217 protein-coding genes, 13 pseudogenes and 1 riboswitch (2 of these 231 only partly in view) are annotated in these 224032 nt (G+C 70.0%); of the genes and pseudogenes, 108 read left to right on the top strand and 122 right to left on the bottom strand.

Annotation, left to right across the window (positions count from 1 at the left end):
- Positions 1 to 284 carry the 3' end of a maleylpyruvate isomerase N-terminal domain-containing protein gene (locus tag J2S55_RS43370; RefSeq protein WP_306873483.1) on the top strand. 373 nt of this gene lie to the left of the window's left edge, so the window shows 284 of its 657 coding nt (coding positions 374–657); its start codon lies beyond the left edge, outside the window; it ends in the stop codon at positions 282 to 284.
- A 163-nt stretch (positions 285 to 447) separates the two neighbouring features.
- On the opposite strand, the gene J2S55_RS43365 is transcribed toward J2S55_RS43370, so the two are convergent.
- Positions 448 to 1356, bottom strand: a complete 909-nt coding sequence (locus tag J2S55_RS43365; protein WP_306873480.1) for a haloalkane dehalogenase — start codon at positions 1354 to 1356, stop codon at positions 448 to 450.
- A 336-nt stretch (positions 1357 to 1692) separates the two neighbouring features.
- Positions 1693 to 2340: a hemerythrin domain-containing protein gene (locus J2S55_RS43360; RefSeq protein WP_306873477.1), complete on the bottom strand. Its 648-nt coding sequence runs from the start codon at positions 2338 to 2340 to the stop codon at positions 1693 to 1695.
- Between the two features lie 150 nt (positions 2341 to 2490).
- Between J2S55_RS43360 and J2S55_RS43355 the strand changes: the two genes are divergently transcribed.
- Positions 2491 to 3369 (top strand): MarR family winged helix-turn-helix transcriptional regulator, encoded by an 879-nt coding sequence (locus J2S55_RS43355; RefSeq protein ID WP_306873475.1) that lies wholly within the window; start codon positions 2491 to 2493, stop codon positions 3367 to 3369.
- 201 nt (positions 3370 to 3570) lie between these two features.
- Here the strand turns inward: J2S55_RS43355 and J2S55_RS43350 are convergent, their stop codons facing one another.
- The 5 genes from J2S55_RS43350 to J2S55_RS43330 all read right to left on the bottom strand — a co-directional run bounded on the left by J2S55_RS43350 (position 3571) and on the right by J2S55_RS43330 (position 8358).
- A complete protein-coding gene (locus J2S55_RS43350; protein WP_306873473.1) occupies positions 3571 to 4212 on the bottom strand; it encodes a response regulator transcription factor in 642 nt (213 codons plus the stop codon).
- The gene (locus J2S55_RS43345; RefSeq protein WP_306873470.1) at positions 4209 to 5315 is read right to left on the bottom strand and encodes a sensor histidine kinase; all 1107 of its coding nucleotides are present in this window, start codon (positions 5313 to 5315) and stop codon (positions 4209 to 4211) included. Before J2S55_RS43345 ends, J2S55_RS43350 begins: the two co-directional genes overlap by 4 nt.
- A complete protein-coding gene (locus tag J2S55_RS43340) occupies positions 5315 to 6112 on the bottom strand; it encodes a hypothetical protein (RefSeq protein WP_306873467.1) in 798 nt (265 codons plus the stop codon). Before J2S55_RS43340 ends, J2S55_RS43345 begins: the two co-directional genes overlap by 1 nt.
- 145 nt (positions 6113 to 6257) lie before the next feature.
- Entirely contained in the window at positions 6258 to 8060 is a 1803-nt protein-coding gene (locus J2S55_RS43335; protein WP_306873463.1) for an alkyl/aryl-sulfatase, read from the bottom strand.
- A 76-nt stretch (positions 8061 to 8136) separates the two neighbouring features.
- On the bottom strand, positions 8137 to 8358 hold the full coding sequence (locus tag J2S55_RS43330; protein WP_306873460.1) for a SulP family inorganic anion transporter: 222 nt from the start codon (positions 8356 to 8358) through the stop codon (positions 8137 to 8139).
- 506 nt (positions 8359 to 8864) lie between these two features.
- On the opposite strand from J2S55_RS43330, the gene J2S55_RS43325 reads away from it, so the two are divergent.
- Positions 8865 to 9305, top strand: a complete 441-nt coding sequence (locus tag J2S55_RS43325) for a hypothetical protein (protein ID WP_306873459.1) — start codon at positions 8865 to 8867, stop codon at positions 9303 to 9305.
- Between the two features lie 200 nt (positions 9306 to 9505).
- On the opposite strand, the pseudogene J2S55_RS43320 reads toward J2S55_RS43325, so the two are convergent.
- The 3 genes and pseudogenes from J2S55_RS43320 to J2S55_RS43310 form a co-directional block, all read right to left on the bottom strand.
- A pseudogene (locus tag J2S55_RS43320) lies at positions 9506 to 9673 on the bottom strand (IS5/IS1182 family transposase); the annotation flags it as partial.
- Positions 9674 to 10759 carry a hypothetical protein gene (locus tag J2S55_RS43315; protein ID WP_306873457.1) on the bottom strand — a complete coding sequence of 362 codons (1086 nt, stop codon included), beginning with the start codon at positions 10757 to 10759 and terminating at the stop codon, positions 9674 to 9676.
- A gap of 79 nt (positions 10760 to 10838) precedes the next feature.
- Positions 10839 to 11327, bottom strand: a complete 489-nt coding sequence (locus tag J2S55_RS43310; RefSeq protein ID WP_306873454.1) for a DUF5946 family protein — start codon at positions 11325 to 11327, stop codon at positions 10839 to 10841.
- Between the two features lie 457 nt (positions 11328 to 11784).
- Here J2S55_RS43310 and J2S55_RS43305 point away from each other — a divergent pair, with 457 nt between their 5' ends.
- Complete coding sequence (locus tag J2S55_RS43305; RefSeq protein WP_306873452.1) at positions 11785 to 11982, top strand: hypothetical protein; 198 nt, start codon at positions 11785 to 11787, stop codon at positions 11980 to 11982.
- A gap of 109 nt (positions 11983 to 12091) precedes the next feature.
- A complete protein-coding gene (locus tag J2S55_RS43300; protein WP_306873449.1) occupies positions 12092 to 12739 on the top strand; it encodes an SRPBCC family protein in 648 nt (215 codons plus the stop codon).
- A 306-nt stretch (positions 12740 to 13045) separates the two neighbouring features.
- On the opposite strand, the gene J2S55_RS43295 is transcribed toward J2S55_RS43300, so the two are convergent.
- Positions 13046 to 14242, bottom strand: a complete 1197-nt coding sequence (locus J2S55_RS43295; RefSeq protein ID WP_306873446.1) for an NAD(P)/FAD-dependent oxidoreductase — start codon at positions 14240 to 14242, stop codon at positions 13046 to 13048.
- A 91-nt stretch (positions 14243 to 14333) separates the two neighbouring features.
- On the bottom strand, positions 14334 to 15278 hold the full coding sequence (locus J2S55_RS43290) for an RNA polymerase sigma-70 factor (protein ID WP_306873444.1): 945 nt from the start codon (positions 15276 to 15278) through the stop codon (positions 14334 to 14336).
- Between the two features lie 260 nt (positions 15279 to 15538).
- Between J2S55_RS43290 and sigJ (J2S55_RS43285) the strand changes: the two genes are divergently transcribed.
- Positions 15539 to 16507 carry an RNA polymerase sigma factor SigJ gene (gene sigJ, locus J2S55_RS43285; protein ID WP_306873441.1) on the top strand — a complete coding sequence of 323 codons (969 nt, stop codon included), beginning with the start codon at positions 15539 to 15541 and terminating at the stop codon, positions 16505 to 16507.
- Between the two features lie 243 nt (positions 16508 to 16750).
- On the opposite strand, the gene J2S55_RS43280 is transcribed toward sigJ (J2S55_RS43285), so the two are convergent.
- Positions 16751 to 17179, bottom strand: a complete 429-nt coding sequence (locus J2S55_RS43280) for a YybH family protein (protein ID WP_306873438.1) — start codon at positions 17177 to 17179, stop codon at positions 16751 to 16753.
- Positions 17180 to 17659: 480 nt separating this feature from the next.
- On the opposite strand from J2S55_RS43280, the gene J2S55_RS43275 reads away from it, so the two are divergent.
- Positions 17660 to 17908 (top strand): hypothetical protein, encoded by a 249-nt coding sequence (locus J2S55_RS43275; protein ID WP_306873437.1) that lies wholly within the window; start codon positions 17660 to 17662, stop codon positions 17906 to 17908.
- On the opposite strand, the gene J2S55_RS43270 is transcribed toward J2S55_RS43275, so the two are convergent.
- Positions 17899 to 18828, bottom strand: a complete 930-nt coding sequence (locus J2S55_RS43270; RefSeq protein WP_306873436.1) for a hypothetical protein — start codon at positions 18826 to 18828, stop codon at positions 17899 to 17901. The two genes, J2S55_RS43275 and J2S55_RS43270, sit on opposite strands and share 10 nt — an antisense overlap.
- 1 nt (position 18829) lies before the next feature.
- Positions 18830 to 19219, bottom strand: a complete 390-nt coding sequence (locus J2S55_RS43265; protein ID WP_306873434.1) for a hypothetical protein — start codon at positions 19217 to 19219, stop codon at positions 18830 to 18832.
- Between the two features lie 120 nt (positions 19220 to 19339).
- Between J2S55_RS43265 and J2S55_RS43260 the strand changes: the two genes are divergently transcribed.
- Together J2S55_RS43260 and J2S55_RS43255 are read left to right on the top strand one after the other, a co-directional pair.
- A complete protein-coding gene (locus J2S55_RS43260) occupies positions 19340 to 23746 on the top strand; it encodes a CHAT domain-containing protein (RefSeq protein WP_306873431.1) in 4407 nt (1468 codons plus the stop codon).
- Between the two features lie 216 nt (positions 23747 to 23962).
- On the top strand, positions 23963 to 24460 hold the full coding sequence (locus J2S55_RS43255; RefSeq protein ID WP_306873428.1) for a hypothetical protein: 498 nt from the start codon (positions 23963 to 23965) through the stop codon (positions 24458 to 24460).
- 109 nt (positions 24461 to 24569) lie between these two features.
- On the opposite strand, the gene J2S55_RS43250 is transcribed toward J2S55_RS43255, so the two are convergent.
- Complete coding sequence (locus J2S55_RS43250) at positions 24570 to 25313, bottom strand: helix-turn-helix transcriptional regulator (protein WP_306873426.1); 744 nt, start codon at positions 25311 to 25313, stop codon at positions 24570 to 24572.
- A 118-nt stretch (positions 25314 to 25431) separates the two neighbouring features.
- Here J2S55_RS43250 and J2S55_RS43245 point away from each other — a divergent pair, with 118 nt between their 5' ends.
- The 9 genes from J2S55_RS43245 to J2S55_RS43205 all read left to right on the top strand — a co-directional run bounded on the left by J2S55_RS43245 (position 25432) and on the right by J2S55_RS43205 (position 33454).
- Entirely contained in the window at positions 25432 to 25953 is a 522-nt protein-coding gene (locus tag J2S55_RS43245) for a DUF2231 domain-containing protein (protein WP_306873425.1), read from the top strand.
- A 60-nt stretch (positions 25954 to 26013) separates the two neighbouring features.
- On the top strand, positions 26014 to 26439 hold the full coding sequence (locus J2S55_RS43240) for a hypothetical protein (protein WP_306873423.1): 426 nt from the start codon (positions 26014 to 26016) through the stop codon (positions 26437 to 26439).
- A gap of 166 nt (positions 26440 to 26605) precedes the next feature.
- Positions 26606 to 26962, top strand: a complete 357-nt coding sequence (locus J2S55_RS43235) for an ArsC/Spx/MgsR family protein (protein WP_306873421.1) — start codon at positions 26606 to 26608, stop codon at positions 26960 to 26962.
- A gap of 132 nt (positions 26963 to 27094) precedes the next feature.
- Entirely contained in the window at positions 27095 to 28873 is a 1779-nt protein-coding gene (locus J2S55_RS43230) for a hypothetical protein (protein WP_306873419.1), read from the top strand.
- Between the two features lie 158 nt (positions 28874 to 29031).
- Positions 29032 to 29712, top strand: a complete 681-nt coding sequence (locus tag J2S55_RS43225) for a polymer-forming cytoskeletal protein (RefSeq protein ID WP_306873418.1) — start codon at positions 29032 to 29034, stop codon at positions 29710 to 29712.
- 312 nt (positions 29713 to 30024) lie between these two features.
- Positions 30025 to 30525 (top strand): SigE family RNA polymerase sigma factor, encoded by a 501-nt coding sequence (locus tag J2S55_RS43220; protein ID WP_306873416.1) that lies wholly within the window; start codon positions 30025 to 30027, stop codon positions 30523 to 30525.
- Complete coding sequence (locus J2S55_RS43215; protein WP_306873414.1) at positions 30522 to 31832, top strand: TolB family protein; 1311 nt, start codon at positions 30522 to 30524, stop codon at positions 31830 to 31832. The genes J2S55_RS43220 and J2S55_RS43215 overlap by 4 nt, the downstream gene beginning before the upstream one ends.
- Before the next feature lie 189 nt (positions 31833 to 32021).
- Positions 32022 to 32906 carry a LysR family transcriptional regulator gene (locus J2S55_RS43210; RefSeq protein ID WP_306873411.1) on the top strand — a complete coding sequence of 295 codons (885 nt, stop codon included), beginning with the start codon at positions 32022 to 32024 and terminating at the stop codon, positions 32904 to 32906.
- Positions 32907 to 32998: 92 nt separating this feature from the next.
- A complete protein-coding gene (locus J2S55_RS43205; RefSeq protein ID WP_306873410.1) occupies positions 32999 to 33454 on the top strand; it encodes a VOC family protein in 456 nt (151 codons plus the stop codon).
- A gap of 72 nt (positions 33455 to 33526) precedes the next feature.
- Here J2S55_RS43205 and J2S55_RS43200 read toward each other — a convergent pair whose 3' ends face one another.
- From J2S55_RS43200 to J2S55_RS43175, 6 genes are read right to left on the bottom strand one after another with little or no spacing between them, the layout of a single operon-like run.
- A complete protein-coding gene (locus J2S55_RS43200) occupies positions 33527 to 34552 on the bottom strand; it encodes a pyridoxal-phosphate dependent enzyme (protein ID WP_306873409.1) in 1026 nt (341 codons plus the stop codon).
- Positions 34473 to 35474 (bottom strand): GHMP family kinase ATP-binding protein, encoded by a 1002-nt coding sequence (locus J2S55_RS43195; RefSeq protein WP_306873407.1) that lies wholly within the window; start codon positions 35472 to 35474, stop codon positions 34473 to 34475. Before J2S55_RS43195 ends, J2S55_RS43200 begins: the two co-directional genes overlap by 80 nt.
- Positions 35471 to 36277, bottom strand: coding sequence for a Rossmann-like domain-containing protein (locus tag J2S55_RS43190; protein ID WP_306873405.1), 807 nt, complete (start codon positions 36275 to 36277; stop codon positions 35471 to 35473). Before J2S55_RS43190 ends, J2S55_RS43195 begins: the two co-directional genes overlap by 4 nt.
- Complete coding sequence (locus J2S55_RS43185) at positions 36237 to 37055, bottom strand: ABC transporter ATP-binding protein (RefSeq protein WP_306873403.1); 819 nt, start codon at positions 37053 to 37055, stop codon at positions 36237 to 36239. Before J2S55_RS43185 ends, J2S55_RS43190 begins: the two co-directional genes overlap by 41 nt.
- The gene (locus J2S55_RS43180; protein WP_306873400.1) at positions 37052 to 38137 is read right to left on the bottom strand and encodes a FecCD family ABC transporter permease; all 1086 of its coding nucleotides are present in this window, start codon (positions 38135 to 38137) and stop codon (positions 37052 to 37054) included. Before J2S55_RS43180 ends, J2S55_RS43185 begins: the two co-directional genes overlap by 4 nt.
- Positions 38127 to 39116: an ABC transporter substrate-binding protein gene (locus J2S55_RS43175; protein ID WP_306873398.1), complete on the bottom strand. Its 990-nt coding sequence runs from the start codon at positions 39114 to 39116 to the stop codon at positions 38127 to 38129. The genes J2S55_RS43180 and J2S55_RS43175 overlap by 11 nt, the downstream gene beginning before the upstream one ends.
- Positions 39117 to 39199: 83 nt before the next feature.
- Between J2S55_RS43175 and J2S55_RS43170 the strand changes: the two genes are divergently transcribed.
- Positions 39200 to 40408, top strand: coding sequence for an MFS transporter (locus J2S55_RS43170; protein WP_306873396.1), 1209 nt, complete (start codon positions 39200 to 39202; stop codon positions 40406 to 40408).
- A 222-nt stretch (positions 40409 to 40630) separates the two neighbouring features.
- On the opposite strand, the gene J2S55_RS43165 is transcribed toward J2S55_RS43170, so the two are convergent.
- The gene (locus J2S55_RS43165; protein WP_306873393.1) at positions 40631 to 41128 is read right to left on the bottom strand and encodes a carboxymuconolactone decarboxylase family protein; all 498 of its coding nucleotides are present in this window, start codon (positions 41126 to 41128) and stop codon (positions 40631 to 40633) included.
- An 83-nt stretch (positions 41129 to 41211) separates the two neighbouring features.
- The gene (locus J2S55_RS43160; protein ID WP_306873391.1) at positions 41212 to 41721 is read right to left on the bottom strand and encodes an MFS transporter; all 510 of its coding nucleotides are present in this window, start codon (positions 41719 to 41721) and stop codon (positions 41212 to 41214) included.
- Between the two features lie 139 nt (positions 41722 to 41860).
- Here J2S55_RS43160 and sigJ (J2S55_RS43155) point away from each other — a divergent pair.
- The 3 genes and pseudogenes from sigJ (J2S55_RS43155) to J2S55_RS48695 all read left to right on the top strand — a co-directional run.
- Positions 41861 to 42729, top strand: a pseudogene (sigJ, locus tag J2S55_RS43155) (RNA polymerase sigma factor SigJ); the annotation flags it as partial.
- A gap of 134 nt (positions 42730 to 42863) precedes the next feature.
- Entirely contained in the window at positions 42864 to 43832 is a 969-nt protein-coding gene (locus J2S55_RS43150; protein ID WP_306873388.1) for a YobF C-terminal domain-containing protein, read from the top strand.
- Between the two features lie 322 nt (positions 43833 to 44154).
- Positions 44155 to 44292: pseudogene (locus J2S55_RS48695) on the top strand (IS982 family transposase); the annotation flags it as partial.
- Here the strand turns inward: J2S55_RS48695 and J2S55_RS43140 are convergent.
- The 3 genes from J2S55_RS43140 to J2S55_RS43130 form a co-directional block, all read right to left on the bottom strand.
- Positions 44286 to 44726 (bottom strand): PaaI family thioesterase, encoded by a 441-nt coding sequence (locus tag J2S55_RS43140; protein WP_306873386.1) that lies wholly within the window; start codon positions 44724 to 44726, stop codon positions 44286 to 44288. The pseudogene J2S55_RS48695 and the gene J2S55_RS43140 sit on opposite strands and share 7 nt — an antisense overlap.
- A gap of 176 nt (positions 44727 to 44902) precedes the next feature.
- Positions 44903 to 45160, bottom strand: a complete 258-nt coding sequence (locus J2S55_RS43135) for a hypothetical protein (protein ID WP_306873384.1) — start codon at positions 45158 to 45160, stop codon at positions 44903 to 44905.
- A gap of 86 nt (positions 45161 to 45246) precedes the next feature.
- Positions 45247 to 45585 (bottom strand): STAS domain-containing protein, encoded by a 339-nt coding sequence (locus J2S55_RS43130; RefSeq protein ID WP_306873381.1) that lies wholly within the window; start codon positions 45583 to 45585, stop codon positions 45247 to 45249.
- A gap of 117 nt (positions 45586 to 45702) precedes the next feature.
- On the opposite strand from J2S55_RS43130, the gene J2S55_RS43125 reads away from it, so the two are divergent.
- On the top strand, positions 45703 to 45969 hold the full coding sequence (locus J2S55_RS43125) for a CGNR zinc finger domain-containing protein (protein ID WP_306873379.1): 267 nt from the start codon (positions 45703 to 45705) through the stop codon (positions 45967 to 45969).
- Positions 45970 to 46279: 310 nt separating this feature from the next.
- Here the strand turns inward: J2S55_RS43125 and J2S55_RS43120 are convergent, their stop codons facing one another.
- Both J2S55_RS43120 and J2S55_RS43115 read right to left on the bottom strand, forming a co-directional pair.
- Complete coding sequence (locus tag J2S55_RS43120; RefSeq protein ID WP_306873376.1) at positions 46280 to 47374, bottom strand: sensor histidine kinase; 1095 nt, start codon at positions 47372 to 47374, stop codon at positions 46280 to 46282.
- Positions 47371 to 48024: a response regulator transcription factor gene (locus J2S55_RS43115; RefSeq protein ID WP_306875864.1), complete on the bottom strand. Its 654-nt coding sequence runs from the start codon at positions 48022 to 48024 to the stop codon at positions 47371 to 47373. Before J2S55_RS43115 ends, J2S55_RS43120 begins: the two co-directional genes overlap by 4 nt.
- A gap of 112 nt (positions 48025 to 48136) precedes the next feature.
- Here J2S55_RS43115 and J2S55_RS43110 point away from each other — a divergent pair, with 112 nt between their 5' ends.
- Positions 48137 to 48457: a hypothetical protein gene (locus J2S55_RS43110; protein ID WP_306873374.1), complete on the top strand. Its 321-nt coding sequence runs from the start codon at positions 48137 to 48139 to the stop codon at positions 48455 to 48457.
- Positions 48458 to 48735: 278 nt separating this feature from the next.
- Here J2S55_RS43110 and J2S55_RS43105 read toward each other — a convergent pair whose 3' ends face one another.
- Positions 48736 to 49374: a response regulator gene (locus J2S55_RS43105; protein WP_306873372.1), complete on the bottom strand. Its 639-nt coding sequence runs from the start codon at positions 49372 to 49374 to the stop codon at positions 48736 to 48738.
- Positions 49375 to 49377: 3 nt separating this feature from the next.
- Positions 49378 to 50436, bottom strand: a complete 1059-nt coding sequence (locus tag J2S55_RS43100; RefSeq protein ID WP_306873369.1) for a sensor histidine kinase — start codon at positions 50434 to 50436, stop codon at positions 49378 to 49380.
- A 258-nt stretch (positions 50437 to 50694) separates the two neighbouring features.
- Between J2S55_RS43100 and J2S55_RS43095 the strand changes: the two genes are divergently transcribed.
- The 5 genes from J2S55_RS43095 to J2S55_RS43075 all read left to right on the top strand — a co-directional run bounded on the left by J2S55_RS43095 (position 50695) and on the right by J2S55_RS43075 (position 54141).
- Positions 50695 to 51408, top strand: coding sequence for an ABC transporter ATP-binding protein (locus J2S55_RS43095; RefSeq protein WP_306873367.1), 714 nt, complete (start codon positions 50695 to 50697; stop codon positions 51406 to 51408).
- Positions 51405 to 52142 carry a hypothetical protein gene (locus J2S55_RS43090; protein WP_306873364.1) on the top strand — a complete coding sequence of 246 codons (738 nt, stop codon included), beginning with the start codon at positions 51405 to 51407 and terminating at the stop codon, positions 52140 to 52142. Before J2S55_RS43095 ends, J2S55_RS43090 begins: the two co-directional genes overlap by 4 nt.
- Before the next feature lie 262 nt (positions 52143 to 52404).
- Positions 52405 to 52794: an ArsR/SmtB family transcription factor gene (locus J2S55_RS43085; protein ID WP_306873362.1), complete on the top strand. Its 390-nt coding sequence runs from the start codon at positions 52405 to 52407 to the stop codon at positions 52792 to 52794.
- Positions 52791 to 53444, top strand: coding sequence for an SRPBCC domain-containing protein (locus tag J2S55_RS43080; protein ID WP_306873358.1), 654 nt, complete (start codon positions 52791 to 52793; stop codon positions 53442 to 53444). The genes J2S55_RS43085 and J2S55_RS43080 overlap by 4 nt, the downstream gene beginning before the upstream one ends.
- Before the next feature lie 43 nt (positions 53445 to 53487).
- Positions 53488 to 54141, top strand: coding sequence for a DNA alkylation repair protein (locus tag J2S55_RS43075; protein ID WP_306875860.1), 654 nt, complete (start codon positions 53488 to 53490; stop codon positions 54139 to 54141).
- Positions 54142 to 54366: 225 nt separating this feature from the next.
- Here J2S55_RS43075 and J2S55_RS43070 read toward each other — a convergent pair whose 3' ends face one another.
- The 4 genes from J2S55_RS43070 to J2S55_RS43055 form a co-directional block, all read right to left on the bottom strand.
- The gene (locus J2S55_RS43070) at positions 54367 to 55698 is read right to left on the bottom strand and encodes a serine/threonine-protein kinase (RefSeq protein WP_306873356.1); all 1332 of its coding nucleotides are present in this window, start codon (positions 55696 to 55698) and stop codon (positions 54367 to 54369) included.
- Positions 55699 to 56039: 341 nt separating this feature from the next.
- Positions 56040 to 56771, bottom strand: a complete 732-nt coding sequence (locus tag J2S55_RS43065; RefSeq protein WP_306873353.1) for a dienelactone hydrolase family protein — start codon at positions 56769 to 56771, stop codon at positions 56040 to 56042.
- Positions 56772 to 57017: 246 nt separating this feature from the next.
- Positions 57018 to 57662, bottom strand: a complete 645-nt coding sequence (locus tag J2S55_RS43060; RefSeq protein WP_306873351.1) for a hypothetical protein — start codon at positions 57660 to 57662, stop codon at positions 57018 to 57020.
- A gap of 515 nt (positions 57663 to 58177) precedes the next feature.
- The gene (locus J2S55_RS43055) at positions 58178 to 59062 is read right to left on the bottom strand and encodes a LysR family transcriptional regulator (RefSeq protein ID WP_306873349.1); all 885 of its coding nucleotides are present in this window, start codon (positions 59060 to 59062) and stop codon (positions 58178 to 58180) included.
- A gap of 1 nt (position 59063) precedes the next feature.
- Between J2S55_RS43055 and J2S55_RS43050 the strand changes: the two are divergent.
- The 6 genes and pseudogenes from J2S55_RS43050 to J2S55_RS43025 all read left to right on the top strand — a co-directional run bounded on the left by J2S55_RS43050 (position 59064) and on the right by J2S55_RS43025 (position 62928).
- Positions 59064 to 60335: pseudogene (locus J2S55_RS43050) on the top strand (alpha/beta hydrolase).
- Between the two features lie 103 nt (positions 60336 to 60438).
- Positions 60439 to 60681, top strand: a complete 243-nt coding sequence (locus J2S55_RS43045; protein WP_306873346.1) for a hypothetical protein — start codon at positions 60439 to 60441, stop codon at positions 60679 to 60681.
- 333 nt (positions 60682 to 61014) lie between these two features.
- Positions 61015 to 61467: a dihydrofolate reductase family protein gene (locus J2S55_RS43040; protein ID WP_370879760.1), complete on the top strand. Its 453-nt coding sequence runs from the start codon at positions 61015 to 61017 to the stop codon at positions 61465 to 61467.
- Between the two features lie 17 nt (positions 61468 to 61484).
- A complete protein-coding gene (locus J2S55_RS43035; protein ID WP_306873340.1) occupies positions 61485 to 61862 on the top strand; it encodes a YciI family protein in 378 nt (125 codons plus the stop codon).
- Positions 61859 to 62098 carry a hypothetical protein gene (locus J2S55_RS43030; protein ID WP_306873338.1) on the top strand — a complete coding sequence of 80 codons (240 nt, stop codon included), beginning with the start codon at positions 61859 to 61861 and terminating at the stop codon, positions 62096 to 62098. The genes J2S55_RS43035 and J2S55_RS43030 overlap by 4 nt, the downstream gene beginning before the upstream one ends.
- 11 nt (positions 62099 to 62109) lie before the next feature.
- Positions 62110 to 62928: a DUF6596 domain-containing protein gene (locus tag J2S55_RS43025; protein ID WP_306873336.1), complete on the top strand. Its 819-nt coding sequence runs from the start codon at positions 62110 to 62112 to the stop codon at positions 62926 to 62928.
- Here the strand turns inward: J2S55_RS43025 and J2S55_RS48570 are convergent.
- Positions 62847 to 63167 carry a hypothetical protein gene (locus J2S55_RS48570; RefSeq protein WP_370879759.1) on the bottom strand — a complete coding sequence of 107 codons (321 nt, stop codon included), beginning with the start codon at positions 63165 to 63167 and terminating at the stop codon, positions 62847 to 62849. The two genes, J2S55_RS43025 and J2S55_RS48570, sit on opposite strands and share 82 nt — an antisense overlap.
- 713 nt (positions 63168 to 63880) lie before the next feature.
- Positions 63881 to 64349, bottom strand: a pseudogene (locus tag J2S55_RS43020) (MarR family winged helix-turn-helix transcriptional regulator).
- Positions 64350 to 64514: 165 nt separating this feature from the next.
- Between J2S55_RS43020 and J2S55_RS43015 the strand changes: the two are divergent.
- From J2S55_RS43015 to J2S55_RS48565, 7 genes and pseudogenes are all read left to right on the top strand, one after another.
- Positions 64515 to 65757: pseudogene (locus J2S55_RS43015) on the top strand (MFS transporter).
- A gap of 58 nt (positions 65758 to 65815) precedes the next feature.
- Positions 65816 to 66232, top strand: a complete 417-nt coding sequence (locus tag J2S55_RS43010) for a GlcG/HbpS family heme-binding protein (RefSeq protein ID WP_306873333.1) — start codon at positions 65816 to 65818, stop codon at positions 66230 to 66232.
- Entirely contained in the window at positions 66232 to 66579 is a 348-nt protein-coding gene (locus tag J2S55_RS43005; RefSeq protein ID WP_306873330.1) for a nuclear transport factor 2 family protein, read from the top strand. Before J2S55_RS43010 ends, J2S55_RS43005 begins: the two co-directional genes overlap by 1 nt.
- Before the next feature lie 41 nt (positions 66580 to 66620).
- Positions 66621 to 67424, top strand: coding sequence for an aldo/keto reductase (locus tag J2S55_RS43000; RefSeq protein WP_306873327.1), 804 nt, complete (start codon positions 66621 to 66623; stop codon positions 67422 to 67424).
- Between the two features lie 34 nt (positions 67425 to 67458).
- Positions 67459 to 67755: pseudogene (locus J2S55_RS42995) on the top strand (LLM class flavin-dependent oxidoreductase); the annotation flags it as partial.
- 26 nt (positions 67756 to 67781) lie between these two features.
- On the top strand, positions 67782 to 68201 hold the full coding sequence (locus tag J2S55_RS42990) for an LLM class oxidoreductase (RefSeq protein ID WP_306873325.1): 420 nt from the start codon (positions 67782 to 67784) through the stop codon (positions 68199 to 68201).
- Positions 68191 to 68394: pseudogene (locus J2S55_RS48565) on the top strand (DUF4158 domain-containing protein); the annotation flags it as partial. The gene J2S55_RS42990 and the pseudogene J2S55_RS48565, both read left to right, overlap by 11 nt.
- A gap of 209 nt (positions 68395 to 68603) precedes the next feature.
- Here J2S55_RS48565 and J2S55_RS42985 read toward each other — a convergent pair.
- The 17 genes and pseudogenes from J2S55_RS42985 to J2S55_RS42910 form a co-directional block, all read right to left on the bottom strand.
- Positions 68604 to 68777 carry a low temperature requirement protein A gene (locus J2S55_RS42985; protein ID WP_306873324.1) on the bottom strand — a complete coding sequence of 58 codons (174 nt, stop codon included), beginning with the start codon at positions 68775 to 68777 and terminating at the stop codon, positions 68604 to 68606.
- Positions 68778 to 68980: 203 nt separating this feature from the next.
- The gene (locus J2S55_RS42980) at positions 68981 to 69580 is read right to left on the bottom strand and encodes a TetR/AcrR family transcriptional regulator (protein ID WP_306873322.1); all 600 of its coding nucleotides are present in this window, start codon (positions 69578 to 69580) and stop codon (positions 68981 to 68983) included.
- A 162-nt stretch (positions 69581 to 69742) separates the two neighbouring features.
- Complete coding sequence (locus tag J2S55_RS48560) at positions 69743 to 70183, bottom strand: sensor histidine kinase (protein ID WP_370879818.1); 441 nt, start codon at positions 70181 to 70183, stop codon at positions 69743 to 69745.
- A gap of 39 nt (positions 70184 to 70222) precedes the next feature.
- Positions 70223 to 70432 (bottom strand): annotated as a pseudogene (locus tag J2S55_RS48555) (histidine kinase dimerization/phospho-acceptor domain-containing protein); the annotation flags it as partial.
- A 346-nt stretch (positions 70433 to 70778) separates the two neighbouring features.
- Positions 70779 to 71408: a DUF1707 SHOCT-like domain-containing protein gene (locus J2S55_RS42970; protein ID WP_306873316.1), complete on the bottom strand. Its 630-nt coding sequence runs from the start codon at positions 71406 to 71408 to the stop codon at positions 70779 to 70781.
- A 418-nt stretch (positions 71409 to 71826) separates the two neighbouring features.
- On the bottom strand, positions 71827 to 73128 hold the full coding sequence (locus J2S55_RS42965) for a serine hydrolase domain-containing protein (RefSeq protein WP_306873315.1): 1302 nt from the start codon (positions 73126 to 73128) through the stop codon (positions 71827 to 71829).
- Between the two features lie 564 nt (positions 73129 to 73692).
- Positions 73693 to 74901: a cytochrome P450 gene (locus J2S55_RS42960; protein WP_306873313.1), complete on the bottom strand. Its 1209-nt coding sequence runs from the start codon at positions 74899 to 74901 to the stop codon at positions 73693 to 73695.
- Between the two features lie 35 nt (positions 74902 to 74936).
- Positions 74937 to 75698 carry an ABC transporter permease gene (locus J2S55_RS42955; protein ID WP_306873310.1) on the bottom strand — a complete coding sequence of 254 codons (762 nt, stop codon included), beginning with the start codon at positions 75696 to 75698 and terminating at the stop codon, positions 74937 to 74939.
- 38 nt (positions 75699 to 75736) lie between these two features.
- A complete protein-coding gene (locus tag J2S55_RS42950) occupies positions 75737 to 76501 on the bottom strand; it encodes an ABC transporter ATP-binding protein (protein ID WP_306873307.1) in 765 nt (254 codons plus the stop codon).
- Positions 76501 to 76914, bottom strand: coding sequence for a DUF1048 domain-containing protein (locus J2S55_RS42945; RefSeq protein WP_306873304.1), 414 nt, complete (start codon positions 76912 to 76914; stop codon positions 76501 to 76503). Before J2S55_RS42945 ends, J2S55_RS42950 begins: the two co-directional genes overlap by 1 nt.
- 2 nt (positions 76915 to 76916) lie before the next feature.
- Positions 76917 to 77246, bottom strand: a complete 330-nt coding sequence (locus tag J2S55_RS42940; RefSeq protein WP_306868140.1) for a PadR family transcriptional regulator — start codon at positions 77244 to 77246, stop codon at positions 76917 to 76919.
- A gap of 178 nt (positions 77247 to 77424) precedes the next feature.
- Positions 77425 to 78013 (bottom strand): annotated as a pseudogene (locus J2S55_RS42935) (IS5 family transposase); the annotation flags it as partial.
- A 125-nt stretch (positions 78014 to 78138) separates the two neighbouring features.
- Positions 78139 to 78978, bottom strand: coding sequence for an IS5 family transposase (locus J2S55_RS42930; RefSeq protein ID WP_306858579.1), 840 nt, complete (start codon positions 78976 to 78978; stop codon positions 78139 to 78141).
- Between the two features lie 253 nt (positions 78979 to 79231).
- A protein-coding gene (locus J2S55_RS42925; protein ID WP_306873302.1) for an IS5 family transposase occupies positions 79232 to 80049 on the bottom strand; the annotation gives its coding sequence in 2 pieces (ribosomal slippage) (positions 79232 to 79707 and positions 79707 to 80049; 819 coding nt in all).
- 58 nt (positions 80050 to 80107) lie between these two features.
- Positions 80108 to 80374 carry a hypothetical protein gene (locus J2S55_RS42920; protein WP_306873300.1) on the bottom strand — a complete coding sequence of 89 codons (267 nt, stop codon included), beginning with the start codon at positions 80372 to 80374 and terminating at the stop codon, positions 80108 to 80110.
- 204 nt (positions 80375 to 80578) lie between these two features.
- Entirely contained in the window at positions 80579 to 81397 is an 819-nt protein-coding gene (locus J2S55_RS42915) for a hypothetical protein (RefSeq protein ID WP_306873297.1), read from the bottom strand.
- Between the two features lie 632 nt (positions 81398 to 82029).
- Positions 82030 to 83082, bottom strand: a complete 1053-nt coding sequence (locus J2S55_RS42910) for a YncE family protein (protein WP_306873295.1) — start codon at positions 83080 to 83082, stop codon at positions 82030 to 82032.
- Positions 83083 to 83200: 118 nt separating this feature from the next.
- On the opposite strand from J2S55_RS42910, the gene J2S55_RS42905 reads away from it, so the two are divergent.
- Both J2S55_RS42905 and J2S55_RS42900 read left to right on the top strand, forming a co-directional pair.
- Positions 83201 to 84103, top strand: a complete 903-nt coding sequence (locus tag J2S55_RS42905) for a LysR family transcriptional regulator (RefSeq protein ID WP_306873293.1) — start codon at positions 83201 to 83203, stop codon at positions 84101 to 84103.
- 303 nt (positions 84104 to 84406) lie between these two features.
- Positions 84407 to 85351, top strand: a complete 945-nt coding sequence (locus tag J2S55_RS42900; protein WP_306873290.1) for a hypothetical protein — start codon at positions 84407 to 84409, stop codon at positions 85349 to 85351.
- 107 nt (positions 85352 to 85458) lie between these two features.
- On the opposite strand, the gene J2S55_RS42895 is transcribed toward J2S55_RS42900, so the two are convergent.
- Positions 85459 to 88818: a hypothetical protein gene (locus J2S55_RS42895; RefSeq protein WP_306873288.1), complete on the bottom strand. Its 3360-nt coding sequence runs from the start codon at positions 88816 to 88818 to the stop codon at positions 85459 to 85461.
- Positions 88819 to 88925: 107 nt separating this feature from the next.
- Between J2S55_RS42895 and J2S55_RS42890 the strand changes: the two genes are divergently transcribed.
- Entirely contained in the window at positions 88926 to 92720 is a 3795-nt protein-coding gene (locus tag J2S55_RS42890; protein WP_306873285.1) for an nSTAND1 domain-containing NTPase, read from the top strand.
- 154 nt (positions 92721 to 92874) lie between these two features.
- Positions 92875 to 95211 (top strand): hypothetical protein, encoded by a 2337-nt coding sequence (locus J2S55_RS42885; RefSeq protein WP_306873283.1) that lies wholly within the window; start codon positions 92875 to 92877, stop codon positions 95209 to 95211.
- Between the two features lie 51 nt (positions 95212 to 95262).
- On the opposite strand, the gene J2S55_RS42880 is transcribed toward J2S55_RS42885, so the two are convergent.
- From J2S55_RS42880 to J2S55_RS42860, 5 genes are all read right to left on the bottom strand, one after another.
- Positions 95263 to 95742: a hypothetical protein gene (locus J2S55_RS42880; protein WP_306873280.1), complete on the bottom strand. Its 480-nt coding sequence runs from the start codon at positions 95740 to 95742 to the stop codon at positions 95263 to 95265.
- Positions 95743 to 95887: 145 nt separating this feature from the next.
- Entirely contained in the window at positions 95888 to 96244 is a 357-nt protein-coding gene (locus J2S55_RS42875; RefSeq protein WP_306873277.1) for a hypothetical protein, read from the bottom strand.
- Positions 96245 to 96581: 337 nt separating this feature from the next.
- Positions 96582 to 96779: a ferredoxin gene (locus J2S55_RS42870; protein ID WP_306873275.1), complete on the bottom strand. Its 198-nt coding sequence runs from the start codon at positions 96777 to 96779 to the stop codon at positions 96582 to 96584.
- Positions 96780 to 96786: 7 nt separating this feature from the next.
- On the bottom strand, positions 96787 to 98010 hold the full coding sequence (locus J2S55_RS42865) for a cytochrome P450 (RefSeq protein WP_306873273.1): 1224 nt from the start codon (positions 98008 to 98010) through the stop codon (positions 96787 to 96789).
- Between the two features lie 174 nt (positions 98011 to 98184).
- Positions 98185 to 99135: an RNA polymerase sigma-70 factor gene (locus tag J2S55_RS42860; protein ID WP_306873270.1), complete on the bottom strand. Its 951-nt coding sequence runs from the start codon at positions 99133 to 99135 to the stop codon at positions 98185 to 98187.
- Positions 99136 to 99390: 255 nt separating this feature from the next.
- Here J2S55_RS42860 and J2S55_RS42855 point away from each other — a divergent pair, with 255 nt between their 5' ends.
- Together J2S55_RS42855 and J2S55_RS42850 are read left to right on the top strand one after the other, a co-directional pair.
- The gene (locus tag J2S55_RS42855) at positions 99391 to 100242 is read left to right on the top strand and encodes an SDR family NAD(P)-dependent oxidoreductase (RefSeq protein WP_306873267.1); all 852 of its coding nucleotides are present in this window, start codon (positions 99391 to 99393) and stop codon (positions 100240 to 100242) included.
- A 51-nt stretch (positions 100243 to 100293) separates the two neighbouring features.
- Positions 100294 to 101499 (top strand): NAD(P)/FAD-dependent oxidoreductase, encoded by a 1206-nt coding sequence (locus tag J2S55_RS42850; RefSeq protein ID WP_306873265.1) that lies wholly within the window; start codon positions 100294 to 100296, stop codon positions 101497 to 101499.
- 276 nt (positions 101500 to 101775) lie between these two features.
- Here the strand turns inward: J2S55_RS42850 and J2S55_RS42845 are convergent, their stop codons facing one another.
- Positions 101776 to 102375, bottom strand: coding sequence for a GntR family transcriptional regulator (locus tag J2S55_RS42845; protein ID WP_306873262.1), 600 nt, complete (start codon positions 102373 to 102375; stop codon positions 101776 to 101778).
- A gap of 72 nt (positions 102376 to 102447) precedes the next feature.
- Between J2S55_RS42845 and aceE the strand changes: the two genes are divergently transcribed.
- Positions 102448 to 104907, top strand: a complete 2460-nt coding sequence (gene aceE, locus J2S55_RS42840; RefSeq protein WP_306873260.1) for a pyruvate dehydrogenase (acetyl-transferring), homodimeric type — start codon at positions 102448 to 102450, stop codon at positions 104905 to 104907.
- A gap of 103 nt (positions 104908 to 105010) precedes the next feature.
- Here aceE and hemC read toward each other — a convergent pair whose 3' ends face one another.
- The 4 genes and pseudogenes from hemC to J2S55_RS42820 all read right to left on the bottom strand — a co-directional run bounded on the left by hemC (position 105011) and on the right by J2S55_RS42820 (position 108891).
- Positions 105011 to 105769, bottom strand: a complete 759-nt coding sequence (hemC, locus tag J2S55_RS42835; RefSeq protein ID WP_306875857.1) for a hydroxymethylbilane synthase — start codon at positions 105767 to 105769, stop codon at positions 105011 to 105013.
- Positions 105770 to 105793: 24 nt separating this feature from the next.
- Positions 105794 to 105973, bottom strand: a pseudogene (locus J2S55_RS42830) (IS5/IS1182 family transposase); the annotation flags it as partial.
- 455 nt (positions 105974 to 106428) lie between these two features.
- Positions 106429 to 107682, bottom strand: coding sequence for an alpha-L-fucosidase (locus J2S55_RS42825; RefSeq protein WP_306873258.1), 1254 nt, complete (start codon positions 107680 to 107682; stop codon positions 106429 to 106431).
- A 21-nt stretch (positions 107683 to 107703) separates the two neighbouring features.
- The gene (locus J2S55_RS42820) at positions 107704 to 108891 is read right to left on the bottom strand and encodes an ROK family protein (RefSeq protein ID WP_306873255.1); all 1188 of its coding nucleotides are present in this window, start codon (positions 108889 to 108891) and stop codon (positions 107704 to 107706) included.
- A gap of 95 nt (positions 108892 to 108986) precedes the next feature.
- Here J2S55_RS42820 and J2S55_RS42815 point away from each other — a divergent pair, with 95 nt between their 5' ends.
- The 6 genes from J2S55_RS42815 to J2S55_RS42790 are packed head-to-tail and all read left to right on the top strand — an operon-like array spanning position 108987 to position 117666.
- Positions 108987 to 110276, top strand: coding sequence for a sugar ABC transporter substrate-binding protein (locus J2S55_RS42815; RefSeq protein ID WP_306873253.1), 1290 nt, complete (start codon positions 108987 to 108989; stop codon positions 110274 to 110276).
- Entirely contained in the window at positions 110273 to 111241 is a 969-nt protein-coding gene (locus J2S55_RS42810; protein ID WP_306873251.1) for a carbohydrate ABC transporter permease, read from the top strand. The genes J2S55_RS42815 and J2S55_RS42810 overlap by 4 nt, the downstream gene beginning before the upstream one ends.
- The gene (locus J2S55_RS42805; protein WP_306873250.1) at positions 111238 to 112089 is read left to right on the top strand and encodes a carbohydrate ABC transporter permease; all 852 of its coding nucleotides are present in this window, start codon (positions 111238 to 111240) and stop codon (positions 112087 to 112089) included. Before J2S55_RS42810 ends, J2S55_RS42805 begins: the two co-directional genes overlap by 4 nt.
- Positions 112090 to 112106: 17 nt before the next feature.
- Positions 112107 to 113081, top strand: a complete 975-nt coding sequence (locus tag J2S55_RS42800) for a Gfo/Idh/MocA family protein (RefSeq protein ID WP_306873248.1) — start codon at positions 112107 to 112109, stop codon at positions 113079 to 113081.
- A complete protein-coding gene (locus J2S55_RS42795) occupies positions 113078 to 114043 on the top strand; it encodes a Gfo/Idh/MocA family protein (RefSeq protein ID WP_306873246.1) in 966 nt (321 codons plus the stop codon). Before J2S55_RS42800 ends, J2S55_RS42795 begins: the two co-directional genes overlap by 4 nt.
- Complete coding sequence (locus tag J2S55_RS42790; RefSeq protein WP_306873243.1) at positions 114043 to 117666, top strand: carbohydrate-binding protein; 3624 nt, start codon at positions 114043 to 114045, stop codon at positions 117664 to 117666. Before J2S55_RS42795 ends, J2S55_RS42790 begins: the two co-directional genes overlap by 1 nt.
- A gap of 316 nt (positions 117667 to 117982) precedes the next feature.
- Here J2S55_RS42790 and J2S55_RS42785 read toward each other — a convergent pair whose 3' ends face one another.
- On the bottom strand, positions 117983 to 118237 hold the full coding sequence (locus tag J2S55_RS42785; RefSeq protein WP_306873242.1) for a hypothetical protein: 255 nt from the start codon (positions 118235 to 118237) through the stop codon (positions 117983 to 117985).
- Positions 118238 to 118348: 111 nt separating this feature from the next.
- Here J2S55_RS42785 and J2S55_RS42780 point away from each other — a divergent pair, with 111 nt between their 5' ends.
- The 3 genes from J2S55_RS42780 to J2S55_RS42770 all read left to right on the top strand — a co-directional run bounded on the left by J2S55_RS42780 (position 118349) and on the right by J2S55_RS42770 (position 121746).
- Positions 118349 to 119578 carry a sensor histidine kinase gene (locus J2S55_RS42780; protein ID WP_306873239.1) on the top strand — a complete coding sequence of 410 codons (1230 nt, stop codon included), beginning with the start codon at positions 118349 to 118351 and terminating at the stop codon, positions 119576 to 119578.
- Positions 119566 to 120204 (top strand): response regulator transcription factor, encoded by a 639-nt coding sequence (locus tag J2S55_RS42775; RefSeq protein ID WP_306873237.1) that lies wholly within the window; start codon positions 119566 to 119568, stop codon positions 120202 to 120204. The genes J2S55_RS42780 and J2S55_RS42775 overlap by 13 nt, the downstream gene beginning before the upstream one ends.
- A gap of 183 nt (positions 120205 to 120387) precedes the next feature.
- On the top strand, positions 120388 to 121746 hold the full coding sequence (locus tag J2S55_RS42770) for an erythromycin esterase family protein (protein ID WP_306873234.1): 1359 nt from the start codon (positions 120388 to 120390) through the stop codon (positions 121744 to 121746).
- A 510-nt stretch (positions 121747 to 122256) separates the two neighbouring features.
- Here the strand turns inward: J2S55_RS42770 and J2S55_RS42765 are convergent.
- Complete coding sequence (locus J2S55_RS42765; protein ID WP_306873232.1) at positions 122257 to 122745, bottom strand: DUF1579 family protein; 489 nt, start codon at positions 122743 to 122745, stop codon at positions 122257 to 122259.
- A gap of 87 nt (positions 122746 to 122832) precedes the next feature.
- Here J2S55_RS42765 and J2S55_RS42760 point away from each other — a divergent pair, with 87 nt between their 5' ends.
- Both J2S55_RS42760 and J2S55_RS42755 read left to right on the top strand, forming a co-directional pair.
- Entirely contained in the window at positions 122833 to 123171 is a 339-nt protein-coding gene (locus J2S55_RS42760; protein ID WP_306873229.1) for an ArsR/SmtB family transcription factor, read from the top strand.
- A complete protein-coding gene (locus J2S55_RS42755) occupies positions 123168 to 123593 on the top strand; it encodes an SRPBCC family protein (protein ID WP_306873227.1) in 426 nt (141 codons plus the stop codon). Before J2S55_RS42760 ends, J2S55_RS42755 begins: the two co-directional genes overlap by 4 nt.
- Before the next feature lie 912 nt (positions 123594 to 124505).
- On the opposite strand, the gene J2S55_RS42750 is transcribed toward J2S55_RS42755, so the two are convergent.
- Genes J2S55_RS42750 through J2S55_RS42740 form a run of 3 tightly spaced genes read right to left on the bottom strand, consistent with a single transcriptional unit; the run spans position 124506 to position 125513 of the window.
- Positions 124506 to 124832, bottom strand: coding sequence for a DUF1048 domain-containing protein (locus J2S55_RS42750; protein WP_306873225.1), 327 nt, complete (start codon positions 124830 to 124832; stop codon positions 124506 to 124508).
- A 1-nt stretch (position 124833) separates the two neighbouring features.
- Positions 124834 to 125190 (bottom strand): DUF1048 domain-containing protein, encoded by a 357-nt coding sequence (locus J2S55_RS42745; RefSeq protein ID WP_306873223.1) that lies wholly within the window; start codon positions 125188 to 125190, stop codon positions 124834 to 124836.
- Positions 125187 to 125513, bottom strand: coding sequence for a PadR family transcriptional regulator (locus J2S55_RS42740; RefSeq protein ID WP_306873220.1), 327 nt, complete (start codon positions 125511 to 125513; stop codon positions 125187 to 125189). The genes J2S55_RS42745 and J2S55_RS42740 overlap by 4 nt, the downstream gene beginning before the upstream one ends.
- Positions 125514 to 126131: 618 nt before the next feature.
- Between J2S55_RS42740 and J2S55_RS42735 the strand changes: the two genes are divergently transcribed.
- From J2S55_RS42735 to J2S55_RS42710, 6 genes are all read left to right on the top strand, one after another.
- Entirely contained in the window at positions 126132 to 126659 is a 528-nt protein-coding gene (locus J2S55_RS42735; protein ID WP_306873218.1) for a GNAT family N-acetyltransferase, read from the top strand.
- Between the two features lie 692 nt (positions 126660 to 127351).
- The gene (locus J2S55_RS42730; RefSeq protein ID WP_306873215.1) at positions 127352 to 127690 is read left to right on the top strand and encodes a DUF2255 family protein; all 339 of its coding nucleotides are present in this window, start codon (positions 127352 to 127354) and stop codon (positions 127688 to 127690) included.
- Between the two features lie 2 nt (positions 127691 to 127692).
- Positions 127693 to 128670: an aldo/keto reductase gene (locus J2S55_RS42725; protein WP_306873213.1), complete on the top strand. Its 978-nt coding sequence runs from the start codon at positions 127693 to 127695 to the stop codon at positions 128668 to 128670.
- A 32-nt stretch (positions 128671 to 128702) separates the two neighbouring features.
- Positions 128703 to 128867, top strand: coding sequence for a hypothetical protein (locus J2S55_RS42720; protein ID WP_306873211.1), 165 nt, complete (start codon positions 128703 to 128705; stop codon positions 128865 to 128867).
- Positions 128868 to 128878: 11 nt separating this feature from the next.
- Complete coding sequence (locus J2S55_RS42715; protein ID WP_306873208.1) at positions 128879 to 129292, top strand: (R)-mandelonitrile lyase; 414 nt, start codon at positions 128879 to 128881, stop codon at positions 129290 to 129292.
- Between the two features lie 132 nt (positions 129293 to 129424).
- On the top strand, positions 129425 to 130060 hold the full coding sequence (locus J2S55_RS42710) for a hypothetical protein (protein WP_306873205.1): 636 nt from the start codon (positions 129425 to 129427) through the stop codon (positions 130058 to 130060).
- A gap of 126 nt (positions 130061 to 130186) precedes the next feature.
- On the opposite strand, the gene J2S55_RS42705 is transcribed toward J2S55_RS42710, so the two are convergent.
- On the bottom strand, positions 130187 to 130531 hold the full coding sequence (locus J2S55_RS42705; protein ID WP_306873203.1) for an ArsR/SmtB family transcription factor: 345 nt from the start codon (positions 130529 to 130531) through the stop codon (positions 130187 to 130189).
- Between the two features lie 128 nt (positions 130532 to 130659).
- Here J2S55_RS42705 and J2S55_RS42700 point away from each other — a divergent pair, with 128 nt between their 5' ends.
- Positions 130660 to 131856: an MFS transporter gene (locus J2S55_RS42700; protein WP_306873202.1), complete on the top strand. Its 1197-nt coding sequence runs from the start codon at positions 130660 to 130662 to the stop codon at positions 131854 to 131856.
- Positions 131857 to 132030: 174 nt separating this feature from the next.
- Entirely contained in the window at positions 132031 to 132270 is a 240-nt protein-coding gene (locus tag J2S55_RS42695; protein ID WP_306873200.1) for a hypothetical protein, read from the top strand.
- A 239-nt stretch (positions 132271 to 132509) separates the two neighbouring features.
- Here J2S55_RS42695 and J2S55_RS42690 read toward each other — a convergent pair whose 3' ends face one another.
- Positions 132510 to 133391, bottom strand: coding sequence for a hypothetical protein (locus tag J2S55_RS42690; protein ID WP_306873198.1), 882 nt, complete (start codon positions 133389 to 133391; stop codon positions 132510 to 132512).
- A 135-nt stretch (positions 133392 to 133526) separates the two neighbouring features.
- Between J2S55_RS42690 and J2S55_RS42685 the strand changes: the two genes are divergently transcribed.
- Together J2S55_RS42685 and J2S55_RS42680 are read left to right on the top strand one after the other, a co-directional pair.
- Positions 133527 to 134036: a hypothetical protein gene (locus tag J2S55_RS42685; protein ID WP_306873196.1), complete on the top strand. Its 510-nt coding sequence runs from the start codon at positions 133527 to 133529 to the stop codon at positions 134034 to 134036.
- Positions 134037 to 134275: 239 nt separating this feature from the next.
- A complete protein-coding gene (locus J2S55_RS42680; RefSeq protein WP_306873195.1) occupies positions 134276 to 135229 on the top strand; it encodes a helix-turn-helix domain-containing protein in 954 nt (317 codons plus the stop codon).
- A gap of 65 nt (positions 135230 to 135294) precedes the next feature.
- Here the strand turns inward: J2S55_RS42680 and J2S55_RS42675 are convergent, their stop codons facing one another.
- The 4 genes from J2S55_RS42675 to J2S55_RS42660 all read right to left on the bottom strand — a co-directional run bounded on the left by J2S55_RS42675 (position 135295) and on the right by J2S55_RS42660 (position 141296).
- A complete protein-coding gene (locus tag J2S55_RS42675) occupies positions 135295 to 139029 on the bottom strand; it encodes a S8 family peptidase (RefSeq protein WP_306873193.1) in 3735 nt (1244 codons plus the stop codon).
- Between the two features lie 241 nt (positions 139030 to 139270).
- On the bottom strand, positions 139271 to 140065 hold the full coding sequence (locus tag J2S55_RS42670; protein ID WP_306873190.1) for an ABC transporter permease: 795 nt from the start codon (positions 140063 to 140065) through the stop codon (positions 139271 to 139273).
- Positions 140062 to 140943 carry an ABC transporter ATP-binding protein gene (locus J2S55_RS42665; protein WP_306873187.1) on the bottom strand — a complete coding sequence of 294 codons (882 nt, stop codon included), beginning with the start codon at positions 140941 to 140943 and terminating at the stop codon, positions 140062 to 140064. The genes J2S55_RS42670 and J2S55_RS42665 overlap by 4 nt, the downstream gene beginning before the upstream one ends.
- On the bottom strand, positions 140940 to 141296 hold the full coding sequence (locus J2S55_RS42660) for a hypothetical protein (RefSeq protein ID WP_306873183.1): 357 nt from the start codon (positions 141294 to 141296) through the stop codon (positions 140940 to 140942). Before J2S55_RS42660 ends, J2S55_RS42665 begins: the two co-directional genes overlap by 4 nt.
- 56 nt (positions 141297 to 141352) lie before the next feature.
- On the opposite strand from J2S55_RS42660, the gene J2S55_RS42655 reads away from it, so the two are divergent.
- Positions 141353 to 141742, top strand: a complete 390-nt coding sequence (locus J2S55_RS42655; protein ID WP_306873181.1) for a GntR family transcriptional regulator — start codon at positions 141353 to 141355, stop codon at positions 141740 to 141742.
- Positions 141739 to 142884, top strand: coding sequence for a DUF1648 domain-containing protein (locus tag J2S55_RS42650; RefSeq protein ID WP_306873179.1), 1146 nt, complete (start codon positions 141739 to 141741; stop codon positions 142882 to 142884). Before J2S55_RS42655 ends, J2S55_RS42650 begins: the two co-directional genes overlap by 4 nt.
- 174 nt (positions 142885 to 143058) lie before the next feature.
- Here the strand turns inward: J2S55_RS42650 and J2S55_RS42645 are convergent, their stop codons facing one another.
- A complete protein-coding gene (locus tag J2S55_RS42645) occupies positions 143059 to 143700 on the bottom strand; it encodes a class I SAM-dependent methyltransferase (RefSeq protein ID WP_306873176.1) in 642 nt (213 codons plus the stop codon).
- A 113-nt stretch (positions 143701 to 143813) separates the two neighbouring features.
- Here J2S55_RS42645 and J2S55_RS42640 point away from each other — a divergent pair, with 113 nt between their 5' ends.
- A complete protein-coding gene (locus tag J2S55_RS42640; RefSeq protein WP_306873173.1) occupies positions 143814 to 144470 on the top strand; it encodes a TetR/AcrR family transcriptional regulator in 657 nt (218 codons plus the stop codon).
- A gap of 48 nt (positions 144471 to 144518) precedes the next feature.
- On the opposite strand, the gene J2S55_RS42635 is transcribed toward J2S55_RS42640, so the two are convergent.
- From J2S55_RS42635 to J2S55_RS42625, 3 genes are all read right to left on the bottom strand, one after another.
- The gene (locus tag J2S55_RS42635) at positions 144519 to 145028 is read right to left on the bottom strand and encodes a DUF2690 domain-containing protein (RefSeq protein WP_306873170.1); all 510 of its coding nucleotides are present in this window, start codon (positions 145026 to 145028) and stop codon (positions 144519 to 144521) included.
- 136 nt (positions 145029 to 145164) lie between these two features.
- Positions 145165 to 145722, bottom strand: coding sequence for a YdeI/OmpD-associated family protein (locus J2S55_RS42630; protein ID WP_306873167.1), 558 nt, complete (start codon positions 145720 to 145722; stop codon positions 145165 to 145167).
- Positions 145719 to 146102, bottom strand: a complete 384-nt coding sequence (locus J2S55_RS42625) for a VOC family protein (RefSeq protein ID WP_442480496.1) — start codon at positions 146100 to 146102, stop codon at positions 145719 to 145721. The genes J2S55_RS42630 and J2S55_RS42625 overlap by 4 nt, the downstream gene beginning before the upstream one ends.
- A gap of 100 nt (positions 146103 to 146202) precedes the next feature.
- On the opposite strand from J2S55_RS42625, the gene J2S55_RS42620 reads away from it, so the two are divergent.
- Positions 146203 to 147177 (top strand): helix-turn-helix transcriptional regulator, encoded by a 975-nt coding sequence (locus J2S55_RS42620; RefSeq protein WP_306873161.1) that lies wholly within the window; start codon positions 146203 to 146205, stop codon positions 147175 to 147177.
- A gap of 118 nt (positions 147178 to 147295) precedes the next feature.
- Here the strand turns inward: J2S55_RS42620 and J2S55_RS42615 are convergent, their stop codons facing one another.
- From J2S55_RS42615 to J2S55_RS42595, 5 genes are all read right to left on the bottom strand, one after another.
- Complete coding sequence (locus J2S55_RS42615; RefSeq protein WP_306873159.1) at positions 147296 to 148495, bottom strand: cytochrome P450; 1200 nt, start codon at positions 148493 to 148495, stop codon at positions 147296 to 147298.
- 20 nt (positions 148496 to 148515) lie between these two features.
- Positions 148516 to 148737 carry a hypothetical protein gene (locus J2S55_RS42610; protein ID WP_306873156.1) on the bottom strand — a complete coding sequence of 74 codons (222 nt, stop codon included), beginning with the start codon at positions 148735 to 148737 and terminating at the stop codon, positions 148516 to 148518.
- Positions 148734 to 148892 (bottom strand): hypothetical protein, encoded by a 159-nt coding sequence (locus tag J2S55_RS42605; RefSeq protein WP_306873153.1) that lies wholly within the window; start codon positions 148890 to 148892, stop codon positions 148734 to 148736. Before J2S55_RS42605 ends, J2S55_RS42610 begins: the two co-directional genes overlap by 4 nt.
- Before the next feature lie 8 nt (positions 148893 to 148900).
- The gene (locus J2S55_RS42600) at positions 148901 to 149371 is read right to left on the bottom strand and encodes a GbsR/MarR family transcriptional regulator (RefSeq protein WP_306873150.1); all 471 of its coding nucleotides are present in this window, start codon (positions 149369 to 149371) and stop codon (positions 148901 to 148903) included.
- A 239-nt stretch (positions 149372 to 149610) separates the two neighbouring features.
- The gene (locus tag J2S55_RS42595; protein ID WP_306873148.1) at positions 149611 to 150585 is read right to left on the bottom strand and encodes a helix-turn-helix domain-containing protein; all 975 of its coding nucleotides are present in this window, start codon (positions 150583 to 150585) and stop codon (positions 149611 to 149613) included.
- Between the two features lie 70 nt (positions 150586 to 150655).
- Between J2S55_RS42595 and J2S55_RS42590 the strand changes: the two genes are divergently transcribed.
- Positions 150656 to 150979, top strand: coding sequence for a cupin domain-containing protein (locus J2S55_RS42590; protein WP_306873146.1), 324 nt, complete (start codon positions 150656 to 150658; stop codon positions 150977 to 150979).
- Positions 150980 to 151150: 171 nt separating this feature from the next.
- On the opposite strand, the gene J2S55_RS42585 is transcribed toward J2S55_RS42590, so the two are convergent.
- The gene (locus J2S55_RS42585; protein ID WP_306873143.1) at positions 151151 to 151768 is read right to left on the bottom strand and encodes a dihydrofolate reductase family protein; all 618 of its coding nucleotides are present in this window, start codon (positions 151766 to 151768) and stop codon (positions 151151 to 151153) included.
- 218 nt (positions 151769 to 151986) lie between these two features.
- Between J2S55_RS42585 and J2S55_RS42580 the strand changes: the two genes are divergently transcribed.
- Positions 151987 to 154626 carry a helix-turn-helix transcriptional regulator gene (locus J2S55_RS42580; protein WP_306873140.1) on the top strand — a complete coding sequence of 880 codons (2640 nt, stop codon included), beginning with the start codon at positions 151987 to 151989 and terminating at the stop codon, positions 154624 to 154626.
- A gap of 245 nt (positions 154627 to 154871) precedes the next feature.
- A complete protein-coding gene (locus J2S55_RS42575) occupies positions 154872 to 157571 on the top strand; it encodes a DUF7824 domain-containing protein (RefSeq protein ID WP_306873137.1) in 2700 nt (899 codons plus the stop codon).
- 52 nt (positions 157572 to 157623) lie between these two features.
- On the opposite strand, the gene J2S55_RS42570 is transcribed toward J2S55_RS42575, so the two are convergent.
- A complete protein-coding gene (locus J2S55_RS42570) occupies positions 157624 to 158340 on the bottom strand; it encodes a type 1 glutamine amidotransferase (protein ID WP_306873134.1) in 717 nt (238 codons plus the stop codon).
- 78 nt (positions 158341 to 158418) lie between these two features.
- Here J2S55_RS42570 and J2S55_RS42565 point away from each other — a divergent pair, with 78 nt between their 5' ends.
- Entirely contained in the window at positions 158419 to 158811 is a 393-nt protein-coding gene (locus J2S55_RS42565) for a VOC family protein (protein WP_306873132.1), read from the top strand.
- A gap of 242 nt (positions 158812 to 159053) precedes the next feature.
- On the opposite strand, the gene J2S55_RS42560 is transcribed toward J2S55_RS42565, so the two are convergent.
- From J2S55_RS42560 to J2S55_RS42535, 6 genes are all read right to left on the bottom strand, one after another.
- The gene (locus tag J2S55_RS42560; protein ID WP_306873129.1) at positions 159054 to 159713 is read right to left on the bottom strand and encodes a hypothetical protein; all 660 of its coding nucleotides are present in this window, start codon (positions 159711 to 159713) and stop codon (positions 159054 to 159056) included.
- A gap of 318 nt (positions 159714 to 160031) precedes the next feature.
- Positions 160032 to 161222 (bottom strand): serine hydrolase domain-containing protein, encoded by a 1191-nt coding sequence (locus J2S55_RS42555; RefSeq protein WP_306873127.1) that lies wholly within the window; start codon positions 161220 to 161222, stop codon positions 160032 to 160034.
- Between the two features lie 66 nt (positions 161223 to 161288).
- Complete coding sequence (locus J2S55_RS42550) at positions 161289 to 162281, bottom strand: hypothetical protein (protein ID WP_306873125.1); 993 nt, start codon at positions 162279 to 162281, stop codon at positions 161289 to 161291.
- Between the two features lie 441 nt (positions 162282 to 162722).
- Complete coding sequence (locus tag J2S55_RS42545) at positions 162723 to 163316, bottom strand: MBL fold metallo-hydrolase (protein WP_306873122.1); 594 nt, start codon at positions 163314 to 163316, stop codon at positions 162723 to 162725.
- Between the two features lie 135 nt (positions 163317 to 163451).
- Entirely contained in the window at positions 163452 to 164066 is a 615-nt protein-coding gene (locus J2S55_RS42540; protein WP_306873119.1) for a histidine phosphatase family protein, read from the bottom strand.
- Between the two features lie 258 nt (positions 164067 to 164324).
- On the bottom strand, positions 164325 to 165572 hold the full coding sequence (locus tag J2S55_RS42535; RefSeq protein ID WP_306873117.1) for a PEP/pyruvate-binding domain-containing protein: 1248 nt from the start codon (positions 165570 to 165572) through the stop codon (positions 164325 to 164327).
- A 60-nt stretch (positions 165573 to 165632) separates the two neighbouring features.
- Here J2S55_RS42535 and J2S55_RS42530 point away from each other — a divergent pair, with 60 nt between their 5' ends.
- The 6 genes and pseudogenes from J2S55_RS42530 to J2S55_RS42505 all read left to right on the top strand — a co-directional run bounded on the left by J2S55_RS42530 (position 165633) and on the right by J2S55_RS42505 (position 169545).
- Positions 165633 to 166028 (top strand): DNA-binding protein, encoded by a 396-nt coding sequence (locus J2S55_RS42530; protein WP_306873114.1) that lies wholly within the window; start codon positions 165633 to 165635, stop codon positions 166026 to 166028.
- Entirely contained in the window at positions 166025 to 166660 is a 636-nt protein-coding gene (locus J2S55_RS42525; RefSeq protein ID WP_306873112.1) for a transcriptional regulator, read from the top strand. Before J2S55_RS42530 ends, J2S55_RS42525 begins: the two co-directional genes overlap by 4 nt.
- Positions 166661 to 166746: 86 nt before the next feature.
- The gene (locus J2S55_RS42520) at positions 166747 to 167289 is read left to right on the top strand and encodes an SMI1/KNR4 family protein (protein WP_306873109.1); all 543 of its coding nucleotides are present in this window, start codon (positions 166747 to 166749) and stop codon (positions 167287 to 167289) included.
- 553 nt (positions 167290 to 167842) lie between these two features.
- A complete protein-coding gene (locus J2S55_RS42515; RefSeq protein ID WP_306873106.1) occupies positions 167843 to 168508 on the top strand; it encodes a hypothetical protein in 666 nt (221 codons plus the stop codon).
- Positions 168501 to 168593, top strand: a pseudogene (locus tag J2S55_RS42510) (hypothetical protein); the annotation flags it as partial. The gene J2S55_RS42515 and the pseudogene J2S55_RS42510, both read left to right, overlap by 8 nt.
- 412 nt (positions 168594 to 169005) lie before the next feature.
- On the top strand, positions 169006 to 169545 hold the full coding sequence (locus tag J2S55_RS42505) for a GNAT family N-acetyltransferase (RefSeq protein ID WP_306875854.1): 540 nt from the start codon (positions 169006 to 169008) through the stop codon (positions 169543 to 169545).
- Positions 169546 to 169684: 139 nt separating this feature from the next.
- Here J2S55_RS42505 and J2S55_RS42500 read toward each other — a convergent pair whose 3' ends face one another.
- Positions 169685 to 170551, bottom strand: a complete 867-nt coding sequence (locus J2S55_RS42500) for an RNA polymerase sigma-70 factor (protein WP_306873104.1) — start codon at positions 170549 to 170551, stop codon at positions 169685 to 169687.
- Positions 170552 to 170826: 275 nt separating this feature from the next.
- Here J2S55_RS42500 and J2S55_RS42495 point away from each other — a divergent pair, with 275 nt between their 5' ends.
- Both J2S55_RS42495 and J2S55_RS42490 read left to right on the top strand, forming a co-directional pair.
- Entirely contained in the window at positions 170827 to 171312 is a 486-nt protein-coding gene (locus tag J2S55_RS42495; protein ID WP_306873101.1) for a carboxymuconolactone decarboxylase family protein, read from the top strand.
- 292 nt (positions 171313 to 171604) lie between these two features.
- Positions 171605 to 172963 (top strand): FAD-binding oxidoreductase, encoded by a 1359-nt coding sequence (locus tag J2S55_RS42490; RefSeq protein ID WP_306873099.1) that lies wholly within the window; start codon positions 171605 to 171607, stop codon positions 172961 to 172963.
- Positions 172964 to 173487: 524 nt separating this feature from the next.
- Here J2S55_RS42490 and J2S55_RS42485 read toward each other — a convergent pair.
- Positions 173488 to 174252, bottom strand: coding sequence for an NAD(P)-binding domain-containing protein (locus J2S55_RS42485; RefSeq protein WP_306873096.1), 765 nt, complete (start codon positions 174250 to 174252; stop codon positions 173488 to 173490).
- A 97-nt stretch (positions 174253 to 174349) separates the two neighbouring features.
- Between J2S55_RS42485 and J2S55_RS42480 the strand changes: the two genes are divergently transcribed.
- Positions 174350 to 175330 (top strand): TIGR03620 family F420-dependent LLM class oxidoreductase, encoded by a 981-nt coding sequence (locus J2S55_RS42480; protein WP_306873092.1) that lies wholly within the window; start codon positions 174350 to 174352, stop codon positions 175328 to 175330.
- 219 nt (positions 175331 to 175549) lie between these two features.
- Here J2S55_RS42480 and J2S55_RS42475 read toward each other — a convergent pair whose 3' ends face one another.
- A complete protein-coding gene (locus tag J2S55_RS42475; protein WP_306873089.1) occupies positions 175550 to 176773 on the bottom strand; it encodes an oxygenase MpaB family protein in 1224 nt (407 codons plus the stop codon).
- Between the two features lie 180 nt (positions 176774 to 176953).
- Between J2S55_RS42475 and J2S55_RS42470 the strand changes: the two genes are divergently transcribed.
- Complete coding sequence (locus J2S55_RS42470; protein WP_306875851.1) at positions 176954 to 177610, top strand: TetR/AcrR family transcriptional regulator; 657 nt, start codon at positions 176954 to 176956, stop codon at positions 177608 to 177610.
- A gap of 121 nt (positions 177611 to 177731) precedes the next feature.
- On the opposite strand, the gene J2S55_RS42465 is transcribed toward J2S55_RS42470, so the two are convergent.
- Both J2S55_RS42465 and J2S55_RS42460 read right to left on the bottom strand, forming a co-directional pair.
- Positions 177732 to 178730, bottom strand: a complete 999-nt coding sequence (locus J2S55_RS42465; protein ID WP_306873088.1) for an AraC-like ligand-binding domain-containing protein — start codon at positions 178728 to 178730, stop codon at positions 177732 to 177734.
- Between the two features lie 242 nt (positions 178731 to 178972).
- Positions 178973 to 180385 (bottom strand): FAD-dependent monooxygenase, encoded by a 1413-nt coding sequence (locus J2S55_RS42460; protein WP_306873086.1) that lies wholly within the window; start codon positions 180383 to 180385, stop codon positions 178973 to 178975.
- A 200-nt stretch (positions 180386 to 180585) separates the two neighbouring features.
- Here J2S55_RS42460 and J2S55_RS42455 point away from each other — a divergent pair, with 200 nt between their 5' ends.
- Positions 180586 to 181020: a hypothetical protein gene (locus J2S55_RS42455; RefSeq protein ID WP_306873083.1), complete on the top strand. Its 435-nt coding sequence runs from the start codon at positions 180586 to 180588 to the stop codon at positions 181018 to 181020.
- A 212-nt stretch (positions 181021 to 181232) separates the two neighbouring features.
- Here the strand turns inward: J2S55_RS42455 and J2S55_RS42450 are convergent, their stop codons facing one another.
- The 3 genes from J2S55_RS42450 to J2S55_RS42440 all read right to left on the bottom strand — a co-directional run bounded on the left by J2S55_RS42450 (position 181233) and on the right by J2S55_RS42440 (position 185344).
- Positions 181233 to 182138, bottom strand: a complete 906-nt coding sequence (locus J2S55_RS42450) for a LysR family transcriptional regulator (RefSeq protein ID WP_306873081.1) — start codon at positions 182136 to 182138, stop codon at positions 181233 to 181235.
- A gap of 100 nt (positions 182139 to 182238) precedes the next feature.
- Positions 182239 to 183729, bottom strand: coding sequence for an FAD-binding oxidoreductase (locus tag J2S55_RS42445; protein WP_306873078.1), 1491 nt, complete (start codon positions 183727 to 183729; stop codon positions 182239 to 182241).
- A gap of 25 nt (positions 183730 to 183754) precedes the next feature.
- Complete coding sequence (locus J2S55_RS42440; protein WP_306873076.1) at positions 183755 to 185344, bottom strand: MFS transporter; 1590 nt, start codon at positions 185342 to 185344, stop codon at positions 183755 to 183757.
- Positions 185345 to 185558: 214 nt separating this feature from the next.
- On the opposite strand from J2S55_RS42440, the gene J2S55_RS42435 reads away from it, so the two are divergent.
- The gene (locus J2S55_RS42435; protein WP_306873074.1) at positions 185559 to 186017 is read left to right on the top strand and encodes a MarR family winged helix-turn-helix transcriptional regulator; all 459 of its coding nucleotides are present in this window, start codon (positions 185559 to 185561) and stop codon (positions 186015 to 186017) included.
- Between the two features lie 209 nt (positions 186018 to 186226).
- On the top strand, positions 186227 to 186886 hold the full coding sequence (locus J2S55_RS42430) for a class I SAM-dependent methyltransferase (RefSeq protein ID WP_306873071.1): 660 nt from the start codon (positions 186227 to 186229) through the stop codon (positions 186884 to 186886).
- Positions 186887 to 187125: 239 nt separating this feature from the next.
- Here J2S55_RS42430 and J2S55_RS42425 read toward each other — a convergent pair whose 3' ends face one another.
- Together J2S55_RS42425 and J2S55_RS42420 are read right to left on the bottom strand one after the other, a co-directional pair.
- Entirely contained in the window at positions 187126 to 187737 is a 612-nt protein-coding gene (locus J2S55_RS42425) for a VOC family protein (RefSeq protein WP_306873069.1), read from the bottom strand.
- 83 nt (positions 187738 to 187820) lie between these two features.
- On the bottom strand, positions 187821 to 188177 hold the full coding sequence (locus tag J2S55_RS42420) for a VOC family protein (RefSeq protein ID WP_306873068.1): 357 nt from the start codon (positions 188175 to 188177) through the stop codon (positions 187821 to 187823).
- A gap of 177 nt (positions 188178 to 188354) precedes the next feature.
- Here J2S55_RS42420 and J2S55_RS42415 point away from each other — a divergent pair, with 177 nt between their 5' ends.
- A complete protein-coding gene (locus J2S55_RS42415; protein WP_306873065.1) occupies positions 188355 to 191174 on the top strand; it encodes an ATP-binding protein in 2820 nt (939 codons plus the stop codon).
- Positions 191175 to 191312: 138 nt separating this feature from the next.
- Here the strand turns inward: J2S55_RS42415 and J2S55_RS42410 are convergent, their stop codons facing one another.
- On the bottom strand, positions 191313 to 192476 hold the full coding sequence (locus J2S55_RS42410) for an SDR family NAD(P)-dependent oxidoreductase (protein ID WP_306873063.1): 1164 nt from the start codon (positions 192474 to 192476) through the stop codon (positions 191313 to 191315).
- 98 nt (positions 192477 to 192574) lie between these two features.
- On the opposite strand from J2S55_RS42410, the gene J2S55_RS42405 reads away from it, so the two are divergent.
- Complete coding sequence (locus J2S55_RS42405; RefSeq protein ID WP_306873061.1) at positions 192575 to 193549, top strand: ArsR/SmtB family transcription factor; 975 nt, start codon at positions 192575 to 192577, stop codon at positions 193547 to 193549.
- Positions 193550 to 193616: 67 nt separating this feature from the next.
- Here the strand turns inward: J2S55_RS42405 and J2S55_RS42400 are convergent, their stop codons facing one another.
- A complete protein-coding gene (locus tag J2S55_RS42400) occupies positions 193617 to 194537 on the bottom strand; it encodes a GlxA family transcriptional regulator (RefSeq protein ID WP_306873057.1) in 921 nt (306 codons plus the stop codon).
- Between the two features lie 123 nt (positions 194538 to 194660).
- Here J2S55_RS42400 and J2S55_RS42395 point away from each other — a divergent pair, with 123 nt between their 5' ends.
- Positions 194661 to 195905: an MFS transporter gene (locus tag J2S55_RS42395; protein ID WP_306873054.1), complete on the top strand. Its 1245-nt coding sequence runs from the start codon at positions 194661 to 194663 to the stop codon at positions 195903 to 195905.
- Between the two features lie 420 nt (positions 195906 to 196325).
- Here J2S55_RS42395 and J2S55_RS42390 read toward each other — a convergent pair whose 3' ends face one another.
- Positions 196326 to 197777: an amidase gene (locus tag J2S55_RS42390; protein WP_306873049.1), complete on the bottom strand. Its 1452-nt coding sequence runs from the start codon at positions 197775 to 197777 to the stop codon at positions 196326 to 196328.
- Positions 197778 to 198397: 620 nt separating this feature from the next.
- Here J2S55_RS42390 and J2S55_RS42385 point away from each other — a divergent pair.
- Positions 198398 to 199300 (top strand): endo-beta-N-acetylglucosaminidase H, encoded by a 903-nt coding sequence (locus J2S55_RS42385; RefSeq protein WP_306873046.1) that lies wholly within the window; start codon positions 198398 to 198400, stop codon positions 199298 to 199300.
- A gap of 230 nt (positions 199301 to 199530) precedes the next feature.
- Here J2S55_RS42385 and J2S55_RS42380 read toward each other — a convergent pair whose 3' ends face one another.
- The 3 genes from J2S55_RS42380 to J2S55_RS42370 all read right to left on the bottom strand — a co-directional run bounded on the left by J2S55_RS42380 (position 199531) and on the right by J2S55_RS42370 (position 202322).
- Entirely contained in the window at positions 199531 to 199866 is a 336-nt protein-coding gene (locus J2S55_RS42380; protein ID WP_306873043.1) for a hypothetical protein, read from the bottom strand.
- Between the two features lie 291 nt (positions 199867 to 200157).
- Entirely contained in the window at positions 200158 to 200583 is a 426-nt protein-coding gene (locus tag J2S55_RS42375; RefSeq protein ID WP_442480500.1) for a VOC family protein, read from the bottom strand.
- Positions 200584 to 201899: 1316 nt separating this feature from the next.
- Positions 201900 to 202322 carry a MarR family winged helix-turn-helix transcriptional regulator gene (locus tag J2S55_RS42370; RefSeq protein WP_306873037.1) on the bottom strand — a complete coding sequence of 141 codons (423 nt, stop codon included), beginning with the start codon at positions 202320 to 202322 and terminating at the stop codon, positions 201900 to 201902.
- 87 nt (positions 202323 to 202409) lie between these two features.
- On the opposite strand from J2S55_RS42370, the gene J2S55_RS42365 reads away from it, so the two are divergent.
- A complete protein-coding gene (locus J2S55_RS42365; RefSeq protein WP_306873034.1) occupies positions 202410 to 203408 on the top strand; it encodes a quinone oxidoreductase family protein in 999 nt (332 codons plus the stop codon).
- 89 nt (positions 203409 to 203497) lie between these two features.
- On the opposite strand, the pseudogene J2S55_RS42360 reads toward J2S55_RS42365, so the two are convergent.
- Together J2S55_RS42360 and J2S55_RS42355 are read right to left on the bottom strand one after the other, a co-directional pair.
- Positions 203498 to 204340, bottom strand: a pseudogene (locus J2S55_RS42360) (DsbA family protein); the annotation flags it as partial.
- A 13-nt stretch (positions 204341 to 204353) separates the two neighbouring features.
- Positions 204354 to 204482 carry a hypothetical protein gene (locus J2S55_RS42355; RefSeq protein ID WP_306873032.1) on the bottom strand — a complete coding sequence of 43 codons (129 nt, stop codon included), beginning with the start codon at positions 204480 to 204482 and terminating at the stop codon, positions 204354 to 204356.
- A 371-nt stretch (positions 204483 to 204853) separates the two neighbouring features.
- Between J2S55_RS42355 and J2S55_RS42350 the strand changes: the two genes are divergently transcribed.
- Both J2S55_RS42350 and J2S55_RS42345 read left to right on the top strand, forming a co-directional pair.
- The gene (locus J2S55_RS42350) at positions 204854 to 206062 is read left to right on the top strand and encodes a DUF6461 domain-containing protein (protein WP_306873029.1); all 1209 of its coding nucleotides are present in this window, start codon (positions 204854 to 204856) and stop codon (positions 206060 to 206062) included.
- Positions 206063 to 206133: 71 nt separating this feature from the next.
- Entirely contained in the window at positions 206134 to 206799 is a 666-nt protein-coding gene (locus J2S55_RS42345) for a DUF6461 domain-containing protein (protein WP_306873026.1), read from the top strand.
- 157 nt (positions 206800 to 206956) lie between these two features.
- Here the strand turns inward: J2S55_RS42345 and J2S55_RS42340 are convergent, their stop codons facing one another.
- Together J2S55_RS42340 and J2S55_RS42335 are read right to left on the bottom strand one after the other, a co-directional pair.
- Positions 206957 to 207478: a calcium-binding protein gene (locus tag J2S55_RS42340; RefSeq protein ID WP_306873023.1), complete on the bottom strand. Its 522-nt coding sequence runs from the start codon at positions 207476 to 207478 to the stop codon at positions 206957 to 206959.
- Between the two features lie 281 nt (positions 207479 to 207759).
- Positions 207760 to 208182, bottom strand: a complete 423-nt coding sequence (locus tag J2S55_RS42335; RefSeq protein WP_306873020.1) for a VOC family protein — start codon at positions 208180 to 208182, stop codon at positions 207760 to 207762.
- Positions 208183 to 208229: 47 nt separating this feature from the next.
- Here J2S55_RS42335 and J2S55_RS42330 point away from each other — a divergent pair, with 47 nt between their 5' ends.
- The 5 genes from J2S55_RS42330 to J2S55_RS42310 all read left to right on the top strand — a co-directional run bounded on the left by J2S55_RS42330 (position 208230) and on the right by J2S55_RS42310 (position 211747).
- On the top strand, positions 208230 to 208637 hold the full coding sequence (locus tag J2S55_RS42330) for a MerR family transcriptional regulator (RefSeq protein ID WP_306873018.1): 408 nt from the start codon (positions 208230 to 208232) through the stop codon (positions 208635 to 208637).
- A 177-nt stretch (positions 208638 to 208814) separates the two neighbouring features.
- Entirely contained in the window at positions 208815 to 209183 is a 369-nt protein-coding gene (locus J2S55_RS42325) for a BlaI/MecI/CopY family transcriptional regulator (protein WP_306873015.1), read from the top strand.
- Positions 209180 to 210130, top strand: a complete 951-nt coding sequence (locus tag J2S55_RS42320; RefSeq protein WP_306873012.1) for a M56 family metallopeptidase — start codon at positions 209180 to 209182, stop codon at positions 210128 to 210130. The genes J2S55_RS42325 and J2S55_RS42320 overlap by 4 nt, the downstream gene beginning before the upstream one ends.
- A gap of 373 nt (positions 210131 to 210503) precedes the next feature.
- Entirely contained in the window at positions 210504 to 211313 is an 810-nt protein-coding gene (locus J2S55_RS42315) for an alpha/beta fold hydrolase (RefSeq protein WP_306873009.1), read from the top strand.
- Positions 211310 to 211747: a GbsR/MarR family transcriptional regulator gene (locus J2S55_RS42310; RefSeq protein WP_306873005.1), complete on the top strand. Its 438-nt coding sequence runs from the start codon at positions 211310 to 211312 to the stop codon at positions 211745 to 211747. The genes J2S55_RS42315 and J2S55_RS42310 overlap by 4 nt, the downstream gene beginning before the upstream one ends.
- A 45-nt stretch (positions 211748 to 211792) precedes the next feature.
- On the opposite strand, the gene J2S55_RS42305 is transcribed toward J2S55_RS42310, so the two are convergent.
- The 4 genes from J2S55_RS42305 to J2S55_RS42290 all read right to left on the bottom strand — a co-directional run bounded on the left by J2S55_RS42305 (position 211793) and on the right by J2S55_RS42290 (position 216362).
- The gene (locus J2S55_RS42305) at positions 211793 to 213517 is read right to left on the bottom strand and encodes an outer membrane protein assembly factor BamB family protein (RefSeq protein WP_306873002.1); all 1725 of its coding nucleotides are present in this window, start codon (positions 213515 to 213517) and stop codon (positions 211793 to 211795) included.
- Between the two features lie 13 nt (positions 213518 to 213530).
- Positions 213531 to 214910 carry a hypothetical protein gene (locus J2S55_RS42300; RefSeq protein ID WP_306872999.1) on the bottom strand — a complete coding sequence of 460 codons (1380 nt, stop codon included), beginning with the start codon at positions 214908 to 214910 and terminating at the stop codon, positions 213531 to 213533.
- 441 nt (positions 214911 to 215351) lie between these two features.
- Positions 215352 to 215681, bottom strand: coding sequence for a cupin domain-containing protein (locus J2S55_RS42295; protein ID WP_306872996.1), 330 nt, complete (start codon positions 215679 to 215681; stop codon positions 215352 to 215354).
- 210 nt (positions 215682 to 215891) lie between these two features.
- Positions 215892 to 216362: a MarR family winged helix-turn-helix transcriptional regulator gene (locus tag J2S55_RS42290; RefSeq protein WP_306872993.1), complete on the bottom strand. Its 471-nt coding sequence runs from the start codon at positions 216360 to 216362 to the stop codon at positions 215892 to 215894.
- 120 nt (positions 216363 to 216482) lie between these two features.
- Here J2S55_RS42290 and J2S55_RS42285 point away from each other — a divergent pair, with 120 nt between their 5' ends.
- A complete protein-coding gene (locus J2S55_RS42285; RefSeq protein ID WP_306872990.1) occupies positions 216483 to 216617 on the top strand; it encodes a hypothetical protein in 135 nt (44 codons plus the stop codon).
- Between the two features lie 107 nt (positions 216618 to 216724).
- On the opposite strand, the gene J2S55_RS42280 is transcribed toward J2S55_RS42285, so the two are convergent.
- Entirely contained in the window at positions 216725 to 217603 is an 879-nt protein-coding gene (locus J2S55_RS42280; protein WP_306872986.1) for an MBL fold metallo-hydrolase, read from the bottom strand.
- Positions 217604 to 217616: 13 nt separating this feature from the next.
- Positions 217617 to 217684: riboswitch (guanidine-III (ykkC-III) riboswitch) on the bottom strand.
- 171 nt (positions 217685 to 217855) lie between these two features.
- Positions 217856 to 218014, bottom strand: coding sequence for a nuclear transport factor 2 family protein (locus tag J2S55_RS42275; protein WP_306872984.1), 159 nt, complete (start codon positions 218012 to 218014; stop codon positions 217856 to 217858).
- A 64-nt stretch (positions 218015 to 218078) separates the two neighbouring features.
- On the opposite strand from J2S55_RS42275, the gene J2S55_RS42270 reads away from it, so the two are divergent.
- Entirely contained in the window at positions 218079 to 218537 is a 459-nt protein-coding gene (locus J2S55_RS42270) for a MarR family winged helix-turn-helix transcriptional regulator (RefSeq protein ID WP_306872981.1), read from the top strand.
- Positions 218538 to 218880: 343 nt separating this feature from the next.
- Here J2S55_RS42270 and J2S55_RS42265 read toward each other — a convergent pair whose 3' ends face one another.
- The gene (locus J2S55_RS42265; protein ID WP_306872978.1) at positions 218881 to 219513 is read right to left on the bottom strand and encodes a cysteine hydrolase family protein; all 633 of its coding nucleotides are present in this window, start codon (positions 219511 to 219513) and stop codon (positions 218881 to 218883) included.
- Between the two features lie 218 nt (positions 219514 to 219731).
- Positions 219732 to 220976: an MFS transporter gene (locus J2S55_RS42260; RefSeq protein WP_306872976.1), complete on the bottom strand. Its 1245-nt coding sequence runs from the start codon at positions 220974 to 220976 to the stop codon at positions 219732 to 219734.
- Between the two features lie 134 nt (positions 220977 to 221110).
- Between J2S55_RS42260 and J2S55_RS42255 the strand changes: the two genes are divergently transcribed.
- Positions 221111 to 222076: a LysR family transcriptional regulator gene (locus J2S55_RS42255; protein ID WP_306872974.1), complete on the top strand. Its 966-nt coding sequence runs from the start codon at positions 221111 to 221113 to the stop codon at positions 222074 to 222076.
- On the opposite strand, the gene J2S55_RS42250 is transcribed toward J2S55_RS42255, so the two are convergent.
- Positions 222058 to 223032 (bottom strand): helix-turn-helix transcriptional regulator, encoded by a 975-nt coding sequence (locus tag J2S55_RS42250; RefSeq protein WP_306872971.1) that lies wholly within the window; start codon positions 223030 to 223032, stop codon positions 222058 to 222060. The two genes, J2S55_RS42255 and J2S55_RS42250, sit on opposite strands and share 19 nt — an antisense overlap.
- 136 nt (positions 223033 to 223168) lie before the next feature.
- Between J2S55_RS42250 and J2S55_RS42245 the strand changes: the two genes are divergently transcribed.
- The gene (locus tag J2S55_RS42245; protein ID WP_306875848.1) at positions 223169 to 223564 is read left to right on the top strand and encodes a RidA family protein; all 396 of its coding nucleotides are present in this window, start codon (positions 223169 to 223171) and stop codon (positions 223562 to 223564) included.
- 132 nt (positions 223565 to 223696) lie between these two features.
- Positions 223697 to 224032: the start of a hypothetical protein gene (locus J2S55_RS42240; protein ID WP_306872968.1), read on the top strand. It continues 435 nt past the right edge of the window; only the first 336 of its 771 coding nucleotides appear in the window; the start codon lies at positions 223697 to 223699; its stop codon lies beyond the right edge, outside the window.

Here is a 224032-nt window from a genome sequence, read left to right as displayed (position 1 = left end):
GCGGCGAGGTCCTCACCGCGGGCGACTACCTGTCCGCGTACGTCCTGGAGTGGACGCTGCACCACCTCGACCTGGTCGCGCACCTCCCGGACACGGCGGGACCACCCGCGGAGGGGCTCGCCCGGTCCCGCGAGATGCTGGAGAAGATCGCCGGGACGGCGTTCCCCGCGTCGTTCTCCGACCAGGACGCGCTGCTGGTCGGCACCGGACGGCGTGCCCCGACCGGCGCGGAGCGGGCCGAGCTGGGCGAGCTGGCCGCGGAACTCCCGCTCGTCCTCGGATGATCGTCCGGCTGAACGGGACCTTCGGCGCGGACCGGACGGCGGCGGCGCGGGACCGGTCATCCGGCTTCCCGATGGGCTGATCGTCGGCCGGTGCCCGTTCAACGCCGTGCCGGCGGCCGATGCCCCGCTTCCGCGGAAGCGGGGCATCGGCCGCCGGGCGGGCTCATCGGACCGGGGTCTCCCGCAGGCCGGGCCGCACCCGGGGCCGGCCCAGGTGGTGCCGGTCCAGCCAGTGGGCGATGGCCCGGCCGATGGCGTCGGGCTGGTCCTCGGGCGCCTGGTGCCCGGCGGGGCCGATGCCCTCCACCTCGAGCGAGGCGGCGTGCCGCCGGGCCCAGGCCACGACCTCCGGGGAGGCGATGCCCACGCCGTTCTCCACGGTGAGCAGGAGCTTGGGCACTTCCGGGGTGTCGGCGAGCCACTCGCCGTAGGCGTCCATGCGGTCGGCCACGTCGGCGGGCTCGCGGTCGAACGGGATCTCGCGGGGCCAGCGCAGCAGCGGCTTGCGTGAGGCCGGGTCGGGATAGGGCGCCCGGTAGACGTCCAGGTCCTCCTGGCTGATCCCGGTCCGGATGGCGAAGGGGTGGGGGAGGGCGCCCTCGATGGCGAAGTTCTGCTCCAGCAGCATGGTCTCCCCGAGCCCGGGAGTGCGCAGGGCGCGGCTGTGCTCGGCGACGTCGGCCGGCAGTTCCGCCCAGGTCTGCGGCCGAAGGAAGGTCTCCAGCAGGACGATGCCGCGCACATGGCCGGGGTGGCGGGCGGCCCGGTCCATGGCCAGCGCGCCGCCCCAGTCGTGGCCGACCAGGACGGCCCGGTCCAGGCCCAGTGCCTGGAACCAGGCGTCCAGGTAGCGGGCGTGGTCGACGAAGCGGTAGTCGATGTCGGGCTTGCCGGAGGCGCCCATCCCGATCAGATCCGGGGCCAGGACCCTGGCCTGGCCGGCGACGTGCGGGATGACGTTGCGCCAGATGTAGGAGGAGGTGGGGCTGCCGTGCAGGAACACCACCGGCAGATCACCGGTCCCGGCCTCGACGTGGGCGATGTGGGAGTCGATGACTGGAGTGGTAGGCATGATCGTGGTGTCCTCTCCGGACGGGTACGGGCTTCATCGGGTCGTACGGCTGGTGTCCGGACGCCGGTGTTCGGACGCCGGCCTCTTGGCGGGGCCGGGCGGTGGTGGTCAGGGCGGTGGTGGTCAGGGCGCGGGCCGCGATGCCGCGACGGGGGTCAGGCGGCGTCGACTCCGGCGTTCACACGCGTGGTGATGAGGGCCAGGACGGCGGCGGCGATCGGGATGTCGACGGACAGCACCCACCGCCAGGCCGGGCCGGCGCTCCGGCGGCGCGGCGGTCACCGGGGTCGCCTGCGACTGCACGGACATGGAAGCTCTCCCGACGGTCCGAGGTGATCAGACGGTCCGGCGGCCGGCCGCGCCCCACAGGTCGAGGCCGACGTAGGCGGCCCGCCAGTCGTTCTCGTAGGCGGTGCGCAGCGGTTCGGGCATCCGGCCGAGGATGGCCGCGGCGCGGTGGGGGTCGAGGTCGTCCAGCAGCCACGGCAGGTAGCGTGGCGCGTCGGTGCCGATCCGCTCGCGCTGCCGCCGGCCGAGCCGGCCCCACTGCTCCTCGTCGAGGGTGGCGTCGATCAGCGCCAGCGCCTCGGCCTCCTCGTGCTTGAGGTGCCCGGTCAGCCCGGTGTGCAGCGCGTCCACCAGCTCGCCGAGCCGCCGCGGGCCCGTCTCGCGGTCGGCCAGCGCGGCGTCGATGGAGTCCAGCAGCGGGTCGATGATCGCGTGCTCGGCCTCCATCGCGTCCAGCAGGGCCAGGTCGGCCGGCCGCTCGGCCAGGATCTCCGCCATCACCGGCCAGAGGGTCTCGTCCTCGGACCGGTGGTGGGCGTGCAGGTAGGTCTTGAACATCTCCCAGCCCACAGCCGACTTCAGGATCAACCGGGGGTCGTCGCCGCCCCTGGCGGTGATCCGCGCGATCCGCTCCAGCTCCCGCCGCAGGGCGTCGTGCATCACGAACATCATCGACATGTCCAGCCTGAAGCTCATTTCCCGCTCCTTCAGTGATCTCTGCGCTCCGCAGGACACCGACGCTAATCCGCATCTCCGCAACCGTCAACTCTCCAACTATCAATAGATTGCAGCATCAACACATTGGACCATCAACACTGGTAGGCTTACGCCGGGGAGGTGGGATCTGTGTCCGACCAACGGAGAGAGGCCGTCGACGAGGAGTCCGGGCCGCTGCGCGGGACCATCGGCCATCTGCTGCGCCGGGCCTTCACCGGCATCGCGGCCGAGGCCATGCGGGACGGGCCGCAGTCCCGCGACTTCGTGGTGCTCGACGTGCTGGCCGACGAGAACGCCCGCTCGCAGCAGGACCTCGCGCACCGCCTCGGCGTCAACCGGACGATCATGGTCAAGCTGCTCGACCGGCTCCAGCAGGCCGGCCACCTCACGCGGACCCGCAACCCGGCCAACCGGCGCACCTACGTCCTGTCGCTGACCGACGCGGGCCGTACCGCCCTGGAGGGCATGCGCCAGGCCGTCGCCGACCGCGACGCCCAGCTCACCGCAGCGCTGACCACTCCGGAACGGCACCGCCTCAACGAGCTGCTCAGCAGGCTGATCGCCCACGACGAGCAGCCCACCATCCCGAGCACCGAACACCTCATCGCCCAGGCCCACTACCGCCTGCGCCGGCTCGGCGACCACAAGCTGGAGGACTACGGCCTGCGCACCCGCCACTTCGGCCTGCTGCCCGCCCTGGAGCGGCTCGGCCCCTGCCCCCAGCAGCAACTGGCCCGATATCTGCACCTCACCGAACCGGCCACCGCGTCGCTGGTCGAGGAGCTCGTCCAGGCCGGGCTCGTGGTCCGGGGCCAGGACCCGCACGACCGCCGCCGCTACGCCCTGGAGCTCACCGGCCTCGGCCGCGCCCGGATCCCCGTGGTCCGCGACGCGATGCAGGGCGTCGAGCACGACATCGAGGAGATCCTCGGCCCCGACGGCACCGCCGACCTCCGCGACCTGCTCACCAAACTCCTGTCGCGGGCCGGTCAGCAGGAGTCCTCGTAGCGATCGCGGAAACTCCACGGACCTGTCTCTGACCTGCGGCTATGTCTGAGCGCGGAGATCGCCGGTAGAGATGATCATGTGATGAAACCCTGATCGGCAGCCGCGGCCGTGGGGCTGGGCGGACATCGGAAATCCTGGTAAATGGCCTGTGGAACTGTCAATCGAGCCCGCGTCGAGCGATCGTTCCCGCTGGAGCGGCCGTCAGCGCGGGCGGGCCAGGCCGTGTTCGTAGGCCCAGATGACGGCCTGGACGCGGTCTCGCAGCTCCAGTTTGGCCAGGATGCGGCCCACATGCGTCTTCACCGTGCCCTCTGACAGGAACAGCAGGCCCGCGATCTCCGCGTTCGTCTGTCCCATGGCGATGTGGCGCAGGACTTCGCGTTCGCGGTCGGTCAGCGGGTCGGGCCCCGGTGTGGGGAGGGTGGGAGCCACGTGATCGAGCAGGCGACGGGTGGTGGAGGGCGCGATCACCGCGTCGCCCTCGTGCACGGTGCGCACGGCCGCCAGCATTTCCTCGGCGGGCGCGTCCTTGAGCAGGAATCCGGAGGCCCCGGCGCGCAGCGCGGCGAAGGCGTACTCGTCCAGATCGAAGGTGGTCAGCACGATCACCTTCGGCGCCCCTGGAACCCCTGCGAGCAGCTCGCGGGTGGCGGCCACGCCGTCCATGCGAGGCATGCGCACGTCCATGAGCACGACGTCGGCCTGCACGGCGCGCAGCCGGGCCAGCGCGTCGGCGCCGTCGCGGGCCTCGCCCACGACCTCCATGTCCGGTTGCGCCTGGAGCACCATGACCGTCCCCGTCCGCACGAGGTCCTGGTCGTCCACGACGAACACCCGGATCACATGCTCTCCTTCCGGTACGGCAGGCGGGCGACCACCGCGAACCCGCCTTCTTCGCGCGGCCCCGCCTCCAGCGTGCCGCCCACAGCCGACATCCTCTCGCGCATTCCCGCCAGGCCGTTCCCCTGGCCGTCCGCCGTCCCGCAGCTCGCGCCGTCGTCGGTGACGGTGACGACCAAGGCGTCAGGCGTCCAGTCCACGTGAACGGCGGCCGTCGCGGCCGGGCCCGCGTGCTTGAGCGTGTTGGTGAGCGCCTCCTGGACCACCCGGTAGGCGACAAGCTCGGCGGCCGGGCCGATGGAGCCGGCCGTACCCGTCTCGACCGGGCCGGCCACGCTCGCTGCGGACAGCAGGGCGGACAGGTCGGCCAGCCCGGGCGACGGGGCCAGCGGGGCGGTGTCGGTGCGGAGCACGCCGACCAGGCCGCGCATCTCCGTCAAGGCCCGGCGGCCGGTCTCCTCCACGGTGGCCAGCACCTCGGCGGCCCGCTCGGGTGCGAACCGGCCACCTCTCGCCTGGGCGACGATCACGGCCAGGGCGTGCGCGACCACGTCGTGCATCTCGCGCGCGATCCTCGCCCGCTCGGCCAGCGTCGCCCGGGCGGCCGACGCCTCGGCCTGCTCCTCCAGCAGCGCGACGTAGGCCAGCTGGGTCCGCCGGTACAGCCCGAACCCCCAGGTCGCCATCACCATCGAGGCCAGCAGGCCGAGCAGCAGCCACGGATCGGGTCCCAGGTGAGCGGCGGTGACCGACGGGTCATGGGCGAATCGGTAGGCCGCCGCCCCGGCCCCGGCGAGTCCCGCGGCCAAGGGCGGGAAACGCCTGCCGTACACGGTGCAGGAATAGACGGCGATCGGGAAGACGGCCACGGACGGCAGCATGAGGAACAGCCCGGTCACGGCGGCCTGGACGGCGAAGGCGGTGGCGACCAGGAAGAACGCCCAGACCTCCCGCCGGTAGGCGAGGGCCGCGTGCGCCACCAGGCAGGCGCCCACCAGCAGGGCAGCTCGAACACCCGGCACCGACAGCACCGCCATCACCACCGACAGCGACAACAGCGGCACTCCGACGACGAAGGCCAGGGCCAGGTCCGCGCGCCGCGGCATCACCTCAGCGTGGCCCGCTGGTAGGAGAGCGTGGCCCCGCCGACCGCCAGCCCGAACAGCAGCCAGCTCCCGTACACGAGCCCAACCGTCACCACCGCCGCGTGGTCGGACAGGGGCACAGGCCCTTGGGTGAGGCCGAGCATCTGTGACAACGTACCGAAAACGGACATGGCCCCCATGGTGGTCAACATAGCAGCGCCCGTCCAACCACCCGCCAGCACCAGCCGCCGCGGCAGCCACCGCCCCCACCTCTGAACCAGGGCCAGCGAGCCCACCGCCCCGATGAGCAGCATGATCAGCTCGCCGTACGGGAAGCCCTCGGCATAGCCCACCGGACGCAGCAGCGTACCGCCCAAGGACCAGTACAGCTTGGCCATGGGATAGACGAACCCGATCGCGAACGCGCTGTAGCCGAGCCACGCCCCGCCCGGGACCCTGAGGCGAGGCAGCAGCAGCGCACCCAGCAGCGTGCAACCCGTCAGGCTGAGCCCGCGCAGCGCCATCCCGGGCCAGTCCACGCGCGCGAAGTCTCCCGCCGGGATCCCCGTGACGGCGAAGAACGCACGGAAGCCGTCGAGCACGACGCCGCCTGCCGACCACAGCAGCAGTACGGCGGGCAGCAGCCCCGCCGGGTGCGGTCGTACCACGAAGATCGCGCCCAGCACGGCGGCCAGGACGGTAACCCAGTGCGGCGCGAAGCCCGTGGTGTAGGGGAGCGTCGGCAGCGGCACGAGCGCGAGTGCCACGACGAGCGCGAGAACGATCAGCGCCGAGATCTGCATCCGTTGAAGTCGCATGACGCCAACGATCCCGGCCGCGGCCCGAGGGCCGCGTCTGCGCCAGGTCCGGACGAGATCTGACCTGAGAGGTATTGACATGGCTCGTACTCTCATGAGCTGTCGGCCCGCCGGCCGCGTCGGCGCTCTCAGCGTTGGTGGCAGGTCAGGGCGTGACGATGGCGAAGTCCGGTGTGGGGTCCTCCAGGACGGCGGTCAGCCGCCGCAGGACGCCGAGATCACCGTCGTGGTCGATGCCGTCGATGTCGTCGCCGGCGAGCAGGCCGAGCAGGCGCTGTTTCGTCAGCCGTAGCCTCAGGTCCGCTCCGTCGCCGGACGTCGTCCGCTCGTGGATCATGGCTCCGTTGGACATCGTGGTGCGGTGGCGCTCGTCCAGGTCGGTGAGGTGCCAGTCGATGGTGAAGCGTTCGTTCCAGGCGTTGGGGCCGTGAACGCGGATGGCCAGGGAGTCGAAGATCTGTTCCACGGTGAGCGCGCGGAACATGTCCGATGAGGTGGTGTCGGTCGCGGCCGCCGAGGGGTGGCCGGTCAGCTCGGTGGCGCCGGTGAGGTAGAAGTTGCGCCAGGTGGCGTTCTCGGCGCCGTGGCCCAGCCGGACGTAGACCTGGGCCAGGAGCTTGCGGGCCGCGGAGTCGCCCTCGTCGGCGAACACGGCGTGGTTGAGCAGGGTCGCTGCGAAACGCAGGTCGCCTTCCCGGATGTAGCGTTCGGCCAGGGCGAGCACGGCGGAGGCGCCGCCGAGGCATTCGACGTAGCGGCGCGACTGCTCGACGGGCGGGTGCTCCCACAGGTGGGCCGGGTTGCCGTCGAACCAGCCCAGGTAGCGCTGGTAGATCGCTTTGACGTTGTGGCTGACAGACCCGTAGTAGCCGTGGGTGTGCCAGGCCTGCTCCAGGGCGGGCGGTATCTGCATGGCCTCGGCGATCTCGGGTCCGGTCAGGCCGCGGTTCAGCATGCGCATGGTCTGGTCGTGCAGGTAGGCATACAGGTCGCGTTGCTGGGACAGGAAGGTGACGATGTCGTCCCTGCCCCAGGTGGGCCAGTGGTGGGAGGCGAAGGCGACATCGGCCTGGTCGGCGAACAGCGCGACGGCCTCGGTCAGGTAGCGGGCCCACACGCGCGTGTCACGGACCAGCGCACCGCGCAGGGTGAGCACGTTGTGCAGGTTGTGGGTGGCGTTCTCGGCCATGCACAGAGCACGCCGCTCGGGGAACAGGAAGTTCATCTCCGCCGGGGCCTCGGTGCCCGGGGTGAGCTGGAAGACGATGCGTACCCCGTCGATCGTCTCCTCCTGCCCGGTGCGGGTGACCTCCACGGTGGGCGGGATGAGGGAGACAGTGCCGGCCGAGGTCCCCATCCCCAGCCCACAGCCGAGCTGACCCTCGGGAGAGGGAGGCAGAAGCTGGCCGTACATGTACAGAGCCCGGCGGTTCATGGCGGTGCCGACGTAGACGTTCTCGGAGACGGCATGCTCCATGAAATGGGCCGGGGCGAGGACAGGGATGCCGACACCGTCGGTGACGCCACGGGCGCCGCCGAAGTGGTCGACGTGGGAGTGGGTGTAGATCAGACCGGTCACCGGACGGTCCCCCCGGTGGTCCCGGTAGAGCCGCAGCGCGGCGGCGGCGCACTCGGTGGAGACCAGTGGATCGATGACGATGACGCCGCCTCCGCCTTCGACGATGGTCATGTTGGACAGGTCCAGGCCACGCACCTGGTAGATGCCGTCCGTCACCTCGAACAATCCCTGCTTGGCGCACAGTTGCGCCTGCCGCCACAAGCTCGGATGCGCGGACTCCGGACAGTCGCCGTTGAGGAAGACGTAGGAGTCGTTGTCCCAGACGACCTCGCCGTCGGCCGCCCGTATCAGGGCGGGGCTCAGCTTCGCGACGAAACCACGCTCGGCGGCATCGAAGTCGGCCCGATCGTGAAAGGGAAGGTCTGCCATGGGACCGTGGTGCCCGCACCCGCCGCCTCTAAGGCAAGGAAAACCTCAAGGAAGGACATGCCGGCCTGCGGGGGAGTCAGGTGCCCGACCCCGCGTGCCGACAGAGCGCGTACCCGATCATCGCGCCGAGCGCCGTGTACAGGCCCGATGTCGCGGGCAGCCCGGCCGGTCGCGCGTACGCGAACGCCTGCGGCACCAGCACCGCCCACAGCGACGACGCCGCAAGCAGGTCCGGGCGCAGCCACGCGCGCCGGTAGCCGCGCAGCGCCGCCCAGCCGGGGACAGCAGACCAGCCCATCCCCGCTGCCTCCCCTCCTGTGGCCGACTTCTGTTCCGTAGCCAAGCCGAGACCAGGGGAAGCCTGCGAGATCGTCAAGCATCATCCCAGGTCAAAGAGGGCATGCCAGGCGCAATCGGAAGGAGTGGTGTCGATGGGGCCCTTGGGGAGCTGCTGCCTTTCGCCTCACCCGCGAATCCACCCCAACCTGGCGAGGCGCCTGAAACACCAATCAGACAGAACCCCCGGGATCAAACACCAACTAAGGCTTGACGCTGGCGGCATCCTAGTAGGAGCGGGTCTGCTCGCGGCGTTCGCCCTGCCATCTGTCCCACTGCGCCGAGAACACGTCGTCATCACGGACTGGCAGCTTTACCTCGACGTCGACCTCACCTATCCTGCGCTCCAGCCCGTCAAGCCCGAAAGGGCACCGTCAAACGGCCGATTGCGTCTCGTACTTCCCCGACATAATCGGTGCATCCAAGGCGTTCAATGGTCAAGTCCTGAAGTGGAATTTCAGCTAGCAAATGAGTCATCCTACGCCTGCTTCGTTTTTCAAAAAACCCGGCTTCATAGTACTGCTGGTAGCGCTGACAGTGCTGGCGGTATTGTTGACGACGGTGCATATCAATAAGCCTTACTCGCATTTTATCGGCTATGTGACACCGTCGCCCGACGGGCGAACGCTGACCGCGAGGCTCATGTTCGGCGAGCCAAAGGCCGACGGCACTTTCTGCGAGCAAGTGAGGGGCGTGGAGGTGAACGAGTCCACTTCCCAGGTGGCCATTGATATTCAGGTGTTCAATACCTGCAGCCCCCTCTTTTCCTGGGGGCGAGTGATAACGACAGGCATCGGGTATCCGTTCGACGTAAACATGAGTCTGCGCACACCGCTGGCAAGACGAACGGTAGTCGATAAGGAAAGCAGACAACCCGTCAGCATTGTTCAACCATCCGATAATTCGTGACGGAATGCGCCCCTCATCCGCCGGGGTGGTGGAGCTGCCGCCGACGCTTTCGCTGCACCCGCCCTTCTGAAAATGGTCCGGCACCTCAAGCAAGGTGTCGGACCATTTGGTCAATTCTCATCGATTGGCGGCAAGGGGCAAGGGGCAGGGGGCGGATAATTCTGGCTTCTGTATGGCGATGTGTTTACAGCGAGCCGTTTTCATCGTGGCTGACGGGCGGTCTCGGTGTAGTGCAGGACGAGGATGGCCTGCACGATCGCGGTCATGCGGCGAGGGCAGCAGCGCTGCTTGGTCAATATCTTCCGGGCCCTGAGGGTGGCGGCGGCGCGTTCGTCGAGTGCCAGGGTCTTGGCGTGGAGCTCATTGACTCATCCCCGGTGCGGCAGGTTCCACAGGTGGAGGGTGGTCTGGTCCTTGGCGACCGTGTACCAGGCGGCCTGCCCCGCTGATCGGGGAGATCCCGCGACGGAGAAGGGGTAGGCAATCCGGCCGCGCAGGGTCATCGTACGTGGGTCGACAAGCCAGTGGTGGGGGGCGTCCGCGTGGTACTCGGTGCCGACCACGGCGGTGTCGTCGTATGGGAACGCCGCCTCGTAGTCCCACCGAACGCGGTCGTCCTCGTTTGCGGGAGGGGGCACGGCTTCCTCGGCGTCCAGATGCCGCAGTTCCATGCCGTCCTCCGCCCGGTGCAGGTAGAGGGACCACTGCCCCAGATCCGTGGTCAGGAAGTACTCCCCAGACGGGCTCACGGCGAGGAGGACCTCCTCGATGAACCGCTGGACAGTGAGTCTCGCGCCATCCCAGTGTCCCCACAGCACGGGCGAGTTCTCCTCGCCCTCGCCGACAGTCAGCCCCATGTGCGCCGGGTCCGGGTGGGGGAAGTGAGTGGAGCTCGATCCCACGGTCATCGTCTCGGCCCGGGTCAGCACCGTGCCGTCGGCGGGGTCGAGGATCAGCCATTCCTCCTTGGTGTCGCGCCCCGAGTGGTTGCGGATGTGGGCCCAGAGGAGCCGGCCGTCCGAGGAGAAGGCCGCCGAGCCGCTGTCCGCGTGGCCGTGGTGGTAGTCGTCGGCGTACTCGGAGAACGAGGCATGGGCCTTGGTGCACACGGCGGCGGACCAACAACCGTGCCGGATCTCCCACCGCACGGCGCCGGTCGAATCCACGGCTCGCAGCGCGTGAACGCCGGCGAACACGGCGAGATCACCCGCGGGAGAGACCGCCACCGAGCCGTACCGGCGGGGCCAGGGCGCGGGGAAACGGACCTCCGTCCCGTCCCCGTCCAGGTTGCGGACGGCCAGCTCGGTGTCTCCGCGCTGCACCAGCAGCCTGCGCCCAGGCCAGTGCAGCACCTGTGGACCGTCCGCCGACGCGAGGTCGAGCGGAGCGGTGGCGGTGACCACGAGACGAGCGGCGAACTGGTTGGAATCCCCGTGGATGGCATCGTTCGGCACAGTCGTATGGTTTCACGCGCCTCGGATGGTGCAGGCGGCCTGAAGTCAGCCGCTCTGTCCAGAGTCTCTGCACCGTGTCTCAGGCCTGGATAGATCTCCAGGACTCCACAGCCGCTTCGGCGATGGCCTCGATGCGGTGTCCGTATGTCAGATGTCCATCAGACACGAAGCTGCCGTCCCTGAACGGCAACCCGCTGAACGTAGCGCGGAAGTGCCGGGGAGGTCCGCCCGGTGGGAGCGGCTCGTATGCCGCCAATGGCGCCATGTCATAGCTCGACCGTACCCCGTGCTTGTTCCGCGCCACCTGATGAGCCGCTACGCGAAGCAGCGCGTCAAGGCCCTTGTCCAGGTAAAGCTGCAACTGGCGGAATTGACCGTCAAGGTACTTCCCGTGAGCTCGGGAAGGGTGCTGCAGGAGATACGCACAGACCACAGGCGCGTGCCACTTGTACATGTGAGGATCGGCCTGCTCCTCAGAGAGGATTGCGTGGTAGTAGTCCACGCATAGGCCCAGCGGGCCGGCGACTGCGCCGCAGTCGCACTGAGCCGCAACGGGGTTATCTGCCATGGTCTGCAACATAGGTGGCCGGCAACAGCCTTGTCGACGGGATTTCGGCGCCGTCCGATGTCCTACCGGGCTGTATGCGGTAGGCCGTGGCACCTGGCAGGCCACGGAGCGCGGCTGGAGTACTGCCAGGCATACGGACAGCCTGGTCCACCTCCTTGCCGCCATGGTTCCCTGGATCAGCTCTTCGTGAAGCGCGTCCCAGCGACACAACGGAAGCGGCCTCATGGTCACAGACGTGATCATGAGGCCGCTCCCGTTTGATCTGCTTCGCCAACAGTGTCTCCGAAGACCGGCGGGCACCGGCCCATCACCGCAACGCGTTGATGAGCTCCTCCGGCTCAGGCTTGGAGAAGTCCAACGGACAGCCGTTCTCCTCTGTCTGGGGACCGGGGAGGTCGACGAGGCGACCACGCCATGGGTATCTCGAACGATCCAGGTACTGGCGGCGCTGCGGGCGGTGCGGCGACACACCACCCAGCGGGTGGTCGTCCCCGTCCACATCGACGCCGAGGAGCTCAAGAAGCTCCTGCTGTTCAACCGCCTGCTCAACGGTGAGCAGGTCACCATGTCCAGGGACCGGCCGCCTCTGCCCGCCCGAGCGCGGGAAATCCTCCCGGAGGGAGAGCGGGAGGCGCACCTGCGCGCAGCGCGGTGATCTTCAAGCGGTGGGGAGGCTTTCTCGCGTCTTGGGTGCGGAGTGTTCTCAATCACCTTCGGATGCGATAGAAGATCATTCGCACCTACTGTCTTACCTTGAGGTATACGTGAAGAAGTTCCTTCGTCTTCTCGCGGCCCAGCTGTTCGCCGCGATGTTCCTTCTCGCCGCCTTCTCCGGTCCCGCGCGTGCCGACACCCCTCAGAGCGACGCCGAACTCGCCGCCGAGTGGCAGGCCGCGTGGGACACCTACAGGTTCTACGACTCCGCGCCCCCTCCCTCTCCAGGTTCGGGGCAGAGCAGGGAGAAGGCCATGATCTCGGTCGAGATCGACGCCCCGGTCGAGCAAGTTTTCGATAAGTATTCGAACATCAACAACCACATCGGCATGCATTCGTTCCTGAAGCGTGTCGTCACCCACAACGACCGGCTTCAGGCCGGCACGCGCTACATCGACTTCACGGCCATCGAGGAGATCCCGTACGAGGGCGCGATCGTCACCAGCAAGACGCATGCGCAACAGCGCATCGACCGCGCCGCCCTCAAGTACGAGACGGACACCTGGTCGCTGCCCGGTGTCGTCACGCACCAGAAGATCGTCTTCGAGGAGGTGGACGGCGGGAAGACCAGGGTCACCGAGCAGCTCGTCTTCGACGCGGACACCTCGCTGATCGACTTCGTCGTCACGAACGGCGTCGCCTCCCACCAGGCGACGCAGGCAGCCCTCAAGCAGGCGATCGAGAGCGGCCAGCTCTGATCCGTCACCGGGCGGGACCCGCTCTTCGGCGCGTCCCGCCCGGTCCACCGCTCCTGTCCGCGGCGGGGGGCGGCGACTCGGTCGGCAAGTCGGACCCGGCTCCGGCCGTCCATCGGACGACGGCTCATGAAATACCCTCCGCCCCAAGACGGGCCTGTCGGAGCGTTGCCGATCAGCCGCCGACTGCCCGTCCCGGGGTTGCGAGGGTGTCGAGGGCGTCATAGTGCTCACCGCGAGGCTTCCTGATCTTTCCGCCCGTCTTCTCGCCGGTCGGCTGCATCGAGGACGCCTGCTCCGCCTCGTGCTCTACACCAGCGCCCTGACGGCCGAGCCCGCCGCGGTCCGCTCCCGCGTGATGCGGCGGCGCCGGGTCGGCAGCCCGAGCGTCGGGTTGGCGACGCCCCAGGCGGCGCCCTTGCAGACCAGCTCCTTGTAGACGGCGGCGAGCCGTCCGGTCAGGACCGCCTGCACGGCGCGGTCGTCGGCGGTGACGTACTGGATCAAGCCCTCCTTGCGGCCCAGTGAGATGCACTGATTGAAGTAGCGGATCGGCACGGTCGAGAGCTTCCCGCCGGTCAGGCGCGCCGCGATCGCGTCGGCGGCCTGCCACGCGGTCGGAGTTCCCGAGGCGCACGACATCCGCAGCGGCTTGTCCCCAGGGCCCATCACCATGGCCGCGTCGCCGACGGCGTACACGTCCGGGTGCGAGACCGAGCGCATGGTCCTGTCGACCACGATCTGGCCGGTGCCGGTGACCTCCAGGGTGGTCGCCTCCGCGATCGGGTGGACCGCGAAGCCGGTGGTCCACACGGTGACCGCGGCCGGGATGGCCTTGCCGTCGGCGGTGGCGACGCGCTCGGCTCCGACGCCGGTGACGGCGGTGTGCTCGTGCACGGTGATCCCGAGCCCGCCGAAGACCTTCCGCAGGTGCTCGCGGCCCTTGGGCGAGAGCCAGTCCCCGAGGTCGCCGCGGGCGGCGAGGGCGACGTCGAGGTCCGGGCGGGCCTCGGCGATCTCGGTCGCGGCCTCCACGCCGGTGAGGCCGCCGCCGACGACGACCACACTCTGCCCGGCGTCGAGGCGGGCCAGGCGCTCGCGCAGCCGGAGCGCTCCGGGGCGGCCGGCGACCTCATAGGCGTGCTCGGCGGTCCCGGGGACGCCCTGAGCGTTCCAGCCGCTGCCGAGGGCGTAGACGAGCGTGTCGTAGGCGAGTTCCTCGGTGCCGTTCGCGTCGACGACCGCGACGCTCTTGCGGTCCACGTCGACGCCGGTGACCTTCGCGAGCCTGAATTCGACGCCGGTGCCGGCGAACATCTTGCGCAACGGCCGCAGCTTGAGGTCCTGACCGGCCGCCAGCTGGTGCATGCGGACGCGTTCGACGAAGTCGGGTTCGGCGTTGACGAGGGTGATGGCGACGTCCTCGCGGCGGAGCCGCTTGGCCAGGCGGCCGGCGGCGATGGCTCCGGTGTATCCGGCTCCCAGGACGATGATGCGGTGCTGCATTTCCTGCTCCTGTCTGTGCGGTTCTGCCCCTTGAACCGGACGGCCCGCCGTTTCCTGACAGGGACGCGATGTGAAGCACGTCACATAGCGATCAGAAGGCGTTGAACAGGGGCTCCCCGTGGTCGGCGGCCGCCCAGTGCGCGGTCGCGCGGTCGAGCTTGTCGGGGTTGACCTGGTTGCGGAACGCGGCGATGCCCTCGGTGGTGACCTCCAGGCACATGACGCCGATGATCCGGCCGTCCACGACGGCCACGACGGCGGGGTCGCCGTTGGCGGTCCAGGCGTAGACCTCGAGCGCGCCGCCGACCAAGGCGCGCATGGCCGTGCTGGGTTTGAACAGGCCCCGCAGGAACTTCGCGACCGCGACGACGCCCTCGAACGCCTTGGCGCGGGCCGGGACCTTCCCGCCGCCGTCTCCGATCGAGATGGCGTCCTCGGTGAGCAGGCGCACGAGCGGCTCGGTCTGGCCGCTGGTGGCGGCTGCCAGGAACTCCTCGACGATCCGCCGGGCGGCGGCCTCGTCGATCTCGGTCCGGGTCCTGCCGTCCGCGACGTGTTTCTTGGCGCGGTGGAAGATCTGCTGGCTGGCGGCCTCGGTGATGTCGAGGATCTCGGCGATCTCCCGGTGCGGGTAGCCGAAGGCCTCCCGCAGCACGTACACCGCCCGCTCGTTGGGGGACAGGCGCTCCATGAGGGTGAGGACCGCGTAGGAGACCGATTCGCGCTGCTCGGCGGTTTCGGCCGGGCCGAGCATCGGGTCCCCGGCGAGCAGCGGCTCGGGAAGCCATTGGCCCACATAGGTCTCGCGGCGCGCCCGCGCGGAGGTGAGCTGGTTGAGGCACAGGTTGGTGAGGACCTTCGTCAGCCAGGCCTCGAGGACCTCGATGCGGTCGACGTCGGCGGCCTGCCAGCGCAGGAACGTCTCCTGCACGGCGTCCTCGGCCTCCGCGGCGGAGCCGAGGAGGCGGTAGGCGATGGCCTCCAGGCGCGGCCTGACGGCCTCGAACCGGTCGACGTCGTTCGCGGTCAAGGGCATGGCCCGATCCTAGAGCGGGCGACGCGGGTGCCGCGAGGCGATGCCGCGGGCCGGGATGCCGGTGATGGTGTCGCTGGAGCGTTCCTGCCGGCTGGATGGTGTTCGGCTCCAGCAAGTACGACGAGACACCCCCGTGGAAGCCTCAGCAGTACGGCGAGACACCCCCGTGGAATGTGAGGCGACGCGCCGACCTCACATTCCGGGGTGTTGTCTTGTCGTACTGCTGAAAGCACATGGGACGAAGGAAAGTCGGCGACACCATGACCACCCCATCCGAGCCAGGAGACGACCGGCTCGACCCATCCGGGCCAGGAGACGAGCGGGTCGATCCGGGCCTGAGCGCGATCATGAGCGAGCGGCGTCAGCTGATCAATCTCGCCTACCGGCTCCTCGGATCCCTGGCAGAGGCCGAGGACGCCGTCCAGGAGACCTACGCCCGCTGGTACGCCATGTCCCGACAGCAGCAGGAGGCCATCGCATCGCCCGGCGGCTGGCTGACGACGGTCGCCGGCCGTATCTGCCTGGACCTGCTCGGCTCGGCACGGGCCCGGCGCGAGCGCTACGTGGGCGAATGGATCCCCGAGCCGCTGCCCGACCGGACCGAGTGGATCAGCGGACGGCCGGGCGGCGCCACGCTCGACCCGGCCGACCGGGTCACCCTGGACGAGTCGGTCAGCATGGCCTTCCTCGTCGTGCTCGAAGCGATGACCCCGGCCGAGCGGGTCGCGTTCGTCCTGCACGACGTCTTCCGCTACTCCTTCGCCGAGGTGGCCGAGATCGTCGGCCGTACCCCGGCGGCCTGCCGCCAGCTGGCCTCCTCGGCCCGCCGCCGCATCCGCGCGGCGCAGACTCCTCCCGCTGCTCCGGCAGCCCCGCAGGCCGGCATCGTCAGGGACTTCAAGCGGGCCTGGGAGGCCAGGGACATCAACGCTCTCATCGGCCTCCTCGACCCCGACGCCACGGCGATCGCCGACGGCGGCGGCCTGGTCAGCGCCGCGCTCCACCCGATCGAAGGCGCCGAGCGGATCGCCCGCTACTGCGTCGATGTCGCCGGCGTGGCATCCGACCTGGCGATCCTGGAGCGTACGGTCAACGGTCAGCCCGGCCTGGTGCTTCAGCTGGACGACGTCACCGTGGCGGTGATGGCTTTCGAGGTCAGAGGTGACCGGATCAAGCGCATCTGGGGAGTGCGGAACCCCCAGAAGCTCCGGCCATGGACGACGGACTGACGCGCGCTGCTCACCTGGGACGGCCGGACCTGCGCCGTCCCAGATGAGCAGCGCTCACCAACGGTGGGGATCGCTCTGTTGCGATGCTCGGCTCCGGTCGAGCCGAGCATCGCCAGGCCGGCGGCCCAGCCGGCGGGATCGCCCATCAGAGAACCGCTTTCGGATCCGGGTCGGACCAGGACGGCATACATCCTCGTCCTCCCAGGTGGGAGGCGCTTTTCTCAGATGAACGATCAGGCCGGCTCACATTCCCGGCGGAAACCAGGCTTGAAGGTTCTGAGGGTTGATCGGCACCGAGACATGTTCGTGCGTGATCAACCACTTGTCGTTCGACCGTCGGCAACAAACCGTCGACCGCACCCATATCGCGCTCTGGAGTCCGTTCTTCCGCGTTCCGCTGTCCAGGTGGAGCATGTGCGCGAGCGCGAAATCCGCATTCGCCGCAATGGCGAGGTCATGCGTCTCCAGGCCGATGGGGCCCTCGTATTCATCGAACCACCGCACGAAGTTGCCGCGGACTTCATCGGATCCCGCGAACTGGAGAGGAGGAACGACATCGTAATAAACGATGTCGGGGGAATAATGTGACATGAGTCGGTCAATGTCCTTTGCCTGGCAGGCGTCGACTCGACTCTCCAAGAGCGCCCTGACCTCGGAATCGTTTGAAGTCATCGCATCCTCCGTCCAAGAATCTGACCGCGACCAGCTCACCTGGCGACGGCCCCTGTGGTCTCAGTGGTCCGACGACGCAGCCCGCTGGAGTGTGAGGCGCCACAAGCTGACGGACCTGCCGTACCAGCCCCGCCGGTGTTCCGTGCTGGATCAGGCGGCGCGGCCGGCTTTGAGCGAGGCCGCGGTGTCGACGACGCGGTGACCGCAGAGCTCGGTCGGCTCCGCATCCCCGAGTCACCAAGAGTGATCGGGCGGAGTGTCCGAAAGTTTGCTAACCTGTCCGCCTTCGTTGCAGCGTCGATGCTGCTCTCACCGATGATCCGGGGCGCCAGCATGGGGGACGGGTTTCCGCGTCGTGTGCGGTCCGGGCTGCGATCTGACGCTCGGCGCAGTCCACAACCGCACGAACTGGTCCATCTGGACACACCTTCCGGAGTCACACCGCACGAGTGGCGCGAGTGCACTCCCGCCATCACGCTGATGCCGGGCGATGGGAGTGGGCAGTCGTCGCAGGACCCCGAGGAGTGGGCGGCGCACGCCAACATGGAGCGGGCCGCGCATGCGCTCGGCGTGGTGCTGGGGCGGCTGGGCAAGGACGATCGGGAGAACTTCCAGCAGTCCTTCCACCGCGTCTGCTGCCTCAACTCCCGTGACCCCGAGGAGATCCTCGTCGTCAACCAGGTCCTTCATCTCCTCGACGAGGAGATGAAGAAGCCGGACTACTGCTGACCCTCGCCTCGGCGGAGGTGATCGGTCAGGTCTTCACCGAGGCGTCTGGGGAAGGGGCCCGTGCTGTGCGGGAACCCCAGCCGCCGGGCCAAGCCACCGACATGGAGCCGCACCGCCGCCTCGACCAGCGTGGCGTAGCCGTCCGTCGCCGTGCGGGCGCGGCGCCGGGCCGTCACGGTGATGACCACCGGGACCAGCAGCCCCGGCCACCACAGCGCACCGACCAGCAGATACAGCAGGCCCCAGCCGCCCAGCGCCGCGGCGCGACTGACCTCCGTACGTGCGGCGGTGACCGCGGAACGAGTGGGCTCGGGGACGTGCAGCCACAGATGGGGCCAGACGACCGCCAGTTCGAGGCCCAGGCTGCGGTGCAGACGGATGTCCACGGCCTGCATTCTGTCGCCCATCCAGGTCGGACGCCGCGGAGCCTCGTCCGAGATCTCGCTCAACCTCCGGGCGGCAACGTCGAGTTCCGCTTCGGCATCCTGCCGGGCGGACCCGTCCAGGGCATGGCTCAGAGCCGCGACGCGGCCGACCTCGTCACGGCGGAGCCGGTAGCGCTGCTGTCGTCGCGCCACACGGCGGTGTGCGAGCCATCGCAGCGGTGGCCCCCACCGGCGCCAGTCGGCGGCGAACCAGAGCCGCTCCAGCAGGGAGCCGATCGCCTGCGCCACGACCCCGCAGGCGGCCGAAGACAGCAGGAACACGATCAACAGCAGCGCGGTACCCGCGACTGAGGCGCTCAGGGACTTCGCCTTGCCATCGGTGATCTCCAGGAGGCGGCCCACCTCGTACCAGCCCGTGTGCCCGAGCTGCCACGCTGCCGCGAGGGTGGCGAGGAAGAGGGCTCCCGGCAGGACGAGCAGGGTGAGCCAGCGCTCGGCGAGCTTCTTCCCCAGCTCGGAGAGCAGGTCGGACACCTCAGGTCCGCTTCAGGAGCATCGGTGCGCGGCCGATGCCGCACACCGGCGGTCCGCCCCGCTCGTCCTCGACCCAGTGGAACCGCGTACAGGGACTCTGCCGCGGACACAGGTAGATGTCCTTCCCCGCGCGCGGCGACAACAGGCCCAGCACACCCGTTCCCTCGCGGGTGCCGCCGTACACCCCCACGGCGTCGCCCGCGTGAACGAGGGCCTGGTGGAGCTCGCGCAGCGGTTCGGCCGGCGAGGTGTCGTTCTCCAGCGCGGAGAGCACTCGATCCAGAGGGGCGGCGTCACCACGCTCCGCGAGCAGCACCTCCCTGATGGCCTGCTGCTGTCGACAGACGTAGGCGATCGCGTTCTTCTCCTCGGCCTGTCCCTGGTCCGGCATCCAGCCCTCCTTCTCGCTCGGCGACCATCTTCGAGATCTTCACGCGGCCTGGCAACTTCCCTGCGCGCACTCTAGGTTGGGCCGAGCGGGCACACAGAAGGGCAGGGAGACGCACCGGCGATGTTCAGGGAACACAAGGACCTTCGTGAGGCGGTCTGGGACAGGCTGCGGTGGATCGCCGAGACGGAGGATCTCTCGCACGCCCTCGCTCCGGGCGCGTCACGGGAGGCCGACCAACTGTCCGTGCGCATCCGGGGCGTGAACCCGGCGGCCATGCCCAAGGACACCGTCGTCGACTGCTACCAGTTGGGCATGCTGCTCTGGTACCGCGGCCTGGCGCGAGAGGACGACGGCGAGCTCGGCCGCGCGGTCTCGTACCTCACCGTCGGCTTCGAGGCGGGCGCCCCCTGCCCGCTCCCCGAGCCACTGCTGCCGTTCGTCATCGACGCCGCGGCGCAGAAGGCGAGCCGGCGGCTGCCGACGCTCGAGACCCAGCCCCGAGCCGTGATCGACGACCAGGTGCGGCTGTGGGAGCGCATCGCGGAATCCTGGCCTTCCGACAGGCCGGGACGTGGGCAGGCACTGTCCCAGCTCGGAACCGTCCTCGCGATCAGACACAGACGCACCGGGGACATCGACGACCTGAGACGGGCCCTGGCCGCCTGCCGCCGCTCCGTCGACGTCACACCGGTGGCCGACGCCCTGTGGGAACGGTGCGCCGGCAATCTCGTGCTCCTGCTCGGGCGGTGGTTCCGGCTGGCCGGCTCGTCGGGCACCCCCTCGGGCGAGATCGCCCACCTCGACGAGGGCATCGCTCTCGCCCGGGCGGTCATCGACAGCGTCCCCGCCGTACCGGCCGCCCACCCCGAGCGCTGCCGGCTCCTGAGCGTTGTCGGGGTGGCCTTGCGGAACCGCTCCCTGCGCTCCGGCAGCACCGCGGACCTGGACGAGGCCATCGCCGTATCCCGCCAGGCGCTGGACACCACCCCGCCGGGCCACGAGTCGCTCTCCCGGCACAGCGCGAACCTGTCCGAAGTGCTGCGCATGCGGTTCGAACGGCGGCAGTCGACCACGGATCTGACCGAGGCGGTCCACGTCGCCGAACGAGGGATCGAGCGGGGTTCGGAAGACGACCCCGAGCGCGGCCAGATCCTCGTGCACCTCGCCGCGGCGCTGCACGAACGGTACCGCGCGGACCGGAACCCGGCGGATCTGGCCAGGGCGGCGTCGGCCGCCCGGGAGTCCGCGCGCACGGTGCCGCCGGAGCACGAGGACCGTGCCGTCACCCTGCACCGGCTCTGCCTCGTGCTGCAGGACTCCTTCTCGAGCACGGGACACACCGGTGATCTGGCCGATGCCGCGGAGGCAGCCCGCGAGGCCGTCGCCGCCTTCAGCGGCGCGCAGCACACACCCGTCCTGGTCAACGCGGTCCACGCCCTGCGCGCATACGCGGAACACCTTGGCGACCCCACGGCAGCCGAGGAGGCCGTACGCCACAGCCGCGAGGCCCTGCGTCTCACCCCCGGAGCGGGCGACGACCGTGCGCAGGCTCTCGTCCTGCTCGCCGCGGCGCTGGAGACCCGGCACGGACTGCGGGAAGACCGGCCCCCGACCGAGTCGGACCCCTCGCGCGGGCAGTGCCCGGATCTGGACGAGGCGATCAGACTGCGCCGCGAGGCCCTGCGCGTGGACGAGCCCGACTCACCGGCTCGGGCTCTGCGCCACGCTCATCTCGCCATCGCGCTCCAGCGGCGAGCCGAGCACCACGCGGGAAGCCGTGGTGCGGAGCCGGTCGCGGCCGACCTGGACGAGGCCGTCGGACACGGCGAGGCGGCGGCCGGACTCCTGGACGAGGAGCACGCGGACCGGCCCGCGGTCCTGGCCAACCTGGGCGCCGCCCTGCAGAGCCGCTTCGGACTCACCGGCGACCCGGCCGACCTGGACCGGGCCGTGCGCCACGCCCGCGCAGCCCTTCGCGTTATGGGCGAGGACCATCCCGAACTTCTGAAATGCCGGCAGCTCCTCGCGGACGTCCTCCACGGGCGCGGAGTGCGGGAGGGGCGGGTGGCGGACCTGGACGAGGCCGTGGCCATGGGCCGGTCGACGGTCGACGCGGCCCGTGCGCAGCCGTCCGGCGAGGCAGCCGGCCTGTTGTCGACCCTGCTGTCGGATCTCGGCGAATGCCTGCGCGCCCGCAGTGAGCTCACCGGGTCGCGCGCCGACCTGAACGAGGCCATCGCCCTGGGCCGCCGGGCCGTGGCCGCCACCGCCAAGGACGGAGTCACATGGCCACTCACGGTGAGCCGGCTCGGCGTCGCCCTTTACCGGCGTGCGAGGACCGGGACGCCCGGCGATCTGACCGAGGCCATCATGATGACCCGTGCGGTCCTGGCGTCGGCTCCGGCGACCAGCCCCCTGCGCGCGGGTGGCAGGTCCAATCTCAGCCTCATGCTGTGGGCCCGGTACGAGGACACCCAGGACCTGGCGGACCTGGACGAGGCCATCGGCCTCGTGCGCGCCGCCCTCGGTGAGCTGACGGCGGACGACGATCCCGCCGCGGTCGCCCTCTGCGCCTCCAATCTCGGTGCGGTGCTGCGGCTGCGCCATGAGGCCACCGGCGACACCGGCTCGTTGGACGAGGCGATCACTCTGGCACGGCAGGCGGTCCAGGGCGTCGCACCCGGCCATCCGGACCGGCTGAAGGTGCTGTACGGCCTCGGTGTGGCGCTCCGGTCCCGGGCCGAGAGGAACGACTGCGCGCAGGACCGCATGGAGGCGGCCCGCGTGCTGGCCGAGGCGGCGGACGCGCCCGCGGCGGCCGCCGCCCCGGCCATCCGGGCGGCACGGATGGCGGCCTCCCTGCTCATCCGTCCGACGGACACCGACCCCGCCTCATGGGAGCGGGCCGCCCACCTGCTCGAAGCAGCGGTACGGCGGCTGCCGACGGTGGCACCACGGCGACTCGGGCGCCGGGACCAGCAGACCAACCTCGCTTCCCTCGCCGGGCTGGCCGCCGATGCGGCCGCACTCGCGCTGAACGCCCCGGGCGCTCCCTCTCAGCAGGCGGCCGCCCGCGCCCTGCAGCTCCTCGAACAGGGCCGGGGCATCCTGATCGGCCAGGCACTGGACACCCGTGGTGATCTCACAGAACTGAGAGCCGGACACCCGGAACTCGCGCGGCGGTTCGAGACGCTGCGCGACGGACTCGACGCGATCGACGACACGGACGGCTTGACGCTGCCGCTGCGACCGGGCGCGGAAGGCAGCCCGGACTTCGCGCTCGCGCCCGCTCCGCACGACCGCCGAGCGCGTATCGCCACCGCGCTGGATGAGACGGTGGCGCGGATCCGGGAGTTGCCCGGCCACGAGGCCTTCCTGCTGCCGCCGGATGCTGACGCCCTGGCACGGCAGGCGACCGAGGGCCCGATCGTGCACATCAACGTCAGCGGCTACCGCAGCGACGCGATCCTGGTCACGAAGGACGGCATCCGTTCACTGGCCCTTCCCGGTCTGACCGCGCCGACGGTCATGGAGCAGGCCGACGCCTTCTACGCGGCCCTTTCCGACGCGCACGACGACGACCTCGACCCGCCTCGCAGGATCGCCGCCCAGCGCACGGCCCGCACCGTCCTGGAGTGGCTGTGGGACGAGGCCGCCGGCCCCGTCCTGGACGGACTCGGATTCACTGCGCGGCACGGGAACGGTCCGCTGCCCCGGATGTGGTGGATCCTGGGCGGACCTTTGAGCCTCCTGCCGATCCATGCCGCGGGCCGCCACACCGGGCCACCGGGGGAGTGCTCCCGCCACACGGTCATGGACCGGGTGATCTCTTCATACACACCGACCGTGCGCGCCCTGGCCCACTCGCGCGAACGTGCCGCGGCCCCAGCCGCCACGGACCGTGCGCTGATCGTCGCCATGCCGACCACCCCCGATCACGGCCCCTTGGGGTACGCCGAGTCCGAGGCCGAGCGGGTCCGCCTCCACTATCCCGACTCGCGGCTCTTGATCCGTCGCGACGGCACCCCGGCCGGCGGTGAGCACAGCCCCGTCAAGCGCCACGTCATGGACGAACTGCCGCAGTGCGCGGTCGCTCACTTCGCCTGTCACGGCCAGAGCGACCCGCTGAACCCGTCCAGCGACCGGCTCCTGCTGGAGGACCACCACACGGCCCCCCTCACGGTCGCCGAACTGGCCCGCCACCGCCTGGGCAAGGCCCGGCTCGCCTATCTGTCGGCCTGCGGTACGGCGTGGAGCCCAGCCGCCGGCCTCACGGACGAGTCCATCCACCTCGCCTCGGCCTTCCAGCTCGCCGGGTTCCCTCATGTGATCGGCACGTTGTGGGACGTCTGGGACGAGGACGCCCCGGACATCGCGGACGCCGTCCATCGGAGCATGACGTCCGGACACGGCGGCCTCCGCACGGACAGCTCCGCTCAAGCCCTGCACGGAGCGGTGCGTGCCGCCCGCGACCGCAACCCTCGTACCCCGACCCGATGGGCATGCCACGTCCACTACGGGGCATGAGCGGGCACCTCGGAGGTGCTTCCTGGGCTCAGCGTGCTCGCCGTCACCGGGCCGTGTCCCGCCGATCCCCGTAGGTCTCCCCGCTGCGTGAGCACACCCGGCTGCCCGCTGGGAGCTCCGCGAAGACGGCCACCCCACCAAAGCCGAGGTTGCCGCCGCAGTGGATTCCGAGATCAAGGTGGAGTCTGGACATTCCATTCGAAGGAGGATTGAGTGATGAAAGTTAATTCGAAGATTTCGGGGTTGATTGTGGGTGCATTTTTCATTCCATTGTCCTTGATTGGGTGCACGGAGAGGGGGGAGTCGGGTGGGGAAACAGAGATTTTCGAAATTGCCAACACCGAAGAGGTTGTCGGCAAGAGGGGTGAAGAAGTGTTGACGCTCAGGAAGCACTATATGATCCTGAATCCACCGAGGGACCTGATGGATCTGAAGGATTCGGTTGAAGGATACGTCAAGGATCATCCGGTCGAAAGTGGGAACAGATTCCTTCATCTGTCTTTCTACAGGGAGAGTGGCGACCTGCCGAAGGACTGGCAGCCTGATGAAGGTTACCTGGACACGGACCGGCTGGAACATCACAAAAACGATCTCATTGCATCGATCAATTGGTCGGACGCCCAACCCGAAAAAGAATACGATGTCTATGACAAAAGTGAGGAAGGAAAAATCCTGAAGCGGATGCGTTTCGTTGAGGATCGGCTTGTTGAGTGAGTGCGCCGGACCGGCGCGCCTCCCGCACAGCGGGCCTTCGAGGAGGCTGAGCGCAGAGATCGGCGGTAGGGAGTTGATCTTCGCGCCGGGGGCAGGCGGGCAGGGGGTGTCAGCCGGCCTTGGGCGGGTCCTGCGGCTGCGCGTGCTGCAGTTGGACGCAGCATTCACCGGGGCGTGGGGCGAGGATCGCCTGAACGGCCGTGGCTTGCAGTCCTTGCAGGTATCCGGTGAGGAAGGCGTGGTTCATGCCGCAGACGAGGTCGGGGGCCTGGGCGGCGAGGGGGTGAAAGGGGCAGTTGTGCAGCCGTAGCCGGTCGGGGGCTTCCCGGGTGGGTTCGAAACCGTGCTGGTCGAGCATGGGCTCGCACAGGGTCAGGCCGCGTTCGGCGCCGAGCCGGCCGGGGCGCAGGCGTGCGCGGTCCTGCTCGCCGAGTTCGTGGCCGCGCTGCCTGGCGGTGCGTACGACGGCGTCCGCGGCGGTCTCGTTGTCGCCTTCGGTCAGGACGGCCTGGAGGAGGAGGCCGGCCAGCAGTTCGTGGCGGCGGTCGGGGATGCTGACCTGGATGGGGCTGTCGGTCGGCTCGTAGACCTTGGGTTGCCGGCCGACCTTGCGCAGTCCGGTGGGGGAGACGTACCGAGCGCGGAGCAGGCCGGCGTCGACCAGCTTGTCCAGATGGAACGCGGCGAGTTTGCGGGAGATGCCGACGCCGGTGGCTGTCTCCTCGCGGGTGACGGGCTGGCGGGCACGGCGGATGAAGGCGAAGATCTGCCGCCGGGTGCCCTCGCCGAGCACGCTGAGGGAGTCGAGCGCGGCGTCCGCCGGGGAGGTTGGCTGGCTCATGTCGGAGGTCACGCCTTCACGATAACGCCAGCGTGCATTGTCAGGCGATGGGGAGCAGCATGTCATCGGCCTTACTTGACCACCGTCTCCAATAAGACCAAAATCTATTGGTGAAAAGGAGGTGGCCGTGATGACCCAGCCGCATCAGGCCAAGCAGCCGGTCAGCGCCATGCTCGCCGGCCCGTACGGACACCCGTTCCATCCCATGCTGGTCACGATCCCGATCGGCGCCTGGGCGGCCAGCCTGGTCTTCGACATCGCCTCTCTGCTCGTGGCGGATCCGCGCTTCCTGTCCCAGGGGGCGATGTGGCTGATCGCGGTCGGCGTGATCGGCGCCCTGGGCGCGGCGATGGCAGGATTCCTGGACCTGTTCGCGATCCCCACGGGCACCCGCGCGTTCCGGCTGGCACTGACCCACATGACGCTGAACCTGCTGGTGACCGCCGCCTACCTCGGCAATTTCCTGTGGCGGCACTCCGAGACCGTCACCGGCAGCGTCGCCGCCGGGCCGCTGACGCTCAACGCCGCCGGCTTCCTGACCTTGGCCGTGTCGGGATGGCTGGGCGGCAGGCTCTCCTACCGCTACGGCGTCCGCGTGGCCGACGAGGCGACCCAGGCCGAAGGGTTCGTGCCCGCCGGCCGTACCCACTGACACACCGCATCGGCTGCCGCACGGTCCCCGTGCGGCCACCATGATCAACCTGGAGTTCTCATGAACATCGCCGCACTGGTCACCTGGGTGATCACCGCTCTCGGTGGCTTCTACATGCTCGGCACCTGGCTCTCGCGCGGCGGCGCCCGCGGCGGCAGCCACCTGCCAGTCCCGGTGATCTTCAGCCATTTCGCGCTGGCCGCCGTCGGCCTGGTCGTCTGGATCGTCTACCTCATCGCCGACCTGGACGCGCTGGCCTGGATCGCCTTCGTCCTGCTGGTGCCCGTCGCCCTGCTCGGGGCCGTCATGCTCAGCCGGTGGATCCCGGTGTACCGTGCCCGCGCCACCGTCGCTCCGGCGGCAGGCGAGCACACCGCCCCCGCCGAGCGGCACTTCCCGGTCGCCGTGGTGGCCGCGCACGGGCTGCTCGCCGTGGTGACCGTGCTCCTGGTCCTGCTCTCCGCCCTGGGCGTCGGCGGCAGCTGACATGCCCCAGGGCTCCACCGCCTTCCCCCCAACGGGAACGACTACCATGACCTCCACCGTCCTCGGCGCCCTGCGCACCGATGCCCGCCCACGCAGCGAATTCCGCGCCCTGACCGGTCTGCCCGGATGACCGGCGCGTCCCAGCACAGCTCGAAGGACCATCGTCATGGAAATCTGGATCAACCCCGCGTGCAGCAAATGCGCTTCCGCGCTCTCGCTGCTGGATGACGCGGGCGCCACCTACACCGTGCGGCGCTACCTGGAAGAACCGCCGACCGCCCAAGACATCGAAGACGTGCTGCAGCGCCTCGGCATGCAGCCCTGGGACATCACCCGCCTCACCGAACCCACAGCGGCCGAGCTGGGCCTCACCGCGTGGCCGCGCGACGAGAGCCACCGCCGGCAGTGGGTCACGGCGCTGGCCGCCCACCCGATCCTGATCCAACGGCCCATCATCACCGCGGACGACGGAACGGCGGTGGTCGGCCGTTCACCCGACTCCGTACGATCCCTCCTGCCGTAGCGGCCGGGCCCACGCCGGGGCCGCACGCCCTGTCCGCCCTGCCCAGACTCGGGGCGCATCTGATCGGCGGGGCGGGACCGCTCGTTCCGCTGCGTCCGCCCGTACGGCGGTGCCGGGCTAAGATCGCGTCCCGTGCTTCCGGATAGTTTCTGGCGGATTATCAGGGTCGGATTAGTAGGTCTGGTCCTTGCGGCGGCGGCCGCGGGCCTGGTGCTCGGCGACGCCTGGCTCTGGGTGGCCGTCGAATGGTCGCCGCCGGCCTATACGGAGTTCTACGCGCGCGGCGGGTTTGACACCTCGACGGTTGTGGCGCTGCTCGGGGCCGCTCTGGTGAAGGCCGTGCTCCTGTGGATGATCCTGCGTACCCCCGCGCCGGGACCGCTGGACCGCCGGGCGAAGGCGCTGCGCCGACTGCTGTATCTGGCGGTGGCGTACACCCTCGTGCTGTGGTACCCGATCGCGCTGCTCCCCGACGCGGTCGACGCGGCATTCCAGCTCGCGCTGTGGACCGCGGTCGACGCCCTCTACCTGCTCGTCATCCGCTGGCGGTCCCGCATGCTGCGCGCGGCGGCCGGAGCGATGTTCGCGGTCGAACTGGCCGGGATGGCCGACGAACTGCTCGACGAACTCGACCTCCCGGAGCTTGGATCGGGCGGCATCGTCGAACTGGGCTTGATACTGGGCGGAGTGGCGGCGACCATCATCACGGTCGTCGGGCAGCGGCGCGACGGCCGGTGGAGCCGCGGCACGCAGGCGGCCGGGTGGTTGTCGGTGGGCGTCTACGCGCTGGTGATCCCGCTCAACTTTTTCTTCGGAAGGGTCTCCAGCGGCAATCTGGCGATGGTGGTCATGATGGACGCGGTGTGGCTCGTCAGCACCGTGTGGATCGCGGCGACCGCCCGTGAACTGCCCGCTGAGGGCCGCCCGGCGGATCTTCCGCCCGCGCGGCGGCGCGTGATCCGCGTCGCGGTGGCGGCCGTGGCCGTACTGCCGATCATCGCACTGATCCACCCGGAGCAGACCCCGCACCTCACCTACACCGGCTGGTCGATGGACTGCTATGACCGGCCCAGCTTCGGCGACCTGAAACCCGCGGAACGCGACGCCGAGTTCCTGTGCCGGGCGCGGAGCACAGAGGGCGGAGTCCCGCCCATGTTCCCGGACAGCCTGTCGGACCAGCAGATCCTCGCGCACGGGCGGGCGCTGTGCCGTACAGAGGGCCGCGACGGGCAGAAGGCGATTCTGACGCGGGCCGGGAGCGCGCGGCCCGCCTGGGGCGCGGATCCGTGGGACCTCGTCTACGTCTGTCCGGAGATCGTCGGCGCAACCCATCCCGAGCTGCTGCGGTCGACCGCGGAGACGGAGGCGGCGAACGCCGCCTACCTCGCCGAGGAGAACGCGAAGTGCCGCGACCCGTGGCCCCGGACGAAGGGTGTCGTCCAGGCCACGGCCAAATACTTCCTGTTCGTCGACGGCGATCCCGGCTATCTGGTCCACGACCCGAAAGACGGAGCGGCCGACGAGGCGGCGGAGCAGGCGATGGAGAAGGTCTACGACGACAGCACCCTCATCGGGGTGGCCGGCAGCGCGGTGCTCATCGGGCACGTCGAAGACGTCGTTGATCTGTGCCTTGCCGTGAAGGCCTTCCGCGCCGCGCCGCCACTGCGGACGGCCGGGTGGGATCAGGTCAACGAGGTGCCGATCGTCAGCCGCAGCGGCCGGCTCACCGTGCCGGAGATGGGCGAGGACGGAGAAGTGGGCGCGGGTGCCCCGATGCCGAACCTGGCGATCGCGGGGAAGGGCCGCTACCGGCTCCGTGTCTACGTGCGGGTCGACGATGCAGGGGAGGAGCAGCACCTGGTCGTCGTGTTCCCGGGCGCGTCGAGGAAGCGGCTCAAGCTGAAGCCGTGAGCGGTGGCGGGGCGCACACTCTTCTCCGCCGTGGGTGCCGATCTCTCCGCCCCTGCCGGAGCATCTTCCTCAGCCCGATGACGGGCTCTACGGAACGGGGGCTGTTATACGTCGGTTTCGAGACGGTACGGGCGTGTTTCATTGCTATGGTCGCGCGCATGCGATCGAATTACCTCGCCTGGGACGATGCGGTGGACCTGTTCGAGCGGCGCGGGCTGCCGAAGGGGACGTACGAGAACCTGTACGAGGAGGAGTACATCCTGGTGCCGGGTCCCGCCACGGTGACCGGCGAACTCCCCCTCGACGAGCACGAGCGGGCACCGTGGCGGGAGGACACGCCCGAGGCGGCAACCGGGTACGTCGTGGACGGCGACCTGGTCGTCGACGGGAACATCACCGCTGTGGACGACGGGGCCGCCGCGCTGATCGTCCTCGGGGACCTGCGGGCGAGGAACATCTACCTGGCCGGTGACGCGAAGCTGGTCGTGCGCGGCAACGTGACGGCCGAGACCTTCGTCGGCGACATGACCGACAAGCTGGTGATGATCCATGGGGACCTGCGCACCACCGTCTCGATCTTCTGGAACGAGTTCTGCCCTGACCTGGTCACCGGCGCCCTCCACGGCAGGACCCTCGCGCCGGCCTACCTCGACCTGTCCACCGCCTCCATCGGCACTCTGATCGACCCGGCACCCGAGGTCCCGCTCAGCCACCTCCTCGTGCCCGAACTGCTGATCACCGGCACTCCCGGCCCCGACGACCTCCCCGAGTTCGGCATCCGCGGCGACACCCTGCGCGACCGCCTGCTGGCCGGCCTCCCCCTCACCACGACCCCCTGACCCGCAGCGGTAGCGGCTCGTGGGCGTCGGCCCATAGAGGGTTCGACAGATGACGGACAGCGCAGCCCCGGGGCCGATGACGCTTCCGGGGCTGCGTGGTGGCTCGTCAGCCCGGCCGCGGGGGAGAGGCGGTTCTACAGGGAGGCCGGCCGAAAATGATCTGCGCCATAGCTTGGTCTTGGCCAGGGTCGCGTCCACCTCCGATGAACGGCCGCGAGCGGGAATCCGAGATCGCGAGAAAATATTTTGCCGCGCGGCACAACACCTTCACCCCTTCGGCCGTCTGGGACATGACGACCGAAGGGACGACAAGTGGATGACGAACCGGGCTTCGACGACTTCGTGGCCGAGCAGGCAGATGCGCTGCTCCGCTACGGATACGTCCTGACCGGAAACCCTCATGACGCCGCCGACCTGGTCCAGGAGGCTCTGGTACGGCTGCGCGGTGCCTGGCCGAAAGTGCGACGCAAAGACAGTCCGCACAGCTATGTCCGGACCACGATGGCGCGGCTGCACATCAGCATCTGGCGGCGGCACAGGCGTGAACACCTCACCGGAGAGCCGCCGGAGCGGGTTCACCACGATGCCTTCCCTCCCGATGAGGATCAGGGGCTATGGGAAGAGCTGGCCGTGCTGCCCCGCAGACAACGTGCCGTGCTGGTGCTGCGCTATTACGAGCAGCTCACGGACGCCGAGATCGCCGAAGTGCTCGGCATCTCTCCCGGTACCGTACGCGGCTATGCCTCCCGGGGCTTGGACAAGCTGCGTTCCTCCCTCTCCCCCTCACCGGTGACCCACGGGAGCATGCGATGACCGATCTGGAAGACAAGTTGAGCCGCGTCCTCTCCGGGGCGGCGCACCGCGCGCCGCAGGCGCCGGCCGGGCTGAGCGCGGCGGTCAAGGCGCGCCATCACCGGCGGCGGGCGCGGGCCGCCGCCGCGCTCGCGGCCGCGGCCGTGATCGTGGTGGCAGGCGGGGCGGGCGCGGCGGTGAGCGCCCTGCGCGCGACGGCCGCGCCGCACCCCGCGGTCAACGCGACCGGCGAGGCCAAGCCGTCTGCGGGTCAGCTCCCGCCGCCCATCGAGAAGGTGTGGCCGCAGGCCGTACACAAGATCCCGGCCACGTTGCCCGACGGCCGCGACTACTATCCGCAGCTCCTTCTCGACGATCGCACGCTGCTGGTCATGACGGGCGTTCTCGACGGGAACCGTCAGTTCCTGTGGGGCTACGACCTGGACACCGGCGTGCCCAGGCAGATCGCCGAGATCCCCCCGACGAAGGGGTCAGCGATCTTCGCCGACGACGTCGCCGCCGGTGGCGGCAGCATCGTCTGGTGGGCGTCCTACAAGGAGGCGGGCGGCCCGCGGGTCGCCCGCATCTGGACGGTGCCGGTCACCGGCGGCCGGCCTCGGCCGGTGACCGACGTCCCCCTCGGGAACGTCATGAAGCAGGGGCACATCAACGGGCTGACGGTGGTGGGCTCCGACGTGGTCTTCGCCTACGAGAAGGGCGGGGTCTACCGGGTGCCGCTGAGCGGGGGCCGTCCGCAGTCGGTGAAGGGCGCCGAGCGGCATCACATCCTGCAATGGCCGTGGGTGGGCGCCCACCACGGAAAGGCGATCTTCCGCGAGCTGCTCAACGCCGAGACCGGTGAGCGGCGCGACGCCGTGGTCAGGGCTGATGAGGAGGTCAGGTGCGGCGTCGAGCGGTGCGCGGGCATAGCGGTGCGATACAAGACCGTCAAGGTCGAACGTCCCCGCGACCGCTCCGGGAAAGAGATCAAGTGCGGCACCCGCCGGTGCCCGGACACGGCGCGGACCCAGACCGTCCTGCGCAGGTTCGTCCGCGACCGCGACGGCTCCCGGGAGCGCGAACTGCCGCCCGGCTTCCAGATCGGCGACGACGCCGGCCTTGAGCGCTTCTTCAAGGTCAGTGGGATGAGTCCGGAAGACCGGGGCGTCCTGACGCTCTACGACGTCGACACCGGCAGGTCCGCCGATCTCGGCATACGGCCGGACGGCACAAGAGGCATGGCGATCCCCGACGGCGGCCTCGACCGGCTGATGACCTACCAGATCGGCAACGAGATGTACGTCCTGGACCTGGCCACGATCAAGTAAGGGATTCGAGACGGCAGGCGATGTCTCGCCAGAGACCGTTTGACGGGAAGTGCGCAGGCGGGTGACACCGGGGGCGCGCACTTCCCGTCAGACGACCACACTCCGGCTCCGGCGACAGTGGGTCCAGCCTCGCCTCCGCTGTGAGCTGCGACAACGACGGATTCCGCAACGATCGCTAACCTGCGGGCTATGGAACGGCGTGACATTGAGATCTTTCTGACCCTGGCCGAGGAGCTGCATTTCGCCCGTACGGCCGAGCGGCTGGGCGTCAGCGGCGCCCGGGTGAGCCAGACGATCAAGCAGTTGGAGCGCCGGTTCGGCGTCGCGCTGTTCCAGCGGACCAGTCGGCAGGTGACGCTCACCCCGGTCGGCAGCGCGCTGCGTGAGGATGTGCAGGCCGGATATCAACGCATTCAGGAGGGCATCGCCAAGGCCATCGCCGCCGGGCGTGGCTTTTCCGGGATCTTGCGGGTGGGCTTCTCCAGTCCGCTGGTGGGGGAGGCCATCATGGCAGCCGCTGAGGCGTTCCGCACTCGCCATCCAGACTGCGAGGTGCGCATCCGCGAGGTGCACCTGTCGGATGCGTTCGGTGCGTTGCGCACCGATGAACTCGACCTGCAGGTCACCGAGCTGCCCGTGCAGGAGACCGACCTGTCGAGCGGGCCCGCCCTGCTGCGTGATCCCCGCGTGCTGGCCGTCTCCTCCGGGCATCCTTTCGCCCGCCGCGACAGCGTCACGGTGGAGGATCTCGCCAGGGACACCGTGCTCGTGCCCGCCGACGCGCCCGAATATCTGCTGGACGCGCTCATCCCGGCGCAGGCGCCCAGTGGGCGTCCCATCCAGCGCGAGCAAATACTGACCTCGCGGCAGGAATTGCTGACGCTGGTCAGCGGCGGCGCGGGGATGGCCGTGGTGGGCAGCCAGGCCACGCGGTATCACGCCCGGCCGGACATCGTCTACGTGCCCATCGCCGACCTGCCGCCGATCGAGTACGGACCGGTCTGGCCGGTCGGCGGCCAGACCAGCAGGGTGCGTTCGTTCACCACGCTCCTCCGCGCGGAGCTCGATCGCTAACCCAGGAGTTATCGATCGTTTCGGATCTCGTCGTTGTTGCAGGTAGGTGAGGCGCCGAGGATGGAGACATGGCAACGACGAAGGAAAACATCATGACGAACCCCATCCCCGAGGAGTACAAGGGCGGCGTTCCCTACCTCAACGTGCACGACGCCAAGGCGGCCATCGACTTCTACAAGAAGGCCTTCGGCGCGGAGGTGAGCATCGAGATCCCACGCCAGGGAGACAAGATCGCACACGCCGAGTTCCGGATCGGTGACGCGGTCTTCATGCTGCGCGACGAATACCCCGAATACCACTTCCGCAGCCCGAAGACGATCGGCGGTACACCGGTCAACCTGCTGGTCTTCGTACCGGACGTCGAGACGTTCGCCGAGCGGGCCACAGCTGCGGGAGCGCGCGTCATCCGGCCGGTGGAGATGCAGTTCCACGGCGATCTGCAGGTCGAACTGGAGGACCCCTTCGGTCACTCCTGGTTCTTCACCAGCCGGGTCGCCGACATGAACGCGGAGCAGTTGAAGGAGACCGCGTCGGCCGTGAACCTCTGAACCGGCCGAGCAGCTGCTTGCTGTACGTGAGGCAGTCCCCGGCGGGAACCAACCGCCGGGGCCAAGGAGTGGTCATGCGAGTTCTTGTCGCAGGGGCCACGGAGTGATCGGTGACGCCCGGTTCCAGCGCATCCGGCACCACGGGAGCGCCAGGTCGACCTGGGTGGTGAGGGTGCGGGGAGCCAGGGAGGCGATGGCGGCGGCCTCGCGGTGGCGCGCGTATACGGTGTCCACGTAGCGATGGCCGGTGTCGGGGGCGATGAAGAGCACCGTCCGCTCCGGGGACTGTTCGCGTTCCCAGCGGGCGGCCAGGTAGGCCGCTCCGGTCGACAGGCCGGCGAACACCGCGTGCCGACGCAGCAGATCGACGCTGCCGGCCAGGGCCGCGTCGAAGGAGATCCAATGGATCGTGTCGTAGGAGGCATGCCTGACGTTGGCGAAGGGGATGGAGCTGCCGATGCCGGCAATGATGATCTCCGGGTCGGCGACGTGCTCCGCGCCGAAGGTGACGCTGCCGAAGGGCTGGACGCCGACGAGTTCGAGGCCGGGGGAGTCGGGCCGGAGACAGCGAGCCAGGGCGCCGGTGGAGGCGCCCGAGCCGACGGCGCCGACGACGGTCAGGTTCTCGGCCCCCGTGGACTGCCGGATCAGGTCGGCCACGGCGGCATAGCCGTCATAGTGGATGTCATCGTGATACTGCCGCATCCAGTGGTAGTCGGGGTGGTCGGCGAGGATCTCGCCGATGCGCTCGACGCGCCGTTTCTGGTCCAGCTTCAGATCGTCGCCGGAGGGCATCTGCTCCAGCGTCGCTCCCAGGACGGTGAGCTGGATGCGCAGGGTGTGGTCGACCGTCGAGGATCCGACGATGTGACAGCGCATGCCGTACCGATGACAGGCCAGAGCCAGGGCGTAGGCGTAGATGCCGCTGGAACTGTCCAGCAGGGTGTCACCCGGCCGGACCTTCCCGGTGTCGAGCAGATGGCGGACCGCGGCGAGCGCGGAGATCACTTTCATGGTCTCAAACCGCAGGCAGATGAGCCGCTCGTCGAGGCGTATCAGGTCCGGACGGCCGATCGCCTCCGCAATGTGCTGATCCATTCGGAAACTCCTTGATCGTCGAGAAGGTGCGGGTGGCAGGCAGACCGTTGCTCTCCAGCGCCTGCAGACAGCGCCGCACCCGGCGCTGCAGGTCCGGGGCGGCGGGGTCAAGGAGCAGCCCGGCCACCGCACCGCTGTGCGCGATCTGCACCCCCAGCGTTCCGAGGCTCCGGGCGATGTCGATGAGGGTGTCGAACTCCGGATGGCGCAGAAGCTGTTGCCCGCGCCGGGCGCTGGCGGTGGCGACCTGGCCGAGCAGGGCGGCATCACCGGTGGCCACGGCCTGCCGAAGCCAGGTGCGCAGCTGTTCGTAGGCGCGCATGTCGTTGTCGTCGTGCGCGCGGGCCGGCAGGGAGAGGGTGTCCACGGGCGCGCCGCCTCCCAGGACGCAGCCCACGACGACGAGAGGCGGCAGACGCGGCCCGAGGACTTCCAGGACGCGGCCCTCACGCTGGGCGAACAGGGTGGGCCGGGCGTCGAGCATCAGCGGATCGCAGGCCAGTTCGGCCCGTACGGCGAGCGCGGCGAGGGTGCCGGGCGGCAGGCGCAGCCGGTAGGCGTCGGCCACCGCCCGCAGCACGGCGAGGACGTCGCTGGTGGAGCTGCCCATGCCCAGGCCTACCGGGATGTCTCCGGTGATCAGCAGGTGCCCGCCGCAGGGTGGCTGTCCGCTCCGGCGCGCGCATTCCAGGACGGCCAAGGCCGCCGCTCGAGCGGCCTTGCTCCGATCGCCGGGCTCAACGGTGATCAGGTCCGGCGGGCTGCCGGGGCGGCGGAGGAACTCGGCCTGGCTGCCCGGCCCGGTCATCGGCAGCGTTACCAGGCCGTGGCACCAACGGCCGGTGCTGTCGCGGAAGACGCCCTGCAGGATCTCACCGTGGTGACAGGAGGCGTGTCCGGTGCCGAGTAAGTCCCGGATCAACCACGGTCTCCCGCTCGGTAGCGGTACAGCACCGTGGGTTCGGCGCTGAACTGCGAGAACGGGAACGGCTCCGCGGACAGGGCGCTCACCCCCGAGCCGAGGAAGGCCCGGGCTATCGCGCTGCCGGTCTGCGCGTAGACGACCAGGGGGATGTCTCGGTCGCGGCAGCGCTCGAGGATGGTGTCGAAGGAGCCGTTGCTCAGCGTCATGCCGGTGGCCACCACCGCCTCAGCGCGCTCCAGCACCCCGTGCATGTCGTCGGTGACGGGATCACCCCACTGGGTCGCCCTGAGGTTGAAGTCGCACGGCAGGGGCTCGCCGCCGCGCTCCCTGATGGCCGCGACCAGTGGGTTGACCACGCCGATGAGGCCGACTCGGGCGCCCTGGCCGATCTCCAGCAGCCCGGCGATGGCGGCGTCGCGGGCCTTGGCCCGGACCTCGGGCGGTCCGGCCGGCAGCGTAACGGGCTCGGCCTCCGCGGCCGAGCGGTGGGGGCGCTGTTCGGCGAGGTAGGCGTCGAGGGCGGCGATCCGGAGCGGCAGCGGTCCTTCGCGCAGCAGGGTGTCGAGCGGGAGACCGGAGAAGTCACGGCAGATCGCAGGGTCGATCTCCCCGGCTTCGAAGGCGCAGCCGCCGAAGGATCCGCCGAGGCGGACCAGGACGTACTGGTTGAGGTAGGTAGTGGCGCTGCCGGCCAGCCGGGTGCCGTGGTGGATCCAGAAGACGCTGGCCGCCACGGTCTCGGCGGGCGGGCGGCCGCGGTCACCGGCCAGGACGGACGCGGTGAGGGCGTTCACGGTCATGAGATTCCTTGTCGGTGAGGGGAGCGCGGTAGGCGATCACGGGATGGCCCAGGGAGTCGGTGGCGAGTTCCGCGTCCACCTCGAAGATCTCGGCGAGGCGGTCGGCGGTCAGGACGGCGGTGGGAGAGCCGGCGGTGACGAGGCGCCCGTGGTGCAGGAGCACCAGGCGGTCGCAGTAGCGGGCGGCGAGCGACAGGTCGTGCAGCACGACCAGCACCGTCTGGTCGGTGCCGGCGAGCAGCTCCATCAGCTCCAGCTGATGCTTGATGTCGAGGTGGTTGGTGGGCTCGTCCAGGAGCAGGCCGTACGGCTGCTGGGCGAGCGCTCGGGCGAGGTGCGCACGCTGGCGCTCGCCACCGGACAGACCGGCCCAGGAACGTCCGGCGAGTGCGGTGAGCCCGACGCGCTCCAGCGCGGCGGCGACGATGGCGCGGTCGGTGGCGTCGGCTCCGTGCCAGCGTTTGTGGAACGGGACGCGCCCCAGCCCCACGACGTCGGCGACCCGCAGAGCCGTCCCGGGCCCGGAGTCCTGCTCCATGAAGGCGATCTGACGGGCGATCCGCCGCGCACTCCAGCCTGCGATGGGCCGGCCGTCGTAGCGGACTGCACCCGCCTCCGGGAGGCGCAGCCCGGCGAGGCAGCGCAGCAGCGAGGACTTACCCGATCCGTTGGGACCCAGCAGGCCGACGGTCTGGCCCGGTTCGATGTCCACGCTGATGTCACGGAGCACCGGGGTGCCCGCGACCGACCAGTTGAGCCTCTCCGCGGTGATCCTCACAGTTCACCCCGTCGGCGCAGCACCAGCAGGAACAGGGGGACGCCGAGCAGCGCGGTGATCACACCGACCGGTAGTTCCCGTGGTGCGAAGGCGACCCGGGCCAGCGTGTCGGTCCACACCAGGAACACCGCGCCGGCGAGCGCCGCGGCGGGCAGCAGCCCGCGGTGCAGCGGCCCGACCAGGAAGCGCATGCCGTGGGGGACGATCAGCCCGACGAAGCCGATGGCGCCGACCGTGGCCACGGCGACCGAGGTCAGCACGGCCGTCACGACAAGCAGCAGCATGCGGCTCCGCCGTACCGCCACCCCCAGCGACGCGGCGGTGTCCGCGCCGAACGCCAGCGCGTCCAGGGAGCCGGCGCACAACCACGCGGCCACCAGGCCGAGCGGCGTGACGATCGCGCAGACCACGACGGCCTCCCATCGGGCCGGGGCCATCGAGCCGAGCAGCCAGTGGGTGATCGCGCGGGTGGTGTCGGCGTCGGCCGAGGCCATCAGGACGAGCGAGGTCAGCGCGGTGAACAGCTGGCCGACGACCACCCCGGTGAGCACGATGCGGACCGAGTCCAGACCGGTACGGCGGAGCAGGGCCAGCAGCAGCCCGAAGGACAGCAGCGCGCCGACGAGAGCGCCCCCGGTGACGCCGAGGGCATGGGTGCCGACGCCGAGGACGACCACGACGACGGCTCCGGTGGAGGCGCCCGAGGAGACGCCGAGCAGGTAGGGGTCGGCGAGCGCGTTGCGGGTGACGGCCTGCAGCACCGTGCCACACACCGCGAGTGAGGCGCCGACCAGGGCCGCCATCAGGACCCGAGGCAGACGCAGGTCCCAGATGAGCGAGTCCACCAGCGGCGGGAGCGGAGCGGCGCCCAGGCCGAGCCGGGCGCCGACTGTCCGCGTCAGGTCGGCCCACCCGATGTCGGCGGTGCCCAGGCGCACGCCGGCCGCCACCGAGGCGGCCAGCGTGAGCATCGAGGCGATCACCAGCAGCGTGGACCGGCCTGTCCGGGGCGCCTCGGTCCTGCCGTCCAGCGGCTGCACGCTGTGCTCTCGGGCCGTCGGATGCAGCAGGTCAGCGGGCATGGCCGAGGTCCTTCATGCCGGCTGCCAGCAGTCCCAGCGCGTGCACCGATCGCACGGAGGGGTCCAGCTCGATGCCCGGCACCTCGATGATCCTGTTGTTGCGGACCGCCGCCAGCTGGGAGATCACCGGTTCGTCGGCCATCGTGGCGCGCTTCTCCGCGGCCGAGTCGCCGGGCCGGCCCCGCTCGGACAGGTCGCCGATCACGATGAAGTCCGGGTCGCGCTTGGCGACCTCCTCCCAGGAGACCTCCGGCCAGTCCTCGTTCACGTCGTCGAAGGCGTTCTTCGCGCCGACGATCCGGCTCATCTCGCTGGGCAGACCGGTCTTGCCCGCGACATAGGGCATGCCGTTGAAGATCGAGTAGAGGAAGACGACGGTGGGCGGGGCGGTGACCTTGGCGCCGCTCTCGCCGGCCCGGGCGACGGCGGCCCGTTGCTCACGGATCAGTCCGGCCGCCCGAGCCTCGGCGCCGAAGACCTTGCCGAGCTGCTCGTAGTCGGAGAAGAGCAGCTCGAAGGGGGTCATGCCGGGCTTGTTCTGCTGGGGGCAGTCCACGGCGCTGACGAAGGTGGGGACCTTGAGCGTGCCGAGTTCCTCGCGGGTGCCCGCCCGGTCCTGGGTGTAGAGGTCAGCGGAGGCGGCCATGACGAAGTCCGGGGTGGCGGCGCGCACCTGCTCACTGGTGGCGATCTTGGGGGCGATGACCGGGATCCTGGCGTACGCGTCCTGGTAGGTCGCGGGGATCTCCGTCTTCACATTGGCCGTCCCGGCCATGCGCTCCTGAAGTCCCAGCTCCAGGAGGATCTCGGTCGAGGTCTGGTCCAGCGCGACGGCGCGCTCGGGGGGCTGGGCGAACGCGAGCGGCCGGCCGCAGCTGGTGACGGTGGCCTGGGCGGTGGGCTGGTCGGCCTGGACCGCCGAACAACCCGTGGTGGTCAGGAGAAGGACGAGGCCGAGGTGACGGCCGAGATGACGCATGGGTGCTCCGAGAGTCGGCGTGGTGTGTGCCAAGATAGCGCAAACGGTAACCATTTTCATTTTAAAATCAGGAGCACCACACCGTGGCAACCAAGACCGATCCCCCCGTCCTGCGTGACCCCGCCTTCCTGCGGCTGTGGGTCGGGACCACCGCCTCCGGCCTCGCGACCTGGGCGCTGCCCTTCGTGCTCGGCCTCGCGGTGCTGCACCGCGAACTCGACGCGGTGGGCCTGGGCCTGGTCCTCGCGGCCCGGACCGCCGGCTTCCTGGCCGCCGTCGCCGTCGGCGGCGTGCTGGCCGACCGCCACTCCCGCCGAGCGGTCGTGCTCTGGTCCGCCCTCGCGGCCGCGCTCGCGGCGCCGCTCCTCGCTCTCGGGCTCGGCCGATCCCTGGTACTGATGGCCGCGGCCGCCGCCGTGGCCGGTGCCGGGCAGGGGGCATGCCGTCCCGCCTTCCAGGCGCTCACCGCTGAGATCGTCGATCCCGGCCGCAGGCAGCAGGCCAACGCCGCCATGACCTTCGCGGTGCGCGTCTCGACGCTGGCCGGCCCCACGCTCACCGCGCTCCTCGCGGCCTACCTCGAGGTCGGCACGCTGCTGCTGGGTATCGGCCTGCTCTGGCTCGTCGCCGCCCTGCTCCCCGGCCGCGGGGCCGCCTCGCCCACCCTGTCCGCCGTGCCCGCGCCGGGCTCTTCCTTCCGCGCCGACTTCCTGGACGGCATCCGCGAGGCTTGCCGTCATCCCTGGTTCCTGGCTGGGCTCGCCGCCCTGACCTCCGTGATCGCACTGGGCTACTCGGCCACCAGCGTCGCCCTGCCTCTGATCAGCCGGGACCGCTACGGCAGCGAATGGGTGCTTGCCGCGGCCATGACCGCCTACACCGTGGGGGCGCTCGGCGGCGCGCTGATCACCGCCCGGTGGCGGCCCCGCGCCCAGGGCTGGGCCGCCTTGGCCGGGCTGGCTGTGTACGGCCTCGCGCCGCTGAGCCTGATGCTGCCCGTGCCCCCGGTGCTGGTGATCGCCGCCTATGCCCTGATCGGCATCGGGATCGAGGTGTTCAACGTGCCGTGGTTCACCGCCATCCAGCGTGAGGTGGCACCGGACAAGCTGGCCCGCGTCTCTTCACTGGACTTCCTGCTTTCGTACGGCCTGGCGCCGGCCGGCCTGGCACTCATCGCTCCGGGCATCGAAGCCTTCGGGGTGACGCCGGTGCTGGCCGTGTGCGCGGCGGTCTGCTTCCTGGCTCCCGCGCTGGCCGCGCTGGTCCCCACGGCTCGTCGCTTCGGCCGTTGACCAGCCTGGTGCGACGGGACAGAGGACCGTGACGCACCAGAAGGTCACGATCCGACCTTGGGCAATGTGGGCGGAGCCAAAACCGTGCTGGACCCTGCGGCCTTCACGTGAGGACACCATGGACCGGCTCCCCGGCCTACCGAGCCCCTCTCCATGTGGGTCTTTGAGCGGGGGGTGCTCAGGGTGCGTATCGTCACCCTGAGCGAGGTCCCGTGGTGGGTGTTACCTCCTCCACTGCTCCGCCGGTGACACACCGGGCAGCGGCGTGCCGATGAGGGCTAGCGGGAGGAAGAAGCAGACCTGGCCGATCGCCATGATGAGCGTGGCGAGCGCCTTGTCGTCGTACTGCTCGGATGCCCGGGCGTACAGCTCGTCGGGGACGCGCTCGCCGGACGCGCTCGGAGTGAGGACGGATTCGACCAGTTCCAGCGCGATCCGTTCGGCTCCGGTGAAGTAGGGCGCGTCCCGCCAGGAGGCCACGGCGGTGATGCTCTCCTCACTTGCGCCGGCCTTGCGGAGGTTGCCGGTGTGCAGGACGGTCAGGTACGTGCTGCCGACGATCTGCCCGGCGCGCAGCTGGACCAGGCTGATGGTGGTCTGCGGGATCATGCCGTTGCCGGTCGCCTTGTACAGGGCGCCGCCGATGTCCTTGAGCTCAGGGACGAGTACGGCGGGGTTGGGCAGGCGCGACCGGTGGTTGTGCTGCTGGGCGGTGGTCATGGTGGTGGTGTTCCTTTCTGAACGGTGTTCCGCCGCTATGACGGCTCGCACGGGGCGAAGGTGACCGGTGAGACGACGGATTCTCACCTCGGGATGCTGTCGAGGGACTCCGCGCTCCGGCTCACGGGGCGCGGCCGCAGGAGGAGGACGGCGGTGAGGATGGCGGCCAGGTAGAACGCACCCGCGCCGAGCATGCCGGCGGTGTAGCCACTGGTGAGCGCGTTGTGCACAGGTGTGCCCTGCGGTTGGTCGGTGGTGGCGGCGGCGATGCCGGCCAGGACGGCCAGGCCGAGGGCGCCGCCGATCTGCTGGCTGGTGTTGACGAGGCCGGAGGCGATGCCCGAGTCGCGCGCGGCGACGCCCTGCAGGACGCGGGCGGCGATCAGCGCGCTCCCGGTGCCGGCCACGCCGCCCAGCAGGAAGACGGCCAGTCCGGCGCGGAACAGCCTGCGCCGGCCGAACAGGTCGCCGGCGCGGCCGCCGGCCAGCTGCGAGCCCACCTGGCCGTCCTGCTCGGCCACCACCACGGCGAACGCCTCGCGCACCTGCTCGAAGCCGTCTGCCACCGTCCCGTGAACATCCGTCCTGCTCATCGTCAGCAACCTTCCGTGAGTGTCGGTCGCCGGCATGACGGATGGTGCGGGGAAAAGGTGACCGGTGCGTTTCGCGGTCACCTTTCACCGGTTTGACGCGTCACCGGTATGACGTTTGCCGATGGAGAGGATTGCGACCGTGACACCCCATGACTTCCTGGCCGTCCAGTTCGAGGGGCACCGCCCCCATCTGAGGGCGGTCGCCTACCGCATGCTCGGCTCGCTGACCGAGGCCGAGGACGCGGTCCAGGAGGCATGGCTGCGGCTGGCGCGCTCGGACTCCGGTGACATCGACATCTGGGTGGCTGGCTGACCACCGTGGTCGGCCGAGTCTGCCTGGACATGCTCCGCGCCCGCAAGGCCCGGCGTGAGGAGTCGCTGGAGGACCGCCTGCCGGATCCGGTGATCAGCCGTGAGGACGTCACCGATCCGGAGCAGGAAGTGCTGCTGGCCGACTCGGTGGGGCTGGCGCTGCTGGTGGTACTGGAGTCGCTCACCCCGGCCGAACGGCTGGCGTTCGTGTTGCACGACATGTTCGGCCTGCCGTTCGAGCAGATCGCGCCCATCGTGGACCGCACCCCGGCGACGGCCAAGAAGCTCGCCAGCCGCGCCCGCCGGCGGGTCCGCGGAGCGGCCCCGGACCCCGACTCCGACCTGGCCGATCAGCGCCGGGTGGTGGACGCGTTCCTGACCGCCGCGCGCGGTGGCGACTTCGACGCGCTGGTGTCCATCCTCGACCCCGACGTGGTGCTGCGCGCCGACGGCGGGATGCTCACCAACGGCATGAAGGTCATCCGCGGGGCCGCGGCCGTGGCCGGACAGGCCGCCACCTTCCAGCGCATGGCCACCAGCGCCGCCGCCTACCCGGCGCTCATCAACGGCCTCGCCGGTCTGGTCAACGCCATCGACGACCAGCTGATCTCCGTCATGAGCTTCACCATCGCCGGCGGCAAGATCGCCACGATCGACATCCTGTCCGACCCCGACCGGCTGGCCCGCCTCGACCTCACCCGCGTTGAGCCGTGGTCGCCGGCCCGCGCCGACAGTGCTCCGTCGCCGGCGCCTCGGATGGAGGGCCCGTCACGAGACGGACGCAGAGGGGCTTGACTCTTACACCGTGTCAGGCGGCACGGTGTAGGGCCATGTCTGTCACCTATGTCGGCTCCGGGCCGTACTGCTACGCCAACTCCCTCGCGATGATCCTCGGTGTCGAGGCGCCGTCTCCCGCCGTGATCGAGGTCCTGACGGGCTCCCCGTACGGGATGCAACTGATCGGCGGGCGGCTTCCGCTGTTCGACCCGTTCGGCTGGGACCCCGAGATCGGGCTGGATGCCGCGATCGGCCTGCTCGGCTGGGAGTGCGAGCGCCTGGACGGAGGAACGGCCGCAGCGGCGCTCGACCGGCTGCGCCGCGCCTGCCAGGACGGCCCGGTGCTGGCCGGGCCGCTTGAGCTCGGCCTGCTGTCGTACCAACCAGGGTCGGGCAGGGCGGTTGGCGCCGACCACTATGTGGTCGTACTGGAGGTGGGCGACGACACCGTGCTCGTGCACGACCCGCAGGGCTACCCGTACGCCACGCTGCCGGTCGACGCCTTCGCCGAGGCGTGGCGCGGGGAGCTGATCTCCTACCTGCGGCGACCGTTCCGGATGCGGCACGGGTTCACCCGGCGGGAGCAGGTCAGCGCGGAGGACGCGTTGCGGCGCTCCCTGCCCGCCGGGCCGGCCTGGCTGGCCGGACGGACGGACGTGGAGGTCTCTCCCGGCACGCTGGGGCAGGCCGAGGCCGCCGAGCGCACAGCCCGGTTGGTGGAGGAAGGGCTGGACCCCGAGATCAGGATGTTGTGGCAGGCGTTCGCGGTGCGGGTAGGCGCCCGCCGCCACAACGACCTGGCGGTCAGCCTGGCGTCCCTCGGCCTCGACGCGGGCGCGGCCGTCGCCGCGGAACAGGCCCGCATCGTCGGTGGCCTGCAAGGTCCGCTCGTGTCGGGCGACGACATGGCGCTCGCGGCCGGCCTGCGCCGATTGGCTCCGACGTACGAACGGCTGCGTGCCGCCCTGATCGCCGGTGAGGGAGCGTCCCGGAATGCCGGAACGCCTTCTCGGAGGAGTTGACCCCGACACCCTGCTCACCCTGCTTCCGGAATGACGCAATTCCGGAAGCAGACTCCGGCAAGGCCAAATACCATTCCCGGCTGCGCGGCTACCTGGCCTGGCTCTCCGACCAGGTAGCCGCGCAGCACGGTCGGATGGGCAGGGCCCGGGGGACCGTATCCGGTGCGCATCGGGTCAGCCTGGTCAAGCCCGTCCGGGATTGTCGGTGAATTCGCTGGTGGCAGGTGCCGAACGCCGGGGTGTTTTGTGCACACAGGTCGGGAAGGTGTCCCTCCAGTGCGGCCTTCCGCCGGGTCGAAAGCTGCCGGACCTCCGTGATGGAGATCGATACGGCGGCCGGACCTTCGAGGGCATCGCTGCCCGGGTCGCTCGGCGCATCCTCGCCATGGCTGCCGACATCCGGCACAACCACACGACCGGCGCCCCCGTCCTGCGGTCCCTGATCGCCTACGATCACTGACGAACGGTCTGGATTCGCGCGGTCGCGGTCGCCACAGCCACCGTCCTGCCGTCGGGGCCGATGAGCTCACCGGCGAGAAAGCACACCTCCTTGCCGCGCTGCACGATCCGTCCGCGCCCCAGAAGCCGTCCGGGACGGGCGGGACGGAGGAACTGAACATGAAGATCGAGGGTCGGCGCGAACTGGCCTTCCGGCAACGTCGCGACCAGCGCCGGACCCAGGGTGTCATCGAGCATCGCGGCCAAGAACCCGCCCTGGATCACACCGACAGGGTTCGCGAACTGATCACCCGCCTGAAATGCCACCTCGATAGTCCCCTGCTCTGGATCCACCCCGACCAGTTCCCAGCCCAAAGTCACCGCTGCAGGAGGCGGTGGGACCCGCCCCGCCTGCACATCCCAGAACAGCCCACGTCTTTGCGTATCCATCTCCATGAGCCACATTGAACAGGCCGCCACCGACAGCTTCGGGAGGCGGCTCGCCCGTGCCTGCACTGCCCCGCAAGATCGGCAGGCGGCCCACCACCAACCACATCGGAGCTACTCGTCCAGTTCCCGGGATGTCCGGTCTACCCATGGGAATGCGGACTTCCACAGGGATCGGGCCGTCCTCAGCCGTCGTCGAGCAGGCCGGACAGGCCGATGAGCATGCCGAGCAGGACGTCGAGGTTGCCGATCACGTCGGCCAGATGCATCCGGTAGGGGGCGTCCCCGCCGAGCCGGGCGGCTTCAGCGGCGTGCCCGGTGTCGGTGCCGGTGCCGTCGTACATGCCGAGTGCGGCCAGGGCGGCGGCGAGCTGGGCGGCGGAGGCAGGCGCACCGCGCGGTGGGGGAGGGCTCACCGTACGGCGGGGGAGGTCTATCGGCATCCACCGTAGAGGCGGCGGAGGCGGGCATCAGGGGTTTCGAGCGTTTCGAGCGGAGCCCTACGCGCGGGCGTGCGAGAAGGCGGGTGCTACCACTGCAGGGTGATGCCGAAGTCGACGCCGAGCAGGAGGCCGTCGGTCTGCCGGCTGATGTCCAAGATCCGTTTGAGGGTGCCGTGGACGTAGACCAGCGACAGGTGCCTGCCCAGCGCCGCGGTGCTGCGGTGGGCCTCGGCGAGGGCGTGCACGCCGTCCAGGTCGCAGAAGGTCAGCCCGGCCACGTCGACCACCAGGCGGACCTGGCCGCGCGCGACGGCGTCGGCCACCACCTGCCGCAGCAGGTCCGCCGACAACGCGTCGAGGTCCCCGGTGATGGTGATCACCGAGCAGCTGCGGTAGTCGGTCGCGCTCACCGAGAACCTGGTCACGAGCCCGTCCAGGATGGGGACGCCGTCGGTCGACGCACCTTCTCAGCGTAGGCCGGTGCCTCTCGGGGGCCGGTGAGCGGCCCCGGCCGGGTAGAGCGCTGAAGGCCGCATCGGGCCTTGCGACCTACTCCTCCGTCCCCGCGTCAGGTCCGGCAAGCGGCGCTTACCGCGGCAGCCCAGGCGCTGTCGACCCTGGCGCGGGAGACGGTCGAGCTGCTGTCCGGGACGCTCGCCGAACGCATCCGTGAGTGCGCGAGCGACGGCTGTCCGCTGGTGTCCGTCGACACCTCCAGGCCCGCTGCCCGCCGCTGGTGCGCCATGGAACGTTGCGGCAACCGCCACAAGCTCAGGGCACTACGCGCCCGGCGGGCCACGGACCGCTGATCTCGGTCGTCCAGCGATCGACCCGGATCCGATCGACCACGGCCGGCCCCGTCCCGAGCACGCCACTTATCTCCGGCGCCGCTGCCGGACCAAGTCCGCGGGACTGCCGGCAGTGGCCCGGCCGCGTACCCGAGCTGGGTGACCGGGCTTGAGCAGCAACCACTCGGCCAGTGGCGTCAGCGGGCCGCCCGCAGCGCATCCCTTGCGGCCCCGCCCGGGGCAGGGGTGGGCGCGGACTCGGGCGGGCCGTACGGCATGCGCAGACATCCGATCTGCTCAGGATGTCAACAGGTATCTGTGGCAGGTCTACTCAGGCGCCGGGATGGTTGAGGGCGACACTCACATCGAGGCCGCCCGCCGGGAGGGGCCGGACGTCCAGCATGCCCTGATGCGCCTCGACGATGGCGGCCACGATCGACAGGCCCAGGCCCAGGCCGTCACCACTTGCCTTCCTCCCGGTCTCCAGGCGCTGGAAAGGCTGCAGGAGCATGTGCAGCCGATCGGCCGGGATCACCGTACCGCTGTTGGCGACCCTGAGAGTGGGACGTCCGGACCGTACTGCGGTCTCCACCCTGACCCAGCCACCAGGCACGTTGTACCGCAGAGCGTTGTCCAGCAGGTTGACGACCAGACGCTCGGCCAGGGCACGATCACCGAAGGCGGGTGCCGCCTGAAGGGCGGACTCGACGTGAAGCTCCGGATCGTTGTGGTGGTCGATGACCTGACCGGCGACCGCGGCCAGGTCGAAGGATTGCCGATCGTGCAGCCCCTGCTGGCTGCGGGCCAGCGTGAGCAGGGCCTCGATGAGCCGCTCCTGATGCTTGCCCGCGGCCAGCATGCGCTCCAGTGCCTTCCGCAGGGACTCCGCGTCAGCCTCCGGGTCGGCGAGTGCGACCTCGGCCACGGCCCGCTGCAGTGTCAACGGGGTGCGCAGCTCATGGGAGGCATTGGCGACGAACCGACGCTGCGCGGTGAATGCCGCCTCCACCCGGTCCAGCAGCTCATCGAAGGTGTCGGCCAGCTCTTTGAGCTCGTCGTCCGGTCCGGACGCGGCCAGTCGCCGGTCGAGCCGGTCGGCCGTGATGCGCCGGACGGTGGCGGTCATCTCACCCAGCGGCCGCAGTACGCGACCGGCCATGAGCCAGCCCAGCAGCATCGCCGCGAACGCCGTGACCACCAGCGAGACCAGGGAGTTGACCAGGAGCCGATGCAGGTGCTCAGTCTGCTCCAGTCGGGGCACCTGGGCGGGCAGGCCGGGGCCGCCGGGTGGCGCGGGAGCGGCCGGTGGGTCGGGGAAGGGTGAGAACTCGACCAGGACAGTGATGAGGGCGACCAGCAGCACTCCGGCCACCAGGAACAGGCCGCTGTAGAGCAAGGCCAGGCGCAGCCGTACCGTCCGCCTCATATCCGGTACCCGGCCTGCGGAACCGTCTCGATCAGCGGAGGATCGCCGAGCTTGCGCCGCAGCCGACTGATCGTCACCTTCACGGTCTGCGTGAACGGATCGGCGAACTCGTCCCAGCCCCGCTCCAGCAGCTGCTCTGCGGAGACCACCGCGCCTCCGGCGGCCATCAGCAACTCCAGCACGGCGAACTCCTTGGGACTCAGCGGCAGCCGGCGCCCGTCACGGGTGGCGATCCGGGTGGCCGGGTCCAGCCGCAGATCGCCATGGACGAGCACCGGCGGGAGCGCCGGACCGGCCCGTCTGGCCAGCGCCCGGATCCGGGCGACCAGCTCGGCGAAGGCGAACGGCTTGGCAAGGTAGTCGTCGGCGCCGATGCCCAGCCCGGTCACCTTGTCGTCGATCGTCCCGGCGGCGGTGAGCATCAGCACTCGCGCCGGGTGACCGACGCCGATCAGTGCCCTGCACACCTCGTCGCCGTGCAGGCCGGGCAGGTCCCGATCGAGGACGACCACGTCGTAGTGGCCGACCGAGGTGCGCTCCAGCGCGGCGTGGCCATCCAGCACGACGTCGACGGCCATGCCCTCGCGGCGTAGCCCCGTGGCCACCGTCAGGGCCAGTTCCTCGTGGTCTTCGACGATCAGCACCCTCATGATCTCCAGCATGCCCCGTTCCCCGGTTACAGCGGGGTTACCGCCGTCGTTTCGGCCCTGTAACCGGCACTCGGCTTGTCTGGACGCATCGACAGCGACAGAAGGAGAGATCATGCTCGGCTCGACGATCAGAAGGATGGTTCTTGCCGCCGTGGTGCTCACCGCAGGAGCGGGCGGGGTCGTGGCCGTCTCGGCCGGGGAGCCCACCGGCAACGGCGAGGAGTTCACCGCCTGCATGCGTTCGCAGGGGTTGCCCGACTTCCCCGAGGTCGCGTTCTCCTCGGACGGGCTGGTCAACCTCAACATCAAGGGAGAGCGCGTCGATGTCCTGTCCGAGAAGTACGGGGCGGCGGTGAAGGCCTGCGAGCCGCTGCTACCCGCTGGTTCTCGGCTGCCGGGCGCGCCTGCGGCGCCGGCCGCGGCCAGTCACTGATTTTTTACTTCGCGGTGGTGGACCACCGGGCTCTTGTCCGAGGCGTGAGTGATCGGCGCCGAGCCGGCATACGCCTTCAGCGCCCGGGCGTCGGCGAAGCGGGTGCGGTCGTCATCCCGGGCCGATCCGTCTCACAGTTGTCAAGGCGGTTCTCAGAAACCAGTCATCGCGTCATCCCCGGACCCATCACCTGACCGAGTCGGCCTGATCACCAACCTCGACGCACTGCCGTACGCCGGGGTTCACTGCCGCCTGCTCAGCCACCGACCGGTTTCGGACTACAGGAGGCCGGCGTCGCGTACCTTGTTCGCCACGTCCACGCGGCTGTCGGTGCCGAGTTTGGCAAAGATACGGGTGATGTTGGCCTTCACCGTGGCCACGCTCACCGACAGGTCCGTGGCGATCTCGGAGTTCGAGCTGCCCTTGGCCACCTCGATCGCCACCTCACGCTCGCGCTCGGTGAGCTGGTCCAGCTCCTTGACGGCCTGCGGCTTGTACCGGCCGGTGGCCGCCGCGATCACCTGGTGGGTGACACTCGGTGACAGGACCGGCTCGCCCCTGGCCACCGCGCGCACAGCCTCGATCATCTTCGTCGGCGGCGTGTCCTTCAGCAGGAAGCCGTGCGCGCCGAGCCGCAGCGCGCGCAGCACCATGTCGTCGGCGTCGAACGTGGTCAGCACCAAAACGCGCGGCGGCGACGGCCGATCGAGCAGTAGCTCGGTGGTCGTGAGCCCGTCCTGGACCGGCATCCGGATGTCCATCAGGACGACGTCGGGCCGCGTGTCGCGGACCACGGTCATGGCCTGCCTGCCGTCCGCTGCGTCGCCGACGAGGTCCAGGTCGGGCTCGCCGCCGAGGATGAGGCGCAGCCCCGTGCGTACCATCGGGTCGTCGTCCACGATCACCACTCTGATCACGGGTCAAGCCTCCCACGGCAGTCGTACGTCCAGGACGAAGTGTCCGTCCTGGACCGCATGGCTCAGGGTGCCCCCGGCCATCCGGGCACGCTCGGCCAGCCCGACCAGGCCCAGCCGCCCGCCGGGGCCGGGGCCGGGGCCGGACGATCCGGCGTATGGAGCCGGGTTGCTCATCCGGATCCGTAACCCTTGGCCAGGCCGTCCGCCGAGCTCGGCTCTCACTCGGGTGCCCGGCGCGTGCTTGCGCGCGTTGGTCAGCGCCTCCTGCACGATCCGGTACGCGTGCCGCCCTGTCTGCGCCGGCAGCAGCTCGCGCCCCTCGACGGTGTCGGTCACCTCGACCTGCTGCCCGGCCACGCGTACTTCGTCGAACAGGGCACCGAGGTCGGCCAGGTTCGGCTGCGGGTCCTCGACGCCGCCGTCGCGCCGCAGCGTGCCGAGTACGGCGCGCAGTTCGTTGAGCGACTGGTGCGCGTTCTCCTGAATCACCTGAGCCGTTTCGCGGGTCTGCTCGGCGGTGAGGTCGGTGCGGTGCGACAGGCCGCCCGCGAGCATGGCCAGCAGAGAGATCCGGTGTGCCAGCACGTCGTGCATCTCGTGGGCGATCTTGACCCGTTCGGCCAGTTTGGCCTGCTCGACGCGGTGCGCCTGCGCCTCGAGCGCGGCCTGTCGCCGCGAGGCGGCCAGGTCACGCCATGTGCGCAGGTAGAGGCCGAAGACGGTCAGCCCGCCGACGATCACGCCGCCGGTCACCATGGTGACGCTCGTGACGGAGACGACCCTGAGCATGTCGGCGTCCGACCACAGGATCTGCGCCGCCGGGCACAGCCACGTGGCAAGAGCGACCGGGACGATCTGGCGCCAACGGCGATGCGTGCACACAGAGACGTAGGCGACGTAGGCGGGGCCGACCGCGGTGGTCGAGTAGAGGGTCAGGAGCGCGGTCGCCAGCGCGACCTGCCAGGGGAAGCGGTGCCGCCATCGCATCAACCCCAGACCGACCCCGAACAGGGCCAGGTCCAGCGCGATCGGGCCGAGGTCGGGGGTGACCTCGCGGCTCACGGCTGACAGGATCGAGATCCCACCGACGAACAGCGCAGGCAGAATGGCGCAGAGGTAACGCAGAGCCTCACCCCGGCTCTTTCCTTCCACTCCAGACTCATTCACCGCTTGCTCTTTCACGCCCGCCAGCCTAGGGATGCGCCAGAACCGCTCCTAGCGACCAGGGGTTAGAACGGGTAGCCCTGAGTCCATTTCTCCTGCGGTGGCCGTCGACCTGGGTCCGATGACCTGAGACGGGGAATCCGGTGAACTGGGCCCGTGATCGAATTCCATGGTGTCAGCAAGACATACAGAGGAGTGCAAGCCCTCGACGAGGTGTCCTTCACCGTCGGGGCAGGCAGCGTCACCGGGTTCCTCGGACCCAACGGCGCGGGAAAGTCGACGGCTCTGCGCATCCTGATCGGGCTCTCGCGACCGACGTCGGGGCTGGCCACCGTGTTCGGGCGACCGTACACCGAACTCGCCTGTCCTGGCCGCCGCGTCGGCACGCTGCTCGACGTCGGCGCCCTGCATCCGGGGCGCAGCGGGCGGGAGGTCCTGACGCTGGGGGCGATGATGCTGGGCCTGCCCCGCTCGCGCGTCGGAGAGAGCCTGGAGCTGGTCGGGCTGACCGGCCAGGAGGGCAGGCGGGCCGTCGGCGGCTATTCGATGGGCATGCGGCAGCGGCTCGGCATCGCCCACGCGCTGCTCGGCCGGCCCGAGGTGCTCGTCCTGGACGAGCCCGCCAATGGCCTCGACCCGCAGGGCATTCAGTGGATGCGCGGGCTGCTGCGCAGCCTGGCCGACTCCGGGTGCGCGGTGCTGCTCAGCTCACACCTGCTGCACGAGGTGGAGCAGGTCGCCGACCAGATCGTGATGATCGGCCGCGGCCGCGTGCTCGCCCGGGGCACCGTCGCCGAGCTCGCCCGCGGTGGCGGTCTGGAGCAGACCTTCCTCGAACTGACCGCGCAAGCCGACAGGAGCGCCGCATGACCCCTACCGACATCCCGTTCACCAGGCTGCTGCGGGTCGAGACCCGCAAGCTGTTCGACACGCGCAGCGGTCTCATCCTCACGGTGAGCGCGATCGGGCTGGCGCTCGTGGCCGTCGTCGCCCGGGGCCTCACCGCGCAGCCGCACTGGTTCACCCTGGCCGGGACCGCCGCCATCCCGCTCGGGGCGCTTCTGCCCGTGCTGGCCATTCTCACGGTGACCGGCGAATGGCGGCATCGCACGGCACTGACCACGTTCGCGCTGGAGCCCCGGCGCGGGCGGGTGCTGGCGGCCAAGTGCCTGCCGCCACTGGCGGTCGCCGTGGCGGCCTGCGTGTTCGCCCTGCTGGCGGCCCTGTCCATGACCGCCGTCGCCGCTACGGTTCACGGCGCCGAGGCCACGTGGACCATTGCGCCCGCCCAGGTGCTGGGCTGGATCGCGACGATGGTGCTGGTGACCGGCCAGGGCCTTGGCATGGGGCTGGTGTTGTTGAACGCGCCGGCGGCGATCGTGATCTGTCTGGCCAGTACGGCCCTGTGGAGCGCTGTCGCCCGGCTCGGTGACATGGGCGCGATCCTGGCGGAATGGCTCGACCTCAACCTCACCACCAACCCGCTGATGGACGGCGGGTTCACCGGCGACGCCGCCCTTCGGCTGGCCGTGTCAGTGTTCGTGTGGATCGTCGTTCCGGTGGTCGCAGGGATGCTGCGCATCTCGAGGAAGGAGATCGGCTGACGGCGGTAGGGCCGTTGGTCGCGATCGGTGCCGGATACCGGCGGCCAGGGCCGGCCCGGCCCGCGATCGGCCGAGGACGGCACGCCCAGGAGTTCGGCCATGCGGGCCCGCGCTCGTCGAGCAGGGCCGCGGGATCACGCGGGCTCAGGAGCCCTGGCGATGACCGCACTTGCCCGCGCCCAAGTCAGCCGCGTCCCCGGTCTCGGCCGACAGCAGAGATTAACATTTGACTTATATAAGTCGTAGCTGAAATCATGGGGCCGTGCACGCCTTCGACGTACTCGGCGACCCCGTTCGCCGCCGGATATTGGAGCTGCTCGCCGAGGGCGAGCAGACCGCCGGCGCAGTGAGCGGCCGCATTCGCGAGGAGTTCGGGATCTCCCAGCCGGCCACCTCGCAGCACCTCCGCGTGCTGCGGGAGTCGGGGTTCGCGGCCGTCCGGGCGGAGGGCACGCGCCGCCTCTACGCGGTCGACGCCCAGCCCCTGCAGGAGGTCGACGTCTGGCTGGAGCACTTCCGGCGGTGCTGGAACCAGCGCCTGGACGCGCTGAGCACCGAACTCGCGCGGGGCAGGCGCGGACGCAGTGAACGGCGCGGAGACGGGCCGTCGGGGGGCAGCAAACCACCCACCAAGAGCAAGGAAGACACGTGATCGACGTCATCAACCAGGTCAACGCCGCCCACCGGGAGATCGGCGACCAGCCCGTCAGCACGGGTGCGGGGCGCTCGGTGCTGCTGCGCCGTACCTACGACGCCGCGATCGAGGACGTCTGGAGTGCCTGCACTGAGCCCGACCGGATCGGCCGGTGGCTGGGGCCGGTCAGCGGTGATCTCCGCCTGGGCGGCACCTTTCAGCTCGAGGGCAACGCCGGCGGGGAGATCCTGCGCTGCGAGGAGCCGCACCTGCTCAAGGTGACCTGGACCATGGGAGAAGGCATGGCCACCGAGGTCGAGGTCCGCCTCTCCAAGGGCGAGGACGGCGACACCGTCTTCGAGCTGGAGCACGCTTCCCCCGCCGAGTTCGTCGACGAGATGCTGCGCGCCTACGGCCCCGGCGGCACCATCGGCATCGGCACCGGCTGGGACCTCGCCCTCCTCGGCCTGGACCTGCACCTGCGCGGCGCGGGCCTCGACCCGGCGACCTGGGAGAACGCACCGGACGTCAAGGAGTTCGCGGTGTGCAGCGGTCAAGCCTGGGGACAGGCGATCCAGACCGCCTGGGGCACCAGCGACGACGACATCGCCGCGGCGGTCGCGTTCGCAACCCAGCACTACGCCCCCCACGACGAGGCAGGGCACTGAGGTGGCCAAGACGACACCGACCGAGGCGATGGTGGCCGAGGTGATGGCCGAGCTGGCCGAGCTGGCCGACCCCAGGACACGCGAGGTGAACGAGAAACACGGTGACGATCACGGTGTGAACCTCGGCAAGCTGCGCGTGCTCGCCAAGCGGCTGAAGACGCAGCAGGAACTCGCGCGCCGGCTCTGGGAGACGGACGACTCGGCGGCGCGGCTGCTGGCGCTGCTGATCTGCCGCCCGAAGGCGTTCGGGCGAGACGAGCTGGACGCCATGCTGCGCCAGACGCGCACTCCCAAGGTGCACGGCTGGCTGGTGAACTACGTGGTGAAGAAGAACCCGCACGCCGAAGAGCTGCGCCTGGCCTGGTCCGCCGACCCGGATCCGGTGGTCGCGAGTGCCGGTTGGGCGCTGACCGCCGACCGGGTGGCGAAGAAGCCCGAGGGCCTCGATCTCGCAGGGCTGCTCGACGTCATCGAGGCGGAGATGAAGGACGCCCACGACCGACTGCAGTGGGAGATGAACAACTGCCTGGCCCAGATCGGGATCGAGCACGCCGAGCACCGCCCCCGTGCGATCGACATCGGTGAGCGCCTCCAGGTGCTCAAGGACTACCCGACGTCCCCGGGCTGCACATCTCCGTTCGTGCCTACCTGGATCGCGGAGATGGTGCGCCGACAGCACGACAACACGGTGGCCTGATCGACGGTGGCTCGTCGCCTCGGGCATGGGGACAGTCGAGCGGCTGGTGACACGTTCCTCACCAACACCCCGACTGGGAAGCGCCCGGAACCCTGGGACTCCTGGTCTGATCGATGATCTGCGGTGCGCCCGTTGTGTCCGCAGCGGGCGCCGGTCTTGAGGCAACGGGACAACCGGCTGGGCTGGGCCGTACCTCGTGCTCTCCATGGCGCATCGTGCGGGCGGTCATGATCGTGTTCGACCTCTGATCGTTCCGCGTCGATCGGTGCGATGTGAGCTCCAGGCCGACCCGACAGCGACGAGGACGACGATGCTGATCAGGGCCAGCGACACCGTCGCGGACTCTCGCCCGGAGAGCTCCGTCGTGTTCCGGAAGATCTCGCCGGCGCCGTGGAAGGCGAAAGCGGTCGCGCCACAGCCGAAGACGAGCCCGGCGACACCGACGACAGCGGTGACGGTCCTGCCGACGTTCGCCGGCAGGAACCGCGCGAGACTGGCGCACACCAAGCCGGCGAGAACGACATCGGCAACGGCGACGATCAATACGGCGACGCTGAGCACGGCGTTGTCCCCGTAGTGCTCGAAGTGCTCCCACGTTCCGCCGGCATCGGGGAGTCCGGCGGCGCCGAGCGCCGTGATGACCGCCATCGCCGTTATGACCACCATCAGCGCCGCAGCACCTACGGGTGGCCACTTCTCCGGCCGAGCCGGGAGGATCTTGGTGTCGCGCCATACGTGGACCTCGGTTGCGGGCTGCTCACCCGCAATGTCACCTGCCATGGCCAGTGCTTGGTCGACCGTCGGCCTGCGGCCCGGGTCCTTGTCCAGTAGCCGGGTGATGAGCCGCGTGAGCGGCCCGGCCCGTCGCGGTGCCGGGGCCTCCTCCAGTAGTACTGCGGCCAACGTCGCTTCCTGGGTATCGCGGCGGAACGGCGAGACGCCCTCGACGGCCTGGTAAAGGGTCACGCCGAGGGAGAACAGATCCCCGGTGGGAAGGCCGTCGCTGCCACGCAACCGCTCGGGCGCCGTGTACTCCGCCGAGCCGATGACCATCCCGGTGACGGTCAGTGCGGTGTCGGTCTGGTGGATCGCTGTCCCGAAGTCGGTGAGCAGGACCTTCCCGTTCTCGGCAAGCATGACGTTGGCCGGTTTGATGTCGCGGTGCACGACACCTTCCCGGTGCGCTGCGCCTATTGCCGTCAGCAGCGCCGCGGCGACCTCGATGGCCCTGCCCATTGGAAGAGGTCCGTGCTCCTGCACGTGCTCGCTCAGCGAGCAGCCGTCGACCAGTTCCATGACGATCCAGGGAAGGCCGTCGTCGATGACGACGTCGTGGATCGCGACGATGCCGTCGTACTTGCGTAACCGGGCGGCATTGCGGGCCTCGCGCGTGGCGCGCGCCAGCCGCTCGGCCCGTTCGGTCTCCGGCATCCCCGGTGGCAGCTGCAGTTCCTTGATCGCAACGTCCACGTCGAGGGTCTCGTCGCGGGCCCGCCAGACCCGCCCGAAACCACCGGACCCCAGTTCGGCGGCCAGCCGGTAGCGCCCGCCGACCATGTCACCGGCCAGCCTCGAAGTCATGCACCGTCTCCTGCCATCGTGCTCGGCACGGACAGTTGATCAGGGTACAGCCACCGTCATCGGCGCATGGCCGTTTGCTTCACTTGGTCTGCCCATCTGCCCATCTGCCCATCTGCGCGGACAGCAGCACCGTCTGAGCCCGCCGCCAGGTCACCGCCGACCCGGTGGCTGCTGCGGATGATCCGCAGCAGCCACCGGCCCTCGTCGTCATCGATCTCCCGGACCTGGACTCTGTCGGTCACGCCGACCGGTGTTCGCCAGAACGCGCCGATCGGGAACGGATCCGATCGGCGCGTCGCGGACCGCAGGCGGAGGTATCAGCAGAGGTGCCGGGCGAAGAACCGTAGCGTGCTGTCCAGTTCGAAGGCCGGGAGCTCACCGTGCTTGCCGGGGTTGGCGTGCAGCGTCTTCTCCGCTGAGCCCAGGGCGTCGAACAGTGCCAAGCTCTGGGCCCGCGGCACCCGCTCATCGTCCCACTGCAGCAGGAACTCCACCGGGACGGTGATACGCGCGGCGGCCTCGGCTGAGGCCAGCGCCCCGCCCAGGCCCAGCACCGCCGCGCGGACCCGGGGTTCGGCGGCAACGGACGGAACGCCGAGTCCGCAGCCCAACGACACACCCCAGTAGCCCACCGGGCCGGCGCCGACGTGCTCGAGTTGCTGGACCACGTCCAGGACGGCCTGCCATTCCGGGACGGTCCGGCGGGCTACGAGCGTCTGGAAACCGGCGATCAGCGGAGCCAACTCTTCTCCGGCGTCCACGCGAGCCTGGTTCTCGGTCGCGATCCGGTCGTACTCCTCATCCTTCGGCCGGTCGCCATGGCCGGGAACGTCGACCGCCACCACAGCGAAATCACACTCGGCCACGGAGCGGCGTGCACGCGCCACGATGTCGGGGGCTTTCTTGTGCCGGCCGCCGCCGTGTCCCATCAGGATGAGGGGGCGAGTGCCGACGGCACCTTCCGGCGTCCACAGCACGCCGGGAATCTCACCGAGGATGAAGAGCTGTTCGGAGACGCCGTCGGACGTCGTCTCAGAGATGAAGCGCATAGCGATCGAAGCCTTTCGGGATGCCTTCTGCGGGCACTCCCCAGGCCGTGCGAGGGAGTGGGGCCCGACCTTTCACAGCGTTGATCGGTCTCACCTCCTCAGCTCGAAGCGTACGACGACACCGGAACGTATCACGAAGGGCTTCACCCCACCCGCGTCCGGGCAAGGATCTCGCCAGGGCGAACGTCGCCTGATGCGGCACCAGCTGGGCGCTTGCCTAGATGATCCTGCAGGCGCCCGCCGACCCTACGGCGTGCGATACCAGGCGGCGTGGAGGGCCCGAATCTCTTCGGGGGTGCTCTCGCGGGCGATATAGGGGATGTCGAGGATGTGGCGGCTGTTGGGCAGCTTGTCGCGGACCACGCCGGCGTCCTCGAGGACCTGCGCGTAGACGGAGGCGCCGTCCATGCAGAACACGTCGATGACCGCCACTCGCCCGTCGAGGGCCTGCCGCAGGTTGCCGGTGTTCAGGTCGATGCCGTCCCACCAGGGCACCCTGGCCCGAAACTCGGCGTCGACCGCGGCGGCAGCCTGCCGGACGTCCGCCAGGGCTGGGTCACCCGCGCCCTCCCGCCACTGGCGGGCGACCTCCTCTGCCCGCGCCGACTCGAGCGGGGGCAGGAATTCCAGCACGGCCAGCGTGCCGCCGCCGTCCAGCGGGGTGTCGAAGGCCACGCGCGGCAGGTAGGGGTTGCCGGGCCGGCGGCGGCACAACTCGAGGAAGGCGGCGTAGGCCGGGTCGAACGGGCACACCCTGGCCACCCATAGCCCGTCGGGAGAGCGCAGGCCGGTCGCCCAGTCGCCGACGCCGCACGGGGTCCAGCCCGCCAGCACCAGCTCTGCCGTGGCCTCGCGGTGGGTCATCGAGGGCCACGGCAGGTCGGGGAGCATGGGCGCAGCCTACGAGATCCGCGCGCCCGAGTGCATGCGGGTTTCCGCCGCCCACTGGGCCCGGAGCTCCTACAGCTACGGCGAGCCGCCACCCTGACCAGTCCTGCGGACCGCTCGGGCGATATGCGAATCGCTCCTCGGGGGTGAGCGAGGCGGTGTTCACCGAGACCTCCGATCAGATCGTCGCGGCGTGGCGGGGCCGGGCGATGCGGATGTGTCCCTCGGATTTCGCGGCCTGCCGGCCGCCGGTCCGGTACATATGGAAACCCGGCTCGACCTCACCGCGGCGTGAGTGGACCTCCGGCGGGTCAACGCACTGGTTCTGGCACCATCTCCTTCTGCTCCAGGGGCGGAGAGTCCGGGGCGGGATCCGGCGTCAGCGTGGTTCCCGCTGGTCAGCGTTCTCCCTGAGCACACTCTGACGAGAAGGCGGCGTGTGTCGGTCAGCGTCCCGCATCGGTGAAGGTCGCGCGTCTGCCATCGGGCTTGATCGCTGTCGCCGCAGATCAGCAGGCCTAAGTCGCCATCAGCGAGGCGGTCAGGTGGTCGCGGAAGCGGCGGGCTGCCTCGGACACGTAGGCCCCCTCCCTCCAGTACAGCCGCAGGACCCGCTCGGCGCCCGGGGCGGCCAGCCGTATGGGAGAGAACGGCGTCCGTGACGCCAGTGGCGAGCGGAGATACCATGCGGGCCCGAACCCCACGCCGAGGCCGGCGCTGACCATCTCGATGGCCGTGGTGGCCTCGTCGATCTCACAGGCGACCACCAGCTCCAAACCGGCCTCGGAGAACAGGCGCTCGGCCAGCGTGCGCTGCCAGATCCCCGGCCGGGTGGTGACGACGGGTTCGCCGGCCAGGTCGGCCATGGTCGCCTCCCGCCGCCCGGCGAGCCGGTGCCCGAGCGGTACGGCGAGCAGGATCTCCTCGCGGACCAGCTCCTCATGGACCAGTCCCGGCCCCTCGAGCGCCTCGGAGGCCAGGCAGAGGTCGACCTGTCCCTCGCTCAGCCGCTCGGCCATGACCTCCGGGCTCGCCTGAAAGAGGCGTACGGCGACGCCTGGATGCTCGGCGATGAAGTTCTTGACCGGTTCGGTGACCGTGAGCAGGGTCTCCGAGGCGAGTGAGACGCTGCCGCGGGCCAGGCCGGCGGCGTCGGTGAGCTCGCGTCTGGCGTCCTCCAGCTCGGCCAGTGCCCTGTCCACCCGGCGCAGGAACGCGGCGCCGAACCGGTTGAGGCGGATGCGTCTGCCGTGCCGGTCGAACAGCGGCACGCCCAGGTCGGCTTCCAGCCGCGCGATGGTCCGGCTGAGCGAGGGCTGGGCGACGCGGAGCTCCTCGGCCGCCCTGCTGATGTGCTCGTGACGGGCCACGGCCTGGAAGTAGCGCAGTGACAGCAGATCCATTATGCCTCTAGGGCTATCAACTGATGAGGATACGGGTCTTGGACAGCATATAGCGGACCTTCCTAACATCATCCGCACGGATGCGATCTTTGGAGGTTCCGTGCCCTTCGGGTATCTGTTCACTGTGGCGCTCGCCGCTGTCGGCACGCTGTTCGCGCTACGGCCGGTGCCGTTCTCACGCCCGCTCGGCCGCCCGAGCTACTACTTCGGCCTGGCCGCCAACGAACTGCCGTTCGCGGCCTTCTTCTGGATGCTGCTGCTGCTGCCGACGGCGCTGGCGTTCGCCGACGGTGACATCGACTCGGCGGGCGGCTGGGCGGCCGTCGCCCTGGCCGCCGTGACCGTGATCGGGCTCGCGGTCATCGCCTACCGCGCGATGGGCGAGCGGGCCAGGATCGAGCGCGCGATGGACTTCGGGCTGGGTGCGGGGTGGCGCGCCGCCATCGACGCCGACCTCGGCGTCGGACTGCGGCGCCGCCCCCCGTGGGCCCGCATCCTGCTCCTGCCCATCTTCCGGCGCCGCCTGGACGTCCGGCGTGTGGCCGACCTCGCCTACGGCGACGCGGGCCGCCGCAACGTGCTCGACCTCTACCATCACCGCTCACGCCCGTCCGGCGCGCCCGTGATGATCCACCTGCACGGCGGCGGCTACTCCGGGGGCCACAAGAACAGCCAGTCACTTCCCCTGCTCTATCACCTCGCCGGCCAGGGATGGGTGTGCATCAGCGCCAACTACCGGCTACGGCCCGAGGCCCAGCACCCGGACCACCTGATCGACCTCAAGAAGATCATCGCCTAGGTACGCGAGCACGCCCACGAGTACGGCGCCGACCTGTCGACGCTGTTCGTCGCGGGCAGTTCGGCGGGCGGGCACATGGCGGCGCTGGCCGCGCTCACCCAGAACGACCCCGCCTTCCAGCCGGGCTTCGAGGACGCCGACACCTCCGTGACCGGCGCCATCTACCTGAACGGCTGGTACGGCACCTACTTCGGCCAGGGCCCCGAGTCCTCACCGCTGGCCCACATCGCACCGGACGCACCGCCGTTCCTCATCGCCCACGGCGATCTGGACCCGCAGGTGCCCGCGGCCGATGCCCGGCACTTCGCCGACCGGCTACGCGCCACCTCGGCCGCCCCCGTCGTCTACGCCGAACTGCGCGGCGGGAACCACGCCTTCGACCTGTACCACTCTGTCCGCTTCGAGGCGGTCGTCGACGCGATCGAGGGCTTCACCGCCTGGGTGAGGTCGCGCGAGAGGATCCGCCGGTCCTAATGGAAGACAGTGCTGCACCCAGCCGTCCAGGACCTGGCCGGCGGATGCTTCGTCGGGCCCGACGGCCTGTGCGAGATGCGAGACCCACCCCGGGCGATCCGTATTGATCAACCTGCTGGTGGGCGTGCGCCGGGTCTCCTCCGCGGCGCCGGCCGTACCAGATCTGCCCGGGATTTCGCGGAGCCCGGTCGAGGACGGCCGGGTGCACCTGCTCACCACCGACTCCGACCTGCTGGTCACCGAGCCGGCAGGTGCCGGGACGGCCTTCGCCGATCTGGAGGTGCGGCCGGCCTCGCTGGAAGAGGCCTTCATCACCATCACCTCCAAGGAGGGGGCTCGTGTCTGACCTCATCCTCACCCACACCCGCTACCAGTTCCTGGAGCAGCTGCGCGTCCCGATCGCGCTGGTCGCAAGCGCGGTGTCCCGACGGACCAGGGGGCTGCCAAAGTGTCCACGTGTGGACTGGCGGGTGTCTGTCCGGCCCTCTCCACCTCGTCATCACTGTGCCGGGCACGAGCACGGCCTGGACGATCACGAGACGAGGAGTTCGAGGTGGGCACGATCAGCGTTTTCGCGAACGTCTGTGTAGATGGCGTCATGCAAGGGCCGGGCCGGGCGGACGAGGACACCCGGGATGGATTCCGTCACGGCGGTTGGGGCATCGGGTACACCGACGAGGTGATCGGGAGGTTCGTCGGAGGGATGGGCAGGGCCACGGCGATGCTCTTCGGGCACCGGTCATACGACGACCTGCTGGGCCACTGGACATCGGTGGCCGACCCCAACCCGTTCACCGAGGTGCTGGTGAACTCGCGCAAGTACGTCGCCTCCCGCCAGGCGGGCACCGAACTCGCCTACCCCAACTCCACGCTGCTGGTGGGGGAGGCGGCCGGCACCGTCGCACGGCTTAAGGGCCAGATCGACGGCGTGATCAGGGTGCTCGGCAGCGGTGAGCTGGTGCGCTCACTGCACGCGGCGGGCCTGGTCGAGGAGTATGTCCTGCTGATCCACCCGATCGTGCTCGGTTCGGGCACGCGGCTGTTCGGCGAGGGGGAACGTACCGACCTGACGCTTCAGGAGGCGATCATGGCCACGACCGGTGTGCTGATCGCACGCTACACGGTCAATTGACGAGGGAGGATCAAGACATGCGGTACATGTTGTTGTTCCACTACGGCGAGGCGAGCGAGGAGTCGATCGGGGCCGAGGCGATAGCCGCCGGGATGCGGGCCATGGCCAGTTACGCCGCGACGCTGGAGCAGGCCGGGATCCTGGTGAGCGGCCAGGTGCTGCAGCCGTCGACCAGTTCGACCACGCTCACGCTGGTCGATGGGGAGCCACGGATTCAGGACGGGCCGTTCGCCGACACCAAGGAGCAGCTCGGGGGCGTGATCGTCATCGACGTGCCGGATCTGGACGCCGCCCTGGAGTGGGCACGGCAGGCTCCGCCGCTGTCGTGGGGCACCGTCGAGGTCCGGCCCGGTGCCGTGCACATCGAGGCCGGGACGTGGGCTGAGTCATCGTGACCGGCGAGACGGCTGCGCACGTCGCCGAGCGCGCCGCACGGGCGTCCTATGGCCGGCTGGTCGCCCTGCTGGCCGCTCCGACCGGCGACCTCGAACTCGCCGAGGACACCCTGGCGCAGGCCTTCGAGCAGGCTCTGATCACGTGGCCGCGCGACGGCGTACCGGACAACCCCGACGGCTGGCTGCTGACGGTCGCACGCAACCAGCCATCGCCGCCAACGTCCGTACGCCGCTGATGCTGCAGGCCGTGCTCGGGTTCGACTCCGCCCAGATCGCGCGGGCCTTCGCCGTGCCCGCCGGGGCGATGTCGCAACGGCTGGTGCGGGCCAAGCGGCGGATCAGGGACGCCAAGATCCCCTTCGTCCTCCCCGGGCGACAGGCGATGCCCCAGCGGCTGCCGTCGGTGCTTGAGGCGGTGTACGGCTGCTACGCGCTGGCCTTCCCGGAGCGGGGCGAGGGGGCGTCGCTTGCGGGGGAGGCCCGGTTCCTGGCCGTCACGACCGCGAGGCTGCTCGGCGACGAGCCCGAGGCGTGGGCGCTGGCGGCGCTGCTCACCCTGGCCTCGGCGCGTGCCACGACTCCCGGCGATCGCTATCTGCCGTTGCAGGAGCAGGACCCAGACAAGTGGGACCCCCACCTCATCGCCGAGGGCCAGGACTATCTCCGCCGGGCCGAGCGGCCAGGCCAGGCGCCCGGGCGGTTTCAGCTGGAGGCGGCGATCCAGGCGGTCCACTGCGATCGGGCCCGCAGCGGTGCCACCGATTGGAACGCACTGTGCACCCTCTACACCGCTCTGGTCGCGATCGCGCCGAGCCTGGGCAGCCGGGTCGCCCACGCCGCCGTCATCGGACGCACCCGCTCACCCCGAACGGGACTGTCGCTGCTGGAGGCATTGCCCGGCGAACGAGAGCGGTTCCAGCCCTATCACGCGGCACGCGGCGACCTGCTCGCCCGGCTCGGCCGACACCAGGACGCGGGCGCCGCCTACACCCAAGCGTCCACCCTCAGTACGGACCCGGCCGTCCGAGATTTTCTCGAACGACGCGCCAAGGAACTGTCCCGCTGACCGGGACCGGCGCGTTGTCCCGCTGTCACGCCCGCCCGATCATCCTGGATCGGGCGATGCAGCTCCTCGCGCAGGACACCGTCGCGGACGGCCCGGGGGTCGGTACCGTACAGGTGCTTGAGGTTGGCACGCAGCGGCATGCCGGCGGTGTGGGTGAGCAGATGCCGGGCGGTGGCGTGGCCGAGTGGGTGGCCGGCGACCTCGGGCCACAACGAGCCGAGCGGGTCATCGAGCGGCACCACCCCGTCCTCCCGGAAGAAGCCGGTACAGGTTTCTCCGAGGTCGATACGGGTGCTCTGCTGCCGGCCGGGCAGGCGACAGGCCGCATGGCCTGGCTGTTCGGTCCTCCAGCCGAGGGAGCACGCGGTCAGCCGATGCGGCCGCGCCAGCCCGCCGAGTCAGGTGGATCGTCCCGTCGGCCTCGATGCGAGCCCGGGCCCTGTACAGGGGGATACGGCCGGTCAGCAGCCAGTCGTGGCGAACCTTCTCCAGAAGATCCCACAGCCGGAGCGGCCCGCTCTGGTGAACGACCGCAAGCCCGTCCCCGTGAGCGCCGGCCCGAGCCCAGGAGCCGTCGGGGTGCGTCACCCTGGCCGCCGGTGCCCTACAGCTCATCTTCGCTGAGCACCGCGCCGGCCGCTCGGCTCCCGCTCTGGGTGGAGAGCCGGTCAGGATGCCACGGTACCCATTTCCGCTTGACCTCCGCCTCCAGGTCGACTCCGTGATGCCGTGTCATGAGCAGGACCTGGGACAAGACATCGGCGAGTTCGGATCGGAAGCCCGACTCCAGCTCATCGGCAGAGTGTCCCTTGTCCCTAGATCTTGTCAGGACCTCTCGAGGCACCTCACCGATGTCTTTCCACGGTCAGCACGGTGATCGGATGCAGCCGCCCGGCAAGAGGTGGGATGGCCGGGCTGTGCCCTCCGTGCCTTCATCGCATGCGGCGGCAGGTCATGCCGGCTGGACACCGCCCTGCAATTGCTGGACGGCATGGACCAGGGGCGCGAGCACGGGATCGACGGCTGCCTGGTCGAGGGCCTGGCGCAGGGCGGTGTTGTGGGTGGGGGCGTGCCTCCTCCAGCAGGCGCAGGCCGTCGTCGGTGACGTCGGTGTAGATGCCGCGGCGGTCGGTGGGGCACAGGTAGCGTGAGAGCAGCCCGCGGTCCTCCAGCCGGGTCACCAGCCGCGTGGTGGCGCTCTGGCTGAGGACGACGGAGTCGGCGACCTGCCGCATCTGCAGGTGTCCGCCCTCGCCGTCGTGCTGGCGGCTCAGCACGTCCAGCAGCGAATACTCGCGTGCGCTCAATCGGTGTCCGGCCTGAAGCGCGCGTTCGACTTTGCTCTCGATGCGTCCGTGCAGCAGCGAGAGCGCCGACCAGCTGTGTGCCAGGGCGGTCATCGCCGGGTCGGTGGCGGTCATGAGCAGCTCCCTCAGTCAGGTCGTGCGAGCGGAGGTGCAGGTCGGAGGCCTGCCGCCGTATCACGGCTCACTATACCCGCGTTTGCAATTAACCCGCGTGTGCAATTATTGTTGGCGCTCGTAAGGCGTTCACGCACTCACTATGTCTGTCAAAGGACCCTCGTCATGCCGCTCGCACTGCTGGCCCTGGCCATGGGGGCCTTCGGAATCGGCACCACGGAATTCGTGATCATGGGGCTGCTGCCCCAGGTCGGCGCGGACCTCGGCGTGTCCGTGCCGACGGCCGGCTTCCTGGTCACCGGTTACGCCCTCGGCGTCATGATCGGCGCACCGATCATGACCGTCCTCGGCACCAGGATCTCTCGCAAGAACATGCTCATGCTGCTCATGGGCCTGTTCATCCTCGGCAACGTCATCTCCGCCGTCGCCCCGGTCTTCGCCGTCATGCTGATCGGCCGAGTGGTGGCCTCGCTGGCCCACGGCGCCTTCTTCGGCATCGGCTCCGTCGTCGCCGCCGAACTGGTGGCGCCGGAGAAGAAGGCCGGAGCCATCTCCATGATGTTCACCGGCCTGACCGTGGCCAACGTCGTCGGCGTGCCCCTGGGCACGTTCGTGGGCCAGAGCGCCGGCCTGGCGCGTGACCTTCCTGATCGTCGCCGCCCTCGGCGTGCTCGGCCTGGCCGGCGTCGCCAAGCTCGTACCCGACGTACCCAAGCCGGACGGGGTACAGCTGCGCCACGAGGTCGCCGTCTTCAAGAACGTCCAGGTCATGCTGGCCATGGCCATGACGGTCCTCGGCTTCGGAGGCGTGTTCGCCGCGATCACCTACATCGCGCCGATGATGACCGAGGTCAGTGGCTTCGCGGAATCCTCCATCACCTGGCTGATGGTGGTCTTCGGGCTGGGCATGATGGCAGGCAACCTCATCGGCGGCCGTTTCGCGGACCGCAGGCTCATGCCGATGCTCTACACCGCCCTGGGTGGCCTGGCGCTGGTCCTGCTGCTGTTCACCTTCCTCGCCTCCGGCAAGGCCGCGTCCGTCGTGGCTGTCTTCCTCATCGGCGCTCTCGGCTTCGCCACCGTCCCGCCGCTGCAGAAGCGCGTCCTGGACCACGCCCACGGCGCGCCGACGCTGGCCTCGGCGGCCAACATCGGCGCCTTCAACCTGGGCAACGCCCTGTCCGCCTGGCTCGGCGGCCTGGTGATCTCCGCCGGCCTCGGCTACACCGCGCCCAACGCCGTCGGGGCCGTCCTGACCGCCGCCGCTCTGGTGCTGGCCGTCATCTCACACCGGCTGGAGCTGCGGCCCACCCGCACCACTGCGGCTTCCGCCCCGGCGGACCTCGACCCCACCGCGGCCTCCGACCGCAGCGCCGCTCCCGCCCCGGCGGGAGCCGTCCGCTCCTGATCCCTCGTACCCGCGCCGCACCGGCCGAGTGTTCCCCACCGATACAAGGAGACGTCCCATGAGCACCACCACCACGGCCCCGCTGACCGTTACCGACGCGGAGACCCTCATCCTCGCCGCCCGCCGCGCCGCCGACGCGGCGGGCGTCCCCGCCAGCATCACCGTCCTCGACGCCGGCGGAAACCTGCTGGCCTTCCGCCGCGACGAGCGCGCCGTACTCATCTCCGGTGAAACCAGCACGGCCAAGGCCTACACCGCCCTTCAGCTGAACGCGCCGACCGCCGACCTGGTCGACCTGTCAAGCCGGACGGCCCTTCCACTCCCTGCCCACCGCGCTGAACAAGCCCTGCTGTTCATCGCCGGCGGCGTGCCCATCCGCCGCGACGGACAGCTCATCGGCGCCCTCGGCCTCGGTGGCGGTGCCCCCGAGCAGGACCACGCCTTTGCCACCGCCGCACTCAAGGAACTCGGCTGATGACCCGCACTCCGCAGGAGGTCTTCGCCGACCACGGCAACCGCCTGGGCGCCGGGGACCCCGATCTGATCAGCCAGAACTACACGGAGGACGCCGTCTTCCTCACCCCCGAAGGCGTCCTGACAGGTCGTCAGGGGGTGAAGGAGGGCATCGGCCGCCTGCTGGCCGACCTCCCGGACGCCGACTGGCGGCTGACCCCGCAGTTCGCCGGGAACGTCCTGTTCCTGCAGTGGACCGCCACCACCGCCACCCACCAGGTCACCGACGGCGTCGACACCTTCGTCTTCCGGGACGACCTCATCAGCGCACAGACCGTCCGCTACACCCCCTCCCCGCGTACCGCCTGAAGGAGCACCCGCACACCACGGCACTCTCCGCCCTCAGCACCGTGAAGCTGAACAACGGCGTCAAGATTCCCCAGCTCGGCTTCGGAGTCTTCCAAGTCCCCGACGACCAGACCACCTCCGCCGTCACCGCCGCGCTTCAGGCCGGCTACCGCAGCATCGACACCGCGGCGATCTACGGCAACGAGGCCGGTGTCGGCCGGGCCCTGGCCTCCGGGCTGCCGCGCGAGGAGCTGTTCGTCACCACCAAACTGTGGAACGCCGACCAGGGATACGAGGCCACCCTGCGCGCCTTCGACGCCAGCCTCGCCAAGCTCGGCCTCGACTACCTCGACCTCTACCTGATCCACTGGCCCACCCCCGCCCGCGACCTCTACCTGGACTCCTGGCGGGCCATCGAGCGCCTCGTCCAGGAGGGGCGGATCCGCGCCGCGGGCGTGTCGAACTTCCAGCCCACCCACCTCAAGCGCCTGCTGGACAACAGCGCGCTCGTCCCGGCGGTCAACCAGGTCGAGCTGCACCCCGGCCTCCAGCAGGCCGCGCTGCGCGCCTTCCACGCCGAGCACAACATCGCCACCGAGGCATGGAGCCCGCTCGCCCAAGGCGCCGTCCTGGACGACCCGGTGATCACCGCGATTGCCGGGCGCACCGGCAAGTCCCCAGCCCAGGTGGTGCTGCGCTGGCACCTGCAGCTGGGCAACATCGTCATCCCCAAGTCGGTCACCCCGGCCCGTATCCACCAGAACCTCGACGTCTTTGACCTCCAGCTGACCGACGAGGACATGGCCGCGATCGCCGCGACCGACCGCGACCTGCGCACCGGCCCCCACCCGGACCGGTTCAACTGACGGATCGCCGCCCCGCCGTTCCCGGCAGCCCCGACTGGCCCGGAACGGCCCCGCTGCCACCGCATCCGAGGATCCACCATGGCACCCCTTCATCCCGCACTCGCCCGACTCGCCCCCGCCGACGGCCACCTCACCATCGGCCTGGAACTGCCGCTCGACCTTCGAGACCTTCACCCACCTCGGCCATCTCGCCGCCACCACTCGGAACGTCGTCCTCGGCACCGGCGCCGTCGTCCTGCCTCTGCGCGAACCGCTGCTGGTCGCCAAGGCGGCGGCCACCGTCGACGTCCTGTCGGGCGGCCGGATGCTGCTCGGCCTGGCCAGCGGCGACCGGCAGCTGGAGGTCCTGCCAAGCTGGTGCACCGGGCGGGCATACCGATCGCCGTCGCCGGCGGCGCCCAGCAGACCCCGGACTGGATCGCCGAGCACGCCGACGCCTCCCTCAACTACCCGCGCGAGCTGGGCGCGCTGCGGCTGAAGACTCGTGAATGGCGAGAGTCGACGGATGGCCGCAAGCCGTACCTCACCCCGATGCTGCTCACCCTCCAGGACGACCCTGACGCCCCGGCCCACCCCATCCGGCTCGGCCTCAGCACAGGCCGCAAGGCCCTGGTCGAGCACCTGGAGACCATGGCCGACCTCGGCGTCGCCCACGTCTCCTTCAGCCTCCGCCCCAACGACCGCCCTGTCGACGAGTTGCTGCACGAGCTCGCCGAAGAGGTCCTGCCCCGCTTCGCCGCGGCGCCCGTCCACGCCGCCCGGGGAAGTGCCCGATGAGGTGCTGGTGTATCTCAGCGGGCAGCTCGGGATCGAGGACGTCTCGCGGGTCAAGCGGTACACCGAGCGGCGCAACACGCCGTTCGAGCACCAGGAGGTGATCCGTGAGGCCTGCAAGCCGAAGAAGTTCTCCCGGGCGGAGGCTGAGTTCACCGCCCGGGTCGGATCGCGGGCCTGGAACACCGGCGACGGCAAGAAGGCGATCTTCTATGACGGCGTGACGTGGCTGCGCACCAGCAAGGCCCTGCCGGCGGGCGCGACCACGTCGGATCTCGGTCTCGGACCTGGGCGCGTCGATAGCAGGCTCCATGCACCTGTGCCTCAAGGTCGACGACTTCGACGCGGTGTACCAGCGTATGAAGACGCGGTGTACCGACGCATGAAATGGAAACGTCCTTCCTGTCAGTCCCCACTTTCGGCGCCCAGCGTCTCGACCACCTCGGCGGCGCCGCGCCAGGACAGCTCGGTGTGCAGGTGCTCCGCGAGCTGCCCGACGGCGAAGACGAAGACCAGGTCGAAGAACAGCTCCAGCGGGGATACGGCACGGCGCAGGCCGGCGTCTGACGCTGCGCTCACGTCGGGACGCCCGTCAGGGGCGCAGCGCGACCCGGCGTGAATTCACGGTAAGCCAACAGGTAGTCACGTCAAGTCATCACGCTGGACGGGTGTGGCGGCGGGACCGACGGGGTTGAGGAACAGCGGGACAGCCTTCGCAAGGCGCGGATCGCTCACCCTCCGGAGTGTGGTCGCGGAGCGAGAGGGCGCCGCTCGGCCCGGTGTCACGCTCCGGCCGGTGCCAGGGGTGCCGGCATGCCGGTCCGGCCGGCGTCCGGCCCGCCGGAGGCGTCGATCAGAAGGCGTGCGATGGCCTTGGCCTGGTGGGCCGTCTCGGGGGTGGCGAAAATGCCGGCGGTCGCCATGGCGCCGTTCACGAGGATCGACAACTGGTCGGCGACGTCCGCGGGCAGGCCCGCCGCCGCCACGAGCTCGCTGAAGTAGTCCGTCACCGCGCACTTGTGGACACGGGTGATGTCGGCGATGCGGTCGGAGACGCTTCCCATCTCGCCGAAGGCGTTGATGAAGAAGCAGCCGCGGAATTCCGGCTGGCTGAACCAGTTGTAGAGGTAGTCGAAGACGGCCAGGATGCTGTCCACGGGGGCGTCGGCGTGGGAGTCGACGTATCGGACGATGGCCGCGCGGGCATCGATGTCACGCTGGCGGAGCACCTCGTGTATCAGTTCGTCCTTGGACGCGAAGGTCGCGTAGATCCGCTTGAGTGGCACACCCGAAATATCGCGGATGGTGGCCATATCGACCGCGTGCACACCGCGTTCGTTGAAGAGCGCGTCGGCCACCCGCATGATCCTCACTCGATCCATTTCGTTGCCCAACCTCGTCACCTCCCTGCGAGGATCGTCGTTCTCTTACCGTGTGGGCGTCTCTTGCCGTGTGGGCGTCAGGTCGGCGCCGGTGTCGGCCCGGCACCGACGATCTTTACGGGCGGCGCGTCCGAGGAGGGGACGACCGGCCCGGGCGCGGTCTCACAGATCCGGTTCCGCGTTGACGGGCAGCCGGAGCACGAAGCGCACGCCTCCGGCCGGGGTTCCCTCGACGGTCAGGGTGCCGTGATGGGCCTGGGTGATTTCCCGGGCGATCGTCAGACCGAGTCCCGTTCCCCCGAGGTCACGGCTACGGGAGGTGTCCACCCGGGCGAACAGATCGAAGATCCGGTCCCGGTCGGCCTCGGGCACGCCCCGGCCGTCGTTGGTCACGGTCAGTTCGGCGGCGCCCGCTTCGCGGCGCACCTGCACCAGCACCAGCCGCTCGGCGTGCCGGTGGGCGTTGTCCAACAGGTTGCTGAGCACCCGGCCGATCTGGTCCTCGACGGCGTCGACGGTGACGTACGGGTCCATGCTTAGTTGGACCCGGTCCCGGTCGCTCCGCCGGGAGATCTCGGCGTCGACCAGCCTCGCCAGATTCACCGGCTGCGTTCTCGCCGGCCACGCGGTGTCCAGGTGGACCAGCAGGAAGAGGTCCTCGACGATCGCCTGCAGCCGGTCGAGGTTTCTCAGCGCGCGCTCCAGCACTCCGTCCATGTCGATCTCCCCCGAGTGCAGCCAGGCGTCCTCCAGCTCGGCGCGGAGTCCGGCGATGGGCGTGCGCAGCTCGTGGGAGGCGTCGGAGGTGAACTGCCGTTCCCGCTGGAGCGCCCGCTCCAGCCGTTCTTTCATGTCGTCGAGACTGCGTCTCAGATCGTCCGCCCTTCGGGCACAGTCGCCCGAAGGGCGGGGTTCGAGCTGAACGATCTGGTCGATGAACGGCGCCAAGGGCTGGCATTGCGACATGACAGCTTCCCTTTCTGGCAAGGAACGGGAGGTTTGTCCCATTATCACACGGTATGAGAATGATGATTCTCAAACAAGGTGAGATGTCAGCATTTAGGTAAAACTCCGGCATGCGGGGGGCGGCCTCCTGATGAGCGGATCGGGGAAGGCGGTGGTCACAACCGAAGGGCTCCTGAAGATCCGCGCCTGCACTGCCCAGCACTGAGGCGCGGACCCGCCTCGCCCTGCCGTGTCACCGGCGCGGCGCCTGCCACCGGGTGTTGAGCCGGCCGTGCCGCATTCGGCCCACCAAGCGGACGCGCAGTGTCTCGGGCGTGTTGTCGCCCGAATCCCTGCTGATCGCCAGGCTGCTGTGCCGCACCGACAGCTCGTTGGCGTCCACCACCATGCCCGGCGCGAGGACCAGCTCCACGTCGCCGCCACGTACTCGCAGTTCGATGACCAGCTCAGGTGCGGTGCGCACCGCGCTGGTCAGGTCCAGCATCACCTCGCACCACGCGGTGCGCAGCGCGAGCCGGTGCGGCAGCGTCCACCGGCCGTCACGGCGCATCGTGCCGTGCCGCTCCTTGATGGTGAGCAGTTCGGCGGCCGGCTCGGCCGGCGTGCCGGCGAGCGGCAGCGTGAGTGCGCCGCCGCTGCCTGGCACCGCGATCAGATCGGTGATGAGCGGGGTCAGGGCGTCGATGGTGCGGGCGGCCAGCGCCGCGTCCAGCCGCTCGTCGAACTCGACCGGGTCGAGCCGGCCGTCGGTGACGGCGGCGCGCAGCAGTTCGGTGACCCGGTCGCGGTCTTCGTCGGACGCGCGCAGCGCGGATGAGCAGGACTTCTCAAGACCCTGCATGTGGGTTTCCTGTGTCGTCATCGGGGTCTCCCTCCGTGGAGCCTGGGCGGTGTCACCCGCGGAACACCCGCCCCTTTTGGTCGGACACGTCGACGGCGGCCTCGCCAAGCTGCTCGACGAGCTCCTCGATGTGCTGTGCTGAGGCTTACCGGCACGGCCGTTCGGCCCTGCTCGATCTCGATCCGGGGCCGGGGAGCACCCACAGCGGTTGCCCGGCGCCCCGCACAGCGCGCCTCCCGGACTCACCCGGCCGGCGGGGCACGCGACCGATCTCGGTCGGCATGGCGAGCAGCAGTATCGGTGCCTGCACGACGGGGACGTTCAGCCGCAGCCGGCGGCCGTTGCGCCTGCGATCGCGTACCGTCACCAGGCGCGGGATCATCAGGACCTCTCCAGCTCGGCCGCCGCCTTCTGGAGCTCCGTCACGCGAGGACTGTCGTCATCCGAGGCAGGTCCGGACGGCCTTGGCCAGGTCCGCCGCGCGCGGATCGTCGGGCCGGAAGTTCCAGAGGTTCGTGACGTAGCCGAAGCCGACACCGGCATCGGGGTCGGCGAAGCCGATCGATCCGCCGGAGCCCGGGTGGCCGAACGACCCCGGTCCGGCCATCGGCAGCGGTTGGCAGGCCCGCCAGAACCCGAGCGACATCCAGAAGGATCGGTCAGCGGGGATGTTCAGCCCCGGCGGCAGCCCGTGCATCGGCGTCCTGTCGGTCTGAACGACCGTCATTCTCTCGACTGTTGACGGATCGAGCAGCCGCACCCCGTCGACGTCGCTGACCGTGGCGGCGTACATCCGCGCCAACGAGCGCGCATCCGTGAGCATGTTCGCGGCCGGGAACTCGGCCGCGCGCCAGGCACGCGTGGTGTGATAGTCGGTCGTGTTGTCCAAGGCGCCGCCGAGCTCGCCGGCGCGGGCTTGGACCGAGCCCGGAGCCCATACGGCGTTCACCCATGCGGTGACCGTGTCCGCGTCGAGCCCGGTAATCGCGATCAGCCCGGCCGTCAGCTCCTCCACGCTGAACGGTGCGGCGTAGTGGATCCGGGCCACCCGTCTCTCCTGCTTCTCAGGCAGCCCGATCCAGGCGCTCAGCCCGAGCGGGGCGGCCACCTCCTCGGCGAAGAACCTGCCCAGTGACTTGCCGGAGATCCGGCGCACGACCTCCCCAACCAGGAACCCGAACGTGATGCTGTGGTAGACGTGCTCGGTGCCCGGCCGCCACAGCGGCTTCTGCGCCTCGAGTGCGCGGATGACCGGGTGCCACGCGCAGGCCTGCTCGAACGTCAGCGGTCCGTCGACGATCGGCAGACCGGCCTGGTGTGACAGTAGCCAGCGCACCGGGATCTGGTCCTTGCCGGCAGCGCCGAACTCCGGCCAGTATCGGGCCACCGGGGCGTCCAGATCCAGTTCACCGCGCTGTGCCAGCATATGGGCACAGATCGCGGTAGCGCCTTTCGTCGTGGACGCGACCTGGACGATGGTGTTCTTGCGCCACGGTCGGTCCGCCTCACGATCGGCGAGGCCGCCCCACAGGTTGACGACCGGGCGGCCGCCCACGTAGACGCTGCACGCCGCGCCGACCTCGCCGGGGTTTCTGAAGTTCTTGCGGAACGCGTCGGCGACCTTTCCCCAGCCGTGCTCGACACCGTGCTCGGCATCGTCACCACCGTCACGGCTCACGGAGGCGTTGGCGTGGCCGGCGAGGCCGGCGTGTGCGCCGGCGAGCGCGCCGGCGCCCAGCACGCCCTTCAACACGGTGCGACGCCCGACGTGTCCCTGTTCGGGTGTCCCGCTTGTCGTGTCTGCCATGCTGTGATTCCTTTCTGGAGAGCTGAAACTCAGGGATCTGAGACTTTGGAGAAGACGTACGCCCGGATCGACCGGGACGGTCCGCGTTACTGGATCGGCGTTATTGGATCGGCGCGGCAAGAGTGGTGCGCGAGGAGCACGAGCAGTTTTTGCCGAAGGGCGCCCCGGCCGTCAGCCCCATGCCGTCGTCCCGCTCCGGCCCGTATGGGTGGTGCCGCTCAGGGGGAGGCCGCTGATGAAGCCTGTTCCGGCTGTTCGAGGGCGGCATGAGGTTCACGTGAGCCGCGGTGAATCCGCGGTGGACATCGACCTGTGGGGGAGTGCGGGATGGGGCAGGTGCTGGTCAGCGGCACGCGTGTGATGCGTAGGCGGTGAAGCGTCCGGCTTCGCGGCTCCGGTGGCTGAGCTGCCCTCGTCCGGGTGCCACCGGAATACGGGCGGCGCGGACGCGATCGCCACAGAGGCGGGTAGCCACAGTGGTGGCGGCCGGGTCAGTGGTTACGCGTCCCAGGTGACGGGGAGGCTCTTGACTCCGTAGATGTCCGCGGTCTCCGGGCGCAGGCTGACCTCCTCGGCGGGTACGGCCAGGCGTAGCGTGGGGAAGCGGTTGATCAGGGCGGGGAGCGCGACGCGCAGCTCGACGCGGGCGAGCTGCTGGCCCAGGCACTGGTGGATGCCGTGGCTGAAGGCCAGGTGGCCGCCGTTCTGCCGGCGCAGGTCGAGCGTGTGGGGGTCGGGGAAGCGTTCGGGGTCGCGGTTGGCGGTGTTGAGGGACAGGATGACCGTCGTGCCGGCCTCGATGGTGTGGCCGCCCAGCTCGACGTCCTCCAGCGCGACCCGGTGGAACTGCTTGGCGACGCTCAGATACCGCAGCAGCTCTTCGACGGCCTGGTCGGTGAGCGCGGGGTCGGTGCGCAGCGCGGCGAGCTGGTCGGGGTTCCGCAGGAGGGCGAAGGTGCCCAGCGCCAGCATGTTGGCGGTGGTGTCGAACCCGGCTGCCAGCAGGATCAGGGCGATGCCCTTGAGCTCCTCGTCGGTCAGGTCGCTGTCGAGCAGGTCGCTGAGCACGTCGTCGGTGGGGTTGGCGCGCTTGGCGGCCACCAGCTCGGCGAGATACTCCTGGGTCGCCAGGTAGGCCGCGATCAGCTCCTCGTCGCTGACTTCTCCGCCGAGGAAGGTGTCGATGTTCTCCTGGAAGCGGCCCCGGTCCTCGTACGGCACGCCCAGCAGCTCGCAGATCACGATGGAGGGGATGGGCTTGGCGAACGCGGTCACCAGGTCGGCCGTCGGGCCGGCCTTGTCCATGGCGTCCAGGTGGTCGGCGGTGATCTGCTCGACGCGTTCGGTGAGCAGCCGCATCCGTCGGACGGTGAACTTGCCGACCAGGGGTTTGCGGTAGCGGCTGTGCTGCGGCTCGTCCATGAGGAGGAACTCGCCGGGCGGCGCCGGGGGGACCTCGATGTCGCCGTAGTCGACCAGCGGGTGGTGGAGCATCAGCTCCTTGCGGGAGCTGAACCGCTGGTCGGCCAGGACCGACCGGACCAGGTCGTATCCGGTGACCAGCCAGCCCTGGTGACCGCTGGGGAAGGGGAAGCGGCTGATCGGGCCGTGCTCACGGGCCTCGATCAGCTCCTTGGGCGGGTCGAAGGGACAGCCGGACTGACGCGCGGTCGGCATCGCCGTGAGGGTGTGGACAAAATCGTTCATGAGCTTTCCTTTCGATGTGCAGGCACGCGGCTGATCTAGGAGATCCTGCGGTGGTAGGTCCTCATGGCGAAGGCGTAGGCGACGACGAGGATGCCGACACACCAGGCGAGGGCGACCCAGATGTCGGTGCCGACCGGCTGCCCGGTGAACAGGGCGCGGATGGCGTTGACGATGGAGGTCACCGGCTGGTTCTCGGCGAAGGCGCGCACCGGGCCGGGCATGGTGGCGGTGGGCACGAACGCCGAGCTGAGGAAGGGCAGGAAGATGAGCGGGTAGGAGAACGCGCTCGCGCCTTCCATGGTCTTGGCGGTCAGGCCGGGGATGACGGCGATCCAGGTCAACGCCAGGGTGAACAGGATCAGGATGCCCGCCACCGCCAGCCACGCCGGCACTCCCGCCCCCGAGCGGAAGCCCATGAGCAGGGCCACGAGCATCACGACCCCGACCGAGACCAGGTTGGCGACCAGCGAGGTCAGCACGTGCGCCCACAGCACCGACGACCGCGCGGTCGGCATCGACTGGAAGCGCTCGAAGATGCCGCCCTTCATGTCCATGAACAGCCGGTAGGCGGTGTAGGCGATGCCCGAGGCGACTGTGATGAGCAGGATGCCGGGCAGCATGTAGTTCACATACGAGTCCGACTCTGTTCTGATCGCGCCGCCGAACACGTAGACGAACATCAGCATCATGGCGATCGGCATGATCGCGGTCGTGATGATGGTGTCCGGGCTGCGGGTTATGTGGCGCAGGGACCGTCCCAGCAGGACGGTGGTGTCACCGAAGAAATGCTTGCTCATCGTTGTTCCTTATGTCTTCGTGATGCCTTCGTGGTCCGTTATGCCGTCGTCCCGACGAGGGTGAGGAAGACGTCCTCGAGGGTCGGCTGCTTCTCGACGTATTCGACCTTGGCGGGCGGCAGCAGTTGCTTGAGCTCGGCCAGGGTGCCGTTGACGATGATCCGGCCCTCGTGGAGGATCGCGATCCGGTCGGCGAGCTGTTCGGCCTCGTCCAGATACTGCGTGGTGAGCAGCACCGTCGTGCCCCGGTCGGCGAGATCCCTGACGGCCTGCCACACCTCGATGCGGGCCTGGGGGTCGAGTCCGGTCGTCGGTTCGTCGAGGAAGATGACCGGCGGATCGCCGATCAGGCTCATCGCGATGTCGAGGCGGCGGCGCATGCCCCCCGAGTACGTCGCCACCTTCCGCCCGCCCGCGTCGGTCAGCGAGAACCGCGCGAGCAGGTCGTCGGCGATCTTGCCCGGATCCTTGAGGTGCCGCAGCCGGGCGACCAGCACGAGGTTCTCCCGCCCGCTGAGGATCTCGTCCACGGCGGCGAACTGCCCGGTGAGGCTGATGGACTCACGCACGTTCGCGGCCTGCGCGGCGACGTCGAAGCCGTTGACGCGGGCCGTGCCCGCATCGGCCTTGAGCAGCGTGGACAGGATCTTCACGGCGGTGGTCTTGCCCGCCCCGTTGGAGCCGAGCAGGGCGAAGATGCTGCCCCGCGCCACCTCGAAGTCCACGCCGCGCAGCACGCGCAGCTCCTTGTAGGACTTCTCCAGACCCCGCACCTGGATCGCCGGGGCTTGCTGGGTCGTCATCACTCTGTCCTGTCTTGTGGTGGGGTGGTTTCGCCGGCGGCGCGGGCGATGGCGTTGGCGAAGCGGTTGCGTTCGCGGGCCCGGTACTGGCCGAGGGGGTAGTTGGCCATGAACGCCTCGACGAACTCGATGGGGTCGTCGCCGACGATGTCGCGGATCGGGGTTCGGTCCGCCGCGCCCTGCTCGAACAGGTCGGCGAGGTCCTCGTACATCGCCATCGCGCCGGCGCCGTCGGCCGGCCCGAAGTGCATCAGGTAGCGCTCCACGGCTTCGACCGCGATGCGGTAGTTCTCGGGAAGCTGCTTGATACGCGCCTTGTAGTGCCGGTAGCGCTTCTTCTCCTCCAGCGACCCGGTGACCACCTCCAGATACTGCAGGTAGCGGCTTTTCGGCTCGTTCGACCCTGTGGCCATGGCTAATTGCCTCCTTCGCGGAGCTGTTCGAGCCTCTCGGCCAGGAAGCTCCAGGTTCGCCAGAACTCTTCGAGGTACTCCCGTCCCTGGTCGTTGAGGGAGTACACCTTGCGTGGCGGCCCCTTCTCCGACGGGACCTTCTCCACGTCGACCAGGCCGCGCTGCTCGATCCTGACCAGCAGCGCGTAGACGGTGCCCTCGGCGATGTCGGAGAAGCCCTGATCCCGCAGCTGCGCGGTGATCTCGTAGCCGTACGCGGGCCGGCTGGACAGGATCGCCAGGACGATGCCCTCCAGCGTTCCCTTGAGCATCTCGGTGGCGAGCTTGCCCATGGGGCGCCTCCTTTCAGCTACTTGGTGTTGCTGACTACCAGTACAAAGTAACACTGACTACCCGTACCTAGCAACACCGAATAGCTGAGATGTGGAGCGGAAGCTTGAGCGTGTGGGTGCGGGCGGTCTGATCGCTGCTCGTGAGCGAGTCCGCCATCCCTTGGACGACGTCTCGTTTGGTGAGTCGGCGGTAGCGGATGAGGGCTGCGGCGATGGCGACGAAGGATGCGAAGTGGTCGGCTCGACGTTCGTAGCGGCGGTGCAGGCGTCGGCAGCCGGCCAGCCAGGAGACCGTCCGCTCGACCACCCGGCGGTGGCGTCCCGGTCGCCGGCTGGACCCGACCCCTCGGCGGGCGATGCGCGGAACGATGCCACGGCTGCGCAGGAAGGGCGGATAGTCGTAGCCCTTGTCGCCGTGCAGCTTCACCGGTCGGCGGCGTCGCGGTCCACGGCGAGAGCGGATCGGCGGGATGCCGCGTACCAGCGGTTCCAACGCCAGGCTGTCATGGATGTTGGCCGCGCTGATCGCGACAGAGATCGGCAGACCGGTCCGCTCGGTGATGAGGTGGATCTTCGACCTGTTCTTGCCGCGATCGACAGGATTCGGACCTGTCGGGCCCCCCTTTGGTCGCTCGAACACTGACGGAGTCGATCGCGCACCGCGACCAGTCAGGCTCCCCGCGGGCGCCGAGCTCGTCCAGCGGGATCCGGTACAGCTGGGCCCATACCCTGGTGGCGCTCCATTCGGTGAAGCGGCGGTGGACCGTCTGCCAGAACTCGTCGGGGACCAGCCGACAAAGAAACACATCCACGGACGATCTAACGACTGATCGCCAAATGAGTCATGTTCTAAGTGGGTGTTTGATCCCGTGAGTTTCGTTTGGTTTGGCTTTCAGGTGTTTCGCCAGGTCGGGGTGGATTCGCGGGTGAGTCGGCGGGTCATGAGGTCGATCATGGCGGTGTGGATCATGGCTTCGGAGCGGGTGGGCAGGGCCTCGTAGTCACGGGTCAGGCGGCGGTGGAGCATCAGCCAGCCGAAGGTCCGCTCCACGACCCAGCGGCGGGGAAGAGGGGTGAACCCCCTGGTGGCGGGATCGCGGCGGACGACCTCGACATCGATGCCGAGGGCGGCGCCGTGCTCGATGACGGTGGTGCGGTAGCCGCTGTCGGCCCAGGCTTTGGTGATGGTCGGGTTGTCTGCGGCGACCTGGGTCAGCAGGGGCAGGCCGGCGGCGCCGTCGGAGACGCCGGCGGCGGTGACCAGCACCGCGAGGAGCAGGCCGAGGGTGTCGGTGACGATACTGCGCTTGCGGCCGGCGATCTTCTTGCCGGCGTCATAGCCCTGGCCGGTGGCCGGCACGTTGGCTGAGGTTTTGACGCTTTGGGCGTCGATGATGCAGGCCGTCGGTTCGGGATCGCGACCTTCTGTGGTGCGGGCCAGGCGGCGCAGCAGGGCGCTGAGCTGGATGAAGATGCCGTCGGTCTGCCAGTGGGCGAAGTATCCGTAGACGGTCTGCCAGGGCGGATACTCGTGTGGCAGGTAGCGCCAGGGGATGCCGGTGCGGTCGACGTACAAGATTGCGTTCATGATGGCGCGCAGGTCGTGCTCGGGTGGGCGTCCGATGTCCAGGCCCTTTCCTCTGCGTTCGGTGCGCCAGGCGGTCAGCACGGGTTCGAGGAGCTTCCAGCGGGCGTCGGACAGGTCACTGGGGTACGGTCGCTGCTCGGCCATGTCCTGGACGTATCGTGTGGCGCGCCGGCCGCCCAGCCCTTCGGAGATGTTCGTCACCGGGTGGTAAGGACAAAGCCTCAGGTCATGGAATGAGACAGGATTTTCCGGTACGAGACCGGCGCCTGGCGGGTGCTTAACCGAACGCGCTGGCTCGCGTATCTACCGAAAACCATACGAGACTGGCAGCCTCTCGAGGAGGCAAAATGGGGCGATAGCTCATAGAGAGGGATAAAACACCCACTAAGACCGTGTCCTACATGGTGAGTTTGAGATGTCGCTTATGGCAGGTCATGGCTGCAGCGAGGGTGAAAAAGGCCAGGTAGGCGTAGGGGTGACGCTCGTAACGGGGTGACAGGCGCCGGTAGCCGAACAGCCAGGAGATAGTTCGTTCGATCACCCAGCGATGGCGGCCCAGTCGCTGGCTGGACTCGACGCCCTTGCGGGCGATACGCACTCCGATGCGCTTGCCGCGCAGCCATCGCCGCAGCTCAGGATGGTCATAGGCCTTGTCGGCGTGGAGCTTGCCGATCTTGCGATACCGGCCCTGCACAGGGCTGTGTCTCAATTGGAGGGCGAGCATCGTCGGCTTCAACCAGCGGCTGTCGTGGACGTTGGCCGCGGACAGGCCGACGACCAGAGGCAGTCCGGCTGCGTCCGACAGGACGTGCAGCTTGGAACCGGGCTTACCCCGGTCCACGGGCGAAGGACCTGTGTGTTCGCCCCCTTTTTGGCGCGCACATGCGCCGAGTCGAGCACCACGCGCGACACATCCAGCAGGCCATCGCCGGCCAACTGGTCCAGGACGGCCTGGTGCAACCGCTCCCACACCCCGGCACACGACCAGATCAAAAACCGGCGATGCACAGTGGACTTCGAGGCTCCGAAACACGGCGGCAGCGCCCGCCAGGAGCATCCGCTGACCAGCACGTAGACGATCGCGGCGAACACCGCCTCATCAGCGACACCGACGATCCCGCCGCCCTGCGGGCGCACCCGAGGCGCCGGCAGCAACGGCCGCGCGATCTCCCACAACCCCGCCGGGACGATCCAGTCCCATTGCCCGCCGTCCATGGTGAGTTCAACGACTCACCCACCATGTAGGACACGCTGTTAAACGGCATGCTGGCTATCACCATCCCTGCGGCCTGTACACCCCGCCGGCCTTGGTGCGCAGCACGACCGTGCCGCGCACGGCCTCGATGATGCGGATGCTCGCGGCCTCGTCGAGCTTGATGCGGGTGCCACCGGAATACGGCTGGCATGGGCCGTCGAGTGGCAGGGACTTCTTGGACGTAGGTTTTCGAACGGCATCCGTGCAGATGAGCCCGTCATAGCCACCCGTCGTCCGAAAACGTGTACGTTTCTGGGCGGCCTGCGGTGGGTCGTACGTTGTCACAGGTCAGAACCTCGGCGGCCCGAATCTGCCGTATTCCGGTGGCACCCGTGATGGAGCCGTGCGCGCCCTCGAAGGTGACGTCGCCGAACTGTCCGACAGCCCGGAATTCGGCGCGTGCCGCCCGCCGGGCTCCCGGCCGGCGGCAAGACCTGGTGAATGGTGAATGCAGGTTTCGGGCCCATGCGGGCCGAACCCCGACAACGGTCAGCGCCGGGGAGCCTTCGGCAGCGGGGAGCGGCCGTCGCCTTCGAGCTTGGTGGTCACCTTGCCGGCCGGGGGAGCCGTGATGGAGGCCTTGGTTCCCCAGCTCGTGTAGCGGATATCCGACCGCTTCCTGTTGCCCTCGCCCGGACTGTAGGTGGTCAGCCGGGACGGCAGGCCGGACGAGCTCACGACGAGCTTCCAGCCCGCAGTCGCTTGGTCGTTGAAGTCCTGCCACAGGGTGACACGCGCCCAGGGGGAGACCTTTTGGAGCTCCTTGAGGGTGATCTGGCCGGTGTAGGTGTTGCCGCTCCGCTTGGACCTGTCGAGCAATACCTTGAGGGTGCCGGGATCGGCGGCGTTGATGTAGTCGCCGACCATCGCAGAGACGCCCGAGGTCCATCCGGGTAACTGCTTCCACCAGACCTTGCCCTTGGGCAGGCGGTTGCCGATGATGAAGCCCCGAGTGTAGGAGGTCGCGCCGATCCTGATGATCCGTTCTGGGGTCTTCATGAAGGAGGAGTCGGGAATGGAGTCGTTCTCCTCGAAGGAGTCCTTCTTGGGCTCCTCCTCGAAGTTGAGCTTCGCGGTGATGTCGGAGGCCGTGATCCCGAGCTTGCCGTACCGCAGCAGGCCCTGGCGTTCGAAGGTCGGCCTGTCCCCACTTCGTGAGGCGGAGCGCTCCGTGAAGGAGACACCGCCGCCTTGGGCGAGTTGCTTCCGCAGCGCCGTGAGCGGGTCCTTGGGGGCGGCCTGGACGGGGGTGGCGGTCAGCAGGACGGTGAGCAGCACCGTGGAGGCGGCTGCGAGTACTTTCCTCATGAAAATGGATCTTGGTCTATGCCGGTCACGTCCATGTCTCGGTTCCGTGCAGACCACCCGGAGCGGGTGTCCGCCGGGGGCGGGAAACAGCTGCGCAGCCGTTGGCGCCGCCGGTACTGCCGGGGCGGCCGAAGTCTGTCAGAAGGGCACCGTGGGCCGGGGTGATGTAGCCGATCACAGACCGTTGTCGCCTACCTCGCCAACGTCACGCTGCCATCGACCAGCGGCAGCATGAAGACGACCTACAGGGTACGGCCGGCGCCGTGTGTTTCTTTCGTGCTCCGGCCCCCTCCGTACCTCGGTGCGGGTCTCGCGCGCCACGCGCTCAAACCGGTGCGGTGGACGCGGCGTCGCCGCATTTCGTCCCTCTCATGATCCGTCCTGCCCGCTCACCCGCGCAGCGGACGCACACGGCGGCACGGGCGCATCGTCGGCGGCTTGGTCCCTGCCGGCCACGGCGAAGAAATCGGCCAGGGACATGAACTCCTCCCCCCGGGCCGGCACCTTTTCGCAGCCGCCTCCGAATACGTCCCTGTCGGTCGCTGCGGCGGGCCGCGACGGCCGACGTCAGGCGGACGCCATGTCGTCGGTCGCTTGCTCCCGCCTGGTCGCGGTCGTGGGCCGGCTCGTGTTCACGATGTCTGGCGGGGGATGTAGGCCAGGCCGTGTGCGCCCGGCTCGCCGCGCTTGGGAATCTTCAGCTGCTCCAGCCTGCGCATCTCCTCCAGATCCACGATGTCCACCGTGGAGGAGGACACGCAGGAGACGTAGCCGAGTCGGCCGTCCGGGGAGGAGGTGATCGTCAGCGGGAAGTGTCCGACCTCGATGCTGCCCAACGGCCGGTGGTCGTGCGCGTCGAACACGGTGAGCCGGCCAGGTGCCTGGCGGCCGAGCCGGGAGTCGATAGCAGGTTCCATGCGCAGTTCGCCCGTGAGCAGTTGTCCGGTGGTGGTGACGTGGACGGGGAACGTCACGGCGCCGGTGGGCAGGACCTCGGTGATCGACGCCGTGGCGGTGTCGATGACGCGGATGCCGGGCGCCGCCGGCGCTCCGGGGGCGGCGAAGGAGCCGTACGGGGCGGCGACGAAGACCTTGCCGCCGTCGCCGGAGACGGCCAGGCCCTCGCTGCCGGGCACTTCCACCTTGGCCGTCATCGTGCCGGTACGCAGATCCACCACCGACACGTATGGTGCCTCCTTGTTGCTGGCGTAGCCTGTGTTGCCGTCCGGGCTGATGACGAACCAGTGCGGGCCCTTGGCGCCCGTGCCGATGCGGCCGATGGGCTTGCGGGTGGCGAGGTCAACGACCATGACAGCGCCCGGCCGGTCCTCGGCCCCTTCGACGCTGACGTACAGCAGGTCCCGGGCGGCGTCGATGGCGAGCCCATGCGGTGCGTGCTCGGGCGTCAGGTCGATCACGTCCACGATGCGGCGCTCGCCGGGGTCGATAAGGGTGATCTCGCTGCGTCGGCCGTTGTTGGCGTGGTAGTAGCCCGCGTGGTAGCTGTGCGTGCACCACAGCAGGCGCCGCGCCGGGTCGAGGCACAACTCGTGCGGCTCAGCCAGGACATCGAGCACGCCCAGCAGCCGGTGGTCGGCCGCGTCGAAGAACGACACCGTGGGTCCGCTCTGGCTCACCACCGCCAGGACATCGCCTTCCCGCCCGGCTCGTGCGTCATACGTCATCAGGTTCTCCTCGTCGTGGGGGATGTGCCAGGCCAGTCTCGAAGAGCCGCATACCGCCGGACAATGCAAAGATAGGCATGTAATAGTTCCGCTCAGCGCAAATCGGACAGGGCTGCTTATGGATCTGAACCTGCTGACGGCGCTCGACGCCCTTCTGCACGAGGTCAGCGTGACCAGGGCAGCCGAGCGGCTGGGGACCTCACCTGCCGCGGCCAGCCGCAAGCTCGCCACCCTCCGTCGCGTACTGGGCGATCCTCTTCTCGTCCGCGCCGGGCAGCGCCTCGTCCCCACTCCGCGGGCACTGGAACTGCGAGAGGAGGTACGTACGCTCCTGCAACGATCCGAAGCCCTGCTCGCGCCCGCGCCCGCGCTGGACCTCGCCCAGCTGCGCAGGACCTTCACCATCCAGACCAGTGACCTGTTGTTGACCGGCCTGGGCGCGCCGCTCATGGAACGGATCAACGCTCAGGCTCCGCAGGCGGACGTGGTGTTCGCACCCGAGGCGCTGGAGGGAGGCCCCGCGCTGCGGCAGGGCGAGGTGGACATCGAGCTCGGCGTGCTGGGCGACCTTGACCCCGAGATCCGCATCGAACCGCTGGCCCGCGTTGCCATGGTGGCCGTGGCCAGGGAAGACCACCCGCTGTTCGCCGAGCCCATCACCCCGCAGCGCTTCGCGCAGGCGTCGCACATCGGCATCTCACGTCGCGGGAGATTGCGCGGCCCCATCGACGCTGCGCTGGCCAAGCACGGTCTGCGCCGCCGGGTGGCCGCTGTCGTTCCCGGCCACACCACCGCCATGATGCTGACCGCCACCAGCGACCTCGTCTGTCTGACGATCGACGGATGGCTCGGACAGGCCCTCACCGCGCTGGGCCTGCGAGCCTTCCCCATCCCGTTGGACGTGCCCCCGATGGCGATCGGCATGGCCTGGCACCCACGCCACGCGGCCGATCAGGGACACACCTGGCTCCGCTGCCAGCTCCGCATGGTCACCAGCAGCCTTGTCGAGAGCGCCGCCTGATCGCTGCAAGTGCCGGCCTGGCTGCGGGAGAAGGCAGGGGGCCGGGCGCCTCGCCCGTTCCGGCTTGCCGCGGCTCTCGTGACCGGTTGCGGCCGTCAGCCGTCCTCACCCCGCAGCCGCTCCGGGGCCTCGCCGAGGGGTGGCTCGGTGACCAGGGCGGCCGACAGCGTCGTGTCCGCCTGAGAGTCCGCACCCGCCTGAGAGTCCGCACTCGCCTGGGAGCCCGTCTCCGCCCGAGAGTCCGTGTCCGCCTGAGATCCCGACTGTCTGCCGGAATGTCGCCGCACCTGTCATCGTCGGATCATGGCTGCCGCGAGGACCACCAGAACCCCGCTGTTCCTGCTCTCCGGCGCCGTCGTGCTCACGCTGGCCGGATGGTGGCAGTACGAGGCGGCGGTGCCCTCGTTCCCGGTTGTCGGCGACACCAGCACGGTGTCGCTGCTGATCCGCGGCCCGGCACGGGACGTGGAGGTCAAGCTGATCGCGACGGACGACCTGGGGCTGGCGGTCGAGGTCCTGGCGACGGTCGACCGGAACAAGCCCGGCGAGTGCGTGTCGGCGGACGTGCACCTCTACACCGACGGGCCCCTGCAGTCGAGGACCACCGGGCTGTGCCCGTCGCCACCGGGCACGCGCGGTGTGCTGTCGGCGGTGTTCAGGCCGATCGAGCCGCTGGTCGCGAAGAGCGGTTCGACCACGGTGGTGCGGATGCCCGAGCTGACCGCGACCTGGTTCGGCACCGATCGTGAGTACGACGTCGCGTACGAGGTCACCTTCGCCCGCACGGACCCGGCGGCCCAGAACGGGCTGAAGCCCGAGGCGGTCTCGCCCGACTACCGGGGTCCAGGGCTGCGATGGAGGCGGCGGCAGGTCGCGAACACCCCGGGCATCCCCGAGGCGGCCCCGTACGGCACGTTCACCGACGTCGCGGCGGAGAAGGCGGCGAACCGCTCGTTGTTCTGGGCCGGTCTGCTGGGCGGGGCGGCGCTGTCGGTGCTGGTGTGGGCGGGCGACCTGGTGCTGGTGGGGGCGGCGGAGCGGCGGCGGGAGAGCGAACGGCGCGCGGAGGCCGAGGCCGAGCTGCGGGAGATCGCCGAGCTGGCGGCGGCACGGGTGCTGGCGGCGCTGGAGGAGCGCCTCCCGGCCGCGCCTGGCCAGGACACCGTCGCCACCCGGCGGCGTCCGGCGGGCCGGGTGGCGGGGTGGCGCGGCTGGTTACGTTCGCTGGCCAGGCGGGCACGCTTCTGAGCGCCCCGGGCGCCTTCACGGCCCCTCAAGGAGGGCCGCTTCAAGCCGAACACTGCCCGGGGGCGGTCGCTGCCGACGGTCACGGTGCTCGTGAGTAGGCCTTGGCGTCACGGTGCTCGTAGGTAAGCCACGGCGAACGTGTGATCGCCCGGGGCTCCGGCGGCGGTGTGACACCAGACGTGGACCGACACCCGGGGCGGGGCCGAGTAGGAGTCGATGGTCCCGAGGTGGCAGTACCCGCCGCCCGTACCGGTCGCCGTGACCTGCACGCTGTCGCCGGTCTTGCCCAGAGTGTCCCAGCTCAGCCGATACTGGCCGGTGCCGAGCCGCGTGAGCGCGGGCACCTCACCGTTGCCGCTGAACGAACGTTCCCGGTCCACGACCGGGGCGGCCGGATCGCCGGTCACGCCGACGTACGCTGCCGGGGTCGTGCCGTCCCGGTGCAGGCCCGCGCCGTCCACGTACGACAACAACCAGGGCGAGTCCGCCGGCACCGCGCCGCCGATCGTGTGGCAGGCCACGGTGATCTCCACCCGGTCCGCCCCCGGCATGCTCCCGGCCGGGACGCAGCGGGCCGCCGCGCCGTCACCGTACGGCGTGACCTGGACGTATCCGGTGCCGGACGCGAACGCCGAGCCCTCCAGCGTCACCCGGTAGCGCCCGGTGCCCTCGCGTGTGACGCGGTTGACACCCCCGTCGGAGTTCACCGTGCCAGCGTTGAACACCGGGTTCACCGAGCCCGTGCCGCCGGCGCCGTCGTCGTACCTGACCGTGGCGTAGGGGGCGGTGCCGGGCCCCGGCGCGGCGAAGAAGATCGTGAACCACCAGTCCACCGGCGCGCCTGCCTCGTTGAAGCAGCGCACCTTGACCACCTGGTCGGGGCCGGCGGGCGCGTACCCGGTGACCCCGCAGGTGCGGCCCCGGTAGGCGGTCCGGTACGGGGTTACGTGCGCGATCCCGGCCGCCGACGCGACCCCGGGCAGGCGGACCTCGTACGTGCCCGTCCCGGTGTGGACCACGGTGGCGCGCCGGTCGGCGGTGGCCGGGTCGAGCCGGCCGGTGCTCCACTGCCAGGACGGGGTGAGCGGGACGGTCGCGCCGATCGGCGCCTCGGCGGTGGTGGCCCGGTCCATGTACGCGTACGCCCAGCCCGGCCGGGACGCCGGTCGCGGGCTGCCGGCCGCGACCAGGGCGTCCACCAGGCGGGCCCGGTGGCCGATCATCTCGTCGGTGGTCGGTTCGAGTGCCACGTCGGGCGCGGGGCCGCCGCCCTCGTCCCCGGCGGCGCGGTCGAACCTGAGGTGCTCCCAGTCGTCGAAGCCCGTCAGCTCGTCGGCGTAGCGGAAGGTGTGGGGGTAGTCGAAGTACATCGGGACCCTGATCGACGTGTCCGGCACGAACGCGGCCTGGTCGGTCGGTTCGGGCGGGGTCTCGCAGATCCCGTTGAGGCCGGCGTAGATGCGCCCGCGCTGTTTGAGGTCGTCCCCCGAGCGGTCGGTCTCCAGCTCGTCGTTGACGGGCGGGTCGCGGTCAGGGTCGGTGCCTTCGACGCACCTCTGGAACTCGCCGTTGACGTCGACCGCGACCGCCTGCTCGTCTTCTTCCCCGTCGGTGTCCCAGTCGAGGGGCGTCGAGGCGTCGCCGACGTGCAGGATGCCCTTGTTGTTCCACCAGGCCGCCATGGTACGGCGGTCGGTGCCGAGGTCATCGCCCTCGTCGAGCCGGGTGCGGACCAGCGAGGGCAGCTTGTTGTCGGAGTAGTCGAGCCTGCTGACCTCGTCGAGGGTCCGCAGCAGGATGCTGCCGTCGGTGGCGTCGCCGAGGTCCGCCATGCGGGCCTGCCACGCGCTGTGGTCGGGCAGGCCCACCGCCGAGTAGGTGTAGTTCATGACCGACAGGTAGTTCGGCTTGTAGTTCACCCGATCGGCGCCGCCGTGGCCGAGGCCGAGCGCGTGGCCGAGCTCGTGGACGAAGGTGCCGCTCTGCATCCGTACCGGGCGCTCGCGCAGGGCGCCGAGCGTGACGACGAAGTCCCGCCCGAAACAGCACCACCCGCCCATGTTGGTGTTGTTGGTCCGGTAACCCCACAGGTTGTAGAAGAACAGGCCGGAGCGGGCCGGGGAGAAGTGGGTGGCTCGGAACGAGTCGAACGGCTGGGGTTGCCCGCCCACCGCGATGGCGAGCGGTTGCTCGCGCCGCGCGCGGCTGACCGGGATCGGCTGGTCGAGGTGGACCAGCAACTGGACGCCCCGTTCACGGGGGAATCCGTACGGGCAGGTGGCCTCCGCCTGGCGGGGCGAGTTGGCGAACATCGCGATCGCCTCGTCGATCGCGGCCTGGTCGGGTCTGTCGCCGAGGCCGCTGCCGGTGTCGAGCAGCCAGTCGATCTCGACCGCGATGGTGTCGCGGCAGGGGTTGGCCCCGTGGTCGGGCAGCCAGGTGTCCACGGTGCCGTCGGCGCGGGGGATGCCGTTCAGCTCGATGCGGTCGCTGAGGTGGTCGCCGTCGAGGTCCTGGTCGGGCGTGTGGTAGAGCTGGCCGCTGTTCTTCTGGAAGTAGTGCAGGAACTCCGCTCCCGGCGGGGTGTCCAGGCCGAGGAGCTCGGTGCCGGTGTCACGGTCCACGACCCGCAGGGAGACCAGGTACCAGTTGTCGGTGGCGATGTCGTCGGCGTAGTTGATGTGCTCGATGCCGAACCCCTGGGCCAGCTCGGCGGCGGTGGCGCAGCCGGGCAGATGTGCCTGCCAGGTGTACTCGAAGTTCTCCAGGTCGCCCGTGCGATCCTGGTGGAAGGGCCGGGGCGGGAGGTCCGCCGGGCGCTCGTCGAACAGGACCACGTGCTCACCGAGCCGGAAGATCTCCAGGGAGTCGTCCCTGATCCCGTCGCCACCGGTCGTGACCGAGATCTCCAGCCGGCAGAACCTGCGGGCCGGATCGGCCGGCGGGTCCGGCTCGCTCCCGGCGTCGAGCGGGATGGTGAGCATCTGGTCGCTGTTCTTGTGGAAGTACTGCAGGTAGTCCTGACCCGCGGGGGTGGTCCGCTCGGCGAGTACGGCGCCGGTGGCGCGGTTCACGACGGTCAGCGACTTCAGCGTCCAGTTGTCGGCCCGGTAGTCGTCGGCGAAGCTGATGTGCTCGATGGACAGCCCCCTGGCCAGATCCGCCGTGGTGGCACAGACCGTCAGGTGACCCGTCCACCGGAACTCGGCGTTCCCCCGGTCACCGGTGCCGCCTTGGTGGAAGGGCCGGAGCGGGAAGCCCACCGGGCGCTCCTCGAACAGGAACACCTTCTCGCCCAGCCGGAAGATCTCCAGGGAGTCGTCCCTGATCCCTTCGTCGCCGGTCTCGACGACGAACTCCAGCTCGCATGTCCCGGCCGCCAGGGCGGGCGCGGGCGGAATCCCGACCAGTACGCAGGCAAGCGTCAGCAGCAGGGCGGCCAGACCACGCCCGAGGGAGGATCGCACGCCTCGACGGTAGAGAGAACGCCCTGGTGAGCCGAGGGCCGCCGCGATATCCGTACAAATCCGTACGCGGTGTGTAACTTCGTGGCAGGTCACGCCGACATGCAGATGTGCCCGAGGCCAACGATCCGCTGCCGCGACGGATCAGGACGCGCCGTGACTTCGCCGACGAGCTGACCCTGCTGCGCGAGCGCGCCGGTCTGACCGTCCGCCAGGTGGCGGCGAAGGTCGGCGTACGAGGCGCGCACAGCACGATCGGCGACTGGTTCGCCGGGCGGGGGCTCCCGTCCACCTCCTCCCGCGAGCTGCTGCTCCAGGTGTTGCACGCGTGCGGCGAGGACGACCAGGACCGGATCGGGGAGTGGCTCGCCGGCTGGCGGCGGGCCAGGCAGCGGCGCGGCGCACCCCGGTCGGGGCCCGCGCCGTACCGGGGCCTGGCCGCCTTCCAGCCCGAGAACGCCGGCTGGTTCTTCGGCCGGGACGAGCCGGCCCGGCGGCTGGTCGCCCGGGTGGGCGAGCTGCGCGGACGCGGCGGCGGCCTGCAGGTGCTGGTCGGCCCCTCCGGGTCCGGGAAGTCCTCACTGATCGGCGCCGGGCTGATCGCCACGCTGGGTATGGGAACGGTCCGGACCCCGGGCGCCAGGCCGATGGACACGCTCGCGGGCCTGGAAGGTCCGCTCATCGTGCTCGACCAGTTCGAGGAGCTGTTCACCCTGTGCGGGGACGAGGAGGAGCGGCACGCCTTCGTCGCCGCCGTTCACGGCCTCGCGCGCGGCAACGTCGTCGTGCTCGGCCTGCGCTCCGACTTCTACACCCAGGCCCTGGGCCATCGGGAGCTGGTGGCCGCCATCACCGAGGGCCAGCTCACGCTCGGCCCGATGGACGAGGCCGGCCTGCGCGCGGCCATCGCCGAGCCGGCCCGCAAGGCCGGCCTCGACCTCGAAGCCGGGCTGACCGACCTCATCCTGCGCGATCTGACCCTGCGCGACCGGGCTCCGGCCGCCGGCGCACTGCCGCTGTTGTCCCACGCCCTGTACGCCACCTGGCGGCGTGGCCACGGCACCACGATCACCGTCGCCGACTACCACGCGGCCGGCGGCATCGCCGGCGCGATCGCGCTCAGCGCCGGCACCGCCTATGCCGGGCTGACCGAGCCGCAGCGCACGCTGGCCCGGCGGCTGCTGCTGCAACTGGTGCACGTCGCCGACGACACCGCCGACGCCCGCCGCCGCGTGGCCAGGCACCACCTGCCCGAGGGCGCCGGGGACGTCCTGGACCGCTTCGTCGCCCAGCGCCTGCTCACCGCCGACGACGGAACCGTCGAGATCAGCCACGAGGCGCTGCTCACCGCCTGGCCGCTGCTGCGCTCATGGCTCACGGAGGACCGGGCCGCGCTCCTCGCCGGCCGCCGCCTGGCCACCGACGCCGCCGCCTGGGACCACGAGGGCCGCGACCCCGCCTCCCTCTACCAGGGCACCCGCCTGGCCGCCGCCCAGGAGTGGAGCACGGCCACGACGCATCCGCCCGGCACGCTCGCTGCCGAGTTCCTCGACGCCTCGGCCGAGCTGGTACGGCGGCAGGAGCAGGCCGCCCGCGCCGGGGCACGCAGGCTGCGGCGGCTGGTGGCCGGCCTCGTCCTGCTGCTCGTGCTGGCCTGCCTCAGCGGCGTCGCCGCGCTCGACGAGGCCGCGACCGCGCGCGAGCAGCGCGACATCGCCCTGTCCCGCCAGGTGGCCGGGCAGGCGTCCACCGTCCGCGCCGCCGATCCCGCGCTCGCCGCCCGGCTCGTCCAGGCCGCGTACGTGCTCGCACCCACCATGGAGGCGCGCGGCGGGCTGCTCAGCGCCTTCGGCGTACCGTTCGACCTGCGGCTGAGCGGCCACACCGACTACGTGCACGATGTCGAGTACGCGCCCGGCGGCGAGCTGCTCGCCAGCGCGAGCAAGGACGGGACCGTGCGGCTGTGGGACGTGGCCACGCCGCACCGGCCGCGCCCGCTCGCCGTCCTGGCCGGGCACACAGGCGAGGTCGTCGCGCTCGCCTTCGCACCCGGCGGGCGGCGGCTCGCCAGCGGCGGCGACGACGGCACCATCCGCCTGTGGGACGTTCCCGTCGCCCGTCCCTTGACGGATCCCGCCATCGCCCGTCCCTTGACGGACCCCACCACCGTCCGGCCCCTGATGACCCTGCCCGCCGCCGACGGCGCCGTTCACGCACTGGCCTACACCCCGGACGGCCGGTTCCTGGCCACCGGCGGCGGCACGGGCGTGATCACCCTGAGGGACGCGGCCACGGGCCGGCCCCTGGCCACGCTGCACGGCCACCGGGGCATGGTGCGGCGGCTGGCCGTACACGGCGGGCTGCTGGCCGGCGCCGGGGACGACGGCACGGCCCGCCTGTGGGACCTGACCGCCTTACCACCGCTGCCACCAGCGACCGGAACCCGCCCAGTCCCGCCGATGACCGGATCCGGCCCGGCCCTGACGCCCACCGGCGTCCGCCCGCTCTCGACGCTGGTGGGTCACACCGGCAGGGTCTTGTCGGTCGCGTTCGATCCCGATGGGCGGCGCCTGGTCACCGCCGGTCAGGACGGCACACCCCGGGTGTGGGACGTGGCCCGGCCGCGCCATCCCCGCCTCCAGTCCACGCTGTCCGGCCACCGCTGGGCGGTGAACAGCGCCGTCTTCGCCCCGGACGGCCGTACCATCGCCACCGCGGGCGACGACAACACCGCCCGCGTCTGGGACGTCGCCGACGGACGTCCACTCCAGACGCTCAGCCCGCGCCCCGGTGCCCCGATCGACACCGGGGCGATGTCCGACGTCGCCTTCAGCCCGGACGGCCACACCCTCGCCACCGGCTCCTACGACCACCTGCTCCGCCTGTGGGACCTGCCCGGCCCCGCCCTCATGGGCGGCGGGCGCACCAGGCCGGTCTGGGCCGCCCCGGACGGCCGTACGGTGATCACAGGAAACGGCGATCGCGTGCTGCGCTGGGACGTCAGCGACCCGCACCGCCCGGTGAGCCGGCTCCAGGCCCGCACCGAAGGGCTGGTGAAGCTGTCCGCCGACGGATCGCTCATGGTCACCGCGGGCCCCGGCGGCACGATCCGCCTGTGGAGCCTCACCGGCCCCGCCCCCGCCCTCCTCGCGACCATGAACGGCGCGGCGGCACCCCCGGACAGCGCCGAGTTCAGCGCCGACCGCCGGATGCTCGCCGTCACCGCCACCCGCGACCTCGTGATCCGCACCTGGGACATCAGCGACCCCGCCCACCCGCGTGAGACCCGGCCGCTCACCGGCCACACCGGCTTCGTCAACGCCCTCGCCTTCGCCCCGTCCGGGCGCCTGCTCGCCTCCTTCGGCTACGACAGGACTGCCCGCCTGTGGGACCTCACCGACCCGGGCCGCCCAGTCTCCGCGGCGGTCCTGCGCGGCCACAACAACGCGGTCTACAACGGCGCGTTCAGCCCCGACGGCCGCACCCTGGCCACCACCGGCCAGGACACCACCGTCCGGCTGTGGGACGTCACCCGCCCCGGCCGCCCGGCCCCGCTGGCGGTCCTGGACGGCCACGGCACCTACGTGGACTCGCTCGTCTTCAGCCCCGACGGCCGCCTGCTCGCGACCGGCGGCGGCGAGCCGAGCGTGCACCTGTGGGACGTCACGGATCCCCGCGCGCCCGCCCGCTGGGCGATCCTGACGGGCGGCGAAGGGCCCGTGGTCGGCCTGCTGTTCGCGGGCCGCCTGCTGGTCAGCGGCGGCGCCGACCGCCCGGCCCGGCTGTGGAGCGTCGATCCGGCACTGGCCGGCCTGGCCGTCTGCGCCAGGGCGTACCCGGACCTCACGGCCGAGCAGTGGGCGGGCTACTTCCCCGGCGTCGACAGGCGGCGGCCATGCCACTAGCGGGATGATCTCGCTACGCTTCCGCGATGTCGTTCATGTGCCGATCGTCCGGCGCGCTGGCGCTCGCGGCGGCCGCCGCTCTCACCACGGCTTGATCAACTTCCTGGTGACTCGCTAAGTTGGGCGTTTTGACCGCTCCCTTCGAGAGATGGCCATGCGTCGCTACCGTTTCGGCAGGATCGCCGTCCTGATCGCGCTCGGCTACCTCGCCGTAGTCGCCGTGCTGGGTGCCTTCGCGCTGACCACCGACCGGGGAGACCTCCTCTGGAAGATCGTCACCCACGACTCGGGCATGGGCTGGTTTCTCGGCCCCGGCGAAGAAACCCTCACCGTCCCGTGGGGGCTGACGGTCGTCCTGATCCTCATCGGGGCGCTTCAGGCCTGGGCCCTGTGGCAGGTGCTGCGCGGTCGCGCCAGGGGCGAGCTGACATACCGGGGCAGGAAAGTCGGCCTGCTGCGGCTCGCCCTGTATCTCGGCGTCGGCTACAGCCTGATCAGTATCGCCAGCACCCCGCTGATCCACGCATGGAAGATCTACTGGGTCTGGTCAGTTACGGAAATCGCCTCCGGTTTCGTGCAACTGGCCATCGTCTGGCTGTTCTTCCTGGTGCTCCGGGACACCGTCTCCCCCAGGCTACGGCTGTTCTCCCTCATCGCCGGAACCATCGCCGCCGTGAGCAACCTCGGCCAGGAAATCACCGACCTCTTCGACCTGCGCTCCGCCGAGCAGATCTTGACCCTGGCCGGAGGGTACGGCTACGTCTGGCTGGCGTGGTCGGTGTCGGTCCTCATCGCCCAGGCCAAGGATCCCCGCTGGAGCGCGGCGACCGTCCGGATAGGCGTCATCGCGCAGGTGGTATCGGTCCTCCAGCCCTCCGGGATGGTCTCGTTCGGCGGCAGCGGGTTGCCCAGCATCCTCACGGTCTACACGCTCCTCGGTGCTGTCAGTGTCTTCGGGCTGGTATGGGATGCCAGGACCGCCCACGAGCTGACGGCCCCCCTTCCCCAACCGGACGCGGGACACATGCCGGTACGGCCGGCGGCCAGGTGGTGGCCGCCGGCCGCCGTGACCATCGCGCTGCCGCTGATCCCCGCTGCCGTCAACCTCGCGCACGGCAAGTACCTCTGGATCGGCCCCAGAGGCGTGATCGAACAGTTCGTCCGCGTGGACGGAGGCAGCGGGAACGCGCTGACCTGGCTCGTCCTGGACGTCTTCGTCGGCGTCGGCGGCCCCGCGCTGCTGATACTGGCCGCTGTCCTGCGCCGGACCCGCCGCACCCTGCGGTTCACGACACTGACGCTGATCATCGCCGCGGCCGTGGGCTTCGCCAGCGCGCTCACGGCAACGCCCGTGCCGGAGGACTTCGACGGCTTCTACGAAGGCACACAGATCTACCCGGAGAGCCTGTTCACCCAGAAGCACGCCGGTGAGATCTTCCTCGGCATCTCACCGGCGTGGTACAGCGCGGCCTTGCTCGCCTCCGCCCTGCTCCTGCCGTTCCTGTACCCGACCCCGATGGCCCAGCGCACACGCCGCCGCATGCTCCTCCTGGCCCAAGTCGCCACGCTGGTCGCGCTCGCGTTCGTGCCCATGGCGGACCTGGCCCGCGGCCCGGTCACCGCGGCCGAAGACTGCACCCCACGCAAGACGTGGACGGGCGAGCCCGAGGAACCCAAGCTCACCCGGGACCAGCGACTCGTGTGCTCCCTCCGGCAGGGAAACGTGATCAAACTCGCCGCCACCACGCCTGACACCGTGATCCTCGCCAATGCCCGCTGGCTGTGCGGCATCTACACCCGCAACGATCCCCAGGAGGTCGCCCGCCTTCAGACGACGCGGGGACTGACGCGCGATGCCCTGACCTACCCGCTCGCAGAGATCTGCCCCAGCGCCGACGCCGTGGTCAAGGCCGCGGCCGCTGAACAGGACCGGGAGGACCAGGAGTGGGAGGCCGACGCGCAGCGCATGTGCGACTCGAGCCCGCCCCACCGCCTGCTCATCAGACCGGCCAAAGTGATCCGCATGAAGGAACCCCAGTGGACGGACTACGGGGTCATGGAGACGTACGAGCCGACCGAGGACGACGCGGACCCGTACGAGGACGGCCTGCTCGACAAGGCTCAGGACAACGACCTGGTGGCCGCTCTCCCCGGTCACCTGATGATCCGGACGCACTCCGACTACGACCTCTGCGTCACCCTGGAGACCTACACCCGCCGCCCACCGGTGGAGACCAAGGGCTGGGACCACGTCGCCGAGGTCGGCTACGAAAGCCCCACCGGCGAGATCGTGCTCAGGGACGGTCTGAGCGGAACCGAATTTCCCGACCTGTCACTCAACGGCCGGGCGGGGCACTACCGGATCCGCGTGCACTACGACTGGTTCAAGTGGAAGGGACCGCACGAGGGCGGCCAACGTCTACTGATCATGGCGTTCCCCGGGAAGGGCGACAAACCGGTCACCTACCGCAGACCGCCGAAGCGACGTTGACGGAGCCGGCGCGAAGAGCATGCGGGGGTCGTCATCCCTGGCCGGCACGCTTCAGAAGAGGACTGGTGTGCAGGCAGACACCGATTCGCCGGTGAGTGGAACCAGCTCCGCACCGTCTTGTCGTTTCCAGATGAACCGGTCCGGCTCGGGAATGATCTGGACGTGGGCCATGTGCGGGCCCGGGTGCCCCGGCTGCAGCTCGCACTCGTAGGCGGGCTTACGCATGTGGCCGCCGCCGTCGGTCAGCGGTGCCCACTCGGCGTCGGTGATCACGTTGTAGTGCGGGCACTCGGTGTCCCGGGTGTGGCGTTGCAGGCCGATGGTCAGCCCGGCCGCCAACCCGGCCGCGGTGAAGGCCCGGTGCACGGCAGCGTTGACCAGCTCGACGCCGTCGGCGTTCAGCTCGACCTTGCCGAGCTGGTCGGCCAGCAGGTTCACGTGGGTGGCGAAGTGCTCACTGGCGATCGCCGGCGCGGTCACCGGATCAGTCCCCTCGGAGGGCAGGCCGGCCGACAGATCCTCGAACGTCACGACGGCCACGGTACGCGCCGGAGTGCGAACGGGATCGCGAATTCGAATCGCCGTTGACGCGCCGTGGGCGGTGCGGGCCGGGACCGGCCGCCAAGGCCGCATGCCCGGCCCACATCCGCCTGGCGGCCAGGTCGGTGAACGGCCATCACAGGACGGACCACAGCACGATGTAGACCGCCATGGGCAGCGTGATGACCGCCGAGAGCCACAAGACGATGGCGAGGGTGCGTAGCCGTTCGTGTAGACGCGGGTGTGGGCGGCGGGCCAGGCGCTGGATCGGGCTCACGCACCAGCTCAGTGCGGCGGCGCCCGCGGTGAACGCCATGACCGTGCCGGAGGCGATCTGGGCCGGCGGCGGCATCGACGGTGACGGATAGATGGATGCGCTCTCTACCCAGATGATCAGGAGGGCAGTGGAGCCGCTTCGGGCGGCCAGGAAGGCCTCATAGGCGGCGGGAATCGTGGTGTCGGTTGCGTGTGGTGAAGCGCGTTGGGAACCCATGCGAGGAGCCTTCTGTGCAGCGATGATGCGTCCGCCCCCTACCGTGGGCCCGCAGAGCTGACAAGCGGGTGGCGATCGGGCCAACCCGGCGTGAACAGCGAGAAGATATGTGCTGGCTGGATCCGGGCCGCGGGGTGACCGTCAGCCTGCCGGCAACCCGTTGTCAGGCTGTGCCCGAAGGGCCTTGCGGGGATTCAACCTGCATATCTGTTGGAAATTTCTTCATTGCTACTGAGACCCCTGCCACCAGCGTGGATGTGCTGGAGGCAGGGTATGAGCTACCCCACCGGACTTGTCGCCCTCCACTGGCGCGGACGCGTCGTCACCGGGGATGTGCTTACTCCTGCAGGATGGAGAGGGCTCGGGACGGGCACAGGGTGACGGCGTGGCGCGCCTGTGCGGCGCTCTGGTCGTCGGGGTGATCGGTCAGCAGGGCCACGATGCCGTCGTCGCCTTGGTCGAAGACGGCCGGTTCGGTCAGGACGCATTGGCCGGAGCCGACGCAGAGGTCGCTGTCGGCTTTGATCCGCATCATGTCCTGCTCACCAGGTGACCGGGAGTTCGTGAACGCCGTAGATGACGGCGTCGGTCTTGAACGGCAGGTCCTCGGCCGGTGCGGCGAGCCGCAGGGTGGGGATGCGGCGGAACAGCGTGTCGAAGACGATCTGCAGTTCCATCCGGGCCAGGTTCTGGCCGAGGCACTGGTGTGGGCCGAAGCCGAAGGCGATGTGGTGGCGGGCCCCGCGCTCGACATCCAGTTCGGCCGGGTCCTTGAACGCCGCCGGGTCCCAGTTGGCCGACAGGGTCGAGACGATGACGCCCTCGCCGGCCTTGATGCTCACCCCGCCGATCTTCACGTCTTCGGTGGCCACCCGGGAGGTGACTCCGTCGGCGATGGCGAAGTAGCGCAGCAGTTCCTCCACGGCCATGGGCGTCCTGCCCGGGTCGGCTTTGACCAGGGCCAGTTGCTCCGGATGGGAGAGCAGCCCGACCACGCCGAGCGAGATCATGTTCGCTGTGGTCTCGTGTCCGGCGGTCAGCAGCAGGAAGGCCAGGCTCACCAGGCCCGCGTGGTCGAGGGTGCCCTTCTGGCGTTGCCGGGCGATCTGTCGGCTGAACAGGTCGTCGCCGGGTTCGGACTCTTTACGGGTGACCAGGTCGTCGATGTAGGCGCGCAGTTCGGCGAAGGCTCGCTGGCGGTCTTCGAGCGAGGTCCGGCGCACCATCATGGTGGTGCGGCTTTGGAAGAAGTCGTGGTCGGTGTAGGGGACGCCGAGCAGTTCGCAGATCACCAGGGAGGGCACCGGCAGGGACAGCGTCTGCACCAGGTCGACCGGCCGCTCGTCGGCGGCGAGCATGTCGTCGATGAAGTGGTCGACGATGTCCTGGATCCGCGGGCGCAGCGCGGCCAGCCGCCTCACGGTGAATTCGCCGATCACCGGGCGGCGGGCCGCGGAGTGTTCAGCGCCGTCCATGCCGAGCATCAACGGCGGCTGGCTGCGGAGCTGCTGCAGGGTCGCCGCATCGAGGGTGAAGAGGGGGAAGCCGTCCTTGCGCTTGTCGGAGGAGAAGCGGGGGTCGGCGAGGACGGCACGGCCTTCCTCATGCCCGGACATCCACCATGCCTCGCCGCCGCTGGTCAGGCGGACCTTGTTGATCGGCGCCTGCTCGCGCAGCCGTTCGTAGGCGGTGGGCGGGGCGAACGGGCAGCCACGCTCGATCGGCAGCTTCAGGCCGGCGAGTTCGCCGGCAACGCTCTTCGTCATGAAGGACCTCCCAGTAATAGATCTGGCGGAGTTTGTTGTGCCTGTGGCGGCCTCGGGTGGCGTGATCGACACTGTCGGCGCGGGTTTCCCGGCCCGACGGGCCGTCCTGCGCCGGGCTGGGCCGCCGTCTGGTCCAGGCCGCCTGGAGGTTGCGGGCTGGCTCGTCGTTGGTGCTCATCGCAGGGTGAGCGGGGTCTCGGAGGCGATGCGGGTCAGCTTCTGCGGGTTGCGGACGTAGTAGAGGCCGGTGATGCGGGCGTCCTCGACCCGGACCGCTATGACGCCGTCGATCTCGCCGTCCACGCGGAGGAGGAGTGCCGGGTTGCCGTTGACCACGGTGGGCTCGCTGGTGAGCGCGACTTGGGCCTTGCCGAGGCCGCTGACGATCATGCGGGCCACCTTGTCGGCGCCGGTGATCGGCCGCGGCGCGGCCTGTCTGACGCCGCCGCCGTCGCTCACCAGAACGACCTCGGGGGCGAGCACGTCAAGCAGGGCCTGTAGGTCCCTGGTCTCCAACGCGCGCTGGAACGACTCCAGGGCCGCCCGGGCCTGGCTCGGGGAGACCGCCTCGCGAGGGCGGCGGGCATCGACGTGCCGGCGGGCGCGGTGCGCGATCTGACGGACGGCCGCCGGGGTCTTGCCGACGGCGGCCGCGATCTCCTCGTATCCGACGTCGAAGACCTCACGCAGCACGAAGACGGCGCGCTCGGTCGGCGACAGCGTCTCCAGGACGAGCATCAGCGCCATCGACACGCTCTCGGCGAGCTCGGCGTCCTCGGCCACGTCCGGTGCGGTGAGCAGCGGCTCGGGCAGCCAGGAACCGACATACGTCTCCTTGCGGCGCTTCATGGTGCGCAGCCGGTCCAGCGAGCGTCGGGTGGCGATCCGCACCAGGTAGGCGCGCTGGTCGTGCACCTGCCCCACGTCGACCTTGATCCACCGCAGCCAGGTCTCCTGCAGGACGTCCTCGGCGTCGGCCGCCGAGCCGAGCATCTCGTAGGCGACGGTGAACAGCAGGTTGCGGTGAGCGAGGAATGTCTCGGTCGCCGCGGTGGCGCGGTCCATCAGGCCACCACCAGCCATCGGCTCGGCTGCGCCCGTCTTTGCATCCCTGCGCTCGTTCATACCTGGCTCCTGCCTGTTCACCCGCAGCTCCTGCTCCATGCATAAGGCGCCGGCGCCCACCGTTGTGTGACACCCGTGCTCGGTGACACACGTCACATGGCCGCACTGTCACAAAGTTCGGGGGGCCGGCGCCTCATGGTCGTCAGAACGCCGCGCGAACGATGCGCGCGGCACAAACTCCCCGAGTTGATCGCCTCGGCCGGTTGCGTGGTGACCGCCGCGCAACCGCCACCGAAGAAGGAACGGAAAGACATCATGAGCAAGGTCTGGTTCGTCACCGGTCCGTCCCGCGGCCTCGGCCGCAACTTCGTCGAGGCCGCCCTGTCGCGTGGCGACCAGGTGGCCGCAGCCGCCCGGACCGCCGCGAGCCTTGATGAGCTGGTCGCCGCCTACGGCGAGGCGGTGCTTCCGCTGGAGCTGGACGTGACCGACAAGGCCGCCGTCTTCGAGAGCGTCAAGCGGGCCAGGGAGCACTTCGGCCGTCTCGACGTCATCGTGAACAACGCCGGCTACGCCCAGGTCGGCGCGGTCGAGGAGCTGACCGAGCAGGATCTGCGCGACCAGCTGGAGACCAACCTGTTCGGCGCGGTGTGGATGATCCAGGCCGCGCTGCCCCACCTGCGCGAGCAGGGCTCAGGGCACATCATCCAGCTGTCCTCGGCGGCCGGGCTCATCGCCATGCCGCTCAGCGGCGCCTACAGCGCCTCCAAGTGGGCGCTGGAAGCCCTGAACGAGTCCCTCGCCCAAGAGGTCGCCGGCTTCGGCATCAAGGTGACCATCATCGAGCCCGGCGGCTTCGCCACCCGCTCCGGCAAGAACCCCGACCCCCTCAACAACGGCCACATGGCCGAGCCCGACCCGATCTACGACGGCCTCCGCCGGCGCATCGCCGCGTTCGCGGGCAAGCAGCCCGCCGGCGACCCGGCCGCCGCGGCCCAGGCACTCCTCAAGATCGTCGACGCCGACAACCCGCCCCTGCGGGTGCTCTTCGGGCAGGGCTTCTACCCGATGCTCCAGCAGGTCTACGCCGACCGGCTCAAGACCTGGGCCGACTGGCAGGCCCTTTCGGCAGAGGCTCACGGCAACCTCGATCAAGAAAATCGGTGATCCAGGGCCGAGTCAACTCACCAGGAGCAAGCGAACCGACAGGAGCAACACATGAAGCATCGCATCGTCGTCCTGGGCGCCGGCTATGCCGGGGCCTACGTGGCCGGGAACCTGGCCCGCCGGCTGTCCCCGGCGGACACCGAGATCACCGTGGTCAACGCTGAGCCGGACTTCGTCGAGCGGCTGCGACTGCACCAGCTCGCGGCCGGCCAGGAGATCGAGGCCCCAAAGCTCGCCGACGTCTTCGCGGGCACAGGGATACGGCTGCGCCTGGCCCGTGTCACCGCCGTCGACCCCGAGCGCCAGATCGTCGCCGTGGCCGACGCCGACAGCGGTGGCGGCGGCGAGCTCGGCTACGACACGCTTGTCTACGCGCTCGGCAGCCACGGCGACGACTGCGGCGTCCCCGGCGTGGCCGAGCACGCCTTCGACATCGCCGGCCGACCCTCGGCGCTGCGCCTGCGCGAGCGCCTGGACAGCCTGGGCAGGCGGGGCGAAGGCGGGAGTGTGCTGGTCGTCGGCGACGGGTTGACCGGCATCGAGACCGCCACCGAGATCGCCGAATCCCGGCCCGGCCTGTCGGTGGCACTGATCGCCCGCGGCGAGCTGGGCGCCCGGCTCTCCGCCGGAGCCCGCAGCCACCTACGCCAGGCCTGCGACCGGCTGGGCATCACCGTCCTGGAGCACACCAGCGTCGAAGCCGTCGAAGCGACGCGGGTGCTGTGCGCCGACGCCACCGCCCTGGCGTCCGACGCGACCGTGTGGACGGCCGGGTTCGCGGTCAATCCCATTGCCGCCGCCGGCGGGCTGGAGGTCATCGAGAACGGTCAGATCGTCGTCGATCGCACCATGCGGTCGGTCTCGCACCCGAACGTCTACGCCGCCGGCGACAGCGCCTACGCCATCGGCGACAACGGCCGGCCGCTGCCGATGTCCTGCGCCTCGGCCGGCTACACCGGCCGACAGGCCACGGACGCGATCGTGGGACATCTGACCGGCCGCAAGATTGCGAACAGCAAGCTCGTCTACCTGGGCAACCACATCAGCCTCGGGCGGCAGGACGGGATCCTGCAGACAGTCGACGACGAAGCGCGAGCAAAGCCGAAGTATGTGGGCGGCCGGAAGGCCGCCCACATCAAAGCGGGCATCCTCAAGATCTCGCTGTGGGGCATCTCGCACCCGACCTTCGGCCTGCCCAAGCGCAAGCGCCGCCTGGCCGCCGCGCCAGATGCGTCCGCCGAGAAGGCGCTCGCGTAGCCGCCTGGAGCCTGTACGGAGTTCGGACCTCTAGGCTGGTCGGAGGCTTCGGATCCTTAAGACGGCTCCGCGTGGATGCGGACCGGTCAGACAGCTGTCAGGCGTCCTGTCGGACCGGAAGGCCGGCCCACGCCACTCCTTCATCCGGTTGATGCAGTGTTCTTCATCCGGTTGATGCAGCGTTCGGCCGCGTTGCGCTGCTTGTAGAGATCGGGATCATGGGTGACCGGCCGGCCGCCGCGGGAGCCGCCCCAGATGACGATCGACCGGATGTGATCAGTCAAGCGGGGCGTAGCCGAGGATGTGGTCGCGAAGTAGGGCCCCCACGTCGGGGTCCCCGCGTTCGAACGCCGCCACGAGCGGCTCGTGGTCGGCGGCGTTCTCGCAAGGCCGCATCCGGAACAGCCGTATCGACAGGTGCGTCCACACCTCGATGCCGAGTGACTCCCACATCGCCAGAAGCACGTCGTTGCCCGAGGCTTCGACGATCTCGCGGTGGAACGCGACGCCGTGGTGTACCTGGTCGGCCACGGAGGTGGCGGCCGCGGCCTGCTGCAGGCCGGCGAGATGGACCCGCAGCGCCTCGACGGGCGGGTGACGCAGCCGCACGGCCGTCTCCTCCAGGCCTGCCCGCACCTCGTAGATCTCGCGCAGGTCGGCCGCGGTGAGCCGGCGGACCCGTGCGCCCTTGTGCGGCGACGACTCGATGAGTCGGAGCGCCTCCAGCTCGCGCAGCGCCTCGCGCACCGGAGCCTGGCTGACGCCCAGCTCCGCCGCCATGCGCCGTTCCACCACGCGGTCACCGGGCCCCCATCGGCCGCTGATCAGGCCGTCGAGTACGGCCTGCCGGATCTGATCACGAAGCGGGAGTCGCATGACAGGTTTCACGCGTCCCATGATGGCAGATGGAAACAACCGATGATCGATCATTGGGTGTTTAATGGTGGCATGGAGAAGGACATTGACCCGCAGGAGACCGCGGAATGGCTGGAATCGCTGGAGGCGGTCCGCCGGGCGGCAGGCCCTGAACGGGCCGAGTACCTGCTGAAGCGGCTGGCCATGAGCAGCCGGTACATCAACACCGTGCCGACGTCGGAGGAGCCCGGCTACCCCGGTGACCTCGAACTGGAGGAGCGGATCGCGGCCTACGACCGGTGGAACGCGGCGGCGATGATCACCAGGGGTAGCCGGCTCGGTCTCGGTGGCCATCTGGCCACCTATGCCTCGGCAGCCTGGCTGTACGAGGTCGGGTTCAACCATTTCTTCCACGGCGGTCATGACCAGGTCTACTTCCAGGGCCACGCGTCCCCGGGCATCTACGCCCGCGCGTTCCTGGAGGGACGGCTGACCGAGGGCCAGCTCGACCTGTTCCGGCGCGAGCCCGAGGGCGGGCTGCCGTCGTACCCGCACCCGCGGAGCATGCGCGGGTTCTGGCAGTTCCCCACGGTGTCCATGGGCCTCGGGCCGCTCAACGCGATCTACCAGGCCAGGTTCAACCGCTACCTGCACAACCGCGGCATCAAGGACACCTCGCTCAGCCACGTATGGGCCTTCCTCGGTGACGGCGAGATGGACGAGCCGGAGTCCACGGCGGCCATCACCCTGGCCGCCCGCGAAGGGCTGGACAACCTGACCTTCGTGATCAACTGCAACCTGCAGCGGCTCGACGGGCCGGTACGCGGCAACACCCGCATCGTGCAGGAGCTCGAAGGCGTCTTCAGGGGCGCGGGCTGGCACGTCGTCAAGGCGCTGTGGGGCGCCGAATGGGACGGGCTGCTCGGTTCGGACGAGCTGGTGTCCCGGCTGGGCGAGATGCCGGACGGGCAGTTCCAGACCTTCGCCACCTCGACCGGGGCCTACATCAGGCAGCATCTGTTCCACGGGCTGGACGTGCCGTACTCCGATGAGGACCTGCGGCGCATCGTCGGTGGTTCGCGGGCCGGCCACGAGCCGCGCAAGGTGCACGCCGCCTACCGCCGGGCCCTCGACCACCACGGCGCGCCGACGGTGATCCTCGTGCAGACCGTCAAGGGGGGGACGCTCGGGGCCGGCGTGGAGGCGCGCAACGCCAACCACCAGATGAAGAAACTCACCCAGGACGAGTTCCGGGCGCTGCGCGACCGGCTCGGGCTGCCGGTGCCGGACGAGGCACTCGACGCGGACCTACCGCCGTACCTGCACCCCGGGCCCGACTCGCCCGAGGTCCGCTACGTGGCCGAGCGCCGCCGTGCCCTGGGCGGGCCCATCCCCAGCCGAACCGTCTCCCACCAGCCGCTGCCGGCGCCGGCCGAGCGGCCGTTCCAGTCCCTGGAGAAGGGGTCCAAGCAGCCGGTGGCCACCACGATGGCCTTCGTCCGCCTGGTCAAGGACCTCATGAAGGAGCCGGAGACCGGGCGCCGCTGGGTGCCCATCGTGCCCGACGAGGCCAGGACCTTCGGCATGGAGTCGCTGTTCCCCACCGCCAAGATCTACTCTCCGCTGGGCCAGCGTTACGAGTCGGTCGACCGGGATCTGCTGCTGTCCTACCAGGAGGCGGTCGACGGCCAGCTCCTGATCGAGGGCATCACCGAGGCGGGATCGATGGCGTCGTTCACGGCCGCCGCCTCCAGCTACGCCACCCACGGCGAGGCCATGATCCCGTTCTACATCTTCTACTCGATGTTCGGCTGGCAGCGGACCGGCGACCAGATGTGGGCGCTGGCCGACCAGCTCGGCCGCGGATTCCTGATCGGCGCCACCGCAGGACGGACCACGATGACCGGCGAAGGGCTGCAGCATGCCGACGGGCACTCCCAGCTGCTCGCCTCCGCCAACCCCGCGTGTCTGGCCTACGACCCCGCCTTCGGCTATGAGGTCGCGGAGATCGTGCGCGAAGGGCTCCGGCGCATGTACGGGCCCGACGGCGAGGACGTCTTCTACTACCTCACCCTCTACAACGAGCCGCTTCCCCAGCCCGCGATGCCCGAGGGTGTGCGCGAGGGCATCCTCAAGGGCATCTACCGCTACTCCTCCGGCGGCGGCCAGGCCCATCTGCTCGCCAGCGGCACCGCGATCCACTGGGCACTGGCCGCGCAGCGGCTGCTCCAGGAGGAGCACGGCGTGGGAGTCGACGTCTGGTCGGTCACCTCGTGGAGCGAAGTGCGCCGCGACGCGATGACCTCCACCGGAGTGCCCTACCTCCGGCAGGCCCTGGCCGGGACCGAGGGCCCGGTGATCGCGGTCAGCGACTGGATGCGCGCCGTGCCGGATCAGATCAGCCCGTGGATCGACCGGCCGTGGACCTCCCTCGGCACCGACGGGTTCGGCCTCTCCGGCACCCGGGAGTCCGTACGCGAGCACTTCGGCGTCGACCCACGTTCGATCGCCGACGCCGTACTCAAGTCCGTCAAGGAGACCGGCCGGAGATGACCGGCCCGGCTTCACCACCGCTGCGGCCGAGCTGTCCGGGTGTCGTCCACCCGCGCGCGGACGACACCGGCGTCATCCGGGGGAGTTGCCCCGTTCCCGCAGGTCAGCAGTAGATGATCTCGTCGGGCATGTAAGACACGTTGCATGAGCACTCGTCCGAATGCGTCTCGACCGAAACGGTCGCCATCGCAAATGACCACCAGGAGCATGCGGTCCAGGAAGTGTTTCGGTTGAAACGTTTCCTGGACACCTGTTCGAGGAACCGGCAAGGCCGTGACGAGCGCCGGCCGGGATCCCAATAACGACGCAGAAAAGGCAGGACCTCGTGGTGGCGGTCCAAAAGGCCGAGGCGGCTCAGGCTGGTGCGGGCCAGTATCAGTGCCGCATATCGGCCGCCCTCATCGAGCTTGTCCAGGCGGGTGTCGACGTTGCCGCAGATGCGTTCGATGCGCAGGTCAGGCCGGTGGATGGACAGCTGCGCGCGGCGCCGTACGGAGCTGGTGCCGATGCGTGAGGCGGCGGGCAGATCGGCCGGGGGCACGCCGTCGCGGGTGACGACGACGTCGCGAACGTCGTCGCGGGGCAGGTAGGCGCCGAACGCGGTGCCTTCGGCCAAGGGCACGTCGCCAGGAATGTCCTTCAGGCAGTGAACGGCCAGGTCGATCCGGGCGCAGATCAGGGCGTGGTCGATCTCTTTGCTGAAAGCGACTTTGCCGCCGATGTCGGTGAGGTCGCCGGGCCAGCGATCGGCGCCGACGGTGATCGGCACGATCTGGGTTGGAACGCCGGGCAGGAACTCGGTGATCAGCGTGACGACGTGATCGGGTTGGGCTCTGGCCATGGTGGAGGTTCGGGTGCCGATCCGCAGTGGGGTCCGGGCAACGCGGTGGTTTTGCAGGACGGTGATGGCCTTGCGGAGGTGGCCGGCTCTGGAAGGGCTGCAGCGTGGCTTGCGGAGGAGCTTCCAGCTCTTCACCTGGGCGTTCGCTCGTCCGCCGGGGCTGCGGAGCTTGGCGTGGGAGCGGTTGGCCCGCTTCTGGGACTCGGGTCTGTTCTTGCCCTTGTAGCGAATTCCAGAGCCACCTGAGGGTTAGCGGTGCGAGTATCGAACGTCACGTTTGGCGCGGTTTGGGGGGATGGCGGCGTCCAGGGTGCCGCAGTCGAGTCGCGGTAGAAGGGGTCCCGGTAGCAATGGAGCAGAATCCAACGGTGTTGCTGCTGACCTGCGGAAACTCCTTGAGAAACACGATCACGGGACGGCAGCCCAGAGCCCGTCCATGCAGGTCAGGCCCATTTCCGTTGGATTTTCCGCGATTGCTACTGGGACCCCCAGGTCGATGCCCCTATGCAGGCATACCTTCCTGACCTGCAGAGACGTTGCGGTTTGCGGCCGATGACACGTTTCTTAACGGCACCCCCACTTACGCCTCCCCGCACCGAGCTGGATCTGCCGACTCATATCCAACTCGTCTGGGCCTGGCCAGTGCGAGCACCAACCCGGTGAACCTTTCCGGTCACCGCCTAGTCGCGGCCGCTGCCACGGTAGAGGTCCAGCTCGCCGTCGAGTTCCAGCGCGATCACCGTGGCGTGCGGGTCGATCGCGCAAGCGGGCGGCGCGTCGATCCACAGGATGCCGGGCACCCCGTTGAGCTCTCCGGTGATCGAGTGCCCGAGCTCGCCGTCGGCGCCGACGACCCTGGCACGCAGGACGGTGTTGCGCAGCCCGCGCACTGCCACCGTGTCGCGGGGTGGGTCGAAGCAGGTCAGGTACAGGGTCCTGCGGTCGGCCGACAGAGTGCTCGGGCCGTAGTGGTGGCCCGCCGGCAGCCCGGCGGTCGTGCCGTACACCGCCTCCGCGTGCCGTTCGATCCAGGCGCCGAGGCCCTTCAGGCGGTCGGCCTGTTCGGGGAGGATGCGGCCGTCGGCGGTGGGACCGACGTCGAGCAGGAGGTTGCCGCCCGCGCCGATGGTCTCGGCGAAGTAGCGGACGAGGTGGCCCACGGGCTTGTGGTTGGTGTCGTCCGGGCGGAAACCCCAGTTGTCGTTGATGGTGAGGCACAGCTCCCACGGGCCGTCGGGCGGTGTGATGGGGACGCCCTGTTCCGGTGTCGCGTAGTCGCCGCGTGAGAGCATGCGCGCGTTGAACACGGTCCGCGGCCGTGCGGCGAGGATGCGGTCGGCGAGGGCGTCGATGCCCCACTGCTCCTCCGAGCGCTCCCACTCGCCGTCGAACCACAGCAGGTCGGGCCGGTACCGCTCGACGAGCTCGTCGACCTGGCCGTCGCGGTAGGCCAGGTAGCGGGCCCACGCGGCCGGATCCTCCTGCCCCTCCGGAGGAGTCACGTAGGGGCTCGGGTGGGCTTCCGGGCCGCGGACGCTGGGGTAGTCGGGGTGGTTCCAGTCCGAGTGCGAGTAGTACAGCCCGACCTTCAGCCCGCGCTCGCGCAGCGCGTCCGCGAAGGGGCCGACCAGGTCGCGTCCCGCTGGGGAGGCGGTGACGTTCAGCTCGCCGTACGCGCTGTCCCAGAGAGCGAAGCCGTCGTGGTGCCGGGTGGTGAGCACGGCGTACCGGGCTCCGGCCTGGGCGAACAGCTCCGCCCATGCCGCGGGGTCGTAACCGTCCGCGGTGAATCCGTCGAGCTGGGCCAGGTAGGCCTCACGGGAGATTTCGCCGTAGTAGAACGACCAGGACTCGGCCACTCCCTCGACGGCGTAGAGGCCGTAGTGGATGAAGATGCCGAGCTTGGCGTCGGGGAACCAGGGCTGCATGGGCATGGGGGGATCCTTTTTGGGTTCTTACCATTTCCAGGGCGGCGTCGAGGTGCTGGAGAGGGTCTTGCCGCCCAGGGCCGAGGCGTAGAGCTGTTCCATGACCGAGGTGGCGGCCAGGCCGCCCGCGCCGGTGATCGACGCGCGGTCCTTCAACGCGGAGGGGACGATCGGGGGCGCGGGCCGTACGGTGCACAGCCTCTCGACGTGGCGGCGCAGCGGGTCGAGGAAGGTGTCGCCCGCCTGGACGTTGCCGCCGCCGACGACCACGATCTCGGGGTCGACGGTGAGCACCAGCGCGGCGATGCCGATCGCGATGACGTCGGCGAACCGGTCGACGGCGGCCACGGCGAGCGGGTCGCCCGCGGTGGCGGCGTCGAACACGCCCTCCCTGCTGACCCGCCGGCCGTCGGTGAGCTCGACGTCGTGCAGGTACTGCTGGGCATGCTCCCAGCCCATCTGCGGCAGTGCGCCGATCTCGCCGGCGGCGCCGTTCGCGCCCCGCACGACGGTGTTGTTCAGTACGACCCCCGCCCCCGTGCGGTTGCCGGAGTGCACGTAGACCATCGAACCGGCCTCGGCGGCGCTGCCCTTCCACGCCTCCGCGAAAGCGGCGAGGTTCGAGTCGTTCTCGACGGCGATGGGGCACTCGAAGGACGCCGCGAAGGCGGCGCGGACGTTGAGCCCCTCCCAGTCGTCGAGGCCGCGCGTGACGACGTCCTGGTAGACCACGGCGGGGACGGACACCCCCATCGCCCATACGGCGGCGCGCTCGCGGCCCTGCGAGCTGAGGAGCTGGTCGACAACCTTGACGGCGTCGGCCAGGACGGCCTCGGGTGGGTCCGCGGCGGAGACGGTGATCGAGCGGGTGGCCAGGACCTCGCCGTTCAGGTCGGCGAGCTCGGCCCGGGTGGTGTGCTGGCCGATGTCGATGCCGGCGACGACGGCCGCGCCCGCGTTGAACTGGTAGCGGTTGGCCGGCCGCCCGGCTCCGGTGGGGGAGAGGGGCTCGATGTTCTTCACCCAGCCGAGGGCGACGAGATCACCCACCACTGTGTCGGCCGCGGTCTTCGACAGCCCGGCGACCTGGGCGATCGCCGGAATGGTGAGAGGCTCTCCGCGGATCGCCTCGATCACCGCCAGCGAATTGATACGGCGCAGGCGCGACTGGCCTACGGGCTGGCGCAGGAGGCTCGCTTCACGTCCGATCAGCACTCACGTGGCCCTTTCGTTTCCTGGGACGTCTTCCATTAAAACACAAAGTGTATTTATTATTGCCCACCGTGCCCCCCAGCAAGAAGGGACCAACCATGCGTAATCGCGTCATAGCCATCGCCACCTGCGCCTCTGCCGTGCTCGCCCTCGGCGCGTGCGGCCAGAAGCTCCAGGACGCCGGTCCGTCGGCCTCCGCCGGCGCCGAGCCCGCGAGCCTCCTCTATTGGGGCAAGTGGGCGAAGGGCACGCCGCAGGCGAACCTGTTCGAGAGCGTCATCGCCGACTACACCAGGCAGACCGGCGTCAAGATCGACGTTCAGTGGCTCGCGCAGGGCCAGGAGCAGCAGGTCAAGAACGCTGTCGCCACCGGCGCCGGGCCCGACTTCTTCGACACCGCCATCGACCACACCGCCGAGTTCCGCGCCGCCGGCGTGCTCGGCGACATGGGCCCGATCTTCAAGACCCAGATCCCGGGCGAGGGCAAGACCATCGAGGAAGTCCTGCCGAAGAGCGTGATCAAGGCCATCAGCGACGACAAGGGGTACGGCTTCGTCCCGCACAGCGTCTTCTCCATCGGCCTCTGGTACGACTCCGCCAAGTATCCCGACTTCGCCCCCAAGTCGTTCGACGAGTTGCTGGAGATCGCCAAGAAGGAGAAGGCGTCCGGCCGCGCGCCGATCGCGCTCGACGGCTCGGTCAACGCCTACAACTCCTTCTGGATCCACCAGATGCTGCTGTCCACGGCCGGCCCCGGCATCCTGCTGAAGCTCGCCGCCGACCCGGCCGCCTGGGACCTCCCCGAGGTGAAGCGGGCGGCCAAGGCGCTGGAGTCGCTGGTGAAGGCCGATCTCTTCGAACCCGACTACATGGCCACCAAGTTCCCGGCGGCACAGAACGCCTGGGCGGGCGGCAAGCACAGCTTCATCCTGAACGGCTCCTGGCTCGGCAGCGAGACCGCCTCGCTGCGCGCCGCCGCGGTCAAGCCCCGCGTCGTCGCCTTCCCGCCGGTCGACCCCGCCAAGGGCTCGGTCGCCACGGTCGGCGCGCTCGGCTGGGGCGTGAACGCCAAGTCGAAGCACCAGAAGGCGGTCGCCGACTTCCTGGCCTTCGCGATGCAGAAGAAGTACATCGACCGCATCGGCACCGACGCGGCCAACATCCCCTCGCGCGTCGACTCGCCCGCCCCGGTGGAGCTCCAGCAGCTGCAGGCGTCCATCCGCGACGCGGAGCAGGTCACACTCGACGGCGACGGCGTCTCGACCGTGCAGCCCAAGTGGCTGGCCGACGTCTTCCTCCCCCTCGACGACAAGTTCGTCGCCGGCAAGCTCAGCGCCGAGGAGTTCCTGGCCGAGGGCAAGGCGAAGACCGCCGCCATGAACGGATGACCGTGACCGTGTCCGACACCGCCCTGCGGGCTCCGTCCGCGGACAGGCGGGCAAAGGTGTCCCGCGGCGCGCTCCAGGGCGAGCGCCGCCGGCTGTACCTGCCGATGCTGCTTCCCGCACTGATCGCCTACCTGCTCTTCTTCGTGCTGCCGTCGCTGTTCGGCGTCGTGCTCAGCTTCGCCGAGTGGTCAGGACTGGGGACCGAGCTCTCCTGGGTCGGCTTCTCCAACTACGTGTCGATGGCCGGGAGCGAGCTGTTCCGTGCCTCGTTCGTGCAGACGCTGGTCCTGACGCTGGTCGTGGGCCTGGCGCTGTTCCTCATCGCCGGCGCCTCCATGATCGTATTGCGTACGGCCCGCGGCAGCGCGTTCATCCGGGCGGCCGTCTTCCTGCCGTTCATGATCTCGCCCATCGCCGTGGGCCTCGCCGTCTCGTTCCTCTTCAACCCGGACGGACTGATCAACACCGTGCTGGGGGCCCTCGGCCTGTCCGAGTTGCGCCAGCCCTGGCTGGCTCCCGAGCTGATCTTCAACGTGATCATGGCCGGAGTGGTCTGGAGCGCGGCCGGCTTCTACGTCGTGCTGGTGATGTCCGCGGTCGACGGCATCCCGCCGAGCTACTACGAGGTGGCCAGGATCGAGGGCGCGAGCGAGCTCCAGCAGTTCCGCTACGTCACGCTCCCGCTGACCAGGGACATGCTGGCCATCGCCGCCTCGCTCTGGGCGATCGCCGGCATCAAGACCTTCGAGATCGTCATCGCCTTCGTCGGCACGGCGGGCACCCCGCCCCCCGAGGCCAGGACCCTCGCCGTCGAGCAGTACCTCCGGGTCACCGGCGGCCGTGAGGGCGGACTGGCCCAGCTCGGCGAGGCCGCGGCGATCGGGATCGTGATGACGATGATCACCGCCGTCCTGATCGTCCTGTCGCGCAGGATCCAGCGGCGCGAACGACTGGAGCTGGCATGATCCGCGCCGGGCTCGCCCTGATCAGGGCCCTGATCTGGGCCTGGGTGCTGTTCAACGTCGGCATGGTGGTCTGGGTCCTGCTCAACTCGCTGAAGAGCTCGCGGGAGATCTTCGACAACCCGGCCGGCCTGCCCGCCATCTGGATGTGGGAGAACTTCGCCACCGCGTGGTCGGACTCCGGGCTCGGGGCCGCCGCGATCAACTCGGTGGTCCTCACGCTCGTGTCCGTCGTGCTCATCATGGCGCTGTCCATCCCCGCCGCCTACGCGGTGGCACGGCTGGGCGGGCGCTCCAGCGGTCCTGTCGCGACCTTCTTCGCGGTGGGCATGAGCATCCCGTTCCAGGCGTTCGCCGTCCCCATGGTCCTCATCGGGGCGGGGCTGTCCCGGTTCATGATCGACTGGGTCACCGGCGTCTGGGACACGCGGATCACCGTCACGCTCTTCTACGTCGTGCTCAGCCTGCCGTTCAGCATCTTCGTGCTCATCGGCTACTTCCGCTCGCTCCCCGGCGACGTGGAGGAGGCGGCCGCTCTCGACGGCGCGTCGCCGTTCCGCACCTTCCTGCAGATCATGGTGCCGCTGGCCAAGCCCGGCATCACGACCGTGGCCGTGCTGAACGCGCTGAGCCTGTGGAACGAGACCGTGATCGTGCTGATGCTCGTCCCCGACCAGAGCGCGCAGACCCTCAACGTCGCCCTGCTCAACTTCTACTCCAACATGCAATACACCTCGAACTGGGGTGGGCTCTTCGCCGGCGTCGTCATCGTGGTGCTCCCGATGATCGCGACCTATCTCTGGTTCGGCCGCCGCATCGTCAGCGGCATGACGCAGGGCATCGGCAAATGACAAGAAACGGATCTCCCATGCACACAACGGTCGGACTCATCGGCGCCGGTGGCATCGCCAACGCGCACCTCCCGGCCTGGCTCGACCTCGGCCACGACGTCGTCGTCCACTCGATCGCCGACGACGCCGAGGCGCTGACCCGGCGCCACGGAGGCGGCCGGACCGTCCCCAGCCTGGACGCCCTGTTCGAGGCGGCGGACGTCGTCGACATCTGCACGCCGACACACACCCACTACGAACTGGCGCTCGCCGCGCTCGGTCACGGCCTGCCGACGATCTGCGAGAAGCCGCTGACCCGTACGCTCCCCGAGGCGGAGGACCTGGTCGCCCGCTTCGCCGACGCCCGGGTCCCGCTCTTCCCCGCGCACGTCGTACGCTACTTCGCCGAGTACGCAGAACTGCACCGGGCCGTCACCCGCGGCGACATCGGAAGCGTCGCCGTACAGCGGCACACCCGCCAGGGCCGCAGCCCGGCCGGCGGCTGGTTCCTGGACGAGGCGCTCTCCGGCGGCGTGCTGCTCGACCTCATGATCCACGACATCGACATGGCGCGCTGGATCGGGGGAGAGGTCGAGCGCGTCTTCGCCCGCACCCACGCGGTCGGCGGCAGCCAGAGCACCCAGGCGTTCCTCACGCACGCGAACGGCTCGATCTCCGTGCTGACGGCGACCTGGACCACCGCGCCGATCGAGTTCAGGACGCTGTTCGAGGTGGCCGGTTCGCACGGGCTGCTGCACGCCGACTCCGACGAGCGCCGCCCCTACCGCTACCAGGGCGACGCCGTGCCCGCGCCCGACATCCTGCCCGACTTCTCCCCGCTGACCAGCCCCTACCGGGCCGAGATCGAGGACTTCGTCCGCTCGGTCGCCACCGGTGTCCCGCCCCGAGTCACCGCGCTGGACGGCCTCGCCGCCATGCGCATCGCCGACGCCGTCGCCCGCTCGGCCGCCGAAGGCCGGCCGGTCGACCTCAAGCCCCTGGAAGCCGCATGAAGATCGCCCTGCTCTCCTTCGCCCACCTGCACGCCGCCGAGTACGCCGCCGCGCTCCTGCGCTGCGACGACGTGGAGATCGGCGCCTACGCCGACGGCTACGACGGCGTCCCGGACGGCGTCACCGCCTTCGAGACCGAGGACGAACTGTGGGCCTGGCGGCCCGACGGCGTGGTGATCTGCGCCGAGAACACGCGTCACCGAGGGTTCGCGCTGCGCGCCGCCGCCGAGGGCGTGCACGTGCTCTGCGAGAAGCCGCTCGCCACCTCGCTCGCCGACGCCACCGCGATGCTGGAGGCCGCCCGCGCCGCGGGCACCGTCCTCATGACCGCCTTCCCGGTCCGCTTCGCGCCGGCCTACGCCGACCTCCGGGCCGCGGTACGGCGGGGCGACCTCGGCCGGATCGTCTCGATCGCGGCCACCAACTGCGGCGGTGTCCCCACCACCCGGGACTGGTTCACCGATCCGGCAAGCAGCGGCGGCGGCGCCCTGACCGACCACGTCGTGCACGTCGCCGACCTGCTCGCCGACCTGCTGGACGACGACCCGATCGAGGTCTACGCGATCGCCAACTCCATCCCCAACCCGGGCACGGCTGTCGAGACCGCCGGGCTGGTCTCCCTGCGTTACCGCGACGGGGTCATCGCCTCCATCGACTGCTCCTGGTCGCGCCCGCCCGGCCGTCCCAACACCGGCGACCTGGTCACTCTCACCGTGATCGGCACCGAGGGCGTGGTCGACATCGCGCCCTTCTCCGGGGTCCTCACCGGATGGAACAGTGGCCCGCTCGCCCACGGGTACGGGGCGCCGCTCGACGACCTGCTCATCCGCGCCTTCCTCGACGCCGTCCGCGACGGCGAGGCCCGCCAGCCCGACGCCAGGGCGGGCCACCGGACCGTCGCCCTCGTCGAGGCGGCCTACCGCTCCCTGCTCGACGCCGCCTCCATCCCCCTGGAGATCTGATGATCCGCCATGTCCTCGGCGCCGCCACGATGACCGCCGCCTTACTGGTGCTGCCCGCGCACGCCGCCGCCGCTGAACCGGCTGCCGGCCGTACGACGGTGACCTTCTCCGACACCCACGAGATCCTGCACGGCAACCCGTACACCGGCACCGCGTTCGACGTGAACACGCACAAGACGCCGGGCACGCCCGGCTACACCTTCACCAACGACCCGGGCATCACCGACTTCATCGAAGGCACCAGGAAGATCCCCGCCGACGCCGACGTGGTGCGGCTCCAGATCGCCTGGGCCGACTTCGAGCCCGACGACGGTGTCTTCGTCTGGGACCGCCTCGACGCGTTCATGAAGCGCGTCAACGAGCAGGGCAAGACGGTCGAGTTCCAGCTGCTCATGTCGGAGGCGCCCGACTACAAGAACGACCCGGGCGTCTTCCCGTACGAGTACCCGCCGGCCTGGCTGTTCGACAAGGCCGGGGTGCCCTTCCGGATGGCGCCGTACAACAACTACTTCTCCAAGCAGCCGATCTACTACAACCCGATCTACCTGGACCGGCTCAAGCGCGCGGTGGACGCCTTCGCCGGCCGCTACGACGGCGACCCGGGCGTGGCGTGGGTGGACCTGCGCGCCTTCTCCCTGTTCGGCGAATGGTCGGGCTGGAACGACGCGATGAACTTCCCGTGGCCCGACAACGCCACCCGCGTCTCGACGCTCCAGGCGATCCTCAAGATCTACGACGACGCGTTCGACAAGTCGATGGTCATGATGCAGAACGCCGGTGCGGAGGTGAACAAGAACGACCCCGACGCCGACACCCAGGCCAAGCGGTTCAGCGTGTTCGGCTACGAGAAGGCGGCCACGTTCGAGAACTGGGGCGTGCGGTCCGACACGGTCAACGCCGGCTTCGTCTGGCACAACTACGGCGACACCGCGCAGGCCCCGTACGTCAACCGCAGGCTCCGCCGCGACATGATCCAGGTGTCCGAGGGCTCCAACTGGGACAACCCCACAATCATGCTGAACAACCCCCGGCTGTTCGTGAAGAACTCGCTGGAGGGGTACCACTCCAACCTGCAGGGCATCAACAACACCGGCTTCGAGAACTGGCAGCCGATGAAGGACGCCTACGGCGAGTGGTTCGAGACGCTGGCGCGTTACACCGGCTACCGCTTCCTCATGCCCACCGCGACCTACGACACCGAGGTCAAGCCCGGTGGCGAGTTCCGCATCTCGCACACCTGGACCAACAGCGCGGTCGGCTTCAGCCCCCGGCGCTACCCGGTCGAGGTGCGCTTCACCGACAAGTCCACCGGCAACGTCGTGTGGCGCGGCACCGACGCCACCCTCGACCAGACCAAGCTCTTCAAGAGCGACGTCCGCCAGATCAACTCGGCCTTCACCCTCCCGGCCGACCTGCCCGCGGGCTCCTACGACGTGGCCGTCGCCATGCTCGGCGAGGACGGCAAGCCGCGTATCGAGCTGGCAATGCCGGGCGGCAAGGACAAGGTCTACCCGATCGGCACCGTCCAGGTCGCCGCGGGAGCCGCACAGGCCGGACAGCCGACGACCCCGCTGACACAGTTCACCATCCAGAACGAGGACTACACCGCGGCCGGCGGCGCCTACGGCGTCGAGACCCCGCCCGAGGGCGGCCTCGGCGCGCTCTACATGGACGCGGCCGGCGAGTACGCCGAGTACGACAACGTCGACGTGCCCGCCACCGGCACCTACCGGGTCGAATTCCGGGCCTCCTCCGAGGAGGCCAACCACCTGAAGTTCGAGGTCGACGGCAAGGAGGTGACCACCGTCAAGGTGCCGGACTCCGGCGGCTACAACACCTACAGGACCTTCGAACGGCAGATCCCGCTCACCGAGGGCCGCCACACGATCAAGCTCACCCGGCCTGACGGGCGCTGGTTCTTCCTCAACTGGATGCGGTTCACCCTGGAACGGCCCGAGTCGATCACCCTCCAGGCCGAGTCGGCGACCGAGCATCAGGGCACCCAGAACACCGACCTCACCGACAGCGACGACGGCACCCCCGGTGTCGCCTACATCGACACCGGCGACTGGTCGCGCTTCGACGACGTCAGCGTCCCCGCCGACGGCAAGTACCTGCTGCAGCTTCGCTACTCGACCGTCAACGACAAGCCGCTGAAGTTCCGCGTCGAGGTCGACGGCACCGACGCCACGGGACCGCTGAGCCTGCGCCCCACCAGCGGCATGCTCAGCCCGCGGACCGAGGACTTCGTCCTCCCGCTGACCGCGGGCAAGCACTCGGTCAAGGTCGTCTGGATCGAGGCGAGCACCAGCATCGTCTGGAACTGGATGCGGCTCGACCTGCAGGGCACGTCCGAGCAGACCATCGAGGCCGAGCACTGGACCATGCAGTGGAACACCGACCAGGAGTGGAACTGGAAGGGCCCCGACACCGGCGTCGTCACCAAGGACGGCATCGTCGGCGGCATCGACCCGAACGACTACCTGCGCTACGAGAACGTGTTCGTCCCGAACACCGGCATGTACAAGGTGACCTTCAAGGGCTCGGCCGCCGAGGACACCACGTTCAGGTTCGAGGTGGACGGTGACCGCAACACGCTCTCCGTCCCCAAGTCCGACGACGCGAACGTGACCACCTGGGTCAAGATCCCCGCCGGCCTGCACGCCCTCCGGGTCGTGAGCGAGGGCAGCGGGCTGGAACTCGACAAGTTCACCCTCACGGCCTCCACCGCCGCGATCAAGGCACTCGACGTCACGGGCGCCGGCGCGCTCAAGGTCGGCGAGCCCGGCCGGCTGTCCGTCGCGACGGTCGGCGCGGACGGCACCCGCACCCCGGTGACCAAGGGCGTCACCTTCAAGAGCTCCGATCCGTCGATCGCCACCGTGGACGCGGATGGTCTCGTCACCGCACGCACCTGGGGCACCGCCACGATCACCGCGATCCACGACGGATTCTCCGGCGAGCACAAGATCACCGTCACCGACCCGAAAGTGGTGCTCACCTACGTCAACGACACCGACAAGCGCATCGTCTACCCCGCTGACGACTTCACCTACAGCCCCGACCGCGGGATGGGCGACTACAACGACGACGTCCACGCCGGCTGGCACGCCGGGCAGGCCGTCGAGTTCACCTTCACCGGCACCGGCATCAGCCTGCTGTCCGAGCGCTACTCCGACATGGGCACCATCGACATCTACGTCGACGGCGAGCTCAAGGCCACGGTCGACTGCGACTCCCCGGTACGGCTGGCCGCCCAGCGGGTGTTCCAGTTCACCGGGCTGCCGATGGGCGATCACACCATCAAGGTCGTCAACGGTGCGGACAAGTTCGTCATCATCGACGCGTTCGTGGTCGAGACGCCCAACACCTGGAACGGCGCCGAACTCGGCGTCGGCAACATCAGCGCCAAGTCGGTGACCCTGACCTGGCCGTCCGTGCCGACCGCCACCGGTTACGCGGTCTTCAACGGCGGCACCGAGGTCATGCGGGTGACGGGGACGACGGCTCGGGTCACCGGGCTCCGTGGCCGCACGAGCTACACCTTCACCGTCCGCCCGCTGGCCACCGACGGCACGACCCTCCCGATCGAACTGTCAGCCACGGTGCGGACCAAGGGTTGACCGTGCCCGCTTGAACGTACCGGCCGGGTCAGCCGACCCGGCCGGTTCGCTTCATGTGCGTCCCCTTGGCGGGCGTCGGCCGCGCTCAGGGCTTGCGGCCGAGCAGCACGAGGAGCCGGTGCTGGACGGGAGCGTCCTGGGTGACCTCGAGCGGCGGGTCGAAGAGGCCGATTCCCCGGAAGGAACATCTCGCCGTCGAAGTCGTCCTCGGTCCACAAGCAGACATAGCCCTGCGGGAACGCCCCTTCCCTTCGGTGACAGCTGTCCGAGCAGTGGGCTTCCTTCTTGATGACGCCGGTGAGGGGGACGATGTGGTTCATGTCTTGCGCCTGCTCACGTGGTGCACGATGAGGGCGGCGATGCACGCGACGGCGACGCCGCCCGTGACCAGGCCGAGCAGCCAGGCGCCGATGCTGTTCGCGATCACGTTGACGACCGCGCTGGCCATCAGGACGAGCCAGAGCAGGGCGCGCAGCGCGAGAGCGCCTTTGCTCAGCGCGGGCTTGCTCGCGGCGGGCCGAGGGGTGGCGGGGTCGGAGTCAGGGCTGGGGATGCGGTAGGGGTCGGTCATGGCCAGAATCCTAGAAACGGGCCCGATCTGCGGAAATCCCGCACGCTAGCCGGCCGTGGTACAGCGGGCTGGAGCAAGCCGTGTCCCCTTTCACCTACTATGACCCTGGTGATGCGGGGAATCCTTGAAGGTCTGGAACGGCTGGCCGGCGGGCTGGGCACCGCGTTCATGGCCGTCGCCGTCGCGCTGTGCTGGCTGGTGGTGGCCGCGTTGAGCCTGGTCGGGGTCGGGCTGGCACTGGTGCCGGCGATGATCGCGATGACCAGGGGCGCGGCCGAGTGGGAACGCAGGCGCCTGGCCGGCGCGGGTGTCGAGATCGTCAGCCCGTACCGGCTGCCTGCCGAGCAGCTGCCCCGAGGCTGGGCGGCCAGGATCCGGGCGGCCCGTGCCGACCCGGCGACCTTGCGCGACCTGGGCTGGCTGGCCGTCTACGTCGTGGTGGGCCCGGCCTGCGGCCTGCTCGGGATGATCATGCCGGTGGCGGTGCTGCGGGAGCTCACCTACCCGCTCTACTGGCAGTTGCTGCCGCGCGAGGATCAGCTCACCAACTTCGGCTTCCCGGTCACCACCTGGCCGGGCGCGATCGCCACCTCGGTGATCGGCCTGGCCGTCTTGGTCGCCCTGGTCCGTCTCTTCCCTGTGCTGGCGCGCCTGCAGGCGCTGCCCGCCAGGAAACTGCTGGTGCCGCACGCCTCGATCGACCTGTCGCAGCGCATCGCGCAGCTGACCGTGACCCGCGCGGGGGCGCTGCGCGCGCATGCCGTCGAGCTGCGCCGGATCGAGCGGGCCCTGCACGACGGCGCGCAGAACCGGCTGAACGCGGTCGTGGTCACGGTGGCCGCGGCTGAGCGTGCTCTGCAGCGCGATCCCGCCCGGGCCGCGCACGCACTGGAACGTGCCAGGAGCGCGGCCGAGCAGGCGCTGGCGGAGCTGCGCGGCGTGGTGCGCGCGATCTTGCCGCCGATCCTGGAGGACAAGGGGCTGGCCGGCGCGCTGGACGCGCTGGCCGCCGGATGCTCGGTGCCCTGCCGGGTGCGGGTGGGTGAGCTCGCCGTGGTGCCGTTGTCGGTGGAGAGCGCCGCCTACTTCACCGTGGCCGAGGCGCTGACCAACGTGGGCAAGCACAGCGGCGCCCAGCACGTGGAGGTCGTCGTCGAACGTGTAGGCCCGTTACTGCGCGTCCAGGTGCGTGACGACGGCAAGGGCGGCGCCCGCGATGGCGCGGGCACCGGGCTGGCCGGGGTCCGCCGCCGCGTCGAGGCCCATGACGGAACGATGACCCTGACCAGCCCCGATGGGGGGCCGACTGTGATCGAGGTGGAACTGCCGTGCGAGTCGTGATCGCTGAGGATGACGCGCTGCTGCGCGAGGGCCTGGTGCTGCTGCTGAGCGGGGAGGGCATCGAGGTGGCCGCGGCCGCGAGCGACCCCGAGGGGTTTCTGGCCGCGGTCGAAGAGCACCGGCCCGATGTGGCGGTGGTGGATGTGCGCATGCCACCCACCCACACCGACGAGGGCATCCGGGCGGCCGTGGCGGCCAAGCGCCTGCAGCCGGGCCTGGGGGTGCTGGTGCTGTCGGCGCATGTCGAGCAGGCGTTCGCGACCGACCTGCTGGCCGACGGCACGCACGGGGTCGGCTATCTGCTCAAGGAGCGGGTCGGCAAGGTCGAGCAGTTCCTTGAGGCGCTGAACCGGGTCGCCGGCGGCGGCACCGCCATCGACCCAGACGTGGTGGCCCAGCTGTTCAGCCGCCGCCGTGATCCCCTGGCGGAGTTCACCCCGCGCGAACGCGAGGTGCTCGCGCTGATGGCCGAAGGACTGGGCAACCTGGCCATCGCCGACAAGATGGTGATCACCGAGGGAGCGGTGCACAAGCACATCCGCAACATCTTCGCCAAGCTCGGCCTGGCTCCCAGCGACCGTATGGACCGCAGGGTCGCCGCCGTGCTGCGCTACCTCGGCGCCTGAAGCCGGCCTCTGACACCCGGCCTCTGGGGAACAGCCTCTGGGAAACGGCCTTGTGAGCTGGGCCGCGGGCGGCGTGCGGTAGCCAGCACCACCATCGACCGGCCAGCGGGCGGGATCGAAACCGCCCGCGCCGCTCCCTACGTTGGTGATTGCTTCATCCGACACCCAACGTAAGGATCTGTCTTGACGAGCAACACTCTGCGTCGTACCGTGCCGGTCACCCTGGCGCTGGCGGCCTGTCTGACGAGCATGAGCGCTCCGGCATTCGCCACCCCCGCCCCCGCCCCCGCCGGCGTTGCCACGGTGGCCGTCGGCGCCGGCCAGGAGCGGGTGGTGGCGGACCTGGAGCGCCACGCCCAGGAACTGCGCAGCACCGTCCCGGGCGGTCAGTCCCGCGACCTGCGGGCGTTGTCGGCGATGACCAAGGGCGCCACCATCGTGGGGATCGGCGAGGTCACGCACGGCTCGAAGGAGCTGTTCACGCTGCGGCACCGGATGTTCCGGCACCTGGTGCAGACCCAGGGCTTCACCACGCTGGCGCTGGAGGCGCCCTGGTCGGCCGGCGTCCGCCTGGACGCGTACGTGCGCACCGGCAAGGGCGACCTGCGCACGATCATGGCCGAGGATTTCCAGCAGTCCTACGGCTCGTGGAGGACCCAGGAGTGGATGGACCTCTACGAGTGGATGCGCGACTACAACCGCACCGCCTCGCGCAAGCTGCGCGTGATGGGATTCGACATCGGCGACGTCCTTCCCGAGCAGTACCGGCGCATCCTCGCCTGGGCCGAGAAGCACCAGCCGTCGCTGGAGCCCGAACTGCGTCGCCGCTACGCGGGCCTGCTCGCCCTGCCCGCCGGTGTGGAGGAACGGATGAACACCCTGGCCACACTGCCGGCCGAGCGGCGCGCCGCCCTGGCCGGCGACGCTCAGGCCGCCTACCGCCTGCTGGACGGCAGCGGCAAGGTGAGCCCGAAGGTCCTGCAGGAGGCCCGCGTCATCGTCCAGATGACCACCATGTACGCACTGGACGGGTCCGCCCTGCACCGTCACCGTGACCGGTCCATGGCCGAGAACACCGTGTGGTGGCAGCGCCACACCGGCAGCAAGACCGTGGCGGCCGCGCACAACGGGCACATCGGCTACGTCTCGGCCTGGCCCGATCTGTACCCGGTCACCCAGGGGGCCGTCCTGCGCTCCCTGGCCGGCACCTCCTATGTGGCGATCGGCACCACCATCCACAGCGGCCGCTTCCGCGCCACCGACCCCAAGACCGGCAAGGTCGCCGTCTTCGACACCGGCGCCCCCGTCCCGGACAGCAGCGAGGCCGTCCTGGACCGGGTTCGCTACCGCGACTACTACGTGGACCTGCGCCGTGCCGGCCGCACTCCGTCCACCCGAGCGTGGCTGGACACCGCCCGCCCGACCTTCACCATCCCGGCCACGTACGTGCCCGAGCAGTTCAACCGGCCGCTGGCCCTGGGAGCGGCCTTCGACGTGATCGTGCACCTCAACCGGGTCGAGGCAGCCACCCCGCTGCCCTGACCCTCCTTCCCGCGGGCTGGTCGGCCGATGGTGAAGCAGGTTGCATGGCTCCCCGGCAAGAGATGTTATGTAGTTGGCCGATAACACACAGTGATCGCAGCGTCGATCGCCGGGGGCCGCCGTGGCGCTGGGGGCGTCTGCCGCCCTATGTGGGTGTTTGAGAATGGCGATCTTGCAGCTGGCGCGTCCTGTGGGGTGACCACCTCAACAACCCGCCGGCCGCGCACCTCGGCCCGACCTGCCCGCGAGCCGCGATCAGCGGCAAACCCCGGTGATCCGGCGTGTTCAGCCTCCCCTGAGATGACCGATCTCGCGACCACGCAAGCAGCGGCGGTTACTCGGCGTTACTTTGCGGCTGGTGACACGGACCCGAGTGGGGAGCCTTGTCGGCGTACACCTCCATGTGCAAATGCGCGTACGGATAGACGCGCACAGCATGATGGTGTTGTGGTGCCTCCGCCAGGAACGGCGAGGCGAGCTCGACGGTGAGGCCTCTGATCTGCGAGGGATTCAGCGGCGAGGGATGGCGCTGGGGCTGGAAGCCCTCGTGAAGCTCATGTCCATCCAGTGCCGCCAGTTTGAGCCGTTGTCAGTGCGCTCCCATTCGGCCGTCATGGAGTCGCCGTCTTCGGCGATCACCAGCGTCGCCCGCTCCGTCTCACCGGCGAACGTCCAGACCCCCTCGCCGTCGACGCTTGCCCGCATGGTGGTGAAGTTGCCGTGATTGTCGAAGGAGCGCATGGGGTAGGTCCGGCTCGCTGGATCGTAGGGCCCGATCATCTCGATGACCTCGACGTGCTCCTCATTCATGCGCACGTCCACACGGTGAATGAGGAAGTGCTCGCCCGCCAGCCACTCGTAGGTGTCCGACCCGGCGATGCGGATCGCCGGGTCGATCGCGGTGGCCGCTGTACGCCCCTGCGAACGCCAACGGCCAACCAGCGCATTCAGGCGCTGGTTCTCCGGTCGCGGGGCACGGGTGTTGTCGTCTCCTGACATGGCGGATCCTCGTCATCGATAGAGTGTAAGATGTTGCTTAAACACTTACATGCTGTCCTGGCAGTGCGCAAACGAAGGCGGTGGCCCATGGACGACGCGCTTCGCGCTGTGGCGGACCCGACCCGCCGCGCCATCCTCGTCCTGGTGCGGGATCGCGAGGTATCGGCAGGCGAGATCGCCGAGCGCTTTCCCGAAATCAGTCGCCCTGCGGTATCCCAGCATCTGCGAACGCTGACAGCGGCCCGCCTCGTCGTCGTCCGCCGCGCAGGCAATCGCCGCTTCTATCGGCTACGTCCGGAGGGGCTGGCCGAGGCGGTGACGTTCCTGGAGACAATGTGGTCCACCTCGCTCGGCCGCCTCCAGCGCGAAGCCGAGCGAGAAGAACGCGCGCACACTGGTGACCAGGACGTGAAGGGACCGTTGTGAGCAGGACGATTGAGCAGACGTTGCACATCCGTGCGCGTCCCGAGACGGTCTGGCGGTTCTTCACAGACCCGGCACGCCTGGCGCAATGGTGGGGAACGGCCGAGCTGGACGCCCGCCCCGGTGGCACCTTGCAGGTTGCGATGCACGGGGGCCCACGCCCGGTGATGCGCGGACGGTTCGTGGAGCTCGTGCCGTACGAACGTCTCGTCTTCACCTTCGGCTGGGAGGCCACACCAGGAGCGCCCGACATGGCACCAGAGGCATCCCGAGTCGAAGTCACCCTGACCCCGGACGGTGATGGCACCGAGCTCACCCTGCGCCACAGTGGTCTGCCGGCCGCACTCGAAGAGGAGACCGGCGATGGCTGGGCGCACCTGCTCCATCGTCTGGGCGAAACGGCAGAACGCCAGGAACTCCGCTGAACCTGGTCGAACATACGCGTACGTCGCACCCCTGCTGCCGCCTCACGGAGCCTGGCAGCCGTCAAAGCCACATCACCGCCACCGGCTGACATCCTCGGGCTGTGCACGTTTACGCGTACTCGCCTCCGCAGCGGGAGGTGTACGCCGACAACACTCACACAGCGTCACGAGAGCCATGCCCCAGACCCGTGGACATGACTCTCTTTTTCACTGACACTCCAAGGCAGTTGATCGGCAAGTGGCTCTCAAACCGACCGACACATGGCTCTCGGATCCACCTTCATAGCCAGTTGAGCAGCCGCCGGGCAGGCCCGATCGCCTTGCGGTGCCGGCGGATCACCCCGGCGACGTAGTTCAGCGTTGAACGCGACAGATCGACGGCAGCACGATAGAGCAGCGTCCGAAGCCCCTGGTTGTGACGGATCTGGTTGTGGTGATCAATCCGTCTGCCAGGGGTTTCTTGCTCCGTAAGGCGAACACCAAGCTCGCGATCATGCTGTGACCAGCACCCTGCCGCCAGGGGATGAAAAGCCTCCTTGGGGCCGGGGACATGTTCGGCAGGAGGACGCCCAAGTGGACGGCGCCTACTCGCAGAAGGCGCGCGAGTGGTCCTCGCCGGCGTCGTGGCAGGTCGCCTCAGGGGGGCGGGCCAGGTTGGCAGGGTCGAGACGCCATTTCAGACGGGTGCGTTCGATGACGATCGCGCCCGGATCTCACCGTCGGCCGGCCGCTGGAAGTGCGGGCGGGTGCCCACCAGCCGAGCGCCGCGGGCGGCCGCGACGGCGGCTCCGGCGGGAGGCAACCGGCGCGACTCGGCGCGCGCAGCGGCAAGCAGGCTTTCGACGGTCAGGGGCCCGATGTTCTCCTCCGGCTCACCCGTCGAAGAACTCCGCCGGCACCGGTCGACGGGTGTTACTTCTCGGCCGTGCCGGGTCTCCCGCTGATGGACTCCTGATAGATGTCCGCGTAGGTGCGCGAGTCCTTCATCAGGTCGTCGCAGAAGGCGGCGACGTCATTGCCGATGAGTTCCAGGACTCCCTTGCCGGCCGCGGCGCCCTCCTCGAAGAAATCGAGGATCCCTGAGAGTAGGGACCCGTCAAGCAAGTCGATCGGTCCAACCTTGAAGATGTATTTCTGAATCTCCTTGTAGACGATCTCATAGTCCGGCGGGAGCGCCTTGACCCGCGCCATGTGCGCCCGCCACTGCTTCTTGCCTTCGATGATGTCCTGGATGCCCACGTCAGCCTCCTAGCCGGCCCAATTTCTTTGCGACGTTTCTGTTCAACTGCTCGCGCCACCGGTCGCGATGGTTCCGAGCTCCTTCTCCGCCGGCCAGTGCCGCGCAGAAGCCCTCGATGTCGTCACCCAGCACCTCGTGAATGCTCTGCCCGTCGGACGCTGTCTCTTCGAGCAGCCCCAGAGCATTGTCGAGAATCGGCATCAGATTTCGACCTGTGAAGTCCGCGTAGGGAGAAAGATGGCCCTTGATCTCTTCCCACGCCGCCCGGTAGTCGGCCGGCAATTCCTTGGCCCGGGTTTCGAACGCCTTCCATTCCCTGGTGAGATCGCTGCCTGTCATGGTCTCCCAGAAGTTCATCTCCCGCCCTCCTTGAGCTTGTCGATCCGTGATGTGATGTACTCCCATTTGGCCCAGAACCTTGCGAGTTCTTCGCGCCCCGCGTCGTTGAGCACATAGAACTTGCGCGGCGGGCCCAGCCCGGACGGTCGTTTCGTCGCCTGGACGAGCCCGTTCTTCTCCAGCCGCAGCAGGATGGTGTAAACCGTCCCCTCGACGACGTCGGCGAAGCCGAGTCCGTTCAGCCGACGCGTGATGGCGTACCCGTAGGTCTCCTCGCTGCCGATGATTTCAAGCACGCAGCCCTCAAGCGTGCCCTTCAGCATCTCCGTCAGGTCGTCCATCGTGGGTCCTCTTCGGTCTCTTGGTACTTTGTGCTACCGAGTACTGCTACACGGTATCACAGAGTAGCGAACCAGGCGCCCAGCGAGCGGCGAGCGCCAGACCACGGAAGCGATTCGATCATCGGCCCGCGACCGGATGCTCGGCATCACCACCTGGCCCGGCGGCCACATCCGGTCCGTGTGCGGCCGCGACGACGATGGCCCGCGCACCGTGTCGGGCCATCGTCACCTCCGGAGCACGCCGTCGTGGCGCCCCGCGTTGCCCGGGTCCCTGCGAAAGCCGTGGTCAGAGACGTGACTGCCCGTTTCTCCCGTACTTGGTCATCGGCCATCACCAACTCCACCAGGGCGTCATCGGCGCCGGCATGTACGTGACAACTGCCTGTTGCCATGTACTGCTCCGGCTGCCCGACGGGACGCGGCGCACCCTGCAACATGTCACGCTCAGCCCCGGTCGGATCGGCGACATCGCCCGCACCGCCCTCGTCCTCGGCGGAATCCGGAAGTGATCTGTTCCGTCTCAACGGAACTGCTCCAGGGTCAGAGCTGTGACCTGCGGCGACGAGATCGCAAAGAATCGCGTGAGCCGCTCGGGGAGTATCGTCGAGGATGGTCCCCATGACCCATGTGATCGAAGCTCCCCGTGCCGACGACGCCGCGTCTCTGGGCCCGCTGCAGTTGAGGGCCTGGCTGCAGACGTATCCCTGTGAGGACGCGGGGATCGATGAGAACTGGATCCGTGAGCACCGTGGCTCTTCTGCCACAGAGGAGGGAATCGCCCGGTGGCGGGAGTTCATCGAGGCGGCGAGACGGCAGCCGGATCTGCTGTTCTGCCGTGTCGTCCGCTCCGGGACGGAGATCGTCGGCTTCCTCTGCGGCCGCCGGGACGAGGTGGTCACTCTCGGGCCGATGTATCTGCTGGAGGAGGTCCAGGGCCGAGGCATCGGAGGCCGGCTGATGGGTGAGTTCCTCACCTGGGCGGGGAACACACCTATGCGCCTGTGGGTCACCGACTACAACGAGCGCGCGATCCGCTTCTACCGGCGCCATGGATTCAAGGCCACAGGCGAGCGAGAGCTCTGGCAAGGAAAACTGCCAAACGTGCGTATGGCCCGAGACGCCACCTCGAGCGACAACCTCGGCTGAGCCGGCACGGGATCAGACCGCCCGAGACGAATGATCAGCAGTATCCGCCGGATTTTCCGTTGCGCCGCGGGAGACGCGCCGGGGAGCGGTTTGCCGATGAGGGCGAGGGGGATGAAGAAGCAGACCTGGCCGATCGCCATGATGAGCGTGGCGAGTGCCTTGTCGTCGTAGCGGTCGGACGCCTGGGCGTAGAGGTCGTCGGGGATGCGCTCACCGTAGGGGGTGGCGGTGAGCACCGCCCCCACCAACGCCAGTGCGATCCGTTCGGTTCCAGTGAAGCAGGACGCCACGGCGGTGACGCGCTCCTCCGCTTCTCCCGCGCTGCGGAGGTTGCCGGTGCGCAGGGCGGTCAGGTAGGTGCTGCCGACGATTGTGACCGGTGATCGTGACCGTTTTTCCGGGCGGGGGTGACGACTGTTCCGCCTTCACCGTGCCGCTCTGGTCGATTCACGGGTGCGTGCCGCGCGCCCCTTCAGGGGCGGTCAGTTGCTCGGGCCCTGTGTCCTGGCCCGTCGGGCTCGGGATCGGACCAGTTGGCTCAGGACAGGACCAGTTGAAGGAGAAGCGGCGACGGGTGTAGCCGGAGGCGACGCCGCTGAGAGGGGCGGCGAAGGATTCCGAGCCGGCCGGGCCGTTGTGGCCGAACGTGTTGGCGCTCAGGCGATTTTACCGACAACAGACCTCCGCCAGGCGTGCCGGTCGTCCAGTTCCGACCGGCCGCGGGTAGGTCCAACGGCGACCACGGAAGACGGCGACCACGGAAAGACGGCGACCACGGAAAGCGGGAGGCTCCCAGGCGCTCCGGCGCCTGGTGTCGCGGCACCCGGACCGGCCACGGAGGCCGCATCTGGGCCGGCGGTCTCCAGCGGGACGTCACCTTCGCCGACGCCGATCCCGCCGATCCCGCCGTCCACGACCAGATCGACGAGGTCTACCGCACCAAGTACCGCCGCTACGGCGCGGACATCATCGGCGGCGTCGTCATCCCCCAGGCGCGCGCAGCGACGATCAAACTCGTTCCCGAGAGGTGACCATGAAACACACCACCCTGAGAGATCTGGACGTCTCCCGCATCGGCCTGGGCACGATGGGCATGTCCTTCGGCTACACCGGCGCGGGCACCGATGACGCCGAGTCCGTCCGCACCATCCGTCGCGCGCTGGAGCTGGGCGTCACCTTCCTCGACACCGCCGAGATCTACGGGCCGTACGCCAACGAGGAACTTGTCGGCCGGGCTCTGAAGGGCCACCGGGACCAGGTCGTGCTGGCGACCAAGTTCGGCATGATCTCGCACGCGTACGGCGGCCCCGGACACCTCGACAGCAGCCCGGCCAACATCCGCACCGCCGTCGAAGGATCGCTCAAGCGTCTCGGCACCGACCGCATCGACCTGTACTACCAGCACCGCGTCGACCCGAACGTCCCCATCGAGGACACCGTCGGCGCCCTGGCCGAACTGGTCGAACAGGGCAAGGTCCGCCACATCGGCCTGTCGGAGGCCGGGCCGGACACGATCCGCCGCGCCCACGCCGTCCACCCGGTCACCGCCGTGCAGTCGGAGTACTCCCTGTGGACCCGGGACGTGGAGGAGCGGGTGCTGCCGGTGCTGCGCGAGCTGGGTATCGGGTTCGTGCCGTACTCACCGCTGGGCCACGGCTTCCTCACCGGCGCGATCCGCTCTCCCGAACAGTTCGACGACACCGACTGGCGCAAGACCAACCCGCGCTTCACCGGGGAGAACTTCCGGCGCAACCTGCGCCTCGCCGACGAGGTCCAGGCCGTCGCCACCGAGGTGGGTGCCACGCCGGCGCAGGTGGCCCTGGCCTGGCTGCTGGCGAAGGGCGAGCACATCGTCCCGATCCCCGGCACCAAGCGGGTCGCGCGTGTCGAGGAGAACATCGCCGCCGACGGCATCGAGCTGACCGCCGAGCGGATCGGCAAGCTCGACAACCTCCCCCCGGCCGCCGGCGAGCACCACAACGAGGAGCAGATGCAGATGATCGAGCGCTGAAACCGCGGCTCCCGCGGTTGAAAAGATCAACCGTGACCGGATCCAGCCCGCTCGTCACACTCGACAGTCCGCTCATCACACTCAACAGTCCGCTCATCACGCTCGACAGCCCGCTCGTCACACTCGACAACGGAGTGCGGGCGCCTGCCCTCGGGCTCGGCGTCCGCCGGACGACCAGACCGTGGATCAGCTACTGAGGAGACCGAACATGGAAGTCCTGCGGAAACGCCCCACCGGCAAGGGCCCGGCCGAATGGTTCACCGGCGACGTCTGGTTCGACGTCATCCACGCCGGCACCGAGCCGTCGCGGATGCGGGTCAACGTCGTGCGCTTCGCCCCCTGCTCGCGCACCGCCTGGCACCGGCACGCCGTCGGGCAGACCCTGCACGTCACCGAGGGCATCGGGCTGGTGCAGTCCCGCGGCGGCGAGATCGTCGTGATGTGGCCCGGCGACACCGTCCGCACCCCGCCCGGGGAGTGGCACTGGCACGGCGCGGCCCCCGACCACTTCATGGCCCACCTGGCCATGTGGGAGGGCGTCGGCGAGGCGGACGTACCCGAGACCGAGTGGGGCGCGCTCGTCACCGACGAGGAATACCACGCCCATCCCGCCGTCGGCTGACATCGCGGGGGAGCACGGCACCGGCGCGACGGCGGACCCGGCCGGCTCACCGAAGCTGGACGGACGCGTTGTCGACGCACTGTTATAGATAGATGACCTACATGTAGCTTGTCTACGTATAAACTCGGCACCATGGGTCGACACGCGCGAAACCTTCTGGTCTGCCTGCACGTGGTGACGTCGGTGGGCTGGATGAGCCAGGCGCTCGCACTGTTCGCTCTGCTGGTCCACGGCATGACCGCCGGCGACCCCCATGCCTATGAGATGGCCGAAGTGCTTGACGCCGAGGTGCTGGTGCACCTGGCCAACGCATCGGCCTTCACCGGACTCATGCTGGCGCCGCTGACCCGGTGGGGCTACTTCCAGTACTGGTGGGTGCTGGTCAAGTTCGCCATCACCATGATCCAGATCTGTGTCGCGATCTTCCTGCTCAGTCCTCGACTCACCGCGCTCGCCGACGGCGGGCAGGCCGACTCCGCGGCGCTTGCGGCCGGTACGATCCTGATGGCCTCGGCCATCGCCTTTCAGTGCTGGCTCTCGGTGGCCAAGCCCTGGAAGCGCACCCCCTGGACCGCCACGCCGCCGAAACCGCCGGCGCCACCTGGCCTGCTGGTCTCCTTCATCATCGCCGTGCCCCTGCTCGACTACCTGCTCGCCTCCCGTCTCGGCCATCCCGCGCCGCTGCTGACCGTGCTGACCGCGATCGCGTATCCGATCTGGCGCAGACACCGCCTCGCCCGTCCGGGCCGCATCCAGGCGTCACGATGATCGCCGGTGCGCCGGCTGAGGCCGAGCGCCGCCCGGGCGGCTGTCCGCCATGACCGCGGAGCCCGCCGGAGGCGACTGTCGGGGGTGTCGGTCGGCCGGCGTGCCGACGGGGGAGTGCCCCGTCGCTCAGGGTGTCTCGATGGGGCCGGTGGTCGCGGTCTCGCGCATGCGTCCGGCCAGCACGGAGTCGAGCAGGCCGGGGAACAGCGCGTCGAGATCGTCGCGGCGCAACCGCACCAGCCTGGACCGGCCCTGCACGGTGGTCCATGTCACGCCCGCCTCGCGTAGCACCCGGTAGTGGTGCGACAGCGTCGTCTGGTGAACGTCGATCTGGTCGCCGAGCGTGGTGCAGCTGTCCTGCCCCATCCGGTCGAGCCGCTGGACGAGCTCCAGCCGTACTGGATCCGCCAGCGCCCGCAGCACCTCCGTCAGCCGGATCGCCTCGGTCGCCGGTTGTGTCACCTCACGCATCGCCGCATCCCGTCTTCCGTGTGCTCGCATCCTATCCAAACTATGGATACATGGACAAGCATCCATATGTTTCCTAGACTGCCGCTCGATCTACTGCCGAGTGCTCCTGTGGAAAGGCGGTTACCGCCGTGTTGAGACGGCTCCTTCCCCTCGCCCTGGCCACCTTCGCCGTCGGCACCGACGGCTATGTGATCGCGGGTCTGCTCTCCTCCATCGCCGCCGACCTTGAGGTCTCCATGCCCGCCGCCGGCCAGCTGGTGACGGTGTTCGCCCTGGTACTCGCGGTGTCGGCACCCGTCATGGGGGCGATCACCAGCGGACTCGACCGGCGTTCCGCGCTGCTGATCGCGTTGGGCGTGTTCGTGGTCGGCAACGTCATCACCGCCCTGAGCACCAGCTACGGGGCGGTGATGATCGCCCGCGTCGTCACCGCGATCGGCGCCGGCGTCATCACCTCCGCCGCCTCCAGCACCGCGGCGGCCGTCGCGCCCGCCGAACGCCGCGGCACAGCGCTGGCCTTCGTCCTGGGCGGCCTGACCCTGGCGACCGCGCTGGGCCTTCCCCTCGGCACACTGATCGGCCGGACCGACTGGCACCTCACCCTGTGGGCCGTCGCCGGGATCGGTCTCATCGCGGCCGCCGGGATCGCCGCCGCCCTGCCGAAGGTGACGCTCCCCGCAGCCTCGCTGACCGACCGGTTGCGTCCGCTCAAGCAGGGCCGCGTCCTGGGTCTTCTGGCCGTCACGGCCCTGGTCTTCCTCGGTGCCTACATCGTCTACACCTACATCGGCCCGGCCCTGCGGGGCGCGACCGGCGGCTCCGAGTCACTGCTCACCGTCATCCTGCTGGCCTGGGGAGCCGGTACCCTGGCCGGCAACATCGCCGCCGGACGGCTGGTCGACCGGCACAGCCCCACCCGCGTCGTCACCGTGGCCCTCGTCATCGCGACCCTCGCCCTGGCCGTCGCCCCGGCGGCGACCGGCGCCCTCGCGCCCACCCTGGCGTGGGCCGGGATCTGGGGCGTGACCATCGGCGTCATCGTGGTTCCGCAGCAACACCGGCTCATCGCCCTCAGCCCCGCCGCCGCGCCCGTCCTGCTCGGTCTCAACTCCTCGGCCATCTACGTCGGAGTCGCCCTCGGCGGCGGTCTTGGCGGGCTGGCGCAGGAGTCGTTCGCCATCGCTCCCGCCGACCTGGGGCTGCCGGCCGCGGGCGTCACCGCCCTGGCCCTGCTCTGCCACCTGGCCGCCGCGCGCCGCCACGCCGGCCGCACGCCCGCGGAGTCCGCGCCGGCCCCGGCCCCTTCGGGGCGGGCCAGGGCATGACAGCTTCCGCACCACCATCGGGGTCTCCGGTTGGAGGATTATCCGGCTTGGGGGGACACGCCTGGATGGTCCCATGCTTGGACTCGCTCACTCTCGGTAGTCAGATGGAGCGTGTAGTGACCGGAGAGGGCGGTCCGCAACAGGCGGCATGCCCCTGCTCAAAGGAGTACCGCGATGACCCGCACCACGATCGCCGCCGCACTGATCGGCGTCGGCGCCATCCTGGCCGTGCCCGCAGCCGCCGGCTCGGCCCACGCAGCAGCGACCCCGTCCGACCCCATCAGCGATCTGTTCGGTGGCGGCTACTACGGTGGTGGCGGCGGCTACTACGAAAGCTCCGGCAGCGGGATCGGCCACGGCGTTGGGGTGGGTGGCCTCATCGGCATCGGCGGCATCGGGCTCGACATCCTCTAGGGGACCGGTAGCGGTGGGGCGGCCGTTGACGGCAGGTGGGACACGGACCTGTCCGGGTGACCACCGGCGCCTGCGGCCCTTCGAGGGTCGTCCAGGGCGTCAGGCCGCCCCGGCTGCTTCCGGGCTCAGGCGTGGCTCGGCGCGGAACAGCCGCGCCGCGGCCACCACGCCGGCTCCGGCGCGCCTCGACGGTCCGTCGTCGTGGGCCGGGCCGCGGACACGGAGCCGCCGCTGCGGGGTCATGGACCCACCGGCCTGAGGAAGCCTTCGAGGACCACCAGGCCCTTGCCGTACTTGGCGTCGACCTCGCGCTGGAGCTCCGGGGTGACGACCCAGACCCCGACCTTGACGTAGCCCGCCCGTCCGTCCGCCCAGACGGAGGTCGCGCCCTTGATCTCCTCCTGCGCCCTCTCCTGGAGTGCCCGCAGCTCCGCCGTGGTGCGCTGGGCCCGGCTCAGGCACAGCGCACCGCCCCAGACCTCGCGGATCGCGGGCTCGTGGACGGCCGGGTCGCCGGTGAAGCGCAGGTTCAGCACCAGCCGCTCCGCGTCGTTGGCGTGCCGCTCCACCGATCGAGGGTCGTCGGGGTCGAAACCGTCGATCTCCTTGAGGTAGCCCTGGTCCAGCCAGCTGCCGGCGTATCCGGGGAGCTGCTCGGCCCTGGCGATCGCGGCCGCCATCGCCTCCCGGGTGGCCTTCGCCGGGTCGACCGGGCGCCAGCCGCCCGCGGGCTTCGGGCACGGTGTGCTGAAGTCGGGCTTGTCACCTGGGGCATCGTGGCGTTTGGCGGGGCGCGGGGGCTCGGTGAGCGTGAGCCTTCCGCCGTCCCAGGTGCCGACCACGTGGTATTCGCCCCAGCGCACGCCGTTCCGGGCGGAGTGCTCGACCGCGTTCCAGTCCCACCCGACGATGTCGGGCCCGCCGCACTGGGGCGGCAGGGAGGTGGCGACGGCGGCGCAGAGCTGGGGACCGTGCTCCGCGTTGGCGAGTACGGTCCCGTCGGCCTGGTACCGCGTCGGGGCAGCCGAGGGAGTCGAGGGAGTCGAGGGAGCGGTCGCCGCGGACTCGGTGCCGCAGGCGGCGAGCGTCACGAGCACGGCCACCAGCCAGATGCCTCTCATGTCCCTGAGACGGGTGGAGGCGCTCAGGGGTTCACGGTTTCCCTGTCGTTCCGGCAGCAAGGCGGCCGCCGGCAGCAGGGGACGGCACAACTGTGCTCCAAACGATTTCCAAGTGAGGCGGATCACTCTGAGGGCATGACGAACTTATGGCGCCGAACCGCCGCCGTTGCAGGGCTCCTGCTGGTGCTGCCACTGATGCAGGCGGCCCCCGCCAGCGCCCACCGCAGCTCCGGTGAGCTGCTCATCCGCCTCATCAGCCTGTATGCCGCCGACATCTCCGAGTCCGGCCACGACGAGCTCTACATGCTCCGCAGCGGCAACGGCCTGGTCTGGCCCAGCCAGTATCCGGGTATCAGCACCGCGCAGAACGACTGCATCGTCTTCGACTCCAGCAGGGCCGCCTGCCCGCCCGGCAGCAACGTCCGGGCGGCGGGGGACCAGAACATCAACTGGGCCAATCTCACCGCCGCCCCGAACGAGCAACTCACCCTCGAGCTGCAGGAGGAGGACCTGGTCGGCGACGACAAGCTGGGCTCGGTCCGCATCACCGCCGTCGCGGGCAGGAGCTGGGAGCTGACCTGGGCCAAGTCCGGCGACTTCGAGTATCGCTTCGCCTACAGCGTCACCACGAACCCCTGGCCGTGACCGTCCGCTGACCACTTCCCGGGACAGGCGAGCCAAGCGTCAAGGGGGTACGGCGCGGGTCGGCCGCCGGCACGGCCGCTGACCCGCGCACTACGTCTTTGACGCTCACTCGGGCCGCCCCGCCTGCCTGACGCTACGGCTCGCTCGCGCTCCTTGATCGCCCGGATGTTCCCCACGGCCGGGCACGAGGCATAGTAGCCCGGGACGAATGTTGCGATGTGGTCAGAAAGTGATTAAAGATGCTGAATAGGCTGGGGATCAGCGAGCAGGAGGAGGCCGTCTACGTCGAGCTCCTGCGACGTCACCGGGTGACGGCCTCCGACATGGCCGAGGCGCTGGACCTGCCGGTGACGACCGTGACAGCCGCTGTGGCCCGACTCGCCGCGCTCGGCCTGGCCACCCGCGACAACAGCGGGTTGTACGTGGTCGTGCCGCCCGACGTCGGGCTCGGCACGCTGATCGCGCAGCGGCAGGCCGCACTGCAACAGGTTCAGGGCAGGTTGGCGGAGCTGGTGGAGGTCTACCGGACCGGGGCCGCCTCGCCCGCGGGTGAGATAGAGGCGCTCACCACGCCGGAGCAGCTCGCCACCTGGCTCGACAACATGGAGCGCGGCGCCAAACGGGAGGTGCTGGCCTTCTTCCGGCCCCCGTATGTGCTCGACGTCAACCTTGACGACTCCACCAACGCGCTGCCCACCTACCGTTACGTGTACGAACGCGCCGCCCTCGACGATCCGCGAGCGCCCGCCGAGATCGGCAGATTCCTCAAGAGCGGGTACGAGATCAGGATCGCCGCCGAGCTGCCCAGCAAAATGATCATCGTGGACCGGGAGGCGGTGCTGCTGCCGATGCTGCCCGACCAGACAAGCGTCCATCCGGGTTTCCTCCTGGCACGGGGGCAGTCGCTGGTCCACCTGCTGGTGGCGCTCTTCGAGCGGGTCTGGCAGGCGGCGACGCCGTTGCGGCTCACCGCCACGAGCGTGACCGAAGGGGTTCCCGCATGGGACGACATCGACGTGGCACTGCTGACATACCTGCTGTCCGGCATGCCGGACAAGACGGTGGCCAGCCGGCTCGGCACCAGCGAACGCACCGTGCAACGCAGGATCCGCCGGCTGATGAAGCTGGCCGGAACAGACAGCCGCATGCAGCTCGCCTGGTACGCCGCCCGGTCCGGCATGATCCCCTCGTGAGGTGATCCGGACGGCACCGGGGCGCCCCGTCCGCCGAGCGGATGGAGGCGCCCCGGCCCGTCGGGCTACCGCCGCAGTCGGTAGGCGTGGGTCACGGTCTGCAGGACGGTGTTGCCGTCGGCGTCGGTGGCCTGCGCCCGCAGCGAGACGGACCCGCCGGCCTTGGCGGACGCGGGGTTCCTGATCGTGCCGGCGAAGGCCGCGTCACCGGCGGCGGCGAGCCTCACCTCCTGCCAGGTGGCGCCGTCGTCGTAGGAGGCCCACAGCTTCGCCTCGGTGATCCGCAGGCCGGCCATGCCCTTCGGGTACCGCAGGCCGATCCCGACCTTGGTCGCGGACTTCACCGCGGCGCTGTTGGCCTGGTCGACATCGAGGTCGTAGTCGACCGACAGCACCGGCAGCGGTGTCCCGGCGTCGGCCTTCTCGGAGCGGAACGTCCAGTCGGTGTTCACCTTGGTGGAGGTGGTCCACCACGGCTGGTCCCGCTGCGCGTCCACCACCACACGGTAGGTGGCGCGCTCCGGCGCCACGGGGAAGGCGACGGCCGCCGACGGCGCGGTTCCGAGCAGCTCACCGTTCCGGTACACGGTGGCCTTCTCCTTGTCGGTGAAGGCGCGGTTGACGAACATCTGGTCGGGCGTCGTGTCGATCAACCCGCCCCCGAACACTATGGCGACGTCGCCGTTGCGGACGGCCGACCCGACCATCCCGCTCGGCAGCGCCGTACGGACCACGGCCTTGTTCCAGTCGCGGGACACCCGCTGACCGGCCTTGAGCACCGCCGGCGCGGTCTGCTGCCAGGCGCCGCCGGCCTCCCACACGGTTCCGACCTGCATCATCTCCCATGTCCGCACGTCGGGCGTGACGAACTCGGTAAGGGGGCGCGGGGCGATCATCCGGTCGAACACCATGTACGCCACGCTCTGCATCGGTGAGACGATCGCTCGGGCGTACCCGGCCTCCGTGCCGGGCGACGAGGCGTGGAAGGTCGACTGGACCGTGGCGAGCTCGCTCGCGCGCACCCGGTACCGCTGGTCGGCGGGGATGCCGCCCTGCCGGTACTTGATCAGCTGATAGGAGTACGGGCTCACCGCCGTGCCCGTGAGCACGATCTTGGCCCTGCCCCGGGCCGACAGCTCCGCGAGCCGGGCGCCCTGAGCGCCCGAGAGCGTCATCGCCGGGATCTTGGTCTCCGCCGTGGCCCAGTTGTCGGCGCCCCAGTTTTCGGGCTTGTCGTTGTAGATGATGATGGCGCGCGCCCCGGCCGCCGCGGCGGCGTCGATCTGCTGCTGCGGCGTGACGGCGGCGCTGCGCTTCACCAGGGCGAGTCTGCCCCGGACGTCCTGCCCGGCGTCCGCCACCCGCAGGACCTGGGTGCCGTCGATGCGCGCCGAACCGGCCCTGCCCCGGAAGTACGCCGGCTCGATCGGCCCTCCACCGTGGCCGACGACCTGCGCCTGCAGCTCCGGCGCGCCGAGCGACCACGCGACGCGCGACTCGAAGTGGCTGCTCGTGACCTGCGACGGGACGGAGTAGACCTTCGTCTCGCCGTTCATCCACTGCTCGACGCCGAAGACGTTCGAGTTGGTCGTGTCCCGCATGGCCAGACCCAGCCGGATCCGGTTCGTCTGGTTCGGCTTCGGGGTGTCCATGGTGACCGGGCCGGCCTTGCTGCCGTCGAACGTGATGGTCCGGTCGGAGTCGATGAGCGTGCCGGGCTCGCCACCGTAGGTGTACTCCCAGATGCGGTTCCCGTCGGCGCTGTAGTGGAAGATCTCCGACATGAAGGCGTGCTCGCCGCGGGGCAGCCGCGCCACCACGGTGCCGTCCTCCCCGGGCAGGTGCATCTCGGGCAGACCGAGCTTCCCCAGACTGAAGTCATGAACGACGGCGATGCCGGTCGTCGGCTTGCCGTCCCGGTCGAGCACCTTGAGGGTGACGTTGAAGCGCTCCACGTCCCTGACGAAGCCGACCGCCGTCGTCACGACCGTCTGGCCGTCGGCCGTGGTGGCGGTGACGTGCGCGCCGTGCGCCCCCGCCGCCGTGGCGGCCGTGTCAACGGTGACGCTCGCCGCGGCGGTGCCGTGGGCCGGCACGGTCACCGTTTCGGCGCCGAGGCTCAGCGCTCCGGCCGGCAGGTTCTCGCCCGCGCCCTTGGCCGACAGCGTGAGGGTGACAGGCTGGTCGCTGTCGTTGACGTAGTCGATCTGCTTGGTGACCGGGCCGCTGCCGGAGTCCCAGTCCGAGAGGCCGAAGTCGATCACGCCCGGCCCGGAGACCGGCTGCCGGACGGCGCGGCTCACGTCGACGCGGCCGGCGCCCTGGGAGTGCACCGGCGTGTCGGCCGTGGTCTTCGCCGTGCTGATGAGCTGGCTCTTCAGCCGCGCGGCGGTCCAGTCCGGGTGCTCCTGGGCGAGGATCGCGGCGGCGCCGGCCACATGCGGTGTGGCCATGGAGGTGCCGCTCGCGGTGGTGTAGGTGTCGCCTACCGGCGTGCCCATCGAGGTGCCGGCCGCCCGGGCGGCCACGATCTTGAAGCCGGGGGCGGTGATCTCCGGCTTGAGGGCGCCGTTGCCCCCGCGCGGGCCGCGGCTGGAGAAGTCGGTGACCGCGTCGGTGGAGTCGACCGCGCCGACGGTCAGGGCCGCGTCGGCGGCGCCCGGTGAGCCCACCGTGGTCGCCCCCGGTCCGCTGTTGCCCGCGGCGATGGTGAACAGCACGCCGGTCTCGGCGGTCAGCTGGTTGACCGCCATCGCCATCGGATCGGTGCCGTCGGCGCCCTCCTGGCCGCCGAGGCTCATCGAGACGACCTTCGCGCCCGAGTGGGCGGCCCAGCTCATCCCGTCGAGGATCCACGACTCCATGCCGCCGCCCTCGTCGGCGAGCACCTTGCCCACCAGGAGCTTGGCGCCGGGCGCCACACCCTTGTACTTGCCGCCGGACGCCGCGCCGGAGCCGGCGATCGTGGAGGCGACATGTGTGCCGTGGCCGTGGCCGTCCTGCACCGTCTCGTCCGGGACGAAGCTGCGGCTGTCGGCGATCCTGTCGGCGAGGTCGGGATGGGCCGGGTCCACGCCGGTGTCCAGCACCGCGACCTTGACGCCGGTGCCGTCGTACCCGGCGGCCCAGGCCTCGGGGGCGCCGATCTGCGGCACGCTCTTGTCGAGCAGCGCCTTCACCTTGCCGTCCAGCCAGAGTCGCTGGATGCCGCCCGAGAGCCGCGTCTTGGGGGTACCGGCCTTGGCGGTGTCGTCGTCGACGGCCTCCCAGAACCTGTCACCCTGCTTCTTGTCCGCGGTGATGGCCGCTCCGCGGACGCCGGGCAGGCTCCGCGTGACCCGGCCACCGTCGGGCGCGCTCGGCTCACCGGCCTTCTTGGCGGTCTTCTCCGGATACTGCACGATCATCGGGATCGACTCGCTGTGCGCGTCGTCGTAGCCCTGGGCGATCAGCTGGGTGACGTTGAACAGCCGCTTGTCCACCTGGCCGGAGCCGACGAGCGACTCGGCCTCCTTCGGCATCACGTACACGTCGGTGCCGACCGTGAAGGTGCGGAGGTCGCCGGCCGAGCGGTTGTGCGGGGTCACGTTGACCGAGACGGTCTTGCCCGCCTGGCTGGTCACGGTGACCTGGTCACCGGTGATGAGGGTGACCCGCGCGGTGGTGGCCGACGCCGTCGGTACGGCGCTGACCTTGGCGACAGGGGCCGGCGAATCGCCGTGGGCGATTCCGGTGCCGGCCACGACAAGCGGGACGACGAGGGAGGCACCGAGCAGTGCCGCTCTACCTCTGATTGGCATTGAGGAGCTCTCTTCCTGCCGGCAGGGGGGTCGGCACCGGCAGGAAAAGCTTCGTCAAGGAGAGACCGGCGCCGCTACGACTGCGCCTGGCGGACAGTGGACATGTCAGGTCGCCGCCACCTTCCGGTCCGCGGCCCGTGATCCACGGGCGCTCGACGCGCGTCCACGCGCTGATGCGACGGTGGGCCGGGGGCCCGGCGCTGATCGTGCAGCCGCAGAGCGGCCTCGGTCGCACGGACGCTCACATGATGTCCCGCCGCAACGGCGCCACGACGGCGACGGCGACCGCGGCCAGGGCGTAGCAGATCAGTACGGCGCCGCCCGCCGGTGCGGACAGCAGCTGGGCCGCGGAGGAGCCGGTCTGGTCGGCGACGGCGTCCGCCAGGTAGGTGAAGCCGGTCAGCGCGGCGGTGGCACCGCCCGGGAGGTAGGGGTAGAGCACCTTGATCCCGGGGATGACCATCAGCACGGTCTCGATCATGTAGAAGTAGGCGCCGACCACGACGAGGGCGGCCACCTGGTTGCGGAGGAGGGCGCCCACGGCGACCCCCAGCAGGGTGTAGACCGCCATGGTGAGGGCGATACGGCCCAGCAGGACCGCGACCGTGGCGGCCGGGAGGCCGAGCGCGATGCCCTTGAGCGCGGCCGCGCCGAAGAGGGCGCCGCCTGCCACGGCCGCGGCGAGCGCGCCGTAGGCGAGCCCGGCCCCGGTGTGGACCACCAGCTTGGCCGCGAGCCAGGTCCAGCGCCTGGGGGCGTACAGCGTCGTGGTGGTGATGGTCCGGTGCCGGTACTCCGAGGACACCGCGACGGTGCCGAGCAGGGCGGGGGCGAAGACGGTGAACCCGAGCAGGCCCAGCAGCATGTGGGTGCCCTGGGCGGTGTCCAGCCCGGGCATCGGAGGGGTGAAGTTCTCCGGGCCGACGAGCGCGAGCAGGCCGACGAGGCTTCCGCTGCCCAGAGCGGCGAGTATTCCCCACAGCCAGAGCCTGGTGCTGGTCAGGCGCGTCCATTCCGCTGCCAGGAGCGCGGTCATCGGGAACCTCCGGTGAGGTGCAGGAAGGTCTGTTCGAGGGTGGGGCGTTCAGGGGTGATCTCGTGCAGGACGATGCCGTGGGCGGCGGCCGCGGCGGCGACCTCGGCGGTGCTCAGACCGAGGACGCGCAGGAGGTCCGGCCGTGGCCGCTCCACCCGGATCCCGTTCTCCGCCAGCCTGGCTGCGAACAGGTCCGCTCGCGGGGAGCGGACCAGCACGGCCGCCGTGCCGTACAGCTCGGTGACGGGTCCGGTGGCGACCAGGCGCCCGTCACGGATCACCACGACGTGGTCGGCCATGTGCTCGATCTCGCCGAGGACATGGCTGGAGACGAGGATGGTGCGGCCGTCGGCGGCCAGGTCGCGGACGAAGTGGCGCAGCCAGGCGATGCCTTCGGGGTCCAGGCCGTTGCTCGGTTCGTCCAGCAGCAGCACCTGGGGGTCGCCGAGCAGCGCGGTGGCCAGGCTGAGGCGTTGCCGCATGCCGGTGGACAGGGCGCGCGTCGGGCGGTCGGCGAAGGCCGACACCCCGGTCAGGTCGGCGACCTGCCTCACCCGGCCTGCGCCGTACCGGCCCATACGGGCGTAGACCCGCAGGTGGTCGCGGGCGGTGTGGGCGGGGTGGAAGCCCGCGCTGTCCAGCACCGCGCCGACGGCGTCGGACGGACGGGGCAGGTCGGCGTAGCGCCTGCCGCCGAACGTGGCGGTGCCGGAGTCCGCCGCGACCAGGCCCAGCATCATCCGCATGGTGGTGGACTTGCCGGCGCCGTTCGGCCCCAGGAAACCGGTCACGACGCCCGCTCCGACCTCGAAGCTGAGGTCGGTGACGGCACTCACCGACCCGAACGCCTTGGTCAGGCCACGGGCCTCGATGTTCACGCCGTCACCGCCGTCAGCTGCCGCTGGAGCCGCTCGGCGTCCGGAACGCTGAGGATCAGCTCGTCGTGGCCCGACACCCGGCTCTTCAGGACGATCCGCAGACCGGGGACCTCCCGCCGGGCGGCGACCAGGCACTTGGCGCCGGTCGGGGACGCCCAGGTGCCGATCTTGACGACGCCGGAGAAGCGCAGGCCGTAGTGCCTGCCCTTGGCGGCCGCGAGCGGCCGGTCGAGCCGGTGCACCTCGCCGACGGCCGCCACCGGCACGCTCACCGCGCCGGTCCTGCTGAACGGCCGTGTCCACGGGGCGAAGTGCACGGTCAGTGTTCCCTGGTGAATCTCTACCTGCAACATGACGTGTCTCCAAGTGCTATCTGTTCTATTAGTTGTATATCAGATAGAGTGATGGCGTGCAGCTGACCCTTGACCTCGACAGCGAGGTCCCGATCTACCAGCAGATCCGGGACCGGATCGTGGAGGCGATCGCCAGACGGCAGGCGCGGGAAGGTGACCCGCTACCCTCCACGCGGCAACTCGCCGCGGACTTCGGCGTCAACTTCCATACCGTGAACAAGGCCTATGACCTGCTGCGACAGCAGGGCGTCATCCGGATCAACCGCAAGAGTGGCGCGGTCGTGCGGCGCGATGCCGACACCGGCCCGCCCGAGGCACCCTTTATCGACGACTGGGAGGAACGCATGCGCGTGCTGCTGGCGGAAGCCACCGTTCACGGCATGGACCGGCAGGATGTGCTGCGCCGGTGCGAGGCTCTACTGATCGGTTTCGAGGAGACGGCGTGATCCCGTTGCTCGGCGCCGACCTGATCCTCGTCGCACTGGTGACGTCCTTCATGCTGGCCCTGCCGGCGGTGGCCAGGCCCACACTGCCGTTCGGGGTGCGCGTGGGCATCGAGCAGGCGGGTGATCCCGGCGTCATCGCGGCGCGGCGGTCCTACGCCCGCCTGGTCGTCGTGGCGGCCACGGCCGTCGCGGCGGTCTCGGCCCTCGTGCTGCTGGTCACCGGATCTCCGGCCGTGATCGGCGTCACCACGACGGCGGTGCTCGTCGTGGACCTGCTGCTGTACTACCGGGCTCATCGCGGGGTCCGCGCCGCCAAGCACGCCGGTGAGTGGGCGGCCGGGCGGCGTCAGGGCGTCACCGTGGACACCACCTTCCGCACCGACCCGGTCCGCGTGCCGTGGCCGTGGGGGCTGCCCGCCCTGGCCGTTCTGCTGCTGACCGGGGGCACCGGCTGGTCACGCTACGGCGGACTGCCCGCCACGCTGCCGCTGTTTCCCGGATACGGCACGGCCTCCACGGAGCGGGTGCCCACGACCCTCGTGAGCGCCTTCCAGCCGGTGATCTACCAGATCGCCGTCGTCCTGACCGTCCTCGCCGCGGTCCTGGTCGTGCTGCGTGCCCGTCCCGACCTCGACGTCGCCAGGCCCAGGGGCTCAGCCCGCCGCTACCGCGTCTACCTGCGCGGCGTCGCGGTGATGTCGCTGCTGTCAGCGGCCTGCCTGAACCTGAGCCTGTTCCTCGCGGCGCTACCGCTGTGGGAGATCGTCGACCCCGGGGTCATCTGGCAGGTGGCCGTCTACGTCCCGCTTGTCGCGGTGCTGGGCGGCTGGCTGGCCTGGGAGATCAAGGTCGGCCAGGCCGGGCACCGGCTGCCCGCCCTGCCCGGCGAGGAGCGGGAGGACTCCGGGATCGGCCAGCGCGACGACGACCGCCACTGGTTCCTCGGCGGCGCCGTCTACGTCAACCGCCAGGACCCGGCCCTCCTCGTGCACGCCCGCCTCGGCTCCTCCTCGTGGACGCTCAACCTCGGCCACCCGATCGCCTGGCTCCTGATCGGCGTCCTCGCCGCCGTCCTGATCGTGTTCGGCGTGCTGGCGTCGGCGGGCGTCGTGGATCTGCCCCAGAAACACAACGGCTTCTGAGCGTTCACCGGCGACGCGTCGGGCTCGACCCCGTACTCGGACACGGTCGCGCCCGGACGGCGTGCCCCCCGGGGTCCTCCCGGCGGGCACGGGGCCGGACCGGCGGCGGGGGAGAGGCGGACGGATCGCGCCGGCGTGACGCGCCTCAGCCGTTCCGGCACGCGGCCGACGCCCTCATCCGATCGTCGCCGTCCCGATCACGCGGGGAGAGCTGGGCCCGGGGCGGCCGCCGATGAGGAAATCGAAATGCCGGGCCCGGTCGATGGCGAATCCCGCGTCGGTGATGGCCCGCTCGGTGTCGCGGGCGAGGTGGCAGCCCGCCCCCTGCAACGGCCAGACCAGGTCCAGGGCGCGCTGCATCCGCGCGAGATCCGGACGCGGTGAGCGGATGTGCTCGTAGAAGTACAGGTGACCGCCGGGGCGCAGCACGCGGGCCGCTTCGGCCAGGCAGCGGGGGACGTCGCGGACCGAGCACAGCACCTGGGAGGCCACGACGGCATCGACCGAGTGGTCGGGCAGCGGCAGGTGCTCGGCGTGGCCCGGGTGGACCCGTACGGGTACGGGGGCGTGGGCGGCGGCGCGTTCGGCCAGCAGGCGCAGCCGCGGCTCGGGTTCGATGGCGATGACCTGCCGCACGGCGGGTGGGTAGTGGCGGAAGTTGGCGCCGTGCCCGGCTCCGATCTCCAGGACGCGGCCGCCGGCCCCGGCGAGCAGTTCCCGGCGGTGTGCGAGCGCTCCGTGGGCGTCCTCGTAATCGCTGACGCGCGGGTAGCGGCGCGCGAACAGCGGATGGCGGACCGTCATCCTGATGAACATCCTTCCGAACTGTCGGCCGGCCCGGGCGGGGCCGCCGACCTCTCCTGAACGGCGTCCATGAACGGTGTACATGAACGCTGTACAGGAGAGCCTGCGCCGCGTAGGGTTGTCAAGTGGCTCCAGAGAAACTGACCCGTCAGGCCGTCATCGAGCGGGCGGTGAAGATCGCCGACACCGACGGGCTCCAGGCGGTCACCATCCGCCGGCTCGCCGCCGAGCTCGGCGTCGTGCCGACGGCGCTGTACTGGCATGTCAAGAACAAGGACGGACTGCTCTCCGCGCTCGCCGACCGCCTGCTCGCGGCGCTCGCCGCCGACGTGGACGCGGACCTGCCCTGGGACCGGCGTCTCCGTGCGATGGTCACCGCGCTGGTGGAGCAGACCCGCACGCACCCATACCTGTCCGCCCTGCTGCCGATGATCGACAAGAGTGCGAGCGAGGAATACCGCCGGGCCACCGACACCGCGATCGGGCTGCTCACCGAGGCCGGGTTCACGCTCCAGCAGGCCGACCAGGTGGCCACCTACCTGTTCCTGGGGGCCGTGGCGATGGTCTCCTGCCAGCCCGGCGGCGTGGGAAGCGACGAGGAGGAGGCCGCGGAGCTCAGGCGGCAACACCGCCTCGACCTGGAACGCCTGCCCCCCGGTCGTTACCCCCACCTGGCCGCCTTCGCCGCCACCCTCTCCGGCCCTCCCGACATCGACGCCTACTACGCCTTCGGCGTCGATCTCCTGATGTCGGCGGTGGAGGCCACGGCCCCGAACGGATGAGCGCGGCCGGTGACGGGGGCGCGGAGACCCGGGCTCGGCGGAAGTGGCTCAGCGGAAGTAGCGGTCCGCCTTGCCGAAGGCGTAAGTGACCCACGAGCCCGCGCTGTTCTTGCGGTAGAGGTAGCCTTCGGCCCACATCGAATAATTTCGAGTCATCATCGGCGTGTAGCAGGTGGTCTGGCCGGTTATGACACGCTTGTTGCCATTAGCGGTGTCACAGCTGTAGGCGAGTCTGTGGGTGCCGTGGGGCCCGCTGCGGCGGATCAGCGCGTTTCCGTACTCGCCGGCACCGAGCTTTGCGCCGAAGTTGACGAAGGCCCATGACGTGTTACATGACAGATTTCTCCGTACATGGATAGTGCCGTAGACGGTGTCACCCCGGACGATTTCCTGGGTGGCGACGACCCGTCCGTTGGTGGCGCACGCGCGGCCGTTGATCACCTTGTAGGGTGACCGGCCGTTGTACGGGTCGGCGGCCTCGGCGGCCTGAACCGGGCCGACGAAAGGCAGCAGCGGCAGGACGGCAAGCAGGGCGTATGAGCGAACCTTCGATTTCACCAGGTTCTCCTTCTGCGCGGCATCGCCTGAGGACCTTACCGAATTCCGCTCCCGCCCGACAGGTTACGATCCCGTGCGTGATCGGCCGTTCCGCCTGCCGTTCCGCCTGCCGTTTCGACCTGCCGCCCACCGCGGGTCAGGCCTCCAGTCCTGCGATCACCGTGGTCAGGCAGGTGGCCCTGCTCCGGGGGGTGCGGGTCTTGGCCAGGCGCAGGATCACGGCGTACTGGCCCGTCCTGCCCAGGCGGTCGTAGGCGGCTCTGGCCCCGGGGTGCTCCTGCAGCGCCGCGACCAGGTCGGGCGGGGCGGTGGCGTTGCGCTGGGAGGGGTAGGCGGCGCTCCACCGCCCGTCCACCTGGGCGGAGGCGATCTCCGCGGACCCCGGGGGGCGCATCCGCCCCTCGGCGATCAGCGCCTCCGCCTGCTCGACGTTCATCTGCGACCACGGGCTGCCGGCACGGCGCCGCGAGTATCGCTGCAGGTAGAACTTCTCGTCGAAGGAGCGGCGGTGGCTGTCGATCCAGCCGTAACACAGGCAGGCGGCCAGCGCCTGCGGCTGCGTCACCGAGGTCGCCCCCGACCCCTTCTTGGCGATCTTCAGCCAGACGCCCCTCCCTCCGTCGTGGTGCTCGGCCAGCCAGGATTCCCACTGAGCGGCGTCCTCGAAGGTGAGGACCGCCTCCTCCGCGCTCATCGGGCCGACTCCACGACCTTCAGGTAGTGAGCGTTGTACATGACGCCCAGGATGTTGCCGAAGGGGTCGACCACCGAGGCGGTCACGAATCCGGGGCCGCGCTCGGTGAGCGGGTCGTACACTTTCGCGCCCATCGAGACGAGCCGCTCCACCGTGGCCGCCACGTCGTCGACGTGCCAGTACACGATCACGCCCGCCGGGCCGCTCGCCGCGCCCTCGGGGGCGTAGCGGCTGTCGATCAGGCCCAGCTCGTGCTGGAAGTCGCCGACGCGGAACTCGGCGTATCCGGGCCGCTCGAAGTAGGGGCTCATGCCCAGCAGCTCGGTGTACCAACGGACGGCCTCCGCGTGGTCCTCGGCCCAATAGCTGATGGTGGTCATTCCGCGCAACATGGTGTTCTCCCTTGCCGTTCGCTTGATAACTGAAGAGTAGACTCCTAATAGGTCAGTGAATGTCCTAGCAGTGCGGCAGAGTGAAGTCATGCGCGATCCATCTGGCCGACTGCTGCAACTGCTGTCCCTGCTGCAGACCCCGAAAGAGTGGCCCGGCACCGAACTGGCGGACCGGCTCGGCGTCACCACCCGCACCATCCGCCGCGACATCGACCGGCTGCGCGAGCTCGGCTATCCCGTGCACGCCACCCAGGGCAACATCGGCGGCTACCGCCTCACCGCCGGTACGGCCATGCCACCGCTGCTGCTGGACGACGAGGAGGCCGTCGCCATCGCCATCGGGTTGCGCACCGCCGCCACCGCGGCCGTCGCCGGGGTGGCGGAGACCTCGCTGCGCGCCCTGGCCAAGCTGGAGCAGCTCCTGCCGCAACGGCTGCGCCGCCGGGTGGCCTCGCTCTCCCACGCGACTGTCATCCTGCCGCCCGCCCCAGGACCCACCACCGACGCCGAGGCCCTGGCCGCGCTCGCGGCTGCCTGCGTCATCCACGAGAGGGTCCGTTTCACCTACACCAGGGCCAACGGCCAGAGCAGCCGCCGCCTGGTGGAGCCGCACCGGCTGGTGGCCTCGGGGCGGCTGTGGTATCTGGTCGCCTTCGACGCCGAGCGCTCCGCCTGGCGCTCCTTCCGCCTGGACCGTCTCACCGACGTCCAGCGCACCGGTGTCCATCTGCCCGCCCGCGAGCTGCCCGGCGGCGTCGACGCTCTCACCTGGGTGAAGCAGGCGATCGCGGCGGGCTCCGTCCGCGCCACGGTGCTCCTGCACGCGCCGATCGAGCGGGCCGCCGAGCAGGTCCCCGCCTGGCAGGGCGAGCTGGAGCCTGTCGACGAGCACACCTGCCGGCTGCGCACCCACCCGGACGCGCCCCACTACCTGGCCTACCGCCTGACCCTGCTGCCCATGGACTACACCCTGCTCGACCCGCCGCTCCTGGCCGAGCACCTGGCGTCGATCGCCGAGCGGGCGGGCAACGCCATCCGCGACTTCCCGCGCAGGACCGGTTGACCCGGTCGCTGATCACCCGGAAGCCTCCCGGCCGCCGCCGGGAGGCTTCCACGCGCGATCAGACCGCTGCTGGGCGTGCTGCTGGGCGGCATGGTCAGACCGCTGCTGGGCGACGTGGTCAGGCCAGCGTCAGGCGGCGCACGCCCGTCATGGTCGGTGTGGGCATGAATTGCACCGGATCGTCCGGGTCGGTGCGCAGGACGTCGAACCGGTCGAGCAGGACGTTCAGCGCGACCCGCCCCTCCAGCCGGGCCAGCGGCGCGCCCAGGCAGAAGTGGATGCCGCGGCCGAAGGCCAGATGCGGGTTGGGGTCGCGGCCGGGGTCGAAGACGCCCGGGTCGGGGAACTGCCTCGGGTCCCTGTTGGCCGAGCCGAGCCAGACCATGATGAGCTGGTCGGCCGGGATCGCCACACCGCCCAGCTCGGTCTCGCGGGTGGTGGCGCGGCCCAGCGCGGCGAACGGGGTGAACAGGCGCAGCGACTCCTCGATGACGGCCGGGATCAGGGCGCGGTCGGCGCGGGCCCGCTTCTGCTGCTCGGGGAAGGCGTCGAGGCACAGCACCGTGTTGCCGAGCAGCATCGTGGTGGTGATGTGCCCGGCCAGCAGCAGCACGATCGCGAAGTTGACCACCTGCTCCGCCGGCAGGCGCTCGCCGTCCACCTCGGCCTCGACCAGCCGGGTGAGCAGGTCGGCCCGTGGGTGACGCCGGCGTTCCGCGGCGTGTGCGGCAAGGTAGGCGCTCATCTCCTGCCACGGTCCGAGCGTGGCCCGCAGGGCCGCGTCCTGCTTCTCGGTCGGCTCGGTGAGCGAGATCTTGGCGTCACGCTCGAACAGCGCGTCTGCCCACTTCTTGAACAGGGCGCGGTCGCTGCTGGGCACCCCCAGCAGCTCGGCGATGACGATGACGGGCAGCGGGTAGGCCAGATCGGTCACCAGCTCCAGCCGCCCGCGCTCGTGTGCCGCGTCCAGCAGCTCGCCGGTGAGCGCGGCGATCCTGGGTTCGAGCTCCGCCACGACCCTGCGGGTGAAGGCGCTGGTCACCAGCTTGCGCAGCTTGCCGTGCTCGGGCGGGTCGAGCTGGGTGATGAAGCCCTCCAGCGAGAGCTCCTCGGCGTCCGGCATCAGGCCCTTGGGGATCACGCGCATGGTGTCGGAGGAGTAGGTCGCGGGGTCGCCGAGGAGCTCCTGCGCCTCGGCGAAGCCGTGGACGTTCCATATGCCGGTGGTGGCGTCGTGCTCGACGGGCGGGCCCGATCGGGGACCGCGCAGCCAGAAGTGCTGTTCGGGGATGTGGTAGCGCTCGACGATGTCGGTCATCGCCCCTCCCTTGATGGTGGTCAGCCGAACGTGAACCGGTAGGTGTGGCCCATGTTCCGCAGCGCCGGGACGGCGTTGATCAGCCGGTGGAGCACGCGGTGGCGGCGTACCGGGATCCTGCGGTGGTGCTTGCCGGAGGAGGCCCGCTCGGCGCGGGCGGGCCGGGAGTTCCGGCGCTCGGCCTCCCGAGCGCCGTGCGGGCCCCGGCGGAAGCGCGGCACCAGGTGGCCGTCGCCGGTCACCGACGCGCCGATCGTCCGGTACGAGCCGCGTGGCGGTCGGCGAGGATCGGCGCCGGCAGCCGACTCTCGTACGCCCGTATGTAGTGGGTGCCGAGCAGGGTCCAGGTGATCCCCTCGTCACCGATCCCGGTGAAATCCACCTTCTCCGCGTTCATCGGCCTCCTTACATGCCATCCGCCTGCTTGTCGCGATATTCCTGCCAGCGTTCGACCAGCCCGTCGGCGTCGTGCTCGATGAAGGCGAAGAACCGCCTCGACTCCTCCACCTGCGCCCGCTGCTCGGGCCGGTCCTCGCCGACGACCGACAGCCCGAAGTCAAGCGTCTCCAGGCCGAGCCGCACGCCGGCGAGCTGGACCCCGAGGGCGTGCGCCCATCCGCCCCGCACGATCCGGTAGCGGTGCTCGCGGCCCGGCGCGGGCACCCGCTCCAGCATTCCGGCCCCCTCCATCTGACGGGCGACCGTGCTGACCGCGGTCTTGCTCACGCCGAGGTCGGCGGCCAGCTCGGTGAGCGACTGGTGCGGCGGGTCGCAGATCATCAGCCACGCGTACATGCGGCCCATCGTCCGCGTCGCGGCGAACCGCTCGAAGACCAGCCCCATCCGGTCGACGAACTCGCGCTCCTTCTGCTCCACTCGCCTTCTCCAGCCGCATCATCAAGTACGTACTTTACGTAAAGTACGCCTGAGCCATCCCCTGGGCAAGCTGCCGGACCATGCCTTCGTGGGACGTTGCTTCGGCCGGCGAGACGCGGTGACGTCCTTGGCGGGGTGCCCATAGGTGGTGGAGCGCGGCACGCCGGGCAGGTCGGCGATCTGCTGGACGGTCTTGTCCCGTGCGCTCGCGCAGCTCCTGCGCGAGCGCGATCGGCGCCTCAGGCGCCCGGTCGCGTGCCGCCGGCACGGCGGCCGAAGGAGCGGCGGTAGGCGGCAGGCGTGGTGCGCACCATCGCGTGAAAACGTCTGCGGAGGTTGGCGGCCGAGGACAGGCCGACCCTGGTCGCGATCGTCTCCACCGGGAGGTCCGTTTCTTCCAGAAGGGTGCGGGCGGCCATGATGCGTTGCTGGAGCAGCCATCGGCCGGGGGCGATGCCCAGCTGGTCGTCGAACCTGCGGGCGAGCGTGCGTGGGGAGATCTTGGCCTGCGCGGCGAGGTCGCTGACGGCGAGGGGCTCATGCAGCCGTTCGACGGCCCAGTCGAGGACGGTGGCCAGAGAGTCCGGCGGGTGGCCGGTGAGGGCCGGAGCGGCGTACTGCAGTTGCCCGCCCTCGCGATGCGGCGGCATGACCATGTGCCGGGCGATCTGCTCGGCGTGGGCGGCGCCATGGTCGGCGCGGGCCAGGTGCAGGCACAGGTCGATGCCTGCGGCGGTGCCGGCGCTGGTGGCGACGTCGCCCAGGTCGACGTACAGGGTGTCCGGCTCGACCTGAACGGCGGGGAAGCGGGCGGCGAGCTCGGCGGCCATCCGCCAGTGGGTGGTCGCCCTGCGGTGATCCAGCAGTCCCGCCTGCGCGAGGAGGAAGGCGCCGGAGCAGATCGCGACGATGCGGGCGCCGCGCCGGTGGGCGTGCCGTACGGCGTCGATCACGGCGCGCGGGGCGGGTTGTTCCCGGCGATGCCAGCCGGGGATCACCACGGTGCCGGCGGTCTCCAGCGCGGGCAGCCCCTGGCTGACCACCATGTCGTAGCCCGCCAGGGTCGGCACGGCGCCCGGATGCTCCGCGCACACGCCGAACTCGTAACGGGCGGGCAGACCGGGGCGGCGCATGCCGAAGACCTCGGCGGCGCACGCCAGCTCGAACGTGGACTGCGGTGGCAGCACCAGGGCGACCACTCGATGAGCACTCATGGCAGGAAAGTACCTGAAGGCGTCATTTCAGACACTGGGCCGGTACGGCCGGCGCCACGACGATGGGTCCATGACGCACAAGTCCGGTGATGTTCAGGTCCTGCACGTTGACGAGGTCGAACCGGTGGAGGTCGTCCCCGGGATCATCCGGCGGCGCCTGCCGGCCACGGAATGGGCGCGCGGATGGATGTATGACTTCGCCCCGGGGACCGAGTGGCCCGAGGTGGACGTGCACGAGGGAGAGGAACGCTACTACGTGATCTCGGGAGAGTTCGTCGACCGTGGGCAGCGCCTGGGGCCGGGCAGTTATGTGGTGTTCGCGCCCGGCAGCACACACCGCCCGCGTACCGAGACCGGCGCGCGCATGCTCGGCATCAGCATCCTCACCCGCTGACCGGCCGGCCGCCGCGCGCGGCGGCCGGCGTGATGCGTACCGCCTGATCGGCGGCCGGTCCGGAGACCACCTGCCCTCCCGTGGCCCGCGGCCCGCGGCCGAGCCTGCGTGGCCGCGGGCGGCACGTCGCGGAGCCGGCTCGGCGGCGTACCGGCCGACGCCGCGAAGGGGTCAGCCCGCGTTCCTGATCCGGTCGTAGATCAGGCAGATCGCGCCGGACTCGGTGGTCGACAGGTCGGTGAGCGACCAGGACGTGGCGGGCAGGCCGTCGGGGAAGAGCCGGGCACCGCCGCCGACCAGTTCCGGGCAGAGCGTGATGCTGAGCCGGTCCAGTTCGTCCCCGGCCAGTAGGGCCTTGATGACGCTGCCGCTGGCCAGGACGATGATGTCGCCGCCGGGCTGCCGGCGGAGCCGCTTGACCTCCTCGGCGGGATCGGCGTCGGCGAGGCGGGAGTTCTGCCACGGCGCCTCCGTCCGGGTCGAGGAGAAGACGATCTTCTCAGTCTCGTCGAGCCACTGGGCGAAGGCCCGGTCCCGGGGGTCGGCGCTGTCGTCCTTGGCGACCGCCGGCCAGACGGAGCCGAAGCCCTCGTAGTTCTTGCGGCCGAGCAGGGCGGTGGTGGCGGCGCCCGTCACCCGCACCATGTGGTCGCGGGCGCCGTCGGTGAGGGCGTGGGGGATGATCCAGCTCATGTCCCCCTCGCCGCCCTGGCCGTTGACCCGGCCGTCGAGCGAGAGCGCGATGTTGGCGACAACCTTGCGGGCCTGGACGTCGGGGTTCTGCGTCATGTCTGCTTTCCTTGGTGCTGGTGGCGACCCGGTGGCGCCGTGTACAGCGATCCTGTCGTCCTGGCAGGCCCGGAACATCTGCCGGCTGGCAGAGATGCCGGTGAACCGGTGGCTGATCCGCTGGCATACTTCCAGGAATGTCTGCTGTCCGTCACGTTCCGCCTGAGCTGTCATCGTTTGTAGGCCGAGCCTCGGAGCTAGCGGCGATCGGCGACGCGGTGACGGCCGGACGGGTCCTGACCCTGACCGGCCCGGGCGGATGCGGAAAGACCCGGCTGGCGATCCGCGTCTGCCGGCTGGCGGCCGAGGCGTGGCCGGAGGGGGCGTTCTGGGTCGACCTGGAGGAGGAGACGGACGGCAGCCACGTCGCCCGCCGGATGGCGGCGGCGCTGGACGTCCTCCTGCCCGCCGAGCCGGATCCGGTGCCGGCGCTGGTCAGCGCGCTGCGGGATCGCGAATTTCTCGTGGTGGTCGACAACTGCGAGCACGTGCTGGACGACGCCGCCAGGGTCATCGCGGCGGTGCTGTCGAAATGCCCGCGCGTGGCGGTGCTCGCCACCAGCCGCTCCAGGCTCGGCATCGCCGGCGAGCGGGTGTGGCCGGTCCCGCCGATGGATCTGGCCGATGCGCTGGAACTGTTCCTCGAACGCGTCCGCGCCGGCGCGCCGGACGCGGCGAGCGGGGCAGAGGCCCGCCCCGGGGCGAGGCGGATCTGCGACCGGCTCGACCGGCTGCCGCTCGCGTTGGAGCTGGCCGCCGGCTGGGCGGGCGTGCTGTCGCTGGCGCAGATCGCGGACTCCCTGAGCGCGCCGTTCGCCCTCCTGGACGGTGGCGCGCGGACCGCGCCCTTTCGGCAGCGGACGCTGCAGGGGTCGATGAGCTGGAGCCACGACCTGCTGGATGACGACGAGCGGGTGCTGTTCCGGCGGATCGGGGTGTTCGAGCCCGGCTTCACCGCGGACGCCGTGACCCGCCTGGCCGCACTCGGCGGGCCCGGCCCCGAACGCCTGCTCAAGGGGTTACGGGGGCTGATCGACAAATCGCTGGTCGTGGCGGACACGACGGGGGCGGTGGCCGGCTACCGGATGCTCGGGGTCGTCCGGGCCTACGCGCTCGCCCGCCTGGAGGAGGCACAGGAGGACGCGGCCGCCCGGGATCTGCACCTGGACATCCACCTGTCCCTGCTGGAACGGCTGGCGCCGCTGCTGGGCACCGACAAGGACGCCTGGCGGACGCGACTGGGCGCCGCCTACCCCAACGTCCACGCCGCGATCGAGTGGGGACTGTCGCGCGCCGACCCGGCCCGGGGGCGGCGCCTGGCCACGGCCTGCGCGTGGCTGTGGCATCTGGAGGGACGAGGCGTCGAGGGGGTGCGGCTGCTGCGGCGGGCGGCGGCGCGAGGCGCGGATGAGCGGAGCCCGCTGCAGGCGGAGGTCCTGGCGGCGCTGGCGCTGGTCCTCAACACCGCCGAGCCGGGTGTCGAGGCGTTCGAGGTGGCGCGGGCGGCGCAGGACATGGCCGCCGAGACCGGCGCGCCCGCGGCAGGACGGCCGGCACGACCGCTGGTCGCCATCGGGCGGCTCACCGTGGGCCTCACCGAGGCGCTGGAGGAGGCCCGGACGGTCAGGGAGGAGGCGGTTCAGGCCGGGGACGGATCCATCGCGGACTGCGCCGAGGCGTTCATCGGTCTGATACACGTGCTCGCCGACGACTATCGTCAGGCGATCGAATGCCTTGAACACGCCGTGGAAGGGCTTCTCGGGCGCGGCGACCGGGGGGTCGGGTCCTTCGCCCTGGGCTGGCTGGCGCTGGCCGCCGCCCGGTCCGGTGCGCTCCAGCGGGCGGGCGAACTGGCCCAGCGTGCCGTGGCCACCGCGGAGCCCCTGCGTGACCTGCACTGGACCGGCTCGGCCCGGGTCGTCCTGGCCGAGATCCGCATCCTCCAGGGCCGCCTGGACGAGGCCGCTGCCGCGCTGGCGCCCATCGACCGCCTGGTCGACGGGTCGGGGCGGCTGCCGTTCATCACCGGCTGGGAGCGCTGCAAGGCGATGCTCGCGCTCGAACACGACCGCCCGCGAGAAGCGGTGGAGTGGTGCTGGCGAGAAGGCCGCTGGCAGGAGGAGCCGACCGAGGGATGGCTCGCGCCCGAGACCCAGCTGGTGCTGGCGGTCGCCCTGCGGCGGTCAGGCGACCACTCGGCCGCGGCACGGGTGCTCAACGCCCTGTCCGATGCGCCGGTGACCACACAGATGCCACGCATCCGCGCGGGCGTGCTGGATGAGCTGGCGCTGCTGATCCACGCGACCGACACCGAGCGGGCGCTGAACCTGCACCATGAGGCCCTACGGATCCGGATCGACCACGATCTCGTCCTCGGCCGTGTCGCCAGCCTGGAATCTCTGGCGTTGCTCAACCTGCGGCGCGGCGTGGCCAAGACGGCCGGGGTGCTCGCGGGCGCTGCGGAGCGCGCCCGCTCCGACCTCGGGATCGCGCCTCGGCCGCTCCTGCGTGCCGCCGTTGCCGACGAGGAGCTGCGGGCGCGGCTGCAGGAGCCGGCCCTGCACGGAGCCGTGGAGCACGGTCGTGCGATGGATCTGCCCGCAGCCGTCGGCTACGCCACCCGCGCGCGCGGGCCGCGCCGTCGGCCGGAGTCCGGATGGGAGAGCCTCACCCCGGCCGAGCGGTCAGTGGTGGAGCTCGCCGCCGAGGGGTTGTCCAATCCCGAGATCGCCACCCGCCTGTTCGTCAGCCGTGGCACGGTCAAGACTCACCTGGCGCACATCTACGCCAAACTTCAGGTCGCCAACCGCACCGAGCTCGCCCGCGCGGCGGCCGTGCACCTCAACCGGCACAACTAGCCCGCGGCTTTCACGGCCGGCCCGGATCGGCTCGGTCGTTCACCGGAGAATGGGCCTTTGAACTGGGATGATCGGACTTGTCTGAGGTCCCGTCCAGCCCTGGCCGGAAGGCGCCTCCCGAGTGAGCTCCACCGCTTCCCACTGCAAGAGCACCGTGTCAGACAAGATCATCAGCGGTGTCGGGGCCGCTCCGCCCGCTGCGGATGATCCAGTTTCTGTCGGAGTTGATCTCTACGGTGTGCGGCATGACGACACACTCCCCGGAGAGCGGGGCCTGGCCGGGCGTGCGCGCGGCCGTCACCGCCGGTGACCCGGCCCTGGTCGCGGCCGCTGTGCTGGCCCTCGACGAGGCCGGGCGCCGCGAGGTGGCTCGCGAGCTGCCCGGCCACATCGGCGTCGCCAGGGAAGCGATCGCCGAACGCGACCGGCGCCGGGGCGTATGGACCGACGGCGGGGAATGGATCGAGCCCATGCGGGTCGCCGGCGCGGGGGTGCTCGGCGGGGCGGCGGCCGTCGCGACCTGGCTCTACCGCCGCGACTTCACCCGTTGGCGGCGGCCGCTCGACTCCGGGCCGCTGCTGCGTGTGATCGGCGCGCGGCCGCCGGAGTGGCAGGCCGACCTCGCCGTGCGGCTGGCCCTGCGGCTGCGCGGCAGCCGGGCCCAGGCCAGGGACGACAGCGTGCCGCTGGCCCTGGAGCTGCTGCGCCGCACCGGCGCCGTCCCGCCCGACCACGACCCGCTCACGATCGCCTGGGTGTCCCAGCCGCCGGACCTGGAGCACGACCCGCTGGCCGAGCACCTGGTGCCCCGGTTGTTCGAGGTCGAGGGCGTGGGCCGAGCGCTGCGCGAGGACAACATCGACCCGCCCTCCTGGGACTCCAGCCGCCGCACCTGGCTGGGGGCGCTGCGCGCCGCGGTCGCGGCCGGCCGGTCGGTTCCCGAGGCGCTGGTCGACGGCTGCGTACGCCGGTTCCTGCGCGGCGGCAGCGCCGCCGACCTGCGCTTCTTCGCCCGCCTGCACGAGATGCTCGACCCGGTGCCGAGCAAGGAGCGTGCCCGCGACTATCTGCGGCTGCTGCCCGCCGCGCCGGGCCCGGTGGCCGAGCTGGCGCTGCGGCAGCTGCGCGGCGCGGGCGAGTTGAGCGGCGAGGAGGTCAATGAGGCGGTGTCGGCGCTGCTGTCGCGCCCTGAGGGCAAGCTTGTGCGCGCCGGGCTGACTCTGGTGGACCAGGCCGCCCGCGACGCAGCCGGTGACCTCGACGACCTGGCCGCGGCGCTCGCCTCGGCACTGCTGTGCGAGCCGTACGAGGTGCGCGAGCGCGCGGTGCGCCTGGCCGTCAAGCATGCCGGACGCTTCACGTACGCCGGGGCCGAGGCCGTGCGTGAGGCGGCGAGCTTCCTGCCCGCCGAGCTGGCGGCACGGCTGTCGGAGGCGTACGGCGTGGTGGCGGCCGAGCCGGAGGTGGCCGACGACTTCGAGCCCGGGCCGCTGCCGCCGTTCGAGCTGCTCGCCCGCGAGCCGTTCCCGCCGGCGCTCGAGGACCTGACCGCCGCCTACGACCAGGTCGGTGACGGCATCACCTTCGAACGGTGGCTCGACGGCTTCGTCCGTGACCCGTCCAGGCGGCCGCTCCCCGGCCGGGGCCGCATCTACGGGCGGCGCCGGTGGTGCCGCCTCGACGAGTGGACGGAGGCGCTGCTGCGCGAGGCCTCCGACCCCGGCGCCGAACCGACCGTCCCCGAGCCCGAACGCGCTCCCGATCACGCCGGGCACGTCATCGGCGTGCGCACCACCGAGGGCGACGTCAAGGTGGACTCCGGCCGGCTGCCGGACCCGCGCCACGTCTCGCCGCCGCACTATGCCATGCTGCTGCGCTGCGCCGAGGTCCACGCCGCGCTGAAGGCCGGGACGCTGCCGCCGTACCTGCTGGCCACCCCGACGCTGACCTCCGGTCACCTTGACCCCGCCGAGCTGGTGGCCCGCCTGGAGGGGTACGAGCGGGCCGGCGTCCAGGCCCTCTCCGCCGATCTGGGGCAGGCGCTGCTGCGGCTGCCGCGGGAGGTGGACCCGGAGGTGATCGACCGCGCCGGGAAGCTGGCCTCGGAGGCGGGCGCCACGCTGGCGCGATGGCTGGCCGACCGGCCGGAGCCGGGGCTGGGCGTGGACTGGTCGCACGCCGGCGGCGACTACACGCACGACCGGCAGAAGGGTGAGCACAGTCCCCGGCTGCACCCCCGCATCCGGATCGAGCCGACGGGGCTGGCGCTGATCGACGCGCTGCTGTCCGATCCGCGTCCCTGGACGGGCGGAGGCGACGGCGTGTACATGGAGTCCTGGCGGCTGACGCTGCCCTCGGACCGGGAGGCAGTGGCCATGCACCTCCTGCCGCACCTGCTCGACACCTGGGGGCGGCCCGGCTACTTCCACGAGTACGTGGCCGCGCTGTTCTCCCAGGACGGGCCGGTGGGCGAGGCGATGGCGCTGCTGATCGCCGTCCAGCTGACCGAGCGCGACATGTTCGCCTGGGAGGAGCGCGGCCGGCGGCTGCTGCTGGGCGCAGCCGCCGCAGGTTGCCTGCCCGCCGTGGAGTGCGGGCGGCAGCTCGGGCTGTCCCTGCGCAGGGACGTGACCAAGCTGAGCCACGTACGCTCGGCACTGCAGGAATGCGCGGAACAGGGCGCGCACCGGCAGGTGTGGGAGATCATGACCGGACTGCTGCCCGTCTACCTGCCAGGACCGGATGAGCGGCCACATTCCGGGCACACTCAGGCGCTCTCCTTCGCGATCGACGCCGCCCGCCGAGCCGGAGCGCGCGGCCCCGCCCCTGCGGTCGCGGAGGCGGCGGCTCGCAAGGGGGCGAGCGGCTTCGTGCGCACCGCCCGCACCCTGCACGAGCAGCTGCTCAGGGGACAGGGGCAGGCCGCGACACGGACGCACGCCTAGACGAGCGGAAGGCGGTGCGCGCCGGTCCCGGCCGGCGCCGCCAGGCGAACGGCTAGGGGCGTCCCTCCTTGACCAGGGTGGCGAAACGGGAGGCCACCGCAGCCCAGGCGGCCCGCGAGAGCGGGTCGTCGGTCACGGCGGCGGCGTACAGCTCGTCGGGGTCAAGCCCTCGACGGCGGGTGTACTCGACGTCCCACCGCTGGATGCGTTCGGGCCCCACCTCGGGATGGAACTGCACGCCCCAGGCGCGGTCGCCCAGCCGGAAGGCCTGGTAGGGGCAGCGTTCGGTCTCGGCCAGCCAGACCGCGTCCGGCGGCAGGGCCGTGATGGCGTCGATGTGGTTCTCGATCGCCGGGACGGCGGCGGGCAGCCCGCCGAAGACCACGTCGTCCGCCGCCTCGGCCCTCATGGTGATGGACGTGCTGCCGTGCTCGGGCGCCCCGGCGTCGCCCTGGACCTTCCCGCCGCCGACCGAGGCCAGCATCTGCCCGCCGAGGCAGATGCCGAAGAACGGCACCGACCGGGCGAGGGCCTGCTCGACGAGGGCGCGGGTGGCCGGCAGCCAGGGCGCCCTGTCGTCGTCGTCCGGCAGGTAACCTCCGCCGAGCACGATCAGGCCGTCGTGCTTCAGCCGCGACGGGAGGGCGGACCCGTCGAAGGCGGTGGCCACGTCGACGGCGACGCCGGCGGCCTCCAGCCATTCCCCGAACCGCCCAGGGCCCCCGTTCGTATCGTTCTGCACGGCAAGCACACGCGGTATCTCCGACATGAGGCCCGACTCTACCGCCCCTGCCCACATGTGCACCTGGGAGCCCTCCGGCCCCAGGGGATCTCTTATGATCGGCAGATGCCCCTCGGTCATATCGGCATGAACGTCAGCGACCTCGTCCGCGCCAAGGCGTACTACGACGAGTTCCTGCCCCAGGTCGGCTTCGAGAGCTTCTTCGCCGCCGACGACGAGTTCTCCTACCGTCCGGCGGACGGCAAGCCGGGCACATACCTGTTCTTCTACCCCGCAGTGGAGGACGGCGACTATTCACGCCACCGTCCCGGCCTGCAGCATCTGGCCTTCATGGTGAAGACCCGCCAGGAGGTGGACCGCCTCCACGCGTGGGCGGCCGGCCGGGGCGCGACCGTGTTGCACGCGCCTCGGGAGTTCCCGCAGTACGGTCCCGCCTACTACGCCACGTTCTGGGAGGACCCCGACGGCGTCATGCTGGAAGTGGTCTGCCACCGGTAGCCCTACCCGGGGGCGGGGGAGTGTCTCGTCGAGGGCGCAAGGCGCAGGGCGCCGTGCGGCGGGGGCCAGCCGGGCCTGGGGTCAGCCGGGCCTGGGGTCAAGGGGTCGGTCCTCGCCAAGCGAGGGTCGTCATGCCGGTGAGCACGTCGGGCGGGATGTCGGCTTCCGAGACGGCGTCGATCTCGGGAGTCCACTCATCCGCGGCCGAGGCTCTACGGCAGCTCCGTTCCCCTGCCGAGGCTCTACGGCAACTCCGCTCCCCCGGAGAAGTCCCGTTGCCGCCGCAGGCCGAGGACGTGGACCGCCACCATGCCGATGCTCACGGCGGCCGTCGTCCACACGACCCATTGCCCGACAGTCGTGATCACTTCATTCCTGCCCGGTGGCATCACGAACATCTGGACGGCCGCGCCGACCGGCACAGTCACCTTCGCGAGCACACCGATCGCTCCCGGCCGCCTGGCACATGCCCCTATGGCGCCCAGAATCGGTCCGAGCAGAATACTCGCCGCCCACCAGTAGACCGTGTCATACCCGTAGGAGCCGAGCGAGACGCCGTGGACGACCGTGTCCACGGCGTAGTACGCCGCCGTGGCGGCGAGCAGGGCCAACGCTCCGGCAACGGCGCCCCGGGCCAGTGTCCGGGCCTCAAGGCCGCCCTGCTCGGCGCGGGTGGCCAGCAACCCCGCCAGCACCGCCGACCCGGCCCATGCCCAGCCGGAGTCCAGCAGTACGCTCACGATCTCCATGACCGACCATCCGCCGGTCGTCGCTTCCCGGCTCTCCAGATCCACCGAAAGCTGGGCCACGGCGTTGACCAGGGAGGTAGCCGCGCCGAACACCGCGCCGACCGCCAGGACGCTCAGCAGGGGTTTCGAACCGGATCGCGGGTTGTTGTCCATGGACGGCTTTCTACCAAACAAGGTCGCGACATGCGCTGTCGGAAGGGACCCGGAGCAGGTTCCCATCGGAGCGTCAGCGGGGTGCCGAGCGGTGTGCGGGCTCAGTGCCGCTGCAGCTCATGGACGTAATACATCGCTGGTGGCCGCCATGGCCCCGCAGTGCTCGTGCGGGGCGTACATGAGCTGGATCCGTGAGAGCGCCCGGGGAACCATCGCCGCGGCGAAGGGGGGCCTGGACGATGCGGGCGCTCATCAGTATCTCTGCGGCGGGGGCGGCGCCTTCCTGGGCCGCCCCCGCGTCCTACGGCGTGGTGGCGGCTATCGGGACGTGGCCGGGCAGAACTCGGCGTCGAGCACGTCGGTGAAGACGCTCAGGCCGCTCCAGTCGCCGTTGACCTGACTGACCAGCAGGTGCTTGCCGTCGCGGGAGCCCATGGCGTAGCTCCACGACCCGTAGGTCGCGCCGCCGTTGCCCCAGACCGCGACGCCGCACGACAGCTTCTGGGTGAAGACGCCCAGTCCGTAGCGGGTGTCGGGGATCCACGGGTAGGCCTTGCCGTTCACGCTGGTGTCGACGGGGTTGTCGAACATCTCGTGCTGCTGGGCGGGCGGCAGCAGGCGTCCGCCCAGCAGCGCGCGGAAGAAGCGCTGGAGGTCACCGGTGGTCGAGACGATGCCACCGGCCGCCCAGGAAAAGGACTGGTTCATCTCGGTCGCGTCGTGGATCTTGGGGTTGGGGTCCTGGGAGAACAGGACGGAGTAGTGCCGGGGGTGAGTGCCGCGGATCTTCGCCTCACTTCCCGGCAGGTAGGTTCCGGTCAAGCCGAGCGGGCGGATGACGCGCTGGTGGAGCTCCTGGCCGTAGGTCCTTCCCGTCGCCTTTTCGATGATCATGGCGGCCAGGTAGTAGTTGGTGTTGGAGTAGCCGAAGCCCTTGCCCGGATCGAAGTAGGGCCCCTTGGCCAGGCCGATCCTCACCAGCTGCTCGGGGGTGTAGGAGTCGTAGCGGTGCTCGTACCAGGCGTCACCCGTGCCCTTGGCGAAGAACTCCTCGTCGTTGCCGTAGTTGAAGATCCCGCTGCTGTGATTGAGCAACATCCGGATGGTGATCTTGCGGCCGTCGTACCCGTTGCCCTGGACAAGGCCGGGCAGCCACTTCTCCACCGTGTCGTCGAGCTTCAGCTTCCGCTCCGCGGCCAGCTGCAGGACCACGGTGGCGGTGAACGCCTTGGTGGCGCTCCCGATGCGGAACCGCTCATGCTGCTGTCGCTTGCGGCCGGTCTTGGTGTCGGCCACGCCCGCTGAGCCGAACCACGTCCCCCTGCGGTCGTGGACCTCGGCGACCATGCCGGGGGCGCCCCCCTTGGCCACGGCAGCGTCAAGGGCGCGCTGCACCGCGGGGTGACCGGGAGCGGTGTCCGCGGATGCCGCGGGGGTCGCCATCGTGGACGCCGTCACGGCCAACGCGGCGATGATCAGCCCTGCATTGACAGAAGGAGTTCCGGTCATTTCAGTTCCTTTCAGCAAGCTCGGGCCCACATGGGCCCGAGCACAGATCGGGTCGGGCGGAGGTTCTCAGCGCGCCATCTGGCGATGCCGTGCAGGCTCGGCCGTGGTCGCGGAGACTCGTTTGGCGGCGGCGATCACCCCTGCGGCGGCCAGCGCGGTGATCAGCGTCAGCGCGGCGAAGGCGATGAGAGTCGGGGCGTCGGGATGGATCAGGGACTGGCCGCGCACCGCCTGCCAGGTCACGATCGCGACCAGGCCGCCGTAGCCGAGGGCGGCGGTGCCGACCAGGCGGGCGCGGACCTTCTCCGCGCGCAGCCAGGCGCGCTTGGCGGCCAGGGCGGCCAGCACCGCGGTGAGCAGGAGGAGCACCTGGATGCCGTGCAGGGCGAAGAAGTGCGGCACCCGGAAGTCGCCGCCGGTCACGCTCCAGCCGGTCAGGGGCATGCCGTGGCCGTCGGGGTCGCCGATGCCGTGGCCCTGGTACATCGGCACCTGGTCGCCGTTGGCGTCGGTCACCGTGCGGGGGTGGATCTCGGCGGCCAGCCAGTAGATCGGCACGAGCATGCCGAAGGTGGCCAGCCCGAGCCCTGCGCGGATCGCCCGGTTCAGGTCCGGGCCGCCGGTCCGCTGGGTCAGCACGACGATCGCGATGATCAGTTGCGCGATGAGGATGGTCATCACGCCGTAGGTGAGGATGGGGACCAGGGCCAGCGTGACCGCATCGGTCTGATCGGCGTTGAAGTGGCTGAAGGTGCCGCGCGCCGCCTGGATCGTGATGGCGCCGACCTCGGTGATCGCGGCCAGCGCGAAAACGGTGCCGACCCACCAGCCCAGGCGCCTTCCCTTGCTCAGCTTGGTCAGCAGCCACGCCAGGGTCGCGGCGTAGAGGGCGAAGGCGAAGCCGAACTTGAGCGGCTTGACCCACACCGACTCGTCCAGCAGGGTCCGGCCGTCCACCACGAGCCCGACGCCGGCGGCGGACACAAGGCCCAGCATGAGGAGCGCGCAGACCACCAGTGGACGGTGCCAGGTACGCCAGGGGGTGAGGAAGGAAGTCATGAGGGCTCCGATCACGGTGGCGAGCAGCCCTCGTTCGGGCGGCTCCGATCACACCGCTTGTTTGCGAATGACTAAAAGCTAACTAGCTTTCACTTATTCGTCAATCCAGAAATCAGCAAAAGCCGCAAACTTACAGGTCAAAGCCATCAAGTTTTGCAATGATAATGAAGGTGAATGCAAGTTCGGCCTCGACCTGTTTGCAATGAGATGCCTGCGAACGCAATTCGCCGCGATGACGGTCGACGCGGGTCTGCCGCGGATGACGGCCCGAGTGCTGACCTGCCTGTACGTCACGGACATTCGAGCCTCTGTCCGGCGAGGCGGTAGGGCTGGGTGCCGGCTTCGATGATGTCGCCGCCGGAGGCGAGCCGGCCGACGGCGACGGCGCGGGGAGTCGGTGAAGGTCTTGGTCCAGCCGCTGACCTCGGGCGCTGCCGGGCGTCAGCGAGGGGTGGCCGCGGTCGGGGTGAAGGGTGCGCCGTGGCCGGGGACGATGAGGTCGGCGACGGCCAGCACGCGCTCTCGGCTGGCCCGCAGGATCTGGCGGTCGATGGTGACCGGGTCGTCGGCGGGGCCGTCGGCCCGCCACCACAGGTCGCCCGCGCAGGCCACGACACCCTCGGCGGTGCCGGCCAGGAGGGTGATGTCCTCGGCGCTGTGGCCGGGGGTGGCGAGCAGTTTGATCGACGGGGAGAACCCGTAGCCCTCGGCGTCCCGGTCCGTCCACTCATGGCCCCGGTAGATCGCCTTGTGGTCGTGGACCCGCGCCTGGCCGAACAGGCCGACGTTGAGGATGTTGTCGGGGTGGTGGTGGCTGAGCACCACGTCGGTGATGTCGTCCGTCGTGAGGCCGAGGCCGGCGAGCGCGTCGGTGATCACTGACTGGCTCGCGACCATGCCGGGGTCCACCACGATTCTGAGGTCGCCCTCGGTGACGTAGGACACGGTCGCGGCCACGCCGGGTCCTGTGGAGGTGGTGTAGCCGGTGGCGAGGATATGGACGGCGGCCGTGCGGCCGTAGGGTGCGTCGGTCATGGAAAGCAGTCTGACGACGGCGTGCCCTCGGAAACATTGGCACTAAATCCCACTATCGCGGGTTTCGTGCCAATGTTTCGATCGGTCGCCGCCTACGCGCCGCAGGGGCACCACGCTGGGGCGCTAGAAGTCACCTCATGGCCTCATGCCTTTGGGGAAGCCGGTCCAGCGCAGGTCGGTCGGGAGGTGGCTCATGTCGTTGAACATCACGATCGTGGGCGGCAGGCCGTTGCGGTACTCGATGACCGTCAGCGCGGTGTTGGCGCTGTTCAGTCCGAGCCACCGGGACGGCGGCGCGTCCAGTGCGTGCCGCACCAGCCACGCGATCTGATAGGCGTGCGTCACCAGGACCTCGTGTGTGTCGGGCTGGGCCCCTTCCGTGGTCGTGTCGGGCACCTTCGCGAACCGGGCGACCAGGGCCTCGGCGAGCCTTCGGCCCGAGGCCGCCTCGGCCTCGTCGTAGCCGTCGAAGAAGCCGGCCCAGGACGGGGGCGTTTCGGCCGCGCTGGGAACGTAGGGCACGTGGTCGACGAGTTCGGCGGCCTCGGTCACGGGCACGTCCGGCAGATGCCGGGCGAGTCCGTGCGCGCTTGCTACGGCGCGTGGTAACGGGGAGTGCCACACGGCGTCGACCGGTACGTCGGCGAGCCGTTCGCCCAGCAGGTCCGCCTGCCGGTGCCCGATACCGGTGAGCTCCCCGAACGCGTCGGCCGCGCCGTGGCGTGCTAGATAGAGGTGTCGTGTTGCCATTGGTGGTCAGGGGCGCGGTGTCCGTGCGGGCCCGTTCCCCATCTCCTTTCGATCCGTAGATGTGGGTTCGGCGGTGGGATGTCTGGGTGGGATCGGCCCCTGGTCCGGCAGAGACCGAGGAGGCCGTGCACGGCCGGGCGGTGCGATCATCGTCGGCGAACGGGGCGGGGCCGTGCCGTTGCGGCCGCCGGCGCTCTCGCTACGTCGGCGGCGTGTGAATCCGGGCGATGACTCCCGGCCAGGGACGGAAGTGATCGGTCACGTGTCCGTCGCCGTGACGGTGCCGGTGGTGCCGTCGATGGTGATGACGGTGCCGTCGCGGAGCCTGCTCGTCGCGTTCGGGACGCCGAGGACGGCGGGGATGGCGTGCTCGCGGGCGACGATCGCGGCGTGGGAGAGCACGCCTCCGGTTTCGGTGATGACGCCGGCGGCGATGCGCAGCAGCGGCGTCCAGGCGGGGTCGGTGAAGGGGCAGACGAGGATGTCACCCGGGTGCACGCGCGCGAAGTCGCCGGGACCGCGGACGATTCTCGCGGTGCCGGTCACGGTCCCGTGGCTGCCTGGTGTCCCGGTGAGTGTGGCGGCTGGGGTGTCCGAGGCGTTGGAAGGCGATGCCGGCGGTGGGGGCGTGGCGGTGACCGGCCGTGCCTGCAGAACCCAGGTGCGGCCGTCGACGATCGCCCACTCGATGTCCTGCGGTCCACCGAGTACGGCGGCAATCTCCTTGCCCAGCTTGGCGAGCTGCGTGGCGGTCGCGTCGTCGATCGCCGGTTGCTCCCGGGCACGGGTGGGCACGTCGCCGATGACGAGCCGCGTGCCGCGCCGGTCGAGGCGGGTCCGTTTGTCTGCGACGGTGCGTGTGACCGATCCGTCCTCGGCGACGCGGTAGGCGTCAGGGGTGACCATGCCTCCGACGATGCTGGGGCCGAGGCCCCAGGACGCCTCGATCTCGGTCGTGTCGTTCGGATCCGCGGGTGTGAACATGACCCCGGACACCTCGGCATCCAGATGGCGCTGGACGATGACGGCCATCATAGGATCGCCGGAAGGCTGGTCGTCGCGGCCGTGGGCCCCCCGGTAGTCGATGGCACGTGGAGACAGCAACGAGGCCCAGCAGGCACGTACGGCATCGGCGACCTCGCTGACTCCGTGCACGGCGAGAAAGCTCTCGTGCTGACCGGCCGCCGATGTCTGACCGGTGTCCTCGTTCGCTGCCGATGACCTTACGGCCACGGGCGGATCGCCGAGCTCGTCGAGTGCGCCTTCCAACGCGTCGATCACGGCGGCGTGGACCGGACGGGCCTCGATCGCCTGCCGCGCCGCGTCGAGATCGTCCGACTCGCCGGCGAACCGCCCGAGGTCCAGGCCACGGACAGCCGCGAGGTAAGCGGCGAACGGGACGACGAAGCCGTCAGGAACCGGTAGACCCGCGCGGAGCAGCGTGCCGAGCGTGCCGGCCTTGCCTCCGCAGGTATCGGCGACGGCCTCCATGAGGGGGACGATCATCCACCCCTACCTTTCAACAGAATGTTGACGACGCTCCGTTGATTGTGGATCATGAGTTGCATGCAACGCAAGCAGGACATCGCTCACGCCATGCACGCTGACCACGTCCAGGCCCGTCGTGAGCAGGACGCGCGTGAGCGTCTTCTGGGCCTGGGCGCAGATGCGCTCGACGCCCGTCCGTGGCGACCCCCGCCCGTCCCGCCGTCGGCGGTCGACCTCGCGCAGTTCGCCGTCTGGCGCTGCGCCGACCTGGACCCGGAGGACATCCTGAGCGCGCTCGCCCTCCTGCCCGCCGCGCGCGCCGAGGTCGAAGGGCTCGAAACCGCCCTGCTGTTCATGGCCCGGAGCGCAGGGCTGACCTGGGCGCAGATGGCGCACGCGATGGGGTTCAACTCCCCGCAGGCGTGCCAGCAGCACTACACCCGCCTGGCAGCACGACAGGACGCCGACTCGTGACGCGGGACTCCTCGCCCGGCCTCCTGGTCCTGCACTCCGTGCGCATCACCGGCTTCGCGGACACCCCGGTGATCGCTCATCGGTACGGGCTCGACGCGGCCGAGACGGAAGAGGTGCTGCGCGACGCCGAGGCGTGGGGTTGGGTCGAGCACACCGCCTTCGCCGGCACCGGAGGCTGGTCGTTGACCGAGCTGGGCCGAGCCGAGAACGAGCGCCGGCTCGCAGCCGAGCTCGCACGCGTCGGCGGTACCGACGAGGTCCGTGACGTCTACCGCGAGTTCCTCCCGCTGAACGCCCTCCTGCTACGAGCCTGCACCGACTGGCAACTCCGGCCCACCGCCGGCGACCGGCTCGCCGTCAACGACCACTCCGATCCCGCCTGGGACGCCAGAGTCCTCTACGAGCTCGCCGGCATCGACCGCGCACTCCCGCCACTCGCGGACCGGCTCGGGGACGTTCTCGCACGGTTCCGCGGATACGACACGCGATTCACCACGGCCCTGGCGCGCGCCCGGGCCGGGGAGGGTGCCTGGGTCGACCGCACCGACGTCGACTCCTGCCATCGAGTCTGGTTCGAGCTCCACGAAGACCTCATCGCCACGCTCGGCCTCGACCGGCACGCGGAACCCTGACCCCACGCTCCGCTGACCGCGATGATCCACCATGGCGGCAAAGCACTCAGATCGCTACCGGAGGTGGAGTGGTTTAGCCTCTCAGGATGACGGAGGCACCTGAACATCTGGCCCTACCCATCGCCTTGGCCGAGGTGGCCAAGATTGGCTTTGAGTGGGAGTGGGACGAAGAGACCGACGAGGCCCGCGGTTGTGATTTCGAGCTGTACGAACGGTTCGAGGCGCCGGAGAAGACCGCGTGGTGGTTCCGCCTGTGGACCGGTAACGAAGAGGTCGATGGCAGCGAATTCCGCTTTTTCGGCGCTACCGGGGCAGGCGACTATGTGGGTTTCTGGCTGGTTCGACCTGGCATGTCAATCACCGAGCAGCCTGTCGTCTACCTCGGTTCCGAGGGTGAACGCGGCGTGATAGCTCGCGATCTCGGTGATCTGCTCCGGTTGCTTGCGGATGGTTCGGGGCCGGCAGAGGCATTCGCCGACCCAGATCGTGAGACGCAGCCGAACGAGGCGTTCCGGGCGATCGCGGAGCGGTACGCGCCGGGAAGGCACCGTTCCGCGGCGGAGATCGTGGCGGGGGCGCGAGAGGAGTTCCCGGGCTTCTCGGAGTTCATCGACGCGATGTGCCGGTGAGTGAAGTCCGCGCGGCGGGCGCACGCAGATGCCGTGCGTGTCGGGCCAGGCGATCCACGGCCGGCCGCAACCCTGCCGAATGACAGCGTGCTGACGTCGTCAGGTCAGCAAGTGATCAACGTTCTGAACTGCCAGGACATCTGTATGACCATTCGCGTGAACCTCCAGAGCCGGTGATCGGGATCAGCCCGGAAAGCCGATCCGCGAGGAGTTTCATTACAGGGTCAAGCACTACACCTCGGATGTCTACGTAAAATACGGCTACCCAGAGCTGCGGTGCGGCGAATATCCCTTCTTCTCCACCCGGGAAGTAGCCGCAAAAGGCAAGGTTGACTACCCTGTCCAGGGAGTTCGAAAAGCGCATGACTGGCTGCCTGGAAATGCGCTCAAGGCGTTCTGCGGCCATTATCGGCTTCTCGCCTACGGCCCTGAAAAAATCGTCACCAAGATCAGCGGCAGTCCGTCCTGGGGGAAGATCGTGGATTAAGGGCCGTTAGATGCGGGGGCGCCGAGTGTGGCCCCGCATTCCCCGTTCGGTGTGAGGACGCAGATAATGATGAATACGGAACAGGAACTTCCTGCGGATAACCAGTGGGACCTGCTGGTCGAGTACGGGCACTGGTTCAAATTCGGATTCCACGCCCTCTGGGTAGAAGGCGACGATCAGGAGGAACTGGCCCGGCTGCTCAAGGTGGATCCGGGCTCACGCCTGGAGTGCGACCTGGAGACGCTGGCCGGGATGAACGGGGGCGGGAGCGAGAAGGGCGTCTGGATGGGCCCGCACGCGCCCGGCTGGACACACATCTTCGTCTCTGGCATGTACTCGTTCCATCCCGCGATCCGCAATCTGGGGAAGCGACGAGTCTTCGAGATCTACTTCGCGGCAGAAGTGGGTGAAGGGCTCGAGCCGCTGTACCTCAACTATGACGGAGAACAACTCGGTGACGTCACCCCACCGGACGGGGAAGGCGGAGCCATGGACCTCACCGACTACCAGCCCTATGCGGTAGGGCTGGCACTCGGTACGGAGAGAAAATCCAAGCGAGATATACATCTCTTCTTCTGCATGATGGGCCGCATCACCGGACGCTTCGCCGACCGGGAATGGTGGACGTCGACCCGCACCTTCTACCGCATTCCTAGAGGTTCTCGGCGACACCCAGCGGGCCGATCGCAGGACCCGCTCCACGGCTCAGCGGGCGAAGCTCGGCCTGCCTGACCTGGCCACGACCACGATCGGACCGTTCCCGCAGACCGCCCGGATCCGCAGGGCCCGCGCTGGCCACAAGGCCGGCCGGATCGGCGACGCCGCCTGCACCGAGGCGATGCGCGCCGAGATCGGGCAGGTGATCCGGCTTCAGGCGGGCTCGGTGGCGACCATCGCGTTCGGCGCCGGCTCACCGATCGGGACGGATCTCTCCGCCGGCCGGCGGTAGCCGTACAGGCGCACGGTCAAGGACGCCTCCAGCCTGCCGTACTCGATCGCATGGATCCGCCGCCCGAGCCGCTGCTCACCACGCTCGACGTGGCCGAGGACATCGAACTGGCCGACAGCTTCAGCGGCCGATCCGACTTCTTCCTCACCGGCGGCAACGGCTCCAGGACCGCCCGCTGTGCGGCGGTCAAATCAGCACGACCCACACCAAGATCACCTCGGATGGGTCACTCGGGCGGTCCACTGCTCATGACAGGACCTAACGTTGGTCCGTGTCCGAAATGCCATCACGGGTCGAACTGCGCCCGCTCACCCTCTCCGACCAGGACGAGTTCTGCTCGCTCGTGCAGGCCAGCACGGAGCTGCACCTGCCATGGATACAGCTGCCCGCGACCGCGGAGGAGTTCCAGGTCTGGATGCGCCGCTTCGACGACGGCACCAACCTGGGTCTTCTGATCCGTGTCCGGGAGACCGGCGCAGCCGCCGGGATGGTCAACATCAACTCGATCATCCGGGGCCGCTACCAGGGCGCGTCCCTCGGCTATGCGGCCTTCGCCCCGTCCGCAGGGCAGGGTTACATGACCGACGGGCTCACCGTCACCCTGCAGTACGCCTTCACCGACCTGCGGCTCCACCGGCTGGAGGCCAACATTCAGCCGGCGAACAAAGCATCCCTGGCCCTGGCCCAGCGCCTGGGCTTCCGTTACGAAGGGCTGTCGCCCGCCTACCTCTACATCAACGGGGCCTGGCGCGACCATGAACGCTGGTCCATCACCGCACCAAACCCCTGGAGACCAGATCCCTCCCTTCCAGAGGTATGAGCCACACGGCGCCGCTTATGAAGCATCTCCTGGGTGCACTTGGCCGGCAGGTTGGTGCGGGCCATGTCGTTGGTGGGGTGGGGGGTGATCGATCTGTTGGAGTGTCCTGGAGTGTCGATGGGCTGGCGGAGCCCTGGGCTCAGCGGCTCACCGTGGTCTCCCGTTCCATATACGACAGCTTCTCGGGATTGCGCAGGGCGTAGAGCCCGGTGATGAGGCCGTCGTCGATACGCACCGTTATGACGGTGTCGATGTCGCCGTCGAGCCGGACGATCAGTGCCGGGTGGCCGTTGACCTGTACCGGCTGCAGCGACGCGGTGGGGGCGATCCTGCCCAGCACGTGGGCCACCTGGCCGGCCCCCACGACGGGCGCCAGCGCGGCCTGTTTCAGTCCGCCGCCGTCGGTCAGCAAGACGATGTCCGGGGCGAGCATGTCGAGCAGACGTTGCAGGTCGCCCGTCTCGATCGCTTGTTGGAACGCCTCGAGCGCGTCGCGGGTCTGGGCCGGGGAAACGGCCCCCCGTGGCCGGCGCGCGGCGACGTGCGCCCGTGCCCGGTGGGCGATCTGGCGGACCGCGGCCGGACTTTTGTCGACGGCTTCGGCGATCTCGTCGTAGGCCAGGTCGAACACCTCGCGCAGCACGAACACCGCCCGCTCGGTCGGCGTGAGCGTCTCCAGCACCAGCAGCATCGCCATCGAGACGCTGTCGGCCAGTTCGATGTCCTCGGCCACGTCGGGCGTGGTGAGCAGCGGCTCGGGCAGCCAGGGGCCGACGTAGGACTCCTTGCGCCGGCCAAGGGTACGCAGCCGGCTCAACGCCTGCCGGGTAGTGATCCGGACCAGGTAGGCGCGCTGGTCCCGCACGGTGCTCAGGTCGACGCCCGCCCACCGCAGCCAGGTCTCCTGCAGAACGTCCTCGGCGTCAGCCGCCGAGCCCAGCATCTCGTAGGCGACGGTGAACAACAGATTGCGGTGACCGACGAACGCCTCAGTGGCCGCATCCACCACGGAGCCCGTAGCGGGGTCGGTGCGGGTGAGTGGCCCAGCTGTGTCCGTCGGTCTCTCGCTGCGTCCGTTCATCGCCGGCTCCCACCTATCGGCTCTCCACTGTGTCACACGCACAAGACGCCGCTCCCACCCACCGTGTGACACCCACGACCGGTGACACACCTCACACCGCCGCGGGTGTCACAAAGACCCGATCACCGGCATCTGATGTCCGTCAGCACGCCACGCCGACGACCGGCGCGGCAGGCAACCCCGCAAGTGAGGACCACCTCATGGAACCCCGTTTCGACCTGATGGCCAACGAACTCGGCGCCAAGATCGCCAAGAGGATCTACAACGTCGCCCTGGCCATCCAGAACTCACCACTGCCCCAGACCACCCAGGACCTGGTAATGCTGCGCGCCAGCCAGATCAACGGCTGCGGTTTCTGCGTCGACTGCCACACCAAGGACGCCACAGCCGCCGGCGAGAGCGCGCTCCGGCTCCACCTGGTCGCCGCCTGGCGCGAGAGCACCGTGTTCACCGAAGCCGAACGGGCCGCCCTGGCACTGACCGAGGAAGGCACCCGACTCGCCGACACCCACCACGGCGTCCACGACGAGACCTGGGCCCAGATACGCAAGCACTACAACGACGACCAGATCGCCGCCCTGGTCTCCCTGATCGCCATGATCAACGCCAACAACCGCCTCAACGTAATCGTCCGCAACCCCGGCGGCTCCTACCAACCCGGCCAGTTCACCAGCATGACGAACTAACCAACAAACCCCCCACCCGGCCGGGCCGGACCGACCCGGTCCGGCCCGGAACCCAACCCACCCGAGCCAGACCCACGCACCCCACCGCCCCGCCATCCGGAGCGACGCGTGGGCGACTGCCGCCAGGCACCACGACGGGGAGCGGCTCGCCTGCGCTGGTGTCGCTCATCGCCCTCACCAACGCCCTCACCAACGCCGGTCAAACCCTTGACGTCGCCGCCCGACCGCCGGGCGGCGACCACCGGCTCGGCCAGTTCGGAGAACGAAGATTCTTATGTTCGGAAGGAACATCATGAGCTCAGCGTTTGAAGCCCTCCGCCGTGACTTCGGCGGCGACATCATCGAACCGGGCGCAGCGGAGTACACAGCGGCCAGTCGCTCGGTATTGGCCTCGGGTAGTCCGGCCTGTGTTCTGCGGCCCAGGAGCGTCGGGGACGTCCGAGCGGCTGTCAGATTCGCCGCCGACGCAGGGCTTTCGCCGGCCGTGCGAGGCGGCGGCCACAGCTTTGCGGGCTTCGGCACCACCGACGACGGCGTCGTGATCGACCTCAGCGAGCTCGCGAACGTCGAGGTCATCGACAAGGAACGTCACCTCGTACGGATCGGCGGCGGCGCCACCTGGGGCCAGGTCGCGACCGCCCTGGCCCCGCACGGCCTGGCGATCTCCTCGGGCGACACCAAGAGCGTCGGGGTCGGTGGGCTGACGTTGACCGGGGGCATCGGCTGGAAGGTCAGGAAGTACGGCCTCGCGCTGGACAACGTGGTCACCGTGGAGGTGGTCACGGCCGGCGGAGAGGTCGTGCAGGCTGGCGCGGAGGAGAACCCCGAGCTGTTCTGGGCGATTCGCGGCGGCGGAGGCAACTTCGGGATCGTGACCGCCTTCGAGTTCGCGGCACATCCGACGACGGACGTCTTCTACGGCAGGATCGCCTTCCCGGCGTCGGAGGCGGCCGCCGTGCTTCAGGGGTGGGCGGACCACCTCCGCACCGCCCCCGAAGAGCTCACCTCCGTCGCGGAGTTCGCCAATCCCTTCGCGGGCGGGCCCGAGGCGCCGGTCGAGATCCGCGTCGCCTTCGACGGCGATGACCCGGAGCTCGCGGCGCAGGCCATCGACCCGATCCGGCGGCTCGGCACGGTGATTGACGACGATGTCGCGTTGAAACCCTATGCGGACACGCTCGTGGACGGCGCCACCCCGCCGCCGGGCATCCGACTGGTCACCCGGAGCGCGTTCGTCGACATGGCATCGGTGCCCGAGGTCCTTCGGATCCTCACTGAGGCCGGGGCAGCAGAGAGGCCGCCGTTCATCGCCGTTCGCAGCGTCGGCGGTGCGGTGTCCCGAGTCCCCGACGATGCCACCGCCTACGCGCATCGCCAGGCGGAGTTGATGTTCGTGACCACCGTCGCGGGTCCGCAGCCGCTCGTCGAGGCCGCGCGTCCTGCTCTGGAGGCGATCTGGGCGAGACTCGCACCGCACGTCAACGGTGCCTACGCCAACTTCCTCACTTCCGCCGCCGAGGAGGATGCCGCCGCGATCTATCCAACGCACACCTACGAGCGGCTCGCGGCGGTCAAGCGTCAGTACGACCCCGACAATCTGTTCGCCCGTAACCACAACGTCCGGCCGCGGCCAAGCCTTGCGGACCGGTGAGGCCGTCTGGGGCGCCCCGGCCAGTTCGGATAACGAGGACGGGGATGAGGGGCATCGGCACAGCCATTGGAGCGCTGAGAACAGTCTTGGTGCGAGCTGGGCGTCGGCGAGTGCGGCGACGGGCGGCAGAGTCGGCTTCGGCGCGGTGGCTTCGGCGCTTTCGCGGGGCTGGGGACGCCGACCATGCCCCGAACCCTCTCACAAGCATTTCTCAGAACAATCTCGGTCAAGGACGTGGAGTGAGAACGAATTGTGAGAGGGGTTCGTGGCTGTCGGCCGTCCCGTGAGGCGTGCCGGTGATCTTCCCTTGGAATCGCTCGTTCGCGAGTGACGAGAAGCGGAGCCACCACTACAGCTCACCACCGTTCCTGCCAGTTCCAAGGCCGGTGAGGCCCGCGATTCCGTGGAGATCGAAGGTTGTTCAGCCTGAACCCGAGGGGGGTTGCCCTGATTCCGGGGGGCGGGCGCCCATGGGTTCGCGGCCGGCTCACGGGGCGGCTTCGGGCGCGAGCCCTTCTCCGGGGCTACTTCAGATCGGCGAGGAGGTCATCGAGGGCCTTGTTGAGGGCTTCGGAGTTGGCCGGGCCGAACCACGTGGTGCGGATCCGCTCGTTGCTCCCGTTCGGGGTCTCATGATCGGCTGCGAGCTGGTGCAGGGAGCGGGTTCCGTCGCCAAGGGCGCGGCCGACGGCCTGGAAGAGGTCGCGCACGTAGCGGTCCGCGTCACCGGCGTCGATGCCGTGGCCGGTGGCCCACGACGTGAGCGTGGCGAGGTACGAGTAGTGGGTGGTCAGCGTCCCCGTCAGTGCGGAGAAGACGTTGAAGGCCGCCTCGTCTTCGACCGGGAGCACCCCGCCCAGGTGCTCGAAGAAGGCGTTCACCGCCGGGTGCGACGGGCACGTCACCGTGACGGAGCGGCGCTCGCGTACGGCGGGCAGAGGGATGGCCCGTACCAGGGGGGCGTCGGTGGCGAGTGTCTGTCGCAGGTCGTCGTTGCCGACGCCGGCCATCACGTTGATCACGATCTTGTCGTCGTCCACACTCAGGCCGGCGAGCGCTCCGTGCCGGTCCTGGCGGCGTACGGCGATGATCACCAGATCGGAGCGGTCCACCACCTCCTGGTTGTCGGCGCACACCCGTACGTTCTCGTAGCGCTCGGACAGCTCCGCGACCGTGCCGGCCCCCCGGGGGGAGAGGAACACCTCGGGGGACTCGCCGGCTCCGTCGCACAGGCCCACCACGATGGCTCGGCCGATCTCGCCTACCCCGATGATGCCGATGCGCTTCATATGTCTTCCTCCGTGGTGCGTGGTGGTCGTGACCCGTTTCGGTCCGGGTCTGTGACGTTGAGTCTGTATCAGTCGAGTCCGTGTCGAGAGCGCCGCGGTGCCCTCGGTCCCGCCCCATAACCCTCCGCGTGCTCCGGGGCGGGGCCGCGGCTGCGGTCGGTGTCACCGGGCCGGTCGCCGCCAGTCCGTCACATGCGGAGTCTGGGCCACAGGCCTGGATCTGAGCTCACCGGGCGGGAGCGCCGATCTCGTCGCCGAGCTGGAGGAACTGGGGCTCGGCGCCTTCTGGCTCAGCGAAGGGCTCGTCCACGACCCGTTCGTAGACGCCACCCGGCTGCTGGCGGCGACCCGGTCGACGGTGATCGGCACCGGCATCGCGGTGATCTACGGTCGCCACGCGCACTGGATGCGCAATTCGGCGCGGGCGGTGCTCGACACCCACCCCGACCGGTTCGTGTTCGGGCTGGGCACGTCCAACCCGCGGGTCGTCGAGGAGGTGCTCGGGCTGGACTTCCGGCGGCCGATCGCCACGCTGCGCGCCTACCTCGACGATCTCGACGCGCCGGACGGCCTGCGGTCGATGCTCGGCCTCCCCGATGCCGACCGGCTGCCCCGTCTGCTGGCGGCTCTCGGACCACGGGCGATGGACCTCGCCCGGGATCGGGCCGACGGGGCGATCACCTACCTCGTCCCTCCAGAGCACACCGTCCAGGCCCGCGCGGTGCTCGGACCCGACCATACGCTGGTCGTCGAGCAGGCCGTGGTCGTCGGTGCCAGTCAAAATGACGCCCGCAGCCGGGCCCGCGCCCATGTCGCCGGCTATCTGGGCCTGCCGACCTATCGGGCCAGCTGGCAGCGGCTCGGCTTCACGGACGCAGACTTCGACGGCGGCGGCAGCGACAGGCTCATCGACGCCATGGTCGCCACGGGGGAAGATCAAGTGGCCGATCGGATCGCCGCCCACCTGGCCGCCGGAGCTGACCACGTCTGTCTTCAGGCGCTGCCCGCTCAGCCTTTCGCCCTCCCGGGCCGGCAGTGGCGGACCCTCAGCGCCCTCGGACAGTCCGTAACGGCGTGATGCGCGGCGGGCCGGACGCTGGAGCGGACGATCCTTGCCGGTCTGATGCTGGGCACCGCGCGCAGGGCGTTCGACGACACGGTGTCCTGTGTGCGGGAGCGCCCGCACACACGTGCCTCACATGTTCTCGGCACCTGTTCTGACGGCTCCGCGGATACGGAAGTAGGCGCCGCAGCGGCAGATGTTGCGCAGGCCGCGGTCCGGCTCGGACGGTCCTGATCAGGACGGGCGATTGCTGTCCGGAATTTCGATGCTGATCGGCCGCGCCTCTGACAGGAAGAGCAGGGCCGCCTTGCGGAGGAGCTCGTCGAAGAGCCAGTAGGACTCCGGGGCCAGTGGGAATGGGAGCAGACCCTCGCGGACGGCGACGAAGGGCTTCCAGGCGGTGTTGAGGAGCGGGTCCCAGATCGGCTCCCTGGGGATCTTCAGCCATACGGCGATCTGATCACCGAGCAGGAAGCGGGTGAAGGCGCCGAGTATGGGCTTGCTGAGGATTCCGGCATCGACCGAGGAGCCGAGGCTGAGGAGAATGTCGGCCAGTTTCACGCCCTCGGCCGTCGGCGCCAGCACCGGGGTCAGGACCTGCTCGGCCTGCGCGTCGGCCTCGGCCCACGACGCGGGGATGTACTCGTCCTTGACGCCGAGCATGTGCGCGCCCAGCTGCCACGAGTGCAGGAACGCCCCGGACTCGGCGGCGGGGATGGGGACCTTCCACGCGGTCAGCTTCTGCATGACGGTCGTGGGCAGGCTGTGCCAGGTGACCATCATGTCCCGCTGGCTGATCGGGATCTCTTCCTCGGCGACCTCCGACCAGCGCGGGGACTGCGGCAGCAGGTGCCGCACCGCCGCATGCACCAGCCGGGTCTTGACGCAGGTCACGATCATTTCGCCGTCGGGCTGGTAGGCATCGTGAGCCCCGATGTCGTACCCGAGTTTGGCGGTTTTGGAGATGCGGTCCTTCATGTCCGCGCCGCCCTGGGAGTAGTAGACCGCGCGTGCCTCCTTGGGGATGACCGTGCTCATCATGCCGCTGGCCAGCCCGTACAGCACGCCGAGGTAGAGCCCCCGCTTCTTGTTGAACTCGACCGCGGTGGCCAGTTTGCGCTGGTCGGCCCATGGCGGCAGTCGACGGGCTCGCTCCATGAAGTCCCGCAGGTCTGCCGGCAGCCCGGCCGGCAACGGCTGGCCGTTCTTGGTCCAGGTCCGTAACAGCTCGTTGACCCTGGGCACATCACCCCGGTCGAGCACCGAGGCGACCAGCGGGTCGGCCTCCTCGTCCCACACCCACCGCGGGTCGACCCCTGCCCCTGTGCCCGCCACCGAGCCCTTGGCCGCCCACGTCCATGCCGAGTGCGCCTGGGCGGGGGCCGCGATGCTCAGCGCGCCGAGTGCGCCCAGCGTCCCACCCGCCTTCAACATGTTGCGCCTGCTGAGTTCGCCCATGTCGTCGTTCCTCCTCCTCGCCGAGGCCGAAAGCGCTACCTGATACGGTGAAACAACTCATGAGTCTGCGTATCATCAGAGCACACCATGACGGGCATCACAAGACCGCGACAGCGGCTGTGGGTGATTGAGGCACAATCAGTACAGGAGGTGATCGTGGAATCTGCGCTGTCCGTGCTCATGACGCCGCCAGACTCGGAGTCGCTGCTGGAGCGCGCGTACCTTGATGCCGTCGAACGGGTTGACGATATGGACGAGACGCGTGCGCGCATACTCGACGCGGCGTACGAGCAGTTCTGCCGGATGGGTATCCGCCGGTCGTCCATGGAGGACGTGGCCCGGCGGGCGAAGGTCTCGCGGATCACGATCTACCGGCGGTTCGCCACGAAGGACGCGCTGGTCCAATACGTCGTACGCCGAGAGTTCCGCCGGTATTTCGACCAGTTCCTCATCGACATAGAACAGGCCGACACGGCCGCTGACCGGGTGGTCCTGGGCTTTGTGAGTTCGCTACGCGCGATCCGAGGCAACCCGCTGATCGGTGGTCTGATCGCCGTGGAACCAGACCTGCTCGTGCCCTCCATGATCAGTGACGGGGGACAGACCCTCGCCGCCGTGCGGCAGTTCGTCGCCGGCCAGCTCCGCCGCGAGCAACGCGCGGGCAACGTGCCGGGCGCTCTGGACATCGACCTCGTGGCCGAACTGATGGTCCGGGTCTCCGCCTCCTTCCTGACGATCCCCAGCCTCGTCGTCGACCTCGACGACGACGAGCAGTTGGCCGCAGTGGCCCGGCGGTTCCTCGTGCCCATGCTGGAACCAACCGACTCCCCGGATTGACCGCCAGGAAGAGCGAGGAGCTGCGCTCGCGCCGGCTGCTCGGCGCGGACCGCTCCCGGCGTCGCCCCCGGAGCCGTCACCGCCTACGGCGGGCCGGTCGAGGAGTCCGGCGATGGCCGGCTCATACGCCTGGCGACCGGGTGGAACGCCCTTCCCCGTCCTCGGCTCCGGCGAGCGCCTGCCGGCGATGGTCTCGCGGGCTCGCGCCGTAGGCGGCGCGGTAGGCGCGGCTGAACTCCGCGGCGCTCCTGAACCCCCACCGGAGGCCGATCTCGCCGATCGGCTGGTCCCGCAGTCGCGGGTCGGCGAGGTCCGCGTGGCAGCGTTCCAGCCGACGCCGCCGGATCGTGGCGCTCACGGTCTCCGGCTGCCGCTGAAACAGCACGTGCAGGGTCCGTACGGAGATGTGGTGGTGCGCGGCGATGCCGGCCGGCCCCAGTTCGGGGTCGCCGAGACGGTGGTCGATGAAGGCGTCGATGCGCGCGGCCAGTGCCCGATGACGGCTCTCGACCGGCAGCCGGCGGTCGGCGTCGAGGCGGCCGGCGAGGAACGTGGCGGCCAGGTCGAGACTGATCGTGCCCAGCCGGGACAGCTCAGCCGGATCGCAGCCGGCGGCGTGCTCGCGCAGGCCGGTCAGGTAGTGGGCCAGCATCGCCCCCGCACCGGTCCGCGCGGAGAGCTTGCGCGCCAGCAGCCGCTCCACCTGGCCGCGGGGGAGCGGCAGTGCGTCCCGCGGCATGAACAGGAACGTCACCCGGGTGAGCCGGCCGATGTCGAGGAAGTCGGTGGCGAAGGGGTGGGAGGTGTCGAACAGTGCGATGTCCCCGGCCTCCAGGTAGGAGTCGTTGCGCCGCTGCTCCAGCCGTACCGGACTGCCGTGGACGAGGAAGAGTTGGTAGCAGTCGGGGTCGTGCCGCCTGATGTGGGCCGGCGTGCGCCGGGCCGTCATCGGCGACACCGCGAACTCGGCCACCCGCACGCCCGCAAGGTCGACGGAGTACGCCCGGCCGTGGAAGTCGTCAGCGTGCTCGGTGGACAGCGACGTGGGCACGATCTCGTGCCCGGACATGTGCGCCCACCATTCCAGGCGAGCCTTCCTCGGCACGGAGTCGGTGGACACGGAGACCACGGGGCCTGGTCCGACCGTGCGGTGGATCCAGGTCCCGTACGAGTGATCGCACACTGCGTCTACGCTCTGAGGCACCGTCCAAGGGTCCACAAGCCCGGTCCCGGCCGCAAGGCCGACGGCACCCTCGACCACCGGCCTCGCGGCATGCCCGCACACTTCTCGCGACGGTGCCGCGATCCGGCGGCCGGGCGTACGAGCTCGGCAGCGCATCCAGGAGAACCTGGCCCTTGGTCTCAGGGGTTTCCTGTCGGTGATCCAGCCCACCGGGACAGGGCGTCGGTCAAGGAGGCGGCCTCTGATCCCGTCCAGCCGATGTAGCCGTCAGGGCGTACCAGTACGGCCTCGGCGCCCAGCTCACGTGCGGTCACCTTGTAGCCGACCCGCGCCGACCACGGGGCGGCGGCCGCACGCAGGCGGTCCGTGGCGGAGAGCACCACGGCCCGGCCGTCGCGCAGGTCGAGGCCCGGCAGATGCCGCCCGAGCAGGGGATGCGGCTCCCCCGGAAGGGCATAGCGGATGTCCAGCCCGGAGATCATGCCGGCGACCATCCTGTTGGCTTCCGGCACGGTCAGCAGTTCCTCGACGATGGCGCGCAGGGCCATGTTCTCCTCGTCGGGCACCAGCAGGACGGCCTGGGCGCGGGTGTTGGCCAGCACTCGAGCGGCCACGGGGTGCCGCTCGGTGTGGTAGGTGTCCAGCAGCCCGTCCGAGGCCTGGCCGCTGAGTTCGGCGGCCAGCTTCCAGCCCAGGTTGAAGGCGTCCTGCAAGCCGAGGTTGAGCCCCTGACCGCCCATCGGTGAGTGGATGTGCGCGGCATCTCCGGCGAGCAGCACCCTGCCGTGCCGGTAGTGCGTGACCTGCCGCGAGGCATCGGTGAAGCGGGAGGCCCAGCGGATCTCGCCGAGCCTCACCTCCGGTCCGAATGCGCCGGTCAGCGCCCTGCTCACCTCACCGGGCGTGATCGGTGCGTCCCTGGGCAGTTCATGCTGCTCGGGGCCGTAGAAGAGAAAGCGGTGCACGCCGTCGCCGAGCGGTGCCAGGTAGCCCTTGCCGGTGGCGGAGGGAGTCATGACCGGCAGGCTCCACGACGTGGGGGCCGGCCCGGTGAGGGTGAGGTCCGCGACCGCCATCTTCAACCGGCCCTCCAGCCCGGGGAAGCCGGCTCCCAGCAGTTCGCGCACCGTGCTCCGTCCGCCGTCGCAGCCGACGAGGTAGCGGCCGTGCAGCCGTGCCGGACCGGCGGTGGCGGTGACGCCATGGTCGTCCTGGGTGAGCGTGGTCAGTCCGTGCCCGCGCAGCACCTTGACGCCCAGCTCCACCACCCGGGCCTCAAGGAGCTCCTCGACGCGCGCCTGCGGGATGCCGATCATGTATGGGTGGGCAGTGTCCCAGGCGCTGAAGTCCAGCCGGAGCCCGGCGAAGTGCCCGCCGGGCACCTGCTGGACGGCCCGGTCGATGAGCGGGCCCAGCAGGCCACGCGCCTCGAACACCTCGGCCGTGCGGGGTTGCAGGCCGAGCGCTTTGGACTGGCCGCTACGCGCGGGCAACCGCTCCACCACGACCGCGGACACCCCTGCCAGGCCGAGCTCGGCGGCGAGCATGAGGCCGGTGGGGCCGGCCCCGACAATGATCACATCGATGTTCATGCCGGGAGGGTAAAGCTCATGCCGGTTACCGCGAGGATAGCTGCACGGCCCGGCCGTCGGCCGGGGTACGCGCCGGCCCGCTGGACAGCCTGCGCCCGTCGCCAACAATCCTGCGCTCCGCGCTAACGACAGGGGGCATCGGGCGTCGCAAGATTGCCTGCGCGTCACCTCATGAACAACTGTCGCGTATGGCGTTTCACATGGAGATGAAGATCATGGGTCTCAGCAGGATGATGATCGGCGCGGCCGTTGCGGCCGCGCTCGGAACCTCGGTGGTCCTCACCGCCACCACCGCCACGGCTTCCCGCCAGACGGTCGAAACGCCCGCCACGGTCTGCGGCCCGGGTTACACGGTCGAGCGCCAGGCCTCGTTCACCGGGGGCGTCGCCTACCTGCTCCACAACTCCGGCAAGCAGAACGCCTGCGCGGTGACGTTCAAGACCAAGGATGTGGGCGCGCGCACCTTCGTCTGGTCCGCGGTGGATGTGAAGGGGGCGGGCGTGATGAAGAACGAGGAGATCACGCCCCTGCACACCGTGCCCGTCTACCATGCCGCACCGACCAACTCCTGGGTGAAGTTCTCCGGCGGCACCAGGACCGCCGACTCCGGCGGCGGGTACGAGCAGATCAAGTGACAGCCGGGGACGGCTCCTCGAATGGCCCACGCGGTACCGCGGTGTGAGATGACCGACCCCGGGGGTACGGGTGCCGTCCGGCTCCTCCTGGAGGGAGCCGTCGCCCAGGACAGGGGGGTGGGGGAAGTGCGCGGGCGTGGTCGGCGGGACCTACCCGGCCTGGCCGGTGGTGCGCGAGTCCCGTTGCCGGTGGCAGCGCATGGGAGCGGATCTCAGATGGCGTTGCGCAGGCCGGCCGCCGCCTCCTGGAGGGCGGTGAGCAGCCCGTCGAGGGCGGGCCGGCCCAGCGAGGTCGTCCGTACGGCCGCGTGGATCGTCCTGACCGGCTCGGGATTGCGTATCTTGCGGACGACGACGGCCGGGTGGCGGTGGCCCAGCCCCATCTCGGGGACCAGGCTCAGCCCGAGGCCCGCGGCGACGAAGCCCTGCGCGGTGGGGTAGTCCTCGCTCTCCACCACGAAATCGGGGCTGAAGCCGGCCGCGGCACAGCTGCCCACAACGGCGTCGAGGCAGGGGCCGGGCCGCTCGCTGCGGACCCATGGCTCCTCGGCCAGGTCGGTGAGATCGAGGAACCGCTTGGCGGCCAGCCGGTGGTTCTTCGGCAGGACGGCACGGTAGGGGTCGTCGAGCAGGTGGACGAGCCGGACGTCGTCGTGGCGGTGGTCGCGGGGAGCGACCACGATGGCCAGGTCGGCCCGGCCCTGCGCCACATCGGGGAGCGGGTCGTCCGGGTCGGTCATCTTCAGGTCGATCCGCACCCCCGGATGCCTCGTGCGGAGCCAGGAGAGCGCCGGCGCCATCAGGGGGGCGCCGGCGGTGGCGAAGTAGCGGATCGCCAGCCGTCCGGTACGCCCCGCGCGCAGGTCGGCCAGCGCCGTCTCGGCCTCGGCCAGTTGCCTGCTGATGACCGCCGCGTGCTCGGTGAGCAGCCGCCCGGCCGCCGTGGGCTGCACGCCCCGGCCGACGCGCTCCAGCAGCGCCGTCCCCGCCTCCTTCTCCAGCACGGCCACCTGCTGGCTGATCGCGGAAGGGGTGTAGCCGAGGTGGGTGGCCGCGGCGGTCACCGAGCCGCTGGTGACCACCGCGCGGAGGATCTGCAGCCGGCGCACGTCAAGCATGTAGGAAAGCTTAAATCATCCGCATAACTTTGCACCTGTCCTGTCGAATCGGTGCCGTGCAGTCCGGGGGCCGTTCTCACGGGACAAAGTCCTGCGCCGTTCAGGATCGGGCGCGCTCACCGCTGCCGAACGGCGGGATGCTGTGGTTGACGCGGAAAAGGTGGTCCGGGTCGTACTCCGCCTTCAGCGCGGCCAGCCGCCGGTAGTCCGCCTCGGTGTAGGCCCGCCGGACCCGCTCGGGAGCCGAGTCGTGGTCGAACAGGAACCCCGGAAGCATGGCGCCGGTGTCCCACCGCCGGAGCCGGCCCAGCACCTCGTCGGCGGCCTGCTCGGCCGGAGCCGGCATCCGCATCCACAGGTGGAAGGCCGCACCCTGGGTGCTGACCGCGTGCGGGCGGCCGGGCGGCCGGTTCAGCGCCCCGCCCAAGTGACGTAGCTCGATGCCGGGGAACGGCCCCTCGGGCGTCGACGGGTCGATGAACGAGACCAGCTCCTCCACGGCCTCGTCATCCAGCCCGTGCAACAACGCGCTGCGCAGGTGCACCATGACCGGGTTCTTGGGGTCCGGGTAGATCTCGGTGATCCGCGTGTACGGCATGGCGCCACAGGTGTCCTTCTCCGGGCCGAGCGCACGCAACGGCTCCACCAGCCGCGCGCCCCGCTCCTCGTCGCCCGTGTAGACCACCCGGACCTGCACGAACGAACGGCCACGGAACCCCTCGGGCAGCTGCGGCGCGTCAGGCAGGCGCAGCAGCGACACAGAGGACGACATCTCCTCCGGCTGATCCTTGACCCAGGCCAGGTAGGAGCCGAGCACGTGGGCGGCGTGCCTGGGGTCCTCGCCCGGGTAGTGGAGCTCACCACCGTAGACGGTGCGCAGCGGCAGCAGCTCGATCTCGGCCGCGACCACGACACCGAAGTTGCCCTTGCCGCCCCGCACCGCCCAGAACAGGTCAGGTTCTCGGGTGGGTGAGACGGTGCGGAGCAGGCCATCGGCGGTGACGATGTCGAGCGAGCGGACGTGGTCGGCGGCGAAGCCGTACGTGCGGCAGGCCAGTGGGAGCCCGCCACCGGTCAGGTAGCCCATCACCCCGACCTCGCCGGAGGAGCCGCACAGCGGCGCCAGGCCGTGCTCGGCCGCCGCGGTGAGCACCTCACCCAACCGCAGCCCGGCTCCGATCCTTGCGGTGCCGGCACGTGGGTCCACCGACAGCTCGCGCAGCTCCCCGGTGGCGATGAACACGGCTCCATCCGCTGGCACCGACTTGCCGTGCCCGGTCGACTGCACCGCGACCGGGCGTCCTGCCTCCGCCGCGGACCGGACGGCGGCGGCCACGTCATCGGCGTCGGCGGCGACCACGACCACCGCGGGCCGATGCTCAACCGTCAGCAACCAGCCGGAGCAGGCCTCCTCGAAGCCCTCGTCACCGGGGAAGAGCGTGCGCCCCCGGATCGGCGCGTCCAGGCTCACCACGTCGTGCCGGGCCGCCTGCCCGCCGGCGGGGCGGTCGCCGGTGTACGCGGCCGAGGTTGTGGTCTGCGCCGGCACGCCGTCGGGGACCGCGTCGGCTGCGGAGTCGGTGTCCAGCATGTCAGTTATCCGCCTTTCCAGCATGTCAGTTATGCGCCTTCTCGAAGGACTTCGCCTGGTCGTCCGCCTCCGCGGGCAGGGGAGGGCTCGGCATCCGGGCGCTGCGCAGCAGGGTCGCGGCCGCGGTGGCCAGCAGTACGGCGAGCACCGCTCCAACGATCGCGGTCGTCTGCAGGCCGTGCACGAAGGCCTCACGGGCCACCGCCAACAGCCCGGAGCCCTGAGCGGCCGGTAGCATGCGGGCGCCGTTGACGGCGGCGGCGAGGGTGTCCTTGGCCGCCTCGACAACGGGGGCGGGCAGCCCCTCGGGGAGCCTGTCGGCCAGGTCCGCCCGGTACACCGCGAAACCGATGCTGCCGGTCACCCCGACACCCAGCGCGCTGCCGAGCTCGGTGCCGGTCGCGGCCATCGCGGACGCGGCACCGGCCCGCTCGGGTGGGGCGGCTCCCACGATCAGTCCGGTGCCCAGCGAGACCATCGGCCCGAGCCCGAGCCCGATGACGGCCGCCCCTGCCGCCGCGACATACAGGTCGGAGGGGCCACTGACCCGGGTCAGCACCACCATGCCGGCCGCGGCGACCACCAGGCCGCCGGCGAGCAGCGTGCTCAGCTTCATGCGGCTCGCGAGGCCAGGGGCCCCCATGGCGCCGATCATGATCGCCATGGTGGTGGGCAGCGACCAGAGTCCGGCCTGGAGCGGGGTCAACCCCTGCACCAGCTGCAGATACTGCATGACGAAGAACTGCGAGCCCGCGGAGAGCAGGGTGGCGAACACGAGCATGCCGACGGCAGTGCCGAACAGGCCGTTGCGGAACAGTGAGAGGTCGACCAGCGGCTGCTCGAGCCGGCCCTGGCGACAGAGGAAGAGCGCCGCCAGCGCCAGGCCGACGACGATGGCGATGCCCGACTCGGGGCGCAGGCCGTCCTCGGCGATCCGCTTGAGACCGAAGATCAGGGCGAGGACTCCGACGATGGACATGACCGCGCTGATGAGGTCCGGGCGGGAGACCGACTCGTCCCGGTACTCCGGCAGCACGAGCGGGCCGAACACGATCAGCAGCAGCATTGTCGGGACGCCGAGCAGGAAGACCGAGCCCCACCGGAACAGCTCCAGGAACGTGCCGCCGACCAGCGGTCCGACCACCGTGCCGAGGCTGAAGAAGCCGGTCCAGGCCCCGATCGCGGCACCCTGCTGCTTGGGGTCCCGGAACATGATCCGGATCAGGGAGAGGGTGGAGGGCATCAGCGTGGAGCCCGCGATGCCCAGCAGTGCCCGGGCGGCGATGAGCATCGCCGCGTTGACCGCGAATGCCGAGAGCACCGAGGCCGCGCCGAACGCGACCGCGCCGATCAGCAGCAGCCGCCGGCGGCCGACCCTGTCCCCGATCGCGCCCGTGGTGATGAGGCAGCCGGCGATGAGGAAACCGTAGATGTCCACGATCCACAGCAACTCGGTGTTGCCGGGCCGCAGGTCGGCGGTGAGGGCGGGCAGCGCCAGATGCAGCACGGTCAGGTCCATGGCGATGAGCATGGTGGGGAGCGCGAGGACCGCCAGCCCCAGCCATTCTCTCCGGGACGCCCGCGGCGCGGCCGCCGTACCGACGTCGGTACTCAAAGAAATCTCCTTGCGTTGTGGTCGAAGGTCGAGGTCTGGCCGGTGGCCACGGTGCCGGGCGCCGTCCAGCGGCGCGCCGCCTGACGCCTTGGTGGTGGCAGTGCTCATGAGAGATCACGCCTCCGCACAACAGAAATGTTGGCCTGGCCAACGTTGGCTCGGCCAACAATACACAGAATCGTGGGTGCGGCCAACAACTTGCTAGATTGCCCCTGTGGACACCGCAGAGGGAACGCTGCCGCAGCGGCTGCGCACGCTGCCGAGCAGGTTGACCAACCAGGCGGCACTGACCGCCAACCGGATCGTGGATCAAGCGCTGGCCCAGGCCGGCGTCCGGCGCTACCACTACAAACTGCTCGCCGCGCTGGAGGAGTACGGCCCAGGCAGCCAGGCCGCCCTCGGCCGCCGCACCGGCATCGACCGCAGCGACATGGTGGCGATCGTCAACGACCTCGTCCAACGGCGACTCCTCGAGCGCGCACCCGACCCGGAAGACCGCCGGCGCAACATCATCACCATCACCGCGACAGGCCGAGAGCAACTCGCCCACCTCGACCGGCTGGTCGCCACCGCCCAGGACGAGTTCCTCGCCCCGCTGCCCGCGGCCGACCGGCGGAGCCTGGTCGACCTGCTCACCCGCCTCATCGATCACCACGGCGACAAGCACAGCTGACGTGCCGTTCGGTGATCGGGAGCACGCCAACCCCTCATCCACCGCGCGGCGCCGGCAGCCCGTCACCTGGTCTCGGCGGGGGCCCGGGGCCCGCGGAAACTCCAGGCGTCCTCCACCCCCGGTCGGGATGCCGACGTCGGCGAGCGGGCGTGAAAGCGCCCCGGGCGGGGCGGCCGGTTTCTGTCGGTGGCGGGTGGCATGATCCGCCGATGTCCGAAAACAGTGCTTCAATCGCGTCTTTCTGGGACGCCTCCGCGGCCTCCTTCGACGAGGAGGCCGACCACGGCCTTCGCGACCCCGACGTCAAGGCCGCCTGGGCGGAACGCCTGCGCTCCTGGATGCCCGCCTCGCCTGCCGACGTCCTGGACCTGGGGTGCGGCACCGGCTCGTTGTCCTTGGTGCTCGCCGAGCAGGGCCACCGGCCGGTCGGGGTGGATCTGGCCCCGCTGATGATCGAGCAGGCCCGGCGCAAGCTCACGGCGGCCGGCTTCGATGCCGCGATGATGGTGGGCGACGCGAGCAATCCGCCCGCGCAGGCCGGGACGTCCTTCGAGGTGATCCTCTCCCGTCACCTGCTGTGGACCCTGCCCGATCCGCAGGAGGCGTTGCGCCGGTGGATCGGCCTGCTGCGTCCCGGCGGGCGTCTGATCCTCATCGAGGGGCGCTGGGCGACGGCCGAACCGGGTGAAGCCCAGTCCTATGCGGCGGGGTCGGAGTCGATGCCGTGGATGGGCGGGGTCGAGGCGGAGCGTCTCCTGGCGGCGCTGCGGCCGCTGGTCGAGACCGCCCACGTCGAGCCGCTGCCTGACCCCACCCTGTGGGGGCGGACCATTCAGGACGAGAGATACGCCGTCGTCGCGTTCGCGTAGCGGTCCCCCTTTCAAGGGGGACCGGCGAGAACCTTGTCATGAGCCCCAGACCGGGTTTGATCTTGTTTCCGGCCAGGCGGACGGTTCCGGCTCCGCCTGGTGACCGGTGATGAGGGCGTCCAGTGCGGCAGGGCTCCCGCCCTCCCGTTCCAGCGACTTCCGGTCGATTGACGATGAACGGGGAGAAAGGGCCGCTGCCGCGCGCGGAGGCCGGAGCGTGCGCGAGCCGGCCGCCTGCCTCAGACGGATGCGGCCTCCCACACGAACCCGTCGGGGTCGGTGAAGGGCCCGGCGTCGCTGCCGATCACGATCCGGTGTGACCCGGTCCCCTCCTGGGAGACGCCGGCGTCCTTGGCGAGGGCGCGGCGCGGGTAGAGCGCCAGCGTGACGGCCGACGACGGGGTGTCGAACTCGACGTACTTGCCGCCGAAGCTCTTCGCCACGGCCAGGCCGCGGTCGACGTAGAACCGCCTGCTCGCCTTGACGTCCGCCACCCCCAGCAGGAGCGCGATCTGGTCGATGTGCCGGGCGGCAGGACCGGTGTCCTTCTTGTTGGAGGTCGCGATCTTGCAGATCGTCCCGTCCGGGGTGCGTACGACGCCGCCGTAGCCCCAGAACCCCTTCGTGGCCGGCTTCAGCGTCGTGGCGCCGGCGTCGAGGGCGGCGCCGATGAAGGCGTCGACGTTGCCCGGCTGGGACACCACGAGGGACAGGGCGAACCCACGGAAGCCGGTCGTTGGCGCATCCGAGGCGCTTACGTTCAGGTACGGGGTCAGACCGAAGGCTTCGTAGAAGGCGTCCGCGGCAGCGGGGTCGGGAACTTCCAGGGTGACGGGTCCGAAGGAGGTCATGGCAGGGGTCCTTTGAGTGAGGTGGGTCAGTCGTCTTGTCGGCGGCCGCTACGCCGCGGGATACGGCGGGGGCGGGTCGGCGCTCACCGGCTCTGCAGCAGCCCGAGGACGTTGCCGTCGGGGTCGATGACGGTGGCCACCAGGCGGCCGCCACCGACCTCGTGCGCGGCCTCATTCACGGTGGCCCCCGCGGCGATCACCTCGGCCAGCTTCGCCTCGACGTCCGGCACGTGCCAGTAGGCCACCGGCGAGATCATGCCCTGCGGCCCACCACCCGGCACCAGTCCGATGTGCTGGCCCTCGGTCTCGAAGCCGACGTAGTAGGACGAGTCGGTCTGCGGCGGGATGCCGAGCAGGGCCGCGTACACCGCCTTGGCCTTGGCCAGGTCGGACACCGGGTGCAGCACGGTCTTGATTCCCCGGGTGGCAGAGCTGGTCATGGTCACTCCTGTGGTCGTGGGTCACATCGACCCGTTGTTTGCGTATGCACAGCTTTCCTCCCGGCCTGGCCGGCCCACATCCGTGGTGACCACGGAACCGACCACGGATCGGCGGCACGGATCTCGCATGGTGGCCGCTGCGGAGGGGGAGCGGAGGGAGTGCGGCAAACTGGGACAGTGGTGACAGGAGTGGAGATCTCGCCTCGGGAAGCCGAGGTGCTGGAACTGGTCGGGGCCCATCTCAGCAACGCCGAGATCGCGGCACGGCTGTGCATCTCGGTGCGCACCGTGGAGAGTCACGTCTCCTCGCTGCTGCGCAAGCTGGAGGTGCCGGATCGGCGGGCGCTCGCCCAGCGCGCGGCCGAGCCGGCCCGAGCCGGCGGGTCTCACCCGGCGCAGGTTCTGCCGGCCCCGCTGACCTCGTTCGTCGGCCGAGCGCTGGAGCGGGGCGAGCTGACCGACCTGTTCAAGAAGCATCGGCAGGTGACCGCAGTCGGCCCTGGGGGCGTGGGCAAGACCCGGCTCGCGTTGGCGGTGGCCGCGGAAGCGGCCGGCGAGTACTCCGACGGGGTGTGGTTCGTCGATCTGGTCCCGGTCACCGACCCGGCCGCGGTCGCGGCCTCGGTCGCCGGTGCGCTCGGCCTCGGCGAGCAGCCCGGCCGCGGCATGACCGAGTCCGTGGTCGCCGCCCTGGCCGACCGCCATGCCTTGCTGGTGCTGGACAACTGCGAGCAGGTACGGGACGGGGTGGTGCCGTTCGTCGAGCGGCTGCTCGCGATGTGCCCTCGAGTGACGGTGCTGGCGACCAGCCGGGCCCGGTTGATGGTGCCGTTCGAACGGGTGTATCCGGTCCCACCGCTGTCGCTGCCCGACGATGGCGAGTCGGACGCGGTCGCGTTGTTCATGGAGCGGGCGGCGGCGGTCGGCTGGCCGCTGGATCCTCCACTGCGCGACCAGGTCACCTCGATCTGCGAGCGGCTGGACGGGATGCCGCTGGCGATCGAACTGGCCGCCGCCCGGTATCCCACGCTCGGGCTGGACGGCCTCACCGCCGCCCTGTCCCACCCGCTCCGGATGCTCACCGGCGGCTCCCGTGCCGATGACCGCCACCGCTCGGTGAGGGCGGCGCTGGACTGGAGCCACGCCCTGCTGGAGCCGGACGACCGGGCGCTCCTGCACCGGGTGTCGGTGTTCGCGGCGCCGTTCACCGCCTCGGCGGCGGCGGCGGCGGTCACCGGGGCCGAGGAATGGATCACCGCCGACGGCCTGGCCCGGCTCGCCGAACAGAGCCTGCTGGTGGTGCGGGCGTCCCCAGGCGGGACCGGATACCGGGCGCTGGAGACCATCCGCCAGTACGGGACCGAGCGGCTCACCGAGGCCGGTGAGCTGGCCGACGCCCGAGCCGGGCACCTTCGCTGGTGCCTGGCCGTCGCCGCCGACCTGGCGGTGGCACGACAGGATTGGCGGGCCCGGTTCGACCAGGTGGCCGACGAGCTCCGTGCCGCCCTCGCATGGGCGGCAGACCAGCCGGAGCGGCGCGCGGATGCGTACCGCCTCGCCGAGCACCTGGCGGAGCTGGCCTTCACCCGTAACCTCATCGGCGAGTCCCAGCAACGCTACGAGCAGGCCGCCGCCCTCGCCGACGACCCGGCCGCCACCGCGTCGATGCTCCGGCGTGCCGCGGCCGTGGCCGGATGCCGGATGCGAGGCGATGACATGTACCGCTTCCACCGCGCTGCCGCGGACGCCGCCCGCCGGTCCGGGGACACCGCCGGCGCCGCCTGCGACCTGGCGACCGCCGCCACCAACGCATACCGGTTCTCGGGCAAGTTCGAGCGGATCCCGCCGCAGCAGGAGGTGATCGCGCTCGTCACCGAGGCGGGGGCGCTGGCCGGCGACGACCCCGCCGCCCAGGCCGCGGTGGCGCTGGCCGAGGCCGCCGTGCTCGCCGACACGTTCGGCGCCGCCCAGGGCCCGCCCGACAACGACGTACCGAAGACGATCGCGCTCGCCGAACGGGCGGTCGGACTCGCTCACCGCACGGGCGACCTGCTCGCCGAATCCGCTGCGCTCGACGCGCTCACCGGTGCCCAGAGTTGGGCCGGCGACACGTTCGCCGTCGCGGCCACCGCGCGGCGTCGGACCGTACTGCTCTCCTCCACGCCGGGCGATCCGGCCGGCACCCACGAGCTGATCGACGCGCTCGGGACGGCGACGGAGGCCGCCCTCGGCGCGGGAGACCTGCCGGGCGCCCGCCGGTGGGCACGGCAACTCGCGGACCATCCGTTGCTGGCGGAAGTCGGCCATCGGGCCACGAGCCTGCTGCTGGTGGCCGAGACGTTGGCGGGCAACACCGACGAAGTGCTCACTTTCAGCGTCCGGTTCCGCGAGGCGTGGAAGCGGGTCGGCAGCCCCACCAGGTCGTACCTCGGTCCGGCGGTGGCCGGTGTGGCGATGATCCACGGCCTGCGCGACGACCACGACGCCCAGCGCGAATGGAACACGGTCCTGAATCAGCTCGGCGCCATGCCGGAACATACCTACGCTTACGGGCCGGTCTTCGACGCGATACAGCTGCTCCACCGTGGCCAGGCAGGGCAGGCGCTGGAACGGATGGCGCCTGAGCCCGGCGACGTGTGGAAATGGCTCACGTGGATCTGGCTTCACTGGTATGTGGCGCTGCGCGCCGAGGCCACCGTGCTCGCCGGGAGCCCCGACGCCGGCGACCGTCTGGCCGAGGCCCGGACCATCGTGTCCGGGAACCCCGTCGCCGCTGCCGTCGTGGAACGGGCTGAAGCGCTGTTCCACGACGACCGGGAGCGGCTGCTCGCCACAGCCGATGCCTTTGACGCCGCCGGTTGCCGGTACCAGTCGGCGCGGACCATGGTGCTCGCCGGCGGCGACCATGCCGAGCGGGGCGCGGCCGCGTTCGCCGGCCTCGGCCTCGCCCCGCCGGGCCCGCTCCCCGCCTGGCTGCTGAACCGGTCCGGGGGGTAGCGGCAGCGGCCGCGGCCGGTTCTCCATCGCCGGACGGCACCCGGCCGGGCCCGGCCGGGTGGTAGATCCCGGCGAGCATCCGTCCGATGCAGTGCGTTGGTGACCTTCTCCCAGGATCGGAGGTTCCTGGGAGAACAGTCAGCAAGCTGTGTCCGCCGGCCGTCCGTAGACGCTGATGTGGCGCCAGCTGGCGGCCGTGTACGGCTCGCGCTCCCAGCCTCCCCACCGTTCGCGCAGGCGAAGGCCCGCGATACGGGCCATGAGGTCGAACTCGGGCGGATGGGCCAGGCGGAGCCTGATGGGGCCGAAGACGATGCCCTCGGTGCTGATGCGGACGTGATTCTCGTCGAGAATCTGCGTCACGGGATCGTAGCGGCAGACGTCCAGGCCGACATGGTCCACCCCGATGTGCTCGGCGTCGACGTACTGGCGGCCGGGGCGTGCAGGGGCGGTCGGTATCCGGCATTCGACGACGAACACCCCCTCGCCGGTCAGGTGCCGAGCGGCGTTCTCGAAGCAGCGGACCTGGTCGTCCTGGCTGAGGAGATTGCCGATCGTGTTGTACACCAGATAGACCAGCCCGTAGGTGCGCCCGGTGGTGACGCGGGACATGTCACCCATGGTGACTTCGATCTTGTCGCCGTCCGGCTTCTCGCGCATCCGGTCCACCATGTCCGGAGACAGCTCGATGCCGTCCACCCGCACGCCGGTTCTCCTCAGCGGTAGAGCGATGCGGCCGGTGCCCACCGCGAATTCCAACGCGTCACGGCCGCTCGCGAGCCTGGCGAGGAACGCGACCGTCTGCTCCTCATCGCCTCGGGTGTCCTCGGCGTCGTAACGCTTGGACGCCTCGTACCCGAAGCTTGTCCGGGGGGCGAAGCCCTCCATTTCTTCTCCTTCCGTCCGTTGTGCCCGACTGCATGACGCTCGTTGTGCCTGACTGCATGACGCGGCATCGGTGGAGAACGCCGGCGCCGACCACGGCACGGGCCCCACGGAACCAGTGGGCATCATCGGGGCCGTGAGCAGCGGTGACGTCGCCGCGCGCGGGCCGATGCCGGCGTTGCTGACCAGCACCGTCGGCGGCCCCACCTCGGCGACCACCCTCGCGACGGCATCGCCGACCAGGCCGTCGTCGGCCACATCGGCTGCCAGTGCCAGAGCCGTCCCGCCCTCGCTCCTGATCGCCTCGACGGTTCCGGCGCAGTCCGCCTCGTCCAGATCGATGACCGCCAGCGCCAGGCCGTCCCGCGCCAGCCGCTCGGCCACCGCGGCGCCGATGCCGCGGGCCGCCCCGGTCACGATCGCTGTCCTCGTGGCAGAGGGAGAAGCCGTATGTGTCACGTCGTGAAGTTCACGCCGTTCAAGCCCGGCGGCCAAATGATGTAGCGTACAGCTTAATGATCAGCTTCGAGCTCGGCGTCGAGGACCTCGCGGACACCCGCTTCGCCCTGGCACCCTTGGACGAGACGGTGCTCAGCCTGCGCGTGCTGCGCGAGCCCGGCCTGTACGCGCTGCACCTGCCGTGGCGCAGGTCCGCGCTCGCCCGTCTCGATCCTCACGACACCCGCCTGCTGACATCCCTCGTCGGGCGGAGACGGGCCCTGCCCGACTTCCTGACACCACCGCCCGCGACCTTCGCCCCCACGTTCGAGGAACAGCTGTCGATCGCACGGCGCGCACCTCCCGGGGTTGTCCGCAGGGATCTGCGGGCCGCCCTCGTCCCCGAGCCCGTCCCCGACGACGACGCGGCCATCAGGTTCCGCGACGCGGCCTGCGACGCGCTGCAACGCCACTGGCAGCTGACGATCGAGCCGCTGTGGCCGCAGATACGGCTGGTACTGGAGGCGGACATGACCTACCGGGCGCGCCGGCTGGCCGTGGGCGGCGCGCGCCTGCTGTTCGCCGACATGCACCCGAACCTGCGCTGGCACGAGGGGGTGCTGTTCATCGAGCAGATGATCGGCTGCCACCACGTGGCGGTGTCCGGGCGGGGACTGCTGCTCATGCCGTCGGTGTTCGCTCACAAACCCGCCCCGCCGGTCCACGCCGAGGAACCGCCGCGCCTGACCTATCCCAGCCGCGGGGTGGCCACCTTGTGGGCTCCGGCGCCGACCCCGGACACCACCGCCTTGGTGGCGCTGCTCGGCGCGCCCCGAGCCGCGCTGTTCGACCTCCTCGGCGAGCCACTGCCGACGGTGGAACTCGCCCGCCGACTGATGGTGACCCCCAGCGCCGTCTCCCAGCACCTACGCGTGCTGTACGCCGCCGGCCTGGTCACCCGGACCCGCGACGGACGGCACGTCCTGTACCGCCGAAGCCACCTCGGCAATCAACTCGCAGCCCCGTCCAGGCCGGCTCCAGGAGGTGGGTGAGGGCGTCGAGGTCGGCCGGCGGGGGCCCGTCCATCGGTCGTGATCGCGGCGGAACCGCCCGGGACCTTCAGCGGAAGGAGCGGCGGTAGGCGGCCGGGGTGGTACGCAGGGCGGTGTGGAAGCGGCGGCGGAGGTTGACCGCCGAGGAGAGGCCGACGCGGGCGGCGATGGTCTCGACGGGCAGGTCGGTGTCCTCCAGCAGGGCGCGGGTGGCGGCCAGGCGACGTTCCAGCAGCCAGCGGGCGGGCGGGACCCCGAGCTGGTCGGCGAACTGGCGGGTGAGGGTGCGGGGGGAGACTCCCGAGTAGGCGGCCATGTCCTCGACGGTGATCTGGTCGGGCAGGCGCGAGAGGAGCCATTCGAGCAGGGGGGCCAGGGAGTCTGGCATGGGGCCTGCGGTGGGGAGGGGAGGGTACTGGCGCTGGCAGCCCTCACGGTGCGGACCGGCGGCGAGCTGGCGGCCGATGCGCATGGCGTGGGCCGCGCCGTGCTCCTGGAGGACCTGGTGAAGGCAGAGGTCGAGGGTGGCGGCCGAGGCTCCGGCGGTGGCGACGTCGCCGTGATCGACGTAGATGACGGTGTCGTCGGGGATGACGCGGGGGTGGCGGGCGGCGAGTTCGCCGGAGAGTTCCCAGTGGACGGAGGCGCGGCGGCCGTCCAGGAGGCCCAGGGCGGCGGGGATGAAGATCCCGGCGCAGACGGCGACGATGCGGGCGCCTCGGGCATGGGCTTGGGACACCGCGTGGAGTACGGCGGGCGAGGGGGTGAGGGTCCAGCCCGCGATGATCACGGTGTCGGCGTCGTCGAGGGCTTCGAGGCCGCTGTCGACCTGGATGGGGACGCCGAGGGTGGCGGGGAGGGAGCCGGGCTGTTCGGCGCACAGGCTGAAGCTGTAGTGCTGGGGGATGTCGGGGCCGTGGTAGCCGAAGACGGCTGAGGCGGAGGTGACCGGATAGAGCTCCTGGCCCGGGGCGACCAAGGCGACCACGCGGTGCGGGCTGGGGGGCGTCGGGGGCGTTTCCGGGCAATCCAGGGGCATGGCGCAAATGTACCCAATGATGTCATCTGGGACACCGGTGCTCTGATCTGGAAAAATCCAGAATTGGGGCTCATGTGGACGAGAAACTTCACCCTCTACTTCGGGGCCCGCACGATCTCGCTGCTCGGTGACGCGATGATGCCCGTCGCCTCGGCGCTGGCGATCGGGAAATTCTATGGGATCGCGGGCGTCGGCTACGTGCTCGCGCTCTGGACCGCGTCGGCCGTGCTGGTCATGTTGTTCGGCGGGGTTGTCGCCGACCGGATCGGCGCCCGGCGCTTGATGATCGGCGCGGACATGCTCAGGGTCGTCACCCAAGGGGTCGTGGCTGTCGCCTTCCTGGACGGTGCTCCGCCGTACGCCCTGTTGCTGGTGATGGCGTTCTTGTCGGGCACGGGCGCCGGGATGTTCGAACCGGGCGTCAACGGCATGGTCTCCCTGGTCGCCAAAGATCGGCAGCGGGCCAACGCGACGCTGAAGATCGCCGAGGCGGTCACCCATCTGGCGGGTCCCGCACTGGCTGGAGTCCTCATCGTCGTCGCCGGGCCGGTCTTCGTCTACACGGTGGACGCCGCGACGTTCCTGGTCAGCGGGGTGTGCCTGCTGCTGGTCCGGGTCACCGTACCCAGGCCGGAGCCCTCCAACGTGCTGAGCGACCTGCGCAGGGGCTGGGAGGAGTTCAAGGCCAGGAGCTGGATGTGGTCGGTCATCCTGGTCTGGGTGTTCTGGGGCGTTCTGGTGGTCGGGCCGTACGTGCCGCTGTCGTCGCAGGTCATCGGGGCCGACTACGGCTGGGTGATGGCGGCGCTCGGCCTCGGCACTGTGCTGGGCGGGCTGGTGGCGATCAGGCTCAGGCCGCGCAGGCCGCTGGCGGCCGGGGCGGTGGCGCTGAGCGGGTACGTGGCGGTGCCGCTGACGGTCGCGCTCGGGCTGCCGCTGCCGCTGCTGATGGCCGGGCACCTGCTCGGGGGGTGCGCGTTGGCGTTCTGGTCGGTGATGTGGTCGACCAGCGTGCAGACGCAGATCGCGCCGGACGTGGTGAACCGGGTCAACGCCTACCAGGTGGCCGGGTCGGTCGCGGGCATGGCAGTCGGGCAGGCGCTGGCCGGTCCGGTCACCGCGCTGGTCGAACCGCGCGCCTTCATGCTGGGGTCGGCCCTGGTGACGGTCGGCGTGGTGGCGGCGCTGCTGCTGATCAAGCCGGTCAGACGGCTGGGCCGGGAACCTCAGGAGGCCGGAGGCCGGCCGATCGCCGATGCCCTCGATGTCACCGTCCAAGAGATTTTTGACGTTCCTGTCACCCGGGGGAACGCATGACAGGGAATTTTTGAGAAGTGGTGGGCTCTGTGGTGATCGGGTGAACCTCTCGTTGATCGTCAGGTCGCGCGGACGGTGGTGTCCCCGGTCGCTCGGTAGGGACACCGTGTGCCGGCGTGTCGTTGGTTTCCGTGGGCGGGCTTCAAGCGTCTGGTCGCATGAGCGGTGGTGTCTCAGAGTTATTAATCTACATTGTAAAGGCGTCCGGTTGCGTTTAAGATCATTTTCAATGGACTGAAGACTCAATCCCCAAAAAGGGATCCCAGTAGCAGTGAAGAAATTTCGGACGGTGGCCGGCGCGGGGCGCGATGGCGGCATCATCGAGGGGGTGCCGGCGCCGGATGGCCGGCACCGTGGATTTCCTGTGCCGGGAGGAGACTGATCCGTACCTCGTCCTCGACGGGTACCCGGCAATATGCTCTATTTCGGTGCGTGGAAGCCGCCGATCTTCTGCTCGAGCAGTTCGGCCAGCCGCAGCGGGGTGCGGTCCTCGAACATCGGACCGATGAGCTGCACTCCCACCGGCAGGCCCTCGGGGGACCGACCCGCTGGTATGGCGGTGGCGGGCAGGCCGGGCATGGTGGCCAGGCCGGCCCAGACGAGCTGGTCGAAGTACGGGTACTCGACGCCGTCGATGTCGATGCGCCGTCCCAACGGATTGGGGTCGTGGTCGTGCGGGAACGCGGGCGTCGGCGTGATCGGGCACACCACGGCGTCGAACTCGGCGAACAGCTGCCGCCAGCCGTGGCGGTGGACCTCGCGGCGGTTGTTCGCCTCCATCCAGTCGCGGTGGCTGAACACCATGGCGCGCAGCCGCGCGGCGTCAAGACTCTGGTCGTCCGCGCTCAGGCCGGCGGCGCGGGTCCGCAGTTGCTCGTGCGATTCGATGGGAAAACGCGCAACGGAGCCCGAAATCAGCAACTGCATGTAGAGCGTCGCGGCTTCGGTCAGATCGGGCAGCAGCGGACTGTGCCGTCCGACGCGGGCGCCGCCGTCGACGAGCGCGGCGGCCACCCGGTTCACGCCCGCCCGCACGGCGGCCCCGGTCGGAATGAGCGGATGCTCGTCGAGGACCAGGACCCGGAAATCGCAGAGCCGCTGGTGGCGCGCGGGCGGCAGTGCCAAACGGTGCGCCATGCCGAGCGTCAGCGGGTCCGGTCCGGCCATGACGTCGAGCAGGAGCGCGAGGTCGCGGGCGGTGCGCGCCATCGGACCGACGACGGCGAGGTCGAGGTCGGCCGGCAATGCCGGCTCGGACGGCGGGACCATACCGCGGTTCGCCGCCAGTCCGAGCGTCGGCTTGTGCGCGTAGACGCCGCAGAAATGCGCGGGGGTGCGCAGCGAGCCGGCGATGTCGGAGCCGATGGACAGCGCGCCGAACCCGGATGCCAGGGCCGCCGCCGACCCGCCGGAGGATCCGCCCGGCGTGCGACCGTGATCCCACGGGTTGGTGGTGGTGCCGTAGATCTCGTTGAAGGTCTGTATATCTTGCAGCCCCAACGGCACATTGGTCTTGCCGAGCACCACCGCGCCCGCGGCCTTGAGTCGCGACACCTGTACCGCGTCCTCGGCCGGCATATAGTTCTGGTGCGGCGGCATGCCCCAGGTCGTGGGCAGCCCGGCGATGTTGTACGACTCCTTGACCGTCACCGGAATGCCGAGCAGCGGCCGGTCCTCACCACGCGCGCGTGCCTGGTCAGCACCGCGCGCGGCGGCCCGCGCACGGTCGAAGTCCGGCACGCAAATAGCGTTGATCACCTTGTCGTCCCGCTCGATACGGGCGATCGCCTCGTCGGTCAGTTCCACCGAGCTCACTTCACCGGCACGCAATGCGGCTGCGAGGTCTTCGGCCGCCTGAAAATTCCATTCCATGGAGTTGACTCTAACGGCCTGCCGTAAACGTCTGTCCCCACACACGTCGCCCGCATTCGCCGGAAAAGTCGAAACGGCCATCTTCACTGGCCGAAGTCACGCACTCGCTCCGCCTTCCAAGATGGTCCACCCCAGGTCAGCAGGGTCGGTAGCAGGCCGACTCCACTGGCAAGGGCATGAAATGCCGCTTCGCGCAACGAGATAGACATCTCAATTTTCATCATGTGTCTCTCGGGCCACTGGCTATTCGCTCGACTGCTGGCCATAGCGTGCGGGGATTGTCCAGTAAACGGGGTAACTCATTTTAAATTGGTTCTATCGAGATGGCTGGGGGTCTCGGCGAGGTCGAGGTCCCGCTGAGGCTCATCATGGGCAAGACCCGCCGCAAGAACGCCGTCCCGGCCGGCGTCGAGGCCGAGATGTAGGTGGAAGTGAAGGAGGTGGCCGGCTGGATCGAGATCGTCGCCTTGCGCTGACGAGACCTTGACAGCGGGCCCTGAGCTACCGATGATCGATGCGCTATACCGATTTATCTCCATTTCCCGCCGGGCTTTCTATCAGGTGGCGAACTGGACTTAACCGCTATAGCAGACCACCCCCCTGTGACGAGGAGTCGATCGATGAGTGCACCGCTGATGCGGAGAAGGACCCTGCTGTCAGTCCTGGTCGCGGCCACCGCCGGTGTCGCGTTGCCCGCCACGGCGCACGCCGAGCGCCGCCCACGCGCGAAGACCGGACCGATCTCGGTCGTCTACATCGAGGTCAACAACGAGAGCATGACGAACGCCGCGAAGTACACGCTCGCCAAGGGCGGTGCGCAGGTGTTCGACATCGCGGTCATCTTTGCGGCCAACATCAACTACAACGGCACGGACGCCTACCTGCACTTCAACGAGAACGTGCAGAACGTGCTCGACAACGTGGCGACCGAGGTCCGCCCGCTGCAGCAGAAGGGCATCAAGGTCCTGCTGTCCGTCCTCGGCAACCATCAGGGCGCCGGCTTCGCGAACTTCCCGTCCCAGCAGGCCGCTGACGCGTTCGCCCAGGAGCTGGCCGACGCGGTGACGACGTACGGACTCGACGGCATCGACTTCGACGACGAGTACGCCGAGTACGGCAACAACGGCACCGGTCAGCCGAACGACTTCTCGTTCGTCTACCTGGTCTCGGCCCTGCGCCGGAAGCTGCCGGACAAGCTCATCACGCTGTACGACATCGGCCCGGCCTCGGGCCGTCTGACCTACAACGGGGTGAGCATCGCCAACACCTTCGACTACGCCTGGAACCCGTACTACGGCACCTGGGCCGTGCCGAGCGGTCCGAGCTCCAGGTCCCGTCTCTCCCCGGCCGCCGTGTCGTTCACCGCGACCAGTCCGTCCACCGCCGCGAGTCTCGCCCAGCGCACGGTCAACGAGGGGTACGGCGTCTTCCTCACCTACAACCTCACCGCGGCGAACACGGCCTCCTACATCTCGGCGTTCACCAACAAGCTCTACGGCAGCTCTGCCGTCTACAACCCCTAGACCCAATGCCGTGTAGTTAGACACGGTGTGAGCGCGTCAAGACCGCCGGAACATGCGCGGAGCTCCTGCTGGGACAGTGTCGGTCAAGATCGCTATTCGGCGGGAGCTCCGTGGGGGACCAAGTCCGTCATCAATCGTTGAGGCTGTTTCTGATGGGGCGCAGACCGAGTGTGCCGGAAAGAGGCAGTAGGCGTCGGGCGCACTGACGAGGTCGAGCCTGCCTGCGTGTCTCACAGGATCGACACGAGCACCATGGATGTGATCGTGGGCAGCAGGACCACCGCGGAACTGACCACCCAGAAGGGGCGTGCGGCCTGGCGGGTCCTGTGGCGCACCAGTATGTTGATCAGCCACCACACGGCCACGAGTGCACTCAGCAGTGGCACAAGGAGCACCAGCCAAGGAAAAATGCCGTCATTCTCTGTCGGTTCTCTCTGCGTAAGCCCTATCGCTGCGAGCGGGAAGTTCACCGCGAAGAGCCCCAGGCCCCACAACGGGATGACAACGACGGAGCCCAGCACGAGGTTCACGGCGACGGGGACGCCCCACTTCAAGCGCTGTGCCATGCCGGTGTGCCTGGGGTGTGTGTCACCTGGTTCAGGGTCACTTCGTTGACGCCCGCCGCCCGTCACTCCTGCCATGGCAGTGGATGATCCCACGATAAGGGCGCAGCCGCATCGGCGCTGCGCTCGGGGCCGTGTCACCAGAGGCTGGGGAGCTGTGAGTGACCGGGAGTTCCCTGCCGGGTTGACGTAAGAGTCCTACCGGGCAGAGCGACCCGGGAAACGCGGCGTCCGGTGCAGTTCCCGGGCGCGGGTGCCCGGATGGTCCTGCGTGCGCGGTCCCCTCGGCAGCCTTCAACTGAGCTGCTCGGCCAGTCCGACGATGATGCCCTCGGGGCCGCGGACATAGCAGAGCCGGTAGCTGTTCTCGTACTGTGCCAGCTCGCCGACGAGTTCGGCGCCGTGAGTGCGCAGGCGGGAAACGACGTCCTCGATGTCGTCGACGGCGAACATGATGCGACGGATGCCCAGCGTGTTCGTCGGCGCGTCCTTCGGCTCGGCACTGATCGCCTTCGGTGTGTGGAACATCGCCAGCTCGATCCGGCCGTGGCCGTCCGGCGTCCGCAGCATGGCGATGTCCTGTCGGACGTCGTCGAGCCCGATGACACGCTCCACCCAACGTCCCTCGATCGGCCCCTTACCCTCCAGCTCCATGCCAAGTTCGACGAAGAACGCAATAACGGCGTCAAGGTCGTCGACAACGATGAGGACGTTGTCCATCCGCTGGATCGTCATGCTGGGTCTCCTCGGTGTCGTACGGCCACGGTGGCCGCATCCACCCTAAGACGGAGCCGCCAGGCCGTTGGCGACATCCTCTGCCACCTCTTTTCGAGAACCTCTTGCGGCAGCAGCGCCCGTCACGCGCCGGTCGTACCGCTTCAGCCGAAACACCGCAGGTTAGAGGTCCTCTCGTCGGCCTGCGGGCCGACACTGACGCTCGGCCGGAGAGGAGGCTGCCGGTGAGACAGCGGTCGACCAAGATCCGATGCCCCGACCGGGAGTCTTGTCGCTGTCTGACCGGGCCTTGATTCCGCTTCAGATGGACGCGGCCCTTCCGGAGGTACTCCCGCTACGACGAGCCGGAAGACGGTAACAAGGCGGCCGGAGTAGAAGATCTTTATCTGGAGAAGGTCTGTCATGCTTAGCGAAGCGTCCGAGTCCAGGAACACAGCCGCGGAGGTGGAGAGCACCGGACCCGCGTCGGTGGTCCAGGCACTCGGATCGTCGGATCTGGACTTGTTCGACATCCTCGCGCAACCGAACAACCTCCAGGACCCGTATCCCTTCTACGCCTGGCTGCGTTCCAACCGGTCCGTGCACACCGACCCGGACGGCACCGTCTACCTCTTCCGTTACGAGGACGCGGTGCACCTGCGGGATCCGGATCTGCGGACCGCGCCTGTCGATGACTCCCGTTCCTTCGCCCTGCACACCTTCAACCAGACCATGGTCAAGGCTGTGGCCCCACGTCACGGCGCGCTGCGGCGCGTGGCCGGGGTCGCGTTCGACCGACGCCTGCTCGCCCGGGCCGGTGATTCGCCCGCCTGGCCGAGGCCTCCGGCCAGGCGCCGGCTGACGAGATCATCCGCCTGTGCCGGCTCCTGTGGCTGGGGTCCTACACCTCGGCCATGGCCGCCCTCGACCTCGCGGTCCTCACCCTCATCGACCCCCCCGCACCACACCGCTGCTGCACCAGGACGCGGATGCGTGGGTGGCGGAGGCGCTGCGCTACCGCAGCCCCCACGTCATCAACTCCGCCAACCTCACCACACGCCGCGAGCTGGTCATCGGCACCACCACCCTCCCACCCCACACCCCCGTCCGGTTCTTGTTGGCCGCCATGAATCGCGACGAGACCGCCTTCCCTCACGCCGACACCTTCGCTTCCCTCACGCCGACACCTTCGACCCCGGGCGCACCGGCCGGATCGCGGGAGCAGGCTGGAGCCTCTCCGAGGCCCTGGGACGCGGAATCTCGGAGATCCAGCCTGGAGTAACGCTGGATGATCTTCCCGTCGGCCGTCACCGGCTCCGGTGTCAGCCCAGCGCCTTTCGCAGCAGCGCCGTCAACTGGTCCTGCTCGTCGGGTGAAAGTCGTCCGACCGCCGTGCGGGCGAAAGCGAAGGCTTCTGCGAACCGGTGGTTGATCTCGTCTCCTCGGGGGGTCCGCGCGACGAGTCGTGCCCGGCGGTCCTGGGGATTCGGTTCGCGGGCCACGAGGCCGAGCCCTTCGAGACGCGCCACGATCTGGGTGATGTTGGAGGCGTCGCAGCCGAGCTCCTCGGCCAAGGCGCCCATGCCGCGTCGCTCGTCGAGCCGCCCGAGCACACATGCCTGCGCCGAGCTGAGCGACAGCTCCGCCGCCGCCGCCTCGTAGGCACGGTCGTACACGTCGACCAGGTCGAACAGAACAGCCTCAGCCTTGGAGGAGGTGGTTACGGGTCCGTTTGGCAGCGCCATGGTGCCAGTCTAGAGGAGTTATTTGATTCACTCAAACAAATGTGGTCCAATGAATCCTTGATTCACTCAAGTAATGAAGGGGAGCCGATGGACAGCAGGGCTGAGCGCACAGCGGACGGCGCGATCGTGGTGCCGCAGATGAACGCGATCGTCCTTGACCGGTTCGGCGGCGTCGACGAACTCTCGTCACGCCCGATACCGCTCCCGGAGGTCGGCGATGACGACGTCCTCATCCGGGTGGAATTCGCAGGGGTCGGGTCCTGGGACGCGGTCGAGCGGGAGGGGGACTACGACGGCGCTTTCGGCGTCGCGTCGGCCTTCCCCTATGTCCTCGGCTGGGACGCGGCGGGCACGGTGGCCGCGGTCGGCCGCAACGTCACCCGGTTCGACGTGGGCGAGCGTGTCTACGCTGCGACGATGCCGGTGCCGCGGGGTGGCTTCTATGCCGAGTACGGCCTCGTTGAGGCGGAGTTCGTGGCGCGCGTACCCGATCGGATGCCGACCGAGCAGGCCGGAGCGATGGCTTGGGATGCCCTGACCGCACTGAGCGGCCTCGACCTGCTCGACCTGCGGCCGGACCAGACGCTCATGGTCTTCGGGGCCAGTGGGGGTATCGGGCACCTGGCCGTACAGCTGGCGCGGCACAGTGGCATCCGCGTGTTGGCCGTGGCCTCTGGTGACGACGGTGTCGCCTTGGCCCGGCGGCTGGGCGCCGACGAGGCCATCGACGGCCGCAAAGACGATGTGCTGGCTGCGGCATCCGAGTTCGCGCCAGGCGGGCTCGATGCGGCTCTGGTCACCGCGGGAGGCGAGACTGCGGAACGGTCTCTCCGCGCGATCAGGAATTCGGGGCGGATCGCCTGGCCGAACGGCGTCCTGCCCATGCCTGTAGCCTCGCCGGGCGCGACGGTGTCCTACTATGACGGGGATCGAAGCCGCGCCGCCACCGATCGGCTGAACGCGATCATCGAGTCGAGCTCCTTCGAGGTCCACGTCGCCCGGACCTTCCCGTTGGGTCAAGTCAAGGACGCGCATCGCGCTCTGAACGATCACTATGTCGGGAAGCTGGCCCTCAAGGTCGGATAGGACGCGACAAGCCGCTCGAGGCTGCGGCTGTCCACGGCATCAACACCGCTCAGCCTTGCTGACAGGCTAGAAGTCAAGGGCCCGGCGTTTCAGCGCTGTGGCACGGTCTCCTTTTCGTGGGACCGTGGCCCGGTCAAGGGGGAGTCGGGGAAGGCGGCGTCCAGGCCGGTGATGGTCGGCACCCGTCGCAGGCCCCGCACGTGGCAGAGCGGGAAGCTCACTCCGGCCGCGGCGGCGCGGGCCTTCAGGAGCGTCTTCAGGCCGGTGGGGTCGCAGAACGAGAGCTCCCGCCCATCGACGACCGCGCGAACGGGGTGGCCGATCAGGACGATCGCGGTCGCTCGGCGCCAGGCCAGGCGGAGCTCTTCAAGGAGCGCCTGCGGGGACTGCGCGCCCGAGACGACATCTCCGTCCGCGATGACGAAGGACGGCACGCCGCTCACGCCGCGGCGGCGCGCTTCGGCTCCGTCGGCGCGCACGGCGCCGGCGTGCTCGCGCCCCCGCAGCAGCGCTCGGGCCGCCTCGGCGGGAAATCCGGCCTCGCCCGCCAGATCGGCCAGAGTGCGGTGATCAGCGAGGTGGGCCTCCTCTCCTGTGTAGGCGCGCAGCAGCCGCTCCCCGACCTGATCGCCGAGACCGCGCTCGACGGCCGCGTGCAGCAGGCGGTGCGCGTCGAAGCTGTTGACCGGCCGGGCCGGCTCCAGGCGACACGTCAGACCCAGGCCGGCGGCGAGAGCGGTCAGCCCGGCCACCCCTTCGGCTGCTTGACGGGCTGAGAGGCCGAGGTCCTGCCGCATGCGTTGCGGGATGGTCAGCCGGGCCTCGCGGGAGGCGTGGGGATCGAGTTCGAAGCTGCGCCAGCGGACGTGTACGGCTTCGCGGTGCTCGGATCCGGCGAGCGCGCGCTCCCAGCGGCGCTTGCCGAGATGGCACCAGGGGCACCGCTTACAAGAGCTGGGGAATGCCGCACCAGGTGTCGAAGCTCGTGGTGATCGCCTGCCACAGGCACCGGACGTCGTCGGGCCGGCGGTGCTCGGCGAGCAGGAGGGCGGCGATCGAGATGGATCCGATCATCGGGCACTCCGAGCCCGCGCAGAATGGCCTTCTGGGCGGTGAGGTCTCGCTCATCGGTGGAGCGGCGGGCGTCCCCGATCATGGTGGCGGCCACCGGGGAAGTGCAACGTTTACCCTCCCCTCACCGGACAGTTCACCGGGCCACCTATATGAGACGGTGTCCGCGCAGGTCACCCTCTCACTCTCCATGATCACGAGTGTCCGGTGGAGGTTCCCTTGATGGACACCATCCGCAGTTCGTCCGTCGTCCCGGATCTGAGCTGGAACTCCTGGGCCGGACGTGCGACGAGCCGATCCTTCCCGCCGTCGGAGATGTCGGATCCGCCTGCCATACTCACCGCGATCATGACGGAGAAGGAGCGAGGGGACCGATGCGCAAGATCATGCCCGCGGATTACGCGTGGGAGGACGACTGGCAGGAAGAGATCTACACCGTCACCTTCGTTCGCGACCTGGACGAGCGCGAGACGCTCCGGCGGTTCGGCGTAGCCGACGACAACATCCATCCGGTGGACGACGAGGAGCTCACGGAACGCGTCGAGGAGACCGACGGCTGCTGCGACATGGTGCTGGTGACCCGGGCCGGCGATTGGACGATCGCCTTCGAGTACGACGGCTGGGAAGGGACCCGGCCCGAGACCCTGCGCGAGCTGACCCGCGACGGCGGTGAAGCCGTCTCCGTCATGCGTCACAACTACGCCGCCTCGCATGATTTCGAACATGCCGTAGACGGCCGGATCCGGACGGCCTTTCGCCCACAGACACCGCAGGAGCGCTGGGGCAGCCACCCCGACGCTCTCAACGAGGACATGCGCGAGCTGGGCCTGGAGCCCGAGCCGGACGAGGAATTTCAGTACCTGTCCGGCTCCGTTCCTGCCGCCCTCGCCCTGGCCGGCCGTATCTGCGGGGTGCTGTTCACTCCCGCGCTGCTGGACGGGCCACTGCTGGGCGGAGTCATCACCGACCCGGTTCCCGGCGACCCCCCGGAAGGCGACCCGCTCGCCCGGCACGCCCTGCGGGCCGTCGACCGCAAGCTCGCCGAGGCCATCGATGGCGCCTCCCCTGACCTCCAGCGGCGGGCCGCGATCGCCGAGGCCCGCCGCCAGTGCGGGCTGGCCGGCGTGGCCGGCCACCCGGTGCTCGCCGAGGCGCTCGCCCGGGCCGAGCGGGGCGAAACGCCCCCGGCCGGCTACGACTCCCCGCTCGCCGAGCTCATCCGCGGCTACGAGTCGGAGCTGACCGGCCATCCGATCAACAGCGCCACCGGCGAGTGGACGACAAGCCCGTCCGCCGATCCGCACCGCTCTCCGGGCGACAGGCGCAACATCTTCTCCATCGATACTGCGACCGGCATGCCGACCTGCCCGAGCTGCAGGTGGCATCACCGCCCGGGGGAGGAGGAGCGGGAAGCGGTACGGCCTCGCTGGCAGGCGGCGGTGGCGGTGCGCCATGCCCTGTCACCCGATGCCAGGAGGGCCGCCTACAGCACCCACTTCGCCCTGGTTCACAGCGATCAGGTCATGGCTGACCGCGATCACGCGGCGGCCGTCGCCGCGATGCTGTCCACCGCCTCGGCATAGCAGGCTCCTGGTCCTGGTCCTCCACGAAGATCTTCCTCGATCCACTCGACAATGACGGAAGAGACCATCACGTGGATGACGGACGGCTCGCGGCCGATGAGGTGTACAAGCACTATCGGCGGCTTGTCGGCGAGCCCGTGCCACCCGCACTGGATGTGGCGTTGTGCTGGACGGTCGTCGTCCCCGACGTCGGCACGGTGCCTCTCACCGTGGAAGGCATCGGTACCCGATTGAGCGCGGGCGCCGGGCACGAGGCCCACGGGGCGGCCGGCCTCGACGTCGTCGACCTTCCCGACTACCGCCTGAATCCGCCTCCGGTGGCCGTGGACCGGGCCGGGGCAGCGATCGTCCTGTACGGACTCGACCATCTCGGGGTGCCTCCGGCGGTGACTCGTCCCCTGAGCACAAATGCCCGCGTATACAACGCCTGGTGGAACGTCAACTCCGTGAACCACCTGTCCCTCGCCGTCGATGGCGAGGTTCTCCTGTCGATCGACGGGCTGTTCCCTGGACGCCCTGAGGACCACCCGAACCTGGCATGGTGGCCGGAATTGACGGCGATCAGCGGCTTCTTCCTCGACTACGAGGACACCGCCTGGACTGGGAGAGACGACAACTGGGACTGGCAGGCGGGCTTCTTGACGGGCATCGAGTTGGCTACAGGGGTGCGGCTGGACCGCAGGTGGTTGAATGCGGAACATCCCTACCTGACCTTCTCAGGCCCTGTTACGCACTGAACGCCCAAACTCATCCAGAAACCCAAACTGGTGTGCTCGTCCGGCCGGTAGAAGATCAGATCCTGCCAGTCGCGGATGCGCGGCAGCAGAGGGCGGACCGGTCCATAGCTGGTCTGATGGCCACCCGGCACACGTGGTGCCGGGTGGCCATTCCTCGTCAGGCCTCGCAGCCGCTCTCGGTCTCGGCGTTGCAGACGTCGAATCCGCCGACGCCGTTGGCGACGTCGAGACCGCCGTTGCCGATCAGGGTGTCGTCCTCGGAGCCGCCGTTGAGGCCGTCCCGGCCCGAGCCGCCGTTCAGGGTGTCCAGACCCGCGCCGCCGAGGATCGACGACTGCAACGACGTGGAGTTGGTGACAGTGTCGTTGCCCCCGAGCAGCGACGCGTCGATGAACTGGATTCCGCTCCCGACCCCCACGCACTGGGCCACGTTGGCGCCGGACTGCGTACAGCCGGCTCCCGCGCTCACCCCGGACGTGGAGTCAACGGTGATCTTGCCCTGGAACACCCCGATGTTGACCGTCTCGCCGCTGGAGGTGCCGACGATGAACAGCGTGCGCCCGCTGACGTGCACGGACGTGCCGGCCGCCGCCTGGGCGGGAATCGTGAGGGCGGCGGCGGCCATGAGGCCGGCTGAGATGGTCGCCAGGGTGGCGACAAGGCGGTGTACGGACGACATGTGGATTTCCCCGTCTGATGGTCGAATCGTTGACGGGACAATGAAACCGGTCGCCTCACCCTCCGTCTGCGTCTTCTTACCGGTTGAGTTCGCCCGCTCAGAAGTCGTCCACGGCCACCGGCCCGCTGAAGGCGGTGGCGATCCTGCGGGAGCTGAACACCGCCGGCGCGGCTACCTGGAGGCGCGGCCAGGAGAGGACGGGGCGTGAGCCTGTGACAGGAGCACCCCGTCCGGGCCTGGCAGGAGCACTCCGTCCGGGCCTGCCGGGGTGAGGTGGCAGGTCAGGCGCGGCGGGCGGTGAGCTGGAGCACATAGCCGTCGGGGTCGGTGACGAAGGCGGTGGGCAGGCCGTTCTCGTCGGGGAACCGCATGAGCAGCGCGCCGCCGCCGCCCTGGACCTGATCAATCAGCGTCTGGAGTGTCGCGGCGTCGGCGACGTCGAAGCCGATGTGGTCCACGCCCCCGGAGTCGCCCGCGGTCCGGGTCTTGCCGGTGGCGCGGTCGAGGCCCCCGCCGGCCTGTTGCACCGCGAGCTGGTCGCCGGTGCCGGGAGTGGTAAGGAAGGTGATCTCCGGGGTGACGCCGGCGATCTTCATGCCGAGGCTGTCGGTGTAGAAGCGGACCGAGCGGTCGACGTCGGCGACGACCAGGTTGACGTGGTTGAGGCCCAGGGTGCGGGCGTGGTCGCGCGTGTTGTTCATCATGCGACGTATCCTTCAACTTGAAGCGCACTTCAAGTCAAGGGGGGATCGTGGACGAGGACATGCTGGACATCGCCGAAGTGGCCGAGCGCTCGGGGCTGGCGCCCTCGGCGCTGCGCTTCTACGAGCAGAAAGGGCTCATCAGCGCGGCAGGCCGTAACGGGCTGCGTCGCAGGTATGACCCGGCGACAGTGGACCGCCTGGCGCTGGTCACCTCCGCGCGCAACGCCGGGTTCACTCTCGCGGAGATCGCCGAGCTCCTCTCCGCCAAGCCTGCCGACAGCGCGCTGCGTGAACGCCTCCAAGCCAAGGCGGCCGACCTGGAGGAGCGCATCGCCCAGCTCGCCCTCATGCGCGACAGCCTTCTGCATGCCTCCGTCTGCCTGCACGACCCGCTGGTCGACTGCCCGGACTTCTGGCGCTTCGTCCGCTCCGCCCGGCCACGGCCACCCGCTTGACTTGAAGTGCGCTTCAAGTTGAAGGGGGTGGCATGTGTCATGCAGCGGTGGGGCTGTGACGTCACGCCTGTGGTCATATGCCTGTGTCATCGCATGGGGTGGGGCTGACCGATGGCTGAGCATCTACGGCGGCCGGTAGTATCACGGTATTCCGCAGGTAGTTGGGAGTTCCGTACGATGCGCCCTCTGGGAGATCTGGAGTCCGCGATCATGGACCGCCTGTGGTCCTATCGTCGGCCCGCCTCGGTGCGGGACGTCCTCGAAGACCTGCGCCGCGAGCGGACCATCGCCTACACCACCGTCATGACGGTGATGGACAAGCTGCACACCAAGGGTCTGCTCCGCCGTAAACCGGTCGGCCGGGCCTATATCTATGAGGTGGTCGCGACCAAGGAGGCGTACACCGCCGAACTGATGCGCGCCACGCTGGCCTCCAGCGGCAACCAGGCGGCCACGCTCGTCCACTTCCTTGAGCAGCTGACTCCTCAGGAGGCCGACGCGCTCGATGCCGCGCTCAAGGTGTTTCCGCCCCGGGGCCGTGCATGACGGCCGCCGTCATCCTGGTGGTGTACGCCGTGGTGGCCGTGGTCTCGCTTCCCCGGCTGCTGAAGCGGGGCGAATGGGCTGAGCGCGCTCCTCGTCTCGCGATCTCGGTGTGGCTGGCCGCCTGCGTCTCCGTGATCGCCTCCGTGCCCCTTTCCGCGCTGGCGGCCGTGATCCCCGCCGACGTGATCGGGCATGGGCTGGCCGAGTTCTTCGAAGTGTGCGCGGCCATGCTTTCCGTCGAAGCGGACCTCGGTTTCTCGGGTGCGGGCGTCGCCCTGTCCGGCGCCGCCCTGGTCGTGGCCAGAGTCGCCTACTGCGGGGCGGCCGTTCTCGTCAGGGCCCGCAGGGAACGGCGGCGGCACGCGGACATGCTGACCATTCTCGGCCGCCACGACGGCGAGCTGGGCGCGACCGTACTGGATCACGACGAGGCCGCCGCCTACTGCCTTCCCGGCAGGGGCGGCAGGACGGTCATCACCACCGCGGCCCTCCGCTCCCTGGCCGACGAAGAGGTGGCCGCGGTCCTGGCCCACGAGCAGGCCCATCTGCGAGGACGGCACCACCTGGTGCTGACCGTCACCGAAGCCTTCGCCCGGGCCTTCCCCCGCCTGCCGCTGTTCACCCGGGCGAAAGGTGAGGTCGCGCGGCTGATCGAGCTCCTCGCCGATGACATCGCGGCCCGCCGTCACCGCCGCATCCACATCGCCTCCGCCCTGGTACGGCTGGCCACCGGACGCGCCCCCGCCTTCGCCCTCGGAGCCGGTGGCGAGACGGCGCTCACCCGGGTCAGGCGCATGCTCAACCCGGCCGCCCCCCTCGGGCGCCGGGAACGTCTCGCCGGGCTCGCCGCCGTCGTCCTCCTTCTCGCCGGCCCGGTGACCGTGGCCGTCGAGCCGGGCCTGCGATCGTTCCTGGCCCACCACTGCCACAGCATTTCGATCTTCTAGGCTCTCAACCGTCCACGACGGTGGATAGTAGGCCAGGACGGGGTTTCCGTATGGCCTCCATCGATCGGTGTTCTCGCCTGCGGGTCGGCGCCGCCCTGCCCCTTCCGCTCCTTCTCGGTACGGCGTGCGCCTCCCCGCCCCGCGGCCACCGGCGCCGAGCCGGCCCCTTCACCCGCCACCGTCCTGCGGGTGCTACGCGAGCACGACGAGCGGACCGCCGGAAAGGCCGAGCCGGCCAACGGATGATCAGGCCATCCACCATGCCCCTTCTCAGCACCGACCGCTGTCGCTGGATTCCCCCCGGGCCCGGCGACCAGCTTCTTACGGCACCTCATGCGGTCGGATCTACGCTCAGATTCGCTATATTCAGTAAATGCTAAATTTGTCCCTCAGTGTGGACGGCTGTGACCTTCGATACGCCGACAGTGGCGGTGACGGCGTTCCGGTGGTGTTCTCGCACGGCGCCGGGGCCGACCACGTGATGTTCGACGCCCAGCGGGACCACTTGCGGACACTCGGGTACCGGGTCGTCACCTGGGATCTGCGCGGCCACGGGCTCTCTCGACCGGCCGGTGCGCCGTTCACCGCCGAGCGGGCGACGACGGACCTGCTCGCGCTCGTCGAGCACCTGCGGCTCGACCGGCCGGTGCTGGTGGGTCAGTCGCTGGGCGGCAACCTGAGCCAGGCGCTGGTCCGGCGGCATCCCGAGCTGTGCCGGGCACTGGTGGTCATCGGCTCGACCTGGAACACCGGACCCCTGTCCACCGGGGAGCGCCTGTTGCTGAAGGTGGCGGCGCCTTCCCTGTCGGTGATCCCGGCCGGGCGGCTCCCCGAGCTGATGGCCGGCGCCTCCGCGGTCACCCCGGCGGCCAGGGCCGATGCGCGCAGGGCGTTCTCGCAGCTCACGAAGGGGGAGTTCATGGAGGTGTGGCGGGCGACCGTGGGCTTCCTCGACCCGGATCCGGGTTATCGCACTCCCGTGCCGCTCTGCCTGGTCCGCGGGGACCGGGACCGTACCGGGAACATCGCCACGGCCATGCCGAGGTGGGCAGCGGCCGAGGGGGTCGAAGAGATCGTCGTGCCCGGAGCCGGGCACATCGCCAACCAGGACGCGCCCGAGGCGGTCAACGCCGCGGTCGAGACGTTCCTCCGCACAAGCCTCCAGACGAGGGGGACAGCGTGAACGCCGAGCGGCGGGCCGCGTTCGTCACCTCGGTGGGTGATCTACTCGCCTCGTGGCACCTGCCGCACGCCACCGGCCGCGTCTACGGACTGCTGCTGATCACCGACCGGCCGGACACCCTCGATGCGATCGCCGCCGAGCTGGGGCTGAGCAAAGGGGCGGTGAGCACCGCGGTGCGGCAGCTCGACTCCTGGGGACTGGCCAGGGTGATCCCGCAGCCGGGCAGCCGCAGGCTGCTGGTGGAGGCGGCGGGCGGGTTGGAGACGCTGCTCGAGGCGGGCCACGCGCGCGCCAGAAAGCTGATCGCCGCCCTGCACGACGGCGAGACCCTGGTGGGCCCCGGTCCGGCACGGGACCGCCTGCAGGACGTGATCGGCCTGTTCGAGGGGTACGTCGACGTGGGCGTGGAGCTGCTGCGCCAACGCCGCCGCTGAGGCCGCCGCCCGGTCAGCCGTCGCCCCGTACCCACGGCTGAGCGGTCAGCTCGCTCCTGTCGCGACGTAGCTGACCGCGTTCTTGGTGGCGACCGAGGTCCACGGGACGATGATGACCGCGCCACCGCGCTCGAACACCCGGGCGTTGTCCCCCTCGGTGCCGAACTCCTGCGGCAGCCCCGCAATCACCGTCGCCTTGCCGGTGCCCGCGTCGAGCCGCACCAGCCGGGGCGCGAGGTCCCGCCGGTCGCCCACCTCCAGGGCCAGCAGTCCCTTGTCGTCGGCGCGGATGTAGGTCAGCTTGGTGTTCTGGGTGCCCGACGACTCCCAGAGCTGCTTGCCGGTCTTGAGATCGAAGCTCACCGCCGTGTTACGCGAGCGCAGCTCGCCCGGCACGTTCTCGGGGAAGGTCGCCAGATACAACCGGTCACCGTGTACGGCGTAGCGGCGCTGTTCGGCCATGCCGTCGAAGAACGCGACCTTGTTCATGGCGAGCAGGTCCACATGGCCGGTCCTGATGTCGACCTTGCCGCCGTTGTCGTCGAACGCGGTGAACGTGCTCTGACCGCCCTTCTCCACGTGCACGATGACCGGGTCGGCCGACAGGGCCTTGGGGCCCAGCCCGAGCTCGCCGAGCGGATACCGCTTGACCGGCCTGCCGCTCTCGGGGTCGAGTACTTCCACGCGGTTGCTCGTGCCGTTGAAGGCGCAGTCGAGGATGAGGACCACGCGGGTGGCCGCCGCGTTGACGTCATCGAGATGGCAGCCCTCAGGCGGCGCGGCGGTCCACTGCCGGGCGCCGTCGGACAGGCGGTAGCCGTACACGGTCTCATCCACCGCCACCACCGCCATGCCTGCCGCGTTCATCACCTTCGGTGCGGCGAGCATGTCGGACAGGGTGGACTTCTCGGCCGGGATCTTGACCTTCCAGGTGATCTGGCCCTTGGCCGTGTCCACGCCGGCCAGGTGGTCGCACAGGCGGGCGCTGCCGTACGCGACCGCGCCCTTGCCCGCCGCCAGCTCGGCGGTGGCCCCGCAGAGCTGCTCACCCGGCGAGGGCACGCCCCAGGCGCGCTTGCCGGTCTTCAGATCGTAGGCGAGCAGACCGTCCCTCTGCGCGCGGACGACCGTGGTGTCGGTCAGCCAGGCGGCGAAGGCCAGGCCCGAGGTGAAGTCGGTGCTGTCGGCGTTGACCAGCGGCACCGACCACTGCTCCGCCGCCGCAGGGCCGACGCTCTGCCCGCCGTCCTGACCAGCTCCCGGGCCGGTGCCGGCGACGAACCACGCGGTGCCCGCACCCACGGCCAGCAGCACCACCAGGCCGAGCGCGACGAACAGCGCGGTCTGGCCCTTCTTGCGCTGCGGCGGCGGTGGCGGTGGCGGGGCGTCCCAGCCGCCCGGCTGCTGCGGGTGGGGCTGTTGGTAGGGGTACGGCGGGCCGCTCGGGTATCCCTGGGGGTGCGGCGCGGGTCCCGGTGGCCCGGGGGTCCACGGCCCTGGCCGGCCGTAGGCAGGGCCTCCCTGACCTGGCGGCCCGTAGACGGGTTGACCGGGGGGTGCGTAGACGGGTTGACCGGGGGGTGGCTGGCCGTACCCGGGGCCGTGAGCCGGTTGGCCGGGGGGTGGCTGGCCGTTACCGGGGCCGTGAGCGGGCCCGCCGGACGGTGGTCGGCTGTGACCGGGGGAGCCCTGGACGGGCTGTCCCCAGTTCGGGAGCCGGTCGGGAGCCGGCTGCCCGCCGTACGGGTTGCCGTTGTACTGGTCGGTCATCTGCGTTCCCCCATCACGCCAGCTGCCGGCGCACGTATGCCGCCCACTGCCGCTCGAATTGCGCCTTGCTCACACCGAGCACCTCGAACAGCGCGGCCTCGCTCTTGTCGCCCTGCGCCCGGTAGGCCGCGGCCACGCCCTCGGCCAGCTTGCGCTCGCCGTACTTCTTGGCGATGAAGCGCATGGCGAGGTTGCCCATGAAGTAGTTGGCGTTGATCAGGTTCTCGTAGTCCCAGAAGACGTTATCGGGAAGCTTGCCCTCGAACGGCCTGGCCAGCCGCCCTGCCAGGTAGGCCCGGCCTTCGGGGAAGCGGCGGACCTGAGCGACGCTCTGGTGCCGGGTGGCGGCGTAGTCGGCGAAGCCCTCGACGATCCAGTTGGCCTTGCCGAACAGCGAGAACTGGGCGCTGTCGAGGGTCGCGACCAGCGAGTGGGCGATCTCGTGCTGGGCGACCTCCTGGATGCCCGCTCCGTCGTCGAAGAAGGGCGAGGTGGTGTCCAGCACGATACGGCTGCCGCCGATCCTGATGCTGCTGCCCGCTCCCCAGCTGGGCATCGGAATGGACACGCCCGCCTCGTGCGCCTTCTGCCTGCGGAACAGGTTGCCCAGCTGGGCCTGGCCCTCGGCCAGCGCGATCACGAACCCGGTGGACACCGCGGCGTCCGGTGGGCCGTTGCGCCGCCAGAAGGCCAGGTCCGCAGTGGTGGCCTTGGCGACGGCCGGCGCGATGCGCCTGGCGAGGGCGGCCTCCTGCGGTCTGGCCAGCACGATGCTGGAGCCGGCCTTCACCACGGCGACATCGGGCCAGATGTCCCACGGGCCGGGGTAGTACACGGTCTTGGAGCCCTCGCCGCTCGTGATCGACGGGGGCGCGCCGCCCACCTTGGTGACGACCAGGGGCGCGTCAGCCGAGGCCTTCTCGATGGTCCAGCGGTACCACTCCGATACCGGCTGGAGATCGATGCGGGTGAAGCGGTGCACGAATGCGACGTCCTGGGTGAACGTCACGCCGCGTCCGAAGCTGTCCTCGGTGCGACCCGTGCGGCGCAGCGTCTCATAGGACATCTGGGTCAGCGGCATCTTGCGCAGGTTGGCGAACAGTCTCGCCTGGTCGCGGACCAGGGCGGCGTTCTTCTGGTCGAAGATCGAGGTGAACGTCTTGGCGTCACCTGACGTCAGCGCCTCACTGTGTGCCTTGAGCAGCGCGGAGATCTCCTCATCGGTGACCACGACCGTGTCGGGGTCGACCGGCCCCTGATCGGTCGGCCCTGGGGCTGCCGATCCGGTCGGACGCGGGTCGAGCGCCGAGGCGGAGCCCCGGTCCCGCAGGACCACCCCTACTCCCGCGCCCGCGGCGACGACCAGGGCGAGGGAGAGGACGCCCAGCGTCACCCACAGTCCGGTCCTGCGTCTGGGGGGTGGGGGTGGGGGCGGTGGTTGCTGCCATTGGCCCTGCTGCCATGGCGGCGGTGGCTGGGTCGGATACTGCGGGCGGAAACCGGGCCCCGTCGTCACTATTGCCCCGTTAGACCTGATAGTTCACGAAATGTGGCAATAGTACCAGTGGCCACAGATCGCCAAGCGATCATGCGGGGACCGGTTGAAGCGGCGGTTCCCCCCGAACGTGCCCCCCACATCCGGGCACGTTGTGGGGTCAAGCGACGGCTGACCGGGCCGGCCCGAAGGTGTTGGCCGCTCTGCGTAAGGCCTTCGGGCCGGCTCCGAGAGCCTGCGGCCTGTGCCGGGAGATCCAAGGCCCTGGAGATGTCCACCGAGACCTTCCGCCGCCACCGCACAGGTTGCTCAGGGCCTGTCCTTGAAACGGGACCGGCGCTAGGACTGGGGGATCCCGGTGTATGCGGGGGCGAAGAACACCAGCGTCACCAGGTCCTCGGTGATGTCATGGAAGCGGTGTTCCTCGCGGGCCGGGACGAAGAGCGTGGTGCCGGGGCCGACCTCGACGGTCTGGCCGCCGGAGGTGAAGGAGCCGCGCCCGCTCGTCACAACGTAGATCTCGTCTTCGTTGTGCGGTGACTGCCCGTCTGTCGCGCCGGCCGGGATGGAATACGTTCCGAAGCTGAGGGCGGGCACCCGCAGGTGCTCCGCGTAGTCGGCGGACCCGTCCGCCGCGGGTACGAACCGTCCACTGTCGATGATCTCCATGGCCCTCGATCATTTCATGACGGAACATTCCGCACGCTCGCGGGTCAGGGAGCCGGGGCCTGGGGTTCGAACCATGGGCGCAGGCCCGCCGTCGGGGTGCTCGATCCGGATGTCGATGCCCCGGTCGCCGCGTGCCGGAGTGATCCGGTCGCCGTACGGGTTCTCCGGCAACAGCGGGGCCGCGACGGACCGCTGGGTGGCGCCGGCGTGTCAGGCGCCGATCCCCAGGAGTTTGCCCAGAAGCGTGCTCAACTGGCCACGCTCCTCGGGCGTAAGAGGGTGGAAGGTGTCCTCGAGGAAGGCCGGGACCGACGTCTGGGCCTCGGCCAGCCGCCGTTGGCCGGAGTCGATGATGGTGACGGCGTAGGAGCGGCGGTCGCGGGGGTTGCGTTCCCTGCGCACGTGGCCCGCCTGTTCCAGGTCGTCGCAGATGCTGACCATGACGCTGCGGTCGATGCGCAGCTCCTCGCTGAGCGTCTGCTGGGAGCAAGGGCCGACGGCGTCGAGCATCTGGAGCACGAGATGCTGCCCGACCCCGAGGCCTTCCTCGGCGGCGTGCGTGTCCGCGGCGCGCGCCACGGCAGCCGAGGCCCGGCACAGTGCGATGTCCAGCCGCTCGGCGGCGAGTTGCGGAAAGTACGTCGGCCGTGCGCGCTCGGCTGTCCTGGTCGTGGTCGCCATCGATCTCCTCTTCGCCCTGCCGCCAGCCTACCGCATACCGTCTTTCCGCCAATCGTTTGACAGCAGATGATTTGTAGTCATACGGTCTCATTCATCTGTCGGCAAATTGTTTGTACTCAGATGGAGAGTGGTCGTGTCACGCCGGCCGGTTACCGCGTCGCGTTCCTGACAGCGGGCGGCTTCTCCCCGCTGGGCGCTCTCATCACCGCCTACGGCCTGCGCTCGCGCCGCCCCGCCCCCGTAGCCACCGCCTGAGTGGTGAAGGCCCTCCACTCGGGGCGGGCCGGTCGATCAGCCGGCCCGTAGGTATCGCGGCCGGGGGCGACGTCGCATCGGGCAGGAGGTCCGATGCGTCGTGCGGCTCATGAGTTCGGCCAGAGGACGAAGAGAGGGTAGGCACGCCGGCTGGGCCGGTCGCCGATCTCCTTGATCGCCGTACGGATTTCGTGCAGGTGCCCGGTGGTCATCTGCAGTGGGGGCTCGTCGGGCTGGTAGGTGGTGCGGATCGGGTAGTCCACGCCTGGCTGCCTGGTCATCTCGATGTGGCAGCCGAGCACGTGGGTGACCGGCCGGCGGTCGGAGAAGTCGATCAGGCGGTCGATGCTCCGGGCGAAGGCCGACCAGTCCTGGATGTAGAGACGGCCCGGGTAGACCGTGTCGCCAGTGAGCAGGAGCCCGGTCCACCGGTCGTAGAACGTGACCGCCGCCTCGTGGTGGCCCGGGGTGGCCAGGCACTCCAACACACGGCCTCCCAGGTCGACCTGGGCCACCACGTCGGGATCCTTGCTGAACCCGAAATACTCCCAGGCGGTGACCAGGTCCGCGCCGACCACCGTGGTATCGGGGCGGCCGGCGAACTGGTCGTCGCCCGCGACGTGGTCGCCGTGCGGGTGGGTGTGCAGCACCAGCAGGTGGTACTCCTCCCGGGGGTGGCGGGCGAGCCGGCCGGCGACGAGCTCGTCGACCACCCGGCGCAAGGGGAAGAACTCGGCGGATGCCGTGGCGCCGGTGTCGATCAACACCGCCCGCGCGTTTCCGAACAGCAGGAACAGGAACGGCGCCTCGTAGTTGATCGCCATGTTCTGCCGCAGGATGAACGTGTGCTCGTCGTAGGCGTGGACCTGGATGTCCGGATCGGTGTTGTGCTTGGCCGACGGTGAGCCGTGAATCCACCGGACGTCCAGCGCGCAAGGCTCCGGAGTCACTCCGGTGAAATCGATCAGGGATATGCCCGCATCCATGACGTCTCCTTCGAGTGCGTCGTCTTTGCAGGCCGGGTACGGCGCACATCTCGTCCGGGGCAAGCGCTTACGGGCTTCCACGGCGACGCTACCACGGCAGTGATCAACTGCTCTCCGTCACCGTGGAACGTCCGGGGTGCCTGTCGCCGCGGCGGAGCGGCGTCGGACCGGCGGATCCTTGATGCCGGGGTGCGGGTCGTATCCGGCCGGAGATTCCCGCCAGGAGGGTGCGCCGGCGGTCGGCCGACTCGATCATGTCCAGGTTTCGGAGTCGTCGGCGAACAGCGCGCCGAACGCCTGGGCGTCACCCGGCGTCCAGGCCGCCAGGAAGTCGGCGAAGAGTTCTTCGATCTGAGTGTTGTCGCCGGTTCGCGTGCTGGGAGTGGTTGCGGTGAGGATGGTTGAGCGCATGGAGGCCTCCGCACATGATATCGTCGTTTCGATTAACGAAATATACGATAACGGAAAGATTCGAATGTCGAAACACAGTGTTTTCGGGGAGATCGCCCTGGAGCTGCGGCAGCTGCAGCAGAGCTTTGACGCTTTCGACGAGGCGGCCGCCGCCCGGCTCGGCCTCAACCGCACCGACCTGCGCTGTCTCGACGTGGTGCTGGCCGACGGCCCGGTGCCCGCGGGCCGGATCAGCCTCGCGCTGAAGCTCAGCCCGGCGGCCACCACCACGGTCATCGACCGGCTGGAGCGCGCGGGCATGGTGGTCCGTTCCACCGATCCGGGTAACCGCCGCCGCGTCCTGGTCGCCGCGACCGACGCCGCCCGCTCGGCCGATGCCGAGATCTTCGTCCCGGTCGGCCAGGCGGGTGCCCGGGCGCTGCAGGAGTACGGGCCGGACGAACTGGCCGTCGTCCTCGATTTCCTGCGTACTGCCCGAAGAGTCCAAGAAGAGCAGGCCGCCCGCGTCAGGGCCCTGTCCTGAGCTGGGGGCAGGCAATGATGAGGGGGGAGGAGGGCCGGCCTTTCCTGTCCGTTCCGCGGTGATGACCTCACGGTCCGCCGATCCCGAAAGGCCGGGTGCCCGACAGCGGCGCAGCCGGGACCATACCGTCTGCCGCGACACCCCGACATGGCCGGCGGTCTCGCTCACCCCCGCGTCGGCGGGGACCGCCGACACCGCCCGACAGCGCTGCTCGACAGCGGACAGACCCACACACAGCTGACCCGTCCGACCGTCTCGGCGGACACATGATCCGTCAGCGGTCAGAACCGAGGTCCGGCCGCTGACAGCGATCCCCCTGACGGTCGCTGATCGTCATTGACGGTTATGCCCTGCCGGTCTTTGCCCGATCGGGATGGCTCTCGTGCAGGAGCGAGCGCAGTTCGGCGGTGTCGACGATGTGGGCCACTCTCGGGAAAATGCTGGTCATCAGGGTCTGGTGGGCTTGCGGGTCCGGGTCGGTGACACCGTCGGAGAGGACGTAGAGCCGGTAGTCGCGGTCGGCGGCGTCAGTGACGGTGGACAGTACGGCGCCGCTGGTGGTGATGCCGGCGATGACCAGGGTGGTGATTCCGCGATCCCGCAGTTGCCGGTCCAGGTCTGTCGTCGACAGCGCGCCGTAGCGGGTCTTGCGGACGGTGATGTCGCCGGGCTCGGGAGCGAGCTGATGGTGGAAGTCTGTGGCGGGATCCGCGTGGTGCATGAGGCGCTGCCGGCCGAGGAAGGAGAAAGTCTTGTTGGCCGGCGGGATCGCCGCCCAGTCGGCTGCGGTGAATCCGACTCGCACGTAGGCGATGGCGGCGCCGTGCGCTCGCATGTCGGCGATGGCGCCGGCCACCCGTGACAGCAGCGCTTCCGGGTCGGCCAGGCCGGGGAGCGAGGCCAGGATTCCCTGCTGGTAATCCAGGACGAGCAGTGCGGCCGTCCGGGGGTCGAGCACCGGGGGCGTGACGGTCATTTCTCTCCTTGGGTGATGAGGGTGCCCTGACACGCGAGACCGCGCGCCGGGGCCGACTACACATTGGGTACGTGAGCCACGATCTGCCGTGCCGCGACCCCACCGGCCTCGGTGAAGGCCGCCGCGCTCATCTCCGAGCCCTACGCGGAGGGGCGGACCGCTCCGACAGGGGTGCGCGACCCGATCGCGGTGACGGCCGTGACGGCCGTGACGGCCCGTCAGGCGCGGCTCGGTGCCGGCTCCGGCTCGGTGAGGGGTGCCGCGGCGCGTCGGGGGAGCAGCAGCGGAGTCGCCAGCAGGAGCACGCCGGCCAGGCCGATGGCCGTGCGCGGGCCGAGCAGGCTGCCCAGCACACCCCATACGGCCGTCAGGAGCGCGGTCGAGACCTTGGTCGTCACCGACCAGGCGGACAGCGTGCGGGCGACCCGCTCGGTCGCGGTGCGTTCGAGGCGGTAGGTGGCGCAGACGGGATTGAAGACCCCGCAGCAGAAGATCAGCCCGAGCTCGACGCCCATCACCAGCAGCAGCCCTCCGGTCCCCGGCCCCAGGAAGGCCAGCCCGATGGGCCAGATCGCGCGCAGCACCCCGGCCGCGACCAGGACCCGGTGCTGCCCGAACCGGGTGACGAGCGGTCGGGCCAGCCGCGAACCGAGCAGCCCGCCGACCGCGGGCGCGGCGAAGGCGAGGCCGTACTGCCACGGTGCGAACCCGAGTTGGCCGAGCATCAGGACGGCCAGCAGCGCGTCGGTGGCCATCACCAGGCCGTTGAACAAGGCGGTGTTGAAGAACAGCGGACGCAGCGTCGCGTCGGCGAGGATGTAGCGCCAACCGTCGAGCAGGTCCCCGGCCCGCATGCGCGCGGCCTCCCGGCGCTCGGGCCGCGGCTCCTGGCCGCCCGCCGCGCGGATGCCCAGGGCCGAGAGCAGGTAGCTGACCGCGTCGGCCACCACCGTCGCCACCGGACCGAGGAGCCCGATCGCGGCACCGCCCAGCGGTGGTCCGATGATCGTGGTCGTCCAGGTCGTGGACTCGAACCGGGCGTTGGCGACGAGCAGGTCCTCGGCCGGCAGCAGCGTCTTCAGGTACGCGCCGGAGGTGGCGCGGAAGGTGATGTCGGCCGCCGCGACGACGGCCGAGACCAGCAGGAGCTGGACGAAGGAGAGCACGCCGAGCGCGAACGCGGCGGGGATCGTCAGCAGCGCCGCGGACCGCACCAGGTCCGTCCCGATCAGCACCGGCCGCTTGCGGCGGAACTCCACCCAGGGGCCGAGCGGCACCGCCACGGCCGCGCCCGCCAAAGCCCCCACGGAGGACAACGCCGCGACCTCCGCCGGCCCGGCATGCAGCACCTGGACCGCGATCAGCGGGAACGCGCCGAAGGCGATCCACGTACCGAGCGCGCTGGTCCCGTACGCTCCCCAGAGCCATCCGAACTGCCGCCCCAACCGATTCCCGCTCCGCATGCCCGACGCTCCTCGCCACTCATCTGCACAACCGATCCGCGATCGCATGCATCAAAGCGCGCGCCGTATCAGGGGATCAAACAACCGTGAGGCCGCTCAGCCACAACCAACGGTTGTACCCATAGGGTGGCCGCATGGACCTCGACACCGTCCGGACCTTCGTCGCCGCCGCCGACGCGGGGCAATTCCAGGAGGCCGCCGCCGAGCTGGCGGTCACCCAGCAGGCCGTCTCCAAGCGCATCGCCGCGTTGGAGCGCGACCTCGGAGTACGGCTGTTCACCCGCACCCCGCGCGGCGCCGAGCTCACCATCGACGGGCAGGCGTTCCTGCCCCACGCCAGGGAACTGCTCCGGGTCGCCGAGCGCGCGGTCGCGTCCGTCCGCACCGGCAGCCGTCCGCTGCGCGTCGACATGATCGCCTCGCGCGGCGCGGCCTCAGGCCTGATGCGCGGCTTCCACCGCGCGCACCCCGAGATCGAGCTCGACGTGGTGATGCTGTTCGACATCGAGACGGCCGTCGCCGCCGTTCGGTCCGGTGTGATCGACGCGTCCTTCCGCGCCGTCGCCGTGCCCGGCCGGCCCCTTCCCGAGGACATCGAGGCCGTCCGGGTGCTCGACGAGCCGCTCCAGCTCCTCACCGGCCCCGCCCACGCGCTGGCGGGCGCCCGGTCGGTGACCCTGACCCAGCTCGCCGGGCACCGGATCTGGATGCCCGGCATCGTCCCCGGTACCGAGTGGGCCGCCTACTACGACGATCTCGTCGCCGAGTTCGGCCTCACCATCGAGGCGACCGGCCCCAACTTCGGCTCAGACGCGCTCCTCGACACCGTCGCCGACACTCCGGCCCTGGCCACCTTCATGGGGGAGCAGACCCGTCTCGTCTGGCCCGCCGACCACGGCCTGCGCCGCATCCCGGTGACCGACCCCACGCCCGTCTACCCGCACTCGCTCCTGTGGCACCGCGACAACCCGCACCCCGCGCTGGCCACCCTCCGTGCCCACCTCGCCGCCACAGTGGCCGGCCACGACGCCGCCGGGACCTGGGCGCCGGACTGGGCGATCCCGCGGAAGGCGACTGACTCTCAGGACGAGACTCCGTAGCGGGTGGCGAGCGCGGTGGCGCGGTTGCGCAGGGAGGTGCGCAGCCACTGCGGGGCCAGGGCTTCCGCGTCCGTGCTGAGCTGCCACAGCGCCCATTCGGCGTGTCTCGGATCTTGGAAGGTCACCTCCAGCCGCAGCCGGCCGTCTGCGTCGGCTTCTTCGGCGCTGACGGCCAGCGCGGTGCCCAGCAGCTCCTCCCGCCGCTCCGGGTTCATCAGTACCAGCACGGTGACTTGGTCGCCGCCGGTCCGAAACCGCGTGCTGCGTTCCTGCCAGGCCCGGTCCAGATCGACCCGTTCCGGTCGCTGTGCGGGTTCGGGGAGCTCCTTGGCGGCCAAGATTCGGGACAGCCGGTAGGTGCGGTCCGCGCCGGACCTCGTGGCCAGCAAGTAGCCCCGGTCGCGTATGGTGACCAGGCCGATCGGGTCCACCGTGCGCCACTTCGGGGTCTGGTCCACAGCCGCGTAGTGGATCTGCAGCTTGTGTCCGGCGAACACCGCGCGCAGGACCTCGGCCGCTATGGCGTCAGGCACCTCCTCGGCGACCAGCCGGCGCGAGAGGAGGTCCACCTCCGGGTCGATGAGCAATCGCTCGGCCGCGCCGGCCGCGGTGTCCCGATAGCTTTCGGGTAGCGCGTCAACCACCTTGAGCATCGCCGAAGCGAGCGCCGAGCCGAGGCCGAATGCCTGCGCGCCGCGCCGCGATCCGGCGACCAGCAGGGCAAGGGCCTCGTCGGGGTTCAGTCCGGTGAGCTCGGTCCGGAAACCGGGCAACAACGCGAAACCGCCGTGCCGGCCGCGTTCGGCGTAGACCGGGACACCGGCTGCGGACAGCGCCTCGATGTCGCGCAGCACGGTGCGGGTGGACACCTCCAGCTCGCGGGCCAGCGCGGTCGCGGACAGCCGACCGTGCTGCCGCAGCAGCAGCACCAGTGAGACCAGCCGGTCGGCGCGCATACGAAAACCTTAGAGGAATACACGACACAGGATGTCGTGATTTGCTGGGAGGTTTGTCAACGCGACGTCAGAGATGGTGGCTACCGAGCCGATGGACGTACGTACTCCCGACGAATCGAATGGAGCTGATGTGGCAATGGAGCGGACGGCGGTCAACCCGTGGGCGTGGTCGGTGGAGATGGGGTACAACCAGGGGGAGATCGTCTCCGGGCACACCCGGACCCTGTACTGCTCCGGGCAGACCGCGATGAGCGGCGACGGCAAGCCCCAGCATGCCGATGACATGGCGGCGCAGTTGGCGCTGAGCCTCGACAACCTGGAGGCCGTGCTCGGCGAGGCCGGCATGTCCCTGGCGAACCTCGTCCGGCTCAACGTCTACACCACCGACGTCGATCGGCTCTTCGAGCACTACGGCGTGCTGGCGTCGCGGTTGGGCGCCGCCGGGGTGGCGCCGTCCACCACGATGCTCGGGGTGACACGGCTGGCGATCCCCGACCTGATGGTCGAGCTCGAGGGGACCGCCGTCGCCTGATGCGACCTCGCCGCCTCCGGCAGGGCTGCCGGAGGCGGCACGGTCAGTAGGCGGGTGGGTGATTTCCGGTGCTCTGGATGGTGACAGTCGGCGTCCATGGCTAATGACGGACCCGACCTATATGGTCCCGGCATGAACTCCGTTTCCGCGAACATTTCGGGTCCGTGGCTGGAAAAGCTGACCGGCGCCTTTGAGATCCTGCTCGGCCGTCCACTGGCGAGTTTCGACGCCGACGCCGCCTACGCGACGTTCTTCGGCGGCAACCTCATCAACGAGCTCGGCTTCGCGCGGGACACCGCCTGGGTGAACCCGGCCGCCCTCCGCGGCGCCGAGCCGGTCGTCTGGGACTGCCCGGTCTTCGACCTGGACGAGCCGCTGCTGGAGTTCGACGCGAGCCGGTCGGTCTTCGAGTTCGACAAGGCCGGGCTGCCGCCGGAGTTCGAGGCGGATCTCGCGGCGGCGTGCTTC

This window comes from Streptosporangium brasiliense, assembly GCF_030811595.1.
GTDB classification, from domain to species: Bacteria; Actinomycetota; Actinomycetes; order Streptosporangiales; family Streptosporangiaceae; genus Streptosporangium; species Streptosporangium brasiliense.
The sequence above is the reverse complement of the archived record's forward strand: the minus strand, read 5'-3'. Positions and strand labels throughout refer to the sequence as shown.

Excerpts from the sequence above, each read along its gene's own strand:
- J2S55_RS43365 (WP_306873480.1), bottom strand. The coding sequence starts at position 1,356 with ATGCCTACCACTCCAGTCATCGACTCCCACATCGCCCACGTCGAGGCC.
- J2S55_RS43360 (WP_306873477.1), bottom strand. The coding sequence starts at position 2,340 with ATGAGCTTCAGGCTGGACATGTCGATGATGTTCGTGATGCACGACGCC.
- J2S55_RS43345 (WP_306873470.1), bottom strand. The coding sequence starts at position 5,315 with ATGCCGCGGCGCGCGGACCTGGCCCTGGCCTTCGTCGTCGGAGTGCCG.
- J2S55_RS43340 (WP_306873467.1), bottom strand. The coding sequence starts at position 6,112 with ATGCGACTTCAACGGATGCAGATCTCGGCGCTGATCGTTCTCGCGCTC.
- J2S55_RS43335 (WP_306873463.1), bottom strand. The coding sequence starts at position 8,060 with ATGGCAGACCTTCCCTTTCACGATCGGGCCGACTTCGATGCCGCCGAG.
- J2S55_RS43330 (WP_306873460.1), bottom strand. The coding sequence starts at position 8,358 with ATGGGCTGGTCTGCTGTCCCCGGCTGGGCGGCGCTGCGCGGCTACCGG.
- J2S55_RS43325 (WP_306873459.1), top strand. The coding sequence starts at position 8,865 with ATGAGTCATCCTACGCCTGCTTCGTTTTTCAAAAAACCCGGCTTCATA.
- J2S55_RS43310 (WP_306873454.1), bottom strand. The coding sequence starts at position 11,327 with ATGGCAGATAACCCCGTTGCGGCTCAGTGCGACTGCGGCGCAGTCGCC.
- J2S55_RS43295 (WP_306873446.1), bottom strand. The coding sequence starts at position 14,242 with ATGCAGCACCGCATCATCGTCCTGGGAGCCGGATACACCGGAGCCATC.
- J2S55_RS43290 (WP_306873444.1), bottom strand. The coding sequence starts at position 15,278 with ATGCCCTTGACCGCGAACGACGTCGACCGGTTCGAGGCCGTCAGGCCG.
- sigJ (WP_306873441.1), top strand. The coding sequence starts at position 15,539 with ATGACCACCCCATCCGAGCCAGGAGACGACCGGCTCGACCCATCCGGG.
- J2S55_RS43280 (WP_306873438.1), bottom strand. The coding sequence starts at position 17,179 with ATGACTTCAAACGATTCCGAGGTCAGGGCGCTCTTGGAGAGTCGAGTC.
- J2S55_RS43275 (WP_306873437.1), top strand. The coding sequence starts at position 17,660 with ATGCCGGGCGATGGGAGTGGGCAGTCGTCGCAGGACCCCGAGGAGTGG.
- J2S55_RS43265 (WP_306873434.1), bottom strand. The coding sequence starts at position 19,219 with ATGCCGGACCAGGGACAGGCCGAGGAGAAGAACGCGATCGCCTACGTC.
- J2S55_RS43260 (WP_306873431.1), top strand. The coding sequence starts at position 19,340 with ATGTTCAGGGAACACAAGGACCTTCGTGAGGCGGTCTGGGACAGGCTG.
- J2S55_RS43255 (WP_306873428.1), top strand. The coding sequence starts at position 23,963 with ATGAAAGTTAATTCGAAGATTTCGGGGTTGATTGTGGGTGCATTTTTC.
- J2S55_RS43245 (WP_306873425.1), top strand. The coding sequence starts at position 25,432 with ATGACCCAGCCGCATCAGGCCAAGCAGCCGGTCAGCGCCATGCTCGCC.
- J2S55_RS43240 (WP_306873423.1), top strand. The coding sequence starts at position 26,014 with ATGAACATCGCCGCACTGGTCACCTGGGTGATCACCGCTCTCGGTGGC.
- J2S55_RS43235 (WP_306873421.1), top strand. The coding sequence starts at position 26,606 with ATGGAAATCTGGATCAACCCCGCGTGCAGCAAATGCGCTTCCGCGCTC.
- J2S55_RS43225 (WP_306873418.1), top strand. The coding sequence starts at position 29,032 with ATGCGATCGAATTACCTCGCCTGGGACGATGCGGTGGACCTGTTCGAG.
- J2S55_RS43215 (WP_306873414.1), top strand. The coding sequence starts at position 30,522 with ATGACCGATCTGGAAGACAAGTTGAGCCGCGTCCTCTCCGGGGCGGCG.
- J2S55_RS43210 (WP_306873411.1), top strand. The coding sequence starts at position 32,022 with ATGGAACGGCGTGACATTGAGATCTTTCTGACCCTGGCCGAGGAGCTG.
- J2S55_RS43205 (WP_306873410.1), top strand. The coding sequence starts at position 32,999 with ATGACGAACCCCATCCCCGAGGAGTACAAGGGCGGCGTTCCCTACCTC.
- J2S55_RS43200 (WP_306873409.1), bottom strand. The coding sequence starts at position 34,552 with ATGGATCAGCACATTGCGGAGGCGATCGGCCGTCCGGACCTGATACGC.
- J2S55_RS43190 (WP_306873405.1), bottom strand. The coding sequence starts at position 36,277 with ATGACCGTGAACGCCCTCACCGCGTCCGTCCTGGCCGGTGACCGCGGC.
- J2S55_RS43180 (WP_306873400.1), bottom strand. The coding sequence starts at position 38,137 with ATGCCCGCTGACCTGCTGCATCCGACGGCCCGAGAGCACAGCGTGCAG.
- J2S55_RS43175 (WP_306873398.1), bottom strand. The coding sequence starts at position 39,116 with ATGCGTCATCTCGGCCGTCACCTCGGCCTCGTCCTTCTCCTGACCACC.
- J2S55_RS43165 (WP_306873393.1), bottom strand. The coding sequence starts at position 41,128 with ATGACCACCGCCCAGCAGCACAACCACCGGTCGCGCCTGCCCAACCCC.
- J2S55_RS43160 (WP_306873391.1), bottom strand. The coding sequence starts at position 41,721 with ATGAGCAGGACGGATGTTCACGGGACGGTGGCAGACGGCTTCGAGCAG.
- J2S55_RS43150 (WP_306873388.1), top strand. The coding sequence starts at position 42,864 with ATGTCTGTCACCTATGTCGGCTCCGGGCCGTACTGCTACGCCAACTCC.
- J2S55_RS43140 (WP_306873386.1), bottom strand. The coding sequence starts at position 44,726 with ATGGAGATGGATACGCAAAGACGTGGGCTGTTCTGGGATGTGCAGGCG.
- J2S55_RS43135 (WP_306873384.1), bottom strand. The coding sequence starts at position 45,160 with ATGCCGATAGACCTCCCCCGCCGTACGGTGAGCCCTCCCCCACCGCGC.
- J2S55_RS43120 (WP_306873376.1), bottom strand. The coding sequence starts at position 47,374 with ATGAGGCGGACGGTACGGCTGCGCCTGGCCTTGCTCTACAGCGGCCTG.
- J2S55_RS43115 (WP_306875864.1), bottom strand. The coding sequence starts at position 48,024 with ATGAGGGTGCTGATCGTCGAAGACCACGAGGAACTGGCCCTGACGGTG.
- J2S55_RS43110 (WP_306873374.1), top strand. The coding sequence starts at position 48,137 with ATGCTCGGCTCGACGATCAGAAGGATGGTTCTTGCCGCCGTGGTGCTC.
- J2S55_RS43090 (WP_306873364.1), top strand. The coding sequence starts at position 51,405 with ATGACCCCTACCGACATCCCGTTCACCAGGCTGCTGCGGGTCGAGACC.
- J2S55_RS43075 (WP_306875860.1), top strand. The coding sequence starts at position 53,488 with ATGGCCGAGCTGGCCGAGCTGGCCGACCCCAGGACACGCGAGGTGAAC.
- J2S55_RS43070 (WP_306873356.1), bottom strand. The coding sequence starts at position 55,698 with ATGGTCGGCGGGCGCTACCGGCTGGCCGCCGAACTGGGGTCCGGTGGT.
- J2S55_RS43065 (WP_306873353.1), bottom strand. The coding sequence starts at position 56,771 with ATGCGCTTCATCTCTGAGACGACGTCCGACGGCGTCTCCGAACAGCTC.
- J2S55_RS43060 (WP_306873351.1), bottom strand. The coding sequence starts at position 57,662 with ATGCTCCCCGACCTGCCGTGGCCCTCGATGACCCACCGCGAGGCCACG.
- J2S55_RS43055 (WP_306873349.1), bottom strand. The coding sequence starts at position 59,062 with ATGGATCTGCTGTCACTGCGCTACTTCCAGGCCGTGGCCCGTCACGAG.
- J2S55_RS43035 (WP_306873340.1), top strand. The coding sequence starts at position 61,485 with ATGCGGTACATGTTGTTGTTCCACTACGGCGAGGCGAGCGAGGAGTCG.
- J2S55_RS43010 (WP_306873333.1), top strand. The coding sequence starts at position 65,816 with ATGAGCACCACCACCACGGCCCCGCTGACCGTTACCGACGCGGAGACC.
- J2S55_RS43005 (WP_306873330.1), top strand. The coding sequence starts at position 66,232 with ATGACCCGCACTCCGCAGGAGGTCTTCGCCGACCACGGCAACCGCCTG.
- J2S55_RS42980 (WP_306873322.1), bottom strand. The coding sequence starts at position 69,580 with ATGGATCGAGTGAGGATCATGCGGGTGGCCGACGCGCTCTTCAACGAA.
- J2S55_RS42970 (WP_306873316.1), bottom strand. The coding sequence starts at position 71,408 with ATGACGACACAGGAAACCCACATGCAGGGTCTTGAGAAGTCCTGCTCA.
- J2S55_RS42960 (WP_306873313.1), bottom strand. The coding sequence starts at position 74,901 with ATGAACGATTTTGTCCACACCCTCACGGCGATGCCGACCGCGCGTCAG.
- J2S55_RS42955 (WP_306873310.1), bottom strand. The coding sequence starts at position 75,698 with ATGAGCAAGCATTTCTTCGGTGACACCACCGTCCTGCTGGGACGGTCC.
- J2S55_RS42950 (WP_306873307.1), bottom strand. The coding sequence starts at position 76,501 with ATGACGACCCAGCAAGCCCCGGCGATCCAGGTGCGGGGTCTGGAGAAG.
- J2S55_RS42945 (WP_306873304.1), bottom strand. The coding sequence starts at position 76,914 with ATGGCCACAGGGTCGAACGAGCCGAAAAGCCGCTACCTGCAGTATCTG.
- J2S55_RS42940 (WP_306868140.1), bottom strand. The coding sequence starts at position 77,246 with ATGGGCAAGCTCGCCACCGAGATGCTCAAGGGAACGCTGGAGGGCATC.
- J2S55_RS42930 (WP_306858579.1), bottom strand. The coding sequence starts at position 78,978 with ATGGCCGAGCAGCGACCGTACCCCAGTGACCTGTCCGACGCCCGCTGG.
- J2S55_RS42915 (WP_306873297.1), bottom strand. The coding sequence starts at position 81,397 with ATGAGGAAAGTACTCGCAGCCGCCTCCACGGTGCTGCTCACCGTCCTG.
- J2S55_RS42910 (WP_306873295.1), bottom strand. The coding sequence starts at position 83,082 with ATGACGTATGACGCACGAGCCGGGCGGGAAGGCGATGTCCTGGCGGTG.
- J2S55_RS42905 (WP_306873293.1), top strand. The coding sequence starts at position 83,201 with ATGGATCTGAACCTGCTGACGGCGCTCGACGCCCTTCTGCACGAGGTC.
- J2S55_RS42900 (WP_306873290.1), top strand. The coding sequence starts at position 84,407 with ATGGCTGCCGCGAGGACCACCAGAACCCCGCTGTTCCTGCTCTCCGGC.
- J2S55_RS42885 (WP_306873283.1), top strand. The coding sequence starts at position 92,875 with ATGCGTCGCTACCGTTTCGGCAGGATCGCCGTCCTGATCGCGCTCGGC.
- J2S55_RS42875 (WP_306873277.1), bottom strand. The coding sequence starts at position 96,244 with ATGGGTTCCCAACGCGCTTCACCACACGCAACCGACACCACGATTCCC.
- J2S55_RS42870 (WP_306873275.1), bottom strand. The coding sequence starts at position 96,779 with ATGATGCGGATCAAAGCCGACAGCGACCTCTGCGTCGGCTCCGGCCAA.
- J2S55_RS42865 (WP_306873273.1), bottom strand. The coding sequence starts at position 98,010 with ATGACGAAGAGCGTTGCCGGCGAACTCGCCGGCCTGAAGCTGCCGATC.
- J2S55_RS42860 (WP_306873270.1), bottom strand. The coding sequence starts at position 99,135 with ATGAACGAGCGCAGGGATGCAAAGACGGGCGCAGCCGAGCCGATGGCT.
- J2S55_RS42855 (WP_306873267.1), top strand. The coding sequence starts at position 99,391 with ATGAGCAAGGTCTGGTTCGTCACCGGTCCGTCCCGCGGCCTCGGCCGC.
- J2S55_RS42850 (WP_306873265.1), top strand. The coding sequence starts at position 100,294 with ATGAAGCATCGCATCGTCGTCCTGGGCGCCGGCTATGCCGGGGCCTAC.
- J2S55_RS42845 (WP_306873262.1), bottom strand. The coding sequence starts at position 102,375 with ATGCGACTCCCGCTTCGTGATCAGATCCGGCAGGCCGTACTCGACGGC.
- aceE (WP_306873260.1), top strand. The coding sequence starts at position 102,448 with ATGGAGAAGGACATTGACCCGCAGGAGACCGCGGAATGGCTGGAATCG.
- J2S55_RS42825 (WP_306873258.1), bottom strand. The coding sequence starts at position 107,682 with ATGCCCATGCAGCCCTGGTTCCCCGACGCCAAGCTCGGCATCTTCATC.
- J2S55_RS42815 (WP_306873253.1), top strand. The coding sequence starts at position 108,987 with ATGCGTAATCGCGTCATAGCCATCGCCACCTGCGCCTCTGCCGTGCTC.
- J2S55_RS42810 (WP_306873251.1), top strand. The coding sequence starts at position 110,273 with ATGACCGTGACCGTGTCCGACACCGCCCTGCGGGCTCCGTCCGCGGAC.
- J2S55_RS42805 (WP_306873250.1), top strand. The coding sequence starts at position 111,238 with ATGATCCGCGCCGGGCTCGCCCTGATCAGGGCCCTGATCTGGGCCTGG.
- J2S55_RS42800 (WP_306873248.1), top strand. The coding sequence starts at position 112,107 with ATGCACACAACGGTCGGACTCATCGGCGCCGGTGGCATCGCCAACGCG.
- J2S55_RS42795 (WP_306873246.1), top strand. The coding sequence starts at position 113,078 with ATGAAGATCGCCCTGCTCTCCTTCGCCCACCTGCACGCCGCCGAGTAC.
- J2S55_RS42790 (WP_306873243.1), top strand. The coding sequence starts at position 114,043 with ATGATCCGCCATGTCCTCGGCGCCGCCACGATGACCGCCGCCTTACTG.
- J2S55_RS42785 (WP_306873242.1), bottom strand. The coding sequence starts at position 118,237 with ATGACCGACCCCTACCGCATCCCCAGCCCTGACTCCGACCCCGCCACC.
- J2S55_RS42780 (WP_306873239.1), top strand. The coding sequence starts at position 118,349 with ATGCGGGGAATCCTTGAAGGTCTGGAACGGCTGGCCGGCGGGCTGGGC.
- J2S55_RS42765 (WP_306873232.1), bottom strand. The coding sequence starts at position 122,745 with ATGTCAGGAGACGACAACACCCGTGCCCCGCGACCGGAGAACCAGCGC.
- J2S55_RS42760 (WP_306873229.1), top strand. The coding sequence starts at position 122,833 with ATGGACGACGCGCTTCGCGCTGTGGCGGACCCGACCCGCCGCGCCATC.
- J2S55_RS42745 (WP_306873223.1), bottom strand. The coding sequence starts at position 125,190 with ATGAACTTCTGGGAGACCATGACAGGCAGCGATCTCACCAGGGAATGG.
- J2S55_RS42740 (WP_306873220.1), bottom strand. The coding sequence starts at position 125,513 with ATGGACGACCTGACGGAGATGCTGAAGGGCACGCTTGAGGGCTGCGTG.
- J2S55_RS42735 (WP_306873218.1), top strand. The coding sequence starts at position 126,132 with ATGACCCATGTGATCGAAGCTCCCCGTGCCGACGACGCCGCGTCTCTG.
- J2S55_RS42725 (WP_306873213.1), top strand. The coding sequence starts at position 127,693 with ATGAAACACACCACCCTGAGAGATCTGGACGTCTCCCGCATCGGCCTG.
- J2S55_RS42715 (WP_306873208.1), top strand. The coding sequence starts at position 128,879 with ATGGAAGTCCTGCGGAAACGCCCCACCGGCAAGGGCCCGGCCGAATGG.
- J2S55_RS42710 (WP_306873205.1), top strand. The coding sequence starts at position 129,425 with ATGGGTCGACACGCGCGAAACCTTCTGGTCTGCCTGCACGTGGTGACG.
- J2S55_RS42705 (WP_306873203.1), bottom strand. The coding sequence starts at position 130,531 with ATGCGTGAGGTGACACAACCGGCGACCGAGGCGATCCGGCTGACGGAG.
- J2S55_RS42695 (WP_306873200.1), top strand. The coding sequence starts at position 132,031 with ATGACCCGCACCACGATCGCCGCCGCACTGATCGGCGTCGGCGCCATC.
- J2S55_RS42690 (WP_306873198.1), bottom strand. The coding sequence starts at position 133,391 with ATGAGAGGCATCTGGCTGGTGGCCGTGCTCGTGACGCTCGCCGCCTGC.
- J2S55_RS42685 (WP_306873196.1), top strand. The coding sequence starts at position 133,527 with ATGACGAACTTATGGCGCCGAACCGCCGCCGTTGCAGGGCTCCTGCTG.
- J2S55_RS42680 (WP_306873195.1), top strand. The coding sequence starts at position 134,276 with ATGCTGAATAGGCTGGGGATCAGCGAGCAGGAGGAGGCCGTCTACGTC.
- J2S55_RS42675 (WP_306873193.1), bottom strand. The coding sequence starts at position 139,029 with ATGCCAATCAGAGGTAGAGCGGCACTGCTCGGTGCCTCCCTCGTCGTC.
- J2S55_RS42670 (WP_306873190.1), bottom strand. The coding sequence starts at position 140,065 with ATGACCGCGCTCCTGGCAGCGGAATGGACGCGCCTGACCAGCACCAGG.
- J2S55_RS42660 (WP_306873183.1), bottom strand. The coding sequence starts at position 141,296 with ATGTTGCAGGTAGAGATTCACCAGGGAACACTGACCGTGCACTTCGCC.
- J2S55_RS42645 (WP_306873176.1), bottom strand. The coding sequence starts at position 143,700 with ATGTTCATCAGGATGACGGTCCGCCATCCGCTGTTCGCGCGCCGCTAC.
- J2S55_RS42630 (WP_306873167.1), bottom strand. The coding sequence starts at position 145,722 with ATGAGCGCGGAGGAGGCGGTCCTCACCTTCGAGGACGCCGCTCAGTGG.
- J2S55_RS42625 (WP_442480496.1), bottom strand. The coding sequence starts at position 146,102 with ATGACCACCATCAGCTATTGGGCCGAGGACCACGCGGAGGCCGTCCGT.
- J2S55_RS42620 (WP_306873161.1), top strand. The coding sequence starts at position 146,203 with ATGCGCGATCCATCTGGCCGACTGCTGCAACTGCTGTCCCTGCTGCAG.
- J2S55_RS42615 (WP_306873159.1), bottom strand. The coding sequence starts at position 148,495 with ATGACCGACATCGTCGAGCGCTACCACATCCCCGAACAGCACTTCTGG.
- J2S55_RS42605 (WP_306873153.1), bottom strand. The coding sequence starts at position 148,892 with ATGAACGCGGAGAAGGTGGATTTCACCGGGATCGGTGACGAGGGGATC.
- J2S55_RS42595 (WP_306873148.1), bottom strand. The coding sequence starts at position 150,585 with ATGAGTGCTCATCGAGTGGTCGCCCTGGTGCTGCCACCGCAGTCCACG.
- J2S55_RS42590 (WP_306873146.1), top strand. The coding sequence starts at position 150,656 with ATGACGCACAAGTCCGGTGATGTTCAGGTCCTGCACGTTGACGAGGTC.
- J2S55_RS42585 (WP_306873143.1), bottom strand. The coding sequence starts at position 151,768 with ATGACGCAGAACCCCGACGTCCAGGCCCGCAAGGTTGTCGCCAACATC.
- J2S55_RS42575 (WP_306873137.1), top strand. The coding sequence starts at position 154,872 with ATGACGACACACTCCCCGGAGAGCGGGGCCTGGCCGGGCGTGCGCGCG.
- J2S55_RS42570 (WP_306873134.1), bottom strand. The coding sequence starts at position 158,340 with ATGTCGGAGATACCGCGTGTGCTTGCCGTGCAGAACGATACGAACGGG.
- J2S55_RS42565 (WP_306873132.1), top strand. The coding sequence starts at position 158,419 with ATGCCCCTCGGTCATATCGGCATGAACGTCAGCGACCTCGTCCGCGCC.
- J2S55_RS42560 (WP_306873129.1), bottom strand. The coding sequence starts at position 159,713 with ATGGACAACAACCCGCGATCCGGTTCGAAACCCCTGCTGAGCGTCCTG.
- J2S55_RS42555 (WP_306873127.1), bottom strand. The coding sequence starts at position 161,222 with ATGACCGGAACTCCTTCTGTCAATGCAGGGCTGATCATCGCCGCGTTG.
- J2S55_RS42550 (WP_306873125.1), bottom strand. The coding sequence starts at position 162,281 with ATGACTTCCTTCCTCACCCCCTGGCGTACCTGGCACCGTCCACTGGTG.
- J2S55_RS42545 (WP_306873122.1), bottom strand. The coding sequence starts at position 163,316 with ATGACCGACGCACCCTACGGCCGCACGGCCGCCGTCCATATCCTCGCC.
- J2S55_RS42540 (WP_306873119.1), bottom strand. The coding sequence starts at position 164,066 with ATGGCAACACGACACCTCTATCTAGCACGCCACGGCGCGGCCGACGCG.
- J2S55_RS42535 (WP_306873117.1), bottom strand. The coding sequence starts at position 165,572 with ATGATCGTCCCCCTCATGGAGGCCGTCGCCGATACCTGCGGAGGCAAG.
- J2S55_RS42530 (WP_306873114.1), top strand. The coding sequence starts at position 165,633 with ATGCAACGCAAGCAGGACATCGCTCACGCCATGCACGCTGACCACGTC.
- J2S55_RS42520 (WP_306873109.1), top strand. The coding sequence starts at position 166,747 with ATGACGGAGGCACCTGAACATCTGGCCCTACCCATCGCCTTGGCCGAG.
- J2S55_RS42515 (WP_306873106.1), top strand. The coding sequence starts at position 167,843 with ATGATGAATACGGAACAGGAACTTCCTGCGGATAACCAGTGGGACCTG.
- J2S55_RS42505 (WP_306875854.1), top strand. The coding sequence starts at position 169,006 with ATGCCATCACGGGTCGAACTGCGCCCGCTCACCCTCTCCGACCAGGAC.
- J2S55_RS42495 (WP_306873101.1), top strand. The coding sequence starts at position 170,827 with ATGGAACCCCGTTTCGACCTGATGGCCAACGAACTCGGCGCCAAGATC.
- J2S55_RS42490 (WP_306873099.1), top strand. The coding sequence starts at position 171,605 with ATGAGCTCAGCGTTTGAAGCCCTCCGCCGTGACTTCGGCGGCGACATC.
- J2S55_RS42485 (WP_306873096.1), bottom strand. The coding sequence starts at position 174,252 with ATGAAGCGCATCGGCATCATCGGGGTAGGCGAGATCGGCCGAGCCATC.
- J2S55_RS42475 (WP_306873089.1), bottom strand. The coding sequence starts at position 176,773 with ATGGGCGAACTCAGCAGGCGCAACATGTTGAAGGCGGGTGGGACGCTG.
- J2S55_RS42470 (WP_306875851.1), top strand. The coding sequence starts at position 176,954 with ATGACGCCGCCAGACTCGGAGTCGCTGCTGGAGCGCGCGTACCTTGAT.
- J2S55_RS42460 (WP_306873086.1), bottom strand. The coding sequence starts at position 180,385 with ATGAACATCGATGTGATCATTGTCGGGGCCGGCCCCACCGGCCTCATG.
- J2S55_RS42455 (WP_306873083.1), top strand. The coding sequence starts at position 180,586 with ATGGAGATGAAGATCATGGGTCTCAGCAGGATGATGATCGGCGCGGCC.
- J2S55_RS42450 (WP_306873081.1), bottom strand. The coding sequence starts at position 182,138 with ATGCTTGACGTGCGCCGGCTGCAGATCCTCCGCGCGGTGGTCACCAGC.
- J2S55_RS42445 (WP_306873078.1), bottom strand. The coding sequence starts at position 183,729 with ATGCTGGACACCGACTCCGCAGCCGACGCGGTCCCCGACGGCGTGCCG.
- J2S55_RS42430 (WP_306873071.1), top strand. The coding sequence starts at position 186,227 with ATGTCCGAAAACAGTGCTTCAATCGCGTCTTTCTGGGACGCCTCCGCG.
- J2S55_RS42425 (WP_306873069.1), bottom strand. The coding sequence starts at position 187,737 with ATGACCTCCTTCGGACCCGTCACCCTGGAAGTTCCCGACCCCGCTGCC.
- J2S55_RS42420 (WP_306873068.1), bottom strand. The coding sequence starts at position 188,177 with ATGACCAGCTCTGCCACCCGGGGAATCAAGACCGTGCTGCACCCGGTG.
- J2S55_RS42405 (WP_306873061.1), top strand. The coding sequence starts at position 192,575 with ATGATCAGCTTCGAGCTCGGCGTCGAGGACCTCGCGGACACCCGCTTC.
- J2S55_RS42395 (WP_306873054.1), top strand. The coding sequence starts at position 194,661 with ATGTGGACGAGAAACTTCACCCTCTACTTCGGGGCCCGCACGATCTCG.
- J2S55_RS42390 (WP_306873049.1), bottom strand. The coding sequence starts at position 197,777 with ATGGAATGGAATTTTCAGGCGGCCGAAGACCTCGCAGCCGCATTGCGT.
- J2S55_RS42385 (WP_306873046.1), top strand. The coding sequence starts at position 198,398 with ATGAGTGCACCGCTGATGCGGAGAAGGACCCTGCTGTCAGTCCTGGTC.
- J2S55_RS42380 (WP_306873043.1), bottom strand. The coding sequence starts at position 199,866 with ATGGCACAGCGCTTGAAGTGGGGCGTCCCCGTCGCCGTGAACCTCGTG.
- J2S55_RS42375 (WP_442480500.1), bottom strand. The coding sequence starts at position 200,583 with ATGGACAACGTCCTCATCGTTGTCGACGACCTTGACGCCGTTATTGCG.
- J2S55_RS42370 (WP_306873037.1), bottom strand. The coding sequence starts at position 202,322 with ATGGCGCTGCCAAACGGACCCGTAACCACCTCCTCCAAGGCTGAGGCT.
- J2S55_RS42365 (WP_306873034.1), top strand. The coding sequence starts at position 202,410 with ATGGACAGCAGGGCTGAGCGCACAGCGGACGGCGCGATCGTGGTGCCG.
- J2S55_RS42355 (WP_306873032.1), bottom strand. The coding sequence starts at position 204,482 with ATGATCGGATCCATCTCGATCGCCGCCCTCCTGCTCGCCGAGCACCGC.
- J2S55_RS42350 (WP_306873029.1), top strand. The coding sequence starts at position 204,854 with ATGCGCAAGATCATGCCCGCGGATTACGCGTGGGAGGACGACTGGCAG.
- J2S55_RS42340 (WP_306873023.1), bottom strand. The coding sequence starts at position 207,478 with ATGTCGTCCGTACACCGCCTTGTCGCCACCCTGGCGACCATCTCAGCC.
- J2S55_RS42335 (WP_306873020.1), bottom strand. The coding sequence starts at position 208,182 with ATGATGAACAACACGCGCGACCACGCCCGCACCCTGGGCCTCAACCAC.
- J2S55_RS42325 (WP_306873015.1), top strand. The coding sequence starts at position 208,815 with ATGCGCCCTCTGGGAGATCTGGAGTCCGCGATCATGGACCGCCTGTGG.
- J2S55_RS42320 (WP_306873012.1), top strand. The coding sequence starts at position 209,180 with ATGACGGCCGCCGTCATCCTGGTGGTGTACGCCGTGGTGGCCGTGGTC.
- J2S55_RS42315 (WP_306873009.1), top strand. The coding sequence starts at position 210,504 with ATGCTAAATTTGTCCCTCAGTGTGGACGGCTGTGACCTTCGATACGCC.
- J2S55_RS42305 (WP_306873002.1), bottom strand. The coding sequence starts at position 213,517 with ATGACCGACCAGTACAACGGCAACCCGTACGGCGGGCAGCCGGCTCCC.
- J2S55_RS42295 (WP_306872996.1), bottom strand. The coding sequence starts at position 215,681 with ATGGAGATCATCGACAGTGGACGGTTCGTACCCGCGGCGGACGGGTCC.
- J2S55_RS42290 (WP_306872993.1), bottom strand. The coding sequence starts at position 216,362 with ATGGCGACCACGACCAGGACAGCCGAGCGCGCACGGCCGACGTACTTT.
- J2S55_RS42285 (WP_306872990.1), top strand. The coding sequence starts at position 216,483 with ATGGAGAGTGGTCGTGTCACGCCGGCCGGTTACCGCGTCGCGTTCCTG.
- J2S55_RS42280 (WP_306872986.1), bottom strand. The coding sequence starts at position 217,603 with ATGGATGCGGGCATATCCCTGATCGATTTCACCGGAGTGACTCCGGAG.
- J2S55_RS42275 (WP_306872984.1), bottom strand. The coding sequence starts at position 218,014 with ATGCGCTCAACCATCCTCACCGCAACCACTCCCAGCACGCGAACCGGC.
- J2S55_RS42270 (WP_306872981.1), top strand. The coding sequence starts at position 218,079 with ATGTCGAAACACAGTGTTTTCGGGGAGATCGCCCTGGAGCTGCGGCAG.
- J2S55_RS42265 (WP_306872978.1), bottom strand. The coding sequence starts at position 219,513 with ATGACCGTCACGCCCCCGGTGCTCGACCCCCGGACGGCCGCACTGCTC.
- J2S55_RS42260 (WP_306872976.1), bottom strand. The coding sequence starts at position 220,976 with ATGCGGAGCGGGAATCGGTTGGGGCGGCAGTTCGGATGGCTCTGGGGA.
- J2S55_RS42255 (WP_306872974.1), top strand. The coding sequence starts at position 221,111 with ATGGACCTCGACACCGTCCGGACCTTCGTCGCCGCCGCCGACGCGGGG.
- J2S55_RS42250 (WP_306872971.1), bottom strand. The coding sequence starts at position 223,032 with ATGCGCGCCGACCGGCTGGTCTCACTGGTGCTGCTGCTGCGGCAGCAC.
- J2S55_RS42245 (WP_306875848.1), top strand. The coding sequence starts at position 223,169 with ATGGAGCGGACGGCGGTCAACCCGTGGGCGTGGTCGGTGGAGATGGGG.